Annotated in this window: 207 protein-coding genes, 4 tRNA genes and 5 pseudogenes (2 of these 216 only partly in view); 75 read left to right on the top strand and 141 right to left on the bottom strand. The window is 62.3% G+C overall.

Annotated features, from left to right (window positions below; genetic code table 11):
* The 12 genes from fliM to fliE all read right to left on the bottom strand — a co-directional run.
* Nucleotides 1-319: the 5' end (the start) of a flagellar motor switch protein FliM gene (gene fliM / locus EA798_RS07335; protein ID WP_013983226.1), read on the bottom strand. 653 nt of this gene lie to the left of the window's left edge; the window shows 319 of its 972 coding nt (coding positions 1-319); the start codon lies at nucleotides 317-319; its stop codon lies off the left edge, out of view.
* A gap of 12 nt (nucleotides 320-331) precedes the next feature.
* Entirely contained in the window at nucleotides 332-865 is a 534-nt protein-coding gene (gene fliL, locus EA798_RS07330) for a flagellar basal body-associated protein FliL (protein ID WP_015276579.1), read from the bottom strand.
* A 242-nt stretch (nucleotides 866-1107) separates the two neighbouring features.
* Nucleotides 1108-2349 carry a flagellar hook-length control protein FliK gene (locus EA798_RS07325; RefSeq protein ID WP_122098524.1) on the bottom strand — a complete coding sequence of 414 codons (1242 nt, stop codon included), beginning with the start codon at nucleotides 2347-2349 and terminating at the stop codon, nucleotides 1108-1110.
* Between the two features lie 167 nt (nucleotides 2350-2516).
* Nucleotides 2517-2867 (bottom strand): Hpt domain-containing protein, encoded by a 351-nt coding sequence (locus tag EA798_RS07320; protein ID WP_015276577.1) that lies wholly within the window; start codon nucleotides 2865-2867, stop codon nucleotides 2517-2519.
* A gap of 28 nt (nucleotides 2868-2895) precedes the next feature.
* On the bottom strand, nucleotides 2896-4587 hold the full coding sequence (locus EA798_RS07315) for a fused response regulator/phosphatase (RefSeq protein ID WP_208643715.1): 1692 nt from the start codon (nucleotides 4585-4587) through the stop codon (nucleotides 2896-2898).
* Nucleotide 4588: 1 nt separating this feature from the next.
* On the bottom strand, nucleotides 4589-4894 hold the full coding sequence (locus EA798_RS07310; protein WP_015276575.1) for an STAS domain-containing protein: 306 nt from the start codon (nucleotides 4892-4894) through the stop codon (nucleotides 4589-4591).
* A gap of 230 nt (nucleotides 4895-5124) precedes the next feature.
* A complete protein-coding gene (gene fliJ / locus EA798_RS07305; RefSeq protein WP_122098523.1) occupies nucleotides 5125-5577 on the bottom strand; it encodes a flagellar export protein FliJ in 453 nt (150 codons plus the stop codon).
* A 3-nt stretch (nucleotides 5578-5580) separates the two neighbouring features.
* Nucleotides 5581-6939 (bottom strand): flagellar protein export ATPase FliI, encoded by a 1359-nt coding sequence (gene fliI, locus EA798_RS07300; RefSeq protein WP_106158306.1) that lies wholly within the window; start codon nucleotides 6937-6939, stop codon nucleotides 5581-5583.
* Entirely contained in the window at nucleotides 6929-7705 is a 777-nt protein-coding gene (gene fliH, locus EA798_RS07295; RefSeq protein ID WP_106158305.1) for a flagellar assembly protein FliH, read from the bottom strand. The genes fliI and fliH overlap by 11 nt, the downstream gene beginning before the upstream one ends.
* A gap of 19 nt (nucleotides 7706-7724) precedes the next feature.
* Entirely contained in the window at nucleotides 7725-8741 is a 1017-nt protein-coding gene (fliG, locus tag EA798_RS07290) for a flagellar motor switch protein FliG (RefSeq protein WP_015276571.1), read from the bottom strand.
* Nucleotides 8734-10518 (bottom strand): flagellar basal-body MS-ring/collar protein FliF, encoded by a 1785-nt coding sequence (fliF, locus tag EA798_RS07285; protein WP_015276570.1) that lies wholly within the window; start codon nucleotides 10516-10518, stop codon nucleotides 8734-8736. The genes fliG and fliF overlap by 8 nt, the downstream gene beginning before the upstream one ends.
* 13 nt (nucleotides 10519-10531) lie before the next feature.
* Nucleotides 10532-10861, bottom strand: a complete 330-nt coding sequence (gene fliE, locus EA798_RS07280) for a flagellar hook-basal body complex protein FliE (RefSeq protein ID WP_015276569.1) — start codon at nucleotides 10859-10861, stop codon at nucleotides 10532-10534.
* 238 nt (nucleotides 10862-11099) lie between these two features.
* Between fliE and EA798_RS07275 the strand changes: the two genes are divergently transcribed.
* On the top strand, nucleotides 11100-12287 hold the full coding sequence (locus tag EA798_RS07275; RefSeq protein WP_122098522.1) for a benzoate/H(+) symporter BenE family transporter: 1188 nt from the start codon (nucleotides 11100-11102) through the stop codon (nucleotides 12285-12287).
* Nucleotides 12288-12333: 46 nt separating this feature from the next.
* On the opposite strand, the gene EA798_RS07270 is transcribed toward EA798_RS07275, so the two are convergent.
* On the bottom strand, nucleotides 12334-13095 hold the full coding sequence (locus EA798_RS07270) for an SDR family oxidoreductase (protein ID WP_106158303.1): 762 nt from the start codon (nucleotides 13093-13095) through the stop codon (nucleotides 12334-12336).
* A 217-nt stretch (nucleotides 13096-13312) separates the two neighbouring features.
* On the opposite strand from EA798_RS07270, the gene EA798_RS07265 reads away from it, so the two are divergent.
* Nucleotides 13313-14317: an NADP-dependent oxidoreductase gene (locus EA798_RS07265; protein WP_122098521.1), complete on the top strand. Its 1005-nt coding sequence runs from the start codon at nucleotides 13313-13315 to the stop codon at nucleotides 14315-14317.
* A 54-nt stretch (nucleotides 14318-14371) separates the two neighbouring features.
* On the opposite strand, the gene pyrF is transcribed toward EA798_RS07265, so the two are convergent.
* Nucleotides 14372-15067, bottom strand: coding sequence for an orotidine-5'-phosphate decarboxylase (pyrF, locus tag EA798_RS07260; protein ID WP_106158301.1), 696 nt, complete (start codon nucleotides 15065-15067; stop codon nucleotides 14372-14374).
* A 175-nt stretch (nucleotides 15068-15242) separates the two neighbouring features.
* Between pyrF and EA798_RS07255 the strand changes: the two genes are divergently transcribed.
* Both EA798_RS07255 and EA798_RS07250 read left to right on the top strand, forming a co-directional pair.
* Complete coding sequence (locus tag EA798_RS07255) at nucleotides 15243-15410, top strand: DUF2897 family protein (protein ID WP_015276564.1); 168 nt, start codon at nucleotides 15243-15245, stop codon at nucleotides 15408-15410.
* A gap of 95 nt (nucleotides 15411-15505) precedes the next feature.
* Nucleotides 15506-18064, top strand: a complete 2559-nt coding sequence (locus EA798_RS07250; protein WP_122098520.1) for a bifunctional diguanylate cyclase/phosphodiesterase — start codon at nucleotides 15506-15508, stop codon at nucleotides 18062-18064.
* Between the two features lie 43 nt (nucleotides 18065-18107).
* On the opposite strand, the gene EA798_RS07245 is transcribed toward EA798_RS07250, so the two are convergent.
* The 7 genes from EA798_RS07245 to EA798_RS07215 form a co-directional block, all read right to left on the bottom strand.
* Nucleotides 18108-18617 carry a hypothetical protein gene (locus tag EA798_RS07245; RefSeq protein ID WP_122098519.1) on the bottom strand — a complete coding sequence of 170 codons (510 nt, stop codon included), beginning with the start codon at nucleotides 18615-18617 and terminating at the stop codon, nucleotides 18108-18110.
* Between the two features lie 33 nt (nucleotides 18618-18650).
* Nucleotides 18651-20081 carry an aminotransferase-like domain-containing protein gene (locus tag EA798_RS07240; protein ID WP_122098518.1) on the bottom strand — a complete coding sequence of 477 codons (1431 nt, stop codon included), beginning with the start codon at nucleotides 20079-20081 and terminating at the stop codon, nucleotides 18651-18653.
* Between the two features lie 109 nt (nucleotides 20082-20190).
* Nucleotides 20191-20985, bottom strand: a complete 795-nt coding sequence (locus tag EA798_RS07235) for an OmpA family protein (RefSeq protein ID WP_122098517.1) — start codon at nucleotides 20983-20985, stop codon at nucleotides 20191-20193.
* A complete protein-coding gene (locus EA798_RS07230) occupies nucleotides 20982-21335 on the bottom strand; it encodes a DUF4398 domain-containing protein (protein WP_122098516.1) in 354 nt (117 codons plus the stop codon). The genes EA798_RS07235 and EA798_RS07230 overlap by 4 nt, the downstream gene beginning before the upstream one ends.
* A gap of 11 nt (nucleotides 21336-21346) precedes the next feature.
* The gene (locus tag EA798_RS07225; protein ID WP_122098677.1) at nucleotides 21347-22168 is read right to left on the bottom strand and encodes a substrate-binding periplasmic protein; all 822 of its coding nucleotides are present in this window, start codon (nucleotides 22166-22168) and stop codon (nucleotides 21347-21349) included.
* A 121-nt stretch (nucleotides 22169-22289) separates the two neighbouring features.
* On the bottom strand, nucleotides 22290-23219 hold the full coding sequence (locus EA798_RS07220; protein WP_122098515.1) for an electron transfer flavoprotein subunit alpha/FixB family protein: 930 nt from the start codon (nucleotides 23217-23219) through the stop codon (nucleotides 22290-22292).
* Nucleotides 23220-23969, bottom strand: coding sequence for an electron transfer flavoprotein subunit beta/FixA family protein (locus EA798_RS07215; protein ID WP_003283644.1), 750 nt, complete (start codon nucleotides 23967-23969; stop codon nucleotides 23220-23222).
* Between the two features lie 330 nt (nucleotides 23970-24299).
* Here EA798_RS07215 and EA798_RS07210 point away from each other — a divergent pair, with 330 nt between their 5' ends.
* On the top strand, nucleotides 24300-25955 hold the full coding sequence (locus tag EA798_RS07210) for an electron transfer flavoprotein-ubiquinone oxidoreductase (protein WP_122098514.1): 1656 nt from the start codon (nucleotides 24300-24302) through the stop codon (nucleotides 25953-25955).
* Nucleotides 25956-26021: 66 nt separating this feature from the next.
* On the opposite strand, the gene EA798_RS07205 is transcribed toward EA798_RS07210, so the two are convergent.
* From EA798_RS07205 to EA798_RS07195, 3 genes and pseudogenes are all read right to left on the bottom strand, one after another.
* Nucleotides 26022-26588: a DUF1285 domain-containing protein gene (locus EA798_RS07205; RefSeq protein ID WP_122098513.1), complete on the bottom strand. Its 567-nt coding sequence runs from the start codon at nucleotides 26586-26588 to the stop codon at nucleotides 26022-26024.
* Between the two features lie 53 nt (nucleotides 26589-26641).
* The gene (locus EA798_RS07200; RefSeq protein ID WP_122098512.1) at nucleotides 26642-27253 is read right to left on the bottom strand and encodes a DUF4823 domain-containing protein; all 612 of its coding nucleotides are present in this window, start codon (nucleotides 27251-27253) and stop codon (nucleotides 26642-26644) included.
* A gap of 120 nt (nucleotides 27254-27373) precedes the next feature.
* Nucleotides 27374-28150: pseudogene (locus EA798_RS07195) on the bottom strand (radical SAM protein); the annotation flags it as partial.
* 441 nt (nucleotides 28151-28591) lie between these two features.
* Here EA798_RS07195 and EA798_RS07190 point away from each other — a divergent pair.
* Both EA798_RS07190 and EA798_RS07185 read left to right on the top strand, forming a co-directional pair.
* Nucleotides 28592-29605, top strand: coding sequence for a HEPN domain-containing protein (locus EA798_RS07190; RefSeq protein WP_122098511.1), 1014 nt, complete (start codon nucleotides 28592-28594; stop codon nucleotides 29603-29605).
* A gap of 186 nt (nucleotides 29606-29791) precedes the next feature.
* A complete protein-coding gene (locus EA798_RS07185; RefSeq protein WP_244221258.1) occupies nucleotides 29792-30736 on the top strand; it encodes a hypothetical protein in 945 nt (314 codons plus the stop codon).
* A 286-nt stretch (nucleotides 30737-31022) separates the two neighbouring features.
* Here EA798_RS07185 and EA798_RS20530 read toward each other — a convergent pair whose 3' ends face one another.
* The 3 genes from EA798_RS20530 to EA798_RS07165 form a co-directional block, all read right to left on the bottom strand.
* The gene (locus tag EA798_RS20530; RefSeq protein WP_167462907.1) at nucleotides 31023-31796 is read right to left on the bottom strand and encodes a hypothetical protein; all 774 of its coding nucleotides are present in this window, start codon (nucleotides 31794-31796) and stop codon (nucleotides 31023-31025) included.
* Between the two features lie 1558 nt (nucleotides 31797-33354).
* Nucleotides 33355-37416: a KAP family P-loop NTPase fold protein gene (locus tag EA798_RS07175; protein WP_122098509.1), complete on the bottom strand. Its 4062-nt coding sequence runs from the start codon at nucleotides 37414-37416 to the stop codon at nucleotides 33355-33357.
* A gap of 786 nt (nucleotides 37417-38202) precedes the next feature.
* Nucleotides 38203-39228 (bottom strand): DUF4238 domain-containing protein, encoded by a 1026-nt coding sequence (locus EA798_RS07165; protein ID WP_122098507.1) that lies wholly within the window; start codon nucleotides 39226-39228, stop codon nucleotides 38203-38205.
* A gap of 229 nt (nucleotides 39229-39457) precedes the next feature.
* Between EA798_RS07165 and EA798_RS07160 the strand changes: the two genes are divergently transcribed.
* Nucleotides 39458-40288, top strand: a complete 831-nt coding sequence (locus EA798_RS07160) for a hypothetical protein (RefSeq protein ID WP_122098506.1) — start codon at nucleotides 39458-39460, stop codon at nucleotides 40286-40288.
* 815 nt (nucleotides 40289-41103) lie between these two features.
* Nucleotides 41104-41195: transfer RNA gene (locus EA798_RS20625), tRNA-OTHER, on the top strand.
* Nucleotides 41196-41744: 549 nt separating this feature from the next.
* Here the strand turns inward: EA798_RS20625 and EA798_RS07150 are convergent.
* The 3 genes from EA798_RS07150 to EA798_RS07140 are packed head-to-tail and all read right to left on the bottom strand — an operon-like array spanning nucleotide 41745 to nucleotide 47115.
* Nucleotides 41745-45779 (bottom strand): NACHT domain-containing protein, encoded by a 4035-nt coding sequence (locus EA798_RS07150; protein WP_122098504.1) that lies wholly within the window; start codon nucleotides 45777-45779, stop codon nucleotides 41745-41747.
* A 14-nt stretch (nucleotides 45780-45793) separates the two neighbouring features.
* Entirely contained in the window at nucleotides 45794-46201 is a 408-nt protein-coding gene (locus EA798_RS07145; RefSeq protein ID WP_122098503.1) for a DUF6375 family protein, read from the bottom strand.
* A complete protein-coding gene (locus EA798_RS07140) occupies nucleotides 46198-47115 on the bottom strand; it encodes a radical SAM protein (RefSeq protein ID WP_122098502.1) in 918 nt (305 codons plus the stop codon). Before EA798_RS07140 ends, EA798_RS07145 begins: the two co-directional genes overlap by 4 nt.
* A 437-nt stretch (nucleotides 47116-47552) precedes the next feature.
* Between EA798_RS07140 and EA798_RS07135 the strand changes: the two genes are divergently transcribed.
* A complete protein-coding gene (locus tag EA798_RS07135; protein WP_244221257.1) occupies nucleotides 47553-47714 on the top strand; it encodes a hypothetical protein in 162 nt (53 codons plus the stop codon).
* 335 nt (nucleotides 47715-48049) lie between these two features.
* On the opposite strand, the gene EA798_RS07130 is transcribed toward EA798_RS07135, so the two are convergent.
* On the bottom strand, nucleotides 48050-48289 hold the full coding sequence (locus EA798_RS07130) for a hypothetical protein (RefSeq protein ID WP_122098501.1): 240 nt from the start codon (nucleotides 48287-48289) through the stop codon (nucleotides 48050-48052).
* A 211-nt stretch (nucleotides 48290-48500) separates the two neighbouring features.
* A complete protein-coding gene (locus tag EA798_RS07125; protein WP_244221256.1) occupies nucleotides 48501-48779 on the bottom strand; it encodes a helix-turn-helix domain-containing protein in 279 nt (92 codons plus the stop codon).
* Between the two features lie 85 nt (nucleotides 48780-48864).
* Here EA798_RS07125 and EA798_RS20695 point away from each other — a divergent pair, with 85 nt between their 5' ends.
* Nucleotides 48865-49296, top strand: a complete 432-nt coding sequence (locus tag EA798_RS20695) for a hypothetical protein (protein ID WP_208643714.1) — start codon at nucleotides 48865-48867, stop codon at nucleotides 49294-49296.
* 906 nt (nucleotides 49297-50202) lie between these two features.
* On the opposite strand, the gene gmtX is transcribed toward EA798_RS20695, so the two are convergent.
* From gmtX to EA798_RS07095, 5 genes and pseudogenes are all read right to left on the bottom strand, one after another.
* Complete coding sequence (gene gmtX, locus EA798_RS07115; protein ID WP_122098500.1) at nucleotides 50203-50838, bottom strand: gamma-mobile-trio protein GmtX; 636 nt, start codon at nucleotides 50836-50838, stop codon at nucleotides 50203-50205.
* Complete coding sequence (gmtZ, locus tag EA798_RS07110; protein ID WP_208643713.1) at nucleotides 50831-54520, bottom strand: gamma-mobile-trio integrase GmtZ; 3690 nt, start codon at nucleotides 54518-54520, stop codon at nucleotides 50831-50833. Before gmtZ ends, gmtX begins: the two co-directional genes overlap by 8 nt.
* A gap of 5 nt (nucleotides 54521-54525) precedes the next feature.
* Complete coding sequence (gmtY, locus tag EA798_RS07105) at nucleotides 54526-55908, bottom strand: gamma-mobile-trio recombinase GmtY (RefSeq protein ID WP_122098499.1); 1383 nt, start codon at nucleotides 55906-55908, stop codon at nucleotides 54526-54528.
* A gap of 161 nt (nucleotides 55909-56069) precedes the next feature.
* Nucleotides 56070-56192, bottom strand: a pseudogene (locus EA798_RS07100) (radical SAM protein); the annotation flags it as partial.
* Between the two features lie 30 nt (nucleotides 56193-56222).
* Complete coding sequence (locus EA798_RS07095; RefSeq protein WP_003299617.1) at nucleotides 56223-56843, bottom strand: TetR/AcrR family transcriptional regulator; 621 nt, start codon at nucleotides 56841-56843, stop codon at nucleotides 56223-56225.
* Between the two features lie 75 nt (nucleotides 56844-56918).
* On the opposite strand from EA798_RS07095, the gene EA798_RS07090 reads away from it, so the two are divergent.
* Nucleotides 56919-58052, top strand: coding sequence for an aminotransferase class V-fold PLP-dependent enzyme (locus EA798_RS07090; RefSeq protein ID WP_122098498.1), 1134 nt, complete (start codon nucleotides 56919-56921; stop codon nucleotides 58050-58052).
* 219 nt (nucleotides 58053-58271) lie between these two features.
* Here the strand turns inward: EA798_RS07090 and EA798_RS07085 are convergent, their stop codons facing one another.
* The 14 genes from EA798_RS07085 to EA798_RS07020 form a co-directional block, all read right to left on the bottom strand.
* The gene (locus tag EA798_RS07085) at nucleotides 58272-59666 is read right to left on the bottom strand and encodes an amino acid permease (RefSeq protein ID WP_122098497.1); all 1395 of its coding nucleotides are present in this window, start codon (nucleotides 59664-59666) and stop codon (nucleotides 58272-58274) included.
* A 107-nt stretch (nucleotides 59667-59773) separates the two neighbouring features.
* A complete protein-coding gene (locus tag EA798_RS07080; protein WP_122098496.1) occupies nucleotides 59774-60559 on the bottom strand; it encodes a TatD family hydrolase in 786 nt (261 codons plus the stop codon).
* Nucleotides 60560-60670: 111 nt separating this feature from the next.
* Complete coding sequence (locus EA798_RS07075; protein ID WP_003283656.1) at nucleotides 60671-61027, bottom strand: PilZ domain-containing protein; 357 nt, start codon at nucleotides 61025-61027, stop codon at nucleotides 60671-60673.
* 31 nt (nucleotides 61028-61058) lie between these two features.
* The gene (locus tag EA798_RS07070) at nucleotides 61059-62045 is read right to left on the bottom strand and encodes a DNA polymerase III subunit delta' (protein ID WP_122098495.1); all 987 of its coding nucleotides are present in this window, start codon (nucleotides 62043-62045) and stop codon (nucleotides 61059-61061) included.
* A complete protein-coding gene (gene tmk, locus EA798_RS07065) occupies nucleotides 62038-62670 on the bottom strand; it encodes a dTMP kinase (RefSeq protein WP_106158286.1) in 633 nt (210 codons plus the stop codon). Before tmk ends, EA798_RS07070 begins: the two co-directional genes overlap by 8 nt.
* On the bottom strand, nucleotides 62667-63737 hold the full coding sequence (gene mltG, locus EA798_RS07060; protein WP_122098494.1) for an endolytic transglycosylase MltG: 1071 nt from the start codon (nucleotides 63735-63737) through the stop codon (nucleotides 62667-62669). The genes tmk and mltG overlap by 4 nt, the downstream gene beginning before the upstream one ends.
* Nucleotides 63734-64555, bottom strand: coding sequence for an aminodeoxychorismate lyase (pabC, locus tag EA798_RS07055; RefSeq protein WP_106158284.1), 822 nt, complete (start codon nucleotides 64553-64555; stop codon nucleotides 63734-63736). Before pabC ends, mltG begins: the two co-directional genes overlap by 4 nt.
* Nucleotides 64552-65796 carry a beta-ketoacyl-ACP synthase II gene (gene fabF, locus EA798_RS07050; protein ID WP_106158283.1) on the bottom strand — a complete coding sequence of 415 codons (1245 nt, stop codon included), beginning with the start codon at nucleotides 65794-65796 and terminating at the stop codon, nucleotides 64552-64554. The genes pabC and fabF overlap by 4 nt, the downstream gene beginning before the upstream one ends.
* 163 nt (nucleotides 65797-65959) lie before the next feature.
* Nucleotides 65960-66196, bottom strand: a complete 237-nt coding sequence (gene acpP / locus EA798_RS07045; protein WP_003283670.1) for an acyl carrier protein — start codon at nucleotides 66194-66196, stop codon at nucleotides 65960-65962.
* Nucleotides 66197-66388: 192 nt separating this feature from the next.
* Nucleotides 66389-67132 carry a 3-oxoacyl-ACP reductase FabG gene (gene fabG, locus EA798_RS07040; RefSeq protein WP_106158282.1) on the bottom strand — a complete coding sequence of 248 codons (744 nt, stop codon included), beginning with the start codon at nucleotides 67130-67132 and terminating at the stop codon, nucleotides 66389-66391.
* A 14-nt stretch (nucleotides 67133-67146) separates the two neighbouring features.
* Nucleotides 67147-68085, bottom strand: coding sequence for an ACP S-malonyltransferase (gene fabD, locus EA798_RS07035; RefSeq protein WP_122098493.1), 939 nt, complete (start codon nucleotides 68083-68085; stop codon nucleotides 67147-67149).
* 63 nt (nucleotides 68086-68148) lie between these two features.
* Complete coding sequence (plsX, locus tag EA798_RS07030) at nucleotides 68149-69219, bottom strand: phosphate acyltransferase PlsX (RefSeq protein ID WP_122098492.1); 1071 nt, start codon at nucleotides 69217-69219, stop codon at nucleotides 68149-68151.
* Between the two features lie 3 nt (nucleotides 69220-69222).
* On the bottom strand, nucleotides 69223-69405 hold the full coding sequence (gene rpmF, locus EA798_RS07025; RefSeq protein ID WP_003283674.1) for a 50S ribosomal protein L32: 183 nt from the start codon (nucleotides 69403-69405) through the stop codon (nucleotides 69223-69225).
* 12 nt (nucleotides 69406-69417) lie between these two features.
* Entirely contained in the window at nucleotides 69418-69945 is a 528-nt protein-coding gene (locus EA798_RS07020; protein ID WP_122098491.1) for a YceD family protein, read from the bottom strand.
* A 103-nt stretch (nucleotides 69946-70048) separates the two neighbouring features.
* On the opposite strand from EA798_RS07020, the gene EA798_RS07015 reads away from it, so the two are divergent.
* On the top strand, nucleotides 70049-70627 hold the full coding sequence (locus tag EA798_RS07015; RefSeq protein WP_122098490.1) for a Maf family protein: 579 nt from the start codon (nucleotides 70049-70051) through the stop codon (nucleotides 70625-70627).
* 10 nt (nucleotides 70628-70637) lie between these two features.
* Here the strand turns inward: EA798_RS07015 and EA798_RS07010 are convergent, their stop codons facing one another.
* Genes EA798_RS07010 through rluC form a run of 3 tightly spaced genes read right to left on the bottom strand, consistent with a single transcriptional unit; the run spans nucleotide 70638 to nucleotide 73243 of the window.
* Complete coding sequence (locus tag EA798_RS07010) at nucleotides 70638-71621, bottom strand: S49 family peptidase (protein ID WP_122098489.1); 984 nt, start codon at nucleotides 71619-71621, stop codon at nucleotides 70638-70640.
* Complete coding sequence (locus EA798_RS07005; protein ID WP_122098488.1) at nucleotides 71611-72297, bottom strand: HAD-IA family hydrolase; 687 nt, start codon at nucleotides 72295-72297, stop codon at nucleotides 71611-71613. The genes EA798_RS07010 and EA798_RS07005 overlap by 11 nt, the downstream gene beginning before the upstream one ends.
* Nucleotides 72290-73243: a 23S rRNA pseudouridine(955/2504/2580) synthase RluC gene (rluC, locus tag EA798_RS07000; RefSeq protein ID WP_122098487.1), complete on the bottom strand. Its 954-nt coding sequence runs from the start codon at nucleotides 73241-73243 to the stop codon at nucleotides 72290-72292. Before rluC ends, EA798_RS07005 begins: the two co-directional genes overlap by 8 nt.
* A 551-nt stretch (nucleotides 73244-73794) precedes the next feature.
* On the opposite strand from rluC, the gene rne reads away from it, so the two are divergent.
* Complete coding sequence (rne, locus tag EA798_RS06990) at nucleotides 73795-76965, top strand: ribonuclease E (RefSeq protein ID WP_208643712.1); 3171 nt, start codon at nucleotides 73795-73797, stop codon at nucleotides 76963-76965.
* A 407-nt stretch (nucleotides 76966-77372) separates the two neighbouring features.
* Here the strand turns inward: rne and murB are convergent, their stop codons facing one another.
* The 8 genes from murB to EA798_RS06950 form a co-directional block, all read right to left on the bottom strand.
* Nucleotides 77373-78392 (bottom strand): UDP-N-acetylmuramate dehydrogenase, encoded by a 1020-nt coding sequence (gene murB / locus EA798_RS06985; RefSeq protein ID WP_122098485.1) that lies wholly within the window; start codon nucleotides 78390-78392, stop codon nucleotides 77373-77375.
* The gene (locus EA798_RS06980) at nucleotides 78389-78856 is read right to left on the bottom strand and encodes a low molecular weight protein-tyrosine-phosphatase (RefSeq protein ID WP_122098484.1); all 468 of its coding nucleotides are present in this window, start codon (nucleotides 78854-78856) and stop codon (nucleotides 78389-78391) included. Before EA798_RS06980 ends, murB begins: the two co-directional genes overlap by 4 nt.
* Nucleotide 78857: 1 nt before the next feature.
* The gene (gene kdsB, locus EA798_RS06975; protein ID WP_122098483.1) at nucleotides 78858-79622 is read right to left on the bottom strand and encodes a 3-deoxy-manno-octulosonate cytidylyltransferase; all 765 of its coding nucleotides are present in this window, start codon (nucleotides 79620-79622) and stop codon (nucleotides 78858-78860) included.
* Nucleotides 79619-79804: a Trm112 family protein gene (locus tag EA798_RS06970; protein ID WP_003299639.1), complete on the bottom strand. Its 186-nt coding sequence runs from the start codon at nucleotides 79802-79804 to the stop codon at nucleotides 79619-79621. The genes kdsB and EA798_RS06970 overlap by 4 nt, the downstream gene beginning before the upstream one ends.
* A 45-nt stretch (nucleotides 79805-79849) precedes the next feature.
* Nucleotides 79850-80854, bottom strand: a complete 1005-nt coding sequence (lpxK, locus tag EA798_RS06965; RefSeq protein ID WP_122098482.1) for a tetraacyldisaccharide 4'-kinase — start codon at nucleotides 80852-80854, stop codon at nucleotides 79850-79852.
* Nucleotides 80854-81282: an ExbD/TolR family protein gene (locus EA798_RS06960; protein ID WP_015276529.1), complete on the bottom strand. Its 429-nt coding sequence runs from the start codon at nucleotides 81280-81282 to the stop codon at nucleotides 80854-80856. Before EA798_RS06960 ends, lpxK begins: the two co-directional genes overlap by 1 nt.
* On the bottom strand, nucleotides 81279-81911 hold the full coding sequence (locus EA798_RS06955) for a MotA/TolQ/ExbB proton channel family protein (RefSeq protein ID WP_015276528.1): 633 nt from the start codon (nucleotides 81909-81911) through the stop codon (nucleotides 81279-81281). The genes EA798_RS06960 and EA798_RS06955 overlap by 4 nt, the downstream gene beginning before the upstream one ends.
* A gap of 71 nt (nucleotides 81912-81982) precedes the next feature.
* Nucleotides 81983-84208, bottom strand: coding sequence for a DNA internalization-related competence protein ComEC/Rec2 (locus EA798_RS06950; protein WP_122098481.1), 2226 nt, complete (start codon nucleotides 84206-84208; stop codon nucleotides 81983-81985).
* A gap of 145 nt (nucleotides 84209-84353) precedes the next feature.
* Between EA798_RS06950 and EA798_RS06945 the strand changes: the two genes are divergently transcribed.
* Nucleotides 84354-84869: a DUF2062 domain-containing protein gene (locus EA798_RS06945; RefSeq protein ID WP_015276526.1), complete on the top strand. Its 516-nt coding sequence runs from the start codon at nucleotides 84354-84356 to the stop codon at nucleotides 84867-84869.
* A 5-nt stretch (nucleotides 84870-84874) separates the two neighbouring features.
* Here EA798_RS06945 and EA798_RS06940 read toward each other — a convergent pair whose 3' ends face one another.
* Genes EA798_RS06940 through EA798_RS06930 form a run of 3 tightly spaced genes read right to left on the bottom strand, consistent with a single transcriptional unit; the run spans nucleotide 84875 to nucleotide 88072 of the window.
* A complete protein-coding gene (locus EA798_RS06940; RefSeq protein ID WP_106158839.1) occupies nucleotides 84875-86119 on the bottom strand; it encodes a lipoprotein-releasing ABC transporter permease subunit in 1245 nt (414 codons plus the stop codon).
* A complete protein-coding gene (gene lolD, locus EA798_RS06935) occupies nucleotides 86119-86817 on the bottom strand; it encodes a lipoprotein-releasing ABC transporter ATP-binding protein LolD (protein ID WP_106158838.1) in 699 nt (232 codons plus the stop codon). The genes EA798_RS06940 and lolD overlap by 1 nt, the downstream gene beginning before the upstream one ends.
* A gap of 7 nt (nucleotides 86818-86824) precedes the next feature.
* Complete coding sequence (locus EA798_RS06930; protein ID WP_122098480.1) at nucleotides 86825-88072, bottom strand: lipoprotein-releasing ABC transporter permease subunit; 1248 nt, start codon at nucleotides 88070-88072, stop codon at nucleotides 86825-86827.
* A 32-nt stretch (nucleotides 88073-88104) separates the two neighbouring features.
* On the opposite strand from EA798_RS06930, the gene EA798_RS06925 reads away from it, so the two are divergent.
* Genes EA798_RS06925 through EA798_RS06915 form a run of 3 tightly spaced genes read left to right on the top strand, consistent with a single transcriptional unit; the run spans nucleotide 88105 to nucleotide 89771 of the window.
* On the top strand, nucleotides 88105-88740 hold the full coding sequence (locus tag EA798_RS06925) for a PilZ domain-containing protein (protein ID WP_122098479.1): 636 nt from the start codon (nucleotides 88105-88107) through the stop codon (nucleotides 88738-88740).
* 3 nt (nucleotides 88741-88743) lie between these two features.
* Nucleotides 88744-89052: a phosphodiesterase gene (locus EA798_RS06920; protein ID WP_106158266.1), complete on the top strand. Its 309-nt coding sequence runs from the start codon at nucleotides 88744-88746 to the stop codon at nucleotides 89050-89052.
* Entirely contained in the window at nucleotides 89049-89771 is a 723-nt protein-coding gene (locus EA798_RS06915) for a glycerophosphodiester phosphodiesterase (RefSeq protein WP_122098478.1), read from the top strand. The genes EA798_RS06920 and EA798_RS06915 overlap by 4 nt, the downstream gene beginning before the upstream one ends.
* A gap of 148 nt (nucleotides 89772-89919) precedes the next feature.
* On the opposite strand, the gene sthA is transcribed toward EA798_RS06915, so the two are convergent.
* The 10 genes from sthA to EA798_RS06865 all read right to left on the bottom strand — a co-directional run bounded on the left by sthA (nucleotide 89920) and on the right by EA798_RS06865 (nucleotide 100379).
* Nucleotides 89920-91314 carry a Si-specific NAD(P)(+) transhydrogenase gene (gene sthA, locus EA798_RS06910; protein ID WP_106158264.1) on the bottom strand — a complete coding sequence of 465 codons (1395 nt, stop codon included), beginning with the start codon at nucleotides 91312-91314 and terminating at the stop codon, nucleotides 89920-89922.
* Nucleotides 91315-91460: 146 nt separating this feature from the next.
* A complete protein-coding gene (gene nqrM, locus EA798_RS06905; RefSeq protein ID WP_106158263.1) occupies nucleotides 91461-91688 on the bottom strand; it encodes a (Na+)-NQR maturation NqrM in 228 nt (75 codons plus the stop codon).
* Nucleotides 91685-92608 carry an FAD:protein FMN transferase gene (locus EA798_RS06900; protein WP_122098674.1) on the bottom strand — a complete coding sequence of 308 codons (924 nt, stop codon included), beginning with the start codon at nucleotides 92606-92608 and terminating at the stop codon, nucleotides 91685-91687. Before EA798_RS06900 ends, nqrM begins: the two co-directional genes overlap by 4 nt.
* Nucleotides 92609-92738: 130 nt before the next feature.
* The gene (nqrF, locus tag EA798_RS06895) at nucleotides 92739-93965 is read right to left on the bottom strand and encodes an NADH:ubiquinone reductase (Na(+)-transporting) subunit F (RefSeq protein ID WP_204156858.1); all 1227 of its coding nucleotides are present in this window, start codon (nucleotides 93963-93965) and stop codon (nucleotides 92739-92741) included.
* Between the two features lie 12 nt (nucleotides 93966-93977).
* The gene (gene nqrE, locus EA798_RS06890; RefSeq protein WP_102823541.1) at nucleotides 93978-94586 is read right to left on the bottom strand and encodes an NADH:ubiquinone reductase (Na(+)-transporting) subunit E; all 609 of its coding nucleotides are present in this window, start codon (nucleotides 94584-94586) and stop codon (nucleotides 93978-93980) included.
* A complete protein-coding gene (locus tag EA798_RS06885) occupies nucleotides 94586-95260 on the bottom strand; it encodes an NADH:ubiquinone reductase (Na(+)-transporting) subunit D (protein ID WP_204156818.1) in 675 nt (224 codons plus the stop codon). Before EA798_RS06885 ends, nqrE begins: the two co-directional genes overlap by 1 nt.
* On the bottom strand, nucleotides 95257-96051 hold the full coding sequence (locus EA798_RS06880; protein ID WP_106158260.1) for a Na(+)-translocating NADH-quinone reductase subunit C: 795 nt from the start codon (nucleotides 96049-96051) through the stop codon (nucleotides 95257-95259). The genes EA798_RS06885 and EA798_RS06880 overlap by 4 nt, the downstream gene beginning before the upstream one ends.
* Complete coding sequence (locus tag EA798_RS06875) at nucleotides 96044-97255, bottom strand: NADH:ubiquinone reductase (Na(+)-transporting) subunit B (protein ID WP_122098477.1); 1212 nt, start codon at nucleotides 97253-97255, stop codon at nucleotides 96044-96046. The genes EA798_RS06880 and EA798_RS06875 overlap by 8 nt, the downstream gene beginning before the upstream one ends.
* Before the next feature lie 3 nt (nucleotides 97256-97258).
* Nucleotides 97259-98596, bottom strand: a complete 1338-nt coding sequence (locus tag EA798_RS06870) for a Na(+)-translocating NADH-quinone reductase subunit A (RefSeq protein ID WP_122098476.1) — start codon at nucleotides 98594-98596, stop codon at nucleotides 97259-97261.
* Nucleotides 98597-98927: 331 nt separating this feature from the next.
* Nucleotides 98928-100379, bottom strand: a complete 1452-nt coding sequence (locus EA798_RS06865; RefSeq protein ID WP_106158257.1) for a glyceraldehyde-3-phosphate dehydrogenase — start codon at nucleotides 100377-100379, stop codon at nucleotides 98928-98930.
* A gap of 158 nt (nucleotides 100380-100537) precedes the next feature.
* On the opposite strand from EA798_RS06865, the gene mfd reads away from it, so the two are divergent.
* The 8 genes from mfd to pdeM all read left to right on the top strand — a co-directional run bounded on the left by mfd (nucleotide 100538) and on the right by pdeM (nucleotide 114130).
* A complete protein-coding gene (gene mfd, locus EA798_RS06860; protein WP_122098475.1) occupies nucleotides 100538-103984 on the top strand; it encodes a transcription-repair coupling factor in 3447 nt (1148 codons plus the stop codon).
* Nucleotides 103985-104503: a CsiV family protein gene (locus EA798_RS06855; RefSeq protein ID WP_122098474.1), complete on the top strand. Its 519-nt coding sequence runs from the start codon at nucleotides 103985-103987 to the stop codon at nucleotides 104501-104503.
* A gap of 71 nt (nucleotides 104504-104574) precedes the next feature.
* A complete protein-coding gene (locus EA798_RS06850; protein WP_122098473.1) occupies nucleotides 104575-106905 on the top strand; it encodes a DEAD/DEAH box helicase in 2331 nt (776 codons plus the stop codon).
* Nucleotides 106906-107048: 143 nt separating this feature from the next.
* The gene (locus EA798_RS06845; protein WP_106158253.1) at nucleotides 107049-107618 is read left to right on the top strand and encodes a hypothetical protein; all 570 of its coding nucleotides are present in this window, start codon (nucleotides 107049-107051) and stop codon (nucleotides 107616-107618) included.
* Nucleotides 107619-107804: 186 nt separating this feature from the next.
* A complete protein-coding gene (locus EA798_RS06840; protein ID WP_122098472.1) occupies nucleotides 107805-108821 on the top strand; it encodes a ligase-associated DNA damage response exonuclease in 1017 nt (338 codons plus the stop codon).
* A gap of 55 nt (nucleotides 108822-108876) precedes the next feature.
* Nucleotides 108877-110583 (top strand): ATP-dependent DNA ligase, encoded by a 1707-nt coding sequence (locus EA798_RS06835; protein WP_122098471.1) that lies wholly within the window; start codon nucleotides 108877-108879, stop codon nucleotides 110581-110583.
* 94 nt (nucleotides 110584-110677) lie between these two features.
* Nucleotides 110678-113269 (top strand): ligase-associated DNA damage response DEXH box helicase, encoded by a 2592-nt coding sequence (locus EA798_RS06830; RefSeq protein ID WP_122098470.1) that lies wholly within the window; start codon nucleotides 110678-110680, stop codon nucleotides 113267-113269.
* A 171-nt stretch (nucleotides 113270-113440) separates the two neighbouring features.
* On the top strand, nucleotides 113441-114130 hold the full coding sequence (gene pdeM / locus EA798_RS06825) for a ligase-associated DNA damage response endonuclease PdeM (RefSeq protein ID WP_122098469.1): 690 nt from the start codon (nucleotides 113441-113443) through the stop codon (nucleotides 114128-114130).
* Here pdeM and EA798_RS06820 read toward each other — a convergent pair.
* Entirely contained in the window at nucleotides 114108-114341 is a 234-nt protein-coding gene (locus EA798_RS06820) for a hypothetical protein (RefSeq protein ID WP_106158248.1), read from the bottom strand. The two genes, pdeM and EA798_RS06820, sit on opposite strands and share 23 nt — an antisense overlap.
* A 191-nt stretch (nucleotides 114342-114532) precedes the next feature.
* On the opposite strand from EA798_RS06820, the gene EA798_RS06815 reads away from it, so the two are divergent.
* Complete coding sequence (locus EA798_RS06815) at nucleotides 114533-115867, top strand: erythromycin esterase family protein (protein WP_122098468.1); 1335 nt, start codon at nucleotides 114533-114535, stop codon at nucleotides 115865-115867.
* Nucleotides 115868-115954: 87 nt separating this feature from the next.
* Here EA798_RS06815 and EA798_RS20620 read toward each other — a convergent pair whose 3' ends face one another.
* The 7 genes from EA798_RS20620 to EA798_RS06785 form a co-directional block, all read right to left on the bottom strand.
* Nucleotides 115955-116116 (bottom strand): hypothetical protein, encoded by a 162-nt coding sequence (locus EA798_RS20620; protein ID WP_162557715.1) that lies wholly within the window; start codon nucleotides 116114-116116, stop codon nucleotides 115955-115957.
* Between the two features lie 108 nt (nucleotides 116117-116224).
* Nucleotides 116225-116764, bottom strand: coding sequence for a DUF2058 domain-containing protein (locus tag EA798_RS06810; RefSeq protein WP_106158246.1), 540 nt, complete (start codon nucleotides 116762-116764; stop codon nucleotides 116225-116227).
* Nucleotides 116765-116878: 114 nt separating this feature from the next.
* Entirely contained in the window at nucleotides 116879-117709 is an 831-nt protein-coding gene (gene mazG, locus EA798_RS06805; RefSeq protein WP_122098467.1) for a nucleoside triphosphate pyrophosphohydrolase, read from the bottom strand.
* Nucleotides 117710-117895: 186 nt separating this feature from the next.
* Nucleotides 117896-120139 carry a GTP diphosphokinase gene (gene relA, locus EA798_RS06800; protein WP_106158244.1) on the bottom strand — a complete coding sequence of 748 codons (2244 nt, stop codon included), beginning with the start codon at nucleotides 120137-120139 and terminating at the stop codon, nucleotides 117896-117898.
* A 105-nt stretch (nucleotides 120140-120244) separates the two neighbouring features.
* Nucleotides 120245-121597 (bottom strand): 23S rRNA (uracil(1939)-C(5))-methyltransferase RlmD, encoded by a 1353-nt coding sequence (gene rlmD, locus EA798_RS06795; protein WP_122098466.1) that lies wholly within the window; start codon nucleotides 121595-121597, stop codon nucleotides 120245-120247.
* An 85-nt stretch (nucleotides 121598-121682) separates the two neighbouring features.
* Nucleotides 121683-122585, bottom strand: coding sequence for a cysteine synthase CysM (gene cysM, locus EA798_RS06790; protein ID WP_106158836.1), 903 nt, complete (start codon nucleotides 122583-122585; stop codon nucleotides 121683-121685).
* Between the two features lie 111 nt (nucleotides 122586-122696).
* On the bottom strand, nucleotides 122697-123590 hold the full coding sequence (locus EA798_RS06785) for an HTH-type transcriptional regulator ArgP (RefSeq protein ID WP_122098465.1): 894 nt from the start codon (nucleotides 123588-123590) through the stop codon (nucleotides 122697-122699).
* Nucleotides 123591-123730: 140 nt separating this feature from the next.
* Between EA798_RS06785 and EA798_RS06780 the strand changes: the two genes are divergently transcribed.
* The 5 genes from EA798_RS06780 to EA798_RS06760 all read left to right on the top strand — a co-directional run bounded on the left by EA798_RS06780 (nucleotide 123731) and on the right by EA798_RS06760 (nucleotide 130844).
* Nucleotides 123731-124357 (top strand): trimeric intracellular cation channel family protein, encoded by a 627-nt coding sequence (locus EA798_RS06780; protein ID WP_003283735.1) that lies wholly within the window; start codon nucleotides 123731-123733, stop codon nucleotides 124355-124357.
* Nucleotides 124358-124450: 93 nt separating this feature from the next.
* On the top strand, nucleotides 124451-127207 hold the full coding sequence (locus tag EA798_RS06775) for a response regulator (RefSeq protein ID WP_208643711.1): 2757 nt from the start codon (nucleotides 124451-124453) through the stop codon (nucleotides 127205-127207).
* Nucleotides 127208-127276: 69 nt separating this feature from the next.
* Complete coding sequence (gene mnmC / locus EA798_RS06770; protein WP_122098463.1) at nucleotides 127277-129259, top strand: bifunctional tRNA (5-methylaminomethyl-2-thiouridine)(34)-methyltransferase MnmC2/FAD-dependent 5-carboxymethylaminomethyl-2-thiouridine(34) oxidoreductase MnmC1; 1983 nt, start codon at nucleotides 127277-127279, stop codon at nucleotides 129257-129259.
* A gap of 92 nt (nucleotides 129260-129351) precedes the next feature.
* Nucleotides 129352-129909: a Tll0287-like domain-containing protein gene (locus tag EA798_RS06765; RefSeq protein ID WP_122098462.1), complete on the top strand. Its 558-nt coding sequence runs from the start codon at nucleotides 129352-129354 to the stop codon at nucleotides 129907-129909.
* Between the two features lie 179 nt (nucleotides 129910-130088).
* Entirely contained in the window at nucleotides 130089-130844 is a 756-nt protein-coding gene (locus tag EA798_RS06760; RefSeq protein WP_122098461.1) for a sulfite exporter TauE/SafE family protein, read from the top strand.
* Here the strand turns inward: EA798_RS06760 and EA798_RS06755 are convergent, their stop codons facing one another.
* Entirely contained in the window at nucleotides 130845-131081 is a 237-nt protein-coding gene (locus tag EA798_RS06755; protein ID WP_106158238.1) for a DUF1127 domain-containing protein, read from the bottom strand.
* A 96-nt stretch (nucleotides 131082-131177) separates the two neighbouring features.
* On the opposite strand from EA798_RS06755, the gene EA798_RS06750 reads away from it, so the two are divergent.
* Nucleotides 131178-132032 (top strand): LysR substrate-binding domain-containing protein, encoded by an 855-nt coding sequence (locus EA798_RS06750; RefSeq protein ID WP_106158237.1) that lies wholly within the window; start codon nucleotides 131178-131180, stop codon nucleotides 132030-132032.
* A 6-nt stretch (nucleotides 132033-132038) separates the two neighbouring features.
* On the opposite strand, the gene EA798_RS06745 is transcribed toward EA798_RS06750, so the two are convergent.
* Nucleotides 132039-132419 (bottom strand): transcriptional regulator, encoded by a 381-nt coding sequence (locus EA798_RS06745; RefSeq protein WP_122098460.1) that lies wholly within the window; start codon nucleotides 132417-132419, stop codon nucleotides 132039-132041.
* A 143-nt stretch (nucleotides 132420-132562) separates the two neighbouring features.
* On the opposite strand from EA798_RS06745, the gene EA798_RS06740 reads away from it, so the two are divergent.
* Nucleotides 132563-132859: a hypothetical protein gene (locus tag EA798_RS06740; RefSeq protein ID WP_106158235.1), complete on the top strand. Its 297-nt coding sequence runs from the start codon at nucleotides 132563-132565 to the stop codon at nucleotides 132857-132859.
* A gap of 16 nt (nucleotides 132860-132875) precedes the next feature.
* Here EA798_RS06740 and EA798_RS06735 read toward each other — a convergent pair whose 3' ends face one another.
* Entirely contained in the window at nucleotides 132876-134207 is a 1332-nt protein-coding gene (locus EA798_RS06735) for a DEAD/DEAH box helicase (RefSeq protein WP_106158234.1), read from the bottom strand.
* A 148-nt stretch (nucleotides 134208-134355) separates the two neighbouring features.
* Here EA798_RS06735 and EA798_RS06730 point away from each other — a divergent pair, with 148 nt between their 5' ends.
* Nucleotides 134356-134793, top strand: coding sequence for an anti-virulence regulator CigR family protein (locus EA798_RS06730; RefSeq protein ID WP_122098459.1), 438 nt, complete (start codon nucleotides 134356-134358; stop codon nucleotides 134791-134793).
* A 45-nt stretch (nucleotides 134794-134838) separates the two neighbouring features.
* Here the strand turns inward: EA798_RS06730 and EA798_RS06725 are convergent, their stop codons facing one another.
* The gene (locus EA798_RS06725; RefSeq protein ID WP_106158232.1) at nucleotides 134839-135159 is read right to left on the bottom strand and encodes a 3-phosphoglycerate kinase; all 321 of its coding nucleotides are present in this window, start codon (nucleotides 135157-135159) and stop codon (nucleotides 134839-134841) included.
* A gap of 57 nt (nucleotides 135160-135216) precedes the next feature.
* Between EA798_RS06725 and EA798_RS06720 the strand changes: the two genes are divergently transcribed.
* The 3 genes from EA798_RS06720 (at nucleotide 135217) to EA798_RS06710 (ending at nucleotide 137225) form a co-directional block, all read left to right on the top strand.
* Complete coding sequence (locus EA798_RS06720; protein WP_106158231.1) at nucleotides 135217-136125, top strand: LysR family transcriptional regulator; 909 nt, start codon at nucleotides 135217-135219, stop codon at nucleotides 136123-136125.
* Nucleotides 136126-136153: 28 nt separating this feature from the next.
* Nucleotides 136154-136708 carry a peptidylprolyl isomerase gene (locus EA798_RS06715; protein WP_106158230.1) on the top strand — a complete coding sequence of 185 codons (555 nt, stop codon included), beginning with the start codon at nucleotides 136154-136156 and terminating at the stop codon, nucleotides 136706-136708.
* 94 nt (nucleotides 136709-136802) lie between these two features.
* Nucleotides 136803-137225: a DUF6306 domain-containing protein gene (locus EA798_RS06710; protein ID WP_106158229.1), complete on the top strand. Its 423-nt coding sequence runs from the start codon at nucleotides 136803-136805 to the stop codon at nucleotides 137223-137225.
* Between the two features lie 9 nt (nucleotides 137226-137234).
* Here the strand turns inward: EA798_RS06710 and EA798_RS06705 are convergent, their stop codons facing one another.
* The 3 genes from EA798_RS06705 to tcdA all read right to left on the bottom strand — a co-directional run bounded on the left by EA798_RS06705 (nucleotide 137235) and on the right by tcdA (nucleotide 140750).
* The gene (locus tag EA798_RS06705; protein ID WP_122098458.1) at nucleotides 137235-138365 is read right to left on the bottom strand and encodes a GNAT family N-acetyltransferase; all 1131 of its coding nucleotides are present in this window, start codon (nucleotides 138363-138365) and stop codon (nucleotides 137235-137237) included.
* An 84-nt stretch (nucleotides 138366-138449) separates the two neighbouring features.
* The gene (locus EA798_RS06700; protein WP_122098457.1) at nucleotides 138450-139772 is read right to left on the bottom strand and encodes an OprO/OprP family phosphate-selective porin; all 1323 of its coding nucleotides are present in this window, start codon (nucleotides 139770-139772) and stop codon (nucleotides 138450-138452) included.
* Between the two features lie 168 nt (nucleotides 139773-139940).
* Nucleotides 139941-140750: a tRNA cyclic N6-threonylcarbamoyladenosine(37) synthase TcdA gene (gene tcdA, locus EA798_RS06695; RefSeq protein ID WP_084904631.1), complete on the bottom strand. Its 810-nt coding sequence runs from the start codon at nucleotides 140748-140750 to the stop codon at nucleotides 139941-139943.
* A gap of 129 nt (nucleotides 140751-140879) precedes the next feature.
* Between tcdA and dapE the strand changes: the two genes are divergently transcribed.
* The 3 genes from dapE to EA798_RS06680 are packed head-to-tail and all read left to right on the top strand — an operon-like array spanning nucleotide 140880 to nucleotide 143259.
* On the top strand, nucleotides 140880-142028 hold the full coding sequence (gene dapE, locus EA798_RS06690; protein ID WP_122098456.1) for a succinyl-diaminopimelate desuccinylase: 1149 nt from the start codon (nucleotides 140880-140882) through the stop codon (nucleotides 142026-142028).
* A complete protein-coding gene (locus tag EA798_RS06685) occupies nucleotides 142022-142828 on the top strand; it encodes a putative RNA methyltransferase (protein WP_122098455.1) in 807 nt (268 codons plus the stop codon). The genes dapE and EA798_RS06685 overlap by 7 nt, the downstream gene beginning before the upstream one ends.
* A 59-nt stretch (nucleotides 142829-142887) precedes the next feature.
* A complete protein-coding gene (locus EA798_RS06680) occupies nucleotides 142888-143259 on the top strand; it encodes a hypothetical protein (protein WP_122098454.1) in 372 nt (123 codons plus the stop codon).
* Between the two features lie 102 nt (nucleotides 143260-143361).
* Here the strand turns inward: EA798_RS06680 and EA798_RS06675 are convergent, their stop codons facing one another.
* The 4 genes from EA798_RS06675 to EA798_RS06660 form a co-directional block, all read right to left on the bottom strand.
* On the bottom strand, nucleotides 143362-143571 hold the full coding sequence (locus tag EA798_RS06675) for a cold-shock protein (protein WP_003283763.1): 210 nt from the start codon (nucleotides 143569-143571) through the stop codon (nucleotides 143362-143364).
* Between the two features lie 202 nt (nucleotides 143572-143773).
* On the bottom strand, nucleotides 143774-145609 hold the full coding sequence (locus EA798_RS06670) for a GldG family protein (RefSeq protein ID WP_122098453.1): 1836 nt from the start codon (nucleotides 145607-145609) through the stop codon (nucleotides 143774-143776).
* 10 nt (nucleotides 145610-145619) lie between these two features.
* Nucleotides 145620-146351, bottom strand: coding sequence for an ABC transporter permease subunit (locus EA798_RS06665; protein WP_013983311.1), 732 nt, complete (start codon nucleotides 146349-146351; stop codon nucleotides 145620-145622).
* The gene (locus EA798_RS06660; RefSeq protein ID WP_122098452.1) at nucleotides 146348-147271 is read right to left on the bottom strand and encodes an ABC transporter ATP-binding protein; all 924 of its coding nucleotides are present in this window, start codon (nucleotides 147269-147271) and stop codon (nucleotides 146348-146350) included. The genes EA798_RS06665 and EA798_RS06660 overlap by 4 nt, the downstream gene beginning before the upstream one ends.
* Before the next feature lie 236 nt (nucleotides 147272-147507).
* On the opposite strand from EA798_RS06660, the gene blaOXA reads away from it, so the two are divergent.
* The 4 genes from blaOXA to plsB all read left to right on the top strand — a co-directional run bounded on the left by blaOXA (nucleotide 147508) and on the right by plsB (nucleotide 152159).
* Nucleotides 147508-148290: a class D beta-lactamase gene (blaOXA, locus tag EA798_RS06655; RefSeq protein ID WP_122098451.1), complete on the top strand. Its 783-nt coding sequence runs from the start codon at nucleotides 147508-147510 to the stop codon at nucleotides 148288-148290.
* A gap of 141 nt (nucleotides 148291-148431) precedes the next feature.
* On the top strand, nucleotides 148432-148968 hold the full coding sequence (locus EA798_RS06650; RefSeq protein WP_106158218.1) for a hypothetical protein: 537 nt from the start codon (nucleotides 148432-148434) through the stop codon (nucleotides 148966-148968).
* A 143-nt stretch (nucleotides 148969-149111) separates the two neighbouring features.
* Entirely contained in the window at nucleotides 149112-149477 is a 366-nt protein-coding gene (locus EA798_RS06645) for a hypothetical protein (RefSeq protein ID WP_106158217.1), read from the top strand.
* Nucleotides 149478-149657: 180 nt separating this feature from the next.
* Entirely contained in the window at nucleotides 149658-152159 is a 2502-nt protein-coding gene (gene plsB, locus EA798_RS06640; RefSeq protein ID WP_122098450.1) for a glycerol-3-phosphate 1-O-acyltransferase PlsB, read from the top strand.
* On the opposite strand, the gene EA798_RS06635 is transcribed toward plsB, so the two are convergent.
* On the bottom strand, nucleotides 152117-152581 hold the full coding sequence (locus EA798_RS06635; RefSeq protein WP_122098673.1) for an N-acetyltransferase: 465 nt from the start codon (nucleotides 152579-152581) through the stop codon (nucleotides 152117-152119). The two genes, plsB and EA798_RS06635, sit on opposite strands and share 43 nt — an antisense overlap.
* A gap of 147 nt (nucleotides 152582-152728) precedes the next feature.
* On the opposite strand from EA798_RS06635, the gene EA798_RS06630 reads away from it, so the two are divergent.
* Nucleotides 152729-153400 carry a DUF4197 domain-containing protein gene (locus EA798_RS06630; protein ID WP_106158215.1) on the top strand — a complete coding sequence of 224 codons (672 nt, stop codon included), beginning with the start codon at nucleotides 152729-152731 and terminating at the stop codon, nucleotides 153398-153400.
* Between the two features lie 37 nt (nucleotides 153401-153437).
* Here the strand turns inward: EA798_RS06630 and dsbG are convergent, their stop codons facing one another.
* The 3 genes from dsbG to dsbD are packed head-to-tail and all read right to left on the bottom strand — an operon-like array spanning nucleotide 153438 to nucleotide 156753.
* On the bottom strand, nucleotides 153438-154205 hold the full coding sequence (gene dsbG / locus EA798_RS06625; protein ID WP_122098449.1) for a thiol:disulfide interchange protein DsbG: 768 nt from the start codon (nucleotides 154203-154205) through the stop codon (nucleotides 153438-153440).
* On the bottom strand, nucleotides 154202-155017 hold the full coding sequence (locus EA798_RS06620; RefSeq protein WP_122098448.1) for a TlpA family protein disulfide reductase: 816 nt from the start codon (nucleotides 155015-155017) through the stop codon (nucleotides 154202-154204). Before EA798_RS06620 ends, dsbG begins: the two co-directional genes overlap by 4 nt.
* Nucleotides 155017-156753, bottom strand: a complete 1737-nt coding sequence (gene dsbD, locus EA798_RS06615; protein WP_122098447.1) for a protein-disulfide reductase DsbD — start codon at nucleotides 156751-156753, stop codon at nucleotides 155017-155019. The genes EA798_RS06620 and dsbD overlap by 1 nt, the downstream gene beginning before the upstream one ends.
* 139 nt (nucleotides 156754-156892) lie before the next feature.
* Between dsbD and EA798_RS06610 the strand changes: the two genes are divergently transcribed.
* Complete coding sequence (locus EA798_RS06610; protein ID WP_122098446.1) at nucleotides 156893-157570, top strand: response regulator; 678 nt, start codon at nucleotides 156893-156895, stop codon at nucleotides 157568-157570.
* A complete protein-coding gene (locus EA798_RS06605) occupies nucleotides 157567-158889 on the top strand; it encodes a sensor histidine kinase (protein ID WP_122098445.1) in 1323 nt (440 codons plus the stop codon). Before EA798_RS06610 ends, EA798_RS06605 begins: the two co-directional genes overlap by 4 nt.
* Before the next feature lie 8 nt (nucleotides 158890-158897).
* Here the strand turns inward: EA798_RS06605 and EA798_RS06600 are convergent, their stop codons facing one another.
* Together EA798_RS06600 and EA798_RS06595 are read right to left on the bottom strand one after the other, a co-directional pair.
* Nucleotides 158898-160262, bottom strand: coding sequence for a heavy metal sensor histidine kinase (locus EA798_RS06600; RefSeq protein WP_122098444.1), 1365 nt, complete (start codon nucleotides 160260-160262; stop codon nucleotides 158898-158900).
* Complete coding sequence (locus EA798_RS06595) at nucleotides 160259-160942, bottom strand: heavy metal response regulator transcription factor (protein ID WP_122098443.1); 684 nt, start codon at nucleotides 160940-160942, stop codon at nucleotides 160259-160261. Before EA798_RS06595 ends, EA798_RS06600 begins: the two co-directional genes overlap by 4 nt.
* A 212-nt stretch (nucleotides 160943-161154) precedes the next feature.
* Between EA798_RS06595 and EA798_RS06590 the strand changes: the two genes are divergently transcribed.
* From EA798_RS06590 to EA798_RS06565, 6 genes are all read left to right on the top strand, one after another.
* Entirely contained in the window at nucleotides 161155-161412 is a 258-nt protein-coding gene (locus EA798_RS06590) for a heavy-metal-associated domain-containing protein (RefSeq protein WP_122098442.1), read from the top strand.
* A 20-nt stretch (nucleotides 161413-161432) separates the two neighbouring features.
* Nucleotides 161433-161879: a DUF411 domain-containing protein gene (locus tag EA798_RS06585; protein ID WP_036991719.1), complete on the top strand. Its 447-nt coding sequence runs from the start codon at nucleotides 161433-161435 to the stop codon at nucleotides 161877-161879.
* A 216-nt stretch (nucleotides 161880-162095) separates the two neighbouring features.
* Nucleotides 162096-163874: a copper resistance system multicopper oxidase gene (locus EA798_RS06580; protein WP_122098441.1), complete on the top strand. Its 1779-nt coding sequence runs from the start codon at nucleotides 162096-162098 to the stop codon at nucleotides 163872-163874.
* 11 nt (nucleotides 163875-163885) lie between these two features.
* Nucleotides 163886-164194: a hypothetical protein gene (locus tag EA798_RS06575; RefSeq protein WP_122098440.1), complete on the top strand. Its 309-nt coding sequence runs from the start codon at nucleotides 163886-163888 to the stop codon at nucleotides 164192-164194.
* A complete protein-coding gene (locus tag EA798_RS06570; RefSeq protein ID WP_122098439.1) occupies nucleotides 164184-165134 on the top strand; it encodes a copper resistance protein B in 951 nt (316 codons plus the stop codon). Before EA798_RS06575 ends, EA798_RS06570 begins: the two co-directional genes overlap by 11 nt.
* A gap of 12 nt (nucleotides 165135-165146) precedes the next feature.
* Nucleotides 165147-165845: a c-type cytochrome gene (locus EA798_RS06565; protein WP_122098438.1), complete on the top strand. Its 699-nt coding sequence runs from the start codon at nucleotides 165147-165149 to the stop codon at nucleotides 165843-165845.
* Between the two features lie 30 nt (nucleotides 165846-165875).
* Here EA798_RS06565 and EA798_RS06560 read toward each other — a convergent pair whose 3' ends face one another.
* On the bottom strand, nucleotides 165876-166766 hold the full coding sequence (locus EA798_RS06560) for a LysR substrate-binding domain-containing protein (RefSeq protein ID WP_015276444.1): 891 nt from the start codon (nucleotides 166764-166766) through the stop codon (nucleotides 165876-165878).
* An 80-nt stretch (nucleotides 166767-166846) separates the two neighbouring features.
* Between EA798_RS06560 and EA798_RS06555 the strand changes: the two are divergent.
* The 3 genes and pseudogenes from EA798_RS06555 (at nucleotide 166847) to EA798_RS06545 (ending at nucleotide 170861) form a co-directional block, all read left to right on the top strand.
* Nucleotides 166847-168054, top strand: a pseudogene (locus tag EA798_RS06555) (M20 aminoacylase family protein).
* 45 nt (nucleotides 168055-168099) lie between these two features.
* Nucleotides 168100-169457 (top strand): annotated as a pseudogene (locus EA798_RS06550) (MFS transporter).
* Between the two features lie 234 nt (nucleotides 169458-169691).
* Nucleotides 169692-170861, top strand: coding sequence for an OprD family porin (locus EA798_RS06545; RefSeq protein WP_244221261.1), 1170 nt, complete (start codon nucleotides 169692-169694; stop codon nucleotides 170859-170861).
* Nucleotides 170862-170970: 109 nt separating this feature from the next.
* Here the strand turns inward: EA798_RS06545 and EA798_RS06540 are convergent, their stop codons facing one another.
* A complete protein-coding gene (locus EA798_RS06540) occupies nucleotides 170971-171510 on the bottom strand; it encodes a DUF3087 domain-containing protein (protein ID WP_122098436.1) in 540 nt (179 codons plus the stop codon).
* A 184-nt stretch (nucleotides 171511-171694) separates the two neighbouring features.
* Between EA798_RS06540 and EA798_RS06535 the strand changes: the two genes are divergently transcribed.
* Complete coding sequence (locus tag EA798_RS06535; RefSeq protein ID WP_122098435.1) at nucleotides 171695-172195, top strand: GNAT family N-acetyltransferase; 501 nt, start codon at nucleotides 171695-171697, stop codon at nucleotides 172193-172195.
* 15 nt (nucleotides 172196-172210) lie between these two features.
* On the opposite strand, the gene wrbA is transcribed toward EA798_RS06535, so the two are convergent.
* Nucleotides 172211-172810: an NAD(P)H:quinone oxidoreductase gene (gene wrbA / locus EA798_RS06530; protein WP_106158193.1), complete on the bottom strand. Its 600-nt coding sequence runs from the start codon at nucleotides 172808-172810 to the stop codon at nucleotides 172211-172213.
* An 82-nt stretch (nucleotides 172811-172892) separates the two neighbouring features.
* On the bottom strand, nucleotides 172893-173591 hold the full coding sequence (locus tag EA798_RS06525) for a pirin family protein (RefSeq protein ID WP_106158192.1): 699 nt from the start codon (nucleotides 173589-173591) through the stop codon (nucleotides 172893-172895).
* 243 nt (nucleotides 173592-173834) lie between these two features.
* Here EA798_RS06525 and EA798_RS06520 point away from each other — a divergent pair, with 243 nt between their 5' ends.
* Nucleotides 173835-174176 (top strand): FKBP-type peptidyl-prolyl cis-trans isomerase, encoded by a 342-nt coding sequence (locus tag EA798_RS06520; protein ID WP_122098434.1) that lies wholly within the window; start codon nucleotides 173835-173837, stop codon nucleotides 174174-174176.
* 43 nt (nucleotides 174177-174219) lie between these two features.
* Here the strand turns inward: EA798_RS06520 and mdoH are convergent, their stop codons facing one another.
* From mdoH to EA798_RS06490, 6 genes are all read right to left on the bottom strand, one after another.
* Nucleotides 174220-176778 (bottom strand): glucans biosynthesis glucosyltransferase MdoH, encoded by a 2559-nt coding sequence (gene mdoH, locus EA798_RS06515; protein ID WP_122098433.1) that lies wholly within the window; start codon nucleotides 176776-176778, stop codon nucleotides 174220-174222.
* Between the two features lie 10 nt (nucleotides 176779-176788).
* Nucleotides 176789-178315, bottom strand: a complete 1527-nt coding sequence (locus tag EA798_RS06510; RefSeq protein ID WP_106158189.1) for a glucan biosynthesis protein G — start codon at nucleotides 178313-178315, stop codon at nucleotides 176789-176791.
* 174 nt (nucleotides 178316-178489) lie between these two features.
* Nucleotides 178490-180781 carry a beta-glucosidase BglX gene (gene bglX / locus EA798_RS06505; protein WP_122098672.1) on the bottom strand — a complete coding sequence of 764 codons (2292 nt, stop codon included), beginning with the start codon at nucleotides 180779-180781 and terminating at the stop codon, nucleotides 178490-178492.
* A 100-nt stretch (nucleotides 180782-180881) separates the two neighbouring features.
* Nucleotides 180882-181661, bottom strand: a complete 780-nt coding sequence (locus EA798_RS06500) for a PhzF family phenazine biosynthesis protein (protein WP_122098432.1) — start codon at nucleotides 181659-181661, stop codon at nucleotides 180882-180884.
* 144 nt (nucleotides 181662-181805) lie between these two features.
* A complete protein-coding gene (locus EA798_RS06495; RefSeq protein ID WP_106158187.1) occupies nucleotides 181806-182516 on the bottom strand; it encodes an LrgB family protein in 711 nt (236 codons plus the stop codon).
* A complete protein-coding gene (locus EA798_RS06490) occupies nucleotides 182513-182878 on the bottom strand; it encodes a CidA/LrgA family protein (RefSeq protein WP_003283813.1) in 366 nt (121 codons plus the stop codon). Before EA798_RS06490 ends, EA798_RS06495 begins: the two co-directional genes overlap by 4 nt.
* 299 nt (nucleotides 182879-183177) lie before the next feature.
* Here EA798_RS06490 and ccoG point away from each other — a divergent pair, with 299 nt between their 5' ends.
* Both ccoG and mapR read left to right on the top strand, forming a co-directional pair.
* Nucleotides 183178-184596, top strand: coding sequence for a cytochrome c oxidase accessory protein CcoG (ccoG, locus tag EA798_RS06485; RefSeq protein WP_122098431.1), 1419 nt, complete (start codon nucleotides 183178-183180; stop codon nucleotides 184594-184596).
* Between the two features lie 34 nt (nucleotides 184597-184630).
* On the top strand, nucleotides 184631-186040 hold the full coding sequence (gene mapR / locus EA798_RS06480; RefSeq protein WP_122098671.1) for a GntR family transcriptional regulator MpaR: 1410 nt from the start codon (nucleotides 184631-184633) through the stop codon (nucleotides 186038-186040).
* A 9-nt stretch (nucleotides 186041-186049) separates the two neighbouring features.
* On the opposite strand, the gene EA798_RS06475 is transcribed toward mapR, so the two are convergent.
* Entirely contained in the window at nucleotides 186050-187390 is a 1341-nt protein-coding gene (locus tag EA798_RS06475) for a sensor domain-containing protein (protein ID WP_122098430.1), read from the bottom strand.
* A gap of 140 nt (nucleotides 187391-187530) precedes the next feature.
* Complete coding sequence (locus EA798_RS06470; RefSeq protein ID WP_122098429.1) at nucleotides 187531-188340, bottom strand: MBL fold metallo-hydrolase; 810 nt, start codon at nucleotides 188338-188340, stop codon at nucleotides 187531-187533.
* 234 nt (nucleotides 188341-188574) lie between these two features.
* Between EA798_RS06470 and EA798_RS06465 the strand changes: the two genes are divergently transcribed.
* A complete protein-coding gene (locus EA798_RS06465) occupies nucleotides 188575-189135 on the top strand; it encodes a TetR/AcrR family transcriptional regulator (RefSeq protein WP_122098428.1) in 561 nt (186 codons plus the stop codon).
* A 32-nt stretch (nucleotides 189136-189167) separates the two neighbouring features.
* Here EA798_RS06465 and EA798_RS06460 read toward each other — a convergent pair whose 3' ends face one another.
* Together EA798_RS06460 and EA798_RS06455 are read right to left on the bottom strand one after the other, a co-directional pair.
* Nucleotides 189168-192245: an efflux RND transporter permease subunit gene (locus EA798_RS06460; protein WP_122098427.1), complete on the bottom strand. Its 3078-nt coding sequence runs from the start codon at nucleotides 192243-192245 to the stop codon at nucleotides 189168-189170.
* A 5-nt stretch (nucleotides 192246-192250) separates the two neighbouring features.
* Nucleotides 192251-193351, bottom strand: coding sequence for an efflux RND transporter periplasmic adaptor subunit (locus EA798_RS06455; protein ID WP_122098426.1), 1101 nt, complete (start codon nucleotides 193349-193351; stop codon nucleotides 192251-192253).
* A gap of 93 nt (nucleotides 193352-193444) precedes the next feature.
* Between EA798_RS06455 and EA798_RS06450 the strand changes: the two genes are divergently transcribed.
* Complete coding sequence (locus EA798_RS06450) at nucleotides 193445-194080, top strand: TetR/AcrR family transcriptional regulator (protein WP_122098425.1); 636 nt, start codon at nucleotides 193445-193447, stop codon at nucleotides 194078-194080.
* Between the two features lie 32 nt (nucleotides 194081-194112).
* Here EA798_RS06450 and EA798_RS06445 read toward each other — a convergent pair whose 3' ends face one another.
* The 7 genes from EA798_RS06445 to ppc form a co-directional block, all read right to left on the bottom strand.
* Complete coding sequence (locus tag EA798_RS06445) at nucleotides 194113-194889, bottom strand: class I SAM-dependent methyltransferase (protein WP_122098424.1); 777 nt, start codon at nucleotides 194887-194889, stop codon at nucleotides 194113-194115.
* A gap of 63 nt (nucleotides 194890-194952) precedes the next feature.
* On the bottom strand, nucleotides 194953-195645 hold the full coding sequence (locus EA798_RS06440; RefSeq protein ID WP_106158176.1) for an extensin-like domain-containing protein: 693 nt from the start codon (nucleotides 195643-195645) through the stop codon (nucleotides 194953-194955).
* Between the two features lie 73 nt (nucleotides 195646-195718).
* Complete coding sequence (locus tag EA798_RS06435) at nucleotides 195719-196516, bottom strand: DUF72 domain-containing protein (protein WP_122098670.1); 798 nt, start codon at nucleotides 196514-196516, stop codon at nucleotides 195719-195721.
* A gap of 74 nt (nucleotides 196517-196590) precedes the next feature.
* Nucleotides 196591-196935 (bottom strand): hypothetical protein, encoded by a 345-nt coding sequence (locus EA798_RS06430; protein WP_106158175.1) that lies wholly within the window; start codon nucleotides 196933-196935, stop codon nucleotides 196591-196593.
* 64 nt (nucleotides 196936-196999) lie between these two features.
* A complete protein-coding gene (tsaB, locus tag EA798_RS06425; RefSeq protein ID WP_122098423.1) occupies nucleotides 197000-197677 on the bottom strand; it encodes a tRNA (adenosine(37)-N6)-threonylcarbamoyltransferase complex dimerization subunit type 1 TsaB in 678 nt (225 codons plus the stop codon).
* A gap of 143 nt (nucleotides 197678-197820) precedes the next feature.
* Entirely contained in the window at nucleotides 197821-198468 is a 648-nt protein-coding gene (adk, locus tag EA798_RS06420; RefSeq protein WP_122098422.1) for an adenylate kinase, read from the bottom strand.
* A gap of 245 nt (nucleotides 198469-198713) precedes the next feature.
* Nucleotides 198714-201353, bottom strand: coding sequence for a phosphoenolpyruvate carboxylase (ppc, locus tag EA798_RS06415; RefSeq protein ID WP_122098421.1), 2640 nt, complete (start codon nucleotides 201351-201353; stop codon nucleotides 198714-198716).
* 250 nt (nucleotides 201354-201603) lie between these two features.
* Between ppc and EA798_RS06410 the strand changes: the two genes are divergently transcribed.
* From EA798_RS06410 to lptF, 3 genes are all read left to right on the top strand, one after another.
* Nucleotides 201604-201954, top strand: a complete 351-nt coding sequence (locus EA798_RS06410; protein ID WP_106158171.1) for a pilin assembly protein — start codon at nucleotides 201604-201606, stop codon at nucleotides 201952-201954.
* A 273-nt stretch (nucleotides 201955-202227) separates the two neighbouring features.
* Nucleotides 202228-202620, top strand: coding sequence for a DUF4398 domain-containing protein (locus EA798_RS06405; RefSeq protein ID WP_015276413.1), 393 nt, complete (start codon nucleotides 202228-202230; stop codon nucleotides 202618-202620).
* Between the two features lie 46 nt (nucleotides 202621-202666).
* Nucleotides 202667-203449, top strand: coding sequence for a lipotoxin F family OmpA-related lipoprotein LptF (gene lptF, locus EA798_RS06400; RefSeq protein ID WP_106158170.1), 783 nt, complete (start codon nucleotides 202667-202669; stop codon nucleotides 203447-203449).
* 101 nt (nucleotides 203450-203550) lie between these two features.
* On the opposite strand, the gene EA798_RS06395 is transcribed toward lptF, so the two are convergent.
* The 11 genes from EA798_RS06395 to EA798_RS06345 form a co-directional block, all read right to left on the bottom strand.
* A complete protein-coding gene (locus EA798_RS06395; protein ID WP_106158169.1) occupies nucleotides 203551-203877 on the bottom strand; it encodes a PA3694 family proteiin in 327 nt (108 codons plus the stop codon).
* 59 nt (nucleotides 203878-203936) lie between these two features.
* Nucleotides 203937-204683: a TIGR00266 family protein gene (locus EA798_RS06390; RefSeq protein WP_106158168.1), complete on the bottom strand. Its 747-nt coding sequence runs from the start codon at nucleotides 204681-204683 to the stop codon at nucleotides 203937-203939.
* 58 nt (nucleotides 204684-204741) lie between these two features.
* A complete protein-coding gene (locus tag EA798_RS06385) occupies nucleotides 204742-205401 on the bottom strand; it encodes a Bax inhibitor-1 family protein (protein ID WP_122098420.1) in 660 nt (219 codons plus the stop codon).
* Nucleotides 205402-205444: 43 nt separating this feature from the next.
* Nucleotides 205445-206740: a flavohemoglobin expression-modulating QEGLA motif protein gene (locus EA798_RS06380; RefSeq protein ID WP_106158166.1), complete on the bottom strand. Its 1296-nt coding sequence runs from the start codon at nucleotides 206738-206740 to the stop codon at nucleotides 205445-205447.
* 95 nt (nucleotides 206741-206835) lie between these two features.
* On the bottom strand, nucleotides 206836-208338 hold the full coding sequence (gene lysS, locus EA798_RS06375; RefSeq protein ID WP_106158165.1) for a lysine--tRNA ligase: 1503 nt from the start codon (nucleotides 208336-208338) through the stop codon (nucleotides 206836-206838).
* 64 nt (nucleotides 208339-208402) lie between these two features.
* Nucleotides 208403-209498 (bottom strand): peptide chain release factor 2 gene (gene prfB, locus EA798_RS06370; protein ID WP_122098419.1). Its coding sequence is split into 2 segments (ribosomal slippage): nucleotides 208403-209425 and nucleotides 209427-209498, totalling 1095 coding nucleotides; the frame shifts between segments, so codons are not numbered across the junction.
* A gap of 126 nt (nucleotides 209499-209624) precedes the next feature.
* Nucleotides 209625-210341 (bottom strand): tellurite resistance TerB family protein, encoded by a 717-nt coding sequence (locus EA798_RS06365; RefSeq protein WP_122098418.1) that lies wholly within the window; start codon nucleotides 210339-210341, stop codon nucleotides 209625-209627.
* A gap of 34 nt (nucleotides 210342-210375) precedes the next feature.
* Nucleotides 210376-211485 (bottom strand): NADH:flavin oxidoreductase/NADH oxidase, encoded by a 1110-nt coding sequence (locus EA798_RS06360; RefSeq protein WP_122098417.1) that lies wholly within the window; start codon nucleotides 211483-211485, stop codon nucleotides 210376-210378.
* 93 nt (nucleotides 211486-211578) lie between these two features.
* A complete protein-coding gene (locus EA798_RS06355; protein ID WP_122098416.1) occupies nucleotides 211579-213672 on the bottom strand; it encodes a molybdopterin-dependent oxidoreductase in 2094 nt (697 codons plus the stop codon).
* A gap of 128 nt (nucleotides 213673-213800) precedes the next feature.
* Nucleotides 213801-215516 carry a single-stranded-DNA-specific exonuclease RecJ gene (recJ, locus tag EA798_RS06350; protein WP_122098415.1) on the bottom strand — a complete coding sequence of 572 codons (1716 nt, stop codon included), beginning with the start codon at nucleotides 215514-215516 and terminating at the stop codon, nucleotides 213801-213803.
* A 26-nt stretch (nucleotides 215517-215542) separates the two neighbouring features.
* Entirely contained in the window at nucleotides 215543-216070 is a 528-nt protein-coding gene (locus tag EA798_RS06345) for a winged helix DNA-binding protein (protein WP_003283847.1), read from the bottom strand.
* Between the two features lie 182 nt (nucleotides 216071-216252).
* Here EA798_RS06345 and EA798_RS06340 point away from each other — a divergent pair, with 182 nt between their 5' ends.
* From EA798_RS06340 to EA798_RS06320, 5 genes and pseudogenes are all read left to right on the top strand, one after another.
* On the top strand, nucleotides 216253-217002 hold the full coding sequence (locus EA798_RS06340; protein WP_122098414.1) for a 5-oxoprolinase subunit PxpA: 750 nt from the start codon (nucleotides 216253-216255) through the stop codon (nucleotides 217000-217002).
* On the top strand, nucleotides 216999-217706 hold the full coding sequence (gene pxpB, locus EA798_RS06335; RefSeq protein ID WP_122098413.1) for a 5-oxoprolinase subunit PxpB: 708 nt from the start codon (nucleotides 216999-217001) through the stop codon (nucleotides 217704-217706). Before EA798_RS06340 ends, pxpB begins: the two co-directional genes overlap by 4 nt.
* Complete coding sequence (locus EA798_RS06330; protein ID WP_122098412.1) at nucleotides 217703-218629, top strand: 5-oxoprolinase subunit C family protein; 927 nt, start codon at nucleotides 217703-217705, stop codon at nucleotides 218627-218629. The genes pxpB and EA798_RS06330 overlap by 4 nt, the downstream gene beginning before the upstream one ends.
* A 5-nt stretch (nucleotides 218630-218634) precedes the next feature.
* Nucleotides 218635-219337 (top strand): annotated as a pseudogene (locus tag EA798_RS06325) (putative hydro-lyase).
* 107 nt (nucleotides 219338-219444) lie between these two features.
* The gene (locus EA798_RS06320; RefSeq protein WP_122098411.1) at nucleotides 219445-220665 is read left to right on the top strand and encodes an NRAMP family divalent metal transporter; all 1221 of its coding nucleotides are present in this window, start codon (nucleotides 219445-219447) and stop codon (nucleotides 220663-220665) included.
* 18 nt (nucleotides 220666-220683) lie between these two features.
* Here the strand turns inward: EA798_RS06320 and EA798_RS06315 are convergent, their stop codons facing one another.
* Nucleotides 220684-221223 (bottom strand): YaeQ family protein, encoded by a 540-nt coding sequence (locus EA798_RS06315; RefSeq protein ID WP_122098410.1) that lies wholly within the window; start codon nucleotides 221221-221223, stop codon nucleotides 220684-220686.
* A gap of 202 nt (nucleotides 221224-221425) precedes the next feature.
* Between EA798_RS06315 and EA798_RS06310 the strand changes: the two genes are divergently transcribed.
* Both EA798_RS06310 and bfr read left to right on the top strand, forming a co-directional pair.
* Nucleotides 221426-221644 (top strand): bacterioferritin-associated ferredoxin, encoded by a 219-nt coding sequence (locus EA798_RS06310; protein WP_106158148.1) that lies wholly within the window; start codon nucleotides 221426-221428, stop codon nucleotides 221642-221644.
* A gap of 191 nt (nucleotides 221645-221835) precedes the next feature.
* Nucleotides 221836-222306 (top strand): bacterioferritin, encoded by a 471-nt coding sequence (bfr, locus tag EA798_RS06305; RefSeq protein ID WP_106158147.1) that lies wholly within the window; start codon nucleotides 221836-221838, stop codon nucleotides 222304-222306.
* Nucleotides 222307-222377: 71 nt separating this feature from the next.
* On the opposite strand, the gene EA798_RS06300 is transcribed toward bfr, so the two are convergent.
* The 4 genes from EA798_RS06300 to EA798_RS06285 all read right to left on the bottom strand — a co-directional run bounded on the left by EA798_RS06300 (nucleotide 222378) and on the right by EA798_RS06285 (nucleotide 223718).
* On the bottom strand, nucleotides 222378-223106 hold the full coding sequence (locus EA798_RS06300; protein WP_167462915.1) for a BamJ family beta-barrel-assembly machinery protein: 729 nt from the start codon (nucleotides 223104-223106) through the stop codon (nucleotides 222378-222380).
* A 263-nt stretch (nucleotides 223107-223369) separates the two neighbouring features.
* Nucleotides 223370-223446, bottom strand: a tRNA-Asp gene (locus tag EA798_RS06295).
* Between the two features lie 37 nt (nucleotides 223447-223483).
* A tRNA-Val gene (locus tag EA798_RS06290) sits at nucleotides 223484-223559 on the bottom strand.
* Between the two features lie 83 nt (nucleotides 223560-223642).
* Nucleotides 223643-223718 (bottom strand) — tRNA-Val (locus tag EA798_RS06285).
* Nucleotides 223719-223933: 215 nt separating this feature from the next.
* Here EA798_RS06285 and rdgC point away from each other — a divergent pair.
* On the top strand, nucleotides 223934-224854 hold the full coding sequence (rdgC, locus tag EA798_RS06280; protein WP_122098408.1) for a recombination-associated protein RdgC: 921 nt from the start codon (nucleotides 223934-223936) through the stop codon (nucleotides 224852-224854).
* A gap of 42 nt (nucleotides 224855-224896) precedes the next feature.
* On the opposite strand, the gene EA798_RS06275 is transcribed toward rdgC, so the two are convergent.
* The 4 genes from EA798_RS06275 to EA798_RS06260 all read right to left on the bottom strand — a co-directional run bounded on the left by EA798_RS06275 (nucleotide 224897) and on the right by EA798_RS06260 (nucleotide 228060).
* Nucleotides 224897-226309: an MFS transporter gene (locus tag EA798_RS06275; RefSeq protein ID WP_122098407.1), complete on the bottom strand. Its 1413-nt coding sequence runs from the start codon at nucleotides 226307-226309 to the stop codon at nucleotides 224897-224899.
* Nucleotides 226306-226632 carry an AzlD domain-containing protein gene (locus EA798_RS06270; protein WP_106158143.1) on the bottom strand — a complete coding sequence of 109 codons (327 nt, stop codon included), beginning with the start codon at nucleotides 226630-226632 and terminating at the stop codon, nucleotides 226306-226308. Before EA798_RS06270 ends, EA798_RS06275 begins: the two co-directional genes overlap by 4 nt.
* Nucleotides 226629-227345: an AzlC family ABC transporter permease gene (locus EA798_RS06265; protein ID WP_122098406.1), complete on the bottom strand. Its 717-nt coding sequence runs from the start codon at nucleotides 227343-227345 to the stop codon at nucleotides 226629-226631. Before EA798_RS06265 ends, EA798_RS06270 begins: the two co-directional genes overlap by 4 nt.
* A gap of 154 nt (nucleotides 227346-227499) precedes the next feature.
* Entirely contained in the window at nucleotides 227500-228060 is a 561-nt protein-coding gene (locus EA798_RS06260; protein ID WP_122098405.1) for a GNAT family N-acetyltransferase, read from the bottom strand.
* 279 nt (nucleotides 228061-228339) lie between these two features.
* Between EA798_RS06260 and EA798_RS06255 the strand changes: the two genes are divergently transcribed.
* On the top strand, nucleotides 228340-228999 hold the start of the coding sequence (locus EA798_RS06255; RefSeq protein WP_106158141.1) for a hybrid sensor histidine kinase/response regulator. The gene runs 2808 nt beyond the window's last position; only the first 660 of its 3468 coding nucleotides appear in the window; the start codon lies at nucleotides 228340-228342; its stop codon lies off the right edge, out of view.

Genomic DNA, 228999 nt, shown 5'->3' with positions numbered 1-228999 from the left:
TCTTCACCAGGTTGAGGCTGGTCGGCACATAGAGCGAATGCACGTACTCGCCGAACTTCATCACCTGCACGCCACCGACCGACACATCGGCCGAACGGCGCAGCAGGTTGAACATGCTGATGCGGGTGTACCGGGCGAAACGCTCGTTGATCATTTCCAGCGTAGGCATGCGCCCACGCACGATGCGGTCCTGACTGGTCAGGTCGTAGCTCTTGATGGACCCCGGCTCGGAATCGCTCTCGGTATCCACCAGACCGTCGTCGACCCCGTGCAGGAGCGCATCGATCTCGTCTTGCGAGAGCAGGTCTTGAACAGCCATCTGGGCAGCCTTCTATTGCAATACGAAGTTGGTGAACAGCACTTGCTCGACGGCAAGCTTGCCAATTTCCTTCTGTGCCAGCTCCTGCACGCTGGCCGTGGCCTGCTGACGCAGCATCTCCTTGCCGACCGGCGTTTTCAAGGCCTCGAAATCCTGGCTGGAGAACAGCATGACCAGGCGATTGCGCAACAACGGCATATGCACCTTGAGGGCGTCCAGCGCCGCCTGATCGCGTGACATCAACGCGATGCTGACCTGCATGTAGCGCTGCCGCCCGTTGTGGCTGAAGTTGACCACAAAGGCCGGCATCAGCACTTCGTAGATAGCAGGCTGCTTGCCGGACACAGCTGCCGCCGACTCCTGTGCCTTGTCGGCATCGAGGTCATCGCCCTTACCCATGAAGTACAGCGTGCCGCCGATGGAAAGCCCCACGGCCACTAACATGGCGACCACGATCACGATGATGAGTTTCAACCGCCCCTTGCCTGCCGAAGCCGCTTCCGGCCCGGTTGGCGGCACTGCCGCTGGAGCCTGTTTCTTAGCCATGCCAAATATCCGTCATCAACAGCGTTTAGTTCTGGTTTTATGAGTTAAGAGCAACAGCTGTGCCAACGCATCGACACGGCCGCTCTGCAAGGCTGTGTTGCCGAGCCGACACCGTATCAGGAATAACGGATTCACATTGCGGGGACTGACGATGCCCGACGCCTCGCAGCGACAGGCGGCAGAAAACCGACGCAGCCCGCTGCGGCTACGTCGGTGCGGATCGGCAAGCGCCGATCCATCGGTCAAGCGTAGAAGTCGACCAGCCCGCGATTCCCGGCGCTGCGATTGCCGGCAATCTCGCTGACACCCATCTGGACCTCGCCGTCGTCCGCCTCGCCTTCCGCCGAGGAGCCGCCACGGGAGGATCCACCACCATCGGTACCGCCCTGCCATCCGCGGGCGAGCGACTGGTCGGAGACGTTGACGTCCATGAGATTCATGCCCTGCTGGGTAAACATCTCACGCAAACGCTGCATCTGCCCTTCCAGCGCATCACGAACACCGGCATGTGGGCTGAGGAAGGTGACCTGGGCCTGGTCCTTGGTCAGGTCGATGCGCACTTCCATGCGGCCAAGCTCTGCGGGATCGAGCTGGATTTCCGCCGATTTGAGATTCTGACTGGATAGCCACATCACCCGGTCGACCACGGCCTCGCTCCAGCCAGCCTGCTGCATCTGTACCGGCTGGCCCGGCACCAGCCCGGGCCGCTGCGCCTGCTGGACCTGCTGGGTGATCGCCTGGCTCAACGGATTAAGACGCGACGAGGCCAGCTCACTGGCGCTGGAAGCGCGGCTTTCCTTGGGACCGTCAACTGCATCCAGAAGATCTTTCCCTGCCAGCTCAAGCTCGGGCTCCTCGCCATCAGCCAACTCCTTGCCCGCAAGCAAAACGCTAGCGAAGCCATCATCCGCCTCGGCCTTGGCCTGCGCATCGACGAGCGGATTCGGTAACTGCGGAACTGGCTTCTGCACCCCGACCGGCATTTCATCCGCGGCCTGCAAGCCGGTGATCGATGGCTCGTCCGCCACCTGCTCGGCTTCCCCTGAAATGAGCCCCTGGGTAAGCGGCAGGCCGGTCAACGGGGTTTCACCCGGCACTTGCGTGACAGGCTGAGCCTCGGCCTGCGGTACGAACTGCCCTCCCAGCCCCAGCAGCAGAAGAGGATCAAGCTCGGTATCCGGCAGCTCTTCGGATGGGGCGTCCGATGGCAACGGATTGCCGCTTTCGGCAACCGCCGGCTTTCCGTCACCGGCGGCGTCGGCGACCGCTTGCCTGCTTTTGTCATCCACCGGCTTGTCACGACTGGTGTCGTTGCGCGCCTGACGCTCGACCGGTTTGGTCTGGCGCTCCTTCGCGTAAACGTCGGAAAAGCTGGAGCTGCCGCTATCCCGCCCCTCGCGTGGCGCGTCGGGAGCCTTGGTCGAAGCCTTCGCGCGCGCATCGACTGAAGGGGTTTTGAGTAACAGGTCGGGGGAAACAGCCATGAGGTCATTCCGCTACGGATGGATCGTGGCAGTAACAGAGCAAGTTTTGGGCCAGAGCGAAAGCAGCCTGACTAGTGGTTTAAATCGTGCAGATATGCGTGCGGCCGGCACTGAGGCGATCGTTTATCAGGCGGACCCAGACTATGCACGCGCCAGAGTTTTGCCGCTCAACCGTAGCGCTGACGCTCGGCCCGGAACAGGATGCCAATGATGGCGAATTCTCGCTCGATGGACGCAATCAGTGCGGGCGCGAGGGCGAGCTGCTCGTTTCGCGCCGCGGTTTCCAGCTCCTGGCAAAGCTCCGCCAGGAGCACCGCGCCCATATTGCTGCAACTGCCCTTGAAGCTGTGCGCGGCGCGCCGCAGGGCTTCGGCCTGCTCGGCCTGACAGGCCTGCCGCAGCAGGCGCACGCGCTCTTCGGAGTCGGCAAGGAAGGTATCCAGCAGTGCCGGATATTCACTCTCCATGACGTCCTGCAGCGTGGCCAGCACAGCGCTGTCGAGATGAGTGTTGGACACCGGCACACTCCTGCTTGAAAGCGGCGGATTATGCATCAGGCCGCCAGACGAACTCCACGCTCAGGCCGCGGCCGTCCGACTGCCAGTCGAATCCGTCGCTCAACTGGCGCACCAGATGCAGCCCGCGACCACTGAAACGACCACTGCCCAGCTGAACCTGCAGCGCCCGCGTCACGTCGAACCCGGCGCCACTGTCACCGATGGAAATGCGCAAGCGTCCGCCCTGGCTATCGGTTCTGATGGCCAGCTCCAGATGCACATATCCCTCCACCAGGGCCTGCAGCCGCTGCTGGCGCAGATCGTAGTAACGCTGGAAGCCTTCGGCGTCACGCTTCAGTGCCGAATCCAACCCAAGCACCCCGTGCTCCAACGCGTTGGAATACAGCTCGCCCAGCACTGCGTAGATCGCACCAGCACGCGGGCGCAGCTGGTTGACCTGCAGAAGCAGCTGCAACAGCATGGGCAATGGATTACCGCTACGCAGGCTTTCGGCGCGCAGCTCGAGCCGCACCGACCAATCCATGGGCCGCGAGCGATGCGCAGTAGCCGGCGCGACCAGCGGCATTGTCATCGCCTCATCAATGACCACGACCTCGACCAGGCTAAGGTCGTCGTGTTGCTGGCCATGGAAATCCAGCAGTGCCTGTTCGATCTCATCAAAGAGCTGCGCCGGATCGCGATTGGCAGTCAGCGTAGCCAGCAAGCGCTGCTCGCCAAACAGCTCATCGTCGGCGTTGCGGCTTTCCACCACACCATCGGACAGCAAGAGCAGCCGGTCGCCGGGTGCCAGCGGGTAATGCTCGAACTTGTCGTCGAGCGCGGCAGCAGAGACCACACCCAGCGGCAGATGCCGGGACACGAGAGCGGTACGCTGGCCGTTGGCAGCTATCAGGTACCCATCCGGCAACCCACCGTTCCATACGCGCAGGCTGCCCTGTGTGGGATTGATGTCGAGCAACGTCGCGCAGCAGAACATTTCCACCGGCAGGATCTGCTTGAGCTTGGCGTTCATCTCACGAAGGATGTCGGCGCCGGAGTAGCCCTTGGCGGCCATCCCATAGAACGTCTCTGCCAGGGGCATGGCACCGATAGCCGCGGGCAGACCATGGCCGGTGAAATCGCCGAGCAGGACGAACATCTGCCCTGCCGGCGCCTGGGCCGCCAGCAGCAGATCACCATTGAACAGCGCTTGCGGCGATTGGCGATAACGAATGTTCGGCGCGCTCAGGCAACCGGCATGGGCGACCTTGTCGAAGATCGCCTTGGCCGCCCGATGCTCGGCGAGCAGCTGCTGGTTACGCCGTGCAATCAGGTCGCGCTGCTCGAGCACCGTCGCCTGAAGGCGGCGCAAACGGTGCATGGCCTGGATCTTGGCTTCGAGAATGATCGGGTTGTAAGGCTTGGCAATGAAGTCGTCGCCACCTGCCTCCAGGCAGCGCACCAACGCTTCGTTCTCTGTCAGCGAGGTGAGAAAGATGATCGGCACCAGCTCATCACCGGCGAGCTGCTTGATGTGCCGTGCCGCCTCGAAGCCATCCATCACCGGCATCAGCGCATCCATCAGCACCAGCTGCGGCCGCTCCTGCTGGAACAGCTCGACCGCCTCCTGACCATCCGCGGCGGTAAGCACCCGGTGTCCCTGCCTGGTAACGATGGTCGAAAGCAGCATTCGATCGACCGGGCTGTCCTCGGCGATCAGAATCGACAGCCGCATGGGCATGTCAGGCGATCACGAACAATTGTTCGAAGTTGGATACCGAGAGAATCTTGCGAACATCAGGGCTGCAATTGAGCAGACGAATGTCGGCTTCATCGCCGCCGGCGTGGTCACGCAGCAGCAGCAGCATGCCCAGCGCGGAGCTGTCCATGTAGGTGGTGCCCTGCAGATTCACCACGTAACGCTGAGGGTTCACGTCCTGACGCTGATAAGCATCGCGGAAGGCCTGATGCGCATTGAAGTCGAAGCGTCCGCTGATGGAAATGGTCAGCTCCTGCCCATCCACCGAAGGCTGCGAGTTAATGGTCATGTGGCACTCCCTGATCCGGAACGTCTTGAGGCTGCCCGCATTGGCAGCCGTCGCTTATGCGAAGTGACAGCCGTATTCGGGCTGGATGTGCAGCGATCGGACCAGGCCGGATAGAACGTCTATCCAGGGTCGATGGTCGCTGCGTGGAAAACGGGTGAAGATTTATCATTCAAGCTACAACACGGCAAGCACGAATCCGGCCGGATCGCGCCCAAGCATGGCAGGCGTGGTCATAGTTCGCGAGCGCGCCCGGCAAGCCGCTGGGCGAATTCGTCGAGCAATTTTTGTTCACGCTTGTCTGCCGCGATGCGCGCTTCGCGCTGATAGCTTTCGATCAGCTTGCTCAGCCCTTCCACCCGCGCATGCTTTTGATGCCATTGCTGACGGACCTTGAGCAGATTGTCGCGATACCAGTTGACGCTGCGCTGCTGCTGGCCGATGGCCGACTCCAGCTGCGACAGGAAGCGCTGATAGTTCATCAGCCACTGGCCGGAAACGCCTTGACTACCCTGCTGCATCCACTGCTGCTGATAATCACGAAAGTACTGATCGAGCTCGGCGAGCTTGGTTTCGGCCTGCGCGAGCTGCGTCTGCGCCTGCCCCAGCAGGCGCGCGGCATCACGTTCCGCGCGCTCGGCCATTTCAATGACCGGCGCCAGGCGCGCCGCCCGGCTGGCCGCCATCGATTAGCCCGCCTGCCGCGGACTGAAGACCGCAGCCAGTTGCGCGGCACTCTGATCCAGGTTCTCGCTTTCATCGAGTCCCTGACGCAGATAACGGACCATTTCAGCCTGCCGTGCGATCGCCATGTCGGTTTCCGGATCGCCACCCGGGACGTAGGCCCCGACGCTGATCAGGTCGCGGCTCTGCTGGTAACGCGACCAGAGCTGCTTGAAACGCTGCGAAGCGCGAACGTGATCAGCGCTCACCACCTGCGGCATGACCCGGCTGATGGAGGCCTCGATGTCGATGGCCGGGTAATGACCCTCCTCCGCCAGCCGGCGCGACAGCACGATATGGCCGTCGAGTACACCGCGCGCGGCGTCGGCGATCGGGTCCTGCTGGTCATCACCTTCCGACAGCACGGTGTAGAACGCCGTGATGGAACCACCACCCTGCTCGGCGTTGCCGGCGCGCTCGACCAGGCTGGGCAGCTTGGCGAACACCGACGGCGGGTAGCCCTTGGTCGCTGGCGGCTCGCCGATCGCCAGGGCGATCTCACGCTGGGCCTGGGCATAGCGGGTCAGCGAATCCATCAGCAGCAACACGTTCTTGCCCTTGTCGCGGAAATACTCGGCGATCCGTGTGCAATATTGCGCGGCACGCAGCCGCATCAGCGGCGCCTCGTCGGCAGGCGAAGCCACTACCACCGAACGCTTGATGCTCTCCTCGCCGAGGATGTTCTCGATGAACTCCTTCACCTCGCGGCCACGTTCGCCGATCAGCCCGACCACGATGATGTCGGCCTCGGTGAAACGGGTCATCATGCCCAGCAGCACCGACTTGCCGACACCGGTACCAGCGAAGAGTCCGAGACGCTGACCGCGCCCGACCGTCAACAGGCCATTGATGCTGCGGATGCCGACATCCAGCGGCTCGCTGATCGGATGGCGCTTGAGCGGGTTGATCACCGGCCCATCCATCGGCACCCAGTCCTCGGCCTTCATGCCGCCCTTGCCATCCAGCGCGCGCCCCGCCCCGTCGAGCACGCGACCGAGCATGGACGTGCCCATGGGCAGCCGCCCGGTGTTGACCAGCGGCACGACACGCGCACCGGGGGCGATGCCCGCCAGGCTGCCGACCGGCATCAGATACAGCTTGCCGCTGGAAAAACCCATCACCTCGGCCTCGACCTCGGTGGGGTGATAGCTGTCGTCGTTGATCACCAGGCAGCGGCTGCCGACCGCCGCGCGCAGGCCTTCCGCCTCGAGCGTGAGGCCGACCATGCGCAGCAAGCGCCCTTCCAGCAGCGGCTGGCTGGGCAGCTTGATCGCCGCTTCATAGGCTTCGAAACGTTTGGCGAAACTGACCCGCTCAAGGCGCATCGGAACCATCCAGATCGATTGTCAGATCCGCTGCCGGGGGATGAGTGGCATTTTCGCGCTGTTGCTCGAACAGTTGCTTGATGGCCTGGGTGAGGCGCGTTTCGATGCTGGCATCGATCCGGCTGTGTTCGGTTTCGATATGACAGCCGCCGGGCAGCAGGCTGCTGTCCTCGAGGATTCGCCAGCTTTCCTCGTGACGCTCACGCAGCGCCTTGATCAGCTCGAAATCCTGCGGATTGACGTGAATACGCACGTTGCTGGCCCCCATCGGCAACAGCTTCAGCGCTTCGCGCAACACCTGGCGAATCTGGCTGGAATCGATCAGCAGATCGCGCTGGATCACTTCGCGCGCCATGTGGCTGACCAACGTGGCCATCGCATGTTCGAGGTTGCGATCCTGATCGGCGATCGGATCGAGCAGTTGACCCATCAGCCGCTCCAGGCTTTCCACTCGAGGCGCCAGCGCCGCGTCGGCTTCCTGCCGCGCCTTTAGCTGCCCGGCGTGAAAGCCGTCCTTTTCGCCGGTGGCGAAGCCCTCGTTGTAGGCCTGCTGGCGGATCGCCTCGAGTTCGTCGAGCGTCAGCGGTTTGACTTCCTCGACCGGAACATCCTCGCTGCGCGCCAACTCCTCGACCGGCTGCTCGATGACCGGAGCCGCAGGCACCACCTGTTCTTCACCTTGCGGATCGAAACTGGGCAAAGACCAGCGATCGAACAAACTGACGTCCTTCGCGCGAATGAGATCGCTGGGGTTGTCCTTGGCCATGTGTAGGGTTCGTACCTGCTTAGATCATCTCTTCGCCGCCCTTGGAGCCCAGGACGATTTCTCCGGCCTCGGCCATGCGGCGAGCAATGGTGAGAATTTCCTTCTGCGCGTTTTCGACATCGCTGACGCGCACCGGACCCTTGGCCTCAAGATCGTCACGCAGCAGTTCGCCGGCGCGCTTGGACATGTTCTTGAAGACCTTCTCCTTGATGCCGTCGTCGGCGCCCTTGAGCGCCATCACCAGCACGTCGGAGGATACCTCACGCAGCAGCACCTGAATGCCACGGTCGTCGACTTCGGCAAGGTTGTCGAAGACGAACATGAGGTCCTCGATCTGGCTGGACAGATCCTCGTCCACGTCGCGGATCGCGTCCATCAGCTGGCCTTCGATGGAGCTGTCCAGGTAGTTCATGATGTCTGCCGCACGCTTCACGCCACCCAGGCTGGCCCGGCTGGTGTTGGTGCTGCCGGAGAACTGTTTCTCCAGAATCAGGTTCAGCTCTTTCAGGGCCGCGGGCTGCACGGTATTGAGCGAGGAAACGCGCAGCACGATATCCAGCCGGACCTTGTGGTCGAAGTGCGACAGCACCTCGCCGGCCTGATCAGGGTCGAGATAGGCGACCACGATGGCCTGGATCTGCGGGTGCTCGTAGCGGATCACATCGGCCACCGCCCGCGGCTCCATCCACTTGAGGCTGTCCAGTCCGCTGGTATTGCCGCCCAGCAGGATGCGGTCGATGAGGCCACCCGCCTTGTCCTCACCGAGGGCCTGGGTGAGCATCTTGCGGATATAGCCATCGGATCCTACACCCAGGCTGGTCTGATCGCCGACGATCTCGACGAATTCGCTCATGACCTGTTCGATCTGCGTCTTCTGCACATTGCGCATCTGCGCCATGGCAGTACCGACCCGCTGCACCTCCTTCGGGCCGAGGTGGCGCAGAACCTGCGCGGCATCGGTTTCACCCAGCGAGAGCAGCAGAATGGCGGCCTTGTCGACCTTGTTGAGCTTGGCGGGAAGTCGATTGTCATTCATCGGCGTTGATCCACTCTTTCACCACCTGGGCTACCCGTCCCGGGTCATCGGCCACAAGGTTCTTGATCGCATTCAGCTGGGCTTCATATCCCTCGCTGGGGCTTGGCAACAGGATGTTCTGCGGGCCACTCAGGCTGACCCGATCATTCGACAGGCCCGATTCCAGGCCTTCCTCGTCGCCCAGATCCCCCGGACCATTGGCGACTTGCAGCTCCTTGCCACTGCTGGGGTTGGTCAGGCTCTTGAGTACCGGACGCAACACACCGAACACCAGCACCAGGATGAACAGCACGCCGAGCACCTGCTTGACGACATCCCAGAACCAGGGTTGCGAGTAGAACGGAATCTCCTCGAAGGTTTCGCCGAAGCTGTCCGCCACGAAGGCCGTGTTGATCACACTGACGCTGTCGCCACGGCTGGCATCGAAGCCTACCGAGTCCTGCACGAGGCGGGTGAAGCGTGCCAGGTCATCGGCAGTCCAGGGCACACGAACCATCTCGCCGGCTGCATTCAGCGTCATCTGATCGTCAACCACTACGGCGACCGACAAGCGACGCAGGCGTCCATGCTGTTGCTTGGTATAGCTGATGGAACGGTCGAGCTCGTAATTTCGGGTGGCCTGTTCGCGCTTGTCGGCTGGGAACGGTGCGAGCATCGGCTGGCCCGTCGCCGGGTCCATGATCTGCTGACCATTGGCGTCCAGCAGCGGTTGCCCAGGCGCCACGGCACCAGCAGCGGCGGCTGCCTGATTGGCCTGTTCAGGCGCAGCGGCTGGCCCGGGCGGCTGATTGCTAAGGGCGCCAGGCACGCCTTGCGGCGGCAGGCTGCTCTGACGTTGCTCGTTGACGCTCTGCTCGCTGCGCAGCGCCGGCTGATCGGGATTGAAGGTCTCCGAGGTGGATTCGACCGCGCTGAAGTCCACATCTGCCGAGACTTCAGCCTTGTAGCGGCCGCTGCCGAGCACCGGCTGCAGGATGTTGTGCACGCGCTGGGTGTAGAGGCTCTCCATGCGACGGCTGTAGTCGAACTGCTTGCCGGCCATGCTCAGCTCGGTCAGTTCCTGCTGGTCGGACAGCAGGTTGCCCTTCTGATCCACCACGGTGATCTGCGACTTGTTCAGTTCCGGTACGCTGGTCGCCACCAGATTGATGATTGCCATCACCTGGCTCGGCTCCAGGGCGCGGCCCGGATACAGCTCGACCAGAACCGAAGCGCTTGGCTTGCGCTCGTCACGAACGAACACCGAGCTTTTCGGAATGGCCAGGTGCACGCGGGCACCCTTGACGTTGTTCAGGCTGGAGATGGTCCGGCCCAGCTCGCCTTCGAGGCCGCGACGATAACGGGTCGCTTCCATGAACTGGCTGGTGCCGAGGCCCTGATCCTTGTCGAGAATCTCGAAACCGATATTGCTGTCGGCCGGAGCAATGCCTGCACTGGCCAGCTTGAGACGGGCGCGCGCAAGATCGTTGGCCTTGACCAGCAGGGCACCGGAATTGGGTTCGACGGTATAGGCAATATCCGCGGCGGCAAGGGTTTCCATCACCTGGTTGGCGTCCATCCCCGCCAGGCTGCCGAGCAATGGGCGGTAGTCAGGCTGCTGCGACCAGAGCACCACGGCAAAACCGATCGCGACGCTGGCTGCCAGGCCGACCAACAGGCCAACCTGCCGCAGCATCGACATATCCGACAGGTTTTCCAGGAACGACAGACCCAGCAAGGGCTTCTTGGCATTCTCGGTAGTAGCCGGCACCGGAACATTGCTCAACGCTTCAGCCATGATTCAACCCGCCTCACACCGGCATCTGCATGATGTCTTGGTAAGCCTGAACCAGTTTGTTGCGTACCTGGGTCATGGCCTGAAAGGAAACGCTGGCCTTCTGCGAGGCGATCATCACTTCGGTCAGGTCGACACCGCCCTGCCCCATTTCGAAGGCAGAGGATATCTGGCTCGAAACCTGCTGGGTTTCGTGAACCTTGTTCACCGCCTGGCCAAGCATGTCGGAAAAGCTCGGAGCGCCGACCTCCTGGGTCTTGACCTCCGGCTTGGCGCGCGCCATTGCATCGGTCTGCATGGCCCGCATTTCCAGCATCAAGCGATTGAATTGAACACCCTGACTCATCTAACCCTCCAACAGCTGCGGTTTTTTTGACGCTTCGCAGCAGGCAAAGACTAGATAGCAACAAGGGTGCCAGATTGAACCGCATCGTCCTGGCATGGCGATGACCTGCACCCTGGCTGGCGACTGTTACGTCCGATGCACTCGCGGCTGTACCGCGACGCAGCCCGGCAGAGGCAAATAGGCTTGTACGATAGGTTCGCCGTTGCGCACCGCCGCATCTTTATAAGTAGAAAGCAAAATGACTGAGATCAGCCGCACCGCCTTGCGTCCCCTGAGCGATAGCTCGCCCTCGACCATCGTGGCTGGCTTCATTGCCATGCTCACCGGCTATACCAGCTCGCTGGTACTGATGTTCCAGGCTGGCCAGGCAGCAGGGCTGAGTACAGCGCAGATTTCATCGTGGATCTGGGCGTTGTCGATCGGCATGGCCATCTGCAGCGTTGGCCTGTCACTGCGTTTTCGCACCCCGGTGGTAGTCGCCTGGTCGACACCAGGCGCCGCGCTGCTGATTACCAGTCTGCCCGGCGTGCCGTACGCGGAAGCGATTGGGGCCTTCATCTTCGCTTCGGCGCTGATTGCCTTGTGCGGTCTGACCGGCCGTTTCGAGCGCCTGATGCGGCGTGTGCCGGCATCGCTGGCCGCCGCGCTGTTGGCGGGCGTGCTGTTCAATATCGGCATCGAGATATTCAGAGCTGTAGAGGTCCAGCCGGTGCTGGTGCTCGGAATGTTCTTCAGCTACTTGCTGGCCAAACGGCTGCAACCACGCTACGCGGTGCTTGCCGCACTGCTGGTCGGCTGCCTGATCGCCGGCGTCTCCGGCTTGCTGGATTTCCAGCGTTTCAGTCTGCAGGTGGCGATTCCGGTATGGACCACGCCAGCACTGTCCTTTGCGGCCATCTTCAGCATCGGCATTCCGCTGTTCGTCATTGCCATGGCCTCGCAGAACATGCCAGGGCTGGCCGTACTGCGGGCCGAGGGCTATCAGGTGCCGGCGTCGCCGCTGATCTCGACCACAGGCATCGCTTCGGTGTTGCTGGCACCCTTCGGCTCCCACGGCATCCATCTCGCGGCGATCACCATGGCGATCTGCGCGGGCCCCGAAGCCCACCCCGATCCGAGCAAACGCTATACGGCGGCTGCGTGGTGTGGCGTGTTCTACGGAATCGCCGGCATCTTCGGTGCAACCCTGGCGGCGTTATTCGCCGCCTTTCCGGCGGCGCTGGTGTTGTCGGTCGCCGCACTGGCGCTGCTCGGTTCCATCGGCTCAGGTCTGACCCAGGCCATGCAGCAACCCGACGAGCGCGAGGCGGCGCTGATCACCTTCATGGTCACGGCGTCGGGGCTGACGCTGTTCGGTATTGGCGCAGCGTTATGGGGATTGATCGCGGGGGTGATCACCTTGCTGATTCTGCGCCGCCGCAACTGAGCGGCGCTGAAAGCGGGTGTCCGGCCAGGCAGCGCCGGGCACGCCGTCAGATCGCCGTCGCACCACCATCCACCGCCAGCGCCTGGCCGGTCGTGAACGCGGCACCATCGCTGCACAGGTACAACACCGCAGCAGCGATCTCCTCGACCTTACCGATGCGTCCGACCGGGTGCATCGCGGCAGCGAACTCAGCCTTGCGCGGGTCGGCCTCGTAGGCGCGGCGGAACATGTCGGTATCGATCACCGCAGGGCACACGGCATTCACGCGGATCTTTTTCTTGGCGTACTCGATAGCGGCCGACTTGGTCAGGCCGATCACCGCATGCTTGGACGCCGCGTAGATACTCATCTTCGGCGCAGCGCCCAGCCCCGCGACCGACGCGGTATTGACGATGGCGCCACCGCCCTGCGCGAGCATCACCGGCAACTGGTGCTTCATGCACAACCACACGCCCTTGACGTTGACGCCCATGATCGCGTCGAACTCCGCCTCGCTGCCTTCGGCCAACCGGCCCTGCTCGATCTCGATGCCGGCATTGTTGAATGCGTAATCGAGCCGACCGAATTGCGCCAGCGTCTGCTCGATGAGCGCCTTGACCTCCGCATCGCGGGTCACGTCGCAGCGCACAGCGATCGCCTCGCCGCCAGCGGCACGAATGCTTTGCGCACCGTCACGAATACCGGCCTCATCGATATCGGCCAAGACCACCTTGAGGCCCTGCTCGGCGAACGCCTGCGCAGTAGCGCGACCGATACCAGCCGCTGCGCCGGTGATCAGAGCAACCTGCCCGGAAAATGTCATGCTCATTGTTGTTCTTCCCGAAGAAATCTAAAGGCCTTGCGCCCGTGAAATGACCGCACAGGGCTTCCCGGTCAGACTTATACCGCTATCTGTTCGCGTATTTCACCGCCGTCACGGTCATATCACCGAACTGGATGCCCTTTCATTCCAGCCTGCTGACGTAGCTTGCGGCGCGGCGCTGGCCGGGCTAAACCAAACCTTTCGCAAACACGAGGCTTATTTCATGACCCTGCTCAACCAGCAATTCCTGCTAGCCCAGCGGCCGATCGGCGCGCCGACCCGGGAAACTTTCGACTATGTCGAGAAGCCGGTGAGCGAGCCTGGCCCCAATCAGATCCTGGTCAAGGTCGAGTACCTGTCCATCGACCCAGCCATGCGTGGCTGGATGAACGATGCCAAGTCCTATATCCCACCGGTTGGCATCGGTGAAGTAATGCGCGCGCTGGGCGTCGGCAAGGTGATCGCCTCGCAGCACCCGGATTACAAGGAAGGTGACTACGTAAACGGTGCGTTGGGTGTGCAGGCGTACTATCTGGGCGAGCCGAAAGGCTTCTATAAGGTCGACCCACAGCAGGCGCCGTTGCCGCGCTACCTGTCGGCGCTGGGCATGACCGGCATGACCGCCTACTTCGCGCTGCTCGCGGTTGGCCAGCCCAAGGCCGGCGAGACCGTGGTGATCTCCGGCGCTGCCGGTGCGGTCGGCAGCGTTGCCGGGCAGATCGCCAAGATCAAGGGTTGTCGCGTGGTGGGCATCGCCGGTGGTGCGGACAAGTGCCGCTTCCTGATCGAGAAACTCGGCTTCGACGGTGCCATCGATTACAAGAACGAGGACCTGGCAGCGGGCTTGAAGCGCGAGTGCCCGAAAGGCGTGGACGTGTTCTTCGACAACGTCGGTGGCGACATCCTCGATACCGTGCTGCAGCGCATCACTGTTGGTGCGCGGGTAGTCATCTGCGGCGCCATCAGCCAGTACAACAACAAGGAAGCGGTGAAGGGCCCGTCCAACTATCTGTCGCTGCTGGTCAATCGCGCGCGGATGGAGGGTATGGTGGTGACCGACTACGTCTCGCGTTACCCCGAGGCGATGCGCGACATGGCCGAATGGCTCGCGAGCGGCCAGCTCAAGAGCAAGGAAGACATCATCGAGGGATTGCAGACCTTCCCGGACACGCTGATGAAGCTGTTCACCGGCGGCAACTTCGGCAAGCTGGTGCTCAAGGTCAGTTGATTACCAGCGCGCTTCGTCAAAAAGGCTGAGCCGTGAGGCCCAGCCTTTTTTTCGTCATGCCAGTTCGGCCACCACGGCTGCGAGCGCTTGCGCCGGATCGGCTGCCTGGGCGATCGGCCGGCCGATCACCAGATAATCGGAGCCCGCGGCCATGGCCTGGGCCGGAGTCAGGATGCGACGCTGATCGTCCTGCGCACTGCCGGCCGGACGAATGCCTGGGGTGACCAGTTGCAGCGCCGGGAACTGCGCCTTGAGCGGCACGGCCTCCTGCGCCGAACAGACCAGCCCGTCGAGGCCCGCCTGCGACGCCAGCCCGGCCAGCCGCAACACCTGATCCTGCGGCGCGATATCCAGACCGATGCCGGCGAGATCGTCCTGCTCCATGCTGGTCAGCACGGTTACACCGATCAGCAACGGTGCAGGCCCGGACATGCTGGAAAGCGTTTCACGGCAGGCCGCCATCATCCGCAGACCACCGGAACAGTGCACATTGACCATCCACACACCCAGCTCGGCAGCGGCCTTCACCGCCATGGCCGTGGTGTTGGGAATGTCGTGGAACTTGAGATCGAGGAACACCTCGAAACCCATGCCCTGCAAAGCCTCGACTACCGATGGGCCGCAACGCGTGAACAGCTCCTTGCCAACCTTGACCCGACACAGGCCGGGATCGAGCTGCTGCGCCAGTGCCAGCGCGGCATCGCGAGAGGGGAAATCGAGCGCTACGATAATCGGAGTCTGGCAGGTCATGACACGTCCTCGGAAAAGTCGGCGCGCATTGTCGCAGAAAACGCCGAGCGCGACGAAAGCCCACATGCAAGGTCAAAATCCAGGCATGACCTTGACCCGGATTGGTGACCCCGCGAGCGTGCCAACGTAAAGTGCAGCTCGAGCGTCCCATCAACCACTCGCCTGGAGAAACAGCATGCCCTGGTATTTCTGGCTGATTCTGCTCGTCGCACTCGGATCGATTGTTGGCAGCCTGCTGATGCTGCGCTCGACCGCACGCAAGATCCCGCTGACTGAGGAACAGAAGAAACGCATTGCCCAGCGCAATGCCGAAGCGGATGCGCAGGAATCGCGTGATCGATAATACGAAGCTCCGCACCTGGCACGAGTTTTCGGTAACGGTTAGTGGCTTAAAGCCTTCATAACCGCGATCATTGCAGTTCTGGCAAGGACCCCCGCATGCACACGCCCTCCGATGGCAACGGCCCAATGAAGCCGAAGGCCAAAACACTCTTCGCCCGACGTATTCTGCCCAGCATGGTTGCGCTCCTCGTGGCCGCACTGGTTGCGGCTGCGCTTGCACTGATCCACATCGCTCGGCACATCGATCGGGATGCTTTGGCACAGAGCCAGTTCCTCGCCAGCAAGGCGCTGCAGGCACAGCACGACTGGATGAACCGTTCCATCGTCGACTACGCCTTCTGGGGCGACGCCTACAGACACCTCAACGGGCAACCCGATACCGATTGGGCATACACCCAGGCCAACCTCGGCCCCTCGCTTTACAAGGACTTCGATTACGAAGCCGTACTGGTGATAAATCCGGCCGGCGAAACCGCCTACTCGGTAGTTCGTGGCAAATTGCAGCCGGTGGATAGCCACGAGTACCTGCAGGGCGGCCTGCCGGAGCTGCTGGCACGCGCCCGCACCGCAGTGGAAGAGGATGCCGGGGTGTCCTCGCTACTATGGGCAGAAGGTCAGCCAGCACTGGTCGCCGCGGCGGTGTTGAGCACGGGCGGCGCCGACGTCGAGGAGATCGACGGCCCCTCATCGGTTCTGCTCTTCGTTGACCTGCTGGATGCAGCGCGGCTGGAAGAAATAGGCGAGCAGTATGCAATCGAGCATCTACGGCTGGCCGACGATCAGGGGCCTGAGGATGGCACCGGCATCACGCAGACGATGGAAAACGGATCGACCATCCGCTTCACCTGGACCGCGCCGCAACCCGGTCGCCTATTGCTATGGATCACCCTACCGATTCTGGCGGCGGTCGCGCTCGGTCTCGGACTGCTCGCCTGGCTGCTGATGCGCCATGCCCTGCGCTCCATGCATCTGCTCGATGTCAGCTACGCAAGGCTCGCAGCGAGCCGCAGCGCTTTAGCCGAAAGCGAAGAACGCTTTCGCGATGTTGCCGAGGCGGCTTCCGACTGGATCTGGGAGACCGATGACCAGGCGCGTCTGACGTTTCTCTCCAATCGATTTCGGCAAATCACCGGCCATGAACCCAAACAGTGGCTGGGCCGCCCCTTGCTGGAGCTGCTGATCTCCGACAGCGCAGCGCTGCAGGGCTGGCTCGAAGCACCCGAGATTACGCCGCTGCGCAGCAGCTATCGGGCAGCAGACGGCTGTGAGCGCTTTTGCCGGCTGGCGGCCCGCAGCATCCAGCATGACGGCAAGCTGGTCGGTTACCGCGGCACGGCCAGCGACGTTACCGAGGAAACCAAGGCGCAGGCGCGAGTCCAGTACCTTTCGCAGCACGATCCGCTGACCGGCCTGCCCAACCGCAGCCGGCTGCGTGACTACCTAGAGCAGAACCTGGCATCGCTGCGCAGCGGCTCGACGATGACGCTGCTTTACATCGATCTGGATCGTTTCAAGCCGGTGAACGACACCCTCGGCCATGCGGCGGGTGATGAAGTACTGATGGGCGTAGCCTCGCGGCTTCGTGAACGCACGCGCGACGGCGATCTGGTGGCACGCCTGGGAGGCGACGAGTTCGTAGTCGCCCTGCATCGCATGAGCGAAGACGAAGACATCGACCGCCTGTGCAACCGCATCATCGAGGCGCTCAGCGCGCCGTTCGCCTATGAGGACCACCAGATCAGCATCGGCGCCAGCATCGGCGTGGCCCTGGCGCCTATGGATGCCACCCAGGCTAACGAACTCCTGCGCTGTGCCGACATTGCCCTCTATCAGGCCAAGGATGCCGGCCGTGGGACATGGCGTGCCTATGGGCGGGACATGGACCAGCGCCTGCATGAACGACTCAGGCGCGAGGAGCAACTGCGCGTTGCGATCGCCGAACAGCACCTGGAAGTCCATTACCAGCCGCGCTACCTGAGCCAGGGCATGCAGATCATCGGCGCGGAGGCACTGGTACGTTGGCATCACCCCACCCACGGTCTGCTGCTGCCCGAGCAGTTCATCCCGCTGGCCGAAGAAACCGGATTGATCATCCCGCTCGGCCGCTGGGTCCTGCATCAAGCCTGTCAGCAGGCCGCCAGCTGGCCAGTGGACATGGTCGTCTCGGTCAACCTCTCACCGCTGCAGCTGCATGACGATCGCCTGCTGGACGAGATCGCCCACGCACTGCGCGAGAACGGCCTGGCAGGTGAGCGTCTGGAGCTGGAGATCACCGAAAGTGCGCTGCTGCAGGAAACACAAAGCACACTGGAGCTGCTCAAGCGCATCAAGGCGCTCGGCGTACACCTGGCCGTGGATGACTTCGGCACTGGCTACTCGTCGCTGACCAGCCTGCGTCACTATCCGTTCGACGTGATAAAGATCGACAACAGCTTCGTGGCTGGTATCGAACAGTCAACGGAAGATCATTCAATCGTACGCGCCCTGATCGAGCTGGGCCGCGGGCTGCAGATGCGCGTGACGGCCGAAGGTGTGGAAACCGAAGAACAGCTGCGCTTGCTGACCGATGACGGATGCACCGAAGTGCAAGGCTTTCACATGAGCCTGCCGATGCCCGCCGAGGAACTGAGGCGCCTGCTTGCGGATGCCGACTGATGCCCGTTGATCTACTTCGCCTCGTCACGGACGATGCCTGAGTTCAGCGTTTGAACTCGAAACGGATTTCGGCTCCCTCGATCAACGCCTCGTCATCGTCCTCGCCTGAAATAAGGCGGCCGCCGATCTGCATCGACTGAGATGCCTTGCCTTTTTCGAAAAGAGGCGGCAGCAGCCGTGCAGCCTCGGCACTGGGCGCAGGCATCAGCGCCTCGACGAGCTCGTCCGGCAAGTGCAGATCCAGTTCAGGCTCGGCAAGCTCAACCTCCTCCGGCTTCGGAGGCTCAGGGCGCCGGGCTGGAGCAGGCCGCGGTGCTGGTTGCGGTTCAGGAATGCTGATCTGCACGTCTGGCAAAGCCGGGTCGGCAGATTCCTCGGGCGCCGCCAGTTCAATCTGCAGGTCCGGCGGCGCCTCTGCCGGCTCTGAGCCAACCGGAGCCGGCGCAGATTGCTCGACCGGCGCAGGTACATCCTCAGGCTCGGGCCTCGAATCATCATCACCACATCCGCCCAGCAAGGCCAACAAAAACAACAGCACCAGCGGCCTTTGCATGGGATGCACCTCAGAACTGCGGGGGTAAAAACACTATTGTGCGTCCCTGCACAGCTCCGAAGCCAGCTGCCCGAGTGTTCGCAGCGCTCGCTCGGTTTCGTTGTTCCAGGGGAGCCCACAATTGAGACGAATGCAGTGGTTGAATTGTTCAGTGTTACTGAAGATCAACCCTGGGGCGATGCTGATGCCCTGCTCAAGCGCTCTCACGTGGAGATCCTGCGTATTGACCCGCACCGGCAGGCTGACCCAGAGAATGAAGTTGCCCTTGGGCCGCGTCATCTGGGTACCCTGCGGAAAATAGCGTTGTACCGCCAACTGAAAGGCGCTGAGGTTCTTGCGGTATTCCTGGCGAATCGCTCGCAGGTGCCGGTCGTAGCCACCATTTTCGAGGTAAGCCGCCACCCCCATTTGCGTGACGCTACAGGCGGAGTGGGTGCTAAAGGTCTGCAACCGCTCAATCTCCGGCTGGTAACGGCCGGCGATGACCCAGCCGATCCGCACGCCCGGCGACAGTGTCTTGGAAAAGCTCGAACAGTAGATGACTCGCCCCTCACGATCATTGGACTTGAGCGCCTTGTACTGGTCCTGCTCGAACATCAGTTCGCCGTAGATATCGTCTTCGACGATCTGGATGTCGAAGCGCGCCGCCAAACTCAGCAATTGCTTCTGCCGAGGATCAGGCATGCTCACCCCCAGCGGATTGCTCAGTCGCGCGGTCAACACCAGTGCCTTGATCGGCCACTGCCCCGCCGCCAGCTGCAGCGCCTCCAGACTCATGCCGGTATCGGGATCGCTGGGGATCTCAATGACCTTGAGTCCAAGCAGATCGGCCAGCTGCAACAGCCCGTAGTAAGTGGGTGACTCGGCTGCAATCAGATCCCCGGGCTTGGTCAGCACCCGCAGGGACATCTGCAACGCGTCCACACATCCATGGGTAATGACGATCTCGCTCGAATCGACCACCACCCCTGCGTCGCGCATGCGGATCGCGACCTGGCGTCGCAACGGCTCGTAACCGGGGCTGAACATGTAGCTGAACGCCCGCGGACTTTGAAAACGCGTGACTTTGGCCAGCTGCTGGTGCAACGCCCGTACCGGCAGGTAATCGACGTGGGGTACCGCTGCTCCTAAAGGAATCAGCCCTTCGCGGCGCGACTCGCTGAGCACCTGATTGATGATGCTGCTGCGAGTGACCAGCGTCGGCCGTTCCACCTGGGCAATATCCGGCGTCGGTGCGGTAAGGACCGGCGTCTGGTGAACATAGAAGCCGGATTGCGGACGCGCGCGGATCATGCCCTGATCCTCGAGGTTGGCATACGCCTGCAAAACCGTCGCATGGCTGACACTGAGCTGTCGGCTCATCTTGCGCACCGAGGGCACGCGCTCGCCGGGTCGATACACGCCCCGCCGGATATCCTCGGCAAGCTGCTGGGCAATGCGCTGATAGAGCAACAGATTGGTCATTACGTCGGTCTCCTGCCAACTGAACCGTAACAGTAGCTCAGTGATTCAGAACGAGACCAATACAGTTGCGCTAAGTGTGGGCGAAACAGTCGACGTTGCGTTCTGCTCGCTAACGATCAGGACCGAGATTGCCTTCGACGTCGGAGAACAGTATTTCGACGCGACGATTCTGCGCGCGGCCCCTGGCCGACGCGTTTTCGGCCAGCGGGAACCGCTCTCCGTAGCCCCGTACCTCGATACGCTCGGCCGCGATACCCAGATTCAGCAGCAGGTCGGCCACGGTCTGCGCCCGGGCCTGGGACAGTGCGAGATTCGCTTGCGGGTCACCGCGGCTGTCGCTGTAACCCTCGATGCGCACCTTGCGCTGCGGATTGAGCTGGAGGAAGTGGACGAGCTTGAGCAGTGTCCGGTTGGCGGAGCTGTTCAAATCGGCACTGCCGGCATGGAACAGCAGGTCACCCAGTGTCATCACCATTCCACGATCAGTTTCGCTCGCCGCCAGGCTCATCATCTGATCTTCCAGCCAACGCCCCTGCTGTTCGGCCGTCATCAGCTGGGCATCCTGCAACATGCGGCGCAGCCGGTCACGCTCCATTTCCAGTCGGGCAACCTGCTCCTGATGCTGCAACAGCGCGCCCTGCTGATCGGCGATCTCGCTGTAGCGCTGGCTCAGATAAGCGTAATGGCGCGCATCTGCAGTACCGCCCCAGTACTCGTTGAAGCGTTCCGCGCGCTGCAGCGTCTCCAGCGCACGCTGCAGATCCTTGGGTGCCGCACGCTGAACCATGCTGTCGGCCTGTACGCGCTCCAACGTAGCGGAAGCCTGACCGATCTCGCGCTCGGCTTCCTGACTGACGCAACCAGCCAGCAGTACAGCGATTGCAAAGGCTAATGGGTTTCTCACCGGACTTCTCCCAGTTGCTGGCGTAAGCGCTGGATACGTCGGGTGAGATCGTCCATCTGCGCCTGGCGCTTGTCCCTGAGCACCCTGGCTTCGGCCAGACGGGCATCCAGCTCTGCCTGTTCGGCGAGTACGCGCGCTTCGCGGTTATCACCTGCTTCCAAGGCGGCGCGTGCCGCGCTCAGCTTGCTCTCGGCAAGGACCAGTTCCTCGTAGGCCTCGGAGGCATCCACGGAGCGCGCCTGCTCAACGGCCTGCTCGCTCAGACGCAACTGTTCGATCGGGGCTGGGTCACTCGCGCACCCACTCATCAGGAGGACGGCAAGCAATACGCTGGGAAAAAGCTGTTTCAATACGGCGAATCCTAGTTCTTCGGAGCGTTTACCCGCTCCGACTGCTGGTTCTTCCACACTGTCAAATTATGCGCCACCAGCTGCTCGGGCACGCCGGCAGCACGCAATTCTGTCATCTTCCGCGCCAGCTGTCCTCGCAACCAGGGATCATTGCAGGCAGAGTCGTGGGAGATAGCCAGGTGCATATCCCGCGCTACGACCGGAGGTTCGAGACGCTGAACCTTGTCCAGAACGCCCGCCGCATCGGCTGCAGCAACGGCGCTGTAGCGCTCATGCAACAGGTAGTCGGCACCGCCGGACACCAACTTCTGCAGCCCTTGAGGCAGACCGGGAACCTGCTGCAATTTCAGATCGCTCTTTGCAAAGGCGTCGAACTCACTCCCCAGTCGGCTGACGCCGACGGTCATGCCGGTATGACCTCGCAGATCCTCGCGACTCGCGTAAAAGAAGCCCGGTTCGTTGCGCACCCAGGCGACGGTCTGCAGCTGCAGGATGGGGGGATGAACGAAGTCCAGCTCTTCTAGCCGCTGCACGGTCAGGGTTGCGTCCGCCAGTACGTCGACCCGGCCGCTGCGCACCTCCTCGAGCGCCTTGGCACGATCACCGGTGTAAAGCAGGTCCAGCTTCAGGTCGAGGGACTTGGCGATCTGTCCGAGCAGATCGGCATTGGCGCCAATCAGACGTTTGGGGTTCTGCGGATCGCGCCAAAAAAACGGTGGGTTGTCGGCCGCCCCGGTAGCGACCAGACGATCACACTTTCCCGCTGCCGTTGCCATGAGCGGCGTTGCCAGCACCAGCGCGGCCAGAGCCAATTTCGGAAAAGCGAAACGCATGAAGATCCCCTTGCTGAGTGAACCGGGTACATTGGGTTCGCCGATGTTACACCGACGCCCCCATCGATCGCCCATGAAAAAACCCGCTACATGAGCGGGTTCTTTCCTGCAGCGATTGACGTCAGACGAGCTTTTCCAGCTCCGGCACGATCTCGAACAGATCGCCCACCAGGCCGTAATCAGCCACCTGGAAGATCGGCGCTTCCTCGTCCTTGTTGATCGCAACGATCACCTTGGAGTCTTTCATGCCCGCCAGGTGCTGGATGGCACCGGAGATACCGACCGCGATGTACAGCTGCGGCGCGACGATCTTGCCGGTCTGGCCGACCTGCATGTCGTTCGGCACGAAACCGGCATCGACTGCGGCACGGGATGCACCAACCGCGGCGCCGAGCTTGTCGGCCAGCGAATACAGGTGCTTGAAGTTGTCACCGTTCTGCATGCCGCGACCGCCGGAAACGACGATCTTGGCAGCGGTCAGCTCAGGACGATCCGACTTGGCCAGCTCTTCGCCAACGAAGGCGGATTTGCCCGCATCACCGGTCCCGGAGATCTGCTCGACTGCAGCCGAGCCACCTGTGCCATTCACCGCGTCGAAGCCGGTGGCGCGCACAGTGATGACCTTCACAGCAGCGCTGGACTGCACGGTAGCGATGGCGTTACCGGCGTAGATCGGACGCTTGAAGGTGTCCGGGCTCTCAACGGCGATGATCTCGGAGATCTGGTCGACATCCAGCTGAGCGGCAACGCGCGGCAGGAAGTTCTTGCCGTTGGTGGTCGCTGCAGCCAGTACGTGGCTGTAGTTCTTGGCCAGATCGGCGATCAGTGGTGCGACGTTCTCCGGCAGCTGGTTGGCGTAAGCCGCATCGTCGGCGACCAGTACCTTAGCTACGCCTTCGATCTGTGCGGCTGCTTCGCCGATGGCGCCGCAGCCGCTGCCGGCTACCAGTACGTGAATGTCGCCACCGATGGCCTTGGCGGCGGCAACGGTGTTCAGGGTAGCGGCCGCGAGGACGGCATTGTTGTGTTCAGCGATAACCAGGATAGTCATTTAGATTACCTTCGCCTCGTTCTTCAGTTTCTCGACCAGTTCAGCCACGGACTTGACCTTGATACCGGCGCTGCGGGCAGCCGGCGCTTCGACTTTCAGGGTCTTCACGGTGGAGGTGGTGGTGACGCCCAGCGCATCCGGAGTCAGCACTTCCAGCGGCTTCTTCTTGGCCTTCATGATGTTCGGCAGCGACGCGTAGCGCGGCTCGTTCAGACGCAGGTCGGTGGTGACGATCGCCGGCAGGTTCAGCGCGACGGTCTGCAGGCCGCCGTCGATTTCGCGGGTGACGTTGACCTTGTCGCCAGCCACTTCCACCTTGGAGGCGAAGGTGCCCTGGGCATAGCCGGTCAGCGCGCCGAGCATCTGGCCGGTCTGGTTGTTGTCGCTGTCGATCGCCTGCTTGCCGAGGATGACCAGCTGCGGCTGCTCCTTGTCAACCACGGCCTTGAGCAGCTTGGCCACCGCCAGGGAGTTCAGTTCGTCGTTGGACTCGACCAGCACGGCGCGGTCGGCGCCCAGCGCCAGCGCGGTGCGCAGCTGCTCCTGGGCAGCGGTCGGACCGATGGAGACGACAACGATTTCGCTCGCTACGCCCTTCTCTTTCAGGCGTACGGCTTCTTCCACGGCAATTTCGCAGAAGGGGTTCATCGACATCTTGACGTTGGCGAGGTCAACGCCGGAATTGTCCGCCTTGACGCGAACCTTGACGTTGTAATCGACCACTCGTTTGACAGCTACAAGAACCTTCATGGATTCCTCGTTACTCTCCGGTGAATAGAATTCCGCCGAGGCGAACCGAGCCTTGCTCGTGGCTTGGGTTTTGATAGCCGCTGCCCTGTTCGGCGAGTGCAAACCGTCCGTATCTTGACCGCTGGCTGCGGACGGGGTCAACAACGCATATGACCCGTCATAACTTCGCGGTTCGGGCGATTCTAACAGGCTTCCAGAAAATTCAAACAAACGTTTGTATTGGACCGATTCGAGCGTCTATATATAATGCGCCGGCCCGGCTCGGTCAGGGACCGATCACAGCCCTCCATCACTTATATAACAACCAAGCCCTGAGTAGGAGAAAGCCCAATGGAACGCGAATACATGGAATTCGACGTTGTCATCGTCGGCGCCGGCCCTGCAGGCCTATCCGCAGCCTGCCGCCTGAAGCAGAAAGCCGCCGACGCCGGTCAGGAAATCAGTGTATGCGTCGTTGAGAAAGGCTCCGAAGTAGGCGCCCACATTCTATCCGGCGCAGTCTTCGAGCCGCGCGCATTGAACGAGCTGTTCCCTGACTGGAAAGAGCTCGGCGCCCCGCTCAATACGCCGGTCAAACGTGACGACATCTACCTGCTCAAGACCGCCGAGGCCGCCAGCAAGCTGCCCAACGCACTGGTCCCCAAGACCATGCACAACGAAGGCAACTACATCATTTCCCTCGGCAACCTGTGCCGCTGGCTGGCCCAGCAGGCCGAGAACCTGGGTGTCGAGATCTACCCAGGCTTCGCCGCTCAGGAAGCGCTGATCGACGAGAACGGCATCGTGCGCGGTATCGTCACCGGTGACCTTGGCGTCGACCGCGAAGGCAATCCCAAGGAAGGCATGTACACGCCAGGCATGGAGCTGCGCGCCAAGTACACGCTGTTCGCCGAAGGCTGCCGCGGTCATATCGGCAAGCAGCTGATCAACCGCTTCCAGCTCAACGCCAACGTCGACCCGCAGCACTACGCCATCGGCATCAAGGAACTCTGGGACATCGACCCGGCCAAGCATGAGCAGGGTCTGGTCGTGCACACCGCGGGCTGGCCGCTGAACGACGAAAACACTGGCGGTTCCTTCCTCTATCACCTGGAGAACAACCAGGTGGTCGTCGGCCTGATCGTCGACCTGTCGTACAGCAACCCGTATCTGTCGCCGTTCGACGAGTTCCAGCGCTACAAGCACCATCCGGTGATCAAGCAGTACCTGGAGGGCGGCAAGCGCGTTTCCTATGGCGCACGTGCGATCGCCAAGGGCGGCATCAACTGCCTGCCCAAGATGGTGTTCAACGGCGGCGCGCTGATCGGCTGCGATGCCGGCACCCTGAACTTTGCCAAGATCAAGGGCAGCCACACGGCGATGAAGTCCGGCATGCTGGCTGCCGAAGCCGCTGCGGACGCACTACTGGCCGGGCGCGAAGGTGGCGACGAACTGACCGCGTACGAAGAGGGCTTCAAGTCCAGCTGGCTTTACGACGAGCTGTACAAGAGCCGCAACTTCGGCGCTGCCATTCACAAGTGGGGCGCAATCAAGGGTGGCGCGTTCAACTTCATCGATCAGAACATCTTCGGTGGCAAGATCCCCTTCACGCTGCACGACACGAAGCCGGACTACGCCTGCCTCAAGACGGCTGCCGAGTCGAAGAAAATCGACTACCCCAAGCCGGACGGCAAGCTGAGCTTCGACAAGCTCTCCTCGGTATTCCTCTCCAATACCAACCACGAGGAAGAGCAGCCGGTTCACCTGAAGCTGAGCGATCCGAGCATACCGATCGAGAAGAACCTGCCGATGTACGACGAGCCGGCACAGCGTTACTGCCCGGCCGGTGTTTACGAGGTCGTAAGCAACGACGACGGCAGCAAGCGCTTCCAGATCAACGCGCAGAACTGCGTGCACTGCAAGACCTGCGATATCAAGGACCCGGCGCAGAACATCACCTGGGTGGCTCCGGAAGGTACCGGCGGGCCGAACTACCCCAACATGTAAGCAACAAAAAAGGCTCCCTCGGGAGCCTTTTTTTATCGCCGTTGAACCGAAAATATGCAGTGATCTCTATTCGGTACGGCCGATGGGAAAGAACACACCACCACTCCAGACACCTAGCCAGCTCTGACCGTCAACCTCGCCTGGCACCGCCAGCTCCACAAGCTCATAGAACACATTGCGGTGAATCAGCGCCTCGAGATTCGCGCGCACATGGACGTAGGGTGCCGGCTCCTGGGTCTGCGGATCGGTGACCACACGCAACGGATGCTCTTCGCCTGCGTCGACCTCATCTTCGACGTTGGTGATGAAGCGCAGGCGCTGCTCGCGGCCTTGCCCGCTCACCTCCAGGCGGACCGCAATGAACGGAGCGTCCTCGACCTGAATGCCAACCTTCTCCACCGGAGTCACGAGGAAGTAATCCTCACCGTCGCGCCGTATCACAGTGGAGAACAGACGCACCATCGCTGCCCGCCCGATCGGGGTGCCCTGGTAATACCAGGTGCCGTCGCGCGCGATACGCATGTCCAGGTCGCCGCAGAACGGTGGATTCCACAGATGCACCGGGGGCAGTCCCTTCTTCTCGCCAGCCGAAAGCTGCGCCATTAGATCGCCGGCTTTGCCTGTATCGGTCATTCGATTCTCCTCAGAAGGTACTTGAGCTCGTCGGCCCGATACTGCCACATCGATCAGCGCGGCAGGCCCAGCAACCGACGAGCATAGTCCTGTAGAGGCGGACGCAGCAGGTGCTCGGGCCTGGCATCGTAGATGCCGAGTACCCCGCCTCGGCTCCGGATACGGGCCGTATCGACCAAGTAACGCGTACCGGTTTCCACCAGCATCAGCTGCACCACTCCGCTGTCGACGCCAAGCCGGTCCAGTGCGCGCTGATCGTTCAGTTCATCAAAGCTACCGATGCGGTCATCGGCCGCGGCAAAACGCAGGTACAGCAGGTAATGGGCGCCCACCGCCACAGCCTCCCCCATAGCCTCTTCCAGGCCTGCAGGCTCACGTGCCCGCCGGACCATCGGAAAGTACTCGACGAAGCCGTTGAAGGCTTCTTCCGCCACCACGTTCGGCCTTGGATAGACGTCCCCTGGTGGCACGAAATGGCCCTGTGCGATGTAGATGAAAGAGTCAGGCTGCAGTCGCCAGGAGCTGGAGCGGCGGGTCTCGCTATGATCGAGAATGCCCGCGTCGCGCAGGTGATAGCGGGTTCCCTCGGCCATGTCGCTGACCTTCATGCAGCCCGCGAGGGCGAGTGTCGCCAGCAGGCCTGACATTCCAAACAGAAAACGCATGGATCTCATCTCCAGGTGCCGGCGACGAAAAACCGGCGATTCGGCAGGCAATGCAGCATCCACGCCAGATAACGCATTTGCCCGAACGCCAGCTCTCGAAAGCACGCGGAGCGCGTTCGCTTAGAGCCCGCGCTGCCACTCCTGGCGCAACGGAGCGTTACGCGGGTCCTCGATAGCCTCGCGAATACGGCGCAGCAAACCTGACTTGTCGGCTCCCAGCACGCCCTTGAGCACCAGGTAATTGGATGCATGGTCGCTGCGAAAAACCGTATCGCTCAGCTCAAGATCGCCCAATAACCACTCAAGCTCACGAAGCAGCTCATCCGGCGGCAGCGATTCGAAATCTTCAAAAGCCTGCCGAAAGCGATTTTCGCCTTGTGGAAAGCTGACCACTAACGTCGACAGAAACTCGGGCTGCGCTGCATTCATCAGCCGCGCCGAATTACGTGCGTGCTGACGACTCAAGCGCCGGCCGCCAAGCCCGTTGAGAATCATCACCGAGCGCGCAATGCCAGCCTGCCCAAGCTTATCCAGGGCACTGAGGGTCGATTCGTAGGTCTCGCCCTTGTTGACGAGCGCCAATACCTCGTCATCACCGGACTCGGCACCGACATAGGCCATGCCGAGACCGGCATCCGCCAACTCACGCAACTCCTCCACCGACTTCTTGCGCAGATTGCGCGGCAGGCAATAACTGGAGACGCGTTGTACCTCCGGCAGACACTGGCGAATCTGCTCGAGGATTTTCATAAGTCGGCGGGTTGGCAGCACCAAAGCATCGCCATCGGCGAGAAACACGCGCTGCACGATCAGTTGCTCACCACAGCGACGGATTTCGTCGAGCACTTCGGCTTCATCGCGGGCGCGGAATTTCTTCTGCGGTGCGGTGTACATCTCTACGGAAGCTAGCCCTAGAAGGTCCTAGAAATGCCACATCAATGCTTCAACGCCGATTTTTGGCGGCTTCGTTTTTGGATCATTTCTAGGATGCCAAAAATACTCCATCCTAAATCTTGAGGCTCTTTCACCCCAATCAGGGCCGCTCGCCACGACGTCAATATAGAAGCTGATTTCTCGAATCCGCACCATAACAAAGGGAGCAAGCGCCGTGATATGAGCAATGCGGCTGTATCCACGCATCTCAGTGGCCCCCGTCAGCTGAGCAGCGGAGCTGTCCGTGTAGACATTTCTGAGCCAGGATATGAGGGTTCGCTTTTGGCCTAGTGGACGCTGGTGACAGGCCCTTATCGGCCAAAAGCGGACGCTCCCACCCGGAGCAATTCATGATATGAATATTCTTCGCACTTTCATAACCAACTATGAAGCTCCAAGAAATCTATGTCCAAGAGAAATCAGTTAAGCGACATCATCGAGAAAAAATCTAGGGCTGATCGTTATGAGTACGCAGCTTGGGGCGAGCTTGCCATGCTGCATAGCGGATTTTCGTCGCTGATCAATCCTGAGCCATATCAGATTTCTATTCATGTCGTGGCTATTGCATCTTGCATTGAAGCGTTTTGCAAATCATGCATAAAAAATCTGATTGATCACGAGAATAGCCCCTACCTTGAGCGCGCAAAAAAATTTAAAGATCTTTCATTTGATTTTGAACTTACGAAGGCATTGAGCAGAAAGGAAATCACGTTTGGCGATTTGGTTAGCCATAGCGTAGCTATAAGCTCTACCGAACAAATTATTAGGCACTTCGACACCCTCTTGGGCGGTGACGTTGGATACAAAAACTTTAAGGGTTGTTTGGCATCCGTGCGGGAGTTTGTGGAGCCCCCCGAAGAATTTATAATGGGTAATATCGACGACTATGATGCTCAGCTTGGAGGCTTGATTCTCAGCAATGCTGATGATCTGATTAGCGATATACAGGCGATCTTCACAGCTCGCCACATCGCTGCCCATGAAGCAAATTTTCGGCTGGTTGACGAGGCCCAACTATACCAATGGTTTGAAAGCGCGATGGCCTTTTCAAACGCCACTTACGAGATCATTGAGCAGCGGCTTCGCCCTGGTGCCTCGCGCGCAGCTTTTGGAAGCTCGGTTCAAGCATTGCAAAACTCTGGAGAGTTGCTCTCCGTAATCTCTGAAAAACGGCAGGATTTGGTACGCAAGTGGAAGGCGGAATGGAACCTTGACGACACTGATTTAGAAGCGCTTTGGTTTGCAATCAAGGCGTCAGAAGACGCATTCAGTGAATACATGGAAAAAGAAATCTCTGTAAATTTTCGGCGGGTTGGGATGATTACCGGAAACGGATATCGGCACTTAGAAGCAAGGATTCAAAAAAAGCTTCTTCAGCAAAAGTTGAATTACCTTGAAGATCTTTTGGCAGAAAGTTAATCCTCTCGCGATTGCTGATGAATGGCTCCTGGATCTGTAGGCGCCGATACCCGTTTTGGGCCAACCACTGCCTGCGGCAACAGGCTCAAGGCGGCCAGAAACAGTCGTTGGTTCAGTTCCTGGTATCAGGGCGACAGCTAGGCTAAACAGTCTCCAGGAAAACCGAGGCGGCTCAAAGGAGTTCAAATGGATCTGTTCACGCCGTTAGTGGCCGAAGATAAATTTCATCAGCACTTCAAAACGATCAGCGGCGACCAGCCGAGCAATGGCTATGCCCGCAGTGTCCTAGAGGCGTGGCTAGAAGGATTCCCAGATCGTGACGGGAAATTCATACAGGAATTCCAGACCACGTTTAATTCAAGCTTCTGGGAAATCTACCTGCATGCTGCGTTGCGCGAACTGGGTGCGGAATTCGATTGGAATTACTATGCGCCTGACTTTGTCCTTACAGTGGGGCAGACCCAATTTGTCGTAGAAGCTACCACGGCCAATGCTGCCCAAGGTGCTGTTCCTGAGTGGTCAAAGTCTCTAGTTCCACCTGCGCGCGAGGATGTAGATTTAAACGAAATCAACCGAGTTGCGATCATCCGGCTATCTAACGCATTCATGAACAAAGCCACCCACTACATCGATAAATACTCAAAGCTTGGGCACGTTAAGGACAAGCCGTTTGTGCTTGCGATCGCGCCATTCGAGCAGCCTTGGTTCAACCTCCAAGTGTATCGTCCTATCGAAGCTTTGCTGTATGACTTCTACGTCGACGAGCAAGAGTACATGGCAAATCCTGAGCGGTTTCCAGATGGTCTGGAAAGCAAAAGCCTCGGCAGTGTCACAAAGGACAACGGCACAGAAATTGAGCTTGGCTTTTTTAACTACGAGCGTTTTTCTCATATCAGTGCGGTCGTGTTCAGCAGCGTTGCCACCTGGGGAAAGGTCGATGCGCTGTCGGGAAATCCAATGATGGTTGTCGGCACACAGTGGGAGACGGATCATGGGATATCGCATCGAACAGCCAGCTATGGCGAGGTCGGAGAGACGATCATCGACGGCTTGCGCGTCTATCACAATCCTTACGCTAAGCATCCTTTGCCAGCAGATGTCTTTCGGCGACCTGGGGTGGTCCAGACCTAGACTGATCCAATCAAGATGGAGATGACGACTGAAGGGAGAGAGAACTCTTTGACCTTGCGCACCACACTGGTAATTAATCCTGTCGACAGCATGGATGACCAAGATCAGGCTTCTGGCAGCTAGGCTTCAGTAGATACCGCCAAGTCTTAACGGCGACCTGCTAAACCACTGCGGGCTAGTCCGCTTCTGGCCGGAAGGAGATGCTAGCGAGGGCTGCATGCGGCCAATAGCAGCAGGTTCGTCCTATAAATAAATCGCCCCCCATTTCCGATTGGCATTGCATAGCTTAACCTCGGATGAGAATCGATTTATTAGCGGCGCTTTGCAGGTCACTTTGATGTTGAATAATAGTGGCGGCTATTACAGCGGAATCAATGAAGTGAAAGATGCCTGATGACGCCGTGCCCCTAACCACAACGCCTATAAATAACACTTTCTGATTCATAACCCCAAGAACAGGGCTTCCACTCATTCCGTTGAATGGGTACTCAGATGCATGTGAGATGAGTCTATATATCGGCTCCTCCATTTCGGAAGATTCAATATTCCCATATTTCAGCAAAAGGTGGTCTACTAAGATTTTGCGATCATAGTCGTATCTGTCCTCTGTCGCGGGATAGCCTAAGACAACTGCCTGTGCTGCTGGAAAGTGCTTTGCTGGAAATAAATGCATATCTAAATCCATAGCATGGAGAGGACTGCCTGTATATTTAAAATATGCTTGATCGTCCAGCATATAGATTAGAACATCCAGATGATGGCGTTCCATAACTTCCGATCTAGGGCAGAAGTGTCCTAATAAAGGGAGGCTGATGCTGGTGTCCGGCATCAAAATACGAGCATCCTCAAAATTGGCTTGCTGTCGATCCACAACATGGCGCGCAGTTACTGCATAGTACCGCCCGTTTAATTTCACGATTGTGCAAGTTCCGTATCCCCAAAGATACTCGCCACTAGCAAATCTAACCGGCCTTACAAACGCTGAGGCCAGCCTAAATGCCCGATCCTGCACCCCCTTATCAACACCAGGCACAATCAGCTCTTCCGATAACCTTTCCAAATCCTATCTCTTTTATATTGAGGCCTGTATCAGGCCCCAACCTACCTCACAACAACCTATCACGCCAATGTCGGGGCTTCACTTTACTCCGCCGTGCGGGACTCTCGGCCCACCTATCCCTGCTGCTTCACTCACTGCCGTCCGAACTAACCAGTGCCGATTATCGCAAGGAATAGCCATACTCACTGGATCGGGCAAGTGTTGCCCGGCTCCTGCCTGATGCGACAGGCTTGAAGCGGCCAGAAGTAGTCCAACTCTTGAGAGGAAAAGCGCCCGACCTTCGCGCTACCGAAGCTAATTGAGGGAATCTCTTCGGCGAGATCTAGGGGGCATAGGTGTCGGCGAGTCACTGTTTCCCGCGAGAATTCGAAGATCAGCGCGGATGCAACCTCTTGTAGCGATAGCGGCTGAAAACGACGAGCCCCTTGGGGGCGCAGGCAAGGTAGTTCCAGTGATCGCAAAGCATTGTGCAACGCAACCTCGCTCCCAATCGTCAAGTTCCCATTTCCATATCGCTGCATCAGCAAGAGTTTTAGCGTGACGAAGGCAGAGGAAGACCATAGGTTATTTTGGCCAGGCGAAGGGATTTTCCACTGGGAGCCCACAGCATCCATTATCGTTTAATCGCCAAGCATAGTGTTCAGATTGCCTAGGAGCAAAATTCCTTATCAAAGGTGAAAACATAATAGCCAAGATCGCACTCAACTTATCGCCTACTAGGGCGAGTTGGCTGAGCTCAGATCAAGCTGCAAAGTTAGTTGGTGTGAAAATGAGAAGGGACCGAAAGGAGCCCTGATTACGTAGCTGTGTCGCTTATCACAGCACGCCGACGGTGCCTGCCCCGTAGCCTCACCGAGCGCACAAGATTGGCCAACCGAAGTGCAAACGCCACATGGTTTCTAGGCGCTCAGCAAGAAACAAGTATTGAATGCTTTCCTTGTGCTCGATTTCGGACCATAAGACATATGAATAGCGCCACCTGGTGAGATCGTTCAACGACGTGTCGCAGATTGCCAAGGAGCCAGTTCCTTCCCCGCCTCGGAACTCTTGAAGAATTCGCTCTCTCAGCCCGCCATGTCCCTTAAGACCGACTCCGCCAATACCGTTGTAGACGACCCGGAAGTCACCCACCCTGCGATCACAGATCATCCCTAAGTTCTCACGGTGTATCGCAAGCATGTTGATGGCGACTGAACCCTTCTTCTGGCTTGGAACGGCAGACCGGAGTTCGGCATCCGAGTAGCTCGTATAGAGCCAGTACAAGCCATCCGATTTCGAAGGCGGGCCACCTCCCAACTTAAGCCGGTCAGAGGCCTTCGTGACGCAATTGAGTCGGCGCTCCTGGATGAGGTTCAGTGCTTCTAATGTCAGATGAAACATACCCGTGTCCTAGCGCCGGTGTAAGGGGGATTGGGGCGGTAGCAGATGGATGACGGATCGCTGTTAGCCAAAAACGGGGAGGCATGCAGCGATTGCTCGCCGCACGTCACAATGCTCGTAGTTGTTGGTGAAGCGACAACCTGCCAAGAGCAGAGGCAAACCCTTGGTCGTAGCTGGGCTATTCAACAAGTAGCTTTTCAAACCTCTTCATAGATCGGGCTCCAAAATGCCCAATCAGAATCTCATACTCATCTTTATGGAGAGCTGTTGGTTTGAAACCCTTCAAAGCCTCTTGGCCACTCATCTGACTGCATAGCTCCGCAATCCGGCCTTTTGTGGTGTTGGATGTGGCGTAAGTGAACTGGCTCATCAACCGATTGGCCATGTCAGCCTGAAGCTCTTTTGTACTCACCACATCCAAAACGACAGGGAAGTCATCAAAGATCGCCTTTACGGTCTCATCGACAGCACTCAGAGCACTTACTTGAGGAATTGCCCCAAGGAAAAATTCAGCGCCAAAGTCTTTGGCGTGAATCATGGAGAAAGCCCACAGCCTCCTCCTGAACCCATCTTCTAGATCCTTTTCAATTAGAAGCTGACTGATCAGCCTCTGGCCAGAGTCCACTTGAGCCTCTGCCCATATTCGAACAGCCAAATCAGGGTTGTCTGCGCTTCCTAGCTGCCCCCTCTGAAGGATGGCCAGCATCGTTTCTTTGTCTTGCGGCCCTGCTTTACTGATAGCGATCGCTTTCCAGGCTTTTTGTAATGCCTCAACGTGCTTTTCGTTAGCCCAATCAATGGAGGTAACAAGATTTGCTGCTTGCCCTGGGGTGACTTCGGTATAGCCCCGTTCGAATATATCTACGGCATTGAGGGGATTCGCTGACCAGGCCGAGCAAGCCGCAGCAATCAGCTTGCTACGCTCCCCACCCCCAACAAGACCTTGTTCAATCATCCGACGCATCGATCGCAGCACGCCCTGCCCTGTGTAGGAAGGGTATGAGGCTGCGAAAGCACTGGCCTCATCAAAAATGATCTGGGGGGCGTAGCCTGTGAGACTGTCAGACTCGTCAGGCCAATGGTCTGCTAGTTCAAAATGCAGCCACGAATAATGGTCCGGATAGCCCTTTCCGTTAACAAAGAGCTGCTGCAGATAGCTACCGAAGGTGCTTGGCGTAGCATGGTGTAGTAGATGCACAGTCCCCGGAAGCACAGACTTCAGGTATGGAGCTGCACTGACCTGGGCGGCCATCTGCTGCATTAGCTTGTTAAGAAAACCCTGCAATGGATCGCTATCCCAAATTGATTCAGGCGCGCTGCTAGAGAATGTCTTGAATTTCCTTAGGATCGAATCCGCGATAGGCTCACTGACAAGCAGTGCCGAGAGCGAGCTGGCTACTGCGCTTTTCACTTCTGCCGGCAAATCAGAGAACTGGCTCGCGATTAGGCTCACGCATGCATCGGGCAGGTCCACGAGGAGTTTGGGGGCCCACCCACCGACGACACGCATGAAATCCGTCTCATCATTTCGCCGTAGCTCAGAGAGCAGCGCACACGCCTCCTCTGGCAGGAAGCCGCTTTTGCCCCATAGGTCAGCCAAGTCGGCGGCTCCCTCTACAGACTCAGCATCTAAACCCTCGACTCGTTCGCGGGTCAGTGTAAGCAGAGCAGTTGCAGCGGCTGCATCATCGAGTGTCGAGTACTCATCCGAGTATGCACGCGACAGCCGCTCTACGAAGTTACCGAAGAACTGACATACATCGTCGTCGCTAGCGTAGCGATGATTTTCAACGACAATTTCCCAAGCCATGCGGATTGCGGTCTCCTCATAGAGCGACACATATCGCGCCAGTGGAGCCCACAAGAGCTCTCGTGACTCAGTCCCTTGGGCCATCATTCGGTGGAAAATTTTCCTGGTTCTACCCACGCCTGCGGCAGCTTCGAATTGGGGCGTCTGCTTTTTCTCAAGCTCATCCGCTAGCGCAATGATGTAGTTGAGCCCCAAGTCGTTAACCAGCTGCTCACCGCCCTCATCTAACCATTGCTCCAGCTCAACAAAGGCTAGTTGGATACTCTTTGAACCGACAGCAACCGTCCGCTCAAGCAGCCAATTGCATAACTGCTCGTCCGCTTGCCGCTCCAATCCGTAGCGCTTGCGCAAAGACAGAATCATCGGAACAGCTGAACGGACCATCTCGACCGCTTCATCTAAGCTAGGGGCTTCCATCGTTTCGCGGAGAAGACGTACTTGACCGGAGCCAGTGAGTAGATCGCCGACCAGTCGAGATGCAATGGCGCGCTGATCCACCTCCGCGGCTGCTTGTAGAGTTTTGCTGATCTTATCGAGGCCGAGTTGCGAGCGCAGATCCAAGGAGTCAGCCATCTCACGACATAGCATGCTGATGAGTTGGTAGGCAGGAGGATCAGGCAGGCGTTCCACCAAGTCGGCAATCACCCTTGATGCGCGAGCCCTGAGCTCAGGCAGTTCATGTCTTAAGTCCTCAAGCATCTGGTGAAGAGCTCTAGCTTCGTCCTCGTGAAGAGGTGCAGTGTCGTTGTGCCTGGCAAGTCCCTCCAGCACGCCCTGCGTGTTTCCAGAGACGAAGTCGCCGTAGATTGGTGCAATCTTCGCCCCTAGGCGGCGAGTGATATGGTCCTCGGAAAGGAGGAGTAGGCTCTGTAGCGACGACGGCCACCTCAAGCCAATCAGGCTGGCAATAAATTGCCTAAGCGGGCGGTGATCCGCCTTTAGGACGAACTCTTCTCCGACCTCCTTGAAGTAGCGCTCCTTTAAACGATCCTGCGTTTGGAGCGGCTGATCGCTCAGCTTCTGCCCTCGAATCACAACATCAGTAAAGCGCTGCAGAAATGCAGGATCGTCCTGGAGATCACGGTAAAAATCAGGGAAGCTTACTTTCATCGCGCACAAAGCACCGAGTGAGACAGGATGTGATGTCACTGCACCTTCGTGCAGTCCGCCCGCTCTATTGCTTCCAAGGCCTTCAGCTTCCCGCTTTCTAGCCAACCACCAAGCCTGAGCAAAAGCATTGACAATCTGAAGCGCGTTTCTCGGATCCTGAACGCCAATATGAATCATCCGATCAATGACCGTGGCCGGCGGAATGTTGTGGGCCTCTAGGTCCGCAATGATGCTCGGCAGTTTCTCTAGATGAGAGCGAGCAAACTGACGCATGTCGTGACGCGGTGGCGGCGGTATTTCCAAACGGAACTGGAAGATTCTGTCTAGGTATCTTCGTGCATCGTTATGTGTCACCACCGTGCCGGGAAGGTCGCTGTTCCGCCGACCGCGTGCCAAAGCATCAGCCACTTTGGCCTCATCACAAGAGATGACAAATACCAAGCCCAGACCGGCCGGCAGCCTTGTTGCTGGAATCTCCATAAAAGTGCGTACGGCGTCCAAGCCTAGAACCATCTCTTCCGCCGACAATCGATCAAGGTCATCAACAAAGACAACCAATCTTTCGCATGTCTTCCCCGTTCGGCCATCCAAGGATTTACATTCCCCAGATTTGTAACGGCGAACCTGTTCAAGGAGAAGATCCTCGTACTGTTCAGAAGTAGTGTTGGGCAACTCCACCCGCGTGATGGGTGTGGCAGGTACAACGGCTGGTGGTTTGACGTGCTTCAGGAGGTAGGTGTATGCCCCTGTCACACACAGAAAAACGACACTTTTCAACAGATCACTTTGAATGTTGAAAACCATCAACACGAGGTAGCAAATCGCAAACAGCAGGGCCATTGCAGCCACCAGAGCAGGTATGGGAAGCGCCCATGCTCTGAGTGTCTCCAGGGTGACTTGCCACCATCCCTTGGGGTGTTGAGTGGTCTCACTGGTCTGCCTAAATAGCTTGTCGTAGAGCTGATCTTCCTTGCCCCCTAACTCTAGGAAGACATGGCGCAATAGGGCTCGCTTGATGTCTTGGTCGTGCCCCCCAAATCGCCAAGCATTAAAAGTGATGCAGTGGTATCGATCCTTCCGATGCTTTCCATCCGCCTTAACCGCATCATCTGCCAGATCCCTTGTGTACAACTCCTTGATGCTGCTCTTGCCCGTGCCCCAACCACCTAGAAGTCCAATGCTAAAGGGAGGTTTTAGCTGTTCGGATTCAATAAGGCTTTGTAGACCCTGCGCAAAATGTCGATGTCCAAATGCATCCTGATCTGCACTAGATATCTCACGATCAAGTGTGGCTGGCATGATCCTAGGGCTGGCGGACATCAAATCAATCCTTGGGCTGATGGCATTTAGCTACACATACTGTCGTTACTTCAGAAGGACTGCAATAGCAGGCAGCGATTCAAGAGCCCCTATTTTCGGCTATCCAAGCCTAACGCCCAGGCACTTCAGAAGCAGACCTGGCAGCCTTGACCGAAAAATGAATCTGGTTCATATGCGCTCACCATCAGCCCATTCGGCTTCGAACCTGGCTCGGCGTTTGGCCTCATTAGCCTGACAGACCTCCACCATGCGCTGAGACTCTGGAATCTGGCAGCGCTGTGTCGGGGTGAAGTACTTGGACCACGCTCCTTCCTTCCGCTGTGGTTCTGCTGCAGCTTTCGCCTGATCGGCCGCAAGTCTGCGATCTATCTCAGCTTGGCGGCGAGCAGCCTCCTGTTGGGCTGCGATTTCCTTTGGAGAAAGCTCGCGAGGCGCGGGTATTCGAGGCGTAAGATTGTGCTGCAGCTGGTGCTCTATGCGGGATAAATCGCGCTCAAGCCTGTGCTCGGCTATGTAGATGCGTAGTTGGTAGATGACTAGCGCTGTAATCAATGTGCCTACAACCCCAATTACCCAGTGAGTAAAGGACTTCGGCCTACGTCGACTCATTTTCTGCTTCCTTGCGCTGCAGCGTAATATCCAGACATCACGGTCTCATCGCCTCACGTACCCCGCTTCTTTTTGTCCTCTACATAGCCCAGAACCTGAATACCTGAAGCGGCCGCCAGATTCTGCAACAGGCAGGCTGTCACCATCAGCAAAGTACCAGCGCTAGACGCTGCAGTATCAGCGTTGAAACTCTCGCTCAGCCTGGCTCTGCTCTTGGTGCCAGCGTTGCCAGGCTAACAACTCGCTTTTGTAGGTTGCCGAGCAAACATGTCTGGGGCGGATCAAGTGGATGTCATCAGCAGGCTCTGTCGCGAACACGTAACGATCCGCATGCTCGATGATTAACTTGCGTATCAGTTGCGCCGTTCTGACATCGGGTGTCGTGCCCCGCAGCCACTGCTTGCCACCAATGCAGGTGTGAAGCAGGTGCTTAGGGCTTAGCGGGAGTAGGATTTCCCCTTTGTGGACACCCCAACCGCCAGCGAAGTCATAGTTCTTTGAGTCCTGGAAATTCAGGCGTATCAGTGGATTGTCAGAGGTTGGCCACGACATGCCGGCGGGAGCATGCAGGACTGTCCACCTTTGGGCAGGTAGGAACCCAAGCGTTTTCGTAAGCAGGTGCGTCATCTGCCAAATCCACAGCCGTCGTCCAATAACAGCCTCTGCCCTTACCCGGCCACTTCCATCAGGTTGAGGTTCGATTGAGATTTTGAAGATCGACTTGGCATCACTGTCCTCTGGAGAGCTGGGAAGTGGCTTGTTGCAACGAACCAAGTCCTCCAGCGTCTGAACGGAGCGTTGCATAGTTGAGTTCATCAACTCCAACAGGCCTGCGTTCTGCTGTCGTATGAACGCCCTAAGGCGGGCCGGTGTACGAACATCCAACGCGGCGGCGAACCGAACCAGCGACCTCCAATGTTCAGGAGCCATACGCTCCTCTTGGACAACTCGACGGATTGCTTCCTCAGCAGGGTTCTCGAATTCACTGTCGAGCCAACGCTCAAATGCGTCCGTCTCCTCTTGGCCTTCAACGTAGGTGTAAAGGTGCTGATGGAACGCGATTCCCTTCAGGGACTGCGGAACCCACAAGGGGACTCTCTCGTCGGGAACCAACAACCGGTACGTAGAGATACGCCCTTCATGCGCCCACTGTTTCAGGTACAGCTTGGGCACATAGTGATTGGCTTTGCTCAGTTGCTGCATGGCTAGATTTCGCCTGTCACAAGATGGTTCAGAGTCAACGCGATCATCGGCCTAAGCACAAGCTAGCTGCCCCAACTCTGGTGTAGCGGGGTTCCCGCTCTCTGCCCGATTGTGCCGTTCACTAAGATGCCTAGTTCACCTAGGCGAAAGCCCCATCCTCCACGGACTATTCATGCCAAACCAGACAAGGTAAAAGCCTCTGGACGTCCATAAAATCTTGAGGGTTTAGATGAGCAACGAGTTGATGACGACGGCAATTTGCTGGGAGATCAGCGCCAAAGTATCGGTAGAGTCTGCCTATCATGCCAAAGACCTTTTCTACTTCTGCCCGGACGCCAATTGCTTGGCTGAAGTGGTGCCCGCAAAGCTCATCAACGCATTTTTCAGAGCGCCAGGCTCTCACGCTCCTGGGTGTGTGAACGAAAAGCAAAAAACCATCGACTCCCCGGTACCCGGCGCCCCCATCTCACGAAAGTCCACCGTTCCCCCGCGCCCCATTCCAACTCACCTGGGTCCTATAGAAAAGCCACGCAAAGCGAACAGGCCCACGGTGGAAGAAATGCACGCACTTGCACTGCAGAGCCGCTTGGAGCCCCTACGCCACCACGGAACGCTTCAAGAAGTCGTTGATGCTTGGTGCGCAATGGAGGACTTAGATGCGCGACGAACCCACTCACTTCACATCGCCTCGCAGCCCCAAACCTATTTCGATGCTTTCAGCCCACTTAGCCACGAAGGCAAGGAAGGAGCACCAAGCTCAGATCGGAAAATCCTTTATGGATTTGCCTCGGTTAGTTTTTACAACCACGCCTTCTATATCGCTACAAAGGCCAAATTCAAGGTCGGCAAGGAGAGCCTTCCCATCAGGATTAGGATCAGATCTAGCCATGCCCTGTACCCCTGCTTGATGGACAAGCAAGAGGTCATGCTATTCCTACATGGTCACATTCTCGAATTGGGGAAAAACATCGAAATTCAGCCTACCGATGAATACAGCGGCATGGTCATTACGCTGCGCGATCTTTCGCCTTTAGCGCCGGAAAGGGGTTCTACCCCGTGAACATCCAACACAACAACCCACACACCATCCACACGACGTCGTGCAACCAGACACCCAAAGCTATTGTCTTGTGAGTCTTGGGTTACAGCGCCGAAGGCATCTTCCTCATCACTCCCCCACGCTCCGATGGGCGGAGCACTTCCAAAACCATGCCCCCGTGGAAGTGCTAGAGCGTAAAAATCAAATAGCGGCTGGGACAGAGGCCCCATACCAATCCTCCAAGACATTCTTTGACTGGCTATGAGCGCGACCTGTGAATAGGCCGCGCTCCCTAGAGACCTCCAAGCCTCATGACTAGTCCGAGCGTCTGCTATTGGCCGGTTCTGCCCATCGTCACTAGGCCCAATTGCGGCTTACCTGGCCAAGGGTCAGGTCTCGCTGAGCCCTCGTTGGGGAGAATCATCCGCTATCGAGGTGTCCACGGGGATTAGACCACTACAGTTTACGCAAACCCATACTGGATTTACTCAATAAAAAGTTGCTTAGTATGGTGCAAGCGGACGGACCTTTGATGAGGCGCGCCGGCAGCTCGCCCGCACTATCTAGATGGCGGTGCGACAACTGGACTATGTGACCGTCATCTGGATAAAATTGGTGGGCCAGTATTCAGGAGTTGATTATCGGTCACTCCCTACTGTGTTGGGCCAAATGGCTCTTGTGAGACTGAATTTCCTCAGTATTTTGGCTGTAATGTCGGACCTGGTGACAGTCGTTCCGGTGTGCTTGAGGTTGATCACACCGATCTTTAACTGCTTTGATCTGGGGGTAATGCTTATGGTTAGTACTGTAGTTTTTGAATGGTGCGGAACGGCTCTGCGGGTCTTTCTCAGTTCAAATAATGGGGCGTTCGGATGTAACTAGAGCTACCAACAGAGACCGAGGGGTTCGAATCCCCTGACCCGCACCACTTCCAAAAGCCAGGCCTTGTGCCTGGCTTTTTCTATCCAGAAGGTACCGACTGTGGCATCTGCGACGCGAAGCAAACGCGGACGCAACCCCTCAGCGCTTCAGAGTCAGCCAGCGGGTGATTTTGGCCGATTTAGTCTTTCGCGAGGGGCCGTAATCGACGTGAAGCCGGTTGATGCTAACTTTTGACCGCAAATGTTTGCTTACTGCCCGACATCGAACGTCGCCAGAGCTCATTCAGCGCGTCATGGGTTGATTGGCCACTTGGCAGCGGTTGCGCACTTGGCGGGACGATAGCGCTATGACCGCTTGTACAACACTCAGGTCCGATGCGGTTCGAGAGCTGACGCCGGCGATGTCAACTTGGTTTGCTCTTCGATCGTTCCGGTATAGGTGGCGGACACTCGAGGCGCTGATTTGAGCGTGACACGACTTGGTCAGGCCGTCTAACGGCGAATCCATAACGAATACTGGATCCGCCGCCGGTACCACGCCCTGCATAAACGGCTACTGCGTCCCAGAATGGCGGCACCACCTCGCCTGATCCGCCCTACGATTGAGTGCTCGAAGCAGGCTGATAGATGTGAGTACGCTTGTGAATATGCTGGTGGTGCGCGTAGTACTCGTGAAGGTTGTGCGCCTCGGCTGACCGATGATGAAAGCCACGCTCTCCCCACATGAGCCACACCAGCATCTTGCCGGACTGCGTCAAGTAGCTGTCAAGAAGGTCACGACGCAGATAGCTGAACGAGCCACTGATCTGCGAGCCATACTCGCCGACTTCGCGGTAAAGAGACGCCACGCCTGAAGCATCGAGCAAGTCCCATTTGTTGGCGTGGTACCTGAGGCTCAAAGCCTTACAGAGAAGTTTGGATGGCAGGCTCGCCCCACTGCTCTGGTTCAGCACGCTGTGGTAGCTCTCCCAGTTGTACTTCTGCACCGGGATGTCGACCGTGACGCCACTGTTTGACCACCTATCAGCGGACACCATGTATTCGGCGCGGTCGTCCTCTCGCTCATTAGCGACAGGCATACCGGGTATCGAGGAGAAAGGCATCTCACCCGCATAGGTGTAATGGAAGCTTGGCTCCTCTGGAATGGCATCATTGCCGGGGTATTCGAGGCCAGTGAACAACGTGCACAGGTGGTCGACTTCTCCGCTGTCCACGAGTACACCTCGGAGGAAGGTGAAGACCTGTCGGTCATCAGCGGGAGCGTTCTGTTCGAGGAACCCGTCAAGTACGACCCACGGCCCGGACAGGCCATCAATCTCCTCGATCTCGAGGATGCCGCGGTAGTCTGGTTGCGGACCTCTCACCACCCAGTCGCCAGTACCAGTAGGTTGACCACTGAACAAGTCTTGGAGCGGCAGGTCGATTCTCGTGGCCGCGAGCGGAAATGTCGGGTCGATGTCCGCATCTGAGGGGCGAGCGCTGCGCCGCTCCGCAAGAAGGCCCTGCGCGTACCGGACACCCCACATCTCGAAGTAAGCGATCCAGCCGTACTTCTTCCCGTATCGGTCGACCTTGTGCTTGTCACCTCCCATACGAGGGCCGGAGTTCATTTGCCGGTCAACAGCTTCGAACTGCGCGGGGTCATAGCCAAGCACCAGCATTCGCGAAACGATTGCCGGCAGCACCCGCTGGTACTCTGGGTTGCTGTCGTCGTAGTTCGACCGACCTGGAATCAGTCTTCCCATCGTGTAGTTGCCGAAGTCCATTCGAATCGCCTCACGCTTTGCACGTTCGATCACCGCCGGGTTGTACTGCGGCATGTTCACAAACGGACTGGGTAGATGGCTAAACGGTGGAAGGAGATGAGCTGCCTCGTCCGCAGACAAGCAAGCCGGATCCACCATCCTTGCGATGGCAATGGTACCCAGACAGTACTGCTGATATAGGGCATGCCAAGTAGGATGCGTCGCGCTAGGCGCGAACATCGCTTGATAAATCTCACGAGCGACTCTAGGCAGTGCCTCACGCATCTCCACAGCATTGATATCCGACCAGGTGGTCAGCGCCGCACCGTAGGCCGCGGCGAACATCCGTTCGGGGACGTATGGGTCTGAAACGGCAATTGCCTCTACTGCAAGCCGGAAAAACTCCGTAGGCCGCCTGGTGGCGAATTCGTACAGGGTCTTGGTGGCCACGTCGCGCAGGCTTCTGGACGTCGACGTCAGCGTCCACATCACCCAGCGCGCCCGCCGAATCTCTCGCTCGTCTAGATCACCCGATTTCCATCTGGACGACAGAAATTTGAAATCGTCTTCGACTTCCTCAGAGCTCTCGCGAACCCACTCCGACCAGAATAGATCGCGCTGCGTATTGGGCATGGCCAAGAGCACGCCGTGCAAGAAGTCCATGTCGAATGGATGCGCTCGCGCTGCCCTGGTACCCCGTAGTCTCTTGAAGGCAAACCGTGCGAACGGCTTCGACTCCTGCATTGCCCGCGCGAACCGTTCCACCGTTTCCCGCCCGATGTGCCTTGGGTCTGACTGCGTTGTCAACAACAGCGCGTTCATGACGAGGTTCTCGTCCAACAAGTCTTGCCAAAGCTGGCGCCTGACCGTGTGTTGCGGATACAGGCCAACCAGAGCCTGGAACACGTCATAAGCGAAGGTATGCGAACCAGGCTCACGGAATTGGAAGAGCGCGCGTCCTTCATCGCTTTGCAGCCACTGCGCCAAGGCCGGTCTGGCAAGCAGGTGGCGCGCCATCATATGTCCGGCCATCAGGTCGTATGAAAACGCGATTCCTTGGCCTCCTTCTTCAGAAGTCGTTCGAACGAGGACGCCTTCGGACTCCAGCGCGCGAATGACGCTGACGTCCCAACGGCCCACGTCTTGAACTGCCGTCCGAGCAGCTTTGAACTCCACGCTTCTCGCGTTGCCCTCCCAGAGGAGACCCGCGATCGTCAGCAGCGCATCTTGGACTTCATCTTGATAGATACGGTGCGCCGTTGGTGAAAGCTGAGCAACCCGTTCGGCAACCTTGTTGAAGTACGCTTCAAACAGGCTTGCAAGCGAACTGGGCAGCGCCTCCACCCCGACAATGTGCTGGCGCCGAGGGTTCGCCACCTCGCAGAAGATTCTCAGCGTCAGTGGGTGCTGCAAGAACTCGATGGGCAGATCCGCGTCGGTGGCGTCGATCTTGTAGTACTCAAAGTACTTGTCGATTGCCGTCTGCGGGTCTTCTAGGAATCCGTTGTGCTCAACTTGAGGAAAGTCCTCCGGCAGGCACATCTGCGCAAACTCATTGCGTAGAGTGACAACCAGCAGAACGTACGGGAAGTCCTCCAGAAACTCTTCCGCTCGGGCGAGTTCATCCCTCCAGTTTCTGGGGTCTTCAGCCTCATTCAGACCGTCAATGACAATGGGGATGCGCTTGCCCGCGCGCTGCCCCGCCGCATCAACGGCCTCAACCAGCCGGTCGAAGCTCTCCGCTGGCCTGCCAGAAATCTTGAAGGCAGACACAAGATCGTCAAGCCCCTGGCCTGCATGAAGATTCTTGCCTAGCAGCAAGACACCACCAGGGAGGTCTCCGTCCGGCTGCGTCACCTTGACGGCAAGCTCGGATTTTCCTTCGCCCGCAGCTGCAAGCACGGCCACGGCTCGAACGCCGATCGACCTCTCCAGACTGAGCAGCGCCGACGACACTGCGTGGATGTCCGCGACCAGATTCGCGGTTAACGGTGCTCCGCCTGAACGAGCCCCACGCAGCTTCGAGAGCAGCCTGTCGTAGTGCACCGGTTGCGGCGGGTTCGCCGCCAGCATTTGCTGTACAAAGTCGAAGTCGCCCCTGCCGAGCGCTGTGTGCAGGTCATCTAGCAGTCCAGCCAATCCGGTGGCTCGAGCCAAGAGCGAGTCGACTTCGGCCTTGAGTTCGACTTTTAGTTGCGCCGTGAGCGAAGAAATGTCCCTGCAATCCGTCTTGAGGGCACTTGAGATTTTCTCCAGTGATTCCCACGCGGCCTGTCCGCCCAGATGCCTGAGCACCTTCCCTTCTGCTCCAACGACAACATGAACTTCCTGTTGGTATCGGCGCTTGAATGGAGCTGCAGCGAGCCTATGCTGCTCAGCAAGTAGCGCAGGCGTCAGAACGAGCTCGCCGAAGTAGGTTTCTCGAAGTAGTGCTCCCGGCCCTACCAGGAGGTCTTCGATATCCGTTGCCGTCAGCAGCTCCAACTTCAACTCGGGGAAGCGGTCTTTCTCAAGTGCGAAGAACCACTCTTGGTCCCCCTTTGTCAGCGTGTGGTGTGTCCAAAGCTTCCAGTCGGTCACACCTGGGACATGCTTGCGCGTCTTCTCCATGCCCTCGACGATCTTTTGTTTGCGCGCGGCCCCCAAGTCTTGTCCGTTTGTCAGCTCATACCATTTGCATTGCCAGCCAATCCAGCGTTGCGGCGCTCCGAGATCACAAGACTCCGTCAGCTGAAGATGAAACTCCACGCCTGGCTGGTTTGCGAGTTGCTTGAAGCGACCGTAGCGTCCGTAGTGTCGGCGCACCAGAGAGCGGCAAAGCTTCTCGAAGTTTTCGTCCGCGGCTCCAGGTAGCTCGCTGAATACATCCCAATTTGCTGCAGGCATTGGCGTTTTCCCTGTCAGCTGGCATCGGCAGAATCGGACGGGTAGTCGTGCGCAGAGAAGACCTCGACCTTAGCCCCAGCATCAATGAAGAGCTTCACGAACGCGGACACCTCCGCCTCGTCAGTCGTGACAGTGATTCGATCGCCTTCACGCGAGAGGTGATGATCGGATACCAACTGGCCGAGATCAGCTGGCCCCAAGGTGTTGAGGTTCAGACTGCACAGCAACGAGAGCATGTCATCTGAAAATCTCTGATTCTCAGGTTGAGCAAAAGGGATGGAGTAGCTGTCGTCTTTAGCAGCCTGAGCGCTGAGCTTGTCAATGTCCTTCTCGACCTGCTCGGCGTCTTGCGCGCACTTGAACCTCCCGATGAGAACCAGGTTCATCGAATGCTCAGAGCCGTATCCGTTCCAAATCTTCATGATTGGGCCTCTCGTTTTATCTCGAAAGTATTTCTGAGTCGCTCAAGCGCCGAAAGAGCGCCGGCGTCTCCAATCTTCACGCCGTCGGGCGAGTAAGAGCTCGCGCGCAGCATGCCGGATGCATCTATATGCGCATAGGCATTGAGGCCTCGCTCATCGGGGAGCGGGTCGCACGTAGGCAGTCCTGACGCACCCGCCTCACTGACTGCAAGGCGAACCTTGCCTCTGTAGTTGGAGACCCAGTCTCGAAGTGCTCGGCTTACCACTCCATCGATGCTTGCGACCGCTGAGGTTGCTTGCTGAGGAAGCAACAGTAATTCGCTAGCTCCAACCTTTTGCGCGAGCTCGCTCAAGGCGTCAAGTTCTGCAACCGTACGCTCGTTGACCACGACGTTGAGCCCAAATGGCGACAAGGTCGCAATCGAATCCATTCCTCGGAGGAGACTGGAAAACTGCTTCCCGCGCTGTTCTTCATAGGTGCGGCCGACCCCGTCGACGCTAATGCGTGCGAAGTGGATCGAGCCCTTGAGGCGCTCGGCCAGCTGTGGCGTCAGGCGATGACCGTGAGTCGTGAATGTGACCGCGAGCTGAGTCTCCCCCGCAACTCGTTTGCATATGTCGACGAAGTCAGGATGCAGCGTGGGCTCGCCGCCACCAAATCCGACGCCGAGGCACCCCTCCGTATCCAGTTCTTTTAACCAGCCGAGCACTTGGTCGCTATGCAGAGACGCCTTGTGCTTCGGCGCGTAACAGTAGGCACAGTGAAGGTCGCAGACATTGGAGAGTGCAATAGATACCTGGCGGGGGGAGGTCGACCAAATCGCCTCTTCCGGGCGCAGCTCATCTAGAAGGACATTCACGCCTGAAGTTCGATCGAAAAAATGCACCCCGTTTGGGCCGACTCTGGATTTCATAAGGAATTGTCACCGAAAGCAGTTCAACCTGAAATAGGCTGTCTAACGTGTCGATATTCTCGAGGCTACTGTTGATGCAATCGTCCGCTCAGCGCCTTACTGTAAATCAGCGCCACGGACCACTTTCTGCCAATTCGAAGGTTCTGCGCTCACATCTGATCGCAGAGAACCTATATGAGGAGATTTGCACCGTGCGATCAAATGCTTCGGCCGAGCCGGACGGAGTCGTAACTTCCGTCTTTATCCGAAACGAACAATCGCCTCTATGTAAGCTCAGACGCCCAGTCTTTCATTACTCCTCAGCGGATACCTGCATAGTGCATCATAGATTCCGCCCCGCTCCCTCTAGCCGGTCTTGGAGTGCCAGCTCTTTCCGGCGAGGAAAAAGTAGTCCGGGGAAAAGTACCTTGCCGAGGTAAATGAGAAGCCAGAGGAAGTTGGCAGGACTCGCTAAAGCACCAGTAGAGGCGCAAAAAGAGCATCAAGCAGCTTTAAAGGCTCTGGAAAAGCGTGCTGTCGAGCTTGATCAGGAGCTTCAGTTCATCGAGAAGTGTCTCGCCAGCGTCTCTCAACGCGAGCAAGCTAAAAAGCTGCAATGAACTCTACTCCGCTCGGCACAGATCTGGCTGCTGTGGGCTGATATCCTGCTCGATTTCAAAGGATTTTTTACGATTTCTATGAACTCTATCGCCCGCCTATAGCTCAGCCACTACTGCCCAGTGCGCGCGACAGTAAGACGTCTCCACGAGATGGGCTACCATACTTTGGCTTCCTAGCGACTCTGCCAAGATTCAGGGGACGGCAATGGAGACTTTATCGTTAAGCTTGCATCACCTAAACGCCGTCATTTTGCAAAGTAAATCTATGAGCGGCAATGCTGTGTTATTCGAAGTACCATAAGCGCCACTCGCTCCGCCCACATTCTCGCTAGCCATTAGACAGCTGCGTTTAAGCGGAAAACCTTCCCAGATTTCACCCTATGTTTAGCACTTAATGCGCGGAGCGGTATCTCCGAACCGTCCCGCTCAACCTGAACAAGCACGCCATTCTTTGCTATTACCAAGGTATGGCCCGCCTCAACGGAACGCAGGTAAGCAGCATGCGTGGCGGCAGCTGCGAGCTCAGGAATCATTTTTTCGTCACGGTCCATTTCGCTATCGCTGAATTCGGCCATGGATTTAGTCCTCTCAATGGCGCCTCGATGGCTGATGCTTAAAGACTCTCAATCTGATGCCTATTGTTTTGGCTCATTGACACAGTGATCGGTGGGAAGCGAGTCACAGAGTTCAGCAAGGCTACCATGGAGCCACCAGGCGGTTGCTTGGGCAGCGAGCCAAGGATCACCGATCAAAGCGTCACTGCGGAGGTAATGCGCCGAGCCGCTTTCAGGTAGATCGTAGCTCTTGGATTTCAGTTTGGATGCAGCTGAGAATCTGATCCGCCTCGCCCGCTGGCGCCTGTCTTAGATAGGCCAGGATGAGCAAGGAGGCGGGATGAACCGATAGAATTTCCGCGATTTGCTCTATTTTCTCCAGCGATGGCTTCCACTTGCCGCGCTCAATCGCGCTGATGTAGCTCTGGCTGGGCCCAAGCCCTTCCTGGGGTAATTGCCTCTGCTGCCGAAGCTCCTTAATCACAAGCCCAAGCGCATCATTCAGTTCCACTTTGCTGCCTCGCAAAAGGAACGATGAAGCCTTTTCGAAGCTGAATGAGCTATGCTGTATATAGCTTAAATGTAGGGGCCCATTGATGTTCACCACCCATCGGCATGCTGAAATCCCGCTCGCGCCTTTATTTGGGGAACCCTACCAACTATGGCGCTTTGTTGAGCTTGAGCAGCATCGTCCCTGGTTTTGTGTAACCCTTAACCTTGGCAAAGGTAGGGCTAACTGGAGAACGATGTACCTTGTAGCGTCCGGGGCAGAGCTAGAGCATATGCTGGAAGGTATCGCTGCCAAAGCCAAGATAGAGGACGTGCAGGTCATCACTCCCTCTCGTCTGAATGGAGCCGGCGCGTGGCAGATGGAACCGCTTGCTGAGCTGGTTCGCATCTCCGATACCAATGAAAATGTATTGGGCTATGACCTTAGAACCAGGTCAGGGGCTGTCTACTCGGATAGAGATCACATCAGCTCAGCCGATGTAGAGCGCGCTCAGATCTACTGTTCAACGACCACTTAACTGGCCTGGGCCATTAGCAGTTTCGCTGAGGCGATCCTCCAGGGTATTCGGTGCCCGCCTGAAGTAAGCCAGCAGTCGAGATGTCTGTCACCTAAGTAGTCGTAGTGCGGTGAATCAGGGTTGCTCGGTTAGCAAAATGGGCGAATGCTAAGGTTCGCGCGTGGCCAACATATGAGTCTCGTGCCTGTATGGCCCGCCGACGCCCTCCTCACGGAGCCTGGTTGCCTGACGGCGCTCCAAGTAATCCCCTCGATTGAATATGGCCTGTCTAAAGCCTATAGCCGGTATCGATTGGGGAACGCGCGCGCGGCCAAAACTAGCCGCGCGAGCGCTCGGTTATGCGGGAGACTTCTGGAGGACCTTAGTAGCGAGCCCCTTTACCTTCCGCAGTGACTCCCCAGCGAATTGCATGTGGTGCGAGTTGTGAATCACGCGGTCCATCACCGCGTCCGCAATCGTCTTGAAGAGGTTAGGTCTGTCCCGGGCTGAGCGGACACTGACTTAAGGTGGATAATGTCTACCGCGAGGAGTGTTCATAACCCAGACCAGACGACATTTCCCGAATCATTCGAACGCGAGGCAGTAGACCAGGTGCTTGCCGGTACACCGCTTCGTCATGTGGCCGAGACGCTCGGCATCGCCAAAAAGCCTGCTGGAAAAAACGGAAGCGCCAGCACGAGCAGCAAGGTGACGATGCCTTTCCGGGTAATGACAAGCAGCGCGGTGAGAGTACGGAGCTGCTTCGGCTACGCTAGCAACTGGCTCAGGTCACCATGGAGCGCGATGTTTTAAAAAGGTTGATCGCAACTTGCCGACGTTTGGGCTACATCAGTCCGATGGTGTAAAGCGGCGAAATGCGAGCAGTAGCGCTCTTAACAACCTGTCCACCAGCTCCGGGACAGACCATCACTTCACCTGAACAGCCAGAACTTTTTCAATTGCGTCACAGAAACCCGGCTTGTGTATCGTCCTCCCTTTCACATCCAACAATTCGCCCCTGCTACCAATCGACAGCCCCACTAGGCCAAGCAACGCTGGATCAATCGCAGCTTTTAAGGCTGCCAACTCAGCATCATTCAAGAGCGGCCGAGTGGAAATGGCTTGCCCCGCCGCGCTTCCCAGGATGATCGGTGCACCACTGTGCTTAGCCTTGCGCGACTCCTTGGCCTTGAGCGCCCGCAACTCTTTGGCGAGCAGGCTCACGCTCATGCGCAGCACCGGATCTTGGATGTGTTCGATCCAATCATTCGGATCGGCTTTTGTCTTACTGGACTTGGGCAGCGACGCGAGTTTCCAAGCCTGGATCAGTTCCCGGTAATGCTCGCCGGTCTTATTGACGATGGACTTTTCGCCGGGGACAGGAAGCCCACGGTCATTGGCAAGGGTGATGATGGTCTTGTAGGAAAAGTCCGAAGAATGCCGCTCATGCAGCAGCCGGCACGCTTCGTTGATGGCTTCCAGGCTTCGCTTGCGGCGGCTATCGTTGGCCGCGCTCATCAGCCTCCCGTAGGTGTCTTGCGGCGAAACAAGTTGGTCACTCATTGATAGAGGCCTCGTGGATCAACTGGCGCGCGCTATTGGGATTGGAGAGAAGCTGTTTGATCTCGGCCGAAATGCGCGTCAGCTCCGGCTCGTGAGTATCAATGTCGAGCAGCATCAGGTCGCCCGAGAACAGATCGTCGATCCTTTCCCAGGACCCTAAACGCTGAAGGAGAATCCGGTTCATCTCGTTGGCAACGACCAGCTTCTGTTCGTCGTCGAGCCTGAACATGGTCGGTGCCAAGCCGTTGTTCTCGGCCATACGGTCGATGGCCTGTGCTATCAGCGGCACGGCACGCGAGGGATTGGCCGACCGATAGATGGTCGCGTTCTGGCAGATTTCGGCCAGCAAATGGTAGTTAGTCTTGGATTCTTCAAAGGCGACACCGATCTCGGCAAGATCTCCACCAGCGATTAGTCTGACACCATTCTCGCCTTCGCCGCCCTGCTCGCCTTCATTGATGAGTTTCAGACAGCCCTGGACGTAGTGATTGATGGCTGCATAGTCAGTCAGCAGGCCATCGAGCTTCCCCGCGCTCAGTTGCTGGTTGGCGCTCGCCTGCTTTCGATTCGAGTGCTGAGTGTCCGGCTGATTGGCCTGGCAGGCGTCATACCAGTCCTGCTCAAGCCGTTCGACCGCCGCCGCGTAGCTCTGAAAACGTGCGCTTTCCGCATGAATCTCCAACGCGAGTTCGTTGGCCAGCGCCACCAGGCCGCCAAGGAACGGAACCCCGGTGACAAAGAACCGACATCGCGGGCAATTTTTCTGCCCGAGATAGCCCGCCTCGACAGGGGCATAAAGACTTTCAACCTTTCTCTCGGCCACAGCCTCGCCGCCGATTTGGCATGCAGCGCCTGACATGGGACAGAGGCCGTGATCGAACACCACGCAGGCCGAGTTCGGCACGTCAGACTCGAGCAGCAAGCGATTTCCGTCCGTTGCAATCAGTTGATGGCGAAGCGGCTGTAATCCCTGCGTCCTAACCGCTTCGGCATGGCGCTGAGTTGAAATCTCTGCGGCGCGCTTCTCAGTCTCGCCCATGGTGCGGCGCATCTGATCGTTGTTCAGCCTGATGTAGTAGATCGTCATCACTAGCGAGGCATGACCGACAAGCTTGGAGATCAGGTAAATAGGCGCTTCGCCGTCTGCGATGAACGCCGTAATCAGACTGACACGCAGGCTGTGCGGTGTGTAGGGGCTGATATAGCGCTGATTGTTCGCTTTGAAGTTGGGGCTTTCGCTGGCAAGGTTTTCGCCGGGACGCTGAATCGCGTAGAGCAATGCCGGCAAGATGTGGGTGAAAGCCGTTGTGGTGAACGTCGGCTGACCCGAGGCGTCCGTGCGGAACAGAAAGCATTGGGTGCCACGCGCCTGCAAAATCTTCTCATTGGTTTCGGCGCGAAGTTTGATGTCAGACCAGCGCGTCGGCTCTTTCAGCGAGTTGTACTTAGCTTGCCAGTCGCGCAGCAACAGGAACCAATAGAGCAGATCATCAGGAATCCACGGAACTTCGTAGCCGCCTTCCTGGCGTCCGGTCTTGTTGGTGTTCACATAGAGCTTTGGCGCGTCCCTGTCGCCGCGCTGTACCGCAGCCTGCGAGCGGCGTTTCTTGCTCCCTTTGCCAGCCAGGGGGCCGGTGTTCTTCTCCCAGCGAACACCGCCATACTCAGCATCGAAAACGGCAATTTCGTTATCCGCCTCGCCGCTGTCCAGCCAAAGAATCTGTTGGCCGCGCAGCGGAAAACGCAGCAGCGTGTAGAGCGCCACAAAGCGAACAGGCGACCAAATCTGATAGCTGTCCACCACTTCGCGATTGTCTTTCATCTTGCGGTCAGCCTTGACCTTCCGCCAAATGCAGTTCGGATCGGCGCGGTCGATCAACGACTCGTCCACATAAATCCAGTCGGCGCGGGTCGCAAAGAAGTCTTGCAGGTGCGGCAAATCCGTCAGGCTGGGCCGTGTCTGCAATACCCGTTCGCCGTTCGGCACGAGGAAATTGCGTGCACGGAGAATGTATTCATAACCAAGCGGCGGCTTGGTGGACTGGCTGGGCCGGTAGGCCTGCAAGCTATCTGTAAAGCCGGCCAGCACCGTTTGAAAGGGGTTCCGGAACTCAGCAAGCACAATGCGCTCGTCCGCGTCGGCATCGGTGCAGCGTTCATCCAAAAGCCAGTCGAAAAAAGCTGTGATAGCTCTGTGATAAGGTCTTTTCAGAGACTCGGCCTGGGCTTCAATGAACTGCTGATAGGCCTCAGTGGGGAAGGGATTGGCGCGCAGCAGTAGGTGTACCAGTTCATCTGGCAACTCCTGTACCTGATAGAAATTACTCAAAAAAACCCTGATCGCGGATCTCTTGCCTTGGATGTTCACTTGGGTCTTCAGCCACTGCTCAACATTTGCCCATATGTGCGGGTAGTCCGCTAGGGCAGCGCTAGGGCTTTCATTGCCGAGGAAGTCGTACCAGTCCATCCAGCCGGCGTCGGCATAGAACTGACTGGGTTTGCACGGCAGCCGCGGGTCTTCGCGGTAGCGCCTTGTGTAGTCGGGCTGACTCTTGATGTCCAGCGCCTGGGCTGCCGCCTTGGCCTCGGCGTAGGTCGGGTAGAAGTCGGGCCGTTCATTGCCGTGGAAGTCGTACCAGTCCATCCAGCCGGCGTCGGCATAGAACTCACTGGGGCTGGACGGCAGCCGCGGGTCTTCGCGGTAGCGCTTTGTGTAGTCGGACGGATTCTTGATGCCCAGCGCCTGAGCTGCCGCCTGGGCCTCGGCGTAGCTTGGATAGAGGTCGGGCCGTTCATTGCCGAGGAAGTCGTACCAGTCCATCCAGCCGGCGTCGGCATAGAACTGACTGGGTTTGCACGGCAGCCGCGGGTCTTCGCGGTAGCGCCTTGTGTAGTCGGGCTGACTCTTGATGTCCAGCGCCTGGGCTGCCGCCTTGGCCTCGGCGTAGGTCGGGTAGAAGTCGGGCCGTTCATTGCCGTGGAAGTCGTACCAGTCCATCCAGCCGGCGTCGGCATAGAACTCACTGGGGCTGGACGGCAGCCGCGGGTCTTCGCGGTAGCGCTTTGTGTAGTCGGACGGATTCTTGATGCCCAGCGCCTGAGCTGCCGCCTGGGCCTCGGCGTAGCTTGGATAGAGGTCGGGCCGTTCATTGCCGAGGAAGTCGTACCAGTCCATCCAGCCGGCATCGGCATAGAACTGACTGGGTTTGCACGGCAGCCGCGGGTCTTCGCGGTAGCGCCTTGTGTAGTCGGGCTGACTCTTGATGCCCAGCGCCTGGGCTGCCGCCTTGGCCTCGGCGTAGGTCGGGTAGAAGTCGGGCCGTTCGTTGCCAAGGAAGTCGTACCAGTCCATCCAGCCGGCATCGGCATAGACCTGACTGGGGTTGCACGGCAGCCGCGGGTCTTCGCGATAGCGCTTTCTGTAGTCGGGCGCACTCTTGATGCCCAGCGCCTGGGCTGCCGCCTGGGCCTCGGCGTAGGTCGGGTACCAGTCGGGCCGTTCATTGCCGAGGAAGTCGTAGCAGTCTATCCAACCGGCGTCGGCGTAGATCTGATTGGGGCGGGCCGGCAGCCGCGGATCTTCGCGGTAGCGTTTTCTGTAGTCGGGCTGGCTCTTGATGCCCAGCTCCTGGGCTGCCGCCTGCGCTTCGGCGTAGGTGTAAAAATCTTTTTTGGCTGGCATCGGCGTTATTCCTTGATCAAGAGATCGTGGGAATTTTCTGAATGCTGCGAGCGCAGCCGTGCTTCCAGGTCGCGTAGATCCTGGCGCATTTGTGTCGTCGTGCGCTGCGTGTAGGTCTGACTCGATTTGATCGACGCATGGTGCATTGCGTTTTTGATCAGCAGTGGGTCGGCGCCGCCCCGAGCCAGGCGCTGGCCATAGGCATGGCGGTGGCCGTGCGGGGTGGTACCCTCCATCTTCTCGTACACCAGCCCGATCCGCTTAACAGCCAACTTGTGGGCCTTGCGAAACATCCGGTGCGAATAGGGCTGGCCGTCCCTTTTGGTGAAGGCATACGGGTGAGCTTCGCCAACCTTCGGCTTCACCCGCTGTTTAAGGTGGTAGTCACGCCAGAGGCCGGCAAAAACCAGTCCAGCCTCATAGGGATAAAAGAACACCTCGAAACAGCGTCGGTGCGGGTCGGTAATCAGGCCATTCTTCCACCCAAGGAACAGCGGGTCGGTCGCTTTGACCAGCCGATTGCGGGGTTGCAGGCCATATTGGCTTTGAAGGTAAGCAGCGCGGTTGGCTTGACCGCCAGGTGCCCGGCCGTATTCAGGGTGATAAATACGGACGATGACCTCCCCGGCCTCTAAGCTAACGTCATCACTCCAAAGCGAGAGCGCTTCAGACAGCCTCAATCCGCCGTAGTGCATGAGGTAGGTAATCAGGACATTTCGAAGGTCTGTAGGCCCGCGTGAATCTCGTGACCGCCTCCGGAAACCCTCGCATACCAGCAGCTCGAAGTGTTCCTCTGGAAATGCTTTGGTGGGCGTTTGTCGTTCAACAGGCATAGTCCTTGAGCGCACGGCTCTGGACTGCTTCGTCTGCGACGTGGAGCGCCAGAGGTGTGCAAGAAAGGCGTTATCCCTGCGGTGCGAATAGGCCGCCCAATTCAGGCGTTCCTCGTGCCGATTCGCCTGCTGCCAGGGGTTGAGTTGCAGCTTAGCGCCCTCGTTGACGGCAGCCAGCCAATCGGTGAATCGGGTGACGTGGCCGATCAACTTACCGGCATCGTCCGGTTGCCTTGGTTGCCACCACAGGCCTGAAGGGTCGCTGCTATTGGACACCGTGCCGGTGTAAAGCGTGTCTGAGAATGCTGTGAACAGCGCCCTCGGATTGTCATAGAAGCCCTGGTTGGCCTCCATGTATTCCAACAGCAACTGCAACGAGAAAGTCGCAGACTCCTGCCAGGAGCGACTCTTGATCCGGTTCAGATACATGTATCGAGCGAACTGATCCAAGACGCCATGCTCGGTGACGATAACCGGCAGGGTAATCTGAATTCCTGTCGAATCAGCCACAAAGGCTCTGAACTCACGATGAGACGATTCGAGGACAGTTGGCATGAGCGGCCCTACGATATTTCTTAGTTTTTATGTACCTCGTTTGGGATAAATCTAGCTCTTAAACTCGTACCAACAAGCCCACACCAAATAAATATCAGGGGATATCTATGCTGGATGTGGGCTTTTGAGTTGAGGTTTAGGACCGCGTATCGGGGTAACTAATCGCAGAAGGTGCAACTGTTCCAGGAGCAACCATTGGTCACTGGCAGGATCAGCGAATGCGCTTCGCTGGGCGGCCGGAAAACCGGCTCTATGTAGCGGATAGGAAACTCGCTCGCGTTCATTGGGACCACGTCCGTTCGATCAGCTGCGCTTCAGTCACGCTTGCGCTTGTTGCCCATGCGCACGCCGATATCCATCAGGAACTGAAAAAAGCCGTCCTGATCTTCCAGCACATTGCTCCAGAACGGCGAGTGGTACAGCGCGACGGCGCCGTGCACCAGCGCCCACGCAGCGCAGTAGTGGAAGTACGGTGGCACGTCTTCCAGCTTGCCTTCCGCGATGCGGCCTTTGATCAGCTGGGTCAGGTGCTCGAAGTTGGAAGCACGGATGCTATGCAGCTGCTCGACCATCTCCGGCACCTGATTGCCCTTGACCACTTTTTCCTCGAGGCGGTCGAACAGGCGATAGCGCTGTGGATCGCGCATGCGGAATTCGAAGTAGGCGCGGGAAAGCGCTTCCTTGTCGCGGTCAAGATCGGGAGAGTGGAGGATCTGGTTCAGGTCGCGCTCGTAGTCGAGCATCAGCCGCAGGTAGATCTCGGCCTTGGACTTGAAGTGCTTGTAGATCGTGCCTTTGCCGATACCGACCGCATCGGCAATCATCTCGACGGTAACGCTATCCTCTCCCTGATCGAGAAAAAGCTGCAACGCAGTATCGAGGATTTCCTGTTCGCGGCGGCGAAATTCGCGGACCTTACGAGGTTCATTCTGCATAGGAAGGCTGCTTGAAGGTTGATTCGAGGCAGCCATTATGCCTAACCGGTCATCAAATGCACGGAACATCCAGACATGATTCAAATAAATGACGAATTTCCACAATTAGTCGGTTTGCGATATCTGAACCATGCCGCCGTCGCTCCCTGGCCGTTGCGCGCAGCGCGCGCCGTCAGCGCTTTTGCCGAACAGAATGCCGCCCTCGGTGCGCGCGACTATCCACAGTGGCTGGCAGTCGAGCGAAGCCTGCGTCAGCGCCTGACGCGGCTGCTGAATGCGCCAAGCAGCGCCGACGTGGCGCTGGTCAAGAACACCTCTGAAGCCCTGTCGTTCGTTGCATTCGGGCTGGATTGGAAAAGCGGTGACCAGATTGTCATCAGCGATGAAGAATTTCCGTCCAACCGCGTCGTCTGGGAGGCGCTGCAGCGTTACGGTGTCGAGGTGGTTCAGGTCAATCTCAAAGGTGCCGACCCTGAAGGCGATCTGCTGGCGGCATGTGGCCCACGGGTAAGCCTGATGGCAATCAGCGCCGTGCAATACGCCAGCGGCATGCGCCTGGATCTGGTTCGTCTAGGTGAAGGCTGCGAGCAGCGCGGCGTGCTCTTGTGTATCGATGCGATCCAGCAGTTAGGGGCCCTGCCCTTCGATGTCCAGCGGAACCGCTGCGCCTTTGCCATGGCTGACGGCCATAAATGGATGCTCGGCCCGGAAGGGCTTGGCGTTTTCTATTGTCGCAGCGACCTGCGCGAACGACTGAAGCTGCACGAATATGGCTGGCACATGCTGGAACACGCCGGCGACTACGACCGCACCGACTGGGAGCCCGCACGCAGCGCCAGACGCTTCGAGTGCGGCAGCCCCAACCTGCTGGGGGCGATGGCACTCGAAGCCAGTCTTTCGCTGCTCGAGGAAGTGGGAATGGAGCAAGTCGCCAAGTCGTTGGACGAGCGAATCGAATGGCTTGCCCAAGGGCTCGACGGCCTGAGCGGAATCGAAATCCTGTCATCGCGCCAGGCGGAACGCCGCTCAGGCATTATCACGTTCCGGCTTGAGCACTGGACGAATGCCGAACTGTTCGAACGCCTCAAGGCGGAGCAAGTCGTGTGCGCATTACGCGGCGGCGGCATCCGCCTCTCTCCACATTTCTACACACCAGCGCGGGTAATCGACGAAACGCTCGCCCTACTGCGAGGGCTGACTGCGCACTGACCGCGATCAACCAGCGAGACATGTATTCCAAATGCGTTTAAAAACCGCACAAATGCGCCTGCAGAGCGCAGATGCAGCGCTAATACTTGAGTAACTGGCCGGGCAATCCCCCCACTGCCCAGCCAGATGAGGTCGCTAGGATTGCGATTTCATACTCCTAATGGTCTTGGCCCGGTTTCTCAGGAATCCGGGTTTTTTTTGTCCCGGGCTTACTGAAACCTATACCGTCTTTGCCAGCAAACGAGCCCGCAACCGATAGCACAGCCAGAGAAAGCCAATCCAGATCGGAATGGCGAATACCGACATACGAATCCCTGGGAGCCACAGCATGATGATCAATATGCCGGCAACGAAGGCCAGGCACAGGTAGTTGCTCAGCGGAAACCAGAACGCCTTGAAGCCAGGCTCAACCCCTTGCTGCTGCATGGCGCGTCGAAATTTGAGATGTGCAAGGCTGATCATCGCCCAGTTGATCACCAACGCAGCCACCGCGAGAGACATGAGCAACTCGAGCGCGCCCTGCGGAAACAGGTAGTTCACCGCCACGCAAAGCAGCGTCACCAATGCGGATACCCCCACCGCAAGGACCGGTACGCCACGAGCGTTTATTTTCATGAGGCTGCGCGGCGCATCGCCTTGTTCGGCCAGGCCGTACAGCATCCGGCTATTGCAGTACACGCCGCTGTTGTAGACCGATAGCGCGGCAGTGAGTACGACGAAATTCAGCAGGTGCGCTGCGGTATCGCTGCCGATCAGCGAAAAGATCTGCACGAAGGGGCTACCGCTGTAGGGGTCGCCCGCGGCGCCGAGCGTCAGCAGCAACGCATCCCAGGGATAAAGTGCCAGCAGAACGGTCAGCGCACCTATATAGAAAATCAGGATGCGATAGACGACCTGATTGATAGCCTTTGGAATCACAGTTTTCGGCTCAGCCGCTTCCGCCGCGGTGATACCCACCAGCTCCAGCCCACCAAAGGAAAACATGATGATCGCCAACGCCAGCAGCATGCCGCTGAATCCGTTAGGGAAAAACCCACCGTGGCTCCACAGATTGCTGATGCTCGCCTGCTCGCCGCCCTTACCGCTGACCAGCAGGAAAAGCCCGAGCAGGATCATGCCGACGATCGCGGCGACCTTGATGATGGCGAACCAGAACTCGGTTTCGCCGAAGGCCTTGACGTTACTGAGGTTGATCATGTTGATCAGCACGAAGAACGCTGCGGCCGTAGCCCAGGTCGGAACCTCGGGCCACCAGAACTGGACGTACTTGCCGACCGCCGTGAGCTCGGCCATGCCCACCAGGACATAGAGCACCCAATAGTTCCAGCCGGAAAGAAACCCCGCATAGCCACCGCCATACTTGTGTGCGAAATGGCTGAAGGAGCCTGCAACCGGCTCCTCGACAATCATCTCGCCGAGCTGGCGCATGATCAGAAAAGCAATGAAGCCACCGATCGCGTAGCCCAGAATCATTGACGGGCCGGCACTTCTCAGCACCCCGGCCGAACCCAGGAATAGCCCAGTGCCGATCGCCCCGCCCAGAGCGATCAATTGGATGTGGCGATTCTTCAGGCCGCGCTGGAGCGACCCGGTGTGCAGCGTTTCAGCGGTCATACGCCACCTTTTGGATATTCAGGCAAGATAAGCACCGCCCATGTTGACGAAACAAGGCAGCGCATCAGGCTTGCTCGGCAAGCCTCAACTTCCCGCGGGAGACTCCGTCAGCCGCTCACTCTGGCCAGCGGGAACAATGCCTTGAAATTGGCGGTAGTCTGCGCAGCCAGCGCCTCGAACGGAACACCACGCAACTCAGCAAGAAACTCGGCGACCTCACGCACGTACTGCGGCAAGTTGGCTTTGCCACGGTGGGGAATCGGCGCCAGATAAGGCGCGTCGGTCTCGACCAGCAGGCGATCGGCCGGGACCTTGCGGGCTACGTCGCGCAGCGCATCGGCATTGCGGAATGTGACGATCCCCGACAGCGAGATATAGAAACCGAGATCAAGCGCAGCCTTGGCCATATCCCAGTCCTCGGTGAAGCAATGCAATACACCCGCCTGCGGCAGCGCCGCTTCACGTAGCAGATCCAGCGTATCGGCGCGGGCCGCCCGGGTGTGCACGATGACCGGTTTGCCGGTCAGCCTGGCTGCTTCGAGATGCAGCCGGAAGGACTGCTGCTGCATCTGCGCAGCCTCGGGCTCGTAATGGTAATCCAGACCAGTTTCACCGATGGCAACCACGTGCGGGTGCTGCAACTCGCCAAGCAACCAATCCAGCACCGGCTGGCTGGTCGGCTCAAGATCCAGAGGGTGAACACCAATCGAGCAGTCCACGTCGGCATAGCGCTCGGTCAGCGATCGGACCGCCGCTGCGTTATCGGCGCTGACGCCTATGCAGAGGAAATGCCCGACACCGCGCGAGCGTGCGGCGTCCAGCGCGGCGTCCAGTGAGCCGTCATGAGCAGTGAGGTCGAGGCGATCGAGATGACAGTGAGAATCTACCAGCATGAAAAGCACTACTTGCTATCGCGAAAAAGGGGCGATTGTAGAGCACATGACCGGTATTCAGGAAAGGACAGTGGGCCTGTCTGGCGGCACGGGACGCAATGAACCAGAGCGTCACATCGTGTGGGTAGGGCGATCCGACTTCAAGGCCCCTGCCAGATAGGTTTCGATCTTGTTGCGCGCGGTGCTGTCACCCTCGTTGAACTGCACGCCAATTCCCGCGGCGCGACTGCCCTGGGCACCTTTCGGCGTGATCCAAACCACCTTGCCGGCAACCGGTATCTTCTCCGGCTCATCCATCAGGTTGAGCAGCATGAAAACTTCGTCGCCGAGTTTGTAGCTCTTGTTGGTGGGAATGAACAGACCGCCATGCTTGATGAACGGCATGAACGCGGCATAGAGCACCGATTTGTCCTTGATGGTCAGGGACAGGATGCCATTACGCGGACCAAGATTTGCTGGCAGGCTCATGCGGTGTTCCTAACGAAAATTCCGGTCGATTCTAGCCCGCGCCGGGCAGCGTTGCCCACTGCACCAGCAGCGCTTCGAGAAGCAATACACGGTTGAGATTGGCTTTGCCTAGCACTTTCTGCCGTTGTTCGAGCAGCCAGTCCTGCAGCGCCATGACTTTGTGCTGCGGCGACTTCTGCGCCAGGTACTGCAATACCTTCTGCATATCGGCCGCACCGAGCTCCGCTTCATCGCCGGCCATCTGGTAACGCAGAATCAGATGCGACCACTCACAGAACCAATCGAAGAGCAGAATCAGCGGCAACGCATTCCAGCCCTCGGCAAGCTGACTGGGCGATTGCTGCTGCTTGAGCAGCCTCTTCACCCCATCGACGACCAGGGCACGCAGGTCCAGCACTTTCTGCTCGTGCAACTTCAGCGCTGCCAGAGGCGATCCCGCCGCCAGCGTCAGCAGCTGTTCACGCAGATCAGGTGCCAGGTCGGGCAATTGCTCTGCCAACCAATCGAGACTCTGCTGTCGTCCAGGCAGCGGGCAGGCCTGTTGAACACAGCGGCTCTTGATTGTCGGCAGCAAACGGCTTGGCTGATGGCTGATGAGTAGCAGCACCGTATCGCCGGACGGCTCCTCGAGGCTCTTGAGCAATGCGTTGGCCGCGTTGAGGTTCATCGCCTCGGCCGGCTCCAGCAATATCACCTTGCGCCCGCCCAGCTGCGCCGTCTGGGTGACGAAGCCGACCAGATCACGCACCTGGTCGACGCGAATGGCCTTGTCGACCTCCTCCGGCTCGAGAATGTAGTGGTCTGGATGAGTCTGTGCAGCCAGCAGTTGGCAAGCCTTGCATGCGCCACAAGCCATGCCATCGACCGGGCGCTGGCAGAGCAGCAGCGCCATCAGCTGCTCGGCCAGCAGTCTTTTTCCGATGCCGCCAGGGCCATGCAGCAGGTAGGCATGGGCATGCTGCGAGCGCCCTGCCAGCTGCCGCCAGAGATCGGCCTGCCAGGGAAGAACATCAGCCATCAAGGCGCTCCATCAGCTCGGGAATCAACGCCTCGACATCACGCTGCACGGCAGTGAGTGACTGGCCGGCGTCGATGATCCGATAGCGCGCCGGTGCCGCCTTGGCGCGATCCAGATAGGCATGTCGTACCGCCTCGAAAAAGCGCATGCCTTCCTGCTCGAAGCGGTCCAGACGACCCCGCGCAGCCGCTCGAGCCAACCCTACCTCGATCGGCAGGTCGAAGATCAACGTCAGGTCGGGACGCAGATCCCCCTGCACGAAAGTTTCCAGTTGCGCGATCCGCTCAACCGAAAGCCCGCGGCCGCCGCCCTGATAAGCGTAAGTTGCATCGGTGAAGCGATCACAAAGCACCACCGCCCCCCGTTGGAGCGCTGGCCGGATGACCTGCGCCAGATGCTGAGCCCGCGCTGCAAATACCAACAGCAGCTCGGTATCCACCGCCATCGGTTCGTCGGCCGGGGTCAGCAACAGTTCACGAATACGCTCGGCCAACGGCGTGCCACCAGGCTCGCGGGTCAGCACGACGTCCACGCCACGCGCTCGCAGGTGCTCGGCGAGGTACTCACGATTGGTGCTCTTACCGGCCCCTTCGGGGCCTTCGAGCGTGACGAAGAGTCCGTTCATTGCGTGCTCTCGCTGTTGACCGGCGCCTGCCGCGGCGGCGGGCTGGAGCGATAGTCGGCACGCCGCTTGAGCTGGTACTCGCGCACCGCCCGGTTGTGCTGATCGAGCGTATCGCTGAAGACATGACTGCCATCACCGCGAGCAACGAAATAGAGACTGGTGCCGTCTGCCGGATGCAGCGCGGCATGAATCGCCTCACGTCCGACCATGGCGATCGGGGTCGGCGGCAGGCCGGCATTGGTGTAGGTGTTGTAGGGCGTCGGCGTGCGCAGATCGGTGCGAGTGATCCGCCCCTTGTAGCGCTCACCCATGCCATAGATCACGGTTGGATCAGTCTGCAGCAACATGCCCCGTGCCAACCTTCGCACGAAGACACCTGCGATCTCACCCCGCTCTTCCGGCACACCGGTTTCCTTCTCGATGATCGACGCCATGATCAGCGCCTGATATGCGTCCTGATACGGCAAGCCTTCGGCGCGCTGCTGCCACTCCTCTTCAAGCACCTGCTCGAGACGCGCATAGGCACGCCGCAGCAGATCTGCATCAGACGTGCCGCGGGTGAATCGATAGGTGTCGGGGAAGAATCGCCCCTCCGGATGCAGATCCGCTGCACCGATGCGCGCCATGATCTCAGTATCAGACAGCCCGTCCAGAGTTTGCTGCAGCTTGGGCTGATTCAGCAGGGCGTTGCGTAGCTGGCGGAAGTTCCAGCCTTCAACAAGCGTCAGACTGTATTGCACGACTTCGCCACGCTTCCATAATCCGATCATGTCGCGTGCGGTCATGCCCGGCGTCAGGCGGTACTCTCCGCTGTGCAGGCTCTGCCCGGACAGGTTCAGCCGCCAATACAGCCGCAACCAGAAGGCATCATCCAGCACGCCTTCCGCTTCCAGGCGCTGAAACACACCGCTGGGCGTATCGCCCGGACGCACATCGAGTAGCAGCGCCTCGTCCGTCACGGCCAGCGATTGCTCGAGTGCAGCGTGCTGCTTCCAGGCGAACAATCCGAGCGAGATTGCCGCTAACAGCACTACGCCCAGCAGCAGAATGAGAATTTTACGGATCACGAATCACTCAACAGGTCGGCAACAACGGCCTGCAGTTTACGGGTCAGCGGACCGACGGGCCAGACACGTTCGGCCAAACCTGTGACAGGCCAGATACCGTAGAGGCTGTTGCAGAGAAACACTTCGTCAGCCTGTAGCAGTTCGACATAGCTGATGTCGCCCTCGACCACTGCCAGCCCATGCTGCGATGCACGGACCATGATTTCGCCTCGCATGACGCCGGCGACGCCGCAACGTACCAGCGACGCGGTGCGCAGTTCACCGTCGACGACCATGAACAAATTGCTGAACACGCCCTCCACTACCCTGCCGGACATATCGCGCATCAACCCTTCGGCATAGACGGGATCACGCCATTCGGCACGCGCCAACACCTGCTCCAGCCGGTTCAGATGCTTGATGCCAGCGAGCCGCGGCTGCTCGGCCAGGCGTGTCTCACAGGGGAAAAGCCTGATCCCGGAAAGCGCGTTTTGTGGCGGGTAGGCGGGAAGAGGTGACCCTAAAAGCAGCCGTTGCGGCTGACAGGGCTCGGGCAATGCGTATCCGCGCTGTCCGGTGCCGCGTGTAATGATGAGCTTGGCAACGCCCTGCCCCAGCACCTGGAAGAACCGCGTCAACTCGTTGCGCAGATCATCGGTATCCATTGGGATAGCGAGGCGCCGACAGCCATTGCTCAATCGCTGCAGATGGCGATCAAGCAGTCGAGCCTGACCACCCGCGACTCGTATCGTCTCGAACAGCCCATCTCCATAGGCCAGGCCACGATCATGAACGGGCAGCCCATCACAGGGCCGCCCGTTCAGCCAGCTCGATGTCACTCGGCAAACCGGCGGAATACCAGCGAACCGTTGGTTCCACCGAAGCCGAAGGAGTTGGACACCACGACGTCGATCGGCCTTGGCTTGGCCTGATGCGGAACGAAGTCCAGATCGCAGCCTTCATCAGGCTCATGCAGATTGATGGTCGGCGGTGCGACTTGATCACGAATGGCCAGAACGCTGAAGATCGCTTCGACGGCGCCGGCGGCACCAAGCAAGTGGCCGACCATGGACTTGGTCGAACTCACCGACAGCTCATAGGCGTGATCGCCAAACACACTGCGGATCGCAGCAGCCTCGGCCTTGTCACCTGCCGGCGTGGAAGTCCCATGTGCGTTGATGTACTGCACCTGCTCGACATTAAGCTGAGCGTCCTTCAGCGCGTTACGGATGCAGCGCGCCGCACCGGCGCCGTCATCGGGCGGGGACGTCATATGGAAGGCGTCGGCACTCATACCAAAACCAATCAGCTCCGCATAGATATGCGCACCGCGGGCCTTGGCGTGCTCCAGCTCCTCGAGCACCAGCGCACCGGCACCGTCGGACAGAACGAAGCCATCACGCTCCTTATCCCAGGGACGACTGGCAGCAGCGGGATCGTCGTTGCGCGTGGACAATGCCCGCGCCGCGGCGAAGCCACCGATACCGAGCCCGCTGGCAGCCATTTCGGATCCGCCGGCGACCATCACATCCGCCTCGCCATAGGCGATATTGCGCGCGGCCATACCGATGCAATGAGTACCCGTGGTGCAGGCAGTGGCAATGGCGTAGTTAGGACCCTGCAATCCCAGATGGATCGACAGGAAGCCGGACACCATATTGATGATGGAGCCCGGCACGAAGAAGGGTGAAATACGCCGCGGGCCTTGTTCGATCAGTGCCTTGCAGCTGTTTTCGATATTGGTCAAGCCACCGATACCAGACCCCATCGCAACGCCGATGCGCTCCCGATTGGCATCCGTGACTTCGAGACCGGAATCACGCACGGCCTGAAAGCTCGCAGCGAGACCGTACTGAATGAACAAGTCGAGCTTGCGCGCTTCCTTCGCCGGCAGATATTGCTCGACATCGAAGCCCTTGACCGACCCGCCAAAACGAGTGGAATAGGCAGAAAGGTCCATGTGCTCGATCAGGCCGATACCACTACGGCCGGCGAGAATACCCTGCCAGCTGCTCGGCACATCGTTACCCAGTGGCGAAAGCATGCCCATCCCGGTGACTACGACGCGTCTACGCGACACAGCGATTACTCCTATACCTAACGTACTCGGCTCGGCTCCCGTCGAAACAGGAACGTTGCTTGGATCGGGAGCTGGAAGCGCCCAGATGAATCTCTCTCAAAGAAAAGCCGCACTACCTCGATCAAGGCAGTGCGGCTTTCCTGTTTCCGAAGCGGATTACAACTTACTGCGCGTGCGCATTGATGTAATCGATGGCTTCCTGAACGGTGGTGATCTTCTCAGCCTGCTCGTCCGGGATCTCGGTCTCGAATTCCTCTTCCAGAGCCATCACCAGCTCAACGGTGTCAAGAGAGTCGGCACCCAGGTCTTCGACGAAGGAAGCGCTGTTGGTTACTTCCTCTTCTTTAACGCCAAGTTGCTCGGCAACGATTTTCTTGACGCGTTCTTCGATGGTGCTCATACCTTGTTTTCACTCCTATGGAAAAATCAGGCAGCTGGTTTGCGCGGTAGTGTATAGAAAGCGTTTTCCGCATTTCAAGCTGGAAGCAGGCAAGCATGATACCGCCTTCAACCATCTGTCTATAAACCAGCTGATGTTTTATAGCTAATTTAAAGACAGCCCTAAGACTGTCCTCCTTTGCCGGGTGTCACATCAACTCATGTACATGCCGCCGTTTACCGGAACAGTAGCCCCGGTGACATAGGCAGCGCCGTCCGAAGCGAGAAACGCTACGACTTTGGCGATCTCTTCGGCCTGACCGAGGCGTCCCAGGGGAATCTGCCCCAGGAGCGCATCACGCTGGGCTTCCGGCAACTCGCGAGTCATATCGGTATCAATGAAACCAGGCGCCACGGAATTCACCGTGATACCACGCGAACCGACCTCACGAGCCAATGCACGACTGAAACCCTCCAGACCGGCCTTGGCTGCCGCGTAGTTTACCTGCCCGGCGTTGCCCATGGCACCAACCACCGAACCGATATTGATGATTCGCCCCCAACGCGCCTTGGTCATGCCGCGCAACACGGCCTTGGACAGACGATAAAGGCTGTTCAGATTGGTGTTGATGACATCGTGCCACTCGTCATCCTTCATGCGCAGCATCAGATTATCGCGGGTAATGCCAGCATTGTTGACCAGAATTGCCGGCTGCCCGAGGTGCTGCTGAATGTGTTCGAGAGTGCTGCTGACCGACTCGTCATTACCGACATCCAGTACCAGGCCGGCACCTTCGATACCGTTTTCCTTAAGGGTCTCGGCAATACGCTCGGCGCCAGAAGAAGTAGTAGCAGTGCCGATGACGATCGCACCCTGGCGCCCAAGCTCAAGGGCAATGGCCTGGCCGATACCGCGACTCGCACCTGTAACCAGCGCCACCTTACCTTGCAGATTCATAGCATTCTCCTTGTTCAAGCCAGTGCCGCACGAGCGGCCGCAAAGGCTTCGGGGGTATCGAGATTGTAGGTATTGATGCCTTTGACGCAACGCTTGTTAAGACCCGAAAGAACCTTACCGGGACCACATTCGACCAAGGAGGTCACGCCACGCTCGCCCAGAGCGACCATCGATTCGACCCAGCGCACCGGGCTGTACAGCTGCGCCAGCAGATCGCGCTTGAGCGTATCCAGATCCGCCACCACGGCCGCGCTGACGTTCTGCACCAGCAGAATCTGCGGCGCCTGCCAGGCAATTGCCTCCACAGAGGCGGCGAAGCGTTCGGCAGCCGGACGCATCAGATCACAGTGGGATGGCACACTCACCGGCAGCGCCATTGCACGCTTGGCACCTTTTGCCTTACACGCTTCGATCGCACGCTCCACGGCAGCAGCGCTACCTGCGATCACCACCTGACCGGGGGCGTTGAAATTGACAGCACTGACCACGTCACCCTGCGCCGCCTCGGCACACGCCGCCAGCACATCTGCGTCCTCCAGCCCGAGAATGGCAGCCATGCCGCCCTGCCCTGCCGGTACGGCCTGCTGCATCAACTGACCACGCAGCTCGACCAGCTTGACTGCATCGGCGAACGGAAGACTGCCGGCAGCCACCAAAGCCGAATACTCTCCAAGGCTGTGCCCGGCAACGAAGGCAGGCTGCACACCACCCTCAGCCAGCCACAGACGCCAGATTGCGACGGAAGCTGCCAGGATCGCCGGCTGGGTCTTGTCGGTCTGATTCAGCTGCTCTTCTGGGCCGTTCTGGGTCAATGCCCAGAGATCATAGCCCAGCGCCGAGGAAGCCTCGGCAAACGTATCGACGATCACGCTCTGCTGAGCACCCAGCTCGGCCAGCATGCCAAGGGACTGAGACCCTTGACCGGGAAAGACGAAAGCAAGTGATGCGGACATGAAAACGACTCTCTTGTGGTTCTGTTCGTCTGAAGAATACGCCTGTGACAGGCGCAGCGAATTTCAGTTGGATGGCTCGCCATCGGCAGCAGTCACATCATCGCCCACAGCGGAAGGATGAGATCCACCGAGATAGTGACCCAGCCGACGAGCCAGCTGCCCGGGAAGATCATGCTCGACGTCCTCCGCTGCACGCCGCACGGCTGCTTTGAAGCCATCCGCACCAGCACCGCCATGACTCTTGACGACGATACCCTGCAAGCCGAGAAAACTGGCACCGTTGTATTGCGCAGGATTAAGTTCTGCGCGAAGCCGGCGCAAAAGCGGCAAGGCCATGGCACCGACGATTCGCGCCCCGAAGGACCGCCTGAAAAGCGCCTCGACCTTGGCGACCAGCATGCCCGCCAGCCCCTCGCTGGACTTGAGCAGCACATTGCCGACGAAGCCATCGCAAACGACAACATCGGCCTCGCCGCGATAGAGGCCATCACCCTCGATGAACCCCCGGTAGTTGATGCCCGGCGCCTGCTGCAGAAGGGCAGCCGCCTGCTTGACTGGCTGGGTACCTTTTATTTCTTCGGTGCCGACATTCAGCAGCGCGACCCTTGGCTGATCCCGCCCAAGCGACTCCGCTGCAACCACCCCCATTACCGCAAACTGATATAGCTGGTCGGCAGGGCAGTCGACGTTCGCGCCGAGATCCAGCAACAGACAGGGATTACCCTGAGTGGGAAGAGCTGTCACCATCGCCGGCCGATCAATACCCGGGAGGGTCTTCAGTATCTGACGCGCCAGCGCCATAAGCGCCCCGGTATTACCGGCGCTCACGCAGGCCTTCGCATTACCGTCGCGCACCTGCTCGAGCGCAACTCGCATCGATGAACGCGGCTTGCCGCGCAACGCCTGCGCAGGACGCTCGTCCATACTGATCGTTTCGGGTGCATCGACGATTTTCAGGCGCGATCGATCGATCCCGGGGTGCTGGGCAACGAGCTGTTCGAGTAGAGAGGCTTGGCCGACGAGGACCAGATACAGCGAGGGGTTTTCAACCAGACAGGAAAGACTGGCCGGAACAATGCAGTGGGGACCGAAGTCCCCACCCATTGCATCAATCGCGATGACCGGAACGGACAAGGATTACTCGTCAGCGCCCTTGTCGATCACCTTGCGACCACGGTAGAAACCATCCGGGGAAACATGGTGACGCAGGTGAACTTCACCGGTGCTCTTTTCCACGGACAGAGCGTTCGGCACGAGAGCGTCATGCGAACGACGCATGTCACGGGCGGAACGGGATTTTTTGTTCTGCTGAACAGCCATTTGGATCAACTCCTAAACGTTTGGGTCACGCTTTAACTGCGCCAGTACGCTGAACGGGTTGGACCGCGTTACCTCGTCCTCACTCGGCTCAGGCTCATCTGGCCCAACCGGCGGCTGGCAAATTTCAGGGTCATGGAGTGGAACAATCGGCAGAGCGAGCAATAGCTCGTCTTCGACCAGCGCCAGCAGATCCAGAGGATCCTCTCCCACTTCCAGCACGTCATACCCTTTAGGCAGGTGCTGGCTGCTCGCCCCTTCATTCACAACGGCATAATCGCATTCACTGTGAATCGGCAGAACAACCGGCTCCAGACAGCGCTGGCAAATCATCTTGACCTCAACATCGAGCTCACTGTGGATAACCGCAGTACGCTGCTCATCACGCCCGAAGGTAAAACTGGCGCGCACCGCACCCTGATCATCCTCAAGAGGATCAGCGAGCCGCTTGAGCTGTGACAATGGCAGCTCACCCATCAGAGTGGCCGCTCGGTCAGCGAGCTTACGCGGATCAACGTGCGGAGGTATCGGTCCTTTCAACATAAGCGCGGCATTCTAGGGACGCACCTGCGACCTGTCAAAGGAATTCCACCCACGTTCACGACGCAACGCATAGAATCTCCTCCACCTATATATAGGAGGAATCATGCGCCACCTACTGCTCGCATCCAGCTCACGTTATCGCCAGGAGCTGCTATCCCGCCTGCGACTACCCTTCGACAGTTGCGCACCGGAAATCGACGAAACCGCCCTGCCCGGCGAGAGCGCAGAACACCTCGTGCGCCGACTCGCCGAGCGCAAGGCCAGCGCACTGGCCACCCGCTATCCAGACAGCCTGATAATCGGCTCAGATCAGGTGGCGGTACTTAATCAAGATATTCTCGGCAAGCCACATACATTCGAACGAGCCAAACAACAGCTGCTCGCGGCCAGCGGCGGCAGCGTCAGATTTTTCACCGGCCTGGCCCTACTCGACAGCATGAACGGCAAACTGCAGGTAGCTTGCGTGCCATTCACTGTCCACTTTCGGACATTGGATGAAGCGCGAATCGAGCGCTACCTGAAGGCGGAACAACCCTATGATTGTGCCGGAAGCTTCAAGGCCGAAGGGCTGGGCATCAGCCTGTTCCGCGCCACCGAGGGCGAAGACGTCACCAGCCTGGTGGGCCTGCCACTGATTCGGCTGGTGGACATGCTTCTGAACGCAGGCGTCGAAGTCCCGTGAAGCGGGAGCACTACCGCAGCGCCGGCCCCTGCAATCCAACCAGGATTGCCAGCCGCTCAGCAACACCAGCGCCCAGCTTCTTGGTGAAGCGATCGAGCGGCGACTCCTTGATCGTGAAATCGACCATCTCCGGCTCGCCAATCACTTCGCGAGCCACATGAGCAGTACTACCCAGACCATCGATAAGCCCCAGCTCCAAGGCCTGCTCTCCGGACCAGACAAGCCCCGAGAAAAGCTCGGGATGCTGAGCATCCTGGAGACGATCACCACGCCCACGCTTGACGGCATCAATGAACTGCTGATGAGTGGTAGCGAGCACGCCACGCCAGAACTGGCTCTCCTCGGGCTTTTCTGGCTGGAAAGGATCAAGGAACGCCTTGTGTTCGCCAGCGGTATAAACCCGGCGTTCAACGCCCAGTTTGGCCATCGTATCGACGAAGCCGAAAGTCGCAGCAGTCACCCCAATCGATCCAACCAGACTGGATTTATCCGCATAGATTTCATCCGCCGCACTGGCAATATAGTAAGCACCCGACGCGCCAAGGTCGGTGATCACTGCACAAACCTTGATCGCCGGATACTCACTGCGCAGACGCCGGATCTCGTCATAGATATAGCCTGACTGAACAGGGCTGCCTCCAGGACTGTTGATGCGCAGCACGACACCCTTGGTATTGGCATTCTCGAAAGCAGCCCGCAAAGCGCCGACTATATTGTCGGCACTGGCAGACTCTTCGTCGGCGATCATTCCGCGCACGTTGATCACAGCCGTATGGCTTTCCTGCGCCCCCTTGCTTTTACCGAACTGCAAGGCTGGCGAAAACAAGGCCAATGCACCGAACAAATATACAAATGTCAGCAGCTTGAAGAATATGCCCCAGCGCCTGGCGCGCCGCTGCTCCTGAACCCCTGCAAGCAGCGTTTTTTCCAGCAACTTCCAGCTATTGCGATCTTCCTTGGATTCGTCCACCGGAGCCTTCCACTCATCCGACATTTACATGCACCTCAGTACCAGCCGCGGAGCGCAGCCAACTGCCAAGCTCCGAAAAATGATTGATCGCAGCGCGAGGCTCATGCTGCTGCAGAACATGCAATGGTTGCGCACCATAGGCGACAGCCACACTGTCCACTCCGGCTCGCCGCGCCATCTGCAGATCGAATATCGAATCACCGACCATCAGGGCCTGCTCCGGACGAGCACCGCAATGAGCGAGAATCTCCTGAATCATCAAGGGATCGGGCTTGCTCGCCGTCTCGTCCGCACAGCGAGTGATATCGAAGAAATCTTCCCAACCCTGCCCGGCCAAGACACGATCCAGCCCCCGCCGCCCTTTGCCGGTCGCAACCGCTAGCAAATACCCTGAATCTCGAAATTCCGGCAGAGCCTTGGCAACGCCCGGATAAAGCGCCGAAGGCTGTGCCTCCAGGGCAAGATAGTGTTCGCTGTAGAAATGGCGAAAATCGTCGATCAGTCCGATATCGGCGCGATCCGGGTACAGCACGTTAACAGCCTCGGGCAGAGCCAACCCAATGATACCCTTGACCAGTTCGTCGTTGACTTGCGGCAGCCCACAACTGCGAGCGGCAACATGTATAGACTCGACGATGCGGCCAATCGAATCGACCAGCGTGCCATCCCAATCGAATATCAGAACCCGATACTTACTCACCGAGACGCTCCAGCGTTCGCGCCCACATTTCGTCGACCGGTGCTTCCAGGGATAACTCGCCACCATCAGGTAGCGGAACCTTCAGCGCGTATGCATGCAGGAACAATCGCTTGCCGCCAAGCTCACGAATCTCGCGAGTGAACTCCTCATCACCGTACTTGCTGTCGCCGGCGATGCTGTGCCCGGCATGGCGCGCATGCACCCGAATCTGGTGAGTGCGCCCGGTTACAGGCTTGGCCTCGACCAGCGTTGCGAACTCACCGAAGCGACGCAGTACGCGAAACAGCGTCAGCGCTTCCTTGCCATCCTCGGTCACTTCAACCATCCGCTCACCGGAGCGCAGCGTGTTCTTCAACAGCGGCGCACTGACCTGCTTCTTGGATGTCTCCCACCGTCCACGGACGAGTGCCATGTAGCGCTTGTCGACACCGTCTCCGCGCAGAGCCTGGTGCAAGTGGCGCAACATGCTGCGTTTCTTGGCAACCATCAGCAAGCCGGATGTGTCGCGATCCAGTCGATGCACCAGTTCGAGCTCCTTGGCATCGGGTCGCAACTGCCGCAAGGCTTCGATAACGCCGTAGCTGAGCCCGCTGCCACCGTGTACTGCTATGCCAGCCGGCTTGTTCAGCACGATGAGCGCCTTGTCCTCATAGACAATGGCCTTATCGAGCCTCTCCAGCAGCCCCTGAGCCAGCGGCTCGGGCTCGTCACGCTCAGCCAGACGCAGCGGCGGTACACGCACCAGATCGCCGGCTTGCAGTTTGTATTCCGGCTTGATGCGCCCCTTGTTCACCCGCACTTCACCCTTGCGCAGGATGCGGTAGATAAGCGTCTTGGGCACGCCTTTGAGCTGGTTACGGAGGAAATTGTCGATTCGCTGGCCGGCGAGTTCCGGCGCGACCTCGAGTATTTGCACACCGGAGGTCTGGGAGGGGGTATTGGTCATCGGGGCATCATAGCAATTTTCATGGATTTGAAGCACTTAAACATTGCTGTTATAGTCGCGAACGCCGCCAAAAGCGGCCAGGTCACGGGAGGCCAATGATACGCCCGCCCTGACTGGCAAAAATGTTCGAGGACGTGAGGCCGTCCGACGGAGCTTCCCTCAAGTAGCGGTGAAGTTGCGAAACAAGCCTTGAAGACATGATGCGTGCCCCCACTGGGGAATCGCGATAACAACCCGCTCCCCGGATTCTGCGAGCGGCACCCGATTTTCAAAGTATGCGTGTTGGGTGGAGATGCACAGCATCGGATTGCGTAGCAAAGGCTTTCACAGACGCTCCATTCCGTCCGCTACCGATGCCTGATTCCTCCTCCCGAACCATTGCTTCTGTTCCGACAGCAAGCAGGAGACGTCGTCGCGACGCCGGCCCATTTGGCCGCACATCGCTGGACACTGGAGTGCCTTACAACCATTCCTGACTCACCTGACACCGACCGCGAGAGTCGTGTGTGCCGAACGCCGTTTCCGGATGCCACGGAAACCGACGGTACTACATGAAAAGAATGCTAATTAACGCAACTCAGCCCGAAGAGTTGCGTGTCGCACTGGTCGACGGCCAACGCCTGTTCGATCTGGACATCGAATCCGGTGCCCGCGAACAGAAGAAAGCCAACATCTACAAGGGCAAGATCACCCGCGTCGAGCCCAGTCTCGAAGCCGCCTTTGTTGACTTCGGTGCCGAACGGCACGGCTTCCTCCCCCTCAAGGAAATCTCCCGCGAGTACTTCAGCAAGTCGCCTGAAGGCCGCGTGAACATCAAAGACGTCCTGCGCGAAGGCCAGGAAGTCATCGTTCAGGTAGAAAAGGAAGAGCGCGGTAACAAAGGCGCCGCACTGACCACCTTCATCAGCCTCGCCGGCCGTTATCTGGTGCTGATGCCGAACAATCCGCGCGCTGGCGGCATTTCGCGCCGCATCGAAGGCGAAGAACGCAACGAATTGCGCGAAGCCCTGAACGGTCTCGACATCCCGGCCGACATGGGCCTCATCGTGCGCACCGCCGGCCTGGGCCGCTCCAGCGAAGAACTGCAATGCGACCTCGACTACCTGCTGCAGCTCTGGACCGCGGTCAAGGATGCATCCAAGGATCGCGCCGCACCGTTCCTGATCTACCAGGAATCCAATGTCATCATCCGCGCCATCCGCGACTATCTGCGCCAGGACATCGGTGAAGTACTGATCGACAGCGTAGAGGCGCAGGACGAAGCGCTGAGCTTCATCCAGCAGGTCATGCCGCAGTACGCCAGCAAGATCAAGCTGTACGAAGACTCCGTTCCGCTGTTCAACCGCTTCCAGATTGAAAGCCAGATCGAGACAGCCTTCCAGCGCGAAGTGAAGCTGCCTTCCGGCGGCTCGATCGTCATCGACCCGACCGAAGCTCTGGTGTCCATTGACATCAACTCTGCGCGCGCCACGAAAGGTGGCGATATCGAAGAAACCGCGCTGCAGACCAACCTGGAAGCCGCGGAAGAAATCGCCCGTCAGCTGCGCCTGCGCGATATCGGTGGCCTGATCGTCATCGACTTCATCGACATGACGCCAGCCAAGAACCAGCGCGCCGTTGAAGAAAAGATGCGCGAAGCGCTGGAAGCCGACCGCGCACGCATCCAGGTCGGTCGCATTTCACGCTTCGGCCTGCTGGAAATGTCCCGCCAGCGTCTGCGCCCATCCCTTGGCGAGACCAGTGGCATCGTCTGCCCGCGCTGTAACGGCCAAGGCATCATCCGCGACGTGGAATCGCTGTCGCTGGCTATCCTGCGTCTGATCGAAGAAGAAGCGCTGAAGGACCGTACCGCCGAGGTTCGCGCCCGCGTGCCGTTCCAGGTCGCCGCCTTCCTGCTCAACGAGAAGCGCAACGCGATCACCAAGATCGAACTACGCACTCGCGCGCGCATCTTCATCCTGCCGGATGACCATCTGGAAACGCCGCACTTCGAAGTACAACGTCTGCGTGACGACAGCCCAGAGATTCTGGCCGGCCAGGCCAGCTACGAGATGAGCCAGACCGAAGCCGAGGAAACTCAGCCGGTCAGCTCCACTCGCACCCTGGTTCGCCAGGAGGCCGCGGTCAAAACCGCTCCGCAGCGCACGGCGCCAGCAGCAGCTGCGGCGCCAGCCGAAGCACCTGTCGCCGCGCCGGCACAGGAGCCAAGTCTGTTCAAAGGCCTGATCAAATCCCTGGTCGGTCTGTTCGCAGGCGAGCCGAAAGAACCGCAAGCCGCTGCCGAAGTTGAGAAGAAACCCGCCTCTCCGCGGCCACAGCGCAACGACGAGCGTCGCAGTGGACGGCAGCAGAACCGCCGCCGTGACTCTCGTGGTGGCCGTGACGAAGAACGCAAGCCGCGTGAGGAGCGTCAGCCGCGCGAAGAACGTCAACCCCGCGAAGAGCGTCAACCGCGTGATGACCGTCAGCCACGCGAAGAGCGCCAGCCACGCCCGCCGCGCGAGGAGCGCAAACCACGCGAGCAAGGCGAAGCCGCCGAGGCCCAGCCACGCCGCGAGCGAGCTCCGCGTGAAGAGCGCAAGCCTCGCGAAGAGCGCAAGCGCGAACTGCGCGCGCCGATTGATGAAGCCGCAGTAACCGCAGCAGCAGAAGAAGAGCAGGTTGAGCGCCAGCCGCGCGCGCCACGTGAAGAGCGCAAGCCGCGTGCCGAACAGCAAGCTGTCGCTGCTGCAGACGAACTGCTGCAGCAAACCGAAGACGCGAACGAAGCCGAGGACACACAAGATACAAACGAGGCTTCCGAAGGCAATGATGGCGAGCGTCCACGCCGCCGCTCTCGTGGCCAGCGTCGCCGCAGCAACCGTCGCGAGCGCCAGCGCGATGCCAACGGCAACGAGATCGATGAGGTCGACGAAAGCAACGCGCCGGTCAAGACCGAAGAGATCGCGGTTGCGGCAACGGCAGCCGCGATGGCCGCAAATACTGCCGACACCGAAGCTGCGCCTCAGGTCAAGCTTGCCGATGACGCCGTGATCCAGACCAGCACCGAAGGCGTCGCAACCATCGTCGAGCAGGCACCTGCTGCAGAAGAGGTTACTGCCGAGCGCATGACTGCCGAGGAACCTGCAGTAGTCGAAGCTGTAGTCGAGGCTCCGGTAAAACCGACCGAAGTTGCAGCAGGCGAAATTGCACCAAGCGAAGTGCCTGCAGTGCAGACAGAGGTAACTCCGCAACCAGCCTCCGAGTTGGTTGTCGAGAAAACCGAAGCAGCACCGATTGTGGCACCCGCATTGACTCCTAGCGGCCGCGCACCAAACGATCCGCGCGAAGTCCGTCGCCGTCAGCGCGAAGCCGAGCGCCTGGCCAAGGAAGCGGCCGAAGCCGAAGCCAAGGCCGCAGCCGCGCAACCGTTGGCCAGCCCGGAGATTGTTGCTGGTGAACCGGTTGAAGCAACGCAGACCGAAGCCATTGCGCAGCCAGTAGTCAGCGATGTCCAGCCGGAGCAGGTGGTGGAGTCCGCGCCTGCTGCTGAAGAACTTGCCAGCGAAGAGCAATCGATCAATCCGGCCGTCGAGCCCGCTCAGCAGGCGCAAACGCCAGTAGCGGAAGTAGTCGAGGAAAAACCAGAAGCACCGGTATCCGAGGAGGCGCGTCAAACTGCCCCCGAGGAAAAGGCTGCTGAAGGCGACGAGCCAGATAATCGTGAAAAGCCACAAGGCTAAGCACTGATGGCGCAAAAGGGATGCTTCGGCATCCCTTTTTTATGGGCGCGTTCCGCCTTCAGAAAGATTTACGCCAGCAAAACAACCAAACCATCCGAGCCCAACTGCGCAGCTCAGCGGGCCGTCCTCGGGCAAAAGGGTCCGAATATGGAGAGTTCGCGATACGTTTTATGCAAATCGAGGAGTGCTTTACGGCAACCCAGCGACGCCCGAATCGACGCTCACTGATCCACGGCAAGCAAAAGGTGGACCGATAAAGGTGGCCGTGACGGCTAGAGACGCAGCGCCCTACCCTGCCTTGAGGGTCCTGGAGACCAGAAGAAAGCTGCATGTATCGCAGACAGCGGAACTGCGGAACTGCGGAACTGCGGAGGCTGACCAGCGCAATGGCGACTTGAGGCCGCGGTTCAGATCACGTTCGGCTCGATTTCCAGCGCAACACCGAAGCGCTCGAGGACGTCGGCCTGGATTCGCCGCGCCAGCTGCAGCAGCTGCTCGCCGGTGCCCTGACCGTAATTGACGAGCACCAGCGCCTGCAGTCGATGCACGCCGACATCACCCTCTCGAAACCCTTTCCAACCGGACTTCTCGATCAACCAGCCCGCTGCCAGCTTTACCTTATCGTCGTCTTGCGGATAGGCAACAAGGTCAGGATGACTGTCACGAAGCGCTCGCGCAGCGGCAGCCGTGACCAGTGGATTCTTGAAGAAACTGCCGGCGTTGCCAAGCTGTTGCGGATCCGGCAACTTTTCACTGCGAATGGCGCAGACCGCTCGACTCACATCCTGCGCGGTCGGCGCGACGATTCCCTGCTCCGCCAGACGCTGGCGAATCGGGCCGTATTCGAGATGTAACGCCGCCCGGCGACGCAACGCGAAGCGCACGCGCAGAATCAGGTAACGACCCGGCTGCTGCTTGAATAGGCTGTCGCGGTAACCGAAGGCGCAATCTTCAAGGGCGAACTCGCAGAGCTTTCCCGTGTGACTATCCAACGCGGTGAGCCCGGCGAAAACGTCCTTTATTTCGACACCATATGCACCGATGTTCTGAATCGGTGAAGCACCAACCGTCCCAGGTATCAGACTGAGATTCTCCAGCCCGACCAAGCCCTGATCCAGCGTCCAGAGCACGAACGGATGCCACGGCTCCCCGGCCTCAGCCTCGACCGTGACCTGCTCGGCGGTCTCCTCGACGATGCGCTTTCCGCGACTGGCGATGTGCAGCACCAGCGCCGGTACGTCACGAGTCAGCAAGAGATTGCTACCCCCGCCGATGGGCAACAGCGGCACATTGAGCTGGCGAGCACGGGCAAGCGCATCGCGCACATCACCGTCCCCATGCGCTGCGGCGAAATACTGCGCGCGCTGATCGACGGCAAAGGTGTTGAATGGCTTCAACGAACGGTTGGCTTCTATGGTGAGGCTCACAGTCGGCCCTTTATCTCGGCAAGCAGCGCATCGCTGGCCTCTTCGATGAGGTCCAGCACATTGTCGAAGCCGTCGGTGTCGCCGTAATAAGGATCGGGCACTACATCGCAGCCGAGCCCGTAGCGACGCAGCAGCAGGTCGACCTCCGCCTTGGCGCCGTGCTTCGGGCGCAGGGCCTGCAGCCGTGACAGATTGTCGTGATCCATCGCCAGGATGAGATCGAAGCGCTGGAAGTCCGCAGTGGAAACCTGACGGGCGCGCAAGGCGTCAAGCGCATATCCGCGCCGTTTCGCCGCCTCGCACGCGCGCCGGTCTGGTGCCTTGCCGACATGCCAGTCACCGGTTCCGGCAGAATCGATCTCGACTCGCGGACCAAGCCCGGCCTGTTCGATCCGCTGGCGGAACACACCCTCGGCCGTAGGCGAACGGCAGATATTGCCCATGCAGACGAACAGCACTTTCATTTCAACCACCCAGCAAACGGCGAACCCGCTCCAGGTCCTCCGCCGTATCGACCCCGGCGGGCGGCGCTTCGATGGCATCAGCGACATGGATGCGGCGCCCGTGCCAAAGCGCGCGCAGCTGCTCAAGACACTCCGTGTCCTCCAGCCAGCACGGTCCCCAGGAAACAAAGTCGGCAAGGAAGCTGGCACGGTAGGCGTAGATGCCTATGTGGCGGCGGTAAGGCACCCCCTCGGGCAGCCGATCGCGATCTGCCGCGAACGCGTCTCTCGCCCAGGGAAGCGGCGCCCGACTGAAGGTCAGCGCCAAGCCGTCGATGTCCGAAAGGACTTTCACCACGTTGGGATTGAACAGCGCCTGGACATCGGTGAGCGGCTCAGCCAGTGTCGCGATGGCAGCTTCCGGATGCGCTGCCAGGTTTGCCGCTACCTGATCGATCACAGCCGCAGGTATCAGCGGCTCATCGCCCTGTACGTTGACCACAATGGCATCGCCTGGCAGCCCCAGTTGCTCGGCAACCTCGGCGAGTCGATCGGTACCGGAATTGTGATCGGCGCGAGTCAGTACGACCTGGGCACCGAATGCCGAACAGGCTTCGACGATGCGCGAGTCGTCGGTGGCGACCACGACACGCTGAGCGCCGCTCTTGCTGGCCTGCTCCCACACATGCCGGATCATCGATTTGCCGGCGATGTCCTGCAACGGCTTGCCTGGCAGACGGGTCGATGCATAGCGGGCGGGAATCACGACGGTGTAAGCGATGCTCATTTGTCCAGGCGCTCGTCCACGTCCAAGGTCCGGGCTTCGCTCTCGAGCATCACCGGGATGCCATCACGCACCGGAAAGGCCAGAGCATCGGCCTTGCAGATCAGTTCCGATTTGTCATCGGTCAGCTTCAGCGGCCCCTTGCATAGCGGGCAAGCCAGAATATCGAGCAGTTTGGTATCCATGCGCAGTCCTTGGGGGCAGTCGACCGCGTTGGCAGATCGAGCAGCTTAAGTGTGATCGGGCAGTAATCGCGCCAACTGACCGTCGAACCAGGTGACAAAGGCAGCTGAGGGCACAGCCTGCACCTGCAGATACGACCAGCCTGGCGGGGCGAACGCCCGGCATTTCACCGCATCCTTTTCGGTCATCACCAGTGGCAGATCAGGGCTGAATTTCAGCTGCTCCGAACTGTAGGCTGCATGATCCGCGAAGGCATGTGGAATCGGTCGCCAGTGTAGCGTTTCGAGCGTGGTGAAGAAACGCTGTGGGTTACCGATGCCGGCGACCGCATGCAGTTGCTGCCCGGCAGGGAAATGATCGAGCGGCCAGCGCTCGCCAGATATCAGTTCGACCAGCGCGACAGGCTGAAGGCTGAACCCATAGCCTGCGGTCGAATCCATCTGAGCACCGTTGAGCAGAACCGCGTCCACGCTCTGCAGGCGCTCTTCCGGCTCACGCAAGGGGCCAGCCGGCAGACAGCGCCCGTTGCCCAGCCCACGTACCGCGTCGATCAGCACAAGCTCGAGGTCACGGGCCAGGCGATAGTGTTGCAGGCCATCATCGGAGAGGATCAGGTCGAGGGGCTCCACCTCCAGCAAGTGACGCACGGCGCGAGACCGATCCGGGTCGATCACCAGCGGTACGCCGGTACGCTGGACTATCAACAGCGGTTCGTCGCCCGCCTCTTGTGCCGAGTCCTCCGCGCGAACACGCCAAGGCAATGATGGTGGCACTGCACCGTAGCCGCGGCTGACGACGCCGACGCGAAGACCACGGCTTCGACAGTGTTCGATCAGCCAAAGAATCAGGGGGGTCTTGCCGGTTCCACCCACCGTGATGTTGCCCACCACGATGACTGGCACTGGAGCCCGATAGGTAGCGCTTTCGCCCTTGAGGAAGCGCCGCCGCTTGGCCTCGACCACGCGGCGGTAGAGCAATTCCAGCGGAGCCAGCAAACGCAGGGCGGAATGCCCTTGGTACCAGGCGCGCTGCAGGCGGTCAGTGAATGACATCAGGGCGACGCCTGCGCCTCGACAGTTGTGATACGCAGCTGGCCGAAACCCAGCTTGCCAGCGGCGTCCATGGCCGTTATGACCGCCTGGTGCGGCGTCTTGCCATCGGCACTGATGATCATCGGCATCCGGTTGTCGCCGCCGGACTCCTTGCTCAAAGCTGCCATCAGGGAGTTGAGGTCATTCTTCAACAGCGCTTTGCCGTTGAGCGAGTAATTGCCTGCCACATCGATCAGCACTTCCAGCTGGCGTACCTCGGCATCCTGCGGTGGGGTGCCGCTGGCTGCTTCCGGAAGATCGACCTTGAGCTGCGTTTCACGGGTGAAGGTAGTGGTGACCACGAAGAACAACAGCAGGATGAACACCACGTCGATCAGCGGCGCCAGCCCTATCTCCACGTTCTCACGAGGTTTGCGACGGAATTTCACGCCTTGTCCTCACCCAGATCGACATCACGGTCGCCCTGCACCACTTCCACCAGCTTGATCGCCTCCTGCTCCATTCCGACGACCAGTTCGTCAACGCGACGCTGCAGGAAGCGATGGAAGAACAGCGCGGGAATACCAACCATCAGGCCAGCGGCTGTGGTGATCAGCGCCTTGGCGATACCGCCGGCGAGCAGCGGCGCGTTGGCCATGCCAGAGCCCATGAAGGCGCTGAAGATTTCGATCATGCCCAGCACCGTTCCCAACAGGCCAAGCAAGGGCGCGATGCCGGCGATGGTGCCAAGGGCGTTGAGGTAGCGCTCCAGATCATGGACGACGCGGGCAGCCGCCTCCTCGATGCACTCCTTCATGATCTCGCGACCACGCTTGGAATTGCTGAGACCGGCGGCGAGGATCTCACCCAACGGGGAGTCGGCGCGCAGCTCCTTGAGCTTCTGGTTGCTGAGTTTCTTGTCCTTGATCCACTTCCAGACCTGGCCAAGCAGGTGCGGAGGTGTAACGCGGCTCGGACGCAGCGTCCACAGGCGTTCGGCGATGATGCCGGCGGCTGCGATGGAACACAGGATGATTGGCAGCATTATCCAGCCGCCTGCTTTGACCAGCTCCCACACGAGATGAATCCCCCTCGAAAAAGTGGCGCCACTCTAGCATAGGGTCGCAGGGTCGCCGACGGCCGCCGTTCTCATTTTTCCCGCCAGAATCGGCGTTCTGCACGCTGCACCTTGGCCGTTGAGAAATCACCCAGATCGATTCGAATTGCACCGTCCAGGGCGGTGTCGTAAGTATCGGTCCCAAGAGCTGTGAGACGCGCGCTCACGCTTGGGTGAGGATGACCGAAGGCATTGTGAAAGCTGCGGGAGATCAACGCCGCAGCTGGCTCTACAGCGCGCAGAAACGACTCCGACGAGGAGCTGCGACTGCCATGATGCGGCAGCAGCAACCACTGCGCCTGCACCTTCTCCCCACTGTGCAGCAACGCCTGCTCCGCGGCCTGGTCTATGTCGCCTGTCAACAGGATGCGTTCACCATTGGCTTCGACCAGCAGAACACATGACATCTGGTTACTGTCACGCGCTGCCTGCCATTGCCAAAGAGTGAAGCGCACACCGTTCCACTGCCACTGCTCGCCACTCTCACACGGCTTTGCATCCAGACCAGCCGCATGTCGTTGCGGCTCCCCGCTGATGAGCCGCGCGACCGGCATAAGGCGCTGAATCGCCTGAGCGCCGCCTGAGTGATCATTGTCGGCATGGCTGAGCAGCAGCATATCCAGCCGACTCACAGCCAGGCTTCGTATAGACGGGAGGACGACCCGCTCGCCTGCATCGAAGTCGCCCTGCCGCGGCCCCGCGTCGTAGAGCAGCGCATGCTCTCGCGTGCGCACCAGCACTGACAATCCCTGCCCCACGTCCAGCACCCACACCTGCGCTCGGCCCTCCGGCACCTCCATGCGCGGCGGGAACGCCATGGGCAACAGCAACATCACTCCCAACGCACGCAATGGAATGCCGGCAGGCATCAGCAACAGCAATACGCCCAGCCCGATCATCAATAACGCCCACCAGGGTAAGCCAACGGCAAACCAGGCCGGTCGCCAGGTCGCGATGAAGCTCAGCAGCTCGAACAGCAGATCCAGAGAACCGCCCACCAGCCACAATATCGCTTCACCTACGCCCCCCAGCGGAAGCAGGATGGTGCCGAGCAGCGCAAATGGAACTGTCAGGCTAACCCAGGGCACCGCAATCAGGTTGGCCAGCGGGCTGCTGGCGCTGACCGGCAGCCCCAGCGCCAGCAAGAAAGGAAGCAGGCCTAGGGTGGCAGCCCATTGAGCCCGTAGCAGCGTCTTCCACCAAACCCACCGGCCAAGCCTGCCAGCGAAGACCAGCGCCAGCACCGCCACCGCTCCGAACGACAGCCAAAACCCTGGTTGCAGCGTCACCAACGGGTCAATCAGCAGAACACCATTGAGCGCAAGCAGCAGCGGCTGCCATACGCCCAGATGCCGGAAACGCAGGCGCCAGAGCAATACCACCGCAACCATGAAGCAGGCACGACGGACCGGAACGTCAAAGCCTGCGAGCCATCCGTAGCAAAGGGCCCCGGCGAGCGCCAACCCGCACGCACATGGCAGCCATGGCCACCTCCGCGGCCAGGCACCTGACCGCGCCAGCAAGGCGACCAATCCGTACAGCAACCCCGCGAGCATGCCGATGTGCTGTCCGGAGATGACCATCAGGTGCACGGTGCCGGTGTCCTGCAGCACCTGCCAATCGCTGCGACTCAGACCTGAGTCATCACCCACCACCAGCGCGGCGATCGCACCTTGCCGATCGAATGCAGGAATATCCATCAGGCGCGCCCTCAGCCGGTCACGCCAGCCATCGGCGGCAGCCGAAGCCGAGAGACGCTCCCCAGCCTTGACGGTGCCGGTCGCGCCGATCCCCCGCGCCAGCAGCCAGGCTTCGTAGTCGAACGATTGTGGGTTGACCAGGCCACGCGGACGCTTCAACCGTACCGCCAGCCGCCAGCGCTCACCGGCCCGCAGTTGCGGGCCACCGTACCAGGAAAGACGGACTTTCGAAGGCAACCCGACATGCCGCGACTCGATATCGACGAGCTCGAAGCGCACCACGTCGCCAGTCGCAGCAGGCAGGCCGACCACCCGCCCTTCGATCCAGAACGTGCGGCCATCCATCGATACGGGCAGACGATCAGCAAGGGCGTTCTGGCTTTGATAGCAGGCCCAGCCCAAACCAAGGAGGAACAAGCCAAACGGAACCCAGCTCCTGCGCATGAGCATCAGCACGCCGAGCGTTATGAATGCAGCGCAGGCCGCGATTCCAGGCAGCGCTGGCAAGAACCGAGGCAGAACAAGCCCGGCAGCCAGCGCCAGCATCCATGTGCGCATGATTCAGACTCCTGGAATCCATTCCGGGACGCAATTTCGATGGTCGATTTGTCGCAGGCGTAGACCTAATGTCACAAAACTACTGTCAGCGTCGCACCGCGATTCGAGGCATAATCGCCGGGCTGCTGCCTGCCAGAGAACCTTCATGCCGCGTCGTTTTTTCAAACGCTACATGCCGCACCCTGATCGCATCAAGACTAACAAGTCGCTGCGCTTTCTCGGCGCGCTGATTCACGATCCCAATCTCTGGCATCTCAATCGGCACTCGGTAGCGCGCGCCATGGCGATCGGCTTGTTCTGGGCAATGATTCCGATGCCGCTGCAGATGCTCGCCGCGGCCTTGTGCGCATTGCCTGCGAGAGCGAACCTGCCGATCGCGGTGGGGCTGGTCTGGCTGACCAATCCGTTGACCATGCCACCGGTGTTCTACTGCAACTACAAGGTTGGGACCTGGCTGCTCGACACGCCGGCCAACAACATGCCCGCCGAGTTGAGCCTGGCCTGGGTACGGCACATGCTGGAACACAACTGGCAGCCACTGTATCTCGGGTCCCTTGTTACCGGGATCATTCTCGCGATTCTCGGCTACGCCTTTACCCAGGCCTACTGGCGTTGGTGGGTTGGTCGCAGCTGGCGCCGGCGGCAGAACGGCCGCCGGTAGGGGGATTACTCGTAGCGCAACGCCTCGGCTGGCTGAGTCTGCGCCGCACGCCATGCCGGATAGAGGGTGGCAAGGAAGCTAAGGCTCAATGCCGCGACCGATACCAGCACCACATCCTCCAGGCGCAACTCCGATGGCAGGGTGCTGATGAAATAGACGTCCGAACTGAAGATATGCTGGCCGGAAACCTTTTCCAGCCAGGTCACCAGCTCACTGACATTCAACGCGCCCAGCACGCCAAGGACGATGCCAATCACGGTGCCGCTGAACCCGATGATGCTGCCCTGCACCATGAAGATCGCCATGATCTGCCGCGGCGTTGCGCCCAGGGTGCGCAGGATGGCGATATCCGCGCGCTTGTCGGCCACCACCATGATCAGCGTCGCGATGATGTTGAAGGCCGCCACCGCGACGATCAGCATCAGCAACAAGCCGATCATGGTCTTTTCCATTTTCATCGCGCTGAACAAGCTGCCCTGGGTGTACGACCAGTCTTCCACTCGGTAACCGTCGCCCAGCGTGGCGCCAACCTGCGCAGCCACTTCCGGTGCACGATACAGATCGCTCAATTTGAGCCGCACGCCCTGGACCTGCTCCGGTGCCCATCGATGGATCTGTGCGGCGTCGGCGCGATGGATCATCCCCAGGCTGCCGTCCAGATCGGCTCCGACCTTGAACACACCGACGACATTCAGGCGCTGCATGCGTGGCGTTACGCCTCCCGGTGTCGAACTGACTTCCGGCACGATCAACGTCAGCTTGTCGCCCAGCTTCAACCCGAACCGCCGGGCCGTCATCAGACCGATGATCACGCCGAACTCGCCAGGCTTCAGCTGATCGAGGCTGCCGCCGACCAGGCGCTCACCAACGATGGATACCTGCGCTTCAGCCTGCGGGTCGATACCGCTGATCTGGATAGGCTGCATGCTGCCCTTGAACGACAGCATGCCTTCGAGCTGCGTAACCGGTGCCATGCCGACGACCTGCGGGTGCGCCGACAGGCGCGCCGCGACTGCTTGCCAGTCATCCAGCGGCTGCTCGCCGATGACGGTCGCGTGGGGCACCATGCCGAGGATGCGCGCGCTCATTTCACGCTGGAACCCATTCATCACAGACAGCACCATGATCATTGCCAGCACGCCCAGCGCCAGGCCGATCAGAGAAGTCAGCGAAATGAACGAGATGAAATGGTTGCGTCGCTTGGCCCGCGTATAGCGGCTGCCGATAAAGACACTCAGGGGCCTGAACATCATTCAGCCACCAGGCGTCCGTCTTCCAGACGCAGGATCTGGTCCATCTGTGCGGCCAGTTGACGGTCATGGGTAACCACCAGAAAGGCGGTCTGCAGGGAATTGCTAAGTTCGAGCATCAGGTCCTGGATACCTTGCGCGGTGTGGTGGTCGAGGTTGCCGGTCGGCTCGTCGAGCAATACCAGGGCGGGCTCGTTTACCAATGCCCGGGCAATGGCCACACGCTGACGCTCACCACCGGACAGTTCGGCCGGCTTGTGCTCGAGGCGATGCCCGAGGCCGACCCGCGTGAGCAAGGCGGCAGCCTTGCGCCGTGCTTCGGGAATCGGTGTACGGCCGATCAGTAACGGCATGCAGACGTTTTCCAATGCCGTGAACTCTGCGAGCAGATGGTGGAACTGATAGACGAAGCCCAGGGCCCGGTTACGCAAAAGGCCGCGGTCCTTCTCGTTGAGCGCCGAAAGCTCTTCGCCAGCCAGCCAGACGCTACCCTCGCTGGGCGTATCCAGGCCGCCAAGCAGATTCAGCAGCGTGCTCTTGCCCGAGCCGGAGCTGCCGACGATTGCCACGCGCTGCCCTGGAAACAGCTCCAGTTGAAGCCCGGACAGCACCTCAACCGACTCCGGGCCCTGCTCGTAGCGTTTGCCGAGGTTGCGGCAGCTCAGCACCGCGTGCTTTTGCGAAGACAGCTCGTTCATAACCTGTTCACTCATAACGTAGCGCCTCAGCCGGCTGGGTGCGTGCGGCGCGCCAGGCCGGGTAAAGAGTCGCGAGGAAGCTCAGGACCAGCGCGGCAACACAGACCTGGATGACATCCGCAGCCATCAGCTGTGAAGGCAGATAGTCGATGAAATAGACGTCCGCACTGAGAAACTTGTGACCGATCAGCCGCTCCAGGGCAGCGATCCAGCTACTGACGTTGACCGCCGCGAACATGCCCAGCAGCGCGCCAGCCAAGGTGCCGACGACACCGATCACCGTGCCCTGCACCATGAAGATCGCCATGATCTGCTGCGGCGTCGCCCCCAGCGTACGGAGAATGGCGATATCCCCACGTTTGTCGGTCACCACCATCACCAGTGTCGAAATGATGTTGAACGCCGCCACCGCCACGATCAGCAGCAGCAACAGGCCGATCATGGCCTTCTCCATGCGGATCGCCTGGTAAAGGTTGCCGTGGGTGCGGGTCCAATCACGGGAATAGAAATCATCGCCGAGCTGGCCGGCCAGTTCCCAGGCAATGCGCGGCGCCTGGAACAGGTCGTCGAAACGCAAACGCAGGCCTTGAACCTGATCCGCTTGCCAACGCTGCAGGCGCGCGATGTCGGCGATATTCGCCAGCGCGACATAGCCGTCGATTTCGCCTGCGCCGACATGGAAGATGCCTGTCACCGTGAAACGCTTCATGCGCGGGAACATGCCTGCCGGAGTCACAGTGACCTCTGGCGCGACGAAGGTGATCTTGTCGCCTACGCCAATCCCGAGTTTGGCGGCGGCCTTGTCACCGATGACGATGCCGAAATCACCAGCGACCAGGTCGTCCAGCGAACCTTCGCGGAAGAACTGATCGATGATCGAGACCTGCCGTTCGGCCTTCGGGTCCACGGCATTGATCAAGATCTTGGTGACCTGCCCCTGATGCGTCAGCAACCCCTGGCTCTGGATGAAAGGCGCACTGGCGGTGACCTGTGGATGGCCTTCGAGGCGCTCACCCAGCGTTTGCCAATCGCTGATCGGCGTCGGGCTTTCGATGGTCGCGTGCGGCACCATGCCGAGCACACGGGTGCGCATCTCGTGGTCGAAGCCATTCATCACCGACAGCACCACGATCATTACCAGCACACCAAGCGCGAGGCCGATCATGGACGTCAGGGAGATGAAGGAGACGAAGAGACTACGACGTCTGGCGCGGGTGTAACGCGCACCGATGTATACGGACAGCGGTCTGAACATAAATCGACGGGTTCGCTGGCGGGAAAAACAACATGCAGCTGACGCAACCACGGGGCCTGATACACTCTGGCCATTACTGCTATCCGGGTACCGCCATGCCGACACAAGACACTGAAGAACGCCGCGAATACTACCGTATCGAGGATCGTGTGGCACTGGAAATCATGCCGGCAAACCCGGACCACACCCAGGCTAGCGAGCCGTTGCCACCGCTTTTCAGCCTGCTCGGCGAACTGCACCAGCTCGATTTCGAAGCACAGCATTTGTTGCGTCAGATTGCCGAAAGCAACCGGACGCTGGCCAATTATCTGAAGGTGCAGAACAAACGAATCGAACTGCTGGGCCAGGCCTTGGCTCAGGACCTGCTGAAAGATCAAGGCGCTCCGCAACCGGTGGTGCTCTCCGAAGGCGGCATCAGCTTCGCCTGCGATCAGCCGCAGGCGGAAGGGACGGCTCTTACGCTCAAGCTGGTTCTGCTGCCACAAGGGCTCGGCCTGCTGCTCGCGGCTCGTGTCATCTACTGCGTGGCCATGGAGGACGGGCGCTATGACATCGGCACCGAGTTCGAAGCGTTGACTGATGCACAGCGGCAGCTGCTTGCACGACATATCCTGCAGAAACAGGCGCTGGAGCGGCGCCTGGCCCTGGAAAGCCTGCAAGGAGATTGATCGATGCGCCGCCTGGCGACCCTACTGTTCACATTGACATTCAGCCCCGCCCTGTTCGCCGAAGACATTCGCATCCCGGTTGGCCAGCAGGGCCTGCCCGACATGCCGATGCCGGCCCGTGGTGACTCGAAGAATCTTGTGCTCGATCGCTTCGGTCTGGCGGATGAGGAACGTCCCGCCGTCGGCCAACCACCGATCAGCCGCTGGGATTACCGGGAGTTTTCGGTGTACTTCGAAGGCGACCGGGTCATCAACAGCGTGCGCCATCACCAGCGTATCCCATCACCGTCCAAGGAAACCCTACAACCGTGACACTTATCTATGGCCATCGCGGCGCCAAGGGCGAAGCACCGGAAAACACGCTGGTGAGCTTCCAGCAGTGCCTGCAGCACGGCGTACGTCGCTGCGAGCTCGACCTGCACCTGTCTCAAGACGGCGAACTGATGGTCATTCACGATCCGACCCTGAAACGCACCACCGGTCGCCGAGGCAAGGTGGCCCAGCATGACGCCGACGAACTGGTGCGCTACGACGCCAGATTGGGAGGGCCTGGCTGGAAGGTCCCCTGCCCCATACCCAGGCTGAGCGAGTTATTTGAGAAGTGCGATTTCGAGCACTGGCAGCTGGAGGTCAAGAGCGCTTCGCGGGTGCGCGCTGCGCGCACGGTGATGGCCATCAAAGAACTGGCCGAGCGTCATGGGTTGCTCGACCGCATTACCGTGACGTCCAGCTCGCGCGAAGTGCTGCGCGCGCTGAACCGGCTCGCACCGGAAACATCGCGAGGCCTGGTTGCAGAGTACAGCTGGCTCGATCCACTCAAGGTGGCCCGCCAGTACGGCTGTGAGCTACTGGCACTGAAGTGGACGCTGTGCACGCCGGAACGCCTGGAAAAAGCCCGCAAACAGGGCCTGCATGTATCGGTGTGGACGGTAAACGAGCCTGCGCTGATGCGCCGCCTGGCAGACTTCGGCGTCGACAGTCTGATCACCGATTACCCCGGCCTGGCGGTCAGCACGCTGGCGCGTTCCTGACAGCGAGCCTTGAACGCCAGGAACATCCGGCAGCCATAGCGCCGCCGGATTCCTCTTTTACCTGATCAGAAGCTCTCCCGGTTTGGCCAATGCCAGTTACGGGAGTCGCCACCCTCTCCAGCCGCCTCAGGCCGGCGGCCGGAGCCGCTCAAAAAAGCCGGTTAAGGCCGTCGAACGCTGCAACCCGGTAGGCTTCGGCCATGGTCGGGTAGTTGAAGGTGGTGTTGACGAAGTACTTGATGCTGTTCGCCGGCCCCTTCTGATTCATGATCGCCTGGCCGATGTGCACGATCTCCGAAGCCTGATAGCCGAAGCAATGCACGCCTAGCACTTCGAGCGTCTCGCGGTGGAACAGGATCTTCAGCATGCCCACCGGCTCGAAGGAAATCTGCGCCCGCGCCATGCTCTTGAAGAACGCCTTGCCAACCTCATAAGGGATCTTGGCCTGGGTCAGTTCCCGCTCGTTCTTGCCGATCGAGCTGATCTCGGGAATGGTGTAGATGCCGGTCGGCACATCATCGACGAAGCGCCAAGAGTCATTCTCGACGATGCTACCCGCCGCTGAACGGCCCTGGTCATAAGCAGCGCTGGCGAGCGACGGCCAGCCGATCACGTCGCCTGCCGCATAGATGTTGCCGATCTCGGTCCGGTAATGCTCGTCGACCTGAATCTGTCCGCGGCTGTTGGCTTTGAGACCGATATTCTCCAGGCCAAGCTTATCGGTATTCCCGGTACGCCCATTGCTCCAGAGGAAGGCGTCGGCCTTGATCTTCTTGCCGGATTTCAGATGAAGAATGACGCCATTCTCCAGGCCCTCGACCCGCTCATACTCTTCGTTGTGACGAATCAGCACGTTGTTGTTGCGCAGGTGGTAACTGAGCGCGTCGGAAATCTCGTCATCCAGGAAGCTGAGCAACTGCTCACGGTTATCGATCAGATCGACCAGCACGCCAAGGCCGCTGAAAATCGACGCGTACTCGCAGCCGATCACACCGGCTCCGTAGATGATCATCCGACGCGGCGTGTGGCTCAGGGTGAGAATGGTATCGCTGTCGTAGATACGCGGATGGCTGAAGTCGACGTCAGCCGGACGATAAGGGCGCGAACCCGTGGCGATGACGAACTGGCTGGCGACCAGCTTCTCCACCATGCCGTTAAGGCAGACCACTTCCACACTCTGCTCATCGGAGAAGCTGGCGGTGCCAAAGAACGTGTCGATGCGGTTGCGCGCGTAGTAGCTGGTACGGGAGGTAACCTGCTTGCTGATGACTTTCTCGGCGCTTTTCAGCACATCCGGAAAGGAAAACCAACGCGGCTCACCGATCTGGCGGAACAGCGGATTGGTGTTGTACTGCATGATCTGCCGGACCGAATGGCGCAGAGCCTTCGACGGAATGGTGCCCAGGTGCGTGCAGTTGCCTCCTACCAGCGGTCGGTTGTCCACCACGGCGACCTTGCGGCCCGCCTTCACGGCGTTCATCGCCGCGCCCTCCCCGGCCGGACCGGAACCCAGTACAACCAAATCGTAGTTATAGACCGCCATATACACTCCTGAAAACGCAGCGGGATACGCCGCTGCTGTCAACAAATTCGCCGAAGGTCAAGGAAGCAGCATCGCCAGCTCCTGGAGCACCGCTCGCCGTCGCACTTGGCAAAGTGCGGCGTCCCGCGCTCGAGCGGAGCGGCACGTCAACGCTTGGTGGCGTCATAGGCGAGATCGGTCTTCCCCGCGTTCTTCGCCTCGTTCACTTCTTCGCACTTCTCACGGCTTCCGCCACAGATGGAACATTCTTTCTCGATACCCAGGTTGGCGATGCCGCCGCAGGAACCTGCGATGGGCTTTCGACCCATGATCACACCGATAGCCATGCCGAAGACCACCAGCAGCATCACCACAAAAACCAGTAACCAAGTCATTGCTCTACTCCCGCACCGAACAGCTCATCAAAAGCCCTGGTGCTCGTTGTTGCGAAGCCCTGCCCTTCACGGACAACAAAGAAAGCGGCAATCGCATTGCGCTCGGCCAGTGCCAGGCCCCGCGCGGGGCCCAGCACCATCAGCGCGGTAGACAATCCATCTGCGCGCAAAGTCGATCTGTCGATCACCGTTACCGCCGCCAGATGGTGTTCAATCGGTCGGCCACTCTGCGGGTCCAGAGTATGCGAGTAGCGCCGGCCGTCCTGTTCGAAATAATTGCGATAGTCGCCGGACGTGGATACGCCCAGCCCATCGAGCTCGACGATTTTTTGCGCAACGCGCTGGTCGTCCCTGGGCGCTTCGATGGCAATGCGCCAAGGCGAACCATCAGGTTTGCGGCCCTCCGCCTTGAGTTCACCGGTGATTTCCACCAGGTAGCTCTCCACGCCCAGGGCCTTCAAACGAGCAACGACGCGATCCACGGCGTAACCAGCAGCGATGCTGTTGAAGTCCAACTGCACTGCAACAGCCTTGCACAACTGATCCCCTTCAATGCGCACATGACGGTGACCCGTCAACGCTTTCGCCGCTTCGATATCCTCTGTCGACGGAACGCGTTCACCACGCCCCTGCGGACCGAAGCCCCAGAGGTTCAGCAAAGGCTCGAGTGTAAGATCGAACGCGCCCTCACTGTCGGCTGATAGCTGATCGCCTGCTGCGACCAATTCACGCACCATCTCCGGCATTGCCGCGCAACTGCCGGCTGGCAGTGCATTGAACCGCTCGACGTCCGAATCGCTGCGATAAGTGGACAGCTGTTTGTCGACGTCACCGAGAATGGCTTCGACCTCGCCATGCAGCGCTTCCTTGGAGGGGCCGTCGCCGCTGCGAACGTACTTGACGGTATAGGTGCTGCCCATCGTGGGGCCGGTAAAGACTTCGACCTTGTCCTGAAACAGACAGCCCGTCAGGGCTGCCGCGAGAGCGACAGCGATGACGGGCTGGAGGTACACGACAGCGAAGACAGGCCGCAGTGACGCTCGGATCATGCTAGCCGCCGAAGTCATCGAGCAGGATGTTCTCTGGCTCGACGCCCAGGTCGGTGAGCATCTTGATCACCGACGCATTCATCATGGGCGGACCGCACATGTAGAACTCACAATCTTCCGGAGCGGGGTGATCCTTCAGATAGTTCTCGTACAGCACATTGTGAATGAAGCCGGTCGGGCCTTCCCAATTGTCTTCCGGCAGCGGATCGGACAGCGCCAGATGCCACTGGAAATTGGGATTTTCGGCCTGCAGCTGATCGTACTCTTCGACATAGAACGCTTCGCGCATCGAGCGCGCGCCGTACCAGAAGCTCATCTTGCGCGTGGACTTCAGACGCTTGAGCTGATCGAAGATGTGCGAGCGCATCGGCGCCATACCGGCACCACCACCGATGAAGACCATCTCGGCGTCGGTGTCCTTGGCAAAGAACTCACCGAACGGTCCGTAAACGGTGATCTTGTCACCCGGCTTGAGGCTGAACACGTAGGACGACATCTTGCCCGGCGGGATATCGTCACGGCCTGGCGGCGGCGAAGCGATACGGATGTTGAACTTCACCAGACCGCGCTCTTCCGGATAGTTGGCCATGGAGTACGCGCGAATGACGGTCTCGTCGCACTTCGACACGTACTTCCACTGATCAAACTTGTCCCAGTCGCCGCGATACTCTTCCTGGATATCGAAGTCCTTGTAACGCACCTCGTGCGGAGGGCACTCCAGCTGGACGTAGCCGCCCGCGCGGAAGTCGACATTCTCGCCTTCCGGCAGCTTGAGCGTCAGTTCCTTGATGAAGGTTGCAACGTTGGGATTGGAAACGACGGTGCATTCCCACTTCTTCACGCCAAAGACTTCTTCCGGTACTTCGATCTTCATGTCCGCCTTGACCGGGGTCTGGCAGGACAGGCGCCAGCCTTCGCCCGCTTCGCGGCGGGTGAAGTGCGACTCCTCGGTGGGCAGCATCTCGCCGCCACCGCTCTCGACGATGCACTTGCACTGCGCACAGGTGCCGCCGCCGCCACAGGCGGACGAGAGGAAGATGTTGTTGGCGGCCAGCGTCTGCAGCAGCTTGCCGCCAGCGGGCACGGTAATGGTCCGCTCGCCGTTGATTTCAATCGACACGTCGCCGCTGGAAACCAGCTTGGCGCGCGCAGCCAGGATGATCACCACCAGCGCAAGCACGATGGCGGTGAACATACCGATGGCGAGGAAAATTTCGTAACTCATCAGTTCGTCCCGTCCTTACAGCTGTACGCCAGAGAAAGACATGAAGCCCAGCGACATCAGTCCGATGGTGATGAAGGTGATGCCCAGCCCCTGCAATCCATCCGGAACGTCGCTGTACTTCAGCTTCTCGCGAATACCGGCCAGCAAAGCGATGGCCAGCGCCCAGGACAGGCCGGAGCCCATGCCGTACACCACGCTCTCGCTCAGGTTGTAATCACGCTCGACCATGAACAGCGTGCCACCCATGATGGCGCAGTTCACGGTGATCAGCGGCAGGAACACACCCAGCGCGTTGTAGAGGCTGGGCACGTACTTGTCGAGGGTCATCTCGAGGATCTGCACGATGGCCGCGATCACACCGATGTAGCTCAACAGGCCGAGGAAGCTGAGATCGACCTCAGGCAACCCGGCCCAGGCCAGCGCACCACTTTTGAGCAGGTAGGTATAGATCAGGTTGTTGGCCGGCACGGTGATGGTCTGCACCACGATGACCGCGATACCCAGACCGATCGCGGTTTCCACTTTCTTGGAAATCGCGATGAAGGTGCACATGCCGAGAAAGAACGCCAGGGCCATGTTCTCGATGAACACGGCGCGGACGAACAGGCTGATGTAATGCTCCATTAGTAAGCCTCCTTGTTCGAGACTTGCGGCGCCATCTTGAAGGCAGGCTTCTCGACCTGCTCCTTCTTCCAGGCGCGAATGCCCCAGATGAACAGACCGATGAGGAAGAACGCCGATGGCGGCAGCAGCATCATGCCGTTAGGCAAGTACCAACCGCCGTCGTTGACGGCCGGCAGAATGGTGTAGCCCATCAGCTTGCCAGCGCCGGTCAGCTCGCGGATGAAACCCAGCGCGATCAGCATGGCGCTGTAGCCAAGGCCGTTGCCGATGCCGTCGAAGAACGACAGCATGGGCGGGTTCTGCATGGCGAAGGCTTCAGCGCGACCCATCACGATACAGTTCGTGATGATCAGACCGACGAACACCGACAGCTGCTTGGACAGCGAGAAGGCATAGGCCTTGAGCACCTGGTCTACCAGGATTACCAGCGACGCAATGATCACCATCTGCACGATCATACGAATCGAGTTCGGGATCTGGCTGCGGATCATCGAAATGAACAGGTTGGAGAACGCGCAGACCAGGGTCAGCGCTACCGACATCACCAACGCGGTGTTCAGGTTGGACGTAACCGCCAGCGCCGAGCAGATCCCGAGAATCTGCAGACCGATGGGGTTGTTGTTGAAGACTGGGTTGAGCAGTACTTCTTTGACAGTGGGTTGCGACATGATCAAGCCTCCCCAGCGCGCAGATTAGCGATAAATGGACCGAAGCCGTTCTCGCCCAACCAGAACTGCAGCAGCGAATTGACGCCGTTGCTGGTCAGGGTCGCGCCCGCCAGGCCATCGACCTGGTGAGTGGCGCGCGGGCTTTGCGGATCGACGCCGCCCTTGACGATCTGCACGGCCAGCTTGCCGTTGTCGTCGAACAGTTCCTTGCCCGGCCACTGGCCGCGCCACTTCGGGTTATCGACTTCACCGCCCAGCCCCGGTGTTTCGCCGTGCTGGTAGAAGCCGAAGCCGGCGACGGTATCCAGATCGCCCTGTACAGCCATGAAGCCATAAAGCGTCGACCACAGACCGTAACCACGAACCGGCAGGATCAGCGTGTCAATCTCGCCCTCACCCTGACCTTCGACGATATAAACGGTGCTGTAGCGCTCGCGACGCTTGATCGAGGCGATATCCTGGTCACCGGGTAGACGCTTGGACAGCTGCGGATCCTTTGCCGCCGCCAGCGGATCGAAGGTCTTGGCATCGAACTCGTCGCTGAACTTGCCGGTTTCCAGATCGACCAGGCGAGCCACGATACGCTCGTTGAACAGCTGCTTGACCTGGTTGCCGGACATGCCGGCTTCACCCAAGCCTGCAATCGCCAGGATGCTGCGCTGCTTGTCCAGCAGGCGATTTTCCTGCTGAGTCGGCCGCAGTGCCACAGCGGCGCCAGCCACGAAGATGGAGCACACCAGGCAGACCAACAGGGCTACCGTCAGCGTGCGAACGGTGGATTCTTTCTGACTAGACATTACGTGCCAGCCTCCGCTTGATATTGGCCTGAATGACGAAATGGTCAATCAGCGGCGCACACAGGTTGGCGAACAGGATCGCCAGCATCATGCCTTCCGGGAAGGCGGGGTTGACCACACGGATCAGCACGACCATCACACCGATGAGGATGCCGAACACCCACTTGCCGGTATTGGTCATGGAAGCCGAAACCGGGTCGGTCGCCATGAAGATCATGCCGAAGGCGAAACCACCAACGACCATATGCCAGTACCAGGGCATGCCGAACAGCGGATTGGTCTCGGAACCGATCAGGTTGAACAGCGTGCTCAGAGCGATCATGCCCAGCATCACGCCGGTAACGATGCGCCAGGAGGCGATCTTGCTGCCGATCAGAATGACACCACCGATGAAGATCGCCAGCGTACTGGTCTCACCGATCGAGCCATGAATGGTGCCGACGAAAGCGTCCATCCAGGTGATACCGCTTTCGATGACGTTCTCGATGCCGCCGGCGAAGCCCAGGCTCAGCGCGGTTGCGCCTGCATAGCCATCGACCGCGGTCCAGACCGCGTCACCAGACATCTGCGCCGGGTAGGCGAAGAACAGGAACGCCCGCGCAGTCAGCGCCGGGTTCAGGAAGTTCTTGCCGGTACCGCCGAAAATCTCCTTGCCGATCACGACGCCGAAGCTGATGCCCAGCGCGACCTGCCACAGCGGGATGGTTGGCGGCAGGATCAGGGCGAACAGCACGGAAGTGACGAAGAAACCTTCGTTGACTTCATGCTTGCGGATCGAGGCGAACAGCACTTCCCAGAAACCACCGACGATGAAGGTCACCGCGTAGATCGGCAGGAAGTAGGCTGCGCCCTGGATGAAGTTGTCCCAGAGGCTGTTCGGATCAAAACCGGCGAGCGCGCCGATCAGACCGAAGCGCCAGCCCTCCTGGGCCGCCAGCAGCTCGGGGCTCTGCGCGAAAATCAGGTTGGCCTGGTAGCCGGTGTTCCACATACCGAAGAACATCGCCGGAAAGGTACACATCCAGACGGTGATCATCATGCGCTTGAGGTCGATGCCGTCGCGCACGTGAGCGGTGGTCTTGGTGACGCTACCGGGACGATAAAGGAAGGTGTCGGCCGCTTCGTACAGTGCGTACCACTTTTCGTACTTGCCGCCTTTTTCGAAATGATGCTCGATCTTGTCGAGGAATGCGCGAATGCCCATGCCTTAACCCTCCTTCTCGATGCGGGTCAGATTGTCCCGCAGGATCGGGCCATATTCGTATTTCCCGGCACAGACATAGCTGCACAGCGCCAGATCTTCTTCGTCCAGCTCCAGGCAACCAAGCTTCTGCGCGACTTCGGTATCACCCACGATCAACGCGCGCAGCAACTGAGTCGGCAGGACATCCAGCGGCATGACCTCTTCGTAGTTGCCAACCGGCACCATCGCCCGGGGGCTGCCGTTGGTGGACGTCGAGAAGGCGAACTTCTTGCCAGCCATCAGCTTGGAGATATAGATGTTGAGGATCGAATGCTTCTCGACGCCCGGGCGCATGTAATGGAGCATCTCGCGCTCTTTGCCCTCGCGCAGGCAGGAAACCTGCTGGTGATAGCGACCGAGATAGGCGAAGGCACCATGGGCGGTGCGACCGCCGAGCAGTGAGCCGGAGACGACACGGTTGGCACCGAGCTGAAGCTCGCCGGCGGTCAGCTCATCGAGATTGGCGCCGAGACGAGTACGTACCAGACGCGGCTTCTCCACCACCGGACCGGCCAGCGACACCACGCGCTCCACCGACAGGCTGCCGCTGGTGAACAGCTTGCCGACGGCAATCACGTCCTGATAACCGATGGTCCAGACGCTTTTGCTGGCGCTCACCGGATCGAGGAAATGGATGTGAGTACCGGCCAGGCCTGCAGGATGCGGACCGCTGAAGCTCTCGACCTGTACTTTTGCCAGGGACTCGCCGGGTAGCGAGGCACTCGGCGCCTTGCACAGGAACACCTTGGCCAGATTGGTGAGCACCTTGAGGCCCGCTTCGAAAGCTTCCGCCTGCTCGGCGATGATGACCGCCGGATCGGCAGCCAACGGATGCGTGTCGATTGCCGTCACGAAAATCGAGGCAGGCGTGGCGTCGACGGCCGGAACCTTGCTGAACGGACGCGTGCGCAGCGCAGTCCACAGGCCGGACTGCTGCAGGTTCTCACGGACCTGCTCGCTGCTCAGCCCATCCAGCTGGGCAGGCGAGTAGCTTGCAAAGGTAATTTCTTCGTCGCCGTCGAGGTCGATGACCACCGACTGCAGCACGCGCTTCTCACCGCGATGCACTGCGCTGACGACACCGGCGCCGGGCGAGGTGTAGTGCACGCCCTCGGACTTCTTGTCGGAAAAAAGGATTTGCCCCAGCTTAACCCGATCACCGACCTGAACAGCCATGGTCGGCTTCATGGTCGGATAGTCGAAGCCAACGACGGCGACGCTGCGCACGGGCCTGCCGGCCTCGATACGCTGCGCCGGCGCACCGGCTATGGGCAAATCAAGCCCTCGTTTTATATTGATCATCGGTTTGCCTAACCACTGATTTTAGAAAGCTTTTTTGGCAGGCCCAGCGGCATGGCGCAAAGTAGGATTGCGCCGCGCGCGCCAATACGTTATTGACGCGACACCATGTCGCGGACCCAGGTAAAAAATCCGCCCGATTATAGAGGTCACTGACCTTGACTGACCACCCAAGCATTGCGGATTTTTGACCCGAAACAAGAGAAGCAAAATTACCGGGTACGCTATCGCTTCGAGCACGCGACCGCTCAACCCCGGAGCTCTCGCCGTCACCATTACCCAGAAACGCGAAACGGGAGCCGAGGCTCCCGTTTCTGCTTACCGCCCGCCGCGCTTAGCGCGGGAACGCCGGCGGGTTAACCCCGGCCATGTCTTCCATCACGCGGACAACCTGGCAGCTGTAGCCGAACTCGTTGTCATACCAGACATAGAGGACCACGCGGTTGTCGTTGCAGATGGTCGCTTCGGCATCCACGACACCGGCGTGACGCGAGCCGACGAAATCAGTGGATACAACTTCCTGCGAGTTGACGAAGTCGATCTGCTTCTGCAGATCCGAGTGCATGGCCATCTGGCGCAGGTACTCGTTGATCTCTTCGCGACTGGTGGCCTTCTCCAGGTTCAGGTTGAGAATGGCCATCGACACGTTCGGCGTCGGAACGCGGATCGCATTGCCGGTCAGCTTGCCTTTGAGCACTGGCAGCGCCTTGGCGGCAGCAGTGGCGGCACCCGTCTCGGTGATGACCATGTTCAGCGCTGCGCTGCGACCACGACGACTGCCTTTGTGGAAGTTGTCGATCAGGTTCTGGTCGTTGGTGTAGGAATGCACGGTTTCGACGTGACCGTTGACGATGCCGTACTGATCGTTCACTGCCTTGAGCACCGGCACGATGGCATTGGTGGTGCAGGATGCGGCAGAGATGATCTTGTCATCGGCGGTGATGTCGCCATGGTTGATGCCATGCACGATGTTCTTCAGCTCGCCCTTGCCCGGAGCGGTCAGAACGACGCGGGCAACACCGGGGCACTTGAGGTGCTGACCCAAACCTTCGGCGTCGCGCCACTTACCAGTGTTGTCCACCAGCAGGGCGTTCTCGATCCCGTACTGGGTGTAATCCACCGAGGAAGGATCGTTGGAGTAGATCACCTGGATCAGGTTGCCATTGGCGGTGATGGTGTTGTTTTCTTCATCGATGGTGATGGTGCCATCGAACGGACCATGCACCGAATCGCGACGCAGCAAACTGGCACGCTTGACCAGATCGTTGTCGGCACCCTTGCGTACGACGATCGCACGCAGGCGCAGGCCGTCGCCACCACCAGTCTTCTCGATCAGGATACGCGCCAGCAGGCGACCGATACGACCGAAACCGTACAGCACAACGTCGGTGCCTTTGTGGCCGGAGGCGGCGTGACGCTTGTCAGCCACTTCAGCCAGTTCTTCGCGAACGAACTGCTCCAGGTTGCGGCCGTTGCCCGCTTCCTTGTACTTGGCGACCAGCTTGCCCAGGTCCACCGAAGCGGCGCCCAGGTTCATTTCGCTCATGGTCTTGAGAATCTGGAAGGTGTCGTGCACCGACAACTCGGCTTCGTCGGCAATGCGGTGGCGCGCAAAACGGTGCGCCTTGAGGATGGCAATCACCGAGCGGTTGATCAGGCCACGGCCGTAGATCGAAGTCACCACGTTGTTGTTGCGGTACAGCTGACCAATCAGCGGAATCATCGCTTCAGCGAGGGCTTCGCGGTCAATCCATTCACCAAGACACTGGTCGGGCTTCTGAGTCACGGGCAGTTCCTTCCAACATGTAGGGGCTGAGAAAAGGGGCTACATTATGACGGCGCACCCTAGCGCCGGCAATCTGCAGCGGACGAAACACTGACAGCCAAGCGCCTCGATAGTTACAATCCCGGCGGCCTATTTTTCCATCGGAGCCACGCCCACTCGTGTCCGTCTTGCGCCTTCCCCCTCTGCCTGCCGCCAGCGGCAAGCAACACTGGGGCAATCTTCCAGGAGCCGCGCTGAGCCTGGCGATTGCCGAAGCAGCCAGCAACGCCAAACGCTTCACGTTGCTCCTCACCGCCGACAGCCAGAGTGCCGAACGCCTGCAGGAAGAGCTTGCCTTCTTCGCGCCAGGCCTGCCGGTGCTGCATTTCCCCGATTGGGAAACGCTGCCCTACGACATCTTTTCGCCACACCAGGACATCGTTTCCCAACGGATCTCTGCGCTCTACCAGCTACCGGAGCTGAGCCACGGCGTACTGGTAGTGCCAATCACCACTGCCCTACACAGGTTGGCACCCAAGCGCTTCCTGCTCGGTTCGAGCCTGGTGCTGGATGTGGGGCAGAAGCTCGACGTCGAACAGATGCGTCTGCGCCTGGAGGCAGCCGGCTACCGCTGCGTGGACACGGTCTACGAACACGGCGAGTTCGCCGTACGCGGCGCGTTGATCGACCTGTTCCCCATGGGCAGCGCCCTGCCCTACCGCATCGACCTGTTCGATGACGAGATCGAGACGCTGCGCACCTTCGATCCGGAAAACCAGCGCTCGATCGACAAGGTGGAGTCGATCCGCCTGTTGCCGGCACGCGAGTTCCCCCTGAAGAAGGAGGCGGTCACCGGCTTCCGCGCGCGTTTTCGCGAGCGTTTCGACGTCGACTTCCGGCGCTGCCCGATCTACCAGGATCTCTCCACCGGCATCACCCCGGCGGGTATCGAGTACTACCTGCCGTTGTTCTACGAAGAAACCGCGACGCTGTTCGATTACCTGCCCGAAGACAGCCAGGTTTTCTCGCTGCCGGGTATCGAACAGGCCGCCGAGCAGTTCTGGAGTGACGTGCGCAATCGCTACGAGGAACGCCGCGTCGATCCCGAGCGCCCGCTGCTGCCGCCGGCCGAGCTGTTCATGCCGGTGGAGGACTGCTTCGCCCGCCTGAAACTCTGGCCGCGGGTGGTCGCCAGCCAGCAGGATGTCGAACCGGGTATCGGCCGTGAACGCTTCAACGCGCAGACGCTGCCAGAGCTGGCCATTGAGTCCAAGGCCAGCGAGCCGCTTGGCAAGCTGCGGCAATTCCTCGAAAGCTACCCCGGGCGCGTGCTGTTCACTGCCGAATCCGCTGGTCGCCGCGAGGTGTTGCTGGAGCTGCTGGCACGGCTGAAACTGCGTCCTCAGGAAGTCGACGGCTGGACAGGCTTTCTCGCCAGTGACGAACGCCTGGCTATCACCATCGCCCCGCTCGACGAAGGCCTGCAACTGGACGACGTGGCACTGGTCGCGGAAAGTCCGCTCTTCGGCCAGCGCGTCATGCAGCGGCGCCGGCGCGAGAAGAGTCGCGACGGCGGCGAGAACGTCATCAAGAACCTCACCGAGCTGCGCGAAGGCTCGCCGGTGGTGCACATCGATCACGGTGTCGGCCGCTACCAGGGGCTGGTTACCCTGGAAATCGAAGGCCAGGCGCAGGAATTCCTGCTGCTGCAGTACGCCGAGGAGGCCAAGCTGTATGTGCCGGTCGCCAGCCTGCACCTGATCGCCCGCTATACCGGCAGCGACGACGCGCTCGCGCCACTGCACCGGCTCGGTTCGGAAACCTGGCAGAAAGCCAAGCGCAAGGCCGCCGAGCAGGTCCGCGACGTCGCCGCCGAGCTGCTGGATATCTATGCCCGCCGTGCCGCACGTGAGGGTTACGCATTCAAGGATCCGCAGGTCGACTACGAAACCTTCGCCGCCGGTTTCCCCTTCGAGGAAACGCCGGACCAGCAGGCCGCCATCGACGCGGTACGCGAGGACCTGTTGTCGGCCAAGCCGATGGACCGCCTGGTCTGCGGCGATGTCGGCTTCGGCAAGACCGAAGTGGCCATGCGCGCCGCCTTCATCGCCGTCCATGGCGGCAGGCAGGTTGGCGTACTGGTGCCGACCACCCTGCTCGCCCAGCAGCACTACAACAGCTTCCGCGACCGCTTCGCCGACTGGCCGGTGCGCGTCGAGGTGATGAGCCGCTTCAAATCCGCGAAGGAGGTGCAGAACGCTATCGCCGAGCTCGCCGAGGGCAAGATCGACATCCTCATCGGCACCCACAAGTTGCTGCAGGACGACGTCAAGTTCAGCAACCTGGGCCTGGTCATCATCGACGAGGAACACCGCTTCGGCGTACGCCAGAAGGAACAGCTCAAGGCGCTGCGCAGCGAGGTGGACATCCTCACCCTGACCGCCACGCCGATTCCGCGCACGCTGAACATGTCCATCGCCGGCATGCGCGACCTGTCGATCATCGCCACGCCACCGGCACGCCGCCTGTCGGTGCGCACCTTCGTCATGGAACAGCAGAACACCGTGATCAAGGAGGCGCTGCTGCGCGAGCTGCTGCGCGGCGGCCAGGTCTATTACCTGCACAACGATGTGAAGACCATCGAGAAATGCGCCGCCGACCTGCAGACACTGGTGCCGGAGGCACGCGTCGCGATCGGCCACGGGCAGATGCGCGAGCGCGACCTCGAACAGGTGATGAGCGACTTCTACCACAAGCGCTTCAACGTGCTGGTCGCCTCGACCATCATCGAGACCGGCATCGACGTGCCCAGCGCCAACACCATCATCATCGAGCGCGCCGACAAGTTTGGTCTGGCACAGCTGCACCAGCTGCGTGGCCGCGTCGGCCGCAGTCACCACCAGGCCTATGCCTATCTGCTCACCCCGACCCGCAAGGCCATGACCGACGACGCACAGAAGCGTCTGGAGGCCATCGCCAACGCCCAGGACCTCGGCGCAGGCTTCGTCCTCGCCACCCACGACCTGGAAATCCGCGGCGCCGGCGAGCTGCTCGGCGAGGGCCAGAGCGGGCAGATCCAGGCAGTCGGCTTCACCCTTTATATGGAAATGCTCGAGCGTGCGGTCAAGGCCATCCGCAAGGGCGAGCAGCCGAACCTGGAGCAACCGCTGGGTGGCGGGCCAGAGATCAACCTGCGCCTGCCGGCACTGATCCCGGAGGACTATCTGCCGGATGTGCACGCCCGCCTGATCCTCTACAAGCGTATCGCCAATGCCGCCGACGAGGATGGCTTGAAGGAACTGCAGGTGGAGATGATCGACCGCTTCGGCCTGCTGCCCGAGCCAACCAAGAATCTGGTGCGCCTGACGCTGCTCAAGCTGCAGGCGGAAAAGCTCGGCATCACCAAGATCGACGCCGGCCCGCAGGGGGGGCGCATCGAGTTCTCGGCCGACACCTCGGTCGATCCAATGGTGCTGATCAAACTGATCCAGAGTCAGCCCAAGCGCTACAAGTTCGAAGGCGCCACGCTGTTCAAATTCCAGGTACCGATGGAACGCCCGGAGGAACGCTTCAATACGCTGGAAGCGCTGCTCGAGCGGCTGGCACCCAATGAGCAAGGATCATAGATGCCACTTCGCCATCTGATCTTGCTGCTGGCGCTGTTGACGCCCCCGGCTCACGCCGAGGCGCTGTATCGCGTCGAACTGATCCTGTTTCGCCATGCCCCGCCTCTCGAGGCCAGCCAGCGCGCGCGCTACGACTGGGCCGAAGGTGCGCAGGTGCTGGACAGGCGCGCCGAGCGCCAGCCAGCCCTGGAGCATATCGCCGCCAGGCTTACGCCAGACCAGGGCTACCAGGTGCTGTTGCAACGCGCCTGGCAGCAGGCGGTCAGCGACAAGGCCTCAACCATCGCGCTGCACCAGGGGCAGCGCCACTTCGAGCATTACCCTATTGAGGGACTGCTAACAGTCAGACCCGGGCGTTACATGCAGACGGACATGACCTTCTGGGTCAACCGTTTCGGCGACTACGGAGAGCTGCTCAGCAGCGAACGCCTGACGCAGCGGGTGCGCCTGGTGCCTGGCCGGCTGACCTATATCGATCACGACAGCCTCGGGCTGCTGATCGAACTGAAGCGGTTATGAGCAAGCTCCCTCGCGCTTCCCAGCCCGAGACTGGTCTGGCGCATCTCGCATTTGCAGTGAGGAGCTGAGCCTTGGCCCCTCCTCTGGTTCCCCGCAAGGAACGACTGATCGACGACCTGCGCCCAGTCGCGCTGCTCAGCCTCGGCAGCCACCTGGCAATCAATTACCAGCCCGGCAACCAGCGCATGGTCAGCGAGCATCAGCACCGCGCCGGGCTGTCTTTCATCTACGGTGATGCCTGCGTCCATGGCAAGCGCGACGGCGAGCGCATTCGCCATCTGGCCGGTGACGAGCTGCAGCTGATCGCCCGCCATGCCCAGGCCGAACAGGCATTGCGCAAGCAACTGGAGCAGCTCGGCTTTCGCCCGGCATTGCGCCAGAGTCAGGCGCTGCCGAAAGACTCGGCGGAAATGTTCCAGTTGCCCGGTGAAGAAGCCTGGCTCGGTTTCGTTCAGCAGCATCTGCCCGAACTGCGCCGCCAGGGCTGGCAGATCGACATTCATCCAGGCTTCGCCTATGACCTGACGGCCATCGACAGCTGGTACGCAGAGATCGACGAGGCAGCCGATGACGACTGGTTCGATCTTGATCTGGGCATCGTCGTGGAAGGCCAGCGCATCGGCATATTGCCGGTGCTCTTGCGCCTGATCCGCCAGAACCCCCAGCTGCTGACGCCGCGCGCCCTCGCTCAGCGCAGCGACGAGGAGCAACTGCGCGTCCAGCTCGATCGACCGGGCCAGCGTGACGGGCAAACCCTGCAGGTCGCCCTGCCGTTCGCGCGAATCAAGCCGATTCTGACAACCCTCGGCGAGCTCTACCTGCGTGAGCCGATGGATGGCGCCTCGCTGCGGCTGAGCAAGGCCGACGGCGCGCGGTTGGCCGGGCTGGAGGAACTCAGGCCAGACTGGCGAGGGGGCGAACGGCTGCGGCGGTTCGCCAAGCGACTGAACAGCCCGAGCGCGCAGGCATGCCCGGCACCGGATGCACTCGACGCCACGCTGCGCCCCTATCAGCTGCAGGGTCTGGCCTGGATGCAGACCCTGCGCGAGCTGGGCGCCGGCGGCATCCTCGGCGATGACATGGGCCTCGGCAAGACGCTGCAGAGCATCGCCCACATCCTGGTCGAGAAACAGGCCGGCCGGCTCGACCGACCGGCGCTGGTGGTCATGCCGACCAGCCTGATCCCCAACTGGCAGGACGAGGCCAGACGTTTCGCACCGCAACTGCGGGTGCTGACCCTGACCGGCACCAGTCGCCAGAAGCATTTTGGCGAACTTGCCGAGCACGACCTATTGCTGACCAGCTATGCGCTGCTGACCCGTGACATCGCGGTGCTGCGCGAACAGCCGCTGCATGTGTTGATTCTCGATGAGGCCCAGCACATCAAGAACCCCTCCAGTAAAGCGGCCCAGGCCGCGCGTGCTCTGCAGACGCGACAGCGCCTGTGCCTGACCGGCACCCCGCTGGAAAACCACCTTGGCGAGCTCTGGTCGCTGTTCCACTTCCTCATGCCCGGCTGGCTCGGCGACGTCAAACGCTTCACCCACGACTACCGCAACCCCATCGAAAAGCATGGTGACGAGCCCCGCCTGGCGCACCTGCGCGCGCGCATCCGCCCATTTCTGCTGCGCCGCACCAAGGAACAGGTGGCCACCGAGTTGCCGGCGAAGAACGAGTTCGTCCACTGGGTCGAACTCAACGACGCCCAGCGCGAACTCTACGAGACGCTGCGCCTGGCAATGGATCGCAAGGTGCGTGACGAGATCGAGCGCAAGGGCCTCGCGCGCAGCCAGATGGTCATCCTCGAGGCACTGCTCAAACTGCGCCAGGTCTGCTGCGATCTGCGCCTGCTCAAGGGCGAGTCGACGCGGGCGATACGCGGCAGCAGCTCGGGCAAGCTGGACAGCCTGCTGGAAATGCTCGACGAACTGATGAGCGAAGGCCGCCGCGTGCTGCTGTTTTCCCAGTTCACCTCGATGCTGGCGCTGATCGAGCAGGCACTGCACAAGCGCGGCATCGCCTACGTCAAGCTGACCGGTGAGACCGATGATCGCCGCACGCCAGTCGAGCGTTTCCAGGCCGGTGAAGTGCCATTGTTCCTGATCAGCCTGAAGGCCGGCGGCACCGGACTCAACCTGACGGCCGCGGATACCGTGATCCACTACGACCCCTGGTGGAACCCAGCTGCAGAGAACCAGGCGACCGACCGTGCCTACCGCATCGGCCAGGACAAACCGGTATTCGTCTATCGTTTGATTACGCGCGGCACCGTCGAGGAGCGCATTCGCCAGCTGCAGGCGCGCAAGGCCGAACTGGCCGCCGGCGTGCTCGAGGGGTCCGGCGATGCCGGCTGGCAGCTTGGCGAACAGGATATCGACGCGCTGTTCGCCCCGTTGCCGTGAACCAGGCACTGCAACTGGCGAACTTGTGACAGCGGCAAGGGCAGCACTTTGCGCTTTGCCAGATCATCGCCATCTCGATTAACGTTCCCACCTGCGGCGGTCCGCCGCCCCGTCACCGGCAGCGCCACAAGGAGCAGCATCCCATGAGCCTTTACGAAATCGCCTTTTCCGGCCAACTGCTCCCCGGCGCCAGGCTCGAGCAGGTCGAAGCCAACCTGACCAAACTGTTCCAGGCGGATGCGCAGCGCATCGCACTGCTGTTCTCCGGGCGCCGCATCGTCATCAAGCAGAACCTCGACTTCGCTGCGGTGGAGAAATACCGCCAGGCGATGGAGCGCGCCGGTGCGCAGGTGGAGGTCAAACCGATGCCGGTGGATGTCGAGGAAATCGAGCTGGCGCCACCACCGCCCGCAACTCCAGCAGCAAGCGCCGCACCTGCGCCACCTGCCGCCACCAGCGCGACCGCCGCCCCGGCAACGCTGAAGGTGACGCCTCGTGATGAATACATGGCCGCCTTTGCCGATGTCGAGGCGCCGGATTTTGGCATCGCCCCGGTGGGCGTCGACCTGCAGGATGCCCGTCCCGAGCCCGAGGCGCCGCGGGTGGACCTGTCCCAGTTCAGTCTGGCCCCGGTGGGCAGCGACATGGGCGAACTGCCACGCGACACGGCAGGCACCGTACCGGATATCTCGCATATCAAACTGCAGGATTGATCGCCGCATTTCGAAGGCGCTGGGCTGAAGCAGAACGCTGCCTAGCCCTGCCCTGCTTTATATTCGACACAGCAGGTTGAAGCGCCCCCCTCCGTCGGGTGTGCCGAAGCCAGCGGCGCGTTATCAAGCGAACTCACAGTGCCGCGCCATGCTCCAAACCTACAAGCCCGCAAAGTGCCTGTATTCATGGACCTCGTCGTTGCCCGCCCCGAAGGCCTGTATTGCCCACCCGGCGATTTCTATATCGACCCCTGGCGGCCGGTCGACCGTGCCGTCATCACCCACGCCCACGGCGACCACGCGCGCTGGGGCATGGGCCATTACCTGGCCTCCCGCGACAGCGAAGGCATCCTGCGCTCGCGCATTGCCGCCGACATGCCGCTGCAAACGCTGGGCTACGGCGAATCCATCGAGCATCACGGCGTAAAGCTCAGCTTCCATCCCGCCGGCCATGTGCTCGGCTCGGCCCAGGTGCGCATGGAATATCAAGGTGAGGTCTGGGTCGCCTCCGGCGACTACAAGGTCGAGCCGGACGGCACCTGCGCGCCGTTCGAGCCGGTGCGCTGCCACACCTTTATCACCGAATCGACCTTCGGTCTGCCGATCTACAAGTGGCCGGCGCAGGCCGAGGTCTTCCGCGAGATCAACGACTGGTGGCGCGCCAACGCCGCGGCCGGACGCGCCTCGGTGCTGTTCTGCTATGCCTTCGGCAAGGCGCAGCGCATCCTGCACGGCCTGGACGCGAGCATCGGGACCATCGTCGTGCATGGCGCGGTGGAGCCGCTGAACAAGGTCTATCGCGAGGGCGGCATCCACCTGCCACCGACGGTATATGCCGGTGACCTGACGAAGGGCGATCCGCGCCTGAAGCACGCCCTCATCCTCGCCCCACCCTCGGCTGGCGGCAGCACCTGGATGCGCCGTTTCGGCGACTACGCCGATGCCTTCGCCAGCGGCTGGATGATGCTGCGCGGCACCCGCCGTCGCCGCGGCGTCGACCGCGGCTTCGTGCTCTCCGACCACGCCGACTGGCCAGGCCTGCTCTGGGCCATCGAGCAGACCGGCGCCGAACGGGTGATGGTCACCCACGGGTCCGTTGCGGTGTTGGTGCGCTACCTGCGCGAAATGCGCGGCCTCGATGCCCAGGCCTTCGCGACCGAATATGGCGAAGAGGACGATGCCGCGACGGAGGGCGCCGCATGATCGAAGGCCACGCCGCTCGCCGATGCCGCGGCAAGCGCCGAAACGGAGGCGCCGTATGAAAGCCTTCGCCACGCTCTACAGCCGCCTGGACGCCACCACGTCGAGCAATGCCAAACTGGCCGCGATGCGCGACTATTTCCGCGAGGCCGATCCGGCCGACGCTGCCTGGGCCGTCTACTTCCTGGCCGGCGGCCGCCCGCGTCAATTGGTCCCGACCCGCGTCCTGCGCGAAACCGCCATGCAGGCGGCGGGCTTGCCCGAATGGCTGTTCGAGGAAAGCTACCAGGCCGTTGGCGACATGGCCGAGACCATCTCGCTGCTGATGCCCGAGGCCGAACACAGCTCCGAGGACGGGCTGGCCGTGTGGATGCAGGACCGACTGCTACCGCTGCGCGGCCTGCCGCCGGAGGAGCTGGCCGAACGCTTGCCGGCGCTCTGGGCACAGCTGGACCGGCTCAGCCTGATGGTCTGCATCAAGCTGATCACCGGCGCCTTTCGCGTCGGTGTGTCGAAGCTGCTGGTCACCCGCGCGCTGGCCTCGCTGGCCGACCTCGACCCCAAGCGCGTCGCACAACGCCTGGTCGGCTACACCGACCTGTCCCATCGGCCCAGCGCCGAGGGCTATCGTGCGCTGATCGCCGAGGAATCCGAGCATGAGCATGCCCAGCGCGGCGGCCAGCCCTACCCGTTCTTTCTCGCCCACTCGTTGCAGACGCCGGTCGAAGAGTTCGACATGCTGCTCGGTGCACCGGACAACTGGTTCGTCGAATGGAAGTGGGATGGCATCCGCGCCCAGCTGGTCAAGCGCGACGGGCAGATCTGGGTCTGGTCGCGCGGTGAGGAACTGGTCAGCGAGCGTTTTCCCGAGCTGTGCGAACTGGCCCGCTGCCTGCCCGACGGCACGGTGATCGATGGCGAGATCCTGGTCTGGAAGCATGCCCCGGAGACCCCGTCCGGCGAGCTGTTCGACATATCCGGCACCGGCGAACCCAGCGCCGGCGCCTTCGGTGTACAACCCTTTGCCCTGCTGCAGCAGCGCATCGGCCGCAAGAACCTCACCGCAAAAGTCTTGCAGGACGCCCCGGTCGCCGTGCTCGCCTACGACCTGCTGGAATGGCAGGGCGACGACTGGCGACAACGCGAACACCGTGAACGCCGGGTGCAGCTCGAAGCAGTGGTCGAACAGTGCCCCAACCCGCGCCTGATGCTCTCGCCATTGGTTACCGGCGATGACTGGGCCGATCTGGCCCGCCAGCGCGAAGCCTCACGCGCGCTGGGCGTTGAAGGCATGATGATCAAGGCGCGCGCCGCCCAGTACGGCGTCGGTCGGACCAAGGACGTCGGCGTCTGGTGGAAATGGAAGATCGACCCCTACTCCGTCGATGCGGTGCTGATCTATGCCCAGCGTGGTCATGGCCGCCGCGCCAGCCTCTACACCGACTACACCTTTGCCGTCTGGGACGGCGAGCCGGGCGACCCTGAGCGCAAGCTCGTGCCCTTCGCCAAGGCCTATTCCGGCCTCACCGACGAGGAAATGCGCAAGGTCGACGCCATCGTGCGCAAGACCACCGTGGAGAAGTTCGGCCCAGTGCGCAGCGTCACCCCGACACTGGTGTTCGAGCTCGGCTTCGAAGGCATCGCCGCCAGCAGCCGCCACAAGAGCGGCATCGCCGTGCGCTTCCCGCGCATGCTGCGCTGGCGCCTCGACAAGCCGGTGGACGAAGCCGACACACTGGAGACGCTCAAGGAGCTGCTTGGATGACCGGCCCGCCACCGCAACCCAGCTATCGCCATCTTCGCGGCCAAGGTCACTCCCCCGGAGCCAACCTTTCGCTCGGGCTCCAGCAGGCTACCCCATGAGTGATGCAACCGAGCTCTTGAGCGAGCAATGGTTCACTACCCGTGCCTGGCAACCCTTCCCGTTCCAGCAGGAGGTCTGGCAAGCGATAGGCGATGGCGAATCGGGCCTGCTGCACGCCACCACCGGCTCCGGCAAGACCTACGCCGTCTGGCTCGGAGCCTTAAATCGCTTCGCGACCAAGGCACCCTCTCCCACCGCGACGGACAAGCCGGCGCCGTTGACGGTGCTCTGGATCACCCCGATGCGCGCGCTGGCCGCCGATACCGCCCGCGCCCTGCAGGCGCCACTGGACGACCTCGGCATCGGCTGGAGCATCGGCCTGCGCACCGGCGATACCAGCGGGGCCGAACGTGCGCGACAGGGACGTCGTCTGCCCAGCGCGCTGGTGACCACGCCGGAAAGCCTGACCCTGCTGCTGACCCGCGCCGATGCGCGCCAGGCCTTCGCCGGTTTGCGCATGCTGGTGGTGGACGAATGGCACGAGCTCTTGGGCAACAAGCGCGGCGTGCAACTGCAACTGGCCCTGGCGCGCCTGCGCCAGTGGATGCCGGAGCTGATCGTCTGGGGCCTTTCCGCCACACTCGGCAACCAGCCCCACGCGCTGGACGTGCTGCTGCACCCCGGCAGCGGCAGGCTGGTGCAGGGCAAGGTGGACAAGGACCTACGCGTCGACACCCTGCTGCCGCCGAGCATCGAGCGCTTCCCCTGGGCCGGTCATCTCGGCCTGCGCATGCTGGCGCAGGTGGTCGAAGAGATCGACTCCGCCGCGACCACCCTGGTGTTCACCAATACCCGCTCGCAGTCGGAAATCTGGTATCAGGCGCTGCTGGATGCGCGGCCGGACTGGGCCGGGTTGATCGCTCTGCACCACGGCTCACTCGCACGCGAGGTGCGCGACTGGGTCGAACTGGGCCTCAAGCAGGGCGCGCTCAAGGCCGTGCTCTGCACCTCCAGCCTGGATCTGGGCGTGGATTTCCTGCCGGTCGAACGTGTTTTGCAGATCGGCTCGCCCAAGGGCGTGGCGCGGCTGATGCAGCGCGCCGGCCGCTCCGGACACGCGCCGGGGCGAACCTCGCGGGTCACCCTGGTGCCCACCCACAGCGTGGAGGTGGTGGAAGCCGCCGCCGCCCAGGTGGCCATCGCCGAGCGTCGCATCGAGGCCCGCAGCGCACCCCATCGCCCGCTCGACGTGCTGGTGCAGCACCTGGTGAGCATGGCGCTGGGCGGCGGCTTCCGCCCGGATGAGCTGTTCGCCGAGGTGCGCCAGGCCTGGTCCTACCGCGAGCTGACCGACGAGCACTGGCAATGGGCGCTGGCCTTCGTCCGCCATGGCGGGCATTCGCTGACCGCTTACCCCGACTATCAGCGCGTCGAGCCGGACGAAACCGGCCTCTGGAAAGTGCCCAGTCGCCGCGTGGCGCTGCGCCATCGAATGAGCATCGGCACCATCGTCAGCGACGCCAGCCTGACGGTGAAGTTCTGGGCCAAGGGCGGCAGCGGGCGTTCGCTGGGCAGCATCGAGGAAGGTTTCATCGCGCGCCTGCGCCCCGGCGACAACTTCCTCTTCGGCGGCCGCCTGCTGGAGCTGGTGCGGGTCGAGAACATGACCGCCTACGTCAGTCGCGCGACGGGCAAGAAGGCTGCCGTGCCGCGCTGGAACGGCGGGCGCATGCCGCTATCCAGCGAGCTGGCCGATGCCGTGGTCGAGCAGCTTGGCGCTGCCGCGCGCGAGCAGTTCACCACGCCCGAGATGCGTCTGGTCGAACCGCTGCTTCGCGTCCAGATGGGCTGGTCGGCGCTGCCCACCGAGACCACCTTGCTGGCCGAAGTGATGAAATCCCGCGAAGGCTGGCACCTGTTCCTCTACCCCTTCGCCGGGCGCCATGTGCACCTGGGTCTGGCCAGTCTGCTGGCCTGGCGCATGGGCCGGCATCAACCGCTGACCTTTTCCATCGCGGTCAACGACTACGGTTTCGAGCTGCTCTCGGCGACCGAGGTGGACTGGCTGCGCTGGCTGACGCCGGAGCTTTTCAGCGAAAACGACCTGCTGCACGATGTGCTCGCCAGTCTCAACGCCGGCGAACTGGCGCGCCGCCGTTTTCGCGAGATCGCGCGCATCGCAGGCCTGGTGTTTTCCGGCTACCCCGGCGCGCAGAAAAGCGCGCGCCAGCTGCAGGCTTCCAGCGGGCTGTTTTTCGATGTGTTCCGCCAATATGACCCGGCCAACCTGCTGTTGACCCAGGCCGAAGAAGAGGTGCTGCGCCAGGAGCTGGAAGTCGAACGGCTGCAGCAGACACTGACGCGGCTGCAGCAACGAACGCTGGACATTCATCAGGTCAAACGCACCACGCCGCTGGCCTTTCCGTTGATGGTCGAACGCTTCCGCGAAAGCATGAGCTCGGAAAAGCTCGCCGACCGCATCCGCCGAATGGTTGCCGAACTCGACAAGGCAGCCGGCCCTGGTGGCTATCAGCCGCAAGCAGACGCGAGCATTGCTGTCGAACGCGACACTCGCCCGAAGCGCAAACCCCGCGCGACCAAGGACGGCACGCCGCGGCCGAAAAAGGCGCGCCGCGCGACCCGATAGACAGGCAAGGTGAGCGTACCTGGCGCTGTGTATAAGCGACTCGGATGCGTCTCAACCCGCCCCGCGAGTGTCCACCCTGGCCCGTTGGCTGAACTCCTACAAGTCTGCAGTTGCACGACCCGCGCCGCCCGGCGCGTGGGAACCTGCCGCCGCACGCGATAAACTCCGCACATGACTTCTCACCTGCCCATCGAGCTGGAACAGACCGAACTCTGGCTGCTTGCCGAGAAAGCCATCTACTGGCCGGCGCAGCAGGCGTTGCTGATAGCCGATATCCATTTCGGCAAGGCCGCCGCCTACCGTCGACTGGGCCAACCCGTGCCCCACGGTACGACCCAGGCCAATCTTCAACGACTCGATGCCCTGCTTGCCCGTTACCCTTGCAAGCAGCTGATCTTCCTCGGCGACTTTCTGCACGCACCGGAGTCGCAGACGCCTGCCACGCTCGACCAGCTGCACGACTGGCGCGCCACTCACGCCGAACTGACAATCACGCTGATTCGCGGCAACCACGATCGCCGCGCCGGGGATCCGCCAACAAGCCTGGGAATGAACGTCGTTCCCGAGCCACTGCTGCTTGGCCCTTTCGCCTTGCAGCACGAAGCCGATCCGCACCCCAGCCACCATGTGCTCGCTGGCCACCTGCATCCGGCGTTTCGCCTCAACGGCCGCGGACGGCAAAACCTGCGGCTGCCATGTTTCTGCATCGGTGATCGGCTCAGCCTGTTGCCGGCCTTCGGCAGTTTCACCGGCACGATGACGGTAACCGCCGAAGACCGCTGGCAGATTTATGTGGTGGGGGATGGAGAGGTCTGGCCGCTGAAGCGCTCGGCGCCAATCAGGCCTGGGATATGCCCGTGATGGTAATGCCGTAGCGCTCAGCCAGCCGGGTAGCTGGCGTGTCCTCCAGATCAGGCTCATGCTCATGCTCGATCTCCTGATCCGGATACAACTCTTCTGCTTTGCGCGTGACGAGATCGACAGCCTCGTCGATGTCAGGCTGATGCTCGGAGTCGATCTTCAGAGTCGAAGTGTTGCCGTCTTTGTTGTACGCAATGATCCAGGTCGTCATGGAATGCCCCTCGCCTTGAATAAACCCATGCGGGCGTAATAACGCTCAACTTGGTTTTTGTAAGTTTTTAGACCCATCCGGCGCCGGCAGTTCGGTCCCTCACTTCAAAGTTAGCAGCTTTAATAGCAGGACGAGGTACAACCAGCCGGATGCCCGTCATCCGTGAAGCCCTTGCATGAGGAGGCTGAACCATGAGCGCTTCGCGTGCCCAAGCGCCCGCGCTATCCGAGGAACAGCTCATTACCCTGCTGCGCCAGCATGCCGAACCCTTGCCCGCGCTTGACGACCCGCACTTTGCCGACGCCTTCGAACGGTACGCCGATGCCCGGGTGGTGCTTATCGGCGAGGCCAGCCACGGCACATCCGAGTTCTACCAGGCCCGCGCTGCGATCACCCGTCGGCTGATCGAGCGTCACGGGTTTTCCATCATCGCGGCCGAGGCCGACTGGCCGGACGCCGCACGAATCGATTGTTACACCCGGCAGCGACAACCCGTCGCCTGGGTGGAGGATGCGTTCAAGCGCTTTCCGACCTGGATGTGGCGCAACCGCGAAGTGGAAGGCTTCGTGCATTGGCTGCGTGAGCACAACGCGGCCTTGCCGGCCGGGCAGCGGGTCGAATTCCGCGGCCTAGATGTCTACAGCCTCTGCAGCTCGATCCGCGAGGTACTGCGCTACCTTGACCGTACTGACCCGCCCGCCGCTGCAGCAGCGCGGCGACGCTACGGCTGCCTGAGCCCGTGGCAGGAAGATCCTGCCGTCTATGGCCGCAACGTCATGCTCGGCCAGCCTTCCTGCGAAACGGCGGTGGTCGAGCAGTTGCAAGCCCTGCTCGCCCAGCGCCTGGCGTACATCGGCCAAGATGGCGAGCGTTTCTTCAATGCCGAGCGCAATGCGCGGGTGGTACTTGCCGCCGAGCATTACTACCGTGCCATGTATCGCGGCTCGACCGAATCCTGGAACCTGCGCGACCGCCACATGTTCGACACGCTGAAAGCACTGCTCGACCATCGTGGAGCGGACGCCAAGGCAGTGGTATGGGCGCACAACTCGCACATCGGCAATGCCTCGGCAACTTCGATGGGCTGGGGCGGCGAGTTCAATATCGGTGAACTGTGCCGGACCGCTTTCGGTCGCGACGCGGTGCTGATCGGCATGGCGACAGACCGCGGTGAGGTGGCGGCAGCGGACAACTGGGACGAGCCCATGCGGGTCAAGCAGGTCGTCCCGTCCAGAGCGGACAGCTGGGAACACCTGTTCCTGCGCGCCGGCGTGCCGGCATCACTGACCGACTGGCGCAACGGGCAGAGCGAACTGCGCCCGGCGCTCGCCCAGCCAAGGCTCGAGCGCGCCATCGGGGTGATCTACCGGCCACTGACGGAACGCCAGTCACACTACTTTCGCGCCATCCTGGCGGAGCAGTTCGATGCGCTGATATGGCTGGAGGAGACCGGCGCGGTAACGCCGATCGGCCCGCAACAGACCGATCCGCAGATGGTGCCAGACACCTATCCGTTCGGAGAATGAGCGTCGCGGCACAGAACCGCTGCGCTGACGCCGGATGCCCTGCGCCACGTCGTGGGAACGGCGGCGCAGGTTACGGCTCGAGGCCGCTCAGGCTACCGGAGCGGGCGGTGGCTGATCCGGCACGGTAGGCTCACCCGGCTCGGTAGGCTGTGTCGGAACGCCGGGCTCGTCCGGGTCGCCCGGCACGCCAGCGGCGCGCCAGTACAGGGTATCGGCGTTGGGGGTATAGCGAATCGTCTGAGCGGCCATGATCTTCTCCACTGCATGTGCCCGCGGTAGCGAGCAGGTCTGCAGTAGAGACGCGGGCGGGCCTTTTCTATCCAACCTTCCGTCGGAGTGCGCGCCCGCCCCGCGGTATCACCACATCAGATCGTCCGGCACCTGATAAGCGGCGTACGGATCGTCGGCATCCGGCTCTTCGGTGCGGGTGTTGAGCTGTACCACACGCTGCGGGTCGCGCTCCTGGATCTTCAGCGCCGCTTCACGCGGGATCACCTCGTAGCCGCCACCGTGACGCACGATCGCCAACGAGCCGCTGGCCAGTTTGTCGCGCATCAGCTTGTTCACCGACAGACGCTTGACCTTCTTGTCGTCGACGAAGTTGTAGTAATCCTCGGTGGTCAGCTTCGGCAGACGGCTGGTCTCGATCAACTGCTTGATCTGCGCTGCACGGGCCTTCTGTTCGGCCTTTTGCTGCTGCTGGCGATTGAGCTCCTGATCGCGAGCGATCTTTTCGGCCTGCGCCTTCAGTGCCGCTTCGCGCTGCGAATCATCCTTCTCGACCTGGCCCTTCTTCTCCAGGCGCTGCTGCTTCTGCTTCTGCTTGACGGCCTGCTTGGCCTGCTTTTCGTTGACCAGCCCGGCTTTGAGCAGCTGGTCACGGAGGGAAAGACTCATGTTTCGGCTCGTCTCGTCATGAATTCAAGTGGGCGCCGGTGAGCGACGCTGCATCGCTCCACCGAGCGGCATTGTGGTGGATGTGAAAAGCCACATCCACCCCGGAAAGTGCAGTTAGCCGCAGGACGACGATTGCTCGGCCTTCTTCGCCTCGCCCCAGAGCGCATCCAGCTCGTCCAGATCGCAGTTCTCGATGGGCCGCCCCGCTTCGCGTAACGCCTGTTCGATGAAGCGAAAACGCCGCTCGAACTTGCCATTCGCGGCCCGCAAGGCGTTCTCCGGATCGACCTTTAGATGGCGCGCCAGATTGACCACGACGAACAGCAGATCGCCCAGCTCTTCGGCAATGGCTTGCGGATCGTTCTCGCTCATCGCCTCCAGCACTTCGCCGAGTTCCTCGCGAACCTTGTCCACCACCGGCAACGCCTCGGGCCAGTCGAAGCCGACCTGGGCGGCGCGCTTCTGCAACTTCGCCGCGCGACTGAGCGCCGGCAGCGCGCTGGGCACGTCATCGAGCAGGGACAATTGTTCAGGTGCGGCGGCTTTCTCGGCACGCTCCTCGGCCTTGATCGCCTCCCAGCGCTGCTTGATGGCCGCTTCATCGAGGCGCGGCAACTCCGGCGAGCCGTACAGGTCGCCATCCGGGAACACGTGGGGGTGGCGACGGATCAGCTTGCGGGTGATGGCATCGACCACCGTGGCGAACTCGAAGCGCCCTTCCTCCCGGGCCAGCTGGCTGTAGTAGACGACCTGGAACAACAGGTCACCCAGCTCGCCGGGCAGATGATCGAAGTCGCCGCTCTCGATGGCATCGGCCACCTCGTAGGCCTCTTCCAGCGTATGCGGCACGATGCTCGCGTAGTCCTGCTGCAGATCCCAGGGGCAGCCATGCTGCGGATCGCGCAGGCGGGCCATCAGGTGCAGGAGGTCGTTGAGTTGGTACATGGGATTCCTCAGCGAATCGAGGGCGGGTGAGAGGCGCTGACGGATCAACGGTGAATGTAAAAAGCGACATCCACCCTACGGTTCGGTCGCGGGCCAGAACGCCCGAAAACGTACTGCATCGCAGGGTGCGATGACGCTTCACCGATCCACCATGGCGCGCTAGGCGCGCCTGCACTGTGCCGCGCCTTACGTGGCTCTCTGGCGCTTGGCTTCGATGATGTTCGGCAGCTGCGAAATGCGGCTGAGCAAGCGACCCAGGGCGTTCAGCCCCGGAATCTCGATGGTCAGCGTCATCTGCGCGGTGCTGTCTTCCTTGTTCGAACGGGTGTTCATCGACAGCACGTTGATGCGCTCGTTGAGCAGCATCTGCGAGATATCGCGCAGCAGGCCGGCGCGGTCGTAGGCGCGGATCATGATTTCCACCGGATAGGTCTTTTCCGGCACCGGGCCCCAGCTGACCTGGATGATCCGCTCCGGCTCGCGCCCGGCCAGCTGCAGCACCGACGGACAATCCTGGCGGTGAATGCTGACACCGCGGCCCTGGGTGATGTAACCGACGATGGGATCGCCCGGCAGCGGCTGGCAGCAGCCGGCCATCTGCGTCAGCAGATTGCCGACGCCCTGGATCTGCACGTCGCCGCGCTTGCCCGGCTTGTATGGTGCCGAGCGGCGCGGAATCAGTTCCAGCTGGTCGTAACCGCGCTCCGGCTCGACCAGTTGCTGCGCCATGTTGACCAGGTGCGCCAGGCGCAGGTCGCCGGCGCCAAGGGCGGCGAACATGTCCTCGGCGTTCTTCAGGTTGGCCTTCTCGGCCAGCTTGTCGAAATCCACCGGCGGCAGGTCCAGGCGGCTCAGTTCACGCTCCAGCAGCGCCTTGCCCGCGGCGACGTTCTGGTCGCGGGCCTGCAGCTTGAACCAGTGAACGATCTTCGCCCGCGAACGCGAGGTGGTGATGTAGCCCAGGTTCGGGTTCAACCAATCACGACTCGGCGAGCCGTGCTTGCTGGTGATGATCTCCACCTGCTCACCGGTCTGCAGGCTGTAGTTAAGCGGCACGATGCGACCGTTGACTTTGGCGCCGCGGCAGTTGTGGCCGATCTCGGTGTGCACCCGGTAGGCGAAGTCCAGCGGCGTGGCACCCTTGGGCAGGTCGATGGCGTGGCCGTCCGGGGTGAACACATAGACGCGGTCAGGCTCGATGTCGACGCGCAGCTGGTCGGCCAGGCCGCCGATGTCGCCCAGCTCCTCATGCCATTCAAGCACCTGACGCAGCCAGGCAATCTTCTCCTCGTAATGGTCGGAGCCGGAGTTGACGTCGGTGCCCTTGTAGCGCCAGTGCGCACAGACCCCCAGTTCGGCCTCTTCGTGCATGGCGTGGGTGCGGATCTGCACCTCCAGCACCTTGCCCTCGGGGCCGATCACCGCGGTATGCAGCGAGCGGTAGCCGTTCTCCTTGGGGTTGGCGATGTAGTCGTCAAACTCCTTGGGAATGTGCCGCCACAGGGTGTGCACGATGCCCAGCGCGGTGTAGCAGTCGCGCACTTCCGGCACCAGCACCCGAACGGCGCGAACGTCGTAGATCTGGCTGAACTGCAGGCCCTTCTTCTGCATTTTTCGCCAGATGGAATAGATATGCTTGGCCCGCCCGTCGATCTCCGGCTGAATGCCGGCCGCGGTCAGTTCGTCCTTGAGCTGCTGGACGACATTGGTGATGTACTGCTCGCGGTCGAGGCGACGCTCGTGCAACAGCTGGGCGATCTGCTTGTACTGCTCGGGCTCGAGGTAGCGGAAGGACAGGTCCTCCAGCTCCCACTTGATATGGCCGATGCCCAGGCGGTGGGCCAGCGGGGCGTAGATGTCGAAGACCTCCCGGGCGACTCGCTGGCGCTTCTCGTCGTCGGCCAGCTTGACCGCGCGGATGGCGCAGGTGCGCTCGGCCAGCTTGATCAGCGCGACGCGCACATCGTCGACCATCGCCACCAGCATCTTGCGCAGGTTCTCCACCTGGGCCTGGGAGCCGAGCACGAGGGATTCGCGGGGATTGAGACTGGCGCTGATCGCCGCCATGCGCAGCACGCCTTCGATCAGCTTGGCCACCACCGGCCCGAAGCGCTGGTTCACGTCGGCCAGCTGGATCTTGCCTTCGCGGACGCCGCGATAGATGACCGCTGCGACCAGGCTGTCCTGGTCCAGTTTGAGGTCAGCGAGAATTTCCGCGATCTCGAGGCCGATCTGGTAGCTGGAGGTACCTTCACTCCAGAGATTCTGCGCCGCGTTGGCCTGCTGCTCCGCCTCGCGGGCGAACTCGCAGGCTTCTTTCAAGGCCGCACGGTCGAGTGCCGGGTCCATCCCCAGCACATGATCGAGCCAGCCATCCAGGTTGATACTGCCGTCCGTATTGATCGGCTGAAGCGCTCTGACCTGTACCATCTAACCTTCCCTTCTGCGCAGCAGCTGCGCCATGAACGCCGGCATTCTGTGTGCCGGTCGGTTGAACCACAGGCAAATCGCCTGTCAAGAATGCAGCATCGAGCGCTAACCCCGCTCGAACAACGCCATGGCCTCGACGTGTGCGGTTTGCGGAAACATATCCAGCACACCTGCACGTTTCAGACGATATCCCTGGCTGGCCAGCTCGCGCGCATCGCGCGCCAGAGTGGCCGGATTGCATGAAACATAGACCACGCGCTGCGCCTTCAGCATCGACATTTGTCGAACGATTTCCAGCGCGCCGTCGCGCGGCGGATCGAGCAGTACCGCGGCGAAACCGCTGCCTGCCCAAGGGGCATCGGCAAGCGGCTTCGACAAGTCGGCCCGATAAAAGTGCGCGTGCGCCAGACCGTTGCGCTGCGCGTTCTGCTGCGCGCGCGTCACCATCGCCTCGACACCCTCCACGCCCACCACTCGGGCACCGCTGCGCGCCAGCGGCAGGCTGAAATTACCCAGCCCGCAGAACAGGTCAAGCACCGCCTCATCCTTGCCGGCTTTCAACCAGGCCAGCGCCTGCGCGACCATCGCCTCATTGACTGGCGCGTTGACCTGGACGAAATCCCCGGGACGCCAGGCCAGCTCCAGATCCCAGGCATCCAGTCGGTAACCCAGGGTCGCCGCGGAATCATCCGGCTCAGGCTCACCGTCACCCTGCCACCAGAGCTGCGCCCCATTGGCGGTAGCAAAGCTGCGCAGACGCGCCACATCCATCTCCGGCAGGGCCGCCGTGCGGCGAATCAGCACTGCCTCGGCCGTGCCGCTGAACAGTTCGACATGACCGATAGCCTGCGGCTTGCTGAGCTCACGCAACGCCGTGAGCAAACCCGGCAGCAGTGACTGCAAGGGCTGTACCAGAACCGGACACTCGCGAATGGAGACAATTTCCTGACTGGAACTGGCGCGGAAACCGATATCCAGATGCTTGCTCTTGACGTCCCAGCGCACCGCCAGCCTGGCGCGACGGCGATAGCCGAAGGCCGGCCCCACCAACGGCTCGGCCCAAGCATCAGGCTGCAGATCAGCAACCCGCGCGAGCTGCTCGGCGAGCGTGTGCTGCTTCAGTGCCAGCTGATCGGCTATGGGGGCATGCTGCAGGTTGCAGCCGCCACACAGACGAGCGTGCGGGCAGGGTTCGACCTGCCGCTGCGCACTGGCCTGAAGCACGCGCTCGCAGCGCGCCTCGACCACCTGGCTGCGTGCGGACAGCACACGCGTCTCGACCTCTTCGCCAGGCAGTGCGCCCTCGACGAACCAGGTGCGCCCCTCGACGAAGGCGATGCCGCGCCCGTCATTGGCCAGCCGCTCGATGCTCAGGCGCTGTTTCTTGCCGACCGGCACCTGGGGCTTGCGCTCGCCGCCGCTGGGTTGAAAGCGCAGAGCGCCGCTACGTTTGGCCATCAGCTGACACCTGCGCTGTTGTGTTCGTGGAAAATGTCATGCGCGACGCAATGCGACGCATAGGAGTGCGCCGCCGATAAGCTGCTCAATTGGGTGCGTCGTACACGCCAGTCGACAGATAACGGTCGCCGCGATCGCAGATGATCGCCACGATCACCGCGTTCTCGACTTCCTGCGACAGCCGCAGCGCGGCGGCCACGGCACCACCGGAGGATACGCCGCAGAAAATGCCTTCTTCGCGGGCCAGACGGCGCATCACCTGCTCGGCTTCGGCCTGCGACATGTCGACGACGCGGTCGACGCGCTCGGCCTGGTAGATCTTCGGCAGGTATTCCTGCGGCCAACGGCGGATGCCGGGGATGGCCGCACCCTCCATCGGTTGCAGGCCGACGATCTGCACCGCCGGGTTCTGCTCCTTCAGATAGCGCGACACGCCCATGATGGTGCCGGTGGTACCCATGGAGCTGATGAAGTGGGTGATGCTGCCCTGGGTCTGACGCCAGAGCTCCGGGCCCGTGCTGTTGTAGTGAGCCTCGGGATTGTCTCCATTGGCGAACTGGTCGAGTACCTTGCCGCGGCCCTCGGCCTGCATCTTCAGCGCCAGGTCTCGGGCGCCTTCCATGCCCTCTTCCTTGCTCACCAGAATCAGCTCGGCGCCATAGGCAGTCATCGCCGCCTTGCGCTCGGCGGTGGAGTTGTCCGGCATGATCAGGATCATCCGGTAGCCCTTGATCGCCGCCGCCATGGCCAGGGCGATTCCGGTGTTGCCGGAGGTCGCCTCGATCAGGGTATCGCCAGGCTGGATGTCGCCGCGCAGTTCGGCACGGTTGATCATCGAAAGCGCCGGGCGATCCTTGACCGAACCGGCCGGATTGTTGCCCTCGAGCTTGACCAGAATGGTGTTGCTGGTCTTACCCGGCATCCGCTGCAGACGAACCAGCGGGGTGTTGCCGATGCAATCGGCAATGGTCGGATAGTGTGTAGTCATGGCGTCGCACGGCATCGGAAAAGGTCGCCATGATACCGGCAACGCTCGACGACGGGCAGACCGTCTCGACTGACCGGCAGCACTTCGACTGCAGTGGCCGGCCCGACCGCCCTAGGGCCGCGCAAGAATCTTCGGTGCGGCCTCGATGATCTGTCGCGAAAGATGCTCCATGCGCGGCGACTGCACCTTCCAGGTATGCCAGTACAGCGCGATCTCCAGCGGTTCGTCGGCTGCCAAGTCGACCACCTCACCCGTGCTCAATGCATCATGCAGCAACAGTTCGGGCACCATGCCGTAACCCAGGCCGTAGCGAATCGCGCTGAAGTGCGGCTCGGCACCGGGAACGAAGTGGCACGGATACGCCCCTTCCGGCAGCCCGAAGCGGCGCAGCAGGAACGACGACTGCAGCGTGTCCTTGCGCGTATAGGCGATCACCGGCGCCTTGCGCGCCGCATTGCGGGTCAGGCCGTGGGCGAAGTGTTTCTGGCGGAACTCGCTGGACGCCACCAGTCGGTAGCGCATGCTGCCCAACGGGCTGGCCGTGCAGCCGCGCATGGGCTTGGGTTCGGTACTGATGCAACCGATCGCCAGGCCCGTCTCCAGCAGACTGTAGGTGTGGTCCTGATCCTCGACGGTGAGATCGAGCAGGACCCGCTCGCGGATCAGCACCTCGGCCAGGGCCGGGAAAAACCAGGTCCCCAGGCTGTCGGCATTGAGCGCCGCCACCACTACCAGCGGCGCATCGCTACGCTCGGCGAGGTCTGCCAGCAGATCAGCCTCGAGCAAGGTGGCGCGCTTGAGGTATTGCAACAGGCGCTGACCCGTTTCGGTAGGCCGACAGGGCCGGCTGCGCACAACCAGCGCGCTGCCCAACGCACTTTCCAGAGCACGCACCCGCTGCGAGATGGCCGGTGGGGTCAGATGCAGGCGCTGCGCAGCCTGCTCGAAGCTGCCGGTGCGGATCACTGTGCGAAACGCTTCGGTCTGCTTCGGATCGAGATTCATGCGACCTGCCGATTAAGAAAATATTTGGATGGCCTAAAAATACTTAGCCACGACAAATTTAGCCATGCTTGCTCCATAATCGCGCACCTCGAGCTGCAGCGCCCCACCGGCGTGCAGCCTAGCCCGCCCGGAGAGTCGTCGTGGAACTGCTGCACACCATCTACCTGATCGCAATCACGGCCGAAGCCATGTCCGGCGCCATCATGGGCATGCGCCGCGGCATGGACCTGTTCGGCATCTGCCTGCTCGGCACGGTGACGGCGCTGGGTGGCGGGACGGCACGCGACGTACTGCTCGGCCACTATCCGGTCGGCTGGATCGCCCATCCGGAATACCTCACCTTCACCATCGGCGCGGCGATCGTCACCGGCTTCATCGCCCGCCACCTGCATCACCTGCGCATGGTCTTCCTGCTGGTGGACGGCCTCGGCCTGGTGGCATTCACGGTGATTGGTTGCGACGTGGCAATGGGCATGGGCGCGCATCCGTCCATCGTGGTGCTGGCAGGCGTGATCACCGGCATCTTCGGCGGGCTGATGCGCGACGTACTGTGCAACCAGGTACCAATGGTGCTGCAGCGCGAGCTGTACGCCACCGTGGCGCTGTTCACCGGTGTGTTCTACGTCGGCATGCTGTGGCTGGAGATCAACACCACCCTGGCCACCCTGGCGGCCCTGGGCAGTGGCTTCCTGTTCCGCGTGCTGGCGATGACCTTTCACTGGAAGCTGCCCGACTTCAACGGCAAGGAGATTCGCGGCCTGGACTGACCAGCGCGGCGTCAGGGCTTGATCTGACGTGCAGATTCCACCGGGCCGAGCCGCTACACTAGCGCGCTGCAATCCAGGATCGGTGGACGGACTGTGCTGAAAGACCTAGGAATTCGTGGCCGCGTACTGATGCTGACGCTGTTGCCCAGCACCCTGCTGGCGGTGGTACTCGGTGCCTACTTCACCTGGATGCAATTGTCGGAAATGCGCCACCAGCTCGACGAGCGTGGCCAGCTGATTGCGGAGCAGCTCGCGCCGCTCGCCGCCCCGGCGATGAACCTGGGCTACGACAAGCGCCTGCAGCGCATCCTGACCCAGGTGCTGGACCAGGCCGATGTCCGCGCTGTGACCATCCTCGACCCGGAACGTGTACAACGCGTGCATGCCGGCCCACGCATGCTGACACCGCCGCCGCCGGGCGATCCGGAAGGCCTGACCCGCGTCAGCAGCATGGATCACACACGCATTCTGATGCCGGTCCTCAGCCGTCACCTCAACCTCGCCGACGAGGCGCGCGGTCCGGACGAGAAGCTGATCGGCTGGCTGGAACTGGAACTGTCCCACCACAACACCCTGCTGCGCGGCTACCGCAGCCTGTTGACCAGCCTGTTCCTGGTCGGCGCGGGCCTGATCATCACCGCCCTGCTGGCGCTGCGCATGAGCCGCACCATCAGCCTGCCGCTGCAACGGGTGAAGGCCGCCGTTGCGCAACTGAAGGACGGCCATCTGGAAACCCGCCTGCCGCCGCTGGGCAGTCACGAAATGGATGAACTCGCGTCCGGCATCAACCGCATGGCCGAAGCGCTGCTCAGCGCCCGCGAAGAGTTGCAACAGAGCATCGATCAGGCCACCGAGGACGTGCAGCAGAACCTGGAAACCATCGAGATCCAGAACATCGAACTGGACCTGGCGCGCAAGGAAGCCCTCGAAGCCAGCCGAATCAAGTCCGAGTTCCTGGCCAACATGAGCCACGAGATTCGTACCCCGCTCAACGGCATCCTCGGCTTCACCCAGCTGCTGCAGAAAAGCGACCTCACGCCGCGCCAGCAGGACTATCTGGGCACCATCGAGAAATCCGCCGACAGCCTGCTCGGGATCATCAACGAGATTCTCGACTTCTCCAAGATCGAGGCCGGCAAGCTGGTTCTCGACAGCATTCCGTTCAACCTGCGCGACCTGATCGAGGACACCCTGACCATCCTCGCCCCGGCAGCGCATACCAAACAGCTCGAACTGGTCAGCCTGGTCTACCGTGACACCCCGCTGTCGCTGGTGGGCGATCCGCTGCGCCTCAAGCAGGTGCTGACCAACCTGATCAGCAACGCCATCAAGTTCACCAACGAAGGCACCATCGCCGTGCGCGCGATGGTCGAGGACGACAATGCCGATCGCGCTCAGCTGCGCATCAGTGTGCAGGACACCGGCATCGGCCTGACCGATCAGGACCTGCGTGCGCTGTTCCAGGCCTTCAGCCAGGCGGACAATTCCATGTCACGCCAGCCAGGCGGTACAGGGCTCGGGCTGGTGATTTCCAAGCGCCTGATCGAGCAGATGGGCGGCGAGATCGGCGTCGACAGCATTCCCGACGAAGGCTCTGAGTTCTGGATCAGCCTGAGCCTGCCGAAAGCCCGCGATGATGTCGAAGACCTGCCTCACCCGGCGCTGCAAGGCCGGCGCATTGCACTGCTCGAGCAGCATCCCCTGGCGCGTCAGGCCCTGCAGCACCAGTTGGAAAGCCTCGGCCTCGAGGTGCACACCTTCGATACGCTCGATCAGATGCAGACGGCGATCGGCGCACAGCGCCAGAGCAGCCAGCTGATCGACCTCGCCGTGCTCGGCGTCACCGGTCGCGAAATCCAGCCGGAGGCTCTCAGCCGGCGGCTGATGGAAATCGAGGCACTCGGCTGCAAGTGCGTGGTGCTCTGCCCGACCACCGAGCAGGCGCATTACCACGATACGCTGCCGGAAGTGCACAGTTATACCCAGCTGCAGGGCAAGCCCGCCTGCACGCGCAAGTTGCAGCGGGTTCTGGTGGAGCTGGTACGCCCGAATCAGGCATACGCCGCCTCCACCGCCGGCGCCGCTCCCAGTCGTGCTGCTCGGGTTCTCTGCGTCGACGACAACCCCGCCAACCTGCTTCTGGTGAAGACACTTCTCGGTGACATGGGTGCCGACGTCGTTGCCGTGGACAATGGCCCCGCGGCGCTGGACGCGGTCAAGCAGCACAGCTTCGATCTGGTCCTGATGGACGTGCAGATGCCCGGCATGGACGGACGCCAAACCACGGAAGCCATCCGGCACTGGGAGCACACCAGTGGCAGCACCCCGCTGCCTATCATCGCCCTCACCGCTCATGCGCTGGCCAACGAAAAGCGCTCGTTGCTGCAAAGCGGCATGGATGACTACCTGACCAAACCCATCAGCGACCGGCAGCTGGCTCAGGTGGTGCTCAAGTGGACAGGTCTGGTCCTGCGCAGCCAGCCACAGCATTCGGAGCCGTTCCCGCAACCAGAGCCCAGCCTCAAGGTGCTCGATAAAGAAGAAGGTCTGCGCCTGGCTGCCGGCAAGGCAGACCTCGCCGACGACATGCTCGGCATGCTGCTGCAGTCTCTGGAGGGTGATCGCCGCACCATCCGCGAGGCGCGGCAGTCGGGCGATCGCCAGGCATTGATCGAGCGCGTGCACCGCCTGCACGGCGCGACCCGTTACTGCGGCGTCCCGCAGTTGCGCAATGCCTGCCAGCAGAGCGAGACCCTGCTCAAGCAAAACCACCCGGACAGCGAGGCCGCACTGGACGAACTGGATGCAGCCATCGACCGCCTGGAACAGGAAGTCCAGGTCGACGACTGATCGGCCTTCCCGGGCGCCAGAAGCGCCAGTCCGAGCCCGTCGCGTTGCCCCGCCAATTCAGGAACCCGCATGAACGACCACCCTGCCTCCGAAACCTTCCAGCATGCCGAACTCGATTGGGACGAAAACGGCCTGCCGCAATCGCGTCAGTACGGCGACGTGTATTTCTCGCGCGCCAGCGGACTTGCCGAAACCGAGCACGTGTTTCTTGCGCAGAACGAGCTGGCTCAACGCTTCGCCGCGCTGCAGAGCAACCAGCATCTGGTGATCGGCGAGACCGGCTTCGGTACGGGTCTGAATTTCCTCTGCGCCTGGCAATTGTTCGAGCGCACCGCCGATGCGCAGGCGCACCTGCATTTCGTCAGTGTCGAGAAACACCCGTTGAGCCACGACGACATGCAGCGCGCGCTGGCATTGTGGCCGGAGCTCCAGACCCAGGCGGGACAGCTGCTGCAGCAGTACGTCGCGCTGAACCCGGGGTTTCAGCGCTTCGTCTTTGCCGGTGGACGCGTGGTGCTGACGCTGCTGATCGGCGATGTACTCGATTGCCTGCCCAGCCTGGATGCACGGGTCGACGCCTGGTTTCTCGACGGCTTCGCACCGGCCAAGAATCCGCAGATGTGGCAGCCGGCGCTGTTCGCCGAACTGGCCAGGCTGTCCGCACCAGGCGCCACCCTCGGTACGTTCACCAGCGCCGGTTTCGTCCGCCGCGGCCTGATCGAGGCCGGCTTCGACATGCAGCGGGTACCCGGTTACGGCCACAAGCGCGAGATCCTGCGCGGGCGCCTGCAGGCGGTCGCCGATCCGGTGTCAGACAAGCCCTGGTTCGCCCGGCCCAGCCATGGCATCGCCGAACGCCGGGCCGTCGTGATCGGGGCCGGGCTGGCGGGCTGCGCCACCGCCGCATCGCTGGCTGCCCGGGGCTGGCAGGTCAGCGTACTGGAGCGCCACGCCGAGCCCGCACAGGAAGGCTCCGGCAATCCTCAGGGTGTTCTCTATCTGAAGTTATCCGCCCACGGCACCGCGCTTTCTCGGCTGGTTGTCAGCGGCTTCAGCTACACCCGCCGACTGCTGGCCAACCTGCAAGCAGGCCAGGACTGGCAAGCCTGTGGTGTTCTGCAGCTGATCTATGACGACAAGGAACGCCAACGCCAGGCTGAGCTGGCGGAAGCGTTTCCGCCATCACTGGTTCATCCGCTCGAACGCGACGCTGCCGAAGCACTGGCAGGGATCAAGTTGCCCGCCGGCGGCCTGTTCTATCCCGATGCCGGCTGGGCCAACCCGCCCGCCCTGTGCCGCTGGCTGCTGCAGCAAGACGGCATTGAGCTGCTGCAGCATCATGAAGCACTCGAGTTGCAGCACAACGGCAGGTCCTGGCAGGTGCTCGCTGGCGAAAAGGTTCTCGCCGACGCACCCGTGGTGGTACTCGCCGGTGCTGCTGATGCAGCCCGTTTCAGCCAGAGCGCTTGGCTGCCGCTCAAGCGCATTCGCGGGCAGATCTCCTGCCTGCCGGCCAACGCCGAAAGCGGCCAGCTACGTACCGTGCTCTGTGCCAAGGGCTACGTCGCACCGCCACGCGACGGCACGCACACCCTGGGCGCGAGCTTCAACTTCCAGCAAACCGACGACGCCCCCAGCATCGCCGAACATCAGGCAAACCTGGAAATGCTGGAGCAGATCTCATCCGATCTGTATCAGCGGCTTCAGGCGGACCCGCAGCAGACCGCCGCACTGCAGGGACGCGTTGCATTCCGCTGCACCAGTCCGGATTACCTGCCACTGATCGGCCCGCTGGCCGAGCCGCAGGCCTTCGCCGACACCTATGCCGCGCTGGCCAAGAACGCACGGCAATCCCAGCACGCCGCCTGCCCTTGGCTGGAAGGCCTGTACGTCAACACCGCCCATGGCTCGCGCGGCATGATCAGCGCACCGCTGTCCGGCGAACTGCTGGCGGCCTGGTTGAATGACGAACCGCTCCCGCTGCCAAGGGAAGTGGCCGAAGCCTGCCATCCCAATCGCTTTCTGCTGCGCAAGCTGATCCGCGGCAGCTGATCGCCAGCCAGCGTTTCGCCGCGGCTGCTTGCATCACTACCCGCACCCAAAGGATACTCCCCCCCCTATACAAACGAGCACGCGGAGGTCCCATGAAATCGCTGTCCCTATTCGCCCTTGGCCTGTTCACCCTAGGGGCGCACGCAGCTTCTGCCGTCGATAGCGAGCAGCTGCGCAGCGAAGCAGCCAGCCTGATCCCCCCATTCCAGCAGCAGTTGCTCGGCACGATGAAGCAGGCCATGAGCGACGGCGGCCCGGCCCAGGCTGTCGAAGCATGCCAGGCGCTGGCACCGAGCATCGCCGAACAACACAGTCAGGCACCGTGGAAAGTCGGTCGCACGGCGCTCAAACTGCGCAATCCGGACAACGCGCCGGACGCCTGGGAACGCTCCGTGCTGGAGCAGTTCGCCCAACGTGCCGCGGCGGGCGAGCCAATCCAGGAGATCAGCCACGCTGAGGTGGTCGATGGGCAGTACCGTTACATGCAGGCGATCGGCACTGCGGAAGCCTGTCTGGGCTGCCACGGCGAAAAGATCAAGCCAGAGCTGCTGAGCCTGCTCGACCAGCGCTACCCGCAGGACCAGGCACGCGGCTTTCGTGAAGGTGATCTGCGTGGCGCCTTCACCCTCAGCCGTCCACTGGCTCCCTGAACTGCCGATCCGTATGTGAAGGCGTGATACCGTCTCGGTTCGCCGCTGGTAGTTGGGAACACGCGCTGACGTGAACGTACCAATGTCATGAGCGACGGCCGTGTTTACAGACGGAGCACCATGATGAAGTCGGCGACACCATACAGCCCGCGCCCCCGCTTGATCGGCCATCTCGCCTGATGGACGTATTGCTGCTGGAAGCGCTGGGCATCGGCCTGATCCTCGGGTTGCTGCTCGGGCTGACTGGAGCCGGCGGCTCGCTGGTCGCGCTACCTCTGCTGCTCAGCCTGCACTTGCCTTTGCGTGATGCGATCGGCGTCAGTCTCGGCGCGGTCGCCATGTCCGCACTGATCGGCGCGATCCCCCGCGCACGTCTCGGCCAGGTCGCCTGGCGCCCGGTCATGTTGTTGGCCATCTGCGGGCTGCCGGGCAATGCCGCCGCCCAATGGCTGGGCCAGTTCATTCCCGAGCGCGCACTGATCATCGGCTTCTGTCTGCTGGTGCTGTGGTCGGCCTGGCGCATGTGGCGTGGCGCCAGCCTGCCGGCGAAGGAGAACGTCGAGGATCATCAGCTGGCGCTGCTGGGTATTGGCGTCGGCGTCGGTCTGCTGTCCGGGCTGATGGGGGTTGGCGGTGGTTTCCTCATCGTGCCGGCACTGCTCTGGTTCACGTCCTTGTCGCTGCTGAGCGCCATGGCCACGTCGATGGCGGTGATCGCCGTGGTCAGCGGAGGCGGCTTCCTGCTCTACCTCACCGACGCCGAACCGCCGTTGCCGCTGCTTGGCGGGCTGGCGCTTGGCGGCGCCTTCGGCGTGCTGGCCGGCAATCGCCTGGCGCAATACCTCAACAGCAGCCTGCTGCAACGGCTGTTCGCATTGATGCTGGTCATCGTCAGTCTGTCATTGGGCGTGCAGAAGCTGCTGCTGGGTCACTGATCAGCGCCGGTCCGGATCATCCCAGAACGGCCTGCTGGCCTCCCACTCGATATCGGCGCGGCTGCGCCCGATGTCCTTGAGCATTTCGTCGCTGAGGCTGGCAAGTTGCCGCCGCTGGCGCGCCAGCTGATTCCAGCGCCGCAGCGTCTGCACGACCTGCGATAGCAGTGATGCTGCAGACAGGTTTGCCGCCCTGGCTGATTGGAAACTGTGTGAGGTAAGTTTCTGCGTATTCATCACGGCACCCTCCTGTTGGATTGGCACCAGTCTCTCGCCGGGTTTAAGATCAATCCAACGAATGTTCCTGATGCCAAGCATCTCGAGGATTGATGAATGGCCAACTACCCGAATATCGATACCGAGTTGCTGCGCAGCTTCGTCGCCATTGCCGATCATGGCGGGTTCACACGAGCCGCTGCCGCGGTCAACCGCACCCAGTCGGCAATCAGCATGCAGATGAAGCGCCTGGAAGAAGACGTGCTTGAACGCCCACTGTTCGAGCGCAGCGGCCGCCAGGTCAGGCTCACGGCCGAAGGCCAGATACTCCTCGGCTACGCCCGGCGCATCCTCAAGCTGCACGGTGAGGTGATGACCACGCTGCGCCAGCCGCACATGGTCGGCGCAGTCCGGATCGGCACACCGGACGACTACGTGATGCGTTTTTTGCCAGGCATCCTGGCGCGCTTCGCGCAGGCCTATCCGCTGGTACAGGTGGAGGTGCATTGCGAACCGTCGAGCCAGCTGTTGCAGCGGCGCGACCTGGATCTGAGTATCGTGACCCGCGAGCCGGGCACCGAAATCGGCCAGCTCCTGCGCCAGGAGCATGTGGTCTGGGCTGCCGCGCCGGGGTTCGATCTGCATGAGCATCGTCCCTTGCCTCTGGCCACCTTCAACACGGATTGCTTCTGTCGGGCCTGGGTATGCAATGCCCTGGACGCACGGGAGATCGAGTACCGGATCGCCTATAGCAGTCCCAGTCTATCGGCGATCATGGCCGTGGTGGGTGCCGGGCTGGCGCTGACCGCGCAGCTGCAAAGCCTGATTCCCGCAGAGCTGCAAATACTCGGCGAAGCGGAAGGGTTGCCTCGGTTGCCGCAGACCAGCATCGTGCTACTGCGTAATCCGCAGCAGCAGTCGCCGGTCAGCGAAACGCTTGCAGGTTACATCGTCGACGGTTTTCGCCTGTAACGCAGGTCAGCTGCGGCCGGCGGCCATCTCGTCGAACACCTCCGGCACCAGCGCCGCTTCGCCCTTGTCGATCAGACGCTGGCGCTGACCGACGTCCTGCGGGTTATCGAGGAGCGCCAACAGGCGCGTACCACGCTCGGTGAGGACGAAGTTCTCGCCGTTGCCGCCCTGTTCCTCCGGTCGAGTAACGATAAATCCACCCTCGAACAGCAGGCTCTCGTAGTCGGCCGCTTCGGCGCGCAGGCTGTCCAGATTCGGCATCGGCTGGCCTTCGCTCTCCATCTGCGCCGCATGTTCCTCGGCATAGCGCCGCGGCTTGAAGCTGTCGTTGGCGCTGGTCTGCACTTCATGAAGCAGGCGCTGGATCAGATCCCAGTTGTAGCTCATGACCATTCTCCCGTGACGGTTGCTCGCCCCAGAAACGAGGCGTCTGTACATACCGACCGTCTGCGGTGCCAGGGGGTTCGCCGCTGAACTAAAGCGGTTGCGCTGCGATCCACCGTTCAGACCGATTGAGCGAGGAACATGCCATGAAATTGTTGACGATCACGCTGACTGCCGCCCTGCTGGCCAGCCCCGCGGTGCAGGCAGCCTGCACCACCGACGAAGTGAATGCCAAGGCCGAGCAGCTGGCACAGCGCATCAACCAGCTCACCGAGAGCAATCCGCAGCGCGCGAAAGAAATAAACGAAGAGATTCGCCAGATGGATGCCAAGCGCACCGCCGACCAGCTGGGCGACGAGTGCGAGGCCTATGACAAACGTCTGAAGCAGATAGAAGAAGCCGAGCGTGAGGCCGACATTCCGCCGGCCGAAACGCAGCGCTGAGCCAAACGGCCGACGGTCATTCCGCCGTCGGCTTCTTGCGCTTGAGCGGGGCCATGCCGTCCTGACTGACTACCGGTGACGGCTGCTCTCGCTTGGCGTTCTTCGGACGCTTGGCGGTGGGCTTGGCCTTCTTCTTGTCATCTTTCTTCTTGTCGTCCTTTTTCTTCTTCGGGCCGGCCGCCTTGCCCGAGGCCTTGAGGTTCTTCGGCCCCATGTAGCTGCCCTTCAGGCCCTTGACCACCCGATGCTCGAAGCGCTGCTTGAGGTAGCGCTCGATGCTCGACATCAGGTTCCAGTCGTTGTGGCAGATCAACGAGATCGCCAGCCCCTCGGCGCCAGCGCGCCCGGTACGACCGATGCGGTGCACATACTCGTCACCTGAACGCGGCATATCGAAGTTGATCACCAGATCCAGGCCTTCGATATCCAGCCCGCGCGCCGCCACATCGGTGGCCACGAGCACCTTGACGCCGCCCTCCTTGACCCGGTCGATGGCCAGCTTGCGGTCCTTCTGATCCTTGTCACCGTGCAGCACGAAGGCCTTTACACCCTCAGCCACCAGGCGCCCGTAGAGGCGGTCGGCCTGCACGCGGGTGTTGGTGAAGATGACCGCCTTCTTGTAGGTTTCGTTGGCCAGCAGCCAGTGCACCAGCTTCTCTTTGTGCGCGGTGTCCTCGGCAGTGATGATCTGCTGGCGGGTGCCCTCGCTCAGCTCGCTGATACGGTTGAGCTGCAGGTGCAGCGGATCGCGCAGTACGCTGGCGGTCATCTCGCGCAGTGCCGAACCGCCGCTGGTTGCAGAGAACAGCAGGGTCTGCTGGCGCTTGGCACACTCGCCTACCAGACGCTGCACGTCCTCGGCGAATCCCATATCGAGCATGCGATCGGCTTCGTCGAGGATCAGCATCTCGACGTCCTTGAGGATCAGCGTGCCAGCATTCAGGTGCTCGATCATCCGTCCCGGCGTGCCGATGAGGATGTCAGGCACCTTGCGCAGCACCGCTGCCTGCACCTTGAAGTCCTCGCCCCCGGTGATCATCGCCGACTTGATGAAAGTGAATTGCGAAAAGCGCTCGACCTCCTTGAGCGTCTGCTGCGCCAGCTCCCGGGTCGGCAGCAGAATCAGCGCGCGAACATCGGTGCGCACCACGGCATCACCGATCAGGCGGTTGAGCATCGGCAGGACGAACGCGGCCGTCTTGCCGCTGCCGGTCTGTGCCGTCACGCGCAGGTCACGCCCTTCCAGCGCCGGCGGGATAGCCGCTACCTGCACCGGGGTCGGCTCGACGAATTTGAGTTCGGCGACGGCCTTGAGCAGGCGTTCGTGCAGGGCGAATTGGTCAAACAAGGGAGCTACCTCAAAGGTCGAAAAAACGATGGCATAGGTTAACCCGTCTGCCGGGCAAAGGCGCGTTCTGTAACAGCCGGCATGTTTTCCCGCGCGAACAAAGGCTAAGCTCACAAAAGCGAAGCGGCTTAATGCCCAGGAGGTTCGCATGATCTCGACGAAGCGGGTTGTGCTGCTGGCCAGCGCACTTTCGTTAGCGCTTTACGCTACGGTTGGCGCCGCCCAGCCAGGCAATGACCACCCCGGCAACAAGGGCAAGGGTGATCGCTCCAACGATTATCCGCCCGGATCTCAGCAGGATTCTCGCTACCGCGCACCCGTCGTCGATCTTGGCGCCGTACGGGTCACGCTGCGCGATCATCGCGACCTGCTGGCGCCTGCCTCGTCCCTGCCGCCCGGGATCCAGAAAAATCTCGCGCGTGGCAAGCCATTACCGCCGGGTATCGCCAAGAAAATGGACAGTCGCCTGCTGGGACGCCTGCCGCACTATGAAGGCTACGAGTGGAAACAGCTGGGCCGCGATGTGATTCTGGTGGGTATCGCGACCGGCATCGTCCACGAAATCCTGGAGAACGTACTGGATTGAGGCAGCCGGCGCGATTGGTCGGACTCGCAACAACGCCACGAAGCCCTATTGCGGCTCGCAGGTCAGCTTGACGCGAAGACGGATCACATCACGCTTGAATTTCGACGTCAGCGCCTTGCGCTCACCCGGTTGCAGCTCCGTGCGCCGAGTACGCGGCGCTTCCGGGCCATTCTGAAACACGGCAGTGCACACCGCGGCCGTTTCGCCGTAGTTGAGCAGCAGCAACCCGGCCAGATCGCGGTCGATCGCCTGCGGAGTGACATTGATGTCTGCGCCATTGAGTTGCTGATCGACGTCGATCGGATAGGTCGCGGCATGGGCGGTAAGCGGTAACAAGGCAAAGAGCAGGTAACCGATTGTTTTCATTTGACTGGGCTCCTCGGTAGAGCGGCCAGCGTAACAGACCCTATAGGAAGCGAAGGAATGAAAGTGCCCCGTGTGACGCTCGATCAGTGGCGCACCCTGCAGGCGGTCATCGATCACGGCGGCTTCGCCCAGGCGGCCGAAGCGCTGCATCGGTCGCAGTCCTCGGTCAGCTATACCGTGGCGCGCATGCAGGAGCAGCTCGGCGTACCACTGCTGCGCATCGATGGCCGCAAGGCGGTACTGACCGAAGCGGGCGAAGTGCTTCTGCGACGCTCCAGGCAGCTGGTCAGCCAGGCCAGCCAGCTGGAAGAACTCGCGCATCACATGGAGCAAGGCTGGGAAGCCGAGGTGCGCCTGGTGGTCGATGCGGCCTACCCCAGCGCCAAACTGATCCAGGCACTCAGCGAATTCATGCCGAAGAGTCGCGGCTGCCGTGTCCGCCTGCGCGAGGAAGTGCTCTCTGGCGTCGAGGAAGTGCTGAAGGACGGCACCGCGGACCTGGCGATCAGCGGCCTGGACATCACCGGTTACCTGGGCAGCGAGCTCAGCACCGTGGAATTCGTCGCCGTCGCGCATGCCGATCACCCGCTTCATCAGCTGGGACGCAAGCTGAGCGTGCAGGACCTGCAGAGCCAGATGCAGATCGTGGTGCGCGATACCGGTTTGCGTCAGCCCCGCGATGCCGGCTGGCTGGGGGCCGAACAACGCTGGACGGTAGGCAGCCTGGCCACCTCGGTGGCATTCGTCAGCAGCGGACTGGGCTTCGCCTGGCTGCCGCGGCATCTGATCGGCCGCGAGCTGGCCGAAGGCGTGCTCAAGCCGCTACCACTGGTCCAAGGCAGCATTCGCCGGCCTTTGTTCTATCTCTACACTAACCACGACAAACCGCTCGGGCCGGCTACCCGGATTCTCATCGAGCTGATCAAGACGTACGATGCCGGACAGGCCACCCCTCTGGCCGGCTGACAGCTTCCCCAACATCAGGAAAGACATCATGTTGAAACGCATCGCCCTCGCCGCCTGTACCGTTCTGCTGGCCGGCAACCTGTTCGCTGCCGAAAACCCCCGCGTGCTGCTGACCACCAGCCTGGGTGAGATCGAACTGGAACTCGAGGCGGAAAAGGCGCCGATCAGCGTCGAGAACTTCATCGGCTATGTGGAAAGCGGTTTTTACGATGGCACCGTATTCCATCGCGTCATCCCCGGCTTCATGATCCAGGGTGGCGGCTTCGGCGAAGGCCTGAACCAGAAGGCCACCAAGGCGCCGATCAAGAACGAGGCGGACAACGGCCTGCACAACGTGCGCGGCACTGTCGCCATGGCCCGCACCCAGAATGTGAACTCGGCGACCAGCCAGTTCTTCATCAACCATCGCGACAACGATTTCCTCGATCACGGCAGCCGTGACTTCGGCTACGCCGTGTTCGCCAAGGTCGTACGCGGCATGGATGTAGTCGACCAGATCGCCCAGGTCCCCACCGGCAATCGCTCCATGATGCAGAACGTCCCGCTGACCCCGGTGAAGATCATCACCGCGAAGAAGCTCTGATCCCCCAGGGGCCGGTTCGCCGGCCCTTCTCTTTTATGGCGGCCCGTACCAGGCGTCGCCTTTGCGAAACCCTCAACCGACAGGAGATCGCGATATGACTACCGCGCAAAGCCCGCTGAACACACCGGAGGGCGAAGCCCAGCTGCTGCAGGACCTGCTAAGCGCGGAGCGCGCCGGGGCCAAGGTGGCCGGCGACTCGTTGCAACAACCCTGTACGCAGGAGCAACGACAACTGCTCGAGCAGGTCCGCCAGGGCGAGATCGAAAGCTGCAAACTGCTGCTCAACTGCCTGCAGCATCTTGGGTTGGAGCCCAACAAGGACACCGGCGCCTTCTACGGCAAGGCGATGGCGATCGAGTCGCTGGATGAACGTCTGCCGTTCATCGACAAGGGTCAGCAATGGGTGATCCGCAAGCTGCGCGAGTATCTGCCAGGCTGCCAGGATCCGCTGCTGCGCAGCGAATTGCAGCGCATGCTGGAGATCCACGAGGAAAACAGCGCCGCGTCCCACGCCTGACGCAAGTGGCTAGCTGCCGGCCTGCCGGTACGGCAGCGCCTGGCGCGCCGCCTCGGCGTAGGCCAGCACACCGACGCGCTCCTGCTGCAGAAAATCCGTCACCGCGGCTCGCAAGCCCGGGTGCTGCAGATAATGCCAGGAGCGCGTGATCACCGGCTCGAAGCCCCGGATCAGCTTGTGCTCGCCCTGTGCGCCGGCATCGAAGCGCTGCAGGCCGCCGGCGATGGCCTGGTCGATGCCCTGGTAGAAACAGGTCTCGAAGTGCAGACGGTCAAGATCCGCCAGGCAGCCCCAGTAGCGGCCGTATAGCCCGCTGTCGTCACGCAGGCTGAAGGCCATCGCCACCGGTCGCGCGCCCTGCTGCGCCAACACCACCCGAATCGCCTGCGGCATGCGTTCGGCCAGCAGGCTGAAAAACCGGCGGGTCAGGTACGGAGTCTGCCCGCGGACCTGATAGGTGTTGGCGTAGCAGGCGTAGACGAAATCCCACTCCGCCTCGCTGAGCTGATGCCCTTCGCGCCAGTCGAAGACGATGCCCTGCCCTGCGACCTGTTCGCGCTCCTTGCGCAGCTGCTTGCGCTTGCGTGAGGTCAGCCCGTCGAGAAAGTCCTGAAAGTCCCGATAGCCCCGGTTGTGCCAGTGGAACTGACAGCCGATGCGCTCCAGCCAACCCTCCCGGCCAGCCATCAGCCGATCGGCCTGAGGCTCGGTGAAGTTCACATGGACTCCGGACATCTCCTGGGCGTCGAGCTGCTCGGTGAGCCCGTCAAGCAACGCTGGCGCCGCCTCGACATCGCCGAGCAGACGCTGGCCTGCGACCGGTGTGAAGGGTACGGCGCACAGCAGCTTGGGGTAATAGCGGATGCCGGCGCGCTGGCAGGCATCCGCCCAGGCCCAGTCGAACACGTACTCGCCGTAGGAATGGCTCTTGCGATACAGCGGCAATGCGGCCCGCAGCCCCCCCTGCGGGTCGCGCAGCAGGCAATGGGCAGGCTGCCAGCCGCTGCGACCTCCGACGCTGCCGCTGTCTTCCAGCGATGAGAGGAAGGCATGGCGCAGGAAGGGCTGGGTGTCGGCCAACAAGGCATCCCATTCGGCGGGATCGAGTTCGGCGAGGCGGTGTACGGTCTGGATAGGCATGGGCGCAGTCTGGCCTGTCGCGCAGACGAAAAAAAGCCCCGCCAAGGGCGGGGCTCAAGGGAGCATCACGGATGAGGGTGATGTTTAGAACACGTACTGGGCGCGGAATACGAAGCCGTCGCCGTCGTCGTCGCCGGTACGCACGCCATCGGCTGCGTTGTAGACGTTGTCGGTCTTGGCCTTGACGTACACGCCGCTCAGCTTGACGGCCTCGTTGACGTACCAGTTCACGCCCAGGTTGTGCACCTTGGCCTCGGTATCGCCGGCGTCACGGGTCACGCTGGCCGCGGCGTTGCTGTCCTCGACGGTGAAATCGTCATAGCGGTAGAAGACTTCCCAGGCGCCGATCTGCTTGTTGGCAGGCTTGAGCTGGTCGAAGCGGCCCAGCTTGTAGCCGCGCGCTTCGCCGGTCAGCGTGTAGGCGGCCTGCACGTAGAAGCCGTCCGCTTCGATATCGTCCAGGGCGGCGCTGTCGGCCTTCAGTTTGCGCTTCATGTATTCGCCCTGCAGGGAGAACGGCCCGGTCGCCCAGGCGGCTTCCACGCCCCATGCGCTGTCCTTGTCCCAGGAGCCGTCGGCGGAGTTGTTGAAGCCACCGAATACCGGGCGGTTGCCGTTGGCGCCGGCATCGTTGCCGCCGGCGGTATCCACGCCACGCATGCCCAGGCGCGAACGGAAGCGCGAGTCGAAGTTCTCGCCATCGGCGTCACGCAGGGCGTAGTTGGCGCCGATGTGCAGGACGTTACCGGCCTCGTGCAGCGGGGCGAACACGCCGCGCAGGTTGTACTGCTTGGTGCTCTCGCCGTCTTCGCTGTTGTTGTCCTTCGCGGTCACCCCGGCGGAGGCATACAGGGAGTCGCTCAGCGACGCCGCGATCTGGGCACCCAGGCCGTTGCCATGGCTGTGGGTCCAGTCGATCAGGTCATAGACGGCGTTGCGCTCCTGGGCGGTGACCCACTTGGAGCTGGTGGCCTTCTCCAGGCCGAAGTCCGGGTCGAAGCGGCCGACCTTGATCTGCACCGGGTTCCAGCCGGTGTAAGCGATGGATGCCTCGTCAAAATAGCCGTCGTCCGAGTTGCCGGCGTTGTGGGCGAAGTCGTAGTTGATCTGGTATTTCCAGTCCTTGTAGGCAACACCGCCGATCTCGAGGAACGCACGACGGAAGTAGGCGGCATCCGCGCTGTCGCCATTGTCGGTGTAGATACCGTCGAACTGGCTGTAGTCGGCCTGCAGGCGGCCGCCCACCTTGAAGCTGAACTCTTTGTCCGTCGTGGCGACTTCCAGGCCACCCTTGGTCTTGACAACGATATCGGCGCCATCGGTGGTGACGGTGCCGGCGAAAGCCTGGGCGGAAACGGCCAGAGCCAGGGCGCTGGCGGCGAAACCGGCGAAGTGCTTACGGATCATCAAAAATTCCCCTTTATGTTTAGCGTCGGAAACACTCGAGATGGGCTCTTTGTGTTCGGGGGAATCTTGGCGACGGTGTATGTCAGCCAAATGGCTGATCTATAAAGATTTTGTGACAGCGGAACTTTCATTCCGGGCGCATGATAGAGCGGCTGCGGCAGCTTTCGGTCAGTCGCGCCCGCTTCGCTCGCTCGGGCGTCGTGCGCCGGCCACCAGTTTGTCCACCGCCCGTGCGGCGGCGACCATGCCGAACGTGGCGGTAACCATGGTCACCGCGCCGAAGCCGCCGGCGCAGTCGAGCTTGACGCCCTCGCCGACGAAGCTCTTGCTCTGGCACACGCCGCCATCGGGCTTCGGGTAGCGCAACTGTTCGGTGGAGAACACGCAGGGCACGCTGTAGGTGCGCCCCGGCGTGCGCGAGAAGTTGTATTCGCGCCGCAGCAGCGAACGCACCTTGGCCGCCAGCGGATCGTTGAAGGTCTTGTTCAGATCGGCGACCTGAATCTGCGTCGGGTCCACCTGCCCGCCCGCCCCGCCGGTCGCGATGATCTGGATCTTGCGGCGCTTGCACCAGGCGATCAGCGCCGCCTTGGCCGGCACGCTGTCGATGCAGTCGATGACACAGTCCATGTCTTCGGTGATGTACTCGGCCATGGTTTCGCGGGTGACGAAGTCGGGCACGGCATGAACCCGACATGCCGGGTTGATGGCACGGATGCGCGCAGCCATTTCATCCACCTTCGGCTTGCCCACCGCACCGTCCAGCGCATGGATCTGCCGGTTGGTATTGGTGATGCACACATCGTCCAGGTCGAACAGGCTGATCTCGCCGACGCCGCTGCGTGCCAGCGCCTCGGCCGCCCACGAGCCGACACCGCCGATGCCGACCACCGCCACATGGGCCGCCGCCAGCCGCTCCAGACCGAGCCGCCCATACAGACGGGCAATGCCGCCGAAACGCTGTTCATCGATAGACATGCCGACTCCCCCGGAGAAAAACCTGGCGATTATAAGACCTCGCCGCGTGGCGACCACTGCATCCGGCCGTCACCGAGATCGCGGCTTTGCTTTAATATGGCGCCCTTTCCCCGCCGTACCGGAGCCGTGATGACCGCCCCCGCCCTCTCCCCGACGCTCGAACTGGCCTGCGAGCTGATCAACCGCCCCTCCGTGACGCCGCTGGATGAAGGCTGCCAGCAGCTGATGAGCCAGCGCCTGGCGGCTTGCGGCTTCGCCATCGAGCCGATGCACATCGAGGACGTGGAGAACTTCTGGGCCATCCGCGGCACCGAAGGCCCGGTGCTGTGCTTTGCCGGCCACACCGACGTGGTTCCCACCGGCCCGCTGCAAGCCTGGCAGAACCCGCCGTTCAGTGCGCGCATCGACGGGCAGGGCATGCTCCACGGTCGCGGCGCGGCAGACATGAAAGGCAGCCTGGCCGCCATGGTCGTGGCAGTGGAACGCTTCACCGCCGACCATCCGGACCACAAGGGACAGATCGCCTTCCTGATCACCAGCGATGAGGAAGGCCCGGCGCACCACGGTACCAAGGCGGTGGTCGAGCGCCTGCGCGCGCGCGGCCAGCGCCTGGACTGGTGCATCGTCGGCGAACCCTCGAGCACCAGCCTGGTGGGCGACGTGGTGAAGAACGGTCGCCGCGGCTCGCTGGGCGGCACGCTCATCGTGCGCGGCCAGCAGGGCCATGTGGCCTACCCCCATCTGGCGAAGAACCCGATCCACCTGGCCGCGCCGGCACTGGCCGAGCTGGCTGCCGAACACTGGGACGATGGCAATGCCTTCTTCCCGCCGACCAGCTTCCAGATCTCCAACCTGAACGCCGGCACCGGCGCCACCAATGTCATTCCCGGCACGCTGGAAGCGGTGTTCAACTTCCGCTTCTCCACCGAGTCGACCGTCGAAGGCTTGCAGCAACGCACCGCGGCGATCCTCGACAAGCACGGTCTGGACTGGAGCATCGACTGGGCGCTGTCCGGCCTGCCGTTCCTCACCGAGCCGGGCGACCTGCTCGACGGCGTGGCCAAGGCGATCCGCAGCGTCACCGGCCGCGAGACCACGCCGTCCACCAGCGGCGGCACCTCGGACGGGCGCTTTATCGCCACCCTGGGCACCCAGGTGGTCGAGCTCGGCCCGGTCAACGCCACCATCCACCAGGTCGACGAACACATCCTGGCCAGCGATCTCGACCTGCTGACCGAGATCTACTACCAGACGCTGGTGAACCTGCTGGCATGCTGATCTGCCCGATCTGCCAGGCGCCACTGAACGCGGTCGACAATGGTGTGGCCTGCCCGGCCAACCACCGCTTCGACCGCGCGCGCCAGGGTTACCTGAACCTGCTCCCCGTGCAGCACAAGAACAGCCGCGATCCGGGCGACAACCAAGCCATGGTCGAGGCGCGCCGACGCTTTCTCGATGGCGGTCACTATGCGCCGCTGGCCCGACGCCTCGCCGAGCTGGCCGCCGAGCGTGCGCCGCAACGCTGGCTGGACATCGGCTGTGGCGAGGGCTACTACACGGCCCAACTAGCTGCCGCGCTGCCGGACGCCGAAGGCTATGCACTGGACATCTCCCGCGAGGCGATCAAGCGCGCCTGCAAACGCGCCCCGCAACTAGAGTGGCTGGTCGCGAGCATGGCCCGCGTGCCGCTGGCCGATGCAAGCTGCAACCTGCTGGCCAGCGTGTTCAGCCCGCTGGACTGGCAGGAAGCACGCCGCCTGCTCTCGCCCGGCGGCGGGTTGCTGCGCATGGGGCCAACCCGCGACCATCTGTGGGAACTGCGCGCGCGGCTCTACGACGAGGTACGCGACTACGACGACGAGAAACACCTGTCGCTGATTCCCGAAGGCATGCGTCTGGCCCATAGCGAAACCCTCAGCTACGAGCTGCAACTGGACGATGCCCAGGCACGCGCCGATCTGCTGGCGATGACCCCACACGGCTGGCGCGCCAGTGCCGAACGCCGTACGGCGGTGATCGACAGTCACCTCAGCGTGCGGGTTGCGATACGCTACGACTGGATCGAACGCACGTCCTAGCGTTCATCTTTTTGCTCGACCACTGAAGAACCTTGCTTCACCACATAAGGCAGTCGCCCATGCGTCAACCCGATATCGAGATCTACCTCAGGGATGCCAGCCAGCAAGCGGTTGGCGAATGGCTGGCCCAGGCCATCGGTCCGTGCTCGGACTGGCAGCAGAAAGGCCAGACCTTCAAGTGCAGCGCGGCCGGGATTCCGGTGACCTGGCTGCCCAAGGCGGTGGGCAAATGGCACTGCCTGCTGCTGGAAAGCGACGCCACGCCCTGGGAGGACGATCTCGCTTGCGCCCGCGCCGCTCACGCCGCCCTGAGCGTGGAAATCCGTTGCGCGCCAGGCGGCTGGCAGGAAGAGGAAGCCGTTGAAGTGGCCGACCGCTGGATCCGCATCAGCGATGACGGCGAAGAGGAGATCGTCTGGCACACGGGCTGACCGCCAGCGCTCTTCATCGCTTACCGGTGGCGGGCTGAAATTATTGCCGCGTCAAAAACAAAGCCCGTCTCTTGGACGGGCTTTGTCATTGCGCAACCGAGGTCAGACGCCTGCGACGTCTTCGGCCTGCAGGCCCTTCTGGCCCTGAGTCACCGAAAACTCCACCTGCTGCCCTTCGGCCAGCGAGCGGTGGCCGTCGCCACGGATGGCGCGGTAATGCACGAACACGTCGGCGCCATTACCCCGCTGAATGAATCCGTAGCCTTTTGCATCGTTGAACCATTTGACGGTTCCTGTCTCGCGCTCAGCCATTACCACTTCTCCAACTCGCTTTTTGTTATTCCTCGGAAGAGGGGTCGACGACCGCGCCCAGTGCAGTGGCTTCGGCGCAAATGCGACTCGAACGCAGCCGTTGCCGGAGTATAAAACAACAAATTTGGCTGTCAGCCTCTTTTTTCCACGGCCATTCCTACCCCTGTGCCTGTCCCGATCAGCGCCGGGACAGGCGCTTGGATCAGGCGCTCCGCCTGCGGCGCCACAGCCACAACGCCAGCACGCCCAGCGTCAGCACCAATGGCACCAGCGCGATGTTGGCGAACTTGAGCGTACGCCCCAGCGCTTCGATATCGGCGTTGAGCTGGTAGCGCACCTCGCGCAGCTCTTTGCGGATACGCACCTTTTCCTGCATGAACTGGCGCAACGCCTGCTCCTGCTCAGCGGTCAATTCCAACGCCTGCTCCGGGTCTGGGCTCTGCAGCTCGGCAAGCTTCTGTTCGGTGTCGGCCAGGCGTTGCTGCAGGACCTCTTCCTTCTCGCGGAAGCGGTTCTCGGCCTGACGCTGCAAGGCTTCCACGACCACGAATGGCCGAGTGAAGCGGCCGCGCGAACGCACGCTGATCAGTGCATCGGTGCCAGATAGATTATCCAGCGCGTTGATCACGAACGCCCCGTTGTCGGCCCAGGGCTGCGGGATGCGCTGACCGAAGAAGTCCTGCACCTGCACCCACATCCGGTCGCTCAGCATGTCGGTGTCGGCCACCGCGATGACGTTGATGTTCTGGCTTTCCTGAATGCCTTTCTCCCGACCCTCTATTCCATTCGGGAACGCGGTCTTCGCCGGCCCCTGGATGCGTGCCGCCAGGGTGTAACGCTCGCCGGTCGGCTCAAGACCGAGCAGCAGGGTTTCCGGGTTGTCCAGCGTGGCGAAGCGCTCGGCCTCGACCGGCATGCTGTACTCGGAACTGCTGAACAGCGGCGTGAAACGCGTCGTCGCATCTTCCAGCGGCTCGAGAATGCCGGCACTGGCCACGGTGATGTTCTCCAGCGCCGCGGTAGTCACGTCATCCTGGTCCAGCGCGCTGCGCGGCAGGCTCAACCAGCCCGCGTGGCGCACCGGACGGCGCTCCGCGCCCATGCCCACCGACATGGCATAGGCCCCGTCGGCCAATGCGCGCTGCGGCACCATGCGCACGCCCCAGGCCTTGAGCAGCGGCTCTAGATCCGAGGCACGCTCCTCGCCGAACTCACCCGGGCCGATGCCCATGCCGGGGTCCGCTTCGCTGTGCGGATCGAGGAACACCAGCAGCTTGCCACCACGCAGGACGAACTGGTCGATGGCGAACAGCGTCTGCTCCGGCAGATCCTTCGGATGAATCAGCAGCAGCACCGACACATTGGTCGGAATCATGTCCACGTCACGGCGCAGGCTTTCGATATGGAACAGCTGGCGGACTTCCTCCAGCACCATCCACGGCGGCGTCGCCTGTTGCGTGCGCATGTCGAAGCCACCGGTCAGCTGCAGGCCGGAAAGCACACCCACCACCGGCAGTTCACCGGCTGCCAGGCTCTGCACCAGGCGGCTGATTTCGTATTCGAGGAACTCTTCCTGATCCAGCGGGAAGAATGGAATGATCTGCGTGCCGCCCTCGGCGTTGGTTCCAGCCAGACCGAAGTAGACCTTGTCGCCGCCCTGGTTGAGCGGTACCGCCTGCAGGCCGAACTCGGCGGCGCGGTCTTCTTCCTCGGAGAACGGCTGCGGATCGATCACGTGCAGCTTGAGCTTGCCGCCAGAGGCGCGCTGATAGGCACGCAGCATCTCCTCGACCCGACGCGCGTAGTTGCGCAGCGCGACCAGGTCCTTGGCGGTCTCGTCCGAATAGAAGAAGTGCAGTTCGATGGGCGTCTGCAGGCCATCGAGAATGCGCTCGGTCCCCTCGGAGATGGTGTAGAGCTTCTGCTCGGTCAGATCGAGCCGGGCATTGGTCAGGAGCGTGCCGGAAAGACCATTGAACGCCAGGAAGGCCAGCGCGATAAGCAGCAGCCCGGCACCGGAATAGATGAGTCGTTTCATGTCTGTTCCCTCAGGCGGCTTTCTTCAGATCGACGACCACCGCAGTGGCCGCCAGCCAGGCGACGATCAGCGTGACGAAATACAGCAGGTCACGCAGGTCGATCACACCCTTGCTGATGGAATCGAAACGGATCAGAAAGCTAAGCGAAGCCACCGCATCGATCAGCCACTGCGGCGCCCAGGCCAGCGCATCGAGCACCATCGGCAGACCGCTGACGATGAACAGGAAGCACACCGCCACCGAGAGGATGAAGGCGATCACCTGATTCTTCGCCAACGCCGACATGCAGGAGCCGATGGCCAGAAAGGCACCGGCCAGCAGCCAGCTGCCGAGATAGCCGGCGACGATCACGCCATTGTCCGGCTCACCCAGGTAGTTGACGGTGATGACCATCGGGAACGTCAGCAGCAGCGCGATCCCGGCAAAAACCCAGGCGGCGAGGAACTTGCCGGCGACCGCCTCGAAACGGGTGATCGGCAGTGTCATCAGCAGCTCGATGGAACCGGACTTGCGCTCCTCAGCCCACAGGCGCATGGCGATAGCGGGTACCAGGAACAGGTAGAGCCAGGTATGAAAGCTGAAGAAGGGCGTCAGGTCCGCCTGGCCGCGCTCGTAGAAACCGCCCAGGTAGAAGGTGAATACCCCGGAGAGCACCAGGAAGATCACGATGAACACATAGGCGAGCGGCGTGGCGAAATAGCTGCCCAGCTCGCGCTTGAAGATGACCGGCAACTGGCTCATAGCGCTTCCCCTCGCGTCAGGTTACGGAACACCTCATCCAGCCGGCCGCGCTCGACGTCCAGCTCCTTCACCACCCAGCCCTGCTGGGTGATCAGCGCATTGACCTGCGGGAAGATCACCTGCCCCGGCTGCGCCAGCACCGTCAGGCTGTGCTCCCGCTCGTTACGCTCGACCCCGGCGACACCCGGCAGCGCGGCCAGGGCAACGTCGTCCAGCGGAGCGTCGCTGACCAGCGTGACCGCCTGGTGATATCTGGAACGGCTTTCCAGCTCCAACGGCGTGCCGTCGGCCACCAGCCTGCCGTGGGCGATCACCACCGCGCGGGTGCACACCGCGCTGACCTCTTCGAGAATGTGCGTGGAGATGATGACGATCTTGTCCTGCGCCAGGCCTTGAATCAGCTGCCGCACCTGGTGCTTCTGATTCGGATCGAGGCCATCGGTGGGCTCGTCGAGAATCAGCACCTTGGGGTCATGCAGGATCGCCTGGGCCAGGCCGACGCGACGCTTGAAGCCCTTGGACAGCGTCTCGATGGACTGCCCCAGCACGTTCTCCAGCTCCACCTGGGCAACCGCGGCTTCGACCCGCTGGCGCTTGTCCGCACCGCGAAAGCCGCGGATTTCAGCGATGAACTCGAGAAAGCCGCGCACTGTCATGTCGCCGTAGCAGGGCGCGCCTTCGGGCAGATAACCGATCTGCCGCTGGGCCTGCAGGGTCTGGGTGCGGATGTCGTGGCCGAGAATGCTCGCCGTGCCGGATGTCGGCGCGAGAAAGCCGGTCAGCATCTTCATCGTGGTGGATTTGCCCGCGCCATTCGGGCCGAGAAAACCCAGCACCTCGCCACGCTGGACCTGGAACGACAGGTCGTCTACCGCGGTGTGCCGGGCAAAACGCTTGGTCAGGTTGCTTATTTCGATCATGGACTCTCACCAGTGCGCTGAAGGCCCGGCGCGCCGCCCGTGCGACACGGCCCAGACCCTGCAAAAATGCCGGCGGAACTATAAGAACAGCCACACGACGAATGCAACCGCGCATCTGGGAATAAGGCTCGCGGTTTCGCCACGCGCGACTGTCCGCCCGCCGAACGTGGATGAACGCCTTCCCACAGCCTATGCTTGGGCGCCGCCGCTCCAGGAGCCAACACCGGTTGCCCGCCATGCCCTACCTGTTTCTGTCGACCTTGCTACTCGCCCTCTCAGGCATCGCGCAGGCGGAAGATGCCGAGATCGCCCACCTGTTCGGCAAGGCTGGCGTTGAAGGGACGCTGGTGATCGAGTCGGCCGCCACCGGCCAGCGCTACGTGCACAACGAAGCCCGCGCGAAGCAGCCATTCACCGCCGCATCCACCTTCAAGGTGCTGAACACACTGATCGCGCTGGAGGAAGGTGCCATCGCCGGGGCGGACGAGGTCATTGCCTGGGACGGCACCCATTACGAGATCGAAGACTGGAACCGCGACCAGACCTTGAAGAGCGCGTTCAAGGTCAGTTGCGTCTGGTGCTATCAGTGGCTGGCGCGCCGGGTCGGTGCACAAGCCTATCCGTCACACGTCCGCCAGGCGGACTACGGAGAACTGCGCGAGCCCTTCAACGACACCGAGTTCTGGCTGGATGGCTCGCTGATCGTCAGTGCCGAACAGCAGGTCGCGTTTCTCCGACGCGTCGTCGAGCGCAGCCTGCCGTATCGTGCAGGCAGCTACGACACCCTCAGGGCCATCATGCAGGTCGACAGCACGCCGGCTTATCGCCTGTATGCCAAGACCGGCTGGGCTACCCGCAGCACACCGGGTATCGGCTGGTATGTCGGCTACGTCGAGCTCGAGGAGAATATCTGGCTGTTCGCCTTGAACATTGATACCCGCGGCGCCACGGACCTGCCGCTGCGCCAGCAGATCGTCCTGGAGGCACTACGTGCCAAAGCGCTTCTTCCGCCACTCTGAGGCCGGCAGGCCCATTTGATTGCTGCGGGCATCACCGCATCTCGCCTACCGCAAAGGCACTACACTATGGCAATAGGCCTGCATGCCGCAGCTGCGCTGTGACAATCGCGTCATCCCATGCCACCGAGTTGGAGTACCGTCATGAACAGATCGCTTCTGGCTGTGCTGGCGCTGGGATCCATGCTCGGCGGTTGTGGCTCGACCCATCTCTATCCCAATGATGTACCGCCCAACTCGCTACGGCTGGTTCAGGTCGTGGACGTCGCAAACGGCGCCGCGTTGGCCCGAGACAAGGTCTTCCTTGCCGAGCTCGAGCGAACCGGCATACCCCGCAGCGATATCCGCGACGGCACCATCATCATCGGGCGAGTCTATTGCTGTGGCGGCACTGCCGAGCATCCAACGCGCCAGTACGCCTTCGTACCCGCCTCGCTCGCCATCGATCCTCTCGATATCGTTGAAGTACGCGCCGGCATCCCGCCGTCGAGTGGCAACCGCGCAACAGCCAACCGGGTGACCCGCATCGTTCAGAAGCACGATGCACCGACCAAGCAGTGCGGCTGGGTTCCGCCAGATCCAGGGCTATGGATGCGTGTGCTGTATTGCGAATGGATGATGGAACAGGGCTGGATTGAGCAGACAGGCTGGAATCACACCTGGCTGAAGCCCAACGACTGACCTGTCATGATTGAAGGCCTCGTAGCACGCCTGCGTCAGTGGGTCACGTTTCGGAACCACTCGTTTGGCAGCCTCTATACTGACGGGACGGTGCGGATCTTGACCTGTGATCCGCGATTCATCTCACCAACGAGCCTCATCTCATGAACAGAACAGTTCTTATCACCCTGGCCGCCGCCACGATTGCGGTCGCCACGGCTAGCCATGCGCAAGGCCCTGGGCAGGAAGGCAAAGGCAAGAATCGTTACGAGCAGAGCGAGCCAGCTGGCAAGGGACAGGCGGAGAAGTCCAAGGCGAACGAACGACGTGAAACGCTCCAGCAAAAGGAGCGGGAAACTGTTCAGCAACGCGATCGCGCGCGCGAGCACCAGCCAGACGGCAAAGGTCTGCAGAAACAGCAGGACAAGAAACAGGGCCAGGTCCAGAAAGAACTGGAGCGAGGTTCGGAGCAGGGACAGGAATCACGCGAAGAACGACGCAAATGGTGGCGATTCTGGGGCAACGAATGATCGATGTGCCTGCGGCATCGCGATCCGAGCCTCGCCAGCTGAGCTGAACACCGCCGAACGGTTTGTTGGTGGCCAAACTAGCCTGGCGGCGCTCCCGTTGCTGCTTTTGCGGTGCGGTTCTGCTTGCGGCACACTTGCCGCCTTCGAGGGCACCGTCCCTTCCCAAGCCGAAGTTGCCGCATGACCCGCTCCCCCATTCGCCGTCTGATCTTCTCCCTGCTGCGCCGCGTTCTGTATTTCTGGGTGCGTTCGGAAACCATCAACCAGTCCGCCTTCACCCTCAAGCTGGACCGCAGCAAGCCGGTGTTCTATGTGCTGCAGCAATCCTCGCTGAGCGACCTCGCCGTGCTTGACGTCGAATGCACCAAGGCCGGGCTGCCGCGCCCGGTGGCTGATGTGGCGGTGGGCGAGCATGTGGAGCCGGCCGCTTTCTTCTTTCTGAACCCGGCGGCAAGCTGGTTCGGCCGGCGCACACGTCTGGTGGCTCCGCCTGCGCTGGTGCGCCTGGTCGGTGCGCTGGAGCACAACGTGGTGGAGAACGCGCAGATCATCCCGGTCAGCGTGTTCTGGGGGCAGTCGCCGAATCGTGAAACCAGCGCCTGGAAACTGCTGTTCGCCGACAGCTGGGCGGTCACCGGGCGCCTGCGCAAACTGCTCAGCATTCTGGTGCTGGGGCGCAAAACCCGCGTGCAGTTTTCGCCGCCGATCCAGCTCAACGAGCTGATCGCTCTGAACAAGGGTCACGAGCGCACCCTGCGCATGGTGCACCGCATGCTGCGCGTGCATTTCCGCAACCAGAAGACCGCGGTGATCGGACCCGACCTGTCACACCGACGCAATCTGGTGAAGGGCCTGGTCCATGCGCCACAGGTACGTCAGGCGATTCGCGATGAGGCCGAACGCGAGAACATATCCATCGAGAAGGCCGAAGCCAGAGCGCTGCGCTACGGAAACGAGATCGCCTCCGACTACGCCTATACGGCCGTGCGCTTCCTGGAAGTGGTGCTGTCGTGGTTCTGGAACAAGATCTACGACGGCATCCGCGTCAACCATATCGAGCCTTTGCAGGAAGCCGTGCGGGGCTACGAGGTGATCTACGTACCCTGCCATCGCAGTCATATCGATTACCTGTTGCTGTCCTACCTGCTGTTCCGCAACGGCCTGACGCCGCCGCACATCGCCGCGGGCATCAATCTCAACATGCCGGTGATCGGCAGCCTGCTGCGCCGCGGCGGCGCTTTCTTCATGCGCCGCTCGTTCAAGGGCAACCCGCTGTATACCTCGGTGTTCAACGAATACCTGCACACCCTGTTCAGCCGCGGTTTCCCCGTCGAGTACTTCGTCGAAGGCGGGCGTTCGCGTACCGGCCGCATGCTGCAACCCAAGACCGGCATGCTGGCGCTGACCCTGCGCAGCTACCTGCGCTCGTCGCGCCTGCCGATCCTCTTCGTGCCGGTGTACATCGGCTACGAACGGGTGCTGGAAGGCCGCACCTACCTGGGCGAACTGCGCGGCGCAGCGAAGAAGAAGGAGTCGATTTTCGACATCTTCAAGGTCATCGGCGCACTCAAGCAGCGTTTCGGCCAGGTCTGGGTCAACTTCGGCGAGCCGCTCAAGCTCAACGAATTCCTCGAACATGAGCAACCCGGCTGGCGCCAGCAGAGCCACACGCCGGACTTCCGCCCCGAATGGCTGAACGACACGACCAATCGCCTGGCCGAGCGCATCGCCCAGCGCCTGAACGAGGCGGCGGCGGTCAATCCGGTCAACCTGGTGGCGCTGGCGATGCTCTCCACCAGCCGTCAGGCGCTGGACCAGCAGTCCCTGGCGCGCATTCTCGATCTCTACCAGACCCTTCTGCGCGCGGTGCCCTACTCGCCGCGCACCACGTTGCCGGAAGGCGACGGCAATGCGCTGATCGCCTACGTGAAGAGCCTCAATCTGCTCGCTGAACAGAAGGACGCGCTGGGCAACATCCTCTATCTGGACGAGCAGAACGCTGTCCTGATGACCTACTACCGCAACAACGTGATGCATATCTTCGCGTTGCCGGCGCTGCTGGCGAGCTTCTTCCAGAGCAGCTCGCGCATCAGCCGCGAGCAGATCCAGCGCTTCACCGAGGCGCTGTATCCGTATCTGCGTGCCGAGTTGTTCATCCGCTGGGAGGTCGAAGAGCTCGAAGCGGTGGTCGACCAGTGGCTGGCTGCGTTCGTCGAACAGGGCCTGCTCAAGGTGGACGGCAACCACTATGTGCGCCCGGCGCCAAGTTCGCGGCAGTTCGTGCTGCTCACCCTGCTGGCGCGAGTGGTCATGCAGACCCTGCAGCGCTTCTACATGGCGACCTCCCTGCTGCTCAACAGCGGGCAGAACAGCCTAACCGCCGAGGAACTGGAAACCCTTTGCACCGTCATGGCCCAGCGCCTGTCGATCCTGCATGGGCTCAACGCACCGGAGTTCTTCGACAAGACGCTGTTCCGTCATTTCATCCAGAGCATGCGCGAGCAGGGCGTGGTCAGCCCGGACGAGAACGGCCGGCTCGGCTACCACGAAAAGCTCGCCGAACTTGCCGAGGGCGCGGCCAAGCGCGTACTGCCGGCCGAGATTCGCCTGTCGATCCGCCAGGTGGCACTGGAGCGTCATCAGGACGAAAGCGAGCCGGCGCCACCCGCAACCGGGGCCTGAGGCTGCCAGATCATCGCCAGCTCCGAATGGCCGGTGTGATCGTCCAGTTGCTCGCCGGCAACCTGGAAACCGTGGCGAAGGTAGAAGGCGATGCTGGCCTCGTTGGCAGCGTAGACCGTCAGGCTCAGCCGTTCGCGCTGGCGCTTGGCGTGCTCGAGCAGCGCCGAGCCGATGCCACAGCCCTGCTCCGTTGGCGCCACGAAGATCGCGGCCAGGATGTCGTCGACTAGCGAAACGAAACCGACGACCGTTCCGTCCCGCTCGTGAACCCAGGTCTGCGCAGCGGGCAGATACAGGTTGCGCATATCATCCAGCCGCGCCTCCCAGAAGCTGCGCGCGACGAAATCATGGGCACCGCTGGATGCCTCGAGCCAGATGTCCAGAACGGTTTCCAGATCAGCGGGGCGACACGGGCGAATCATGCGAAGAATCTCCAGACAAAGAAGCGCGGGACCGTAACCCATCATCGTCAGGATGTCGCGCTGCCCGTAATCCACTAGCATCAACGAACGAAGCCAACCGGCGCTCGTCGCCAGGCTCACGCCCATCCGCCCAGCAAGGTAAACGCCATGTATCGCATCACCACCCTCGTCGCCGGCCTGCTCCTGTCCGCCGGCGCCTTCGCCCTGTCCCTCGCCGACCTGACCCAGAGCGACGCCAGCGCGGGCCTGAAGGATGCCTTGAGCCAGGGCACCAAGGTTGCCGTGCAGCAGCTCGGCCGGCCCGGCGGCTTCAGCAGCGACCCGAACGTGCGCATCGAGCTGCCGGGCAACATCGGCAAGGCTTCGCGGATGCTGAAAATGCTCGGCATGGGCGCGCAGGTCGAACAGCTGGAGAACAGCATGAACCTCGCCGCCGAAAAGGCCGTGCCGCAGGCCCAGCAATTGCTGCTGGATGCGGTGCGCAAGATGACCGTACAGGACGCCAAGGCGATTCTCGCCGGCGGCGACGATTCGGCTACCCAGTACCTGAACAAGTCCAGCCGCGAGCAGATTCGCGCGAAGTTCCTGCCCATCGTCAAGCAGGCCACCGACCAGGTCGGCCTGGCGCAGCAGTACAACGCCGTGGCGGCGAAGGTCCCGGCCGGGCTGAACGGCAGCTACGCCAATATCGAAAGTTATGTGACCGAACAGGCACTCGACGGACTGTTCACGGTCATCGCCGAGCAGGAAGCGGGCATCCGCAAGAATCCTGCTGCGGCCGCCACCAGCCTGGCGAAGAAAGTTTTCGGCGCGCTCTGACAGTTACTCCCAAACCGCATTTGGCACAGGCCGCGACTCAGCGTGGCCCCATGATCTCTTCCAGGGCGTCCGGGCGTGGCGCGCCCTGATGCTGCTGCAGGCGGCCGCTGTCGTCGAGGTAGAAGATCGCCGGGGTTGCCTGGGCGCCAAGTTCGCCCATCAGCATCAGGTTGGCGGTGAGCTGTTCTTCCAGCTCCGCAGGGATCTTCTCCAGCGCCTTGAGCTTGCTCGCCTTGCCGGCCGCCTCGTGCTCATTGAGTGCTGCCTGAGGATCCTTGGCACTGAGCAGCGCGGCGGATTTGCCAGCACTGTCGGCGCGCAGCATGCCGACCATGATGTGCCGCAACTGCACCTTGCCGGACTCGACCCAGGGCCGTGCCTGCTTCCAGAACATGTTGCAGTAGGGGCAGTTCGGGTCACTGAACATGTAGACGATGCGCGGCGCCTCGGGCTTGCCATCGGCGATCCAGGCGCTGCTCTCCATGCGGGTCCACATTTCCTTGCCCAGCGGTTCATAGACCAGTTTTTCCAGTTGGCCACGGGTCAGGTCCTCACCGTTTGCATCGAGCAGGCTACCGATCAGCACGTGCTCGCCATCCGGGGTGAGATACAGCGCCATGCCCTGCCCGTTGTAACGCGCGGCATAGCCCTTGAGCCCACCCGGTGCATCGAAGCTGCCGACGACCTCGGCGCCACGGGACTCGACGGCCTTGATCGCCTGCGGCAATTCCTCGGCCTGGGCCATGGGCAGGGCCAGCAGGCTGACGCCAGCCAGCAGGTAGGGTAACGGCTTGAATCGAATCACGGCGCAGCTTCCTCTTTCAGTTTTTCCAGCGCGCGCGCCAGGCTGGCGTGCGAGAGTTCGCCGAGGTGGCTGCTGACCTGGCGGCCATCGGCGTTGTAGAACAGCGTGGTCGGCAGCGCCGTGGAGCCGACGTGCTGGCCGAGCCGGCCGCCGCTGTCGAGCAGCACGTTTTCCAGAGTCAGCCCAGCCTTTTCCAGAAAGCGGTTGATCTCCCCTTCCCCCTCGCCCTGATTGACGAAGAGAAACAGCGTGTCGCTTTCCCGCGCCTGCGCATCGGCCAGCACCGGCATTTCGCGCCGGCACGGCGGACACCAGGTCGCCCAGAGATTGATCACCAGCGGCTGGCCGGAATAGTCCTCAAGCGCCACCGGACGGCCCTGGTTGTCGCGCAGAGCCATTTCCGGCAACCGCGTGCCTTGCTCGAAGGAATGCCAGGCCAGATTGCCGAAGCCCCAACTGAGGATTCCCACCGTCAGCGCGATGCCCAATGGCTTGCGCATCTCACCGTCACGCCAGCCCCACCAGATGCCCAGCGCCAGTGCCGCGACCAGCCCCGGCCAGGCAATGAAGCCGCCGTCGCGGATATCGATGACGCTCAGCCAGTCGTCTCGGTAGTACGTCCAGTACATCGCGACGAAGGCCAGGCGTGCCACCAGCAGCGCCACCAGCAGCAGGCGAAACAGTTGCCGCTCCGGATTGCGCTCGCTGCGGCGGCCGACCCACCAGCCAGTCAGAGTGGCCAGCAGCAGGCTGCCCAGCAAGATCACATGAGGCACCGCCAGTGCCAACGGCCCGATATTCACAGTCAGCATCAACCTCGCTCCCGGGTTTGGTTCCAGTTCTTCAGAAAGCCTTCGGCACCGACTTCACCGGTAATGCGGCGTTCGCGTCGCTCCAGGCCGTCCGGACCGATCCACAACAACGTCGGCGGGCCGAGCACCTGATAGCGGCCAAGCAGCTCGCGACTGGCCGTATCGCTGCGGGTCACGTCCGGGCGCAGCACCCGCACATCCTCAAGACTCGCCTGCACCTGGGCATTGCCGAAGACTTCTTTCTCCATGACCTTACAGGAGACGCACCAGTCGGCGTAGTAATCGATCAGCACCCACTGGCCCTGCGCCTTGGCGGCTGCCAGTTCACGATCAAGTACGGCCGGATCGCTGAAGCCGAGCGCGTGAGCCTCGACGGAGATGGCACCTGCTGCACCGCCGGCATAGATCGCCAGCGGCCGGCGTGGATCATCCGCGCCGCCGGCGGCACCCAGCAGCATCGCCGCCCCCCATAGCCCCAGCAGAACGCCGCCGGCCTGACAGAGCACGCGCTGGCGTTGCACTGCCTGCGCCACATGCAGCAAGGCGGTCGCGAGTACCACCAGCAGCGCCCCCCACAGGCCCAGCCACAGCCAGTCGGCCAGCAACGGGCGCGCCACGAACAGCGCGGCCGCAAGGAAGAGAAAGCCGAACAGCACCTTCACCCGGTCCATCCAGGCGCCCGGCTTGGGCACAAAGCGCTGGCCAACGGTCACCAGCAACAGCAGCGGCGTGCCGATGCCCAGGCCCAGCGCGAACAGCACCAGGCCACCCTGCAGCGCGCTGCTGCTCTGCGCGATGAACAGCAGCGCGGCCGCCAGTGGCGCGGTCATACAGGGGCCGACCAGCAGGCCGGAGAGAATACCCAGCGCACCGGCACCGGCCAGACTGCCACCGCGCTGCTGGCGTCCGGCACGCTCCAGACGGTCACGCAATGCTGCCGGCAACTGCAGCTCGAACAAACCGAACATCGGCAGCGCCAGCAGCACGAACAGCACGGCAAAGCTCGCCAGCAACCAGGGTTGCTGCAGCGCGGCCTGCAGGTTGGCGCCGAGCAGCGCCGCCAGCACACCGAGCCCGGCGTAGACCAGCGCCATGCTGACCACGTAGGTCGAGGCCAGGGCGATCCCGCGGCGTGATGTGGCGCCACTGCCCACGACGATGCCCGCCAGGATCGGCAGCATCGGCAGCGAACAGGGGGTGAAGGCCAGCAACAACCCGAGGCCGAAGAACACCAGCAGGCTCCAGGCCAGTGCCTGGTTTTCGAGGCCGCTGACCAGCGCCTGATCTTGGGCCTGCCCGGAGGCTGTCGAGGCGGAGCCGTCACCGCTCAGCGAAACTTCACGGGTCTGCGGCGGATAGCACAGCCCGGCATCGGCGCAGCCCTGCCAGCCGAGGCGCACGTTGTTCTCCACGCCCGCCGGGATCAGCAATTCGAGGCTGTCGCGGTAGATCTGCGAGTCGCCAAAGAACTCGTCGCTGTAGGGCTCACCCTCGGGCAGCGGCGGCTGGCGCTCTGGCGGCAGGCCATCGAACTGCAGGCGCTGCTGATAAAGGTAATAGCCCGGCGCGATCCGCCAGTGCAGCAGCGTGGCGCCATTGTCCTGCGAACTGACGGTCAGCGCGAACGCCTCTTCCACCGGCAGGAAATCCTGCTGTGCAGAACCACCGAACAGGCCACCGGCCGGCAAGGCCAGCCCCGGCAGGAGCAGCAGGATCATCAGCGTCAACGCGCGCATCGGGCACCTTCTGTGTGGAACGATTGCCGCGCAGCATGCCGATGCGGGATTAACGCGCCATTAACGCGACAGCACGTGCTGCATAACGCTGCCTTAATCGTTAAGGTCGACTATTGAGCTTTGCCACCGGACCCCTGTCATGCACGTGCTGCTTGCCGAAGACGACGCGCTGATCGCCAGCGGCATCGTCGCCGGACTCAATGCCCAGGGCCTGACCGTCGACCATGCCACTACGGCCGCCAATGCCGAAGCGATGCTGCGCGCCGCCAATTTCGATGTGCTCATCCTCGACCTCGGCCTGTCCGACGAAGATGGCATCACCCTGTTGCGACGCCTGCGCCAACAGGGCATGGAGCTGCCGGTGCTGGTACTCACCGCACGCGACGCGGTCAGTGATCGGGTCACCGGCTTGCAGGCAGGTGCCGATGACTACCTGCTAAAGCCCTTCGACCTGCGCGAGCTGGCCGCACGCCTGCACACGCTGATGCGGCGCATGGCCGGGCGCAGCGTCAATATCATCGAGCACGGCCGGCTCAGCTACGACCCAGGCCGTTGTGAGGTGCGCCTGGACGACCGGCTGGTGGATCTGTCGCGCCGCGAACAGGCCCTCTTGCAGGCGCTGCTCAACAATCAGGGCCGAGTGCTCAGCAGCGAGCAGCTCAAGGACGCCGTTTACGGCTTCGCCGACGACGTCGAGAGCAACGCGCTGAACGTGCATATCCACCACCTGCGGCGCAAGCTTGGCAGCGGCATCGTCGAAACCGTGCGCGGGCTCGGCTATCGCCTCGGCCCCGCCGGCGACGAGGACGCGCCATGAGTCTGCGCCTGCGCCTGACGCTGATGCTCGGCTCGGCCTTCGTGCTGCTCTGGGCGCTGGCCGCGACCTGGATGCTGCTGGACCTGCGCAGCCAGATGATGCTCTCGCTCGACCAGCGCCTGGCAGCCTCGGCACGCATGGTTGCCGGCCTGCTGGTGCAGCTGCCGCAACCGCTGCCCGGTGACAGCCCGGCGCAACGCCTGAGCGCCGAGCAACTGGGCATCCCCAACGGTCTGGCCTGCCAGGTCAGCTCGCTGCGTGGCGAGGTGCTCGCGCGCAGCCACAGTGCACCCGATCAGCAGCTGGATGCGGAGGGGACCGGCTTTCGTGACCAGCTGATCGACGGCATCCCCTGGCGCAGCTTCACTCTGGTGCAGGGCGAGCTGCGCATCACCACGGCCGATCGCCTTGACGAGCGTGCCGCGCTCAAGCGTTCGGTGTTGCTGGCCGCGGCGCTGCCGGTGGCGGTTGCCCTGCTCGGCAGCCTCGGCCTTCTATGGCTCGGCCTCGGCCGCGGGCTGGCGCCGTTGCGGCGGATTCGCGAGGCACTGACCCGGCGCGGCGCGGACTCCCTGGAACCACTGCCGCTCGACGGCTTGCCAGCGGAATTGCTGCCGTTGGTGCAGACGCAGAATCAGCTGTTCCAACGCATCAGCGATGCCATCGAGCGCGAGCGCCGACTGACCGGGGATGCCGCCCATGAACTGCGCAGCCCGCTGACAGCAATCAAGACCCACCTTCAGGTGGCGCGCATGACCGAAGGCGCCGCCGCCGAACAGGCACTGGCGAACGCCGAGGCCGGCGCCGATCGCCTGCAGCGCACACTGGAACAGCTGCTGTTGCTGGCGCGGGTGGAAGGCAGTCTGGATTTCGACGATGGCCTGCAGTGCTCGGCTGCTGACGTCGTGCGGCTGGCGATTCAGGACGCCAGTGGCGGTGACGGCGCACCAATCCTGTTGCAGATCCCGGCGGAATTACCCGACACGCCGCTGGCCATGCCGCCAGTGCTGGCCATCGCCGCGCTGCGCAACCTGCTGGAGAATGCCCAGCGCCACACCGCGCCGGGCAGCGCCGTCACGCTGACCTTGCATCCTGAAACCGAGCGAGTGCGCTTCGAAGTACGCGACCAGGGCCCGGGCATCGCCGCCGAGCATCTCGAGCACCTGACCCGGCGCTTCTGGCGACACGCCGCCAGCAGCGGCAGCGGCCTGGGCCTGGCCATCGTCCAGGCGATCGCGCAGCGCTGCGATTGCACCCTCGCCTTCGACAATCAGGCCGACGGTCTGCGCGTATCGCTGACGGTGCCGTTGCAGCGCTAAGCACGCGCTTAGCCAGGGAATTCCAGGCGGAACGTCGTCCAGCCCTGCTCGGAACTGCAGTGGATACGGCCTTGATGAGCCTGAACGATCGAACGGGTGATCGCCAGCCCTAGGCCGGCATTGCTTGGACTGCCTTCACGGCGCGCGGGGTCGACCCGGTAGAAGCGGTCGAACAATCGCTCCAGATGCTCGGGCGCGATGGTCGCGCCGGGATTGCTTACCTCAAGCTTCACCTGGCCAGCGCCGCGCTCGATGGCCACCCGGATCCGCTCGCCGTCGGGGGTGTAGCGCAGCGCATTGGACAGCAGGTTCGATAGCGCCCGGCGCAGCATCAGCAGATCGCCCTGAATCGTGCCGGCACCAGACAGCTCGAAGCGAACCCCGCGTTCGTCAGCCGAGAGCTGGTAGTAGTCCAGCAACTGCGCGCACAACGCCTCCAGCGCGACGGGTTTGGCATCCGGCACGATCAGCCCGTTATCCGCCTTGGCCAGAAACAGCATGTCGTCGATCATCCGCGACATGCGCTGCAGCTCCTCCAGATTCGAATGCAGGTTGTCCTGGTACTGATCCAGCGTACGCGCGCGGGTCAGCGCCACCTCGGTGTGGGTCATCAGGTTGCTCAGCGGTGTGCGCAGCTCGTGGGCGATGTCGGCGGAGAAGTTCGACAACCGCACGAAGGCGTCCTCCAGCCGCGCCAGCATGGCGTTGAAGGCCTGCACCAGCTGCTGCAGTTCCGCCGGCGTCGACTCGTCGGGGATGCGCTCGCGCAGCGACTTGGCCGATACCGAAGCCGCCACCTGGGTCACCTCGCGCAACGGTCGCAAGCCGCTGCGCACCAGCAGCCAGCCGAGCAGCCCGCTGAGCAGCGCACAAAGCACCAGTGCCGCCCACAGCCAGCCGCTGAAGGTGTGAAAGAAGGCCTTGTGCGCGGTGACATCGAGCAGGATCAGCAAGGTCAGGCGCTGCGCGCCGATCGCGACATGCCCGGCCTCACCGCGCCAGACGCGCCCGTCCAGTTCCAGCTCACCTTGCTGCTGAGCGATCAGCCCGAGCAGAAGCGGCGCTGCTTCTTGCAGCTCCGCTTGCGGAAACAGCTGCCCCCCCGTCCCATCGAAGACGAAGCCACGCATCTCGCTATGCCCGCCGAGCAGCGCCTGCAGCTGTGGGCGAACGCGCTCGAAGTTCTGCAGGTCATCAAGCTCGCCGAGCAGGCGTCGGCTTGCCTCGAGCTTTTCGTGCAGCGTGTGACGGTCCAGTTCGTCGAAGTGGTGCTCGCTGAGCTGGCTGAAGAAATAACCGGCCGCCGCCAGCACGCCGGTCACCGCGAGCATGAACATCAGGCTCAGCCTTGCGGTCAGCGACAGCCGCTTCATGGCGCGTCCGGCTCGTCGAGCATGTAACCCATGCCCCGTGCGGTATGGATCAGTTTCGGCTCGAAGCCGTCGTCGATCTTTGCCCGCAAGCGGCGGATCGCCACCTCGATGACGTTGGTATCACTGTCGAAATTCATGTCCCACACCTGAGAGGCGATCAGCGACTTGGGCAGCACCTCGCCGCGCCGGCGCAGCAGCAATTCCAGCAGGGCGAACTCCTTGGCGGTCAGGTCGATACGCTGGCCAGCGCGCACCGCGCGGCGCTTGAGCAGATCGACTTCCAGATCGGCGACTTTCAGCTGCGTCTGCAGGGCTGCCGCATTGCCGCGCCGGAGCAAGGTGCGCACGCGCGCCAGCAGCTCGGAAAAGGCGAACGGCTTGACCAGATAGTCGTCGGCGCCAAGCTCCAGGCCTTTCACGCGATCTTCGACACGATCACGCGCGGTCAGAAACAGCACCGGCACCTCGTTGCCGGACGCCCGCACCAGGCGCAGCACTTCCCAGCCATCCAGGCCGGGCATCATCACGTCGAGAATCAGCAGGTCATAAGGCGCACTCAGCACATGCTGCAGCGCGTCGGTGCCGCTGGTGACGCGGTCGACGGTGAAGCCGGCCTCGCTCAGGCCCTGCTGTAGATACATGCCGGTTTTCGGTTCGTCTTCGGCGACCAGCAATTTCATGGCGGCGAGTTCCTTCAGTGGCGACAGCGCAAGTGTGGCAGCGCCAGCTGCCGGGACGCCACGAAGCTGACAAAAAAGTAATCTTCCCATCAGCCTCTTGTCAGCCCGCCGACGTTAGCTTGGTACTCAGAAAAATGAGGCTTGACCTTGCCATCGCGTCAAGGTCGAGCATCAGGTCAGCTTCATTGAACTGGCCAACCGAGGATCACCCAATGACCAGCATCGAAATCAAGGTTTCCGGCATGACCTGCGGGGCATGCGTCAGGCATGTCACCGCTGCACTGCAACCCTTGGCTGGCGTCGAGCGAGTCGAGGCAGACCTGGCCGCAGGGCTAGCCCGGATAGACGGCACGGCCGATAGCGCCATGCTCATCGCAACCCTCGACAAAGCCGGTTACCCTGCCCAAATCGCCACCGGCTCGCCTGCCCCGGCGGCGCGCAAAACAGGATGCGGCTGCGGCTGCAACTGAACATCGCTCTGGAGAAACCCATGAAACCTTACCTCACCGCACTCGCCGCCCTGCTGATGTCCGGCATGGCCCATGCCGCGGACGTCATTGATGTGCACCGCGATGCCAACTGCGGCTGCTGCAAGGACTGGATCACGTACCTTGAGGCGAACGGCTTCGAAGTGCGCGATCACGTCGAAACCAACATGTCGGCGGTCAAGCAGAAGCTGGGCGTCGCACCGCGCCTGGGCTCGTGCCACACCGGCGTGATCGGCGGCAAGTTCATCGAGGGCCACGTGCCGGTCGCAGCGATTCATGAGCTGCAGAAGCGTGATGATCTGGCCGGCGTTGCCGTACCGGGCATGCCTGCGGGCTCCCCAGGCATGGATTACGGTCAGCCGCACCAGCAGTATCAGGTGATCGGCCTGACCACCAAGGGCAAGGATCTGGTACTCGGCGATTACCTCGGCGCGCAGCCGGTTCGCTAAGGCGCGCTGCACATCCAGGCGGTGCCAAAACCGCCCGGCATCGGTATTGAGCACGGCCAGCCCGGTTGCGGCTGGCCACGCTGCTAGCTGACAAAATCGTAATTTTCGCTTCAGGTCGCTGACAGATGCGTCGCGCTATGGTGCTTGCCATAGCGTTGCAGCGTCGCGCCTGCGCGGCGCGCCAAACCAACAATTCGATCAACCAACAGGACCAGCATGCAATTGATCAGCTCTAGGCGCACCTTCGTCAAAAGCCTGGCCGCCGGCGGTGCCTTCGCCGGCCTCGGGCTCTGGCGCCAGCCCGTCTGGGCGCTCACCAGCCCTGGCCAACCGACGGTGCTCAGCGGCAGCGAATTCGACCTGACCATCGACGCCATGACCGTGGATTTCACCGGCAAACGCCGCACCGCCATGGCCATCAACGGCAGCATTCCCGGCCCGCTGCTGCGCTGGCGCGAAGGCGACACCGTGACCCTGCGTGTGCGCAACCGCCTGCCGCAGGACACCTCGATCCACTGGCACGGCATCCTGCTGCCCGCCAACATGGACGGCGTGCCCGGCTTCAGCTTCGCCGGCATCGCCCCGGACGGCATGTACGAGTACCGCTTCAAGGTGATCCAGAGCGGCACCTACTGGTACCACAGCCATTCGGGCTTTCAGGAACAGCTCGGCGTCTACGGCCCGCTGATCATCGATCCGAAGGAGCCGGATCCTTTCAGCTACGAACGCGATTATGTGGTGTTCCTCTCCGACTGGACCGACGAAAGCCCCGCGCGCGTGCTGGCCAAGCTGAAGAAGCAGGCCGACTACTACAACCAGGGCCGCCGCACCGTGGGCGATTTCATCAACGATGTCGCCGACAAGGGCTGGCGCGAAACCTTCAGTGACCGCTGGGCCTGGGCGAAAATGAACATGTCGCCGACCGATCTGGCCGATATCAGCGGCGCCACCTACACCTACCTGCTCAATGGTCAGGCGCCGGACGGCAACTGGACCGGGCTGTTCCAGCCGGGCGAGCGCATCCGCCTGCGACTGATCAACGGCTCGGCGATGAGTTATTTCGACTTTCGCATCCCCGGCCTCAAGCTCACCGTGGTCGCCGCCGACGGCCAGAACGTCGAGCCGGTGCAGGTCGACGAGGTGCGTCTGGCGGTGGCGGAAACCATCGACGTGATCGTCGAGCCAGATGGCAGCCAGGACGCCTACACCCTGTTCGCCCAAGCCATGGACCGCAGCGGCTACGCACGCGGCACCCTGGCGGTGCGCGAAGGATTGTCTGCCGCGGTGCCCCGGCCCGACCCGCGCCCCGAACTGACCATGGATGACATGGGCCATGGCGATCACTCCGCTCATGGCCAGGCCGCAGCGGCACCCGCGCAGGGTCACGACGCCCATGCCGGGCATGGCGCGATGGACCACGGCCAGATGAACCACGCCGCCATGGGGCACGGCAGCGCTGCCGGCTCCGGGATGCAGGCGCACCCGGCCAGCGAGACAAATAATCCGCTGGTGGACATGCAGACCATGATGCCGGTGCCCAAGCTGGATGACCCGGGCATCGGCCTGCGCGACAACGGTCGGCGCGTACTGACCTACGCCGACCTGCGCAGCACCTTCCCCGATCCGGACGGCCGCGAACCGTCGCGCACCATCGAGCTGCACCTGACCGGCCACATGGAGCGCTTTTCCTGGTCGTTCGACGGCATTCCCTTCGCCGACGCCGAGCCGATCCGCCTCAAGTACGGCGAGCGGGTGCGCTTCGTGCTGGTCAACGACACCATGATGCACCACCCCATCCACCTGCACGGGCTGTGGAGCGATCTGGAAGACGAGAACGGCAATTTCCTGGTGCGCAAGCACACCATCGACATGCCGCCGGGCTCGAAACGCAGCTACCGGGTCAGCGCCGACGCCCTCGGCCGCTGGGCCTACCATTGCCACATGCTGATGCACATGGACCTCGGAATGTTCCGTGAAGTCCGCGTAGAAGAATGACGGAGAACCCCATGAAAACGATCCAGCGCACCGCCCTGCTCGCCTTCGGCCTGGCTGCAATGTTCAGCCTCAACGCTGCCTACGCGCAGGAAAGCGAACACGACGGCCATCATCCCGAAAACGCCCCGGCCGAACAGGCCGCACCGCAAGGTGGAGCCCAGGGCGGCATGATGCAGGGCATGGATCACGACAAGATGATGCAGATGCACAAGGAGCACATGGGCGACGGCAAGATGATGGACCACGGCAGCATGGGCAACGGGCAGATGAACAAGGACGTGCCCAAGGATGCCGAACAGGGCAAGTCGCATGATCATTAAGCCGTTGCCCATTGCCGTCGCGCTGAGCCTGATCGCCACCGCAAGCCAGGCGCAGCAGGGCATGGACCACTCCGGTCACGCCGGCCACGCCGCGCCCGCAGACCACGGGCAGATGAACCACCGGAGCGGGGACCATGGCCAGATGGACCACGGGGCCATGGATCACGGCAGCATGGGTCATGGCTCCATGGCGCATCCGCCTGCCACCGGTATTGCGCCAGGCCAGGAACCGCGCTCGCCGGTGCCGACGATCAGCGATGCCGATCGCGCCGCCGCCTTCCCGGACCTGGCGCCGCATCACATGCACCAGGGCGGGACCCACTTCCTCTTCCTCGCCGACCAGCTGGAATGGCAGGACGCCGAGGAAGGCAGCGCGCTGGCCTGGGATATCTCCGGCTGGGTCGGTGGCGACGTCGACCGTCTGGCGTTCCGCTCCGAGGGCGAACGGACCAACGGCCACACCGAGGAAGCCGAACTGCAGCTGCTCTGGAGCCACGCCATCGGCCCCTGGTGGGAAACCGTCGCCGGTGTGCGCCAGGACTTCAAGCCCGGTTCCCCGCAGACTTGGGCCGCCTTCGGCGTGCAGGGCATGCCACTGTTCGGCCTGGAAACCGAAGCCACGGCGTTCCTCGGCGAGGGCGGCCAGACCGCGCTGCGCCTGGAGGCCGAATACGACATCCTGCTGACCCAGCGCTGGGTGCTGCAACCGACCGCGGAAGTCAATCTGCACGGGCGCAACGACGAGGCCCGCGGCGTCGGTTCCGGCTTCAGCGATGCCGGCGTCGGCCTGCGCCTGCGCTATGAGATCAGCCGGCAGTTTGCTCCCTACATCGGCGTGACCTGGAGCCGTGCCTACGGCAATACCGCCGACATGCTGCGTGCCGATGACGAAGATGTCAGCGACACCCGCCTGGTAGCCGGCATCCGCTTCTGGTTCTGAGTACCCTGACCCATGACAACAACAATCAAGACCCTGGCGCTGACCGGCGCCGTTCTGGCTGTCGCCAGTGCCGGGGTGCTGTACTCGGGCATCATCAACGTCGCCGCCGACGAGCCGCACTCCCAGGTGGTCGAGGCGCTGCTCGAGATCACCCGGGAGCGCTCGATTGCCGTACGCGCGCGTGACATCGAGGTACCCAGCCTTGCAGATGACGCGCTGATCCGCTCCGGTGCCGGCAACTATCACGCCATGTGTATCGGCTGCCACCTGGCACCGGAGATGGGCTCCACCGAGCTCAGTCAAAGCCTCTACCCGGCCCCTCCCAACCTCGCGCAGCGCGGCACCGGCGGCGATCCAGCCGCGACGTTCTGGGTCATCAAGCACGGCATCAAGGCCAGCGGCATGCCGGCCTGGGGCAAGAGCATGAACGACGACTACATCTGGGGCATGGTCGCCTTCATCGAACGTCTGCCACAGCTGGATGCAGCGCAATATCGGTCACTGGTCGCTTCCAGCGATGGCCACCAGCACGGCGGCGGCGAGTCGGACATGCACGATCACAGCGGCCGGCATTCCACTGCTGGCATGCCCCGGGGATCAGCCTCAGGCGGAGACGATCACCACGGTGCGCACGACGACCATGCCCCGGAGAAGCCGGAGGCAGAGGACAACGTGCACCATCACCCGGATGGCAGCCGCCACGTGCATTGAGCGGGGTCGGCCCGGCGCATGGCAATGACCCTACTTGCGCAGCCGCCGCGCGAAAAGTCGCGCGAGCACCTGCGCCGAGCTACCCAGCGGAACGCCACGCAGGCTGAGAATCCCCAGCGTCATCGGCCCGGGAACCGGGGCGACTTCGAACTGCTGCAGCCCCACCGCAAACAGCGAGTCGCTGAGCAGTGCTGTCGGCCCGAAGCCGATGTAATCGGTGCGTCTCATCAGTTCGAGCATCAGCGTCAGCGATGAACAGCGAACGATGTTCTTCGGTGCCTCGATCCCCTGGCTGGCCAGCCAGCGCAGCAGGTGGTTACCCAGGCTGCCATCCGTGAGATTGAGCACCCAGCTGGCGTCCTTCAGCTCGTCCCAGCTGCGCGCATGGGCCAGCGGATGACCGAGACGGCCGGTCGGCACGGCATGCGCCTGCACCAGGGGTTCGAAAACGATCTCGTGGGGCAGATCGCTCGGGCTGGCCAGCGCAACAGCGAAATCCAGGCGTCCTTCCAGAAGTCCCGGCAGTACATAGGTCAGCAACCCTTCTTCTAGGCTCAGCGCCGCATCCGGCTGGACGCGGCGAAACTCCGTGAGAATCGGCGGCAGGATGGTCGCGGCCACGAGCGGCGTCAGCGCGATGGCAATGCGCGCACCTGCGCCGCCGCGCAGCTGACGAATCTCCTCACGGGCCTTGTCCAGCGTCGCCTGCGCCAGCCGCGCGCGCACCAGCAACGCATCCCCGGCCGGCGTGAAGCCGATGCCCTTGTAGCTGCGCCTGAGCAGCTCCGCGCCAACATCCTCTTCCAACTCACGCAGCGCCTTGGTCAGCGCGCTCTGACTGAGGTTCATCGCCCGAGCCGCAGCACGGATCGAGCCGGATTCGGCGACCTGTATGAGTGCTTTGAGCTGGTGGTCTTTCATGGCCGCGGTGATTCCTTATGGTTGTCACTTGGGCGAAAATACTGCCTTCCGCTGATCACCACAAATCCTATGATCGGCACATGAATACATCAGCCCTTATCCAGCCCGACGAAGCCGCCATGAAAACGTGGAGGCACGCCATTCATCAGAATCCCGAGCTCGGTTTTGCCGAATTCGCCACCAGTCGGCTGGTCGCCGACTGCCTCGACGCGTGGGGCTACGAGGTGCACACCGGCATCGCCACGACGGGCGTGGTCGGCATCCTGCGCTGGGGTGACGAGCAACCGCGACTGGGCCTGCGCGCCGACATGGACGCACTGCCCGTACAGGAACTCACCGGCCTGCCCTGGGCAAGCCGCACGCCGGGCCAGATGCACGCCTGCGGCCATGACGGACACACCTCGATCCTGCTGGGCGCGGCGCAAGCCTTCACGCTCATGCAACGCGAAGGGCTTCTGGGTGCCAGCGGCACACTCACGCTGATCTTCCAGCCGGCCGAGGAACTGGGGGGCAGCGGCGGTGCACGACGCATGCTCGACGAGGGCCTGCTCGAGCGCTTCCCCTGCGACGCAATCTTCGCCATGCACAACTACCCGGGTATTCCGACCGGCCATTTCCGTTTTCGCGAAGGGCCGTTCATGGCCTCCTCCGACCGGGCACTGATTCGCTTCAATGGCAAGGGCGGGCATGGTGCGCTGCCGCATATGGCAATCGACCCGATGCTGCCCGCAGCGGCACCGTGCTCGCCTTGCAAAGCATCGTCGGGCGCAATGTCGATCCGGTCGACGCTGCGGTGATCAGCGTCGGGCGCATCGCTGCAGGCAACACCTACAACGTAATTCCCGAAAGCGCCGAGATGGAACTCAGCGTGCGCGCCCTGCGCCCGGACGTTCGCGACCTGCTCGAAATGCGCATCCGCGCGCTCGTCGAAGGACAGGCCGCGGCGTTTGGCGTCACCTGCGAAGTGCTTTACGAGCGCGGCTACCCGGTGCTGATCAACAGTGCGCGCGAGACGCGCCTGGCGGTCGAGGCGGCGCGCGCGCTGGTGGGTGACGAGCGGGTGGAAGTCGACGGTGCGCCCATCAGCGGCAGTGAAGACTTCGCTTTCATCTTGCAGCAGGTACCGGGTTGTTACCTGCTGATCGGCAACGGCGACAACGGCTTCGGTGGTGGAGAACACCTTGGGCCTTGCAGCGTGCACAACCCTCACTACGATTTCAATGATGCCTGCCTGGCACCGGGCGCGGCCTTCTGGCTGGCGCTGGGGAGCCGGTTCTTCGGCTGCTGAGATCGTTCCGCGACGTGGCAATAACAACAAGCAGGACACGACAGCATGAGCAATTCAACCGCAGCACCCCGCAAGAATCAGGTTCTTGCAGCCGTCATCGGCAACGCACTGGAATGGTACGACTTCATCGTCTTCGGCTTCCTCGCCGTGGTGATTTCACGCCTGTTCTTTCCTGCTGAAAGCGAGTACAGCGCCCTGCTGATGGCAACCGCCACCTTCGGTGTGGGCTTTTTCATGCGCCCCATCGGCGGCGTGCTGCTCGGCATCTACGCCGACCGCAAGGGCCGCAAGGCCGCGCTGCAGCTGATCATCAGCCTGATGACCCTCTCCATCGCGATGATCGCCTTCGCCCCACCGTTCGCCGCGATCGGCATTGCCGCACCGCTGCTTATCGTGCTGGCGCGCCTGATGCAGGGCTTCGCCACCGGCGGTGAGTTCGCCAGCGCCACGTCATTCCTGATCGAGAGCGCACCGGCCAACCGCCGTGGCCTGTATGGCTCGTGGCAGATGTTCGGCCAGGGGCTGGCAGTATTTTGCGGCGCCGGCGTAACCGCGCTGGTGACCAGCAACCTGTCGCCCGCAGACCTGGACAGCTGGGGCTGGCGGATTCCGTTCATCATCGGTCTGATCATCGGTCCGGTCGGACTGTGGATGCGACGCAACCTGTCCGAAACCGAGGCTTTCCTCGAGGCGCGCCAGGCGCCGAAGGAAAAGCAGTCGCTGGCCCGCATGCTGCGCTCGCACCTGCGTCAGGTGGTCACCGTGATGGCTCTGACGGTCTGCGGCACCGTGGCCTTCTATGTGATCCTCGTCTACATGCCGACCTTCGCCAACCGCCAGCTAGGCATGGAACTGAAGGACGCTTTCACCGCCCAGGTCGTCGCCGTCGCGGTACTGACGCTGCTGATGCCGGTATTCGGTGCGCTATCGGACCGGGTCGGCCGCAAGCCGCTGATGATCGTCGCCACCCTGGGCCTGCTGCTCGCCCTCTATCCACTGTTCAGCTGGATTCATGCAGCCCCTCGTTCGGTCGTCTGCTGACCATGCAGCTGATGCTCTGCTCGCTGCTCGCCATGTTCTTCGGCCCTTTCTCTGCCGCCGTGGCCGAGCAGTTTCCCGCCGGCGTGCGCTCCACCGGCCTGGCGCTGGCCTACAACCTCGCAGTGATGATCTTCGGCGGCTTCGCCCAGTTCATCGTGACCTGGCTGATCCAGAACACCGGCATGGCGATCGCGCCGGTGTTCTACGTGCTCTTCGCGGTGACGCTGGGCCTGATCGGCTCGTTCTGCCTCATCGATCGCACCCACGAGGCGCAGCTCGCCGTGGTTGACGAGGACAGTCCGGTCGAAGCGGCCGCACACGCGGCCGGCACGCTCAACCGAGTCGTTGCTCAAGGCGTCTGATCGAGCCAGGGAGACGGCGGCGGATTCCGAAAAGTCCTGCCGCTGTCGCCACACAACAAAGAGAACAGCCGGCAGGTGGCAGATACCGCCGGCGCCGCCAGACGGGCAAACCCTCACAACAAGCAGCTTCAACCTCAACCGGGAATAACAACAATGAACCGCATCCAATCCGTTGGCTCGCGCGCCATCGCGTGCCTGCTTGGCGCGCCCTGGCTGTTCACCGCACCTGCCGCGATGGCCGATTTCATCGACGACAGCAAGGCCAGCCTGCAGCTGCGCAACTACTACCTGAACCGTGATTTCCGCCAGGACGGGGCCAAACAGGCCAAGGCCGCCGAATGGGCGCAGGGTTTCGTTACTCGCTTCGAATCCGGTTTCACCGAGGGGCCGATTGGCCTTGGGCTGGACGCCATCGGCGAGCTGGGAGTGAAGCTGGATTCCAGCAGCGACCGCCGCGGCACCGGCCTGCTGCCGTTCGGCCCGACCAGCAAGGAGCCGGTCGATGACTACAGCGAGCTGGGCCTGACGGCGAAACTGCGCGTCGACAAGAACGTGCTGCGCCTGGGCACCCTGCAACCCTGGCTGCCCGTGGTGATTTTCAACGACACCCGCCTGCTGCCCTCGACATTCCAGGGCGGCATGCTCACCTCACAGGCGCTGGATGGTCTGACGTTCGATGGCGGGCGGCTCACCCAGGCCAATCCACGGGATTCCTCGGCGCGAGAAAAAATCGGTTTCGGCAGCGCCACCAGTGACGCCTTCGACTTTGCCGGTGGCAGCTACGCGATCAACCCACAACTGGCGGTCAGCTATTACTACGGCAATCTGGAAAACATCTACCGCCAGCACTTCGTCGGGCTGGTCCATAGCACGCCGCTGGGCAAGGGCTTCAGCCTGCGCACCGACCTGCGCTATTTCGACAGCCGCGGCGATGGCGAAAAGCGTGCCGGCGAAATCGACAACCGCAACTTCAACGGCATCGTTGGGCTCAGCCATGGCGGGCACAGGGTCAGTGCCGGCTGGCAGATCCAGTCCGGCGACAGCCGCTTCCCATCGCTCAATGGCGGAGCCGCCTATGTCGTCAACCTGGTCACCCTGCATGACTTCACCCACGCCGAGCAGGACTCCTGGCAGCTGCGCTATGACTACAACTTTGCCGCGCAGGGCCTGCCCGGGTTGTCCTTCATGACTCGCTACGTCGATGGCCGCAACGCCAGGACGGACTTCAGCAGCAGCGGCGAGGAATGGGAGCGCGACAGCGACATCACCTATGTCGTGCAGAGCGGTGCCTTGAAGGGGCTAAGCCTGCAGTGGCGCAATCTGAGCTTCAGATCGGGTAACGGACTGACGACCGCTATCGACGAAAACCGGGTGATTCTGGGCTACACGCTGGCACTCTGGTAACGCCGCCACATCGATTGCGCAGCGACACGGCTACCCGATCGGCGGCGGCGCAGGGAAGCGCCGCCACTCGCTTCCCCCAACCAACCGCAACGCAGCCGCTCGTTGCGTATCAGCGCTTCGCCTCGATCTGCCCGACGCGCTCCAGCCACGCGGACTCCAGGCGTGGCTGGTCGATGTCCATGTTCAGCGCCTCCATCGTTTCGCGGTGACGATCGATCTCGGCGACCGATTCGCTGAGGCCATGGGAGTTGCCATCGAGCTGATGCATCTGCGTCAGCGCCAGATGGTAGAAGCGCAGCAGCTTGATCGCCGCGGGATCGCCGGCAGCAACGCCCGCCTTCACCTGATGCATCATGTTGGTCACGCGCATCAGGCTGCGCTTGAGCTGCCAGCCATATACCGCTGCGGCCATCCACGGCTGCTGCCAGTACAACAGCCGCACCAGCGCGACAGTCAGCACCAGCCCGGCCACTACCCCGCCAATGTTCAGCCGCAGGTTGTCGCCGTCCGGCTCGCCGAACAGCGCAACCGCCAGCGCCGCCAGTCCCATGGCCAGAACGGCAAAGGTAGCCGCGACGATCAGCGTGCTGCGACGGGTCTCGCGACGATAGATTTCGGGGCTGCGCGGAACGATCTCGAATAGCACCACGGGGCGATGTCCTCAACTGAAGTAGACGGTAAGCGACGCGCATTATCACCCCATTGGGCCACGCGCGGCTGATGCAGCGCAGCGCTTTGCGCTCTCCCACGAATAACCTGCGCGCAGGAACAAGCGTCGCATCTGCAGTTGGCTCAGCGGCTATGCTGCCGCCTCCAGCACATCGGAGATGCCTATGCGCCGCCTCGCCATTCCCGCCGACCAGCAGCGGGTCTACGACATCTACATGCACCCGGAGGTAGTCCCCTACCTCGGTTTCGACCCCATGCCCCGCGCGGCCTTCGGCAAGGTGTTCGAACCGCTGTTCGAAAGCGGCAGTTTCTATGTCTACGAGCACGCCGGCGTGGTTCAGGGCTTCTACAAGGTGCAGCGCCATGTCGGGCGTGCCGCGCACGTGGCCTGCCTCGGCACGTTGGCCGTCGCGCCCGAGGTCAAGGGCAGCGGCCTCGCGCGGCAAATAATGCAGGAGGTTCTCGACAAGCTGGCCGCCAGCGGCATCCGCCGTGTCGAGCTGACAGTGGAGGCCGACAACCCGCGGGCGATCGCCTTTTACGAACACTTCGGCTTCGTCCACGAGGGCACTCAGCGCGCCGCCTACAAGCGGGCCGGGGATGAGGGTTTCGTCGATGAGCTGATGTACGGACTGCTGCTGAGCCCCGGGCGGGGCCCAGCGTAGACACTGCTAAAGCGATCAGCCCATGAGTTTGCTGGTGATCTTCGCCACGTGCTCGCCCTGGTAGCGGGCAATGGCCAGCTCCTTCTCGGAGGGCTGACGCGAGCCGTCGCCACCGGCGATCGTCGTGGCACCGTAGGGTGTGCCACCGTTGGTTTCGGAAATATCGAAGAACTCGCTGATGCCGTAACCGGTCGGCACGATGACCATGCCGTGGTGCGCCAGGGTGGTCCAGGTCGAGGTGATGGTCATCTCCTGGCCGCCGCCGGTGCCGGTCGAGGCAAACACGCTGGCGACCTTGCCATGCAGTGCGCCCTTGGCCCACAGGCCGCCGGTACGATCGAGGAAATTGCGCATCTGCCCGGACATGTTGCCGAAGCGTGTCGGCGTACCGAAGATGATCGCATCGTAGTTCGGCAGCTCGTTCGGATCGGCGATATCAGCGGCCTGATCGACCTTGCCGCCAGCATTGCGGAAGGCATCTTCGGGCATGGTTTCCGGTACGCGCTTGATGGTCACCTCCGCGCCTGGGACACGGCGGGCGCCTTCGGCCACGGCATTGGCCATGGTTTCGATGTGGCCGTACATCGAGTGATACAGCACGAGAATCTTCGCCATCATGATTTCCTCTTTCGGTGGGTGGACTGAATAAAGTTCTGACTGTGATAACGCCGCAGACGGGTCGTTCCGACGCGATGCGTCAGCGCGACTCGACCAGGACGATTTCGCTTTTTTCCACTGCTCTGATGGTCAGCCGCGGCTCGTCGCGCACGGCCACGCCATCGCCTGCGCCAACTTCGAGCCCATTGACCTCGATACGGCCACTGGCGGGAACCAGGTACACGCGGCGCCCGTCGGCGATCTCGTAGTCGGCACTCTGCCCTGCTGCAAGCGTAGCCGCTGCCAACCTCGCCTCGGCACGGATCGGCAGCGCCTCGCCATCCCCAGGCAGACCGCTGGCGAGCGTGACAAAGGCACCGGCGCGGTCCCCGCTGGGGAATGTTCGCGTGCCCCAACTCGGCGGCAGCCCCGTCTGCTGAGGATGGATCCATATCTGGAAGATGCGCGTCTCTTCATCCTCCAGGTTGTACTCGCTGTGCACGATCCCCGTGCCGGCGCTCATTACCTGAACGTCACCGGCAACGGTGCGGCCACGATTACCCAGGCTGTCTTCATGAGTGATGGCGCCTTGGCGCACATAGGTGATGATTTCCATGTCGCGGTGCGAGTGCGGCTCGAAGCCCGACTGCGGTGCGATGCTGTCGTCATTCCAGACGCGCAGCCGCCCCCAGCGCATGCGCTCGGCGTCGTGATAACCGGCAAAGGAAAAATGGTGGCGGGCGTTCAGCCAGCCATGCTGGGCCGCACCAAGCTCTGCGTAGGAACGTCGTTCGATCATCTGAGCCTCCGAAGTGGAAGTCGGCCGCACTGACTGGCCAAAACCTGTGACGCAGATGATCCATCTACTTTGATCGATGATGCGCGCAATTTTCCGCCAATAAGCATCGATCAGTTCGATACTTATTGGCGTACCAGTATCGCGAGATCAGCTTCAGCGCTGACAGCAACCAACCGGCGCTTGCCTAGCGTGCATGAACCTGCCAAAAACGGCGCCTTATCACCCCCAGACAGGAATGTGCGAATGAGCGAAGAACTGCAGATCGAGGATATCCAGCTCGGCGACGGCAAAGCGGTGGTCAAGGGTGCGCTGATCACGACCCAGTACCGTGGCACGCTCAGCGATGGCTCCGAATTCGACAGTTCCTACACGCGCGGCAAGCCCTTCCAGTGCGTGATAGGCACCGGCCGAGTGATCAAGGGCTGGGATGTCGGGCTGATGGGAATGAGGGTCGGCGGCAAGCGCAGGCTCTTCGTTCCAGCCCGTCTGGGCTACGGCGAGCGCCAGGTTGGCGCGCACATACCGCCGAATTCCGACCTTCATTTCGAGATCGAACTGCTCGAAGTCCTCACCCGCGACGATTGAGCAGAACGTCCATGCAGCCCAGGGAGCTGCATGGACAATCGGCTTAGCGAGGCTCGGTCAGTTCTCCACGCGATACCCCGTGCGGGTACTGCTTGCGGTAACGGGCCAGCCAGGTCGCACCTGCCGGGTCATCCCAGGCGTATTGGTGCAACAGCGCCATTCCGTCCGGGTCGTTGAGCAACCGCCAACGCGCCGCTTCGGCTTTTTCGCCCGAAGGCCCGGCCGCGAGCACTTCGGCAAGACGCTGCTCGCGAAGGTGATCTGCTGCCGGCACCACCTTCGCATGGCGTGCCCGCGCCATGGCGCAGACCAGTGCGTTGTACAGCGGGTCGACTACCGCGACGAGGAAACCTTCACGCAAGGCATTGGCCTGGTTCTGCTGCTGATAGAGATCGGTGTTGGCGAGCTCGGTGGGCGGCGCGTACTCCTCCGGGATCAGGAACAGCTGGCGTCGCCGCGCAGCCAGCCCGAGACCGGTGCGGCTGGTAATCACCGAGACCGGTGCCGACAGCATCAGCGACACCACGATCGGTGCCAGCCACCAGAGGAAGGCCGCATCCAGCCAGGCCACCAGCGCCGTCCAGAGCACCCCGATGACGATCTGCGAGCCGTGCCGGCGCAGTGCCTCGCTCCATGGCGTCGCGTCATCGCCGCGCTGCGGCGAATTCCACTGCACCGACCAGCCGAGGAAGGCCGCGGTGACGAACACGCTATGGAACAGCATGCGCACCGGAGCCAGCAGCACCGAGAACAGCGTCTCGATCACCATCGACAACAGCAACCGCAGCCTTCCACCGTAGGCTTGCGCGCCCTGAATGCAGATCAGCAGCACGCTGAGCAGCTTGGGCAGGAACAGCAGCGTCATGGTCGCCGAGAACAGCGCGATGGCCTCCTCCGGATGCCAGCGTGGCCACAACGGGTAGAGCTGGTTGGGCTGCAGGAAATACTCTGGCTCCATCAGCGTATGGATGGCCAGCAGCCCGGTAGACAGCAGCAGGAAGAGGAACCACAGCGGCGCGGACAGGTAGGACATCACGCCCGTGAGAAACACCAGGCGATGCACCGTGTGCACGCCACGCACCATGAACAGGCGGAAGTTCATCAGGTTGCCGTGGCACCAGCGCCGGTCCCGCTTGAGTTCGTCGAGCAGGTTGGGCGGCAGCGCTTCGTAGCTGCCCGGCAGGTCGTAGGCGATCCACACGCCCCACCCGGCCCGGCGCATCAGCGCCGCTTCGACGAAGTCATGGGAAAGGATCGCCCCGGCAAAGGAGCCGGTTCCCGGCAGCGGCGCCAGGGCGCAATGCTCGATGAAGGGTTTGACCCGGATGATCGCGTTATGGCCCCAATAATGCGATTCGCCCAGCTGCCAGAAGTTGAGCCCGGCCGTGAACAGCGGGCCGTAGACGCGCGTGGCGAACTGCTGCATGCGCGCATAGAGAGTGTCCATACCCGAAGCCTTGGGCGCACTCTGGATGATGCCGGCGTTGGGGTTGGCTTCCATCAGCCGCACCAGGCTGGTCAGGCATTCACCGCTCATGACGCTGTCAGCGTCGAGCACCACCATGTAGCGGTAGCTGCTACCCCAGCGACGGCAGAAGTCGTCGATGTTGCCGCTCTTGCGCTTCACCCGGCGCCGACGGCGTCGGTAGAAGATGTGGCCGAAGCCGTCCACCGCCCGGCACAGCTCGACCCACGCCTTCTGCTCGGCAACGCAGGTGTCCGGGTCGTTGCTGTCGCTGAGTACGAAGATGTCGAAATGCTCCAGCTCACCGGTCGCCTTGAGCGACTCGTAGGTCGCACGCAGGCCGGCGAACACACGCGGCACGTCCTCGTTGGCGATCGGCATCACCAGCGCCGTGCGCGCCTCGCTCGGAATCGTCTCCGTGCCGGTACTGCTGGCGCAGATGCTGTAACGATCCTTGCCGCGCAGCAGCTGGAAGAAGCCCATCAGCGCCGTCCAGAAGCCTACCGATACCCAGCAGAACAGCAGCGCGAAGAGCAGCAGAATGCTGGTCTGCACCACATAGGGCAGGATCTGCCGTGCCGACTCGGTCAGCGGCTGTACATAGACGTCCTGCAGGTCCACCAACGACCAGCCCTGGTACGGCAGCACCGCCTTCATCTGCCAGGTGGCGAATGCGGTTTGGCCCAGCATCAGCAACAGCAGAGCCGAGCGACGCAGGGCCGCCACGCGCCGCCAGCGCGCTTCATCAAGCGGCTGCGGGCTGGGCTCGAACTGCCGGCGAGGCGGCGTGCGCCCCAGCATTCGACGCCAGCCGCGGCGCAGGATGTTCGTGTGCCAGGGCTCCGGCACCATGCGCGTGCGCACGATTGGCGGAGTCGACTGCACGTAGGCGCGCCCCTGGTGATCCTCGGCGATCACACCGGCGCGGTCGAACAGGTCGCCCCAGCCCAGCCGCAGCCGCGCCACCACGGAATCGAGCAAGCGGCGCGAAGCGCCGCGCCCCTCACGCCCTTGCTCGGACAGCTCATCGTGTAGCGCAAGCAGGCCGCCCTGCTCCGCCGTCCGCCGATATCTGGCGGGGTCTTCGGCGTCCTGCAACGCCAGGCCATCGCAATAGCCTTCAGCCACGCCGTTCATTGCAGCCTGCTCATTCATGGGGAGGAATCTGGTAGGTCCAGGTTTCGGAAAGGGTCTTTTCACCATCAACCAGTGCTGCGCGCATTTCCACCGGTCGCGCCGGGTCGCGCACCTTCAGTCGCAAGGTCAGGCGCCAGCCCTTGGTGACGGTGTTGTAGCGCAGATTGTTTTCCACCAGCTCGGCGTTGTCGTCGATGCTCACGCGAGTGGTCACCGGGGCATCCTCGGCCAGCTGCTCGAGCACCGGGCCGACGAAGTCCACGATCAGCGCGGTACTGCCGTCCGGCTGGCGGATCAGGTTGGCCTGCTTGACGTCACCGGCCGAAACGCGGGTCTGCTGCACCCAGGCCAACTGCGGGTCATGCAGGCTGGGTTCGTCCATGGAGAAGTGCAGGCGATATTCCAGATCCAGCGGTTGGCCGGGCTCCGGCTGCTTCTCGGGTGACCAGAAGGCGACGATGTTGTCGTTGGTTTCGTCAGGCGTCGGGATTTCCACCAGCTCGACGTGGCCCTTGCCCCAGTCGCCACGGGTCTCGACCCAGCCGCTCGGACGCAGCTCGTAGCGGTCATCCAGGTCCTCGTAGCGGTTGAACTCGCGGGTGCGCTGCATCAGCCCGAAACCACGCGGGTTCTCCACGCTGAAGGCACTCACCGCCAGGCGCTTCGGATTGTTCAGCGGCCGCCAGAGCCATTCGCCGTTGCCGGCATGGATCGCCAGCCCCTCGGAATCATGCAGTTGCGGCCGGAAGTTCAGCGAATCGCCGGGCTGGTTGGCACCGAACAGGAACATGCTGGTCAGCGGGGCCAGGCCCAGCTTGCCGACCGGCTCGCGCAGATACACCCTGGCCTGCACATCCAGCGTGCTGTCCTTGCCGGGCGTCAGCACCATGCGATAGGCACCGGTGGCGCGTGGCGAATCGAGCAGCGCATAGATCACCAGATTGCGCCGATCAGCCTGCGGCCGTTCGACCCAGAACTCACGAAAGCGCGGGAACTCCTCGCCCACCGGCAGCGCCGTGTCGATCGCCAGACCACGCGCGGACAGTCCGTACCACTGGCCCTTGCCGATTATGCGGAAGTAACTGGCGCCGAGCAGGGTCATCACCTCATCCTGCTTGTCCTTCTTGTTCAGCGGATAGAGCACCTTGAAGCCGGCGAAACCGAGCCCTTCCAGGGCGGCAGGATCGATCTCGACGCCATCGAACTGGAACATCGCAGGGTCGTAACGAATCTCGCGGACGTCGGTAGCGGTGATTTCGTTGATCCGCACCGGCGTGTCGAAATGCATGCCCTGGTGATAGAACTGCAGGTGGAACGGCGTCTCGGCATCCTTCCAGTAGGCATGCTCAGGGTTGAAGCGCAGCCGCTGGTAATCGGCGAATGCCATCTTGCGCAGCTCAGCGGGCAGGTTGCTGACCGGCTCCTCGTAACCGCTGGCAGCCAGCGCCTGTGCCCGTTCGGCTACATCATCGAGCCCGAATGCCAGCGCGTTGCCGGCCAGCAGCATGCACAACCCGCCGGCCAGCCCCGCTAGCATGCGTGCCGACTGCGATCCCGTCTTCCACTGAAAAATGCGTAACACACCGCCTCCGAATTACAGGTTTGTGCAGAGTTCGCTCTGCTTCGCTGTGGTTTGGCTGCATACAGCCTAGCCGGTCACACCGCTGCGCCAACAAACGCACCGGCAGGCACGCTGCATACAGGATATTTCTTACAACAATTCAAAACGCTCGCTTTGCACCGATCGAGAATCGAGCCCCAGCTGAACCTCGAACTCGCCCGGCTCTGCTACATGGTCGAGCCGCGCGTCATAGAACTTCAGGTCGTCCTCGCCGAGCGCAAAGCGCACCAACTGAGTCTCGCCGGGCTTCAGCATGAGCTTCCTGAAGCCTTTGAGTTCCTTGACCGGGCGCACGCTGGAGCCGACCAGATCCTGCAGATAGAGCTGCACAACCGTCGCGCCGGCCCGCGCGCCCGTGTTCTTCACCGTTACGCTGACCTCCAGCGTCTGCCCACGGTTCAGCTTGCGTCGTGAAAGCTGCGGTTTTGACAGTTCGAAATCGGTGTAGCTCAGGCCATAACCGAAGGGGTACAGCGCGCCGTTGGGCTCCTCGAAATACTGCGAGGTGTAGTTGCCCGGGCGCCCTTCGACATAGGGGCGACCCAGCCGCGGGTGGTTGTAATAGGTCGGAATCTGGCCGACCGAGCGTGGGAAGGAGATCGGCAGCTTGCCGGACGGGTTGTGCGCGCCGAACAACACATCGGCTATCGCATGGCCGCCCTCGGTGCCGGCGAACCAGGTTTCCAGCACCGCATCGGCATGCTCCTTGACCCAGCCAAGCTGCAACGGCCGCCCGTTCATCAGCACCACCACCAGCGGTTTGCCGGTGGCGACCAGTGCTTCGAGCAGCGCCTGCTGGCTGGCCGGCAATGCAAGGCTGGTACGACTGGACGATTCGTGGGACATGCCCCGCGCCTCGCCCAGTGCGGCAACGACGACATCGGCCTCGCGCGCGGCGCGTACTGCCTCGTCGATCATCGCCTGCGGCGTACGCGGGTCCAGCGAGACTTCCGGGCGGTCCCAGTTGAGGAAGTTCAGGTACTTGACCATGCCGGCATCGTCGGTGACGTTGGCGCCGCGGGCATGGATGATCTGGCCGCCCTTGCCGACAGCGGCTTCCAGCCCCTGGCGCAGGGTTACCGTCTGCGCGGCCACCCCGGCAGCCGACCAGCTGCCGAGCATGTCGACGTGGGAATCGGCCAGCGGCCCGACCAGCGCGATGCGTGCATCCTTGCGCAGCGGCAGTGTCCGCTCGCGGTTTTCCAGCAGGACCAGCGAATCGCGCGCCACGCGTCTCGCCGCCTCGCGGTGCAGGCGACTTTCGGCATTCACCTCGACCGGGTCGTCCGCTGCCCGGCCGATGCGGCGATAGGGATCATGGAACAAACCGAGGTCGTACTTGGCACCGAGCACGCGACCGACCGCCTGGTCGATCAGCTCGATCGGCACCTCGCCGCGCTCGACCAACCCGGGCAGTTCCTGCAGGTAGAGCGAGTCGTGCATGCTCAGGTCGATGCCGGCCTCGATCGCCAGGCGCGCGGCCTCGCGTCCGTCGCCGGCGACGCCATGGCGCAGCAGTTCGTCGATGGCGCCGTGGTCGCTGATGTTCAGCCCGCGAAAGCCCCAGTCGTCGCGCAGCAGGTCACGCAACAGCCAGCGGTTGGCACTGGCCGGCACACCGTTGACCGTGTTCAGCGCGATCATCACGCCGCCTGCCCCGGCGTCCACGGCGGCACGGTACGGCGGCAGGTAATCCTGATGCATGCGCTGCGGGCTCATGTCGACCACGTTGTAGTCACGCCCGCCCTCCACCGCCCCGTAGAGGGCGAAGTGCTTGACGCTGGCCATCACGCTGTCCGCGGCGCTAAGGCGCTCGCCCTGATAGGCGCGCACCAGCGTGCCGGCGATCTGCGAGACCAGGTACGGATCCTCGCCGAAGCCTTCGGAGGTGCGTCCCCAGCGCGGGTCGCGGGTGATGTCGACCATCGGCGCGAAGGTCAGGTCCAGGCCATCGGCGCTGGCTTCGATGGCCGATACCCGACCGCTCAGGGCAATCGCCTCGAGGTCCCAGCTGGAGGCCAGGGCCAGGCTGATGGGGAAGATGGTGCGGTGGCCGTGAATGACGTCATAGGCGAAGAAGATCGGGATGCCCAGACGGCTGCGCAGCGCAGCATCCTGCATCGGCCGGTTATCGGTTCGGGTCACCGAATTGAATGTCGCGCCGATGCGCCCGGCGGCGATTTCCTCGGCGATCCGCTCGCGCGGCATGTCGCCACCGATGCTGATCAGGCGCAACTGGCCGATCTTCTCCGCCAGCGTCATGCGCTCGAGCAGGGTTTCGATCAGCGCCTGGCGGTCATCCAGCGGCAATGCCGGTGGCGCCGCAAAGGCGAACGAACTCATCGCACCGGCAAGCAGGACAAACGGCAGCAGCCCTTTCATCATCACGTTTCGCAACCCCATTGGTTTGAATCGATCAGCCACACACAGGCACACCCATCGCGCCGGCCGAGGGCCGCCCGCAATGCATGAAGATAGTTATTTAAAGTTCGATGGTGCCGTCGAGAAAAAGTACGGCCTGCCCGGCCACCATCACACGATCTGCCTCGACCCGACAGTGCAGGATGCCGGTACGAGCCGAGGCCTGCAGCGCCACCAGTTCATTGCGTCCCAGCTGCCCTGCCCAATACGGCGCGAGTCCGGCGTGAATGGAACCGGTCACCGGATCTTCGTCGCCACCATTGGCTGGCCAGAAGTAGCGGGAGACGAAATCCTGCTCGCGCCCCGGTGCGGTCACCACCACATCCAGTGGCGCCAGCCCGCGCAGCGCATCGAGGTCGGGTGACAATGCACGAACCTGCTGCTCGTCTCGATAGACGGCGAACCAGGCCTGCTGGCTGCGCAGCACCGCCTCCGGCTCGCAGCCCAGCCCATGCAACAACGCCGCCGGTGGCTCGGCGACTGGCTCCGGCGCGCGATTGGGGAAGCTCATTTCCAGCAGACCGTCAGCCCGCCGCTGCACCGTCAGATCGCCCACTGCAGAGGCGCGGAAAACCAGCGGAGCTTGCGCCAGCCCCGCTTCCAGCAACACGAAGGCGCTGGCCAGGGTGGCGTGGCCACAGAAATCGATTTCGGTAAGCGGCGAAAACCAGCGGATGTGAAAGGCCCCGTCCGCTTCACGTACGAAGAAGGCTGTTTCGGAAAGGTTGTTTTCGGCGGCGATGGCTTGCATCAACTCGTCCGACAGCCAGGCCTGCAAGGGGATCACCGCTGCGGGATTGCCCCGGAAACGTTCAGCGGTGAAAGCATCGACCTGGAACATCCGCAATTTCATGGTTTGCACCCTGTGCACGGTCAAGCGACCGCCGCCTACTTTAACGGGTCGGACCGGGCGCTAGCCAGTGCCAAATGAGGGCTGAAGCCCCCGTATTTCGTGCGCTTGGTCAGCAATGCCCATGGCGGCGAATCAACCCAGGGCGAACGGCAGCAGCAGTGCGATCAGAATGCCCAGCAGACTCATTCCGAGCGCGGCGAAAGCACCACATTCGTCGCCCTCTTCCAATGCCCTTGCCGTGCCGATGGCATGCGCGTTGATGCCATAGCTCAGGCCCCGCGCGGCAGGATGATCGACCCCCGCCCAGCGCAACAACAGCGGCCCCAGTGCCGTGCCGATGACGCCGGTAAGCATGACGAACACCGCCGCGAGCGAGGCCAGGCCGCCGAGCTGCTCGGCCACCAGCATGGCGATCGGCATGGTCGCGGACTTCGGCGCCAGGCTCATCAGCACCGGCAACTGCGCGCCCAGCGCCCAGGCGATCGCCAGCGTCAGCACCACGCTGAGCACGCCGCCCACGGCCAGGGTAATGACGATCGGCCAGAACAATTGCTGGATCCGCTTCAGATGCCGATGCAGGGGCACCGCCAGCGCCACGGTCGCCGGGCCGAGCAGCATGGCAATCAGCGCGGCGCCCTCGCGGTAGCGCGGGTAGTCCAGGTCCACCAGGGTCAGCGTGCCGACCACCAACAGCATGCCGACCATCACCGGCTGCAGCACCAGCCAGCCGCTACGCCGGTAGAGCATCAGCGCCAGCTGGAAGGCGATCAGGGTCAGCGCCACGGCGAACAAAGGATGGACCACGACCGCCGCCCAGGCGGTACGCCAATCGAGTACGGTCATGCCTGATCCTCCCGCTGGCGGTCGAGTCGACGGATCAGCCGCTGCATCAGCCAGCCACAGAACGGCACGGTGATCAGCAGCGACAACACCAGCCCGGCGGCAATGGCCGGCAGGTCATCCAGCAGCGCGGCGCCACTGGTCATGATTCCGGCGGCCGGCACGATGAGCAGCAGCGGCAGGTACTGCAGCAGCAGCGCCGCGGTCTTCTCCAGCGACTCGGGAATGCTGCGGCGCAGCAGCAACAGGCCGAACAGCAACAGCATGCCGATGATCGGCCCCGGCAATGCCGGCAGCAGTACCAGATTGATCAGGTTGCCGAGCAGTTGCAGCAACACGAGCCAGGTCAGGCCTTTGAGAATCATCGGCGGTGCTCCTTCGGCAGCATTGGCTGAATCATGCGTGGCTCCTCTTCGTTCGGCAAAAGGTCTCGACTATGGCTGGCTTGGCGACGACGGAACAGCATCAGATGCACACTAAAAAAGCGGATCAGCCGATCCCGACAGCTTCCGCTGACGCAGGTCAAAGCCTGGAGGTGTCTGTGTTCCGATAGCGTTTCCGCAGCTCATCTGATCCGTATTTAGTCGTCACATCTGAGTCTGTTATGCATGGCTCTCGACGGGGATCATCCGCCTCGCCTGAACTGCCTATGGGGCGAAAGCCAATGACCGACCGCATACCCGCGCGGATCATCGAAACCGTTGATCCCAGCCAGCCGATCCGCCTGACGCCCGCCCAGAGCGGCGGGCCCATTCATACGCGCAGTTTCAGCGGACGTTTCCGCAACCTGCGCCTGTTGGGCGGCGCCCTGTTGATGCTGCTCTACTTCGGCACCGTCTGGCTTGATTGGGATGGACGCCAGGCGGTGCTGTGGGACCTGGGCCGGCAGCAGTTCCATATCTTCGGTGCCACCTTCTGGCCGCAGGATTTCATCCTGCTCTCGGCGATCCTGATCATCGCCGCGTTCGGCCTGTTCTTCATCACCGTCCTGGCGGGGCGCATCTGGTGCGGCTACGCCTGCCCGCAGAGCACCTGGACCTGGATGTTCATGTGGGTGGAAAAGGTCACCGAAGGCGACCGCCTGCAGCGCATCAAGCTCGATGCTGCGCCCTGGTCCGCCGCCAAGCTGCTGCGCCGTGCCGCCAAGCACACGCTGTGGCTGGCCATCAGCCTGGCCACGGCGCTGGCCTTCGTCGGCTATTTCACCCCGGTACGCGAACTGGTGGCCGACCTTGCCCGCTTCGAGGTCGGTGCCACCACCGCCTTCTGGCTGCTGTTCTTCACCGCCGCGACCTACATCAATGCCGGCTGGCTGCGCGAGCAGGTGTGCCTGCACATGTGCCCCTATTCGCGCTTTCAGAGCGTGATGTTCGACGCCGACACCCTGCTGGTCTCCTACGACACAGCCCGCGGCGAGAACCGCGGCGCGCGGCGCAAGGGCAGCGACCCGCGGGCCCAGGGCCTCGGTGACTGCGTCGACTGCACGCTGTGCGTACAGGTCTGCCCCACCGGCATCGACATCCGCGACGGCCTGCAGCTGGACTGCATCAGCTGCGGCGCCTGCATCGACGTTTGCGACAGCGTCATGGACCGGATGGGTTACGCCCGCGGCCTGCTGCGCTACACCTCCGAGCGCGCACTCAAGGGCGGCGCCACCCGCCTCTTGCGTCCGCGGCTGATCGGTTATGCCGTGGCGATGACGGCGATGATCGCCGCCTTCATCTGGGCACTGGACGCGCGGCCGCAGCTGCAGCTGGACGTCACCCGCGACCGCACCCTGTACCGCGAGAACATGCAGGGCCAGATCGAGAACATGTACCGCCTCAAGCTGATCAACAAGACCCAGCAGCCGCGGCGCTACGCGCTGGCATTGGAAGACGGGCCGTTCGCGCTGCAGGGCCCGCGCGAGATTGCCCTGGCACCGGGCGAGATCGCCGATCTGCCGGTCAGCGTGGCACTGCTCGACAACGCCCGCGACTTCAGCCGCGAGCTGCGCTTCGAGGTCAGCGACCTGGCCGAGCCGAGCAGCCGGGTGAGCACCCCGAGCACCTTCGTCGCCCCCATCGCGGCGCTACGCCAGTAGACTGGCCATGCCCAACCGCCACGGCCCGGACACGATGAAGCGCTACGAGAAATTCGCTGACGAGATTGCCGAACTGATCCGCAGTGGCGTGCTCGCGCCGGGAGAAAAGGTGCCCTCGGTGCGCCACGCCAGCCGCACCTACGGCGTCAGCCCGTCCACCGTGTTCCAGGCCTACTACCTGCTGGAAGACCGCGGGCTGATTCAGGCGCGGGCGCGTTCGGGCTATTTCGTCCGCGAACATGCCAAGCGCCCGTTGCACGAGCCGGACATCAGCAGCCGTCCGGCGGAAACCACCGATGTCGGCGTCAGCGAGCTGGTGTTCTCGGTGCTCGCCTCGCTGCGCGATCCGGCCACCGTACCCTTCGGTTCGGCCTTCCCCAGCCCCGAGCTGTTTCCCCTGCAACGGCTCGCACGCTCGATGGCGCAAAGCGTGCGCGACATGCCGGCACGCGAAGTGATCGCCGAGATGACCGCCGGCAACCCGGACCTGCGCCGGCAGATCGCCTTGCGCTACATGGTCAGCGGCGTGATGCTGCCGATGGACGAGCTGGTGATCACCACCGGTGCGATGGAAGCGCTGAACCTCTGCCTGCAGGTGGTGACGGAGCCGGGTGAACTGGTGGCGATCGAGTCGCCGGCGTTTTACGCCACGCTACAGGTGCTGGAACGGCTCAAGCTCAAGGCGGTGGAGATTCCCGTCCACCCGCGCGAAGGCATCGATCTGGAGATTCTCGCCGACCGCCTGGCGCATCTGCCGATCAAGGCCTGCTGGTTCATGAGCAGCCTGCAGAACCCGCTGGGCGCGAGCATGGGCGAGGCGAAGAAACAGCAGCTGTATGAACTGTTGCAGCGCCATCAGGTGCCGCTGATCGAGGACGACGTCTACGCCGAGCTGTACTTCACCCGGGAGCCCCCAAAGCCGGTGAAGAGCCATGATCGCGAAGGCCTGGTGATGCATTGCGGTTCGTTTTCCAAGAGCCTGGCGCCCGGCTACCGGGTCGGCTGGGTCGCCGGCGGCCGCTACGCCGAGCAGATCGCCCGGCTCAAGCTGATGACCACCATCTCCCCTTCCGTGCCGGCGCAGGCCGCCATTGCCGACTATCTGCAGCATGGCGGCTACGACCGTCACCTGCGCAAGCTGCGCCACGCACTGGAGATGCAGCAGGGCGCGATGCTCGCCTCCGCCGCCCGCCATTTCCCGGCGAGCACGCGGGTCACGCGCCCCTCTGGCGGCTACTTTCTCTGGTTCGAATTTCCCGAGCAGGTGGACTCGCTGCAGCTGCTGCAACTGGCGCTGGCCCAGGGCATCAGCCTGGCACCGGGGCCGATCTTCTCGGCGACCCAGCGCTTTCGCAACTGCGCGCGGCTGAACCATGGCCATCCATGGGACGCCCGCAGCGAGCAGGCGATGGAGTTGCTGGGCAGGATGCTGAAGTCGTTCTGACGCCGATCTTCAGTCGCAGTCCACCGATTGCTGACCGCCGCGGGCCTTCATCCGGTACATGCGATCGTCGGCCTGTTTGAGCAACTGCATCTCAGCCTCGCCATCCTCCGGGTACAACGCGATGCCGATGCTCATGCCGATCTCCAGGCTGTGCCCGGTGATACTCAACGGCTGTGCGAAGGCGCTGCGTACCTTCTCTACCACGCGCTGGGCATCCTCCGGTTCGACAATGCTTTCCAGCAGCACGACGAACTCGTCGCCCCCCAGACGCGCCACGGTATCGGTGTCGCGCACGCAGGCGGTCAGGCGATCGGCAACCGCACGCAGCAGCTGATCACCACCGCCGTGGCCGTAGGTATCGTTGATTTGCTTGAAGCGGTCCAGGTCCACATAGAGCAAGGCGATACGCCCGCCGTTGCGCCGCACGCGCGCAAGCGCCGTGCCCAGGCGGTCACGGAAGCACGCGCGATTTGGCAGCCCGGTGAGTTCGTCGTACTGCGCCATCCGATGCAGGCGCGCATACAGCTGCTTGCGCTCGATCGCCGTGACCACCTGAGTCGAGACGAACTGCAGCAGCTCCTGATCCTTCTCGGTGTAGGGCGCCGCGGTGCTCTTTAGCAACAGCACGCCAATCACGCCCTCGCTCGAGTTCAGGGGCACACCCAGCCACCAGGCACGGATATCACCGTCACCGAGTGGAAGTGCCAGCGCACGCATCGAGTCGGCGTTGAAACGCAACGCCTGTGCGCCATGCAGAACGGAAAAGCACAGGGACGCCGCTGGCTCCGCCGGCAGACCGGTCGAATCGAGCGTCAGTGCCTGGTAGGGATAAGTCAGCTCGCCACTGGCAGCATTGCGGATGGCGACGATGAAATCGTCTACCGGCAGCAGACTGGCGATCGTCAGATGAATCTGCTGATAGAGGGCGGCGAGATCCTTGGCCCCGTGCGCCGCTTCGGAAATCGAATAGAGCGCTGCCTGCATGGCTTCGGACTGCTTGCGCTGGGTGATATCGCGCGCCACCCCGATACGCAGCTTGTTGTCCGTTGACCAGCAGGCAGACCACATGATGTGCGCCACGCTGCCGTCCTTGCGCACGTAGCGATTCTCGAAGTGCAGCAGCGGCTGGCTGGCCATGACTTCCTGTGCGGCTGCCACGGTGCGGGCCCGGTCTTCGGGATAGACCATTTCGATCATCCGCCTGCCCACCATTTCTTCCGGTGTATAACCGAAGATGCGCTCACAGGCGGCGCTCACGTAAACGATGTTGCCCTGCGCATCGACGACGCAGATGGCATCCAGCAATAGATCGATGACACTCGCCAGGGGCGCGCAGCTATCCGTCTTCACAGCGGCAGACCTACTTCGGCCATGGGGCACGGGGCGGGCAATCGAGGCCGGCGCTTGCGCGCGGTGCAATCTGTCCAGCCCTTGCGTCTAGCATCGCCTATATCCGATCCCGCCGCGCAGTTTTTTATCGCTCTGCCTGCTCACTGCACCCAGCGGGGGTAATAGCCAAGTACAGCCTGCGTACTGGCTTCCTGCAACGCCACGACGTCGTCCGGCACGCCATCCCCGCTGTGTTCCGGGCGGTCACCGCGGAAGAAGAAGCGACGCCCGTCGCCGAGAGTCAGGTAGAGGCCGACCGCGCCGTGTCCGGACAGCGGAACCAGGACCAGTTTCCCATCCCCGTAGAGGTCCAGACTTCGTGCATGGCCCAGATAAGGCCTGGGCCGGAAATCCAGCGACTGCCAGCGCACCGGGTGGCGAAACTGGCTGGCAAGCACAGCCGGCGCCGTCGCCGTTTTCAGGTAGTCAAGCGTGTCTGAACTGGCCAGCACCGGCACATCGGGATAATCGGCCAAACCCGAGGCATGCTCCCAGCGCACGCACCCCAGCACGATGCGATCGACCGTCAATCCGTCCTTTTCCAGCTGATCGCGCACCGGTCGTACTGACCCGTAACGCTTGATCCGCCATGGCAGCTCGGCATTCCACTGTGCATCGATCTGCCGACCCAGGCCGGTACCGAACAGCAGCCGATTGCCGCGATGCTCGATAAGCACCGCGATGTGCTGTGTTGGGGGCAGCGCCTGCCAACCGTCACGGCGTAGCAGGAAATCGCCACTTTCACTCTGTGCGGTCCTCACCAGGCTGAAACGCAGCCCGTCTGTTGCGCGCGCCTCACCGGCAAAGCCAGACAGCGGCAGCAACAGCGCGACAGCCAACAGCAGCCACGCTCCGCTCCGCTTGCCCGGCGACCGGCAACCGTCCGCCAGCGCTCTGTTCTGTGCGGTCATGACGGCTACAACCCCGGCATGCCGGCACAGCCCGGCAATGCGCGAACAAGCCTGAACGGGTCGTGCAGCGTCGGAAAGGACGCGCGGTCATTGAGCTTCATGGCACTACCCTCGCTGTTGGTGTAACTGGATAATAGACAGACCAGTCTGTATACTACAAGCACCAACGAGAGTACGGTCAGCTGGAGCGAACGACGAGCGCTCCCGCATAATGCTCGGCCGCAGGAGGTATCCATGGCATTGAACAAGCGCGACCAGTTGCTCAACACCGCCGAGAATCTGTTCTACCGCGAGGGTTATCACGCGACAGGCATCGACCGCATCCTGGCCGAGTCCGGTGTGGCCAAGATGACCCTGTACAAGCACTTCAAATCCAAGGACGAGCTGATTCTCGCCGTACTGGAGGCACGTCATGAATTGATGCTGACGCGCCTGCGCGAACGGGCCACCAGGATGCCGCCGCGCGAAGCGCTACTGCGCGTGTTCGATGGCTTGCACGGGATGATCCATGGTGGTGAACAGTTCTGTGGCTGCCTGTTCATCAACGCAGCAGCGGAATATCACGACCGTGATCATCCGATTCATCAGCGCTCAGCGGCTTACAAGGCCGAGCTGCAGGCCCACTTGCGCGGACTGCTGGAGCACATGAGTGCACCACAACCGCTGCAGCTGGCGCGGCAGCTGCAGTATCTGCTCGAAGGGGCGTTGAGCATGGCGCATATCGAAGGGCCCGGCGAACAGGCGCTGGACGCCAAGGCCGCCGCCGAATGCCTGCTGAACGCCGCAGGCATCTGAGCGCGCCGTTCAGGCGCGCCCGATAAGCGCCGTCAGTGGGCGCTCGCCTCGTCTTCGCGAACCCGGAACCAGGCCGCGTATAGCGCCGGCAGGAACAGCAGCGTCAGCGCGGTGGCGACGATCAGCCCGCCCATGATCGCCACAGCCATCGGCCCGAAGAAGATGCTGCGCGACAGCGGAATCATCGCCAGCACCGACGCCAGCGCAGTCAGCACGATGGGTCGGAAGCGGCGTACGGTGGCCTCGACGATGGCGGTGAAACGTGCATGCCCGACACCGATGTCCTGCTCGATCTGGTCCACCAGGATCACCGAGTTGCGCATGATCATTCCCGACAGCGCGATGGTGCCAAGCATTGCCACGAAGCCGAACGGCTGGCCGAACAGCAGCAGGAACAGTGCGACACCGATGATGCCCAGCGGCGCAGTGAGGAACACCATGGCCGAGCGTGAGAAGCTCTTGAGCTGCGCCATCAACAATGTCAGCACCACGATGATGAACAACGGCATGCCGGCGTTCACCGAGCGCTGGCCACGTTCGGAATCCTCTACCGTGCCGCCGACCTCGAGCAGGTAGCCGCCGGGCAACTGATCCCGAATGTCGGCCAGGGTCGGCTCGATCTCACGCACCAGCGCAGCCGGTTGCTGCTCCCCGTACACGTCGGCACGCACGGTGACCGTAGGCAGGCGGTTGCGATGCCAGATCACGCCCTCTTCGAAGCCGTACTCCAGCGTCGCCACCTGCGACAGCGGCACGCTGCGGCCGCTCTCGGTGGGAATCGCCAGGCTCGGCAGCATCGACAGCTCGAGCCGCTCGCGCTCGGTGCCGCGCAGGAGGATCTCGATCAGCTCGTTATCTTCACGGAACTGGCTGACGCTGCTGCCGGTGAAGGTCCGTCGCAGAAAGCCGGACAGTTCGGCGGTGGTCACGCCCAGTGCGCGGGCACGATCCTGATCGACGTTCAGCCGGACCATCTTGCTCGGCTCCTGCCAGTCCAGGTGGACGTTGGCCACATGCGGATTCTCGTTGACCTTGGCGGCGACCTGGCGAGCCAGCCCACGCACCACGTCGATGTGCTCGCCGGTGACACGGAACTGCACCGGATAGCCCACCGGCGGGCCATTCTCCAGTCGCGTCACGCGACCACGCAGGCTCGGGAAGTCCTCGCGCATGCGCTCGATCAGCCAGCTGCGCAGGGCCTCGCGGGACTCGATGCTGTCGGCCAGCACGACGAACTGGGCGAAGCTGGTCGCCGGCAACTGCTGGTCCAGCGGCAGGTAGAAACGCGGCGAGCCGGTGCCGACGTAAGCCACGTAGTTGGCGATGCCGGCCCGTTCCTTGAGTAGCTGTTCCAGCCGTGCCACCTCCGCTTCGGTCGCCTTCAACGAGGCGCCTTCGGCCAGTTTGAGATCGACCATCAGCTCCAAACGGCCGGACGCCGGGAAGAACTGTTGCGGCACCAGGCGGAACAGCACCACGGCGGCGGCGAAGATCGCCAGGGTGAGCAGGATGACCGTCTTGCGGCGGCGCACGCAGAAGGTCACCACGCGCCGTACGCGCTGGTAGAACGGTGTGGCGTAGGGATCGTGGCCGTCGCCACCGCTCTGCTTGTGTGCCGACTTCTTGGCCAGATCCGGCAGCAGCTTTTCGCCAATCAGCGGTACGAACATCACCGCGGCGATCCAGGATGCGATCAGCGAGATGGCCACCACCTGAAAGATCGAGCGGGTGTATTCACCGGTACTGGAATTGGCGGTGGCGATGGGCAGGAAACCCGCGGCGGTGATCAGCGTACCGGTCAGCATCGGGAACGCCGTGCTGGTCCAGGCGAAGCTGGCAGCCTTGAGGCGGTCGTAGCCCTGCTCCATCTTGATCGCCATCATCTCCACCGCAATGATCGCGTCATCCACCATCAGCCCGAGGGCCAGTACCAGGGCCCCGAGGGAGATCTTGTGCAGGCCGATATCCAGATAGCTCATGGCGGCAAAGGTCATCGCCAGCACCAGCGGAATCGATAGCGCCACCACCAGGCCGGTACGCACGCCGAGCGAGAAGAAGCTCACCAGCAAAACGATCACCAGCGCTTCGATCAATACCTTTACGAATTCGCCGACGCTGGTCTTCACCGCAGCCGGCTGATCCGAGACCTTGCGTAGCTGCATTCCGGCCGGCAACTCCTGCTGCAGACGGGCAAATTCCTGCTCCAGTGCCTGGCCCAGCACCAGGATGTCGCCACCGCTTTTCATCGATACCGCCAGACCCAACGCCGGCTCGCCCATGAAGCGCATGCGCGGTGCGGGCGGGTCATTGAAGCCGCGATGCACCTCGGCGACGTCGCCAATGCGGAAGGTGCGTCCGGCAACGCGGATGGGGAAGTCGCGAATCTCCTTGACCGTCTCGAAGCTACCGGTGACGCGCAATTGCACCCGATCACTGATCGTCTCGACGAAACCGGCGGCAGTCACCGCGTTCTGCGCCTCCAGGGCCTGACGCACGGCCTCCAGTGGAACGCCGAGCGTGGCCAGCTTGACGTTGGAGAGCTCGATCCAGATCTTCTCGTCCTGCAGGCCGATCAGCTCCACCTTGCCGACATTCTTCACCCGCTGCAGCTGCAGCTGGATGCGGTCGGCGTAGTCCTTGAGGATCGCGTAGTCGAAACCGTCGCCGGTCAGGGCGTAGATGTTGCCGAACGTCGTGCCGAACTCGTCGTTGAAGAAGGGTCCCTGCACACCAGGCGGAAAGGTGTGCTGGATGTCACCGATCTTCTTGCGGATCTGGTACCAGAGGTCGGGGATGTCCTTCGAGCGCATCGAGTCGCGCGCCATGAAGGTGACGTTGGATTCGCCCGGCCGGGAGAAGGAGACGATGCGCTCGTACTCGCCGGTTTCCATCAGCTTCTTCTCGATGCGTTCGGTGACCTGGCGCGACATTTCCTCGGCCGTGGCGCCCGGCCACTGCGTCTGGATGACCATGGCCTTGAAAGTGAATGGCGGGTCCTCGCTCTGTCCGAGCTTGCTGTAGGACAGCGCACCGACGATCGCCAGCAGCAGCATCAGGTAGACGACGATCTGCCGGTTCTGCAGCGCCCAGGCGGAAAGATTGAAGCGCATCGCGATTACTCCTGGGCAGCCAGCTCGACGGGGCGGTTGTGGCGATCCACCGGACGCACCGGCTGGTTATCGCTGAGCATCTGCACCCCGGCCAGCACGACCCAGTCGTCAGCCTCCAGCCCCTCGAGCACTGGCACCAGCTGCTCACCGAACGGACCGGTCCGAACTTCCACCCGCTCCACGGTGGAATCAGCCTTCAGCCGCCAGACATGCGCCCTGCCCTGCTCTGCACTCAGCGCCGAGAGCGGCACCGCCAGCGCCACCTCGCCATCACGACGAATGCTGACCAGCGCGCTCTGGCCAAGCTCGGCCGGCACTTCCTGCTCGCTGAAGGCGACGCGGGCGGAATAGGTCCGCGATTGCGCATCGGCGGCAGGCGAGAGTTCGCGGATCTTGCCCAGATAATGGCGCCCCGGCTGCGACCACAGCTCGACCTCGACGTCCTGGCCAACCCGGTAGCGCTCCAGCGACTGCTCCGGCAGATTGATGGCGACCTCGCGCTCGCCATCTGCAGCCAACACGAAGGCGGTCTGCCCGGCGGCGACCACCTGCCCTACCTCGATGCGGCGCTGCGCAATCAGACCATCACTGGTAGCGCGCAGCACGGCGTAATCGACCTGGTTGCTGGCCACATCGAATTCGGCCCGCGCCTGCTGCAGACGGGCCGTGGCGGCGCGGTAGGCGTTATCGGCATTGTCGAACTGCGACTGACTGACCAGTTGGCGGCCGAGCAGCGCCTTGTAGCGGTCGTGTTCGGCCTTGGCCACGCGCAGATTGGCTTCCGCTGCCGCCACCTGCGCGCGCATGCCATCCAGCTGCAGCCGCACATCCTGCGGATCGAGGCGTGCCAGGGGCTGATCCTTGCGTACGCGGTCGCCCGCTTCGACCAGGCGCTCGACGACCTTGCCGCCGATGCGGAAGGCCAGCTCAGGCTCGTAGCGCGCGTGCACTTCGCCAGGATAGCTCTCGCGCGCTTCGCTGGCCGGCTGCGGCTGCACCACCATGACCGGCCGCGGCAGCTGCTGTGGCGGTTCGCCGTTGCCGCAGGCGACCAGAACAAGTGCACAACCGAACATAGAGGCAAGGGACAAGGCATGTCGGAACACGATGAAGTCTCTCTGTCGCGAAGCGGATTGGAATACTTATACTGAGCGGTATAGTAAAAATACCGTACCAGCCAGTCCACTATTAAAACGCCCATGACAGAAATCCAGTCCATATCGCCCGGCCCCGGTCGCCCGAAGGACCCCGCCAAGCGCGAGGCGATCCTCACTGCCGCGCAGGTGCTGTTCCTCGGCAACGGCTACGAAGGCAGCAGCATGGAGGCCATCGCCGCCGAAGCCGGCGTTTCCAAGCTCACGCTGTACAGCCATTTCAAGGACAAGGAAGCGCTGTTCAGCGCAGCCGTGAAGACCACCTGCGAGACGCGCCTGCCGAGGCGGCTGTTTCAGGTGGACGCGGACTGCGATATCGAGACGGTGCTGCTGGCGATTGGCAGCGCCTTCAATGAACTGGTCAACAGCCCTGAATCCATCGGCCTGCATCGGGTGATGGTGGCAATGGCGACGCAGAATCCGGGGCTGGTAAAGATGTTCTTCGATGCCGGCCCGCAGCAGCTGCTGTGCGACCTGCAACAGCTGTTCACCAGGGCCGACGCGCTGGGCCTGCTGCAAATCGACGACCCATTGCGGGCCGCCGAGCATTTCTGCTCGCTCATCAAGGGTGCCCAGCACTTCCGCCTGCTGGTCGGCTACGCCGAGGCGCCCACCGGTGAGGAAGGCAACCTGCACGTACGGGATGCGGTGAGCGTATTTCTGCGCGCCTATCGCCGCTGACCTGAGCAAGCGAGAGGTTGCAGACTGGTGAGTCAGCCCTGCAGCTTCTTTTTCGGATAGATGTCGTAGCGGCTGGATTTGCCGTCCAGGCTGTAGCCGGGCTTGGCGCCTTCGATTGCCGGCGCCTTGCGCGGACGCTTGACCACCACCCGATGGCTGGCCAACTCCAGCGCCGCGGCCAGCAGTGCCGGGGCATCCATATCGTCGCCAACGAAGGGCCGGAACAGGCGCATCTCCTTCTTCACCAGCGCACTCTTGTCGCGATGGGGAAACATCGGATCGAGGTAGATCACCTGCGGAGCCTCGCCCTGCCACTGCTTCATCAACTCGATGGCATTGCCCCTGAGCAGAGTCATCCGCGCGGCGATCGCGCCAACCTCGGCGTCCACAGCCGCGCGACTCAGGCCATCTTCCAGCAGCGCGGCAATCAATGGCTGGCGCTCGATCAGGCTGACCTCGCAGCCCAGCGTGGCCAGCACGAAGGCGTCGCGTCCGAGGCCGGCGGTGGCATCCAGCACCCGCGGTCGGACGCCGGGCTGGATACCCACCGCCTTGGCGATCATCTGCCCGCTGCCGCCGCCGAACTGACGCCGGTGTGCCGCTGCGCCCTCGACGAAGTCCACCCGTACCGGCCCCGGCGCCTGCGCCTCGAGCATCAGCAGCTGCAAGCCGCCTTCTCCTATCTGCAGGGCGAATTCGGCCCCATCCAGCTCTTGCGGCAAACCCAGGCGCAGCGCCCAATCGTGGGCTGCGGCGGCAAATTGCGCAGCGAGCGGCTCGACCCGAACCAGAGGATTGCTTGCAGACATGGGACACCAGCAACGATTAAAACGGCGCATTGTGCCAGAGCATTCCCGGCTGCGCCCGAGGCGTCAGCGGCACATGCCGAAACCGCCCATATCCACATGAAAATGATCATGATGCGCCGTGTTGTACTCAGGCCCCAGCGTCACGTTGAACGCCTTGCAGGCCGCATCGCGCACCTGGCGCAGAAAACGCGCCTTGTCGCCGTCGCCCTGCCAGTCCCTCGCCACGGTAATACGGGTGCCATCCTTCAGGTGAAAGCCCGCCATATCCAGGGCGTTGGCGCTGGCGTGCTGGCTGCGGCGATTGCTGCGCGCGATGTTGCGACAGGCAAAGCTGCCGAAGTGATCGATGCGCACCACGGGCTGGCCGAACACCGCCTGCGCGGCCGGTTGCAGACCGTGCAACTCGAACATGGCATAAGCCGCCGCCAGCGGGCAGGTGGCGAGAAACGGTCCGTTGAAGCGCACGTCCGAACCCTGGACCCGGACGCTGTTCTCCACCGGACAGCCCGGTTCCGGCGTGCTGTCCGGCACGACGACATAGCGCAGCGGCGCCGTGCCAAGCGCCTGTTCGCAGAGCGTTCGATCCTGCTGCAGCCGGCGAAGTTTGAGCGGCGTCAGCAGATTTGGCGGCTCACGAATGTCCAGCGGTGCCCACGGATTCCAGCGCGGCGGAATCTCGATCAGCTGCTGCCGGACCGCGAGCACGAAGCCCGCCAGCAGCAGCAGGAGGAGCAGAAGAAAGCGGCCAGATGTCATTCCTTATGGGCAACGCCAGGCGCGCGAAGTTGGGGGCATTGTTTTACAAAAGTGGTCGAGCCGCAGAGTTGACTCAATCGGCGAGCAAGGACAGTTGCGGCGCGACCTGCAGCGAAGGCAGGGCCGGCAGGCCGGGCAAGCGCTCGCTCAGCAACCGGTGAAAACGCATCGCCAGTTCGGGTGCGCGGTGATTGTCAGGGGTATGCAGATAGACATGCGGCGCCTTGCCCGCCTCGATCCAGCCAGCCACCTTGTCCAGCCAGGGCGCCATGAATGCGTCGTTCGCCTCCAGCTCCGGGTGACCGACGAAGCGCAACTGCGGGAAGTCGCTGAATGCTACCGGGCGCACCGGCAACCGCGGCTTCTTGCTTTGCGCATGCAACACCGCCAGGTCGCGGGACTGGCAACTGAACAGCGCACGGGTATCGATACAGATGCGCTCGACACCGCGATCACGCAGCAGTCGATTCAATGCACGTTCGCCCTCGCCCTTGTCGAAGAACGCCGGGTGCCGCACCTCGATTGCCAACGGCCTGACGAAACCATCGATGAATGCGGCAAGTTCGCTTAACCGCGAAGGCCCCACGCTGGCCGGCAACTGCAACCAGAAGGGCGTCACTCGCCGCCCCAATGGCAGCAACAGCTGCCGGAAGGCGTGCGCTTGCTCCAGCGCCGCGTGCAGATCGCTGGCCTGACTGATTTCGCGGGGAAACTTGGCGCAGAAGCGAAAGCCTTCTGGCATCTGGCTGGCCCAGCGCCTGACCTTCTCCTCAGAAGGCCAGGCATAGAGCGTGGTGTTGCCCTCGACCGAGTTGAAGACCGAACAGTAGCTGGCGAGGAAATCGGAAGCGGGCGTACCCGTCGGATACAGGCCACCCAACCAGGCACTCTCGTTCCAGGAGGGACAACCGAGGTAATAGGGAAGCGCTGGCAGATCGAACCGCCTCAGGCGTACAGGTCGAGTCCGAGCACTTCGGTGCCGTCGAAATCGACACGGAAATTCGCCGTACTGGTGTAGCTGGCCAGCGCCTGAGCCACGCGGCTGGACAATGGGCGCTCCGGCTGTGGCTCGTCATAGCGGAATGCGGCGTAGCGCTCGACCAGAGCGCTGGAATTGACCCGCTGCTGCGGACGATCAGCCTGAGGCTGATAATCCTGCCCGGAGCGGCTGTCGACCCCGCGCTGCGCCTGCGCCGCCCGCTGCGTTTCCCCATAGCTGTCCGCCGCCCTGCCGGTACGGGCAGAACGATCCGTTGAATAGGGAACAGGAAAGGAGCTTTCGACGCGCATCATTCGACTCGATCAGAGGCCCGGCGACTCTAACGGGCAGCCAGGAGTTTGGCAACGCCCCTCGTCATTTGATCCCTTTGGGCGTTGCGACGTTGTCGCGCAGATACACCGGCTGGGCCTGATCGGCGTCCAGCGCCTCGCCGCGCTGCCAGGCGAAGGCCGCCAGATGCAGGAGGTCTTCGGCGTGCGGCAACATGCCTGCGTCGCTTGCTCGTACAGCTGCCGGAATCCGCTCGGCATAGCCCCAGCCGGTGCCAGCACCGAACCAGTCGCCGCCGGCAGCGCGCGGCAGAACGGCCTGCTCGGGCGGCAGCACGGCCTCGCTACCGACGAGCTGCATCTCACCGCCGTGCTCGCGATAGCAGCCCCAGTAGACCTCGTCCATCCGCGCGTCGATGGCGGCGGCAACCTGCGCCGCGCCATGTTCACGCCAGGCCCGCTGGGCAATGGTGGCCAGGGTCGAAACCGGCAGCACCGGCCGTTGCAGCGCGAACGCCAGCCCCTGGACCACACCGATGGCGATTCGCACACCGGTGAACGCACCCGGGCCCCGACCGAAGGCGATGGCATCCACCGCGGACAGTGCAACGCCGGCCTCACCGAGCAGCGTCTGCACCATCGGCAGCAGCCGCTGGGCATGCAGGCGTGGAATCACCTCGTAGTGGCTCAGCACCTTGCCGTCATGCAGCAGAGCGACTGAGCAGGCTTCGGTGGCGGTATCCAGGGCCAGCAGAGTGGTCATCGCGTTGGTCCGATCGGTAAAAGGCGCAGATTCTAACGCATTCTCGGAGCCGGTTCTTTTCTCGTCGCCCTGAGCTTCGGGCAAAAAAATGCCCGTATCGTCGGATACGGGCATTTTCATCGATCCGCGCAGCGCGGGTTCGATCAGCTCAGCGCGGCGAACACCTTGGCGGTGATCTCGTCTACCGAACCGACACCCTCGATACGGCTGTACTTCGGCGTGCCCTCGGCAGCGGCCAGGCTCTGGTAGAAGTCCACCAGCGGCTTGGTCTGCGCATGGTAGACCGACAGGCGATGACGCACGGTCTCTTCCTTGTCGTCATCGCGCTGGATCAGCTCCTCGCCGGTTTCGTCGTCCTTACCGGCAACCTTCGGCGGGTTGTGCTCGGTGTGGTAGACGCGACCGGAGGCCGGGTGCACACGACGGCCGGCAATACGACCGACGATCTCCTCGTCGTCCACGGCGATCTCGATGACGTTGTCGATGCGTACGCCGGCTTCCTTCAGCGCTTCGGCCTGCGGAATGGTGCGTGGGAAGCCGTCGAACAGGAAGCCGTTGGCGCAATCTGGCTGAGCGATGCGCTCCTTGACCAGGTTGATGATCAGATCATCGGAAACCAGGCCGCCGGCATCCATCACGCTCTTGGCTTTCAGACCCAGCTCGGTGCCGGCCTTGACGGCTGCACGCAGCATGTCGCCCGTGGAGATCTGCGGAATACCGAATTTTTTGGTAATGAAGCCAGCCTGAGTACCTTTTCCGGCACCGGGCGCTCCCAGCAGAATCACACGCATGATGAGTCCTCGAGTTTCTTAGAAGGGGGGTGACCCTGCCAGCGGGCCGCAGTGGCTCATCGCTGGCGAATCAAAAATTCTGGTTTGCCGCCATGCGACAAAAGGTTGAACACGATACACAGCGCACCGAGACCGCACAAGCCGTCCCGAAAAGCTCTATCGAACCGCATAAATGTCGCGATTCGACGCAACTGGCAGCCAACGGCGGCGCCCGCTGACGCCGCCGAGCAGTGCGCTACGCAACCTCAGCCGGTATTACGCAAACCTGCCGCGATGCCCGCCACGCTGACCAACAGGGCCTGCTCGAGCGGGCTTTCTGCCGGGTTTTGCTGCTGCCGGGAACGGGCCAGCAGTTCGATCTGCAGCAGGTGCAACGGATCGAGGTAGGTATTGCGCAGGCTGAACGCCTCCTGGGTCTTCGGGCTATGGTCGAGCAGATCGACCTGGCCGGTCACGCGGAGTACGGCACCGACCACCTGCGACAATCGGTCACGCAGATCGCTACCGAGCGAAAGCAGTTCCGGCTGCACCAGACGCTCATCGTAACGCCGTGCGATATCGGCATCGGCCTTGGCCAGCACCATCTCCAGCATGTCGATGCGGGTGGTGAAGAACGGCCAGCGCGCGCGCATCTCCGCCAGACAATCGCCCTCTCCGCGCTGCAACGCGTTGTGCAATGCCTGTTCCCAACCCAGCCAGGCGGGCAGCATCAGCCGCGTCTGCGTCCAGGCGAAGATCCACGGAATTGCCCGCAAGCTTTCCACCCCGCCTTCCCGGCGTTTGGACGGCCGACTGCCCAACGGCAGGCGTCCGAGTTCGAGCTCAGGTGTCGCCTGGCGAAAATAGTCGACGAACAGTGGATGCTCGCGCACCACGCCCCGATAGGCCGCCACACCTTCGGCGGCAAGGCGATCCATGGTTTCGCGCCAGCCAGGTTCGGGCATCGGTGGAGGCAGCAGCGTCGCTTCGAGCACTGCCGCGAGATAGAGGTTGAGGTTCTGCTCGGCGATATCCGGCAGGCCGAACTTGAAGCGGATCATCTCGCCCTGTTCGGTGGTGCGGAAACGGCCGGCCACCGAACCCGGCGGCTGCGAAAGGATTGCCGCATGCGCCGGACCACCGCCGCGCCCCACGGTGCCGCCGCGGCCATGGAACAGCAGCAGTTCGACATCATGCCCCCGGCAGACCTCCACCAGTTGTTCCTGTGCACGGTATTGGGCCCAGGCGGCCGCCGTGGTGCCGGCGTCCTTCGCTGAGTCCGAGTAGCCGATCATCACCTCCTGTGGACCGTGCAGGCGCTGGCGATACCCCGGCAAGGCAAGCAGACGGTCGATGATCGGCGCGGCATTGTTCAGGTCATCCAGGGTTTCGAACAGCGGCACCACACGCATTGGCCGCTGCAAGCCGGCTTCCTTGAGCAACAGCTGCACGGCGAGCACGTCGGAGGCCGCATGCGCCATGGAGATGACATAGGAACCCAGCGAGGCCGCGGGTGCTTCGGCGATCACTGCACAGGTGGCCAGCACCTCCGCAGTATCGGCAGACGGGTGATAGTGGGCCGGCAGCAGCGGCCGGCGATTGCTCAGCTCATGCTGAAGCCAGTCCAGGCGCTTCTGCTCATCCCACTGCTGATAATCGCCGAGGCCGAGGTAATCGGTGATCTCGGAGAGCGCGGCGGCATGGCGAGCGGCGTCCTGACGGATGTCGAGGCGCACCAGGAACAGCCCGAACACGGCCAGGCGCCGCAGACAGTCGAGCAGTGCGCCATCGGCGATCATGCCCATGCCACAGGCATGCAGCGAGCGGTAGCAGAGCTCCAGCGGCCGGCGCAGCTCCGCGCAATCCTGCAGCACCTCGATCGGTGCGGGCTGACCATGTTCGATGGCTGCCCGCGCCCATTCGCGGGTCGCGCGCAAGCGTTGCCGCAAGGGCTTGAGCAGTACCCGATAGGGCTCGGCCGAATCGCCGCTCTGGCGCAGCAGCTCTTCGCTGGCTTCGCGCATGGACAACGCGGTGATCAGCCCTTCGATCTCGCGCAGGTACAGGTCGGCAGCCATCCAGCGAGCCGTCAGCAGCACCTCGCGAGACACCATTGCGGTCACGTTCGGGTTGCCATCGCGGTCGCCGCCCATCCAGGAAGCAAAGCGGATCGGCGCCGCCTCCAGCGGTAGATGCAGCCCCGTCGAGCGCCTGAGGGTCGCATCGGTCTGGCGCAACACATTGGGTATGGCCTTCCACAACGAATTTTCTATCGCGGCGAAGCCCCAACGGGCTTCTTCCACCGGTGTCGGCCGGTTGCGGCGAATTTCCTCGGTGTGCCAGACCTCGGCGATCAGGCGCTGCAACTGCAAGGCGATCTTCGCCTGCTCGTCCTCGGAGAGGTCGGTATGGTCGCGCGCCGCGAGTTGCTCGGCGATCGCGTCATATTTCTGGATCAGCGTGCGGCGCGATACCTCGGTGGGATGCGCCGTGAGCACAAGTTCGATTTCCAGGCGGCTGACCTGCCGCGCGATGAACTCGTTGTCGTGCCCGGCCGCCTTGAGACGCTCGATGAGATCGGCGAACACCCCGATCTCGAACGGCGCCGGCTCGCCTGCGGCGCGCCGGCGCACCTGATGGTACTGCTCGGCGATATTGGCCAGATTGAGGAACTGGTTGAAGGCCCGAGTCATCGGCAACAGCTCGTTCTCATCCAGGCTGTCCAGCGTTTCGGCCAGCAGCCTGGCTCCGTCGGCCGACCCTTTGCGTGCCGCCTTGGCGCCCTTGCGGATGCGTTCGATCTTGTCGAAGAACTGGTCGCCGTGCTGCGCACGGATGGTGTTGCCGAGCAGTTCGCCGAGCAGGTGTACGTTGTCGCGCAGACGTGCATCGATGATTTTCGCCATGACCTTCTTGCTCCTCCCGCCAATACGGCCAAATGAGTTTCGCGAGCCTCGCCCGAATTGTGCGACCGGTGCGCCGCACTGCATCAGACGCTCCGCTGGGAAAACGATCCTGAACGGCTACGCTGAAAATATCTCCAACCAGAGTGCCCACCACGCCGGGCCATGACAAGACGTCAATGCCGGCATCGTTGGGCAGTGGCATGAAAGCTACACGTCATTACCGCTCGTAAGCGCGGGCAAAGGAGTAATCATGAGAATTTCCGAGCTTGTCAGCCATTGGGAACGGGACGCCAAAGGCCACATGAGCCAGACCACGTACAGCATTCCGCTGGACGTCGAAAGCGCGGCGCGACTTGCTGCGCTCGCCGAGATGTACCCCAAGCGCAGCACCGAGGCGCTGCTTGGCGAACTGGTCGGCGCGGCGCTTGAAGCCGTTGAGACCAGTCTGCCCTATGTGCGTGGCACGCAGGTGATCGCCACTGACGAGCAGGGTGATCCGGTGTACGAAGACGTCGGTCCCACTCCCCGTTTCCTCGAGCTTTCGCGCAAGCACCTCAAGCGCATGCTCGACGAAGAGGCATCGACCGCGCCGTCCAGCTGAGCGGCACAACACCGCCTTGCCGCGCCGGCGCCCTACCTGGGCGCCAGGCCTCCCCCTCCGCGTAACCAGTCCCAGCCACCCGTACGGCAGGTCCTCGCTTGCTCATCCGAGAGGACGTTCCTCGTGACAGCCGCTCTAGCGCGGCAATTTGGACTGAACGATTAGCGCTGCCAGGCCTCACAAAAATATGTCCCGACATCGGTAGTGACCTAATCAGCACTGCCCAGCCAGGGACGGTAGCTATCCGTATGCCATTCGAACTGGAGACTGACCATGAACAAAGCTGTCGCAACCCACGCTTCGAGATTTCAGCTACCCAAGCTGGCAGCCATTGCACTTGGTGGCCTGCTGCTAACGGCGTGTGCAGGCAACCCGCCGACCGAGCAGTTCGCCGTGACTGAATCAGCGGTACGCAGCGCCGTGAGTGCAGGCGGCCCCGAGTACGCAGCCGTCGAAATGCGCGCCGCGCAGGAAAAATGGAAGCAGGCCGAAATGGCCATGCAGAAGGAAAACTACGAAGAAGCCCGCAAGCTGGCCGAACAGGCCGAATGGGATGCCCGTGTCGCCGAGCGCAAGGCCGAAGCGGCCAAGGCTCAGAAAGCCGTCGACGACGCGCAGCAGGGAATCCAGGAACTACGCGAAGAAGGCATGCGCAACGTTCGCTGATTCCACCAAGCCGCCATTCCATTTATAGCCATAGGATGAACTCGTCATGCACAAGCTCGTAACTCTACCTACCATGTTGGCCCTGAGCATCGGCCTGGTGGCCTGCGCCAGCCAGCCCAACGAGAATCTGGAAGAAGCCCGCAGCAGTTTCACCTCGCTGCAAAGCGACTCGCGCGCCAGCAAGGTCGCCGCCCTGGAAACCCAGGACGCCAGCAACATGCTGGACAAGGCGAACAAGGCCTATCTCAATGATGCCGACAAGGAGACGGTCGATCAGCTGGCCTACCTGACCAAACGCCGCATCGAACTCGCCGAGCAGACGATCGCTTTGCGTGCTGCCGAAGAGAATCTGGGCAAGGCCTCGGCACAGCGTGCCGAAGCGCGTCTGGAAGCTCGCGATGCACAGATCCGCAAGCTGCAGGAAGACATGCAGGCCAAGCAGACCGAGCGCGGCACGCTGGTGACCTTCGGTGACGTGCTGTTCGATCTGGACCGCGCCGAGCTCAAGCCCGGCGGCATGCGCAGCGTGCAGAAACTGGCTGATTTCCTCAACGACAACCCCGAGCGCAAGGTGATCGTCGAGGGCTACACCGACAGCACCGGTTCCGCTGAATACAATCAGCGCCTGTCGGAACGCCGTGCCAACTCGGTGCGCGCCGCGCTGGTGAAAATGGGCGTCGACCCGCAGCGCATCGTGTCGCAGGGCTATGGCAAGGAATACCCGGTAGCAAGCAACAGCGACTCGGCCGGCCGTGCCATGAATCGTCGCGTGGAAGTGACGATCTCCGACGACAACAAGCCGGTGGCGCCTCGCTCGTCGATGCGCTGATTCAGCACATCACAGGCTGAACGAACGCTCCCGACGCCATCAATCGCGTCGGGAGCGTTTTCGTTTCAGGTTGCGGGGTCGCTTGCAGCGCACCCGGCCACTCAGCGCAGCAGGCCCGCCGGGACCTGTTGTTCCATGCAGCGCACCGCGCGTTTCTTGTTGTCCACCAGCACACCAGTCAAGCCCTTCTGCTCGGTATCGAACAGCACCAGCACGCCATCGATGCACTGCGCCACCTGCGAGGCCGGCTTCAGCGATACCCGGTAGTCTTCGCCGGGAACGGTCTTGAGCATGGTGTAGTCAGCCAAGAGCAGCGCGTCTTCAGGCTTGGCGATATGCACGTAACCGTAGTAGGTCAGCACGGCGACGGTGCCGACCACGCTGCCGATGGCGGTAAGGATCAGCGGAATGGGATTGCGTTCGGACATGGACGATCTCAGCGAGCCAAAGCGCGCATTGTGGCAAATTCGAGTGCTCCGGCGTCAGCTCATTTGCCGCCGGCACGGGTTTCGCCACGCGCCTGATAGGTGGCCTCGTAGACCCGCTCGGCCAGGCGCGAGAACGGCAGGCTCTGAATCCAGACACTACCGGTGCCCTTGAGCGTAGTCAGCAGCAGCCCCTCGCCACCGAACAGCATGCTGCGCAGACCGCCGGCCAGCTGGATGTCGTAATCAATACCGGGGGTGAAGGCGACCAGGCAGCCTGTGTCCAGGCGCAGGGTTTCGTTGCGCAGTTCCTTGCGGATCACCGTACCGCCGGCGTGAACGAAGGCCAGCCCGTCGCCATCCAGGCGCTGCAGAATGAAGCCCTCGCCACCGAAGAAGCCGGCACCGATACGCTTGCTGAAGCTGATGCCGATGCGCGTGCCATAAGCTGCGCAGAGAAAGGCATCCTTCTGGCAGATCAATTGTCCACCGAGCGCCGCAAGGTCCACCGGCACCACCGTACCGGGATACGGCGCGGCAAAGGCGACCCGTGCCCGGCCCTTGCCCTGATTGGTGAAGTGCGTGAGAAACAGCGACTCACCGGTGATCATCCGCTTGCCCATGCCCCACAGCTTGCCCAGTACGCCGCTGGCCGAGCCATCGCCCATGCGTGCTTCGAAGCGCACGCCATCGGTCATGTAGTTCATTGCGCCGGCCTCGGCGATCACCGTCTCGCCGGGATCGAGGATGATTTCCACGCTCTGCGCGGACTGCCCGAGGATTTCGTATTCGAGTTCGTGACTGGCCACGGCGAGCTCCTGATCCTGTGATTGCGGCACAGCGAGAGCGGCCTTGGCCTGCCCTCGCCTACTTGCGCCCGAGAATGCGCAGGATACGCAGGAACAGGTTGATGATGTCCATATAGAGCGCCGCGGCGCTGTCGATGGCGTTGTCCAGCGTCTTCGGTATCTGGTTCGCCCTACCCCAGTCGACGCCGACATAGCCGCAGAAGATCAGCACCACGATCCAGTCGATCACGCCGTGGTGGATGCCGAGGATGAACACCTCGACCAGCTCGACGACGATCACCAGCAGCAACGCGATCGTCAGTGCGCTGGCGATGCTGGCGAAAAAGCGCGGAAACAGCGTGCCGAGCAGCATCATGCCAAGGGTTACCAGCGCGGTGATGCGGATCGCCTCGTACACCAGCGCGCTGTCGTAGCGGCTGACCACCAGGTTGACGATCAGCCCGAACGGCACCACCACCAGGTTGTAGCCGAGAAAGCTCACCCAGGGCTTGTCAGAGCTGTGGAACAGCCAGGCACCGGTCAGGCAGCTGGCAAAGTAGCCGCCAATGAACAACCAGGGATGGATGCTGCGAATGGACTCGACCGGGATGTTGCCCACCATCCACCAGTTGATCCAGAACCCCCAGCAGAGGGTCAGGCCGATGACGAGGTTGTAGGCGCCAGCCGAAAGGGTGCGGTCCAGCGGGCTGGACCGGCGGGCAAAGACGGGGTTTTGCATGTCGTTACGCTTCCTTGCGTGAGGTATATCCGGTTGTTCGGGATCAGAGAATGTTGGCGTAATCGGCTTCGATGCGATCCAGGCTCAGGTGATTCAAGAAGTTGGAGAAGCACATCCAGGCCGACAGCGCGTTGAGATCCTGGAACTGCTGCGGCAGGTACTTGGGCGGCACCACCATGCCCTCGTCCACCAGCTGGCGCAGCGTGCGCATGTCTTCCAGCGTGGTCTTGCCGCAGAACAGCAGCGGAATCTGCTCGAGCTGGCCCTTGCGCACGGCTAGCTGGATGTAGTTGTAGATCATGATGAAGCCCTTCAGGTAGGACAGGTCCTTGGTGAAGGGCAGGCCATCCGGTGTCGAGCCACGGAACACGCGGCTGGCGTTGCTGTAGCTCTCGTCGTCGCCATAGCCCTGCTCGCGGAAGAAGGCAAACACCTCCAGGAAGTCGGCGCCCTCCTCGGCCATGTGAATGGCGCGGGTGCGGTTGGTCAGCTTGCGCAGACGCGTCGGGTAGGAGGCGAAGGCGATCACCTCCATCAGGATTGCCAGGCCTTCCTGGGTCACCGTGGAGGATGGCGGGCCCTTGGCGAGGAAGGTGCAGATCGGCTGGTTCTGGCCGTTGAGCGTGGTGCCGACGTGCACCAGCCCTTCATGGACCTCCAGCGCACGCACGTCCCGCTCGTTGAACAGGGCGTCGCTGCGGATCTTGATGTAGTCGGCACCGGCGGCCGCATCGGCGAGGATGCCGTCGGATTCGAAGACGCGGATCACGCCCTCGCCTTCTCCGAACACCACATCCAGACGTTTTTGCAGCAGCTCCACGGCCTGCGGCGCGGTGAGATTCTTCGGCTCGTCGCGCAGGTCACCGCGATCGGCAATGTTGTTCAGGTAATCGGAGAGCATCAGACCGAGGTCGGCCAGGGTTGGGTCACCGGCGTGGAAGGCATCGGATGCCGCGCCGTAGAGTTCCTGGGAGATCATGCCGAAGTCCGGCGTGCCGCGCGCCTCGAGCATGCGGATGACCATGCGGTATTCCTTGCACATGCGCCGCATGATCTGCCCGACCGGGTTGAACTGGCCGAGCTGACGGGTGATGTCACGCTCGATATCCTGGAATTCCTGCTTCTTCGCGCTAGAGTCGAAGGCCAGCGGGCGGCCCTCGTAGTAGGCGCGATCGATCTTCGGCAGCTCACGGCCCTTGGCGGCGAAAAAGCCCTGGCGGGTGTTCTCGTCCCACTTCACCGCGTCCAGCACGCGCACCGGGGTTTGCGCCTCGACGATGCGGTCGGACAGCGCACGCACAATGCTCTGGTATTCGTCCAGGTTGTTGCGGGTATTCATCGCTACCTCTTCACGGATGATCCGTACCGTTGAGGTTATACCCGCAGATGCCTGCGCCAGCACACTGCGGGTTGGTGACCTTCACAGCCAGTGGATCAGACTTCCGGGCGCATGTGCGGGAAGAGGATCACGTCGCGGATCGACGGCGAGTTGGTCAACAGCATCACCAGACGGTCGATACCGATACCCTCGCCGGCGGTCGGCGGCATGCCGTACTCCAGCGCACGCACGAAGTCGGCATCGAAGTGCATGGCCTCGTCGTCACCGGCGTCCTTGTCGGCCACCTGGGCGTGGAAGCGTTCGGCCTGATCTTCGGCATCGTTGAGCTCGGAATAGGCGTTGGCAATCTCGCGGCCACCAATGAACAGCTCGAAGCGGTCGGTGACGTTGGGGTTGCGATCGTTGCGCCGGGCCAGCGGCGAGACCTCGAACGGGTACTCGGTGATGAAGGTCGGCTGTTCCAGCTTGTGCTCGACCAGCTCCTCGAAAATCATCACCTGCAGCTTGCCCAGGCCTTCGTGACCGAGCAGCTTGGCGCCGGCCTTCTTGGCGATGGTGCGGGCCTTCTCCAGATCGTTGAGATCGGAGGCCGAGATTTCCGGGTTGAACTTGAGGATCGAGTCGAACACCGACAGCCGCGCGAACGGCTCGCCAAAGTGGAAGACCTTGTCGCCATAGGGCACGTCGGTGCTGCCGAGCACGGCCTGGGCCAGCTCGCGGAACAGTTCCTCGGTGAGATCCATATTGTCTTCGTAGTCGGCGTAGGCCTGGTAGAACTCGAGCATGGTGAACTCGGGGTTGTGCCGGGTCGAGACGCCTTCGTTACGGAAGTTGCGGTTGATCTCGAACACGCGCTCGAAGCCACCGACCACCAGGCGCTTGAGGTAGAGCTCCGGGGCGATGCGCAGGAACATCGGCATGTCCAGTGCGTTGTGGTGGGTCTCGAACGGCTTGGCCGCGGCGCCGCCAGGGATGGTCTGCAGCATCGGCGTTTCCACTTCGAGGAAGTCACGCTCGGCGAGAAACTTGCGGATGTGCGAGATGACCTTCGAGCGCACGCGGAAGGTTTCGCGCACGTCCTCGTTGACCATCAGATCGACGTAGCGCTGGCGATAGCGCTGCTCGGTGTCGGTCAGGCCGTGGAACTTGTCCGGCAGCGGGCGCAGCGACTTGGTCAGCAGGCGCACGTTGTTCATGTAGACGTACAGGTCGCCCTTGCCCGAACGCGCCAGCGTGCCCTCGGCGGCGATGATGTCGCCCAGATCGAAGTGCTTGACCGCCTCGACCTGCTCGGCCGGCAGCGTCTTGCGATCGACATAGACCTGGATGCGCCCGCTCATGTCCTGCAGCACCATGAACGGCCCGCGGTTGAGCATGATGCGCCCGGCGACCTTGACCGGCATGGCGGCCGCCTCCAGCTCCTCCTTGGTCTTCTCGGCGTACTGTTTCTGCAGGTCGCCTGCATAGCTGTCACGACGGAAGTCATTGGGGAAGGCATTGCCCTGCTCACGCACGGCAGCAAGCTTTTCCTTGCGCTGGGCAATCAGCTTGTTTTCTTCCTCTTGGATGGCGTGCTGGTTCAGCGGTTGTTCGCTCATTGCGGGTCGTCCCGGTCAAATCGTTTCAATGGAGGTGCTTGCGGCTTGAGGCTTGCAACTGCTCTCAGAGCCCCTGTTTCAGGCTGGCTTCGAGGTATCCGTCGAGGTCGCCGTCGAGCACCTTCTGGCAATCGCTGCGCTCCACACCGGTACGCAGATCCTTGATGCGCGAGTCGTCGAGCACGTAGGAACGGATCTGGTGCCCCCAGCCAATGTCCGACTTGCTGTCTTCCAGCGCCTGAGAGGCGGCGTTGCGCTTCTGCATTTCCAGTTCGTACAACTTGGCCCGCAGCATCTTCATGGCGGTGTCCTTGTTGGCGTGCTGGGAACGTTCGTTCTGGCAGGCCACCACGGTGTTGGTCGGTACGTGGGTGATACGCACGGCCGAATCGGTGGTGTTTACGTGCTGACCACCAGCACCGGAGGAGCGGTAGGTATCGATGCGCAGGTCGGCCGGGTTGATCTCGATCTCGACCCTGTCGTCGATCTCGGGCGAGACGAACACTGCCGAGAACGAGGTGTGGCGACGGGCGCCGGAGTCGAACGGGCTCTTGCGCACCAGGCGGTGCACACCGATCTCGGTGCGCAACCAGCCAAAAGCATATTCACCCTTGATGTGCACCGTGGCACCCTTGATGCCGGCGACTTCGCCCTCGGACAGCTCGACGATCTCGGCAGTGAAACCGCGCTTGTCGGCCCAGCGCAGGTACATGCGCAGCAGGATGTTCGCCCAGTCCTGCGCCTCGGTGCCGCCGGAACCGGCCTGGATGTCCAGGTAGCAGTTATTCGGGTCCATCTCGTGGCTGAACATGCGGCGGAATTCCAGACCCTCGAGGATACCGCGCAGACGGTCCAGCTCGGCGGCCACATCATCAACGGCGCCTTGATCATCTTCTTCGACCGCCATGTCGAGCAGGTCGCGAGAGTCGGCAAGTCCGCCATCGAGGTCATCGATGGTTTCGACAATCTGCGCCAGGGTGGCGCGTTCACGGCCCAGGCTCTGGGCGTATTCGGGCTTGTTCCAGACGTTCGGGTCTTCGAGTTCGCGGTTTACTTCGACGAGACGATCATGCTTCTGATCGTAGTCAAAGATACCCCCGAATTGACAGGGTGCGCTCGGACAGGTCCTTGATGCTGTTGAGGATCGGGTTGATTTCCATAGGTAGGCAGCTCTCAATCGGACAGTGCGAAAAGCCGGCGATTATAACTCAGCCAACCGGTGCTGACAGCCCGCCGGGGGTGCCGGCGGACGGTCAGAAAAACGGATTGGCACTCAGGATGGCCGATCAGGCGCTCACCCCGCGTACCTGGCTTTCCAGTTCGGCCTTGAGCTCCGGGTCGAGTTGCAAGCAGCGGGCCAGCTCGTCGAGGTAGGCGCGTTCCATGAAATGCTCCTCGTCCACCATCAGCACGCTGGCCAGGTACATCTCCGCAGCCATCTCCGGGGTACTGGCGGCACTGGCCACGTCGGCCGGGTCCAGCGGCTTGTTCAGCTCGGCTTCCAGCCAGTGCTGCAGATCAGCATCGGCCAGCTTGCCCAGCTCCGCCTCGATCAGCTGACGCTCACGGGCATCGACGTGGCCGTCGGCTTTGGCCGCGGCCACCAGCGCCTTGAGAATGCCCTGGCTATGCACCTCGACCTCGGCAGGTGGCAGGCGATCGATGGTCTGTGGCGTCTGCTGCTGCGCCCCACCCTGCTGCGCCTGCCAATTGCTGTACGCCTTGTAGGCGAGCACACCGAGCGCCGCCAGACCGCCATAGGTCACCGCCTTGCCGCCCATCTTGCGCACCTTGCGGTTACCCAGCAGCAGGCCCATGGCACCTGCAGCCAGTGCGCTGTTGCCACTGCCGGAGAGCACCTTGCCGAGCGAACCGCCGCCGACACCGGAGAGCAGGTCGCTCAGACCACCGCCAGCGGGCGTGCTGCCCATGCCGGATTGCTGCCTCTGCAACAGGTCCTGCCCGGACTTGAGCAATTGATCGAGAAGGCCACTGGTTTTCATCGGATTCTCTCCACACGAAGGATGTAAAGGGTTGCTAGTCGAACGACTCGGGGACCTGGCGGATCGGCGTGTCGCGATGGGCGGCGCGCACGTACTGCGCCGGCCAGGCCACCGACCCGTCGCGCAGGTATTCGGCGGCATGCAGCGGCCAGTAGGGATCGCGCAGCAGTTCGCGGGCGAGCAGGATCAGGTCGGCCTGACCGGTGCGCAGGATGTGTTCGGCCTGCACCGCCTCGGTGATCATGCCGACCGTGCCGGTGGCGATGCCCGCCTCCTTGCGCACGCGCTCCGCGAACTGCGTCTGGTAGCCCGGCCCGACTGGAATATCGGCGTTGGCCGCAGTGCCGCCGGATGACACGTCGATCAGGTCGACGCCGACATCCTTGAGCCGCCGTGCAAGCTCGACCGTTTCGTCTGCATTCCAGCCATCATCGACCCAGTCGGTCGCCGAAAGACGGACGAACAGCGGCAGTTGCTCGGGCCAGACCTGGCGCACCGCAGCGGTGACCTCCAGCAGCAGGCGGATACGGTTGTCGAACGAACCGCCGTAACGGTCCTGGCGCTGATTGGATAAGGGCGAAAGAAACTGATGCAGCAAGTAGCCGTGGGCCGCATGTACCTCCGCGACCTTGAAGCCGGCAGCCAATGAGCGCTCGGCCGCCTCGACGAACGCCTGCACAACCGCCGCGATGCTGGCATCGTCCAGCGCAGTGGGCACGGCATGTTCAGGCGAGAAGGCGATGGCGGAAGGTCCCACCGGAGTCCACCCCCCGGCAGCGATCGGCACGCTGCCATGCTTGCCAAGCCAGGGCCGCCAGGTGCTCGCCTTGCGCCCGGCATGGGCCAGCTGCACGCCAGCGAATGCGCCCTGCGCCTCGATAAAGCGGGTGATCCGCCGCAGCGGCTCGACGTGCTCGTCGGACCAGATACCCAGGTCGTCCGGCGAGATCCGCCCGTCCGGGCTGACCGCCGTCGCCTCGACGATCACCAGCCCGGCGCCGCCAACGGCGCGGCTGCCAAGGTGCACCAGGTGCCAGTCGTTGGCCATTCCGGCCTTGGCCGAGTACTGGCACATCGGCGACACGGCGATGCGGTTGGGCAAGGTGAGCTGGCGCAGGCTGAGCGGCTGGAAGAGCTGGGACATGACGGCCTCTACTGTCGTGGATGCGGGTTGGACACCCGTCAGTAGAGACCGTTTCCGCGCCCATGCCCAGTCCGCGACGGGCAAAGTCGCTGGTCAGGCGGCGCTGACCTGCACCGTCACGCCGTTGAGCGCCGCGTTGCCGGAGACGTCCAGCTGGCGCTCGTCGGTCAGGTCGTTGCAGCTCGCGCCAGGCTGCTGCCGCGCGATATCCAGCTGCACGCCCGGCCGCGCATGCCCCCAGCCGTGCGGAAGGCTGACCACGCCGGGCATCATCTCCTCGCTGGCCAGCGCCTCCACCTCGACCACGCCGACCCGCGAATGCACGCGCACCCGCTGACCATCCTGCAAAGTCCGAGCAGCCATGTCGGCCGGGTGCATCAGCAGCTGGTGACGCGGCTTGCCCTTCACCAGGCGCTGGTAGTTGTGCATCCAGGAATTGTTGCTGCGCACGTGGCGGCGACCGATCAGCAACAGCTCGTCGACACCCGCCTGAGGCTGCGCGGCGAAACGCTGCAGATCGTCCAGCATCAGCGCCGGCGCGGCCTGGATTCGCTTGTTCGGCGTTTTCAGGCGCCTCGCCAGGTTCGGCTTGAGCGGCCCGAGATCCAGCCCGTGTGGATAATCCTCCAGCGCTGCCAGGCTCAGCTTGCGCTCGGACTTGTCACCGTATGGCCCATGGCGCAGCGCCAGGTCCATCATCTGCTGCGGTGGCATGGTCGGCTTGAGTTCGACCCCCACCCGCCCGGCGTAGGCCTCGGCCAGGCCGATAAAGATTTCCCAGTCGTGCAGCGCGCCCTCGGGCTTGGGCAGCACCGGCAGGTTGAAGCGGGTGACGTTGCGCACGGCGAGCAGATTGAATGTCGCGTCGTAATGGTCGTGCTCCAGCGGTGCGGTCGGCGGCAGGATCACATCGGCATAGCGCGTCGTCTCGTTGATGTAGAAGTCGACGCTGAGCATGAACTCCAGTCCATCCAGCGCCTGCTCCAGCTTGCGCCCGTTGGGTGTGGAAAGCACCGGGTTGCCGGCCACGGTGATCAGCGCACGCACCTGCCCCTCCCCGGGCTCGAGCATCTCCTCGGCCAGCGCCGCTACCGGCAGTTCGCCGCCGTACTCAGGCAACTCCGACACCCGGCTGCGCCAGGCGGCGAAATGGCCGCCGGAGGTGGTCTCCACCAGATCCACGGCAGGCTCGGTGCACAATGCGCCACCGACCCGATCGAGATTGCCGGTGACCAGGTTGATCAGCTGCACCAGCCACTGGCAGAGCGTGCCGAAGGCCTGGGTCGAGACCCCCATGCGTCCGTAGCAGACCGCCTTGTCCGCCGCCGCGAAATCCCGCGCCAGTTGACGGATCTGCTCGGCCGGAACACCGCAACGGGCGCTCATCGCCTCGGCGCTGAAGGCGGCGATTGCCTTTCGCACCTCCTCGATGCCGTCCAGCGGCAGTTCGCTGGTACGCGTCAGGCCTTCCTCGAACAGGGTGTTGAGCAGGCCGAACAGCAGCGCCGCGTCCTGTCCGGGACGCACGAACAGGTGCTGATCGGCGATCGCGGCGGTTTCGCTGCGCCGCGGGTCGACGACCACCAGCTTGCCGCCGCGGGCGCGGATCGCCTTCAGCCGCTTCTCCACATCAGGCACGGTCATGATGCTGCCATTGGAGGCCAGCGGGTTGCCGCCGAGAATCAGCATGAAATTGGTGTGATCGATGTCCGGCACCGGCAATAGCAAGCCGTGGCCGTACATCAGATGGCTGGTCAGGTGGTGCGGCAACTGATCGACCGAGGTCGCGGAAAAGCGGTTGCGCGTCTTCAGCAGACCGAGGAAATAATTGCTGTGGGTCATCAGCCCGTAGTTGTGCACGCTCGGGTTGCCCTGGTAGATGGCCACGGCATTGGCGCCGTGGCGCTCGCGGATGTCGGCCAGGCGCTCGGCAACCAGCTCGAAGGCCTCGTCCCAGCCAATCGCCTGCCATTCGTCTGCGCAACGACGCATGGGGTGGCGCAGGCGATCGGGGTCGTGCTGGATGTCCTGCAGCGCCACCGCCTTCGGACAGATGTGGCCGCGGCTGAAGCTGTCGAGGGGATCACCCTTGATCGAGAGGATGCGCTCACCTTCGGTCTGGATGGTCAGGCCGCAAATGGCTTCGCACAGGTGACAGGCACGGTGATGGACGGTCGTGTCGCTCATTTCGGATTCCCGCATGGCGCTGTTGTTGTCCCGCCACTCTAGGCGCCACGGCCATGGGCAACAATCAGACGTCTTGACGGGGAATGCCGCTGGATTCAGCCGGCCTATCGTCAGCCGGCGTGCATCGGTCAGCGCGGGGCGATGTGCGCCACCATCAGCTGCACGCTTTCCTGGCCGCGATACTCGTTGACGTCCAGTTTGTAGGCCAGTTCCGCCCAGCGCACCGTCGGGTTCGGCCAGATCTCGCGGTCGACGTTGAAGGCGATGCCGTCCAGCGTCAGCGATCCGCATTCGCTCTTGAGCACAAGCTTGAGATGGCGCTCGCCGACGATACGTTGCTGCACCAGCTGGAACACGCCATGGAACATCGGCTCGGGAAAATGCTGGCCCCAGGGCCCGGCGTTGCGCAGCGCACGCGCCAGCTCCAGGTGGAACTCCTCGACGCTGAGCTGGCCGTCGGTGAGTAGCCGACCGGTGAGATCGTCCTCGCACAGCTGGCGGCGCACTTCGGTATCGAAGGCCGCGGCGAAGGCACCGAAGTTGGCTTGCGGCAGCGACAGCCCGGCCGCCATGGCGTGCCCGCCGAACTTGCTGATCAGGCCGGGATGCTTGGCGGCAACCGCATCCAGCGCATCGCGGATATGAAAGCCCGGCACCGAGCGCGCCGACCCTTTGAGCAACCCGTCGCCAGCATCGGCGAAGGCGATGGTCGGGCGGTGGTAGCGCTCCTTGAGGCGCGAGGCGAGGATGCCGATCACGCCCTGGTGCCAGTCCGCCTCGAACAGGCACAGGCCGAACGGCAGGTCCTCCAGGGGCAGGTCCTTGAGCTGCGCCAGCGCCTCGCGTTGCATGCCCTGTTCGATGGCCTTGCGATCCTTGTTCAGCTCGTCGAGCTGGGTCGCCATGTCGCGCGCCAGCGCCTCGTCCTCGCAGAGCAGGCATTCGATGCCCAGCGACATGTCATCCAGCCGCCCGGCCGCGTTCAATCGCGGCCCGAGGATGAAGCCAAGGTCGGTAGAGGTGATGCGCCGATGATCGCGCCCGGCAACCTCGAGAATCGCCCGCAGCCCCGGCCGAGCCCGCCCAGCGCGAATCCGCGCCAGGCCCTGATGCACCAGAATGCGGTTGTTGGCATCCAGCGGCACCACGTCGGCGACGCTGCCCAGCGCCACCAGATCGAGCAGCTCGGCCAGGTTCGGCTCGGCCCAGCCCTGACGGACGAACCAGTCCAGCTCACGCAAGCGAGCGCGCAACGCCAGCAGCACATAGAAGATAACGCCGACCCCGGCGATGCACTTGCTCGGAAAGGCGCACTCAGGCTGATTGGGGTTGACGATGGCATCAGCCGCCGGCAGCTCGTGACCGGGCAGGTGATGGTCGGTGACCAGCACCCGCAACCCGGCCGCCTTGGCCGCCGCGACGCCATCGACGCTGGAAATCCCGTTGTCGACGGTCACCAGCAGGTCGGGTTCGCGCTGCAAGGCGACGGCAACGATTTCCGGCGTCAGCCCGTAGCCGTATTCGAAGCGATTGGGCACCAGATAATCGACATGCGCCGCCCCCAGCTGACGCAGGCCGAGCACGCCGACGCTGCTCGCGGTGGCGCCGTCGGCATCGAAGTCGCCGACGAACAGGATGCGCTGGCGCTTCTCCAGCGCCTCGACCAGCAGCTCGACCGCGGCATCGATACCCTTGAGCTGCTTATAAGGAATCAACCGCGCCAACCCCTTGTCCAGCTCCTCTGCGCAAGTCACGCCACGGGCCGCGTAGAGGCGCTGCAGCAGTGGCGGCATATCGCCAAGGTCGGGCAGCTGCTCGGGCAAGGGGCGGGGTTCGATACGCATGGGATTCCAGACTCGGTGAAGGTCGTTTACAGGGAGGTGGCGGCGCGTGCGGCCTGATCGTACAAGCCGGACATGGCGCGCAGCATGCCTGCCAGGCGGTGGATCTCGTCAGGGTCGATATTGAGGTTCTCGAACGAGGCAATCAGGCATTCGCGGCGGATGTCGGCGTATTCCTGGCAGAGCGCGCGGCCCTTGTCGGTAGTTCGATAGAACATCTCTTTGCCCTGCTTCGCGCCTTCCACCAGGCCCAGTTTGCCGAGCTTCTTCAGCGCGTAGGTGACCGTGTGCGTGTCTTCCACGTTGAGCAGCAGGCAGATGTCCGCCTGTCGCTTGGCGCGCCCGCGACTGGTGAGGTTGTGCAGCACCATGACGTCCAGCGCGTTCATCTCCACCGTGCCGCAGGCCTGCATGCAACGCTCCATCCAGCGCATCAACGCGGCGCTGGCGACGATGATGCCGTACTCGAGCTCGGACAGTTCCTGGGACTGCTCGGCGAGGTGCGCCGAAGCGACGATAGAAGATCGCAACGGACGGGGGCTTTTGGCGTCAACCATCTTGAGTTCCTGATTGATGAAGCGGCAGCGCCGTTCGTATCGATGTGGCGGGAAAGGATACAGCAATGTCCGCACGGTCACTTCGGCGGTCAACAGGAAAAATACGTTGATAATTTATCGACACTTTATCAGTGTATCGACTTCGACCGCCGCACCGGCCCATCTCGAAAGGAGCAGCCATCGTGAGTCGTCTGTTACTCAATTGCGACATAGGGGAAAGCTTCGGCGCCTGGACCATGGGCCTGGATGCCGAGGTGATGCCGTTCATCGACTGCGCCAATATCGCCTGCGGCTTCCATGCCTCCGATCCGCAGATCATGCGGCGCACAGTGGCATTGGCATGTGAGCACGATGTGCGTATTGGCGCCCATCCGGCCTATCCGGATCTGGTCGGATTCGGCCGGCGCTCCATGGCCTGCAGCCCGACCGAAGTGGAGAACATGCTGCTCTATCAGATCGGTGCGCTCGACGGCATCTGCCGCGCCGAAGGCACGCAGGTCCGCTACGTCAAACCCCACGGCGCGCTCTACAACGACATGATGCGCCAGCCACAGCTGCTGCGCGCGGTCATGACCGCCGTAAAGGCCTACAGTGCCAGCCTGCCGCTGATGCTCATGTCTACCCGCGACAATAGCGAAAGCCAGGCGATGGCGGCGGAAATCGGCATCACCCTGTGGTTCGAGGTGTTCGCCGACCGCGCCTACGACGCCGCCGGCATGCTGGTCTCGCGCAACCTGCCGGGTGCCGTGCACCACGATGCCGAAACGGTGGCCGACCAGGCCCTGCGCCTGGCCAAGGGGGAAGCATTGACCGCCAGCGATGGCAGCGCGCTGATCCTGCAGGCCGATACGCTCTGCGTGCACGGCGACAACGCCGGCTCCATCGCCGCTGTGCAGCGCATTCGTCAGGCACTGCAGGCGCTTCCCGCATGACGCCGCGGATCGAGGTGGTCGGCATCGATAGCCTGGTGCTGCGCCTGTTCGATCAGATCGACGAGGACAATATGCCGTGGATGCTGGCTGCCAGTCAGCGTGTGCGGGATGCGTTCGGCGCTGCCCTCATCGATCTGGTGCCCTCCTACACCACGCTACTGGTGCAGTACGACCTGGCGCAACTGGACGATCAGCAGGCCCGCCAGTATGTGCGGCAGGCTCTCGATGGGCTGCAACCGGCGGCGGCGGCGAGTGCCCGCCAGCACGACATACCGGTGTGGTACGACCCGAGCGTCGGCCCGGAACTGCAAGCGCTGGGCGAGCGCAGCGGCCTCGGTGTCGCGGGGGTCATCGAGCGACACAGCACGCACCTCTATCAAGTCTTCGCCCTCGGCTTCGCGCCCGGCTTCGCCTTTCTCGGGCTGGTCGACGAGCGCCTCGCCAGCCCACGCCTGGCGACGCCGCGCAAGCAGGTGCCGGCCGGCAGCCTGGGCATCGCCGACCGCCAGACCGCCATCTATCCGCTGGTGTCACCGGGCGGCTGGAACCTGATCGGCCGCAGCCCGGTTCGCCTGTTCGACCGCGAACTGGACGGCTTCAGCCTCTGGCAGCCCGGCGACCGCGTGCGCTTCGTGCCCATCGAGCGGGCCGAGTTCATCCGTCTCGGCGGCGACGACACGCCCTTCCAGGAGGCCTCCGCATGAGCCTGCTGATCGAACAGGCCGGCGCCCTGGCCACTCTGCAGGACGCCGGCCGCAGCGGGGTTCGCCACCTCGGCGTGACCCAGGGCGGTGCCGTTGATTGGCTGTCCCACGGCTGGGCCAACTGGCTGCTGGGCAACCCGCTGCAGGCCCCCACGGTAGAGATCACCCTCGGCAATTTCAGCCTGCGCGCTCAGACCGATACCTGCCTCGCACTCTGCGGCGCCGATCTCGGCGCGACGCTCGATGGCGAACCTCTCATGCCCGGGCGCGCCTTTCGCATCCGGGAAGGGCAGACACTGATCTTCAGTCAACCGCGCCAGGGTGTTCGTGCCTATCTCGCCGCGCCCGGCGGTTTCAGCGCACCGGCCATGCTGGGCAGCTGTGCCACGGTACGCCGTGAGCAGCTCGGTGGGCTGAACGGCGACGGCCAGCCGCTGGCCAAGGGCGACCTACTGCACTGGCGCGGCCACGCCACGACGATGCGCAACCTGCCCGAGCAGGCGCTGGTGCCGCTGCCCGGCGCCGGGCTATCGGTGGTACTGGGAGCGCAGATCGGCGATTTCACCGGGCAGAGCCTGTTCGATGCGTTCAACAGCGACTGGACCGTCGACCAGCGCGCCGACCGCATGGGTGTTCGCCTGCTGGGACCGACCCTGCGCTGCGCGCGCTCGGCCATGATCTCCGAAGGCGTGCCGCTGGGCGCTATTCAGGTTCCGGCGGACGGTCAGCCGATCATCCTGCTCAATGACCGCCAGACCATCGGCGGTTACCCGCGCCTTGGCGCGCTCACTCCATTGGCAGTCGCGCAGCTGGCCCAATGCATGCCCGGCACCGTGTTGCGCCTGAAGCCGGTGGCGTTGGAACGCGCACAACGCGAGCAGCGGCGACTGCTCGCCAGCTGGCAACGGACCACGACGGAGTGATGGATATGAACCTGACCGCCTACCGAGACCTGTCCCCCGCCGCATTGCGCGAGCGGATTCGCCAGGGCGAATTCGACGGCCCGACCGCCGGGCCCGCTGCTGGACGTCACCGACCCGGGGAGCTTCGAGCCACGGCACGCGGCGCCAGGCGCCGATATCCGCACGGACTTCCCGCGCTACCGCATCTACCGCAATGGCCAGCTCGATCAGGAGGTGCAGGACATCACGCCCTTCTGGGAGGACGACATGGTGGCCTTCCTCATCGGCTGCAGCTTCAGTTTCGAGGCTGCGCTGCTGGCCAACGGCGTGCCAGTCAGGCACATCGAGGACGGCCACAACGTCCCGATGTACCGCACCAACATCGCCTGCCAGCCCGCCGGCCGCCTGAGCGGGCCGATGGTGGTGAGCATGCGGCCGATGCCTGCGAACAAGGTGGTGCGCGCCGTGCAGGTCACATCGCGATTTCCCTCCGTGCATGGCGGCCCCGTGCATGTCGGCGACCCGCGACTGCTGGGCATCGCAGACCTGGCCAAACCGGATTTCGGTGAGCAATCAGAGCTGCGCGAAGGCGAGGTCCCGGTGTTCTGGGCCTGTGGCGTGACGCCCCAGGCCGTGGCGATGCAGGCCCGGCCGGAGCTGGTCATCACCCACGCGCCAGGGCACATGTTCATCACCGACCTGCGCGACGAACAGCTGGGGGTGATCTGACCCGACACGGTTTTGCGCATCACCAAACAACAACAATCTTGCCGGGCACTCGCTGCACGGCTGCATTTCCCTACCTGCCCCAACGCCAAGAAAAAAGAAGGTATCCAATGCAACCTACGCAAGCCGAACGAGCCACACCCTCCCAGCGCAACGTGCTTCGCGGCGCCATCTTCATCATGGCGACCTCGTCCATCGGTCCGGCCTTTCTGACCCAGACCTCGCTGTTCACCGAGAAATACCTGGCGAGCTTCGCCTTTGCCATTCTGGTCTCGCTGCTGATCGATATCGGCGCCCAGCTCAACATCTGGCGGATCATCACCGTCGCCAACCTGCGCGGTCAGGATGTCGCCAACCGGGTGATCCCTGGCGTCGGCCACCTGATCTCGGCCTTCATCGTGCTTGGCGGCATTGCCTTCAACATCGGCAACATCGGCGGCGCCGGGCTGGCCATGAACGTCATCTTCGGCATCCCGCCGGTGATCGGCTCGCTGATCGCCGCGGTGCTGATCATCGGCATCTTCCTGCTGCGCAATGCCAAGGGCGTAATGGATTCGGTGATGCAGGTGCTGGGGCTGGTGATGCTCTGCATGATCGGCTACGCCATGCTGCAGTCGAGCCCGCCGCTGCTCGAGGCAGTCAATCGCAGCTTCAACCCGGACGATCCGCTGATCCTGTTGCTGCCGATCGTGACACTGGTGGGCGGTACCGTTGGCGGCTACATCTCGTTCTCCGGTGGGCACCGGCTGGTGGAAGCCGGCATCACTGGCGTCGAGAACGTCAGGCTGGTCACCCGAGCGGCGGTCACCGGCATCGCCACCACCGGCGTTGTGCGCATCTGCCTGTTCCTGGCCGCGCTCGGGGTCGTCAGCCAGGGGCTCAGCCTCGACCCGAGCAACCCTGCCGCTTCGGTGTTCTCCCACTCGATGGGCACCGTCGGCTACAAGATCTTCGGCGTGGTACTGCTGGCCGCCTCGGTGTCATCGGTGATCGGCGCCGCCTACACCAGCGTCACCTTCATGTACTCGTTGCACGACAGCATCCGCCGCCACAACCAGCGTATGGTGATCGGCTTCATCGCCTGCTCGACGCTCATCTACAGCCTGGTCGGCCAGCCGGTGAAGGTTCTGGTAGTGGCGGGCACACTGAATGCCCTTGTGCTGCCGCTGGCGCTGGGCTGCATACTGCTCGCCTCGCGCAAAGCGAACATCGTCGGCGACGCCTACCGTCACCCCACCTGGATGCTGGTGTTCGGCATATTGGCCATGCTGGCCACGGCGGTTGGAGTGGTGATGTCGTTCAATGCATTCGTGCAGTTCTGGCAGTCTTGAGCAACGTGGCGAGCGCGCTCAGCGCTCGCCGAGCAGCCAGGCCAGCTTCACTTCGAACTGTCCACGCTCATCGGTGATGAACAGCGTGCCGTCACTGATCATCACGCCCCATTGCAAGCTACGCGGCAGGTCCTTGACCAGCGCGGCGAGCGACTCGGAATCGATGGTGGCAATGGACAGGTTCTTCAGCCCCTTTACCGCGTCGATCACCTTGCCCTGCCATACGCGCAGGTTGCCATAGGCCACCAGGCTGACGCGCTCGGCGCGGCGCGAGCACCAGGTCAGACGCTCGGCATCCGGCTGGCCGACTTCGATCCAGTGAAGAATCCTGCCGTCCAGACTCTTTTCCCATAACGCGGGCTCGTCCACATCCGACAGACCCCGGCCGAACGCCAGCTGCTCGCTGTACCAAAGCGCGTAGGCAATCAAGCGCACGCCGAGGCGCTCTTCGGTTTCGGAGGGATGTTTGGCAACGGTAAAACGCAGGTTCTCGTAGACCCCACGATCCAGATCGGTGAGGTTGAGCTCGACTTTATAAGGCGTGGCTTGCAGGGCCATAAGAGGCCTCCGGTCTCAAAAGGGGCGCAGTCTACCGCAACGACAGCACACCCGGCCCGGCTGCGCCGGCTCGCAATCGACAGAAATGAAATGCGGCCGGGAAATAACGAAGATTTTCACTGATCGCCGACGGCCGGGCTTTGACAATTATTCTCATTCTGATTAGCATCCCAACATCAACGAAATGAACGGGTAGTGCTTTATGTACGTCTGTCTTTGCCAGGGTGTCACCGACGGCCAGATTCGCGATGCTATCTATGAAGGATGCTGCAGCTATCGTGAGGTGCGTGAAGCAACTGGCGTCGCAACCCAGTGCGGCAAGTGTGCCTGTGTCGCCAAACAGGTCGTTCGCGACACACTGAGCGATGTACAGAATGCCCAGGCAGCCCTCGCCTACCCTGCGAGTTTCGTTCAGGCTTAGCAGACTGAAGCCGTACAGCCGGGCCTTGCCCGGCTTTTTTTTTGCCTGCAAATCAGCGGGTTGTCCGTCGGATGCGGAACGCAACCATTCTCGCTAGGTTTTAGCTTTTGCATTCAAGGACTTAGGTTTGACAGGTCAGCTTACCGTGGCCAGACTGCTTCTACTTCCACCGCTCCAGGCAGGCTAACTACATGAAAGGCGACAAGCTGGTCATTCAGCACCTCAACAAGATCCTCGGCAACGAGCTGGTAGCCATCAACCAGTACTTTCTGCACGCGCGCATGTATGAGGACTGGGGTCTCGGCAAGCTCGGCAAGCATGAGTACGAAGAATCCATCGATGAGATGAAGCATGCGGACAAGCTGATCAAGCGCATCCTCTTCCTTGAAGGACTGCCGAACCTGCAGGACCTGGGCAAGCTGCAGATCGGGGAGAACACCCGCGAGATGCTCGAATGCGACCTCCGCCTGGAGCAGAGTGGCGTCCAGGACCTGAAGGTTGCCATTGCCTATTGCGAGAGTGTCGGCGATTACGGCAGCCGGGAACTGCTGGAAGACATCCTTGAGGCCGAAGAAGAGCACATCGACTGGCTGGAAACCCAGCTGAGCCTGATCGACAAGGTCGGAATGGAAAACTACCTGCAGTCGCAGATGGACGACTAATCCGGTCGAGCACCAACAAAAACGCCCCGATCAAGTCGGGGCGTTTTCGTTTCGGGCCGTGTACCGCCCGCTTATTGCTGCTCAGCCGCTTCGGCAGGCTGCTCGGCTTCGTCACCCTTGATATCGAGCAGCTCGAGATCGAACACCAGCACCGAATTGGCCGGGATCAGCGGGCTCGGGCTCTGCTCGCCATAGGCCAGCTCGCTCGGGATGTAGAGCTTGAACTTCTCGCCGACGTGCATCAGTTGCAGACCCTCGACCCAACCCGGGATCACGCCACCGACCGGCAGGTCGATCGGGCTGCCGCGCTTGATGGAGCTGTCGAAGACGGTGCCGTCGGTCAGACTGCCCTCGTAGTGCACTGTAACCACGTCGTTCTCGGTCGGCTGACGACCCTCGGCGGACTTGACCACTTCATACTGCAGGCCCGACTCGGTGGTCTTCACGCCGTCACGCTTGGCGTTGTCCTCGAGAAACTTCTTGCCAGCCTCGACGGCCTTGGCATTCATTTCGGTCATGCGCTCTTCGGCGCGCGTCTGCAGGAAGGTGAACGCTTCCATCAGTTGCTCATCGGTGAGCTTCTGCTCTTTGTTGCCGATGGCGTCTTCGATGCCCTGCGCCACAGCCTGGGAATCGAGATCGTCCATACCCTCCTGCGCGAGGCTCTTGCCCATGTTCAGGCCGATGCCGTAGGACGCCTTCTGCGCCGGAGTGTCGAGTTTGACACTGGTCTGCGAGTCGCAGCCGGCCAATACCAGGCCAACCAGCGCAATCGCAGGTGCCAAACGATGGTGTCTCAGTCTCATGCTGTTTCCTTAAGCGCTGTGGGCATTTCAAAAAATCAGTGCCCGAGCTTAGCAGCGCATCCAGGCACTGGCTACCGCGCCTCCGGGCAAGCACGGTAAAGAGATGGCAAAGAAAGGAAGCGCTTAGCATTTCTGCTGAAGGGAAGCAGGAGCAGGCCGGTCACGCCGCCCCATAAAAAAATGGGCAAAAAAAAAACGGCCTTGATGGCCGTTTTTTCTGTTGCTCCAGGGCGTTCAGTGGACCCGTGAAGCGAATATGGCGCAGCGGACGGGACTCGAACCCGCGACCCCCGGCGTGACAGGCCGGTATTCTAACCGACTGAACTACCGCTGCGCGTCGGCCGGACTTTCGTCCGAAATCTCACAAAGGTTGGTGGCTGATGACGGGATCGAACCGCCGACCCTCTGCTTGTAAGGCAGATGCTCTCCCAGCTGAGCTAATCACCCGTTTGCTCTCGAAGTGGGGCGCATTCTAGAGAGGGTTCCTGACCTTGNTAACCGACTGAACTACCGCTGCGCTAAACCTCGAGTGGTGGGTGATGACGGGATCGAACCGCCGACCCTCTGCTTGTAAGGCAGATGCTCTCCCAGCTGAGCTAATCACCCGTTTGCTCTCGAAGTGGGGCGCATTCTAGAGAGGGTTCCTGACCTTGGCAACCCCCTTTCGAAAAAAAAATTGCAGAAGTTCCAAAGACTTAGGAAAACACTCGTTAAAGCGGCGTTTTTTTCCTGTCCGCAGCCCGTTCACTTCATCAAGGGTTGGCCTTAAGTAGCCAGGCGGGAATAATGCACCCCTTTGCTTTCCGGAGATCTACCTCGCCATGTGGTTTCGTAACCTGCTCGTTTACCGTCTCACCCAAAATGTTGCTCTGGATGCCGAGACACTCGAAGCCGCACTGGCCGCCAAACCCGCCCGCCCCTGCGCCAGCCAGGAGCTGAGCACCTACGGTTTCATCGCACCGTTCGGCAAGGGAGAAGACGCACCGTTGGTGCATGTCAGCCAGGGCTTCCTGCTGATCGCCACGCGCAAGGAAGAACGCATCCTTCCCGGCAGCGTGGTCAAGGACGCGGTGAAGGAAAAGATCGACGAAATCGAAGCCGAGCAGATGCGCAAGGTCTACAAGAAGGAACGCGATCAGATCAAGGACGAGATCATCCAGGCCTTCCTGCCGCGGGCCTTCATTCGCAAGTCCGGCACCTTCGCCGCGATCGACGCCGAGCGCGGGCTGATTCTGGTGAACTCCGCCAGCCCGAAGAAAGCCGAGGACCTGCTCTCCACCCTGCGCGAAGCCATCGGCTCACTGCCGGTACGTCCGCTGACAGTGAAGGTCGCACCAAGCGCAACCCTCACCGACTGGGTGAAGACGCAGAAGGCTGCTGCCGACTTCTTCGTGCTCGACGAATGCGAACTGCGTGATACCCACGAGGACGGCGGCGTGGTGCGCTGCAAGCGCCAGGACCTGACCAGCGATGAAATCCAGCAGCACATGGAAGCCGGCAAGCAGGTAACCCAGCTGTCCCTGGCCTGGCAGGACAAGCTGTCCTTCGTGCTGGACGACAAGCTGATCATCAAGCGCCTGCGCTTCGAGGAACTGCTGCAGGACCAGGCCGAACAGGATGGCGGCGACGATGCGCTCGCTCAGCAGGACGCCAGCTTCCTGCTGATGATGATGACTTTCCGCGAGTTTCTGCCGGCGCTGTTCGAAGCGTTCGGCGGCGAGGAAATCCCTCAGGGCGTGTGATGCCAGCGGGGCGCTAATCAGCGCCCCGACCTCCCCCCCTCATCAACGCAACCTCAGCTGCGCCAGCAGCACTCCACCCAACCGATCCCCCAGCGACCAAAGCACAAAGCGCTCGATGAACTCCGGCACATCGATGAACAGCGCGCCGCAGACCAGCACGCTGAGCAGCGAGACCACGAGGAAAAGCTGCGGAATCGTCAGGTCCAGCAACACCAGCAGCACGATCGCGATGATGGCTGACATGACCATGAACAGGGCATTGAGGATGTTGTTCGCCGCCACCACCCGCGAGCGCTCATGAACCACACTGCGCGACTGGATCAGCGCATACAGCGGCACGATATACAGCCCCCCGAAAATGCCCAAGCCAAGAATGTCCGCCAGTACCCACCAAGCCGAGGGCTCGCCGAGCAATGCCAGCCAGCTGATGGTTGCCGCGGAAGCCATATGATCCCCCGCGTGCCACCACAACAGGATTCCACAGAGGCTCAGGCCAATCGCACCGAAAGGCACCAGCCCTATCTCCACATGATGCCGCGACAGCCGTTCGCACAACAGTGAGCCCAGCGCGATGCCCACCGAGAACAGCGTCAGGATCAGCGTCACCACGCTTTCATCGCCACCCAGGTAGTCCTTGGCAAAGGCCGGAATCTGCGTCAGATAGGTCGCACCGAGAAACCAGAACCAGGAGTTGCCGAGCATCGCCCGCGATACGGCCCGCTGCTGCCCGAATCCGAGCCGCAGAATTCGCCAGGATTGGCGCAGCACGCGCCAATCCATATGCAACGTCGGAAGGGCAGCCGTGCCACCGGGAATGGCGAGGCTCGCCAAGTAGCCGAACACGGCAATCAGCACCACGCTGAAGGCCACAAGCTCGGCGTAGCCCTCGTTCGCCATCAGCACGCCCGCGCCGATGGTGCCGCCTAGAATTGCCAGGAAAGTCCCCATCTCCACCAGCGCATTGCCGCCGACCAATTCATCTTCAGCAAGCTGCTGCGGCAGGATCGAATACTTGACCGGCCCGAACAGCGCCGATTGCGTGCCCATGCAGAACAGCACCACCAGCAGCAGCGGCAGGTTGCCGAGCAACATGCCGAGCGCACCGGCAAGCATGATCAGGATCTCCGCGAACTTGATCCGACGAATCAGCCAGGCCTTTTCGAACCGCTCGCCGAACTGCCCTCCCAATGCGGAGAACAGGAAGAACGGCAGAATGAACAACAACGCGCAGAGATTGATCAGCAAACTCGTATCCGCAGCCGTGCCGAGCTTGAACAGAATCGCCAGGATCAATGCCTGCTTGAACACGTTGTCATTGAATGCGCCGAGCAGCTGCGTGCAGAAGAACGGCAAGAAACGCCGCTTGCCCAGCAGGCGGAACTGCGAATGCGTGGCGACCGGCCCGTCAGGCGTTGACGATCGCGGCGAACCGGTATCGGGCGGGATCCGGCTCATATCGGCAACTGCCCGAGCGCCCAGCGCAGCAGGAAGAAGCTGAGCAGCCCGCCGGCGATCGTCGCCAGCAGATTGCGGGTGAGCGCGGCGATGACGATAGCCAGCAGGCCGGCCAGCAGATAGGCGTTGTCCCAGTGCAGCGCCCAAGCGCCCTCGGGCATCAGCATGCCCGGCACCACGATGGCCGTGAGCACGGCCACCGGCACGTAATGCAGGCCCTGCTCGATGGCTCGGGGAAAGCGCAGATCGGGCCAGGCGAAGAAGCTGTAGCGAATCACGAAGGTGATCGCCAGCATGCCGAAGATCAGCAACCAGGTACTCATAGCGCTCCCTCCAGGCGAGCTGCGGCCTCGGCACGGCGCTCCAGCCAGACGCCAACGACGATACCGGCCATGGCAACAGCGAGCAGCCCGAGCTTGTAAGGCAAGTCCCAGGTCAGCAATGCGACAGCGCCGGCCACCAGTGCGGAGGCAACCTGCGGGCGAGTACGCATCATCGGCACGGCGATGCCGATGAAGGTGGCGATCATGGCGAAGTCCAGCCCCCAGCTGGCAAGATCCGGAACAGCCCGACCGAAGGCCACTCCTGCCAGGGTCGCCAGCTGCCAACTGATGTACATGGTCAGCGCGGCACCGAGGAAGAACCAGTGCTTGTAGGGCGAGCCATCGTCACGGGCGTAGCGGTTCTGTACCACGGCGAAAGCCTCGTCTGTCAGCCAGAAGGCCAACGGTACTCGCCAGCGCCCGGGCAGGTGACGAACGAACGGCTGCAGGGCAGCGCTATACAACGCATGACGCAGGTTCACCACGAAGGTCGTCAGCAACACCACCGCGGCCCCTACTCCGCCGGTGATCAGCGTGACGGCGATGAACTGCGCGGAGCCGGCGAATACCAGCGAAGACATGCCCATCGTCTGCCATCCGGACAACCCGGCAGCGACCGCCAGCGTACCGAAGATCACCCCGAATGGGATCGCGCCGAGAATCAACGGCAGAATGTCACGGCAACCGTGGGCAAACTCTTGCGAGCGGGACATCGAAACTCCTTGTAAGCGTCATCGCGACGACCGGACCAGGCCCACCGATAAACGGGCTGGCACTACCCATGGATCAAGCGGGCTGCGCGACAAAGCACCGCACGATAACCGAAGTGGTTGTATCAGGCGATGCGTAGCGCAGCTTCGGCCACCGTCACTCGGCAGCGAGGCGTTGCCTGACTTGTGGCCAGTCACGGTCGGTGATGCTGTACAGCACGGTATCGTCGAGCCGACCGTCCGCCAGCCTCCGGTGGTTGCGCAATACACCCTCACGCTCGGCACCGAGCTTCTCGATGGCCCGCTGCGAGCGCAGGTTGCTGGCGGCGGTTTTCAGCTGCAGCCGCACCAGCTGCCATTCCTCGAACGCGTGACGCAGCAACAGGAACTTGATCGAGGCATTGAGCCCGGTGCCGTGCTCTGCCTGATCCAGCCAGGTCCATCCGAGTTCAGCCGCAGGCAGACTGCTGACGAAATCGGCGAAGCGGGTAGTACCGATCAACCGCTCTGCCATTCGTATGCTGAACACTACTGCGCGACCGTCTCGCTGCTCTGCCAGCGCATGGCGATACCAATCGGGACGCAGCGGCCCGTTCATGAACGTCAGCTCGCCACGGTTTCGTTCCGCCAGCGCCACCAGCTCCGGAATATCCGCCTCCATCAGCGGCGCCAGGCGCAGCGCCCCGCGCTGCAGGGTTACCGGATGCGGGCTGAACATGACATGCTCCTGTTTATGAAAGACGGGTGAACTGACGTATGCCGAGACAGTAACCCATGGCGAAGGCGACAGACCATTGCACAGACGACCGGCATCGCTGCTGCGGCCCCGTGCTAGACACATGCGACCTTGGTCGCAACCCAGCACACGGGGCGCAGCAATGCTGCGAAACTTCGCGGATTGAGCCTATTAATGAGTCGTCAGGGCTGAATGAATGCGGCGCACCTCTGGGCCCGCGGACACCGATCTGACGCCTACCCCTCGCTTTCTGGAGTTTGCATGACGCTGTCAGGCGGGCTGATCGCCGCGGTCGCCCTCGTCTATATGGCCATTCTGTTCGCCATCGCCTTCTATGGTGACCGTAACAGCGCCTCCATGTCGCCGCGCCTGCGGCCCTGGGTCTACAGCCTGTCGCTGGCGGTGTACTGCACCAGCTGGACCTTCTTCGGTGCGGTCGGCCAGTCCACCGAACAGCTGTGGGCATTCCTGCCGATCTATCTGGGCCCGATCCTGCTGATGCTGTTCGCACCGCACGTGATCCAGAAGATGATCATGATCAGCAAGCAGGAGAACATCACCTCGATTGCCGACTTCATCGCCGCACGCTACGGCAAGTCGCAGGTGCTGGCGGTGGTGGTCACCCTGATCTGCCTGGTCGGCGTACTGCCCTACATCGCCCTGCAGCTGAAAGGCATCGTGCTCGGCGTAAACGTGCTGAGCGGTATCAATGTCGAGGCGGCCGGCACCGGCACCCGCGACACCGCATTGATCGTCTCGATCGTCCTGGCGCTGTTCACCATCCTCTTCGGCACGCGCAATCTCGACGTGACCGAGCACCACCGCGGCATGGTCCTGGCGATCGCCTTCGAATCGCTGATCAAGCTGCTGGCATTCCTGGCAGTCGGCGCGTTCGTGACCTTCGGCCTGTACAACGGTTTC

The sequence above is a fragment of the Pseudomonas songnenensis genome (genome assembly GCF_003696315.1).
Taxonomy (GTDB): domain Bacteria; phylum Pseudomonadota; class Gammaproteobacteria; order Pseudomonadales; family Pseudomonadaceae; genus Stutzerimonas; species Stutzerimonas songnenensis.
Note: the sequence above shows the minus strand (reverse complement) of the source record. Positions and strands in the feature narration are given on the sequence as shown.

Excerpts from the sequence above, each read along its gene's own strand:
- fliL (WP_015276579.1), bottom strand. The coding sequence starts at position 865 with ATGGCTAAGAAACAGGCTCCAGCGGCAGTGCCGCCAACCGGGCCGGAA.
- EA798_RS07325 (WP_122098524.1), bottom strand. The coding sequence starts at position 2,349 with ATGGCTGTTTCCCCCGACCTGTTACTCAAAACCCCTTCAGTCGATGCG.
- EA798_RS07315 (WP_208643715.1), bottom strand. The coding sequence starts at position 4,587 with ATGCCCATGCGGCTGTCGATTCTGATCGCCGAGGACAGCCCGGTCGAT.
- EA798_RS07310 (WP_015276575.1), bottom strand. The coding sequence starts at position 4,894 with ATGACCATTAACTCGCAGCCTTCGGTGGATGGGCAGGAGCTGACCATT.
- fliJ (WP_122098523.1), bottom strand. The coding sequence starts at position 5,577 with ATGGCGGCCAGCCGGGCGGCGCGCCTGGCGCCGGTCATTGAAATGGCC.
- fliI (WP_106158306.1), bottom strand. The coding sequence starts at position 6,939 with ATGCGCCTTGAGCGGGTCAGTTTCGCCAAACGTTTCGAAGCCTATGAA.
- fliH (WP_106158305.1), bottom strand. The coding sequence starts at position 7,705 with ATGGCCAAGGACAACCCCAGCGATCTCATTCGCGCGAAGGACGTCAGT.
- fliG (WP_015276571.1), bottom strand. The coding sequence starts at position 8,741 with ATGAATGACAATCGACTTCCCGCCAAGCTCAACAAGGTCGACAAGGCC.
- fliF (WP_015276570.1), bottom strand. The coding sequence starts at position 10,518 with ATGGCTGAAGCGTTGAGCAATGTTCCGGTGCCGGCTACTACCGAGAAT.
- fliE (WP_015276569.1), bottom strand. The coding sequence starts at position 10,861 with ATGAGTCAGGGTGTTCAATTCAATCGCTTGATGCTGGAAATGCGGGCC.
- EA798_RS07275 (WP_122098522.1), top strand. The coding sequence starts at position 11,100 with ATGACTGAGATCAGCCGCACCGCCTTGCGTCCCCTGAGCGATAGCTCG.
- EA798_RS07270 (WP_106158303.1), bottom strand. The coding sequence starts at position 13,095 with ATGAGCATGACATTTTCCGGGCAGGTTGCTCTGATCACCGGCGCAGCG.
- EA798_RS07265 (WP_122098521.1), top strand. The coding sequence starts at position 13,313 with ATGACCCTGCTCAACCAGCAATTCCTGCTAGCCCAGCGGCCGATCGGC.
- pyrF (WP_106158301.1), bottom strand. The coding sequence starts at position 15,067 with ATGACCTGCCAGACTCCGATTATCGTAGCGCTCGATTTCCCCTCTCGC.
- EA798_RS07255 (WP_015276564.1), top strand. The coding sequence starts at position 15,243 with ATGCCCTGGTATTTCTGGCTGATTCTGCTCGTCGCACTCGGATCGATT.
- EA798_RS07250 (WP_122098520.1), top strand. The coding sequence starts at position 15,506 with ATGCACACGCCCTCCGATGGCAACGGCCCAATGAAGCCGAAGGCCAAA.
- EA798_RS07245 (WP_122098519.1), bottom strand. The coding sequence starts at position 18,617 with ATGCAAAGGCCGCTGGTGCTGTTGTTTTTGTTGGCCTTGCTGGGCGGA.
- EA798_RS07240 (WP_122098518.1), bottom strand. The coding sequence starts at position 20,081 with ATGACCAATCTGTTGCTCTATCAGCGCATTGCCCAGCAGCTTGCCGAG.
- EA798_RS07225 (WP_122098677.1), bottom strand. The coding sequence starts at position 22,168 with ATGCGTTTCGCTTTTCCGAAATTGGCTCTGGCCGCGCTGGTGCTGGCA.
- EA798_RS07220 (WP_122098515.1), bottom strand. The coding sequence starts at position 23,219 with ATGACTATCCTGGTTATCGCTGAACACAACAATGCCGTCCTCGCGGCC.
- EA798_RS07215 (WP_003283644.1), bottom strand. The coding sequence starts at position 23,969 with ATGAAGGTTCTTGTAGCTGTCAAACGAGTGGTCGATTACAACGTCAAG.
- EA798_RS07210 (WP_122098514.1), top strand. The coding sequence starts at position 24,300 with ATGGAACGCGAATACATGGAATTCGACGTTGTCATCGTCGGCGCCGGC.
- EA798_RS07205 (WP_122098513.1), bottom strand. The coding sequence starts at position 26,588 with ATGACCGATACAGGCAAAGCCGGCGATCTAATGGCGCAGCTTTCGGCT.
- EA798_RS07200 (WP_122098512.1), bottom strand. The coding sequence starts at position 27,253 with ATGCGTTTTCTGTTTGGAATGTCAGGCCTGCTGGCGACACTCGCCCTC.
- EA798_RS07190 (WP_122098511.1), top strand. The coding sequence starts at position 28,592 with ATGTCCAAGAGAAATCAGTTAAGCGACATCATCGAGAAAAAATCTAGG.
- EA798_RS07185 (WP_244221258.1), top strand. The coding sequence starts at position 29,792 with ATGGATCTGTTCACGCCGTTAGTGGCCGAAGATAAATTTCATCAGCAC.
- EA798_RS07175 (WP_122098509.1), bottom strand. The coding sequence starts at position 37,416 with ATGTCCGCCAGCCCTAGGATCATGCCAGCCACACTTGATCGTGAGATA.
- EA798_RS07165 (WP_122098507.1), bottom strand. The coding sequence starts at position 39,228 with ATGCAGCAACTGAGCAAAGCCAATCACTATGTGCCCAAGCTGTACCTG.
- EA798_RS07160 (WP_122098506.1), top strand. The coding sequence starts at position 39,458 with ATGAGCAACGAGTTGATGACGACGGCAATTTGCTGGGAGATCAGCGCC.
- EA798_RS07150 (WP_122098504.1), bottom strand. The coding sequence starts at position 45,779 with ATGCCTGCAGCAAATTGGGATGTATTCAGCGAGCTACCTGGAGCCGCG.
- EA798_RS07145 (WP_122098503.1), bottom strand. The coding sequence starts at position 46,201 with ATGAAGATTTGGAACGGATACGGCTCTGAGCATTCGATGAACCTGGTT.
- EA798_RS07140 (WP_122098502.1), bottom strand. The coding sequence starts at position 47,115 with ATGAAATCCAGAGTCGGCCCAAACGGGGTGCATTTTTTCGATCGAACT.
- EA798_RS07130 (WP_122098501.1), bottom strand. The coding sequence starts at position 48,289 with ATGGCCGAATTCAGCGATAGCGAAATGGACCGTGACGAAAAAATGATT.
- EA798_RS20695 (WP_208643714.1), top strand. The coding sequence starts at position 48,865 with ATGTTCACCACCCATCGGCATGCTGAAATCCCGCTCGCGCCTTTATTT.
- gmtX (WP_122098500.1), bottom strand. The coding sequence starts at position 50,838 with ATGAGTGACCAACTTGTTTCGCCGCAAGACACCTACGGGAGGCTGATG.
- gmtZ (WP_208643713.1), bottom strand. The coding sequence starts at position 54,520 with ATGCCAGCCAAAAAAGATTTTTACACCTACGCCGAAGCGCAGGCGGCA.
- gmtY (WP_122098499.1), bottom strand. The coding sequence starts at position 55,908 with ATGCCAACTGTCCTCGAATCGTCTCATCGTGAGTTCAGAGCCTTTGTG.
- EA798_RS07095 (WP_003299617.1), bottom strand. The coding sequence starts at position 56,843 with ATGCAGAATGAACCTCGTAAGGTCCGCGAATTTCGCCGCCGCGAACAG.
- EA798_RS07090 (WP_122098498.1), top strand. The coding sequence starts at position 56,919 with ATGATTCAAATAAATGACGAATTTCCACAATTAGTCGGTTTGCGATAT.
- EA798_RS07085 (WP_122098497.1), bottom strand. The coding sequence starts at position 59,666 with ATGACCGCTGAAACGCTGCACACCGGGTCGCTCCAGCGCGGCCTGAAG.
- EA798_RS07080 (WP_122098496.1), bottom strand. The coding sequence starts at position 60,559 with ATGCTGGTAGATTCTCACTGTCATCTCGATCGCCTCGACCTCACTGCT.
- EA798_RS07075 (WP_003283656.1), bottom strand. The coding sequence starts at position 61,027 with ATGAGCCTGCCAGCAAATCTTGGTCCGCGTAATGGCATCCTGTCCCTG.
- EA798_RS07070 (WP_122098495.1), bottom strand. The coding sequence starts at position 62,045 with ATGGCTGATGTTCTTCCCTGGCAGGCCGATCTCTGGCGGCAGCTGGCA.
- tmk (WP_106158286.1), bottom strand. The coding sequence starts at position 62,670 with ATGAACGGACTCTTCGTCACGCTCGAAGGCCCCGAAGGGGCCGGTAAG.
- acpP (WP_003283670.1), bottom strand. The coding sequence starts at position 66,196 with ATGAGCACCATCGAAGAACGCGTCAAGAAAATCGTTGCCGAGCAACTT.
- fabG (WP_106158282.1), bottom strand. The coding sequence starts at position 67,132 with ATGAATCTGCAAGGTAAGGTGGCGCTGGTTACAGGTGCGAGTCGCGGT.
- fabD (WP_122098493.1), bottom strand. The coding sequence starts at position 68,085 with ATGTCCGCATCACTTGCTTTCGTCTTTCCCGGTCAAGGGTCTCAGTCC.
- rpmF (WP_003283674.1), bottom strand. The coding sequence starts at position 69,405 with ATGGCTGTTCAGCAGAACAAAAAATCCCGTTCCGCCCGTGACATGCGT.
- EA798_RS07020 (WP_122098491.1), bottom strand. The coding sequence starts at position 69,945 with ATGTTGAAAGGACCGATACCTCCGCACGTTGATCCGCGTAAGCTCGCT.
- EA798_RS07015 (WP_122098490.1), top strand. The coding sequence starts at position 70,049 with ATGCGCCACCTACTGCTCGCATCCAGCTCACGTTATCGCCAGGAGCTG.
- EA798_RS07010 (WP_122098489.1), bottom strand. The coding sequence starts at position 71,621 with ATGTCGGATGAGTGGAAGGCTCCGGTGGACGAATCCAAGGAAGATCGC.
- rluC (WP_122098487.1), bottom strand. The coding sequence starts at position 73,243 with ATGACCAATACCCCCTCCCAGACCTCCGGTGTGCAAATACTCGAGGTC.
- rne (WP_208643712.1), top strand. The coding sequence starts at position 73,795 with ATGAAAAGAATGCTAATTAACGCAACTCAGCCCGAAGAGTTGCGTGTC.
- EA798_RS06980 (WP_122098484.1), bottom strand. The coding sequence starts at position 78,856 with ATGAAAGTGCTGTTCGTCTGCATGGGCAATATCTGCCGTTCGCCTACG.
- kdsB (WP_122098483.1), bottom strand. The coding sequence starts at position 79,622 with ATGAGCATCGCTTACACCGTCGTGATTCCCGCCCGCTATGCATCGACC.
- EA798_RS06970 (WP_003299639.1), bottom strand. The coding sequence starts at position 79,804 with ATGGATACCAAACTGCTCGATATTCTGGCTTGCCCGCTATGCAAGGGG.
- lpxK (WP_122098482.1), bottom strand. The coding sequence starts at position 80,854 with ATGTCATTCACTGACCGCCTGCAGCGCGCCTGGTACCAAGGGCATTCC.
- EA798_RS06950 (WP_122098481.1), bottom strand. The coding sequence starts at position 84,208 with ATGCGCACATGGATGCTGGCGCTGGCTGCCGGGCTTGTTCTGCCTCGG.
- EA798_RS06945 (WP_015276526.1), top strand. The coding sequence starts at position 84,354 with ATGCCGCGTCGTTTTTTCAAACGCTACATGCCGCACCCTGATCGCATC.
- EA798_RS06940 (WP_106158839.1), bottom strand. The coding sequence starts at position 86,119 with ATGTTCAGGCCCCTGAGTGTCTTTATCGGCAGCCGCTATACGCGGGCC.
- lolD (WP_106158838.1), bottom strand. The coding sequence starts at position 86,817 with ATGAACGAGCTGTCTTCGCAAAAGCACGCGGTGCTGAGCTGCCGCAAC.
- EA798_RS06930 (WP_122098480.1), bottom strand. The coding sequence starts at position 88,072 with ATGTTCAGACCGCTGTCCGTATACATCGGTGCGCGTTACACCCGCGCC.
- EA798_RS06925 (WP_122098479.1), top strand. The coding sequence starts at position 88,105 with ATGCAGCTGACGCAACCACGGGGCCTGATACACTCTGGCCATTACTGC.
- EA798_RS06920 (WP_106158266.1), top strand. The coding sequence starts at position 88,744 with ATGCGCCGCCTGGCGACCCTACTGTTCACATTGACATTCAGCCCCGCC.
- sthA (WP_106158264.1), bottom strand. The coding sequence starts at position 91,314 with ATGGCGGTCTATAACTACGATTTGGTTGTACTGGGTTCCGGTCCGGCC.
- nqrM (WP_106158263.1), bottom strand. The coding sequence starts at position 91,688 with ATGACTTGGTTACTGGTTTTTGTGGTGATGCTGCTGGTGGTCTTCGGC.
- EA798_RS06900 (WP_122098674.1), bottom strand. The coding sequence starts at position 92,608 with ATGGGCAGCACCTATACCGTCAAGTACGTTCGCAGCGGCGACGGCCCC.
- nqrE (WP_102823541.1), bottom strand. The coding sequence starts at position 94,586 with ATGGAGCATTACATCAGCCTGTTCGTCCGCGCCGTGTTCATCGAGAAC.
- EA798_RS06880 (WP_106158260.1), bottom strand. The coding sequence starts at position 96,051 with ATGTCTAGTCAGAAAGAATCCACCGTTCGCACGCTGACGGTAGCCCTG.
- EA798_RS06875 (WP_122098477.1), bottom strand. The coding sequence starts at position 97,255 with ATGGGCATTCGCGCATTCCTCGACAAGATCGAGCATCATTTCGAAAAA.
- EA798_RS06870 (WP_122098476.1), bottom strand. The coding sequence starts at position 98,596 with ATGATCAATATAAAACGAGGGCTTGATTTGCCCATAGCCGGTGCGCCG.
- EA798_RS06855 (WP_122098474.1), top strand. The coding sequence starts at position 103,985 with ATGCCACTTCGCCATCTGATCTTGCTGCTGGCGCTGTTGACGCCCCCG.
- EA798_RS06845 (WP_106158253.1), top strand. The coding sequence starts at position 107,049 with ATGAGCCTTTACGAAATCGCCTTTTCCGGCCAACTGCTCCCCGGCGCC.
- EA798_RS06840 (WP_122098472.1), top strand. The coding sequence starts at position 107,805 with ATGGACCTCGTCGTTGCCCGCCCCGAAGGCCTGTATTGCCCACCCGGC.
- EA798_RS06835 (WP_122098471.1), top strand. The coding sequence starts at position 108,877 with ATGAAAGCCTTCGCCACGCTCTACAGCCGCCTGGACGCCACCACGTCG.
- EA798_RS06830 (WP_122098470.1), top strand. The coding sequence starts at position 110,678 with ATGAGTGATGCAACCGAGCTCTTGAGCGAGCAATGGTTCACTACCCGT.
- pdeM (WP_122098469.1), top strand. The coding sequence starts at position 113,441 with ATGACTTCTCACCTGCCCATCGAGCTGGAACAGACCGAACTCTGGCTG.
- EA798_RS06820 (WP_106158248.1), bottom strand. The coding sequence starts at position 114,341 with ATGACGACCTGGATCATTGCGTACAACAAAGACGGCAACACTTCGACT.
- EA798_RS06815 (WP_122098468.1), top strand. The coding sequence starts at position 114,533 with ATGAGCGCTTCGCGTGCCCAAGCGCCCGCGCTATCCGAGGAACAGCTC.
- EA798_RS20620 (WP_162557715.1), bottom strand. The coding sequence starts at position 116,116 with ATGGCCGCTCAGACGATTCGCTATACCCCCAACGCCGATACCCTGTAC.
- EA798_RS06810 (WP_106158246.1), bottom strand. The coding sequence starts at position 116,764 with ATGAGTCTTTCCCTCCGTGACCAGCTGCTCAAAGCCGGGCTGGTCAAC.
- mazG (WP_122098467.1), bottom strand. The coding sequence starts at position 117,709 with ATGTACCAACTCAACGACCTCCTGCACCTGATGGCCCGCCTGCGCGAT.
- relA (WP_106158244.1), bottom strand. The coding sequence starts at position 120,139 with ATGGTACAGGTCAGAGCGCTTCAGCCGATCAATACGGACGGCAGTATC.
- rlmD (WP_122098466.1), bottom strand. The coding sequence starts at position 121,597 with ATGGCCAAACGTAGCGGCGCTCTGCGCTTTCAACCCAGCGGCGGCGAG.
- cysM (WP_106158836.1), bottom strand. The coding sequence starts at position 122,585 with ATGACTACACACTATCCGACCATTGCCGATTGCATCGGCAACACCCCG.
- EA798_RS06785 (WP_122098465.1), bottom strand. The coding sequence starts at position 123,590 with ATGAATCTCGATCCGAAGCAGACCGAAGCGTTTCGCACAGTGATCCGC.
- mnmC (WP_122098463.1), top strand. The coding sequence starts at position 127,277 with ATGAACGACCACCCTGCCTCCGAAACCTTCCAGCATGCCGAACTCGAT.
- EA798_RS06765 (WP_122098462.1), top strand. The coding sequence starts at position 129,352 with ATGAAATCGCTGTCCCTATTCGCCCTTGGCCTGTTCACCCTAGGGGCG.
- EA798_RS06760 (WP_122098461.1), top strand. The coding sequence starts at position 130,089 with ATGGACGTATTGCTGCTGGAAGCGCTGGGCATCGGCCTGATCCTCGGG.
- EA798_RS06755 (WP_106158238.1), bottom strand. The coding sequence starts at position 131,081 with ATGAATACGCAGAAACTTACCTCACACAGTTTCCAATCAGCCAGGGCG.
- EA798_RS06750 (WP_106158237.1), top strand. The coding sequence starts at position 131,178 with ATGGCCAACTACCCGAATATCGATACCGAGTTGCTGCGCAGCTTCGTC.
- EA798_RS06745 (WP_122098460.1), bottom strand. The coding sequence starts at position 132,419 with ATGAGCTACAACTGGGATCTGATCCAGCGCCTGCTTCATGAAGTGCAG.
- EA798_RS06740 (WP_106158235.1), top strand. The coding sequence starts at position 132,563 with ATGAAATTGTTGACGATCACGCTGACTGCCGCCCTGCTGGCCAGCCCC.
- EA798_RS06730 (WP_122098459.1), top strand. The coding sequence starts at position 134,356 with ATGATCTCGACGAAGCGGGTTGTGCTGCTGGCCAGCGCACTTTCGTTA.
- EA798_RS06725 (WP_106158232.1), bottom strand. The coding sequence starts at position 135,159 with ATGAAAACAATCGGTTACCTGCTCTTTGCCTTGTTACCGCTTACCGCC.
- EA798_RS06720 (WP_106158231.1), top strand. The coding sequence starts at position 135,217 with ATGAAAGTGCCCCGTGTGACGCTCGATCAGTGGCGCACCCTGCAGGCG.
- EA798_RS06715 (WP_106158230.1), top strand. The coding sequence starts at position 136,154 with ATGTTGAAACGCATCGCCCTCGCCGCCTGTACCGTTCTGCTGGCCGGC.
- EA798_RS06710 (WP_106158229.1), top strand. The coding sequence starts at position 136,803 with ATGACTACCGCGCAAAGCCCGCTGAACACACCGGAGGGCGAAGCCCAG.
- EA798_RS06705 (WP_122098458.1), bottom strand. The coding sequence starts at position 138,365 with ATGCCTATCCAGACCGTACACCGCCTCGCCGAACTCGATCCCGCCGAA.
- EA798_RS06700 (WP_122098457.1), bottom strand. The coding sequence starts at position 139,772 with ATGATCCGTAAGCACTTCGCCGGTTTCGCCGCCAGCGCCCTGGCTCTG.
- tcdA (WP_084904631.1), bottom strand. The coding sequence starts at position 140,750 with ATGTCTATCGATGAACAGCGTTTCGGCGGCATTGCCCGTCTGTATGGG.
- dapE (WP_122098456.1), top strand. The coding sequence starts at position 140,880 with ATGACCGCCCCCGCCCTCTCCCCGACGCTCGAACTGGCCTGCGAGCTG.
- EA798_RS06685 (WP_122098455.1), top strand. The coding sequence starts at position 142,022 with ATGCTGATCTGCCCGATCTGCCAGGCGCCACTGAACGCGGTCGACAAT.
- EA798_RS06680 (WP_122098454.1), top strand. The coding sequence starts at position 142,888 with ATGCGTCAACCCGATATCGAGATCTACCTCAGGGATGCCAGCCAGCAA.
- EA798_RS06675 (WP_003283763.1), bottom strand. The coding sequence starts at position 143,571 with ATGGCTGAGCGCGAGACAGGAACCGTCAAATGGTTCAACGATGCAAAA.
- EA798_RS06670 (WP_122098453.1), bottom strand. The coding sequence starts at position 145,609 with ATGAAACGACTCATCTATTCCGGTGCCGGGCTGCTGCTTATCGCGCTG.
- EA798_RS06665 (WP_013983311.1), bottom strand. The coding sequence starts at position 146,351 with ATGAGCCAGTTGCCGGTCATCTTCAAGCGCGAGCTGGGCAGCTATTTC.
- EA798_RS06660 (WP_122098452.1), bottom strand. The coding sequence starts at position 147,271 with ATGATCGAAATAAGCAACCTGACCAAGCGTTTTGCCCGGCACACCGCG.
- blaOXA (WP_122098451.1), top strand. The coding sequence starts at position 147,508 with ATGCCCTACCTGTTTCTGTCGACCTTGCTACTCGCCCTCTCAGGCATC.
- EA798_RS06650 (WP_106158218.1), top strand. The coding sequence starts at position 148,432 with ATGAACAGATCGCTTCTGGCTGTGCTGGCGCTGGGATCCATGCTCGGC.
- EA798_RS06645 (WP_106158217.1), top strand. The coding sequence starts at position 149,112 with ATGAACAGAACAGTTCTTATCACCCTGGCCGCCGCCACGATTGCGGTC.
- plsB (WP_122098450.1), top strand. The coding sequence starts at position 149,658 with ATGACCCGCTCCCCCATTCGCCGTCTGATCTTCTCCCTGCTGCGCCGC.
- EA798_RS06635 (WP_122098673.1), bottom strand. The coding sequence starts at position 152,581 with ATGATTCGCCCGTGTCGCCCCGCTGATCTGGAAACCGTTCTGGACATC.
- EA798_RS06630 (WP_106158215.1), top strand. The coding sequence starts at position 152,729 with ATGTATCGCATCACCACCCTCGTCGCCGGCCTGCTCCTGTCCGCCGGC.
- EA798_RS06620 (WP_122098448.1), bottom strand. The coding sequence starts at position 155,017 with ATGCTGACTGTGAATATCGGGCCGTTGGCACTGGCGGTGCCTCATGTG.
- dsbD (WP_122098447.1), bottom strand. The coding sequence starts at position 156,753 with ATGCGCGCGTTGACGCTGATGATCCTGCTGCTCCTGCCGGGGCTGGCC.
- EA798_RS06610 (WP_122098446.1), top strand. The coding sequence starts at position 156,893 with ATGCACGTGCTGCTTGCCGAAGACGACGCGCTGATCGCCAGCGGCATC.
- EA798_RS06605 (WP_122098445.1), top strand. The coding sequence starts at position 157,567 with ATGAGTCTGCGCCTGCGCCTGACGCTGATGCTCGGCTCGGCCTTCGTG.
- EA798_RS06600 (WP_122098444.1), bottom strand. The coding sequence starts at position 160,262 with ATGAAGCGGCTGTCGCTGACCGCAAGGCTGAGCCTGATGTTCATGCTC.
- EA798_RS06595 (WP_122098443.1), bottom strand. The coding sequence starts at position 160,942 with ATGAAATTGCTGGTCGCCGAAGACGAACCGAAAACCGGCATGTATCTA.
- EA798_RS06590 (WP_122098442.1), top strand. The coding sequence starts at position 161,155 with ATGACCAGCATCGAAATCAAGGTTTCCGGCATGACCTGCGGGGCATGC.
- EA798_RS06585 (WP_036991719.1), top strand. The coding sequence starts at position 161,433 with ATGAAACCTTACCTCACCGCACTCGCCGCCCTGCTGATGTCCGGCATG.
- EA798_RS06580 (WP_122098441.1), top strand. The coding sequence starts at position 162,096 with ATGCAATTGATCAGCTCTAGGCGCACCTTCGTCAAAAGCCTGGCCGCC.
- EA798_RS06575 (WP_122098440.1), top strand. The coding sequence starts at position 163,886 with ATGAAAACGATCCAGCGCACCGCCCTGCTCGCCTTCGGCCTGGCTGCA.
- EA798_RS06570 (WP_122098439.1), top strand. The coding sequence starts at position 164,184 with ATGATCATTAAGCCGTTGCCCATTGCCGTCGCGCTGAGCCTGATCGCC.
- EA798_RS06565 (WP_122098438.1), top strand. The coding sequence starts at position 165,147 with ATGACAACAACAATCAAGACCCTGGCGCTGACCGGCGCCGTTCTGGCT.
- EA798_RS06560 (WP_015276444.1), bottom strand. The coding sequence starts at position 166,766 with ATGAAAGACCACCAGCTCAAAGCACTCATACAGGTCGCCGAATCCGGC.
- EA798_RS06545 (WP_244221261.1), top strand. The coding sequence starts at position 169,692 with ATGGCCGATTTCATCGACGACAGCAAGGCCAGCCTGCAGCTGCGCAAC.
- EA798_RS06535 (WP_122098435.1), top strand. The coding sequence starts at position 171,695 with ATGCGCCGCCTCGCCATTCCCGCCGACCAGCAGCGGGTCTACGACATC.
- wrbA (WP_106158193.1), bottom strand. The coding sequence starts at position 172,810 with ATGGCGAAGATTCTCGTGCTGTATCACTCGATGTACGGCCACATCGAA.
- EA798_RS06525 (WP_106158192.1), bottom strand. The coding sequence starts at position 173,591 with ATGATCGAACGACGTTCCTACGCAGAGCTTGGTGCGGCCCAGCATGGC.
- EA798_RS06520 (WP_122098434.1), top strand. The coding sequence starts at position 173,835 with ATGAGCGAAGAACTGCAGATCGAGGATATCCAGCTCGGCGACGGCAAA.
- mdoH (WP_122098433.1), bottom strand. The coding sequence starts at position 176,778 with ATGAACGGCGTGGCTGAAGGCTATTGCGATGGCCTGGCGTTGCAGGAC.
- EA798_RS06510 (WP_106158189.1), bottom strand. The coding sequence starts at position 178,315 with ATGCTAGCGGGGCTGGCCGGCGGGTTGTGCATGCTGCTGGCCGGCAAC.
- bglX (WP_122098672.1), bottom strand. The coding sequence starts at position 180,781 with ATGAAAGGGCTGCTGCCGTTTGTCCTGCTTGCCGGTGCGATGAGTTCG.
- EA798_RS06500 (WP_122098432.1), bottom strand. The coding sequence starts at position 181,661 with ATGTTCCAGGTCGATGCTTTCACCGCTGAACGTTTCCGGGGCAATCCC.
- EA798_RS06495 (WP_106158187.1), bottom strand. The coding sequence starts at position 182,516 with ATGACCGTACTCGATTGGCGTACCGCCTGGGCGGCGGTCGTGGTCCAT.
- EA798_RS06490 (WP_003283813.1), bottom strand. The coding sequence starts at position 182,878 with ATGATTCTCAAAGGCCTGACCTGGCTCGTGTTGCTGCAACTGCTCGGC.
- ccoG (WP_122098431.1), top strand. The coding sequence starts at position 183,178 with ATGACCGACCGCATACCCGCGCGGATCATCGAAACCGTTGATCCCAGC.
- mapR (WP_122098671.1), top strand. The coding sequence starts at position 184,631 with ATGAAGCGCTACGAGAAATTCGCTGACGAGATTGCCGAACTGATCCGC.
- EA798_RS06470 (WP_122098429.1), bottom strand. The coding sequence starts at position 188,340 with ATGACCGCACAGAACAGAGCGCTGGCGGACGGTTGCCGGTCGCCGGGC.
- EA798_RS06465 (WP_122098428.1), top strand. The coding sequence starts at position 188,575 with ATGGCATTGAACAAGCGCGACCAGTTGCTCAACACCGCCGAGAATCTG.
- EA798_RS06460 (WP_122098427.1), bottom strand. The coding sequence starts at position 192,245 with ATGCGCTTCAATCTTTCCGCCTGGGCGCTGCAGAACCGGCAGATCGTC.
- EA798_RS06450 (WP_122098425.1), top strand. The coding sequence starts at position 193,445 with ATGACAGAAATCCAGTCCATATCGCCCGGCCCCGGTCGCCCGAAGGAC.
- EA798_RS06445 (WP_122098424.1), bottom strand. The coding sequence starts at position 194,889 with ATGTCTGCAAGCAATCCTCTGGTTCGGGTCGAGCCGCTCGCTGCGCAA.
- EA798_RS06440 (WP_106158176.1), bottom strand. The coding sequence starts at position 195,645 with ATGACATCTGGCCGCTTTCTTCTGCTCCTCCTGCTGCTGCTGGCGGGC.
- EA798_RS06430 (WP_106158175.1), bottom strand. The coding sequence starts at position 196,935 with ATGCGCGTCGAAAGCTCCTTTCCTGTTCCCTATTCAACGGATCGTTCT.
- tsaB (WP_122098423.1), bottom strand. The coding sequence starts at position 197,677 with ATGACCACTCTGCTGGCCCTGGATACCGCCACCGAAGCCTGCTCAGTC.
- adk (WP_122098422.1), bottom strand. The coding sequence starts at position 198,468 with ATGCGTGTGATTCTGCTGGGAGCGCCCGGTGCCGGAAAAGGTACTCAG.
- ppc (WP_122098421.1), bottom strand. The coding sequence starts at position 201,353 with ATGGCGAAAATCATCGATGCACGTCTGCGCGACAACGTACACCTGCTC.
- EA798_RS06410 (WP_106158171.1), top strand. The coding sequence starts at position 201,604 with ATGAGAATTTCCGAGCTTGTCAGCCATTGGGAACGGGACGCCAAAGGC.
- EA798_RS06405 (WP_015276413.1), top strand. The coding sequence starts at position 202,228 with ATGAACAAAGCTGTCGCAACCCACGCTTCGAGATTTCAGCTACCCAAG.
- lptF (WP_106158170.1), top strand. The coding sequence starts at position 202,667 with ATGCACAAGCTCGTAACTCTACCTACCATGTTGGCCCTGAGCATCGGC.
- EA798_RS06395 (WP_106158169.1), bottom strand. The coding sequence starts at position 203,877 with ATGTCCGAACGCAATCCCATTCCGCTGATCCTTACCGCCATCGGCAGC.
- EA798_RS06385 (WP_122098420.1), bottom strand. The coding sequence starts at position 205,401 with ATGCAAAACCCCGTCTTTGCCCGCCGGTCCAGCCCGCTGGACCGCACC.
- EA798_RS06380 (WP_106158166.1), bottom strand. The coding sequence starts at position 206,740 with ATGAATACCCGCAACAACCTGGACGAATACCAGAGCATTGTGCGTGCG.
- lysS (WP_106158165.1), bottom strand. The coding sequence starts at position 208,338 with ATGAGCGAACAACCGCTGAACCAGCACGCCATCCAAGAGGAAGAAAAC.
- EA798_RS06365 (WP_122098418.1), bottom strand. The coding sequence starts at position 210,341 with ATGAAAACCAGTGGCCTTCTCGATCAATTGCTCAAGTCCGGGCAGGAC.
- EA798_RS06360 (WP_122098417.1), bottom strand. The coding sequence starts at position 211,485 with ATGTCCCAGCTCTTCCAGCCGCTCAGCCTGCGCCAGCTCACCTTGCCC.
- EA798_RS06355 (WP_122098416.1), bottom strand. The coding sequence starts at position 213,672 with ATGAGCGACACGACCGTCCATCACCGTGCCTGTCACCTGTGCGAAGCC.
- recJ (WP_122098415.1), bottom strand. The coding sequence starts at position 215,516 with ATGCGTATCGAACCCCGCCCCTTGCCCGAGCAGCTGCCCGACCTTGGC.
- EA798_RS06345 (WP_003283847.1), bottom strand. The coding sequence starts at position 216,070 with ATGGTTGACGCCAAAAGCCCCCGTCCGTTGCGATCTTCTATCGTCGCT.
- pxpB (WP_122098413.1), top strand. The coding sequence starts at position 216,999 with ATGACGCCGCGGATCGAGGTGGTCGGCATCGATAGCCTGGTGCTGCGC.
- EA798_RS06330 (WP_122098412.1), top strand. The coding sequence starts at position 217,703 with ATGAGCCTGCTGATCGAACAGGCCGGCGCCCTGGCCACTCTGCAGGAC.
- EA798_RS06320 (WP_122098411.1), top strand. The coding sequence starts at position 219,445 with ATGCAACCTACGCAAGCCGAACGAGCCACACCCTCCCAGCGCAACGTG.
- EA798_RS06315 (WP_122098410.1), bottom strand. The coding sequence starts at position 221,223 with ATGGCCCTGCAAGCCACGCCTTATAAAGTCGAGCTCAACCTCACCGAT.
- EA798_RS06310 (WP_106158148.1), top strand. The coding sequence starts at position 221,426 with ATGTACGTCTGTCTTTGCCAGGGTGTCACCGACGGCCAGATTCGCGAT.
- bfr (WP_106158147.1), top strand. The coding sequence starts at position 221,836 with ATGAAAGGCGACAAGCTGGTCATTCAGCACCTCAACAAGATCCTCGGC.
- rdgC (WP_122098408.1), top strand. The coding sequence starts at position 223,934 with ATGTGGTTTCGTAACCTGCTCGTTTACCGTCTCACCCAAAATGTTGCT.
- EA798_RS06275 (WP_122098407.1), bottom strand. The coding sequence starts at position 226,309 with ATGAGCCGGATCCCGCCCGATACCGGTTCGCCGCGATCGTCAACGCCT.
- EA798_RS06270 (WP_106158143.1), bottom strand. The coding sequence starts at position 226,632 with ATGAGTACCTGGTTGCTGATCTTCGGCATGCTGGCGATCACCTTCGTG.
- EA798_RS06265 (WP_122098406.1), bottom strand. The coding sequence starts at position 227,345 with ATGTCCCGCTCGCAAGAGTTTGCCCACGGTTGCCGTGACATTCTGCCG.
- EA798_RS06260 (WP_122098405.1), bottom strand. The coding sequence starts at position 228,060 with ATGTTCAGCCCGCATCCGGTAACCCTGCAGCGCGGGGCGCTGCGCCTG.